197 protein-coding genes, 1 tRNA gene, 1 other RNA gene, 2 pseudogenes and 1 riboswitch (2 of these 202 only partly in view) are annotated in these 229,847 nt (G+C 63.7%); of the genes and pseudogenes, 94 read left to right on the forward strand and 107 right to left on the reverse strand.

Annotated elements, in window-relative coordinates; genetic code table 11:
- Positions 1 to 367 carry the 3' portion of a Rap1a/Tai family immunity protein gene (locus BXE_RS17975; protein WP_011489650.1) on the forward strand. It extends 119 nt beyond the left edge of the window, so 367 of the gene's 486 nt are visible here — the last part of the coding sequence; its start codon lies off the left edge, out of view; its stop codon occupies positions 365 to 367.
- A gap of 96 nt (positions 368 to 463) precedes the next feature.
- Here the strand turns inward: BXE_RS17975 and BXE_RS17980 are convergent, their stop codons facing one another.
- On the reverse strand, positions 464 to 1,309 hold the full coding sequence (locus BXE_RS17980) for an aldo/keto reductase (protein WP_011489651.1): 846 nt from the start codon (positions 1,307 to 1,309) through the stop codon (positions 464 to 466).
- Positions 1,310 to 1,498: 189 nt separating this feature from the next.
- Between BXE_RS17980 and BXE_RS17985 the strand changes: the two genes are divergently transcribed.
- On the forward strand, positions 1,499 to 2,245 hold the full coding sequence (locus tag BXE_RS17985; protein ID WP_007180601.1) for a GntR family transcriptional regulator: 747 nt from the start codon (positions 1,499 to 1,501) through the stop codon (positions 2,243 to 2,245).
- A gap of 7 nt (positions 2,246 to 2,252) precedes the next feature.
- Here the strand turns inward: BXE_RS17985 and BXE_RS17990 are convergent, their stop codons facing one another.
- Entirely contained in the window at positions 2,253 to 3,644 is a 1,392-nt protein-coding gene (locus tag BXE_RS17990; RefSeq protein ID WP_011489652.1) for a CoA transferase, read from the reverse strand.
- A 116-nt stretch (positions 3,645 to 3,760) separates the two neighbouring features.
- On the opposite strand from BXE_RS17990, the pseudogene BXE_RS17995 reads away from it, so the two are divergent.
- A pseudogene (locus BXE_RS17995) lies at positions 3,761 to 4,996 on the forward strand (citrate/2-methylcitrate synthase); the annotation flags it as partial.
- 42 nt (positions 4,997 to 5,038) lie between these two features.
- On the opposite strand, the gene BXE_RS44395 reads toward BXE_RS17995, so the two are convergent.
- The gene (locus BXE_RS44395; RefSeq protein ID WP_081435561.1) at positions 5,039 to 5,344 is read right to left on the reverse strand and encodes a DUF2917 domain-containing protein; all 306 of its coding nucleotides are present in this window, start codon (positions 5,342 to 5,344) and stop codon (positions 5,039 to 5,041) included.
- A 195-nt stretch (positions 5,345 to 5,539) separates the two neighbouring features.
- Here BXE_RS44395 and BXE_RS18000 point away from each other — a divergent pair, with 195 nt between their 5' ends.
- The 3 genes from BXE_RS18000 to BXE_RS18010 all read left to right on the forward strand — a co-directional run bounded on the left by BXE_RS18000 (position 5,540) and on the right by BXE_RS18010 (position 10,066).
- A complete protein-coding gene (locus BXE_RS18000) occupies positions 5,540 to 6,958 on the forward strand; it encodes a PLP-dependent aminotransferase family protein (protein WP_038457392.1) in 1,419 nt (472 codons plus the stop codon).
- 197 nt (positions 6,959 to 7,155) lie between these two features.
- The gene (gene mdtD / locus BXE_RS18005) at positions 7,156 to 8,541 is read left to right on the forward strand and encodes a multidrug transporter subunit MdtD (RefSeq protein ID WP_233518856.1); all 1,386 of its coding nucleotides are present in this window, start codon (positions 7,156 to 7,158) and stop codon (positions 8,539 to 8,541) included.
- A 250-nt stretch (positions 8,542 to 8,791) separates the two neighbouring features.
- A complete protein-coding gene (locus BXE_RS18010; RefSeq protein ID WP_038458541.1) occupies positions 8,792 to 10,066 on the forward strand; it encodes an EAL domain-containing protein in 1,275 nt (424 codons plus the stop codon).
- On the opposite strand, the gene BXE_RS18015 is transcribed toward BXE_RS18010, so the two are convergent.
- Positions 10,022 to 11,032 (reverse strand): sigma-70 family RNA polymerase sigma factor, encoded by a 1,011-nt coding sequence (locus BXE_RS18015; RefSeq protein ID WP_011489657.1) that lies wholly within the window; start codon positions 11,030 to 11,032, stop codon positions 10,022 to 10,024. The genes BXE_RS18010 and BXE_RS18015 overlap by 45 nt on opposite strands.
- Positions 11,033 to 11,282: 250 nt before the next feature.
- Between BXE_RS18015 and clpP the strand changes: the two genes are divergently transcribed.
- Together clpP and BXE_RS18025 are read left to right on the forward strand one after the other, a co-directional pair.
- Positions 11,283 to 11,930, forward strand: coding sequence for an ATP-dependent Clp endopeptidase proteolytic subunit ClpP (clpP, locus tag BXE_RS18020; RefSeq protein ID WP_011489658.1), 648 nt, complete (start codon positions 11,283 to 11,285; stop codon positions 11,928 to 11,930).
- Between the two features lie 248 nt (positions 11,931 to 12,178).
- Positions 12,179 to 13,621, forward strand: coding sequence for an NYN domain-containing protein (locus tag BXE_RS18025; protein ID WP_011489659.1), 1,443 nt, complete (start codon positions 12,179 to 12,181; stop codon positions 13,619 to 13,621).
- Between the two features lie 329 nt (positions 13,622 to 13,950).
- Here BXE_RS18025 and BXE_RS18030 read toward each other — a convergent pair whose 3' ends face one another.
- From BXE_RS18030 to xseA, 7 genes are all read right to left on the reverse strand, one after another.
- Positions 13,951 to 15,711 carry a hypothetical protein gene (locus BXE_RS18030; protein WP_011489660.1) on the reverse strand — a complete coding sequence of 587 codons (1,761 nt, stop codon included), beginning with the start codon at positions 15,709 to 15,711 and terminating at the stop codon, positions 13,951 to 13,953.
- 260 nt (positions 15,712 to 15,971) lie between these two features.
- A complete protein-coding gene (locus BXE_RS18035) occupies positions 15,972 to 16,529 on the reverse strand; it encodes a glycine zipper family protein (protein WP_011489661.1) in 558 nt (185 codons plus the stop codon).
- Positions 16,530 to 16,786: 257 nt separating this feature from the next.
- Complete coding sequence (gene katG / locus BXE_RS18040) at positions 16,787 to 19,048, reverse strand: catalase/peroxidase HPI (RefSeq protein ID WP_011489662.1); 2,262 nt, start codon at positions 19,046 to 19,048, stop codon at positions 16,787 to 16,789.
- Positions 19,049 to 19,532: 484 nt separating this feature from the next.
- Positions 19,533 to 19,916, reverse strand: a complete 384-nt coding sequence (locus BXE_RS18045) for a DUF190 domain-containing protein (RefSeq protein WP_011489663.1) — start codon at positions 19,914 to 19,916, stop codon at positions 19,533 to 19,535.
- A gap of 113 nt (positions 19,917 to 20,029) precedes the next feature.
- Complete coding sequence (locus BXE_RS18050; RefSeq protein WP_011489664.1) at positions 20,030 to 20,368, reverse strand: DUF190 domain-containing protein; 339 nt, start codon at positions 20,366 to 20,368, stop codon at positions 20,030 to 20,032.
- Positions 20,369 to 20,592: 224 nt separating this feature from the next.
- Positions 20,593 to 21,171 carry a superoxide dismutase [Fe] gene (gene sodB, locus BXE_RS18055; RefSeq protein WP_011489665.1) on the reverse strand — a complete coding sequence of 193 codons (579 nt, stop codon included), beginning with the start codon at positions 21,169 to 21,171 and terminating at the stop codon, positions 20,593 to 20,595.
- Positions 21,172 to 21,389: 218 nt separating this feature from the next.
- Complete coding sequence (gene xseA, locus BXE_RS18060) at positions 21,390 to 22,769, reverse strand: exodeoxyribonuclease VII large subunit (protein WP_011489666.1); 1,380 nt, start codon at positions 22,767 to 22,769, stop codon at positions 21,390 to 21,392.
- Positions 22,770 to 23,336: 567 nt separating this feature from the next.
- On the opposite strand from xseA, the gene lpxK reads away from it, so the two are divergent.
- The 5 genes from lpxK (at position 23,337) to BXE_RS18085 (ending at position 27,400) form a co-directional block, all read left to right on the forward strand.
- Positions 23,337 to 24,353: a tetraacyldisaccharide 4'-kinase gene (lpxK, locus tag BXE_RS18065; protein WP_011489668.1), complete on the forward strand. Its 1,017-nt coding sequence runs from the start codon at positions 23,337 to 23,339 to the stop codon at positions 24,351 to 24,353.
- Complete coding sequence (locus tag BXE_RS18070; protein WP_007180583.1) at positions 24,334 to 24,537, forward strand: Trm112 family protein; 204 nt, start codon at positions 24,334 to 24,336, stop codon at positions 24,535 to 24,537. The genes lpxK and BXE_RS18070 overlap by 20 nt, the downstream gene beginning before the upstream one ends.
- Positions 24,538 to 24,704: 167 nt before the next feature.
- Positions 24,705 to 25,505 carry a 3-deoxy-manno-octulosonate cytidylyltransferase gene (gene kdsB / locus BXE_RS18075; RefSeq protein ID WP_011489669.1) on the forward strand — a complete coding sequence of 267 codons (801 nt, stop codon included), beginning with the start codon at positions 24,705 to 24,707 and terminating at the stop codon, positions 25,503 to 25,505.
- Between the two features lie 212 nt (positions 25,506 to 25,717).
- On the forward strand, positions 25,718 to 26,383 hold the full coding sequence (gene adk / locus BXE_RS18080; protein ID WP_011489670.1) for an adenylate kinase: 666 nt from the start codon (positions 25,718 to 25,720) through the stop codon (positions 26,381 to 26,383).
- Between the two features lie 258 nt (positions 26,384 to 26,641).
- Positions 26,642 to 27,400 carry a 3-hydroxyacyl-CoA dehydrogenase gene (locus tag BXE_RS18085; RefSeq protein WP_011489671.1) on the forward strand — a complete coding sequence of 253 codons (759 nt, stop codon included), beginning with the start codon at positions 26,642 to 26,644 and terminating at the stop codon, positions 27,398 to 27,400.
- A 116-nt stretch (positions 27,401 to 27,516) separates the two neighbouring features.
- Here the strand turns inward: BXE_RS18085 and BXE_RS18090 are convergent, their stop codons facing one another.
- A complete protein-coding gene (locus BXE_RS18090; protein WP_011489672.1) occupies positions 27,517 to 28,359 on the reverse strand; it encodes a SirB1 family protein in 843 nt (280 codons plus the stop codon).
- Positions 28,360 to 28,364: 5 nt separating this feature from the next.
- Positions 28,365 to 29,915, reverse strand: a complete 1,551-nt coding sequence (gene murJ / locus BXE_RS18095) for a murein biosynthesis integral membrane protein MurJ (protein ID WP_011489673.1) — start codon at positions 29,913 to 29,915, stop codon at positions 28,365 to 28,367.
- 524 nt (positions 29,916 to 30,439) lie between these two features.
- On the opposite strand from murJ, the gene rpsT reads away from it, so the two are divergent.
- On the forward strand, positions 30,440 to 30,718 hold the full coding sequence (gene rpsT, locus BXE_RS18100) for a 30S ribosomal protein S20 (RefSeq protein WP_007180577.1): 279 nt from the start codon (positions 30,440 to 30,442) through the stop codon (positions 30,716 to 30,718).
- Between the two features lie 189 nt (positions 30,719 to 30,907).
- On the opposite strand, the gene BXE_RS18105 is transcribed toward rpsT, so the two are convergent.
- Positions 30,908 to 31,249 (reverse strand): DUF3579 domain-containing protein, encoded by a 342-nt coding sequence (locus tag BXE_RS18105; protein WP_011489674.1) that lies wholly within the window; start codon positions 31,247 to 31,249, stop codon positions 30,908 to 30,910.
- 438 nt (positions 31,250 to 31,687) lie between these two features.
- Here BXE_RS18105 and argF point away from each other — a divergent pair, with 438 nt between their 5' ends.
- Both argF and BXE_RS18115 read left to right on the forward strand, forming a co-directional pair.
- Entirely contained in the window at positions 31,688 to 32,617 is a 930-nt protein-coding gene (gene argF / locus BXE_RS18110; protein ID WP_011489675.1) for an ornithine carbamoyltransferase, read from the forward strand.
- Between the two features lie 250 nt (positions 32,618 to 32,867).
- On the forward strand, positions 32,868 to 34,094 hold the full coding sequence (locus BXE_RS18115; RefSeq protein ID WP_011489676.1) for an argininosuccinate synthase: 1,227 nt from the start codon (positions 32,868 to 32,870) through the stop codon (positions 34,092 to 34,094).
- 128 nt (positions 34,095 to 34,222) lie between these two features.
- On the opposite strand, the gene murB is transcribed toward BXE_RS18115, so the two are convergent.
- On the reverse strand, positions 34,223 to 35,263 hold the full coding sequence (gene murB / locus BXE_RS18120; RefSeq protein ID WP_011489677.1) for a UDP-N-acetylmuramate dehydrogenase: 1,041 nt from the start codon (positions 35,261 to 35,263) through the stop codon (positions 34,223 to 34,225).
- A 210-nt stretch (positions 35,264 to 35,473) separates the two neighbouring features.
- Here murB and BXE_RS18125 point away from each other — a divergent pair, with 210 nt between their 5' ends.
- Positions 35,474 to 35,959 carry a YajQ family cyclic di-GMP-binding protein gene (locus BXE_RS18125; RefSeq protein ID WP_007180572.1) on the forward strand — a complete coding sequence of 162 codons (486 nt, stop codon included), beginning with the start codon at positions 35,474 to 35,476 and terminating at the stop codon, positions 35,957 to 35,959.
- A 41-nt stretch (positions 35,960 to 36,000) separates the two neighbouring features.
- Here the strand turns inward: BXE_RS18125 and plsY are convergent, their stop codons facing one another.
- A complete protein-coding gene (gene plsY / locus BXE_RS18130; RefSeq protein ID WP_011489678.1) occupies positions 36,001 to 36,645 on the reverse strand; it encodes a glycerol-3-phosphate 1-O-acyltransferase PlsY in 645 nt (214 codons plus the stop codon).
- 125 nt (positions 36,646 to 36,770) lie between these two features.
- Positions 36,771 to 37,262: a Cys-tRNA(Pro) deacylase gene (gene ybaK / locus BXE_RS18135; RefSeq protein WP_011489679.1), complete on the reverse strand. Its 492-nt coding sequence runs from the start codon at positions 37,260 to 37,262 to the stop codon at positions 36,771 to 36,773.
- Positions 37,263 to 37,402: 140 nt separating this feature from the next.
- Between ybaK and BXE_RS18140 the strand changes: the two genes are divergently transcribed.
- Positions 37,403 to 38,965: a class I adenylate-forming enzyme family protein gene (locus tag BXE_RS18140; RefSeq protein ID WP_011489680.1), complete on the forward strand. Its 1,563-nt coding sequence runs from the start codon at positions 37,403 to 37,405 to the stop codon at positions 38,963 to 38,965.
- 42 nt (positions 38,966 to 39,007) lie between these two features.
- Here the strand turns inward: BXE_RS18140 and xerD are convergent, their stop codons facing one another.
- The 3 genes from xerD to queG all read right to left on the reverse strand — a co-directional run bounded on the left by xerD (position 39,008) and on the right by queG (position 41,772).
- On the reverse strand, positions 39,008 to 39,943 hold the full coding sequence (xerD, locus tag BXE_RS18145; RefSeq protein ID WP_011489681.1) for a site-specific tyrosine recombinase XerD: 936 nt from the start codon (positions 39,941 to 39,943) through the stop codon (positions 39,008 to 39,010).
- Positions 39,940 to 40,410 carry a methylated-DNA--[protein]-cysteine S-methyltransferase gene (locus tag BXE_RS18150; protein WP_011489682.1) on the reverse strand — a complete coding sequence of 157 codons (471 nt, stop codon included), beginning with the start codon at positions 40,408 to 40,410 and terminating at the stop codon, positions 39,940 to 39,942. Before BXE_RS18150 ends, xerD begins: the two co-directional genes overlap by 4 nt.
- Positions 40,411 to 40,515: 105 nt before the next feature.
- Positions 40,516 to 41,772 carry a tRNA epoxyqueuosine(34) reductase QueG gene (gene queG, locus BXE_RS18155; protein ID WP_011489683.1) on the reverse strand — a complete coding sequence of 419 codons (1,257 nt, stop codon included), beginning with the start codon at positions 41,770 to 41,772 and terminating at the stop codon, positions 40,516 to 40,518.
- 17 nt (positions 41,773 to 41,789) lie between these two features.
- On the opposite strand from queG, the gene tsaE reads away from it, so the two are divergent.
- Complete coding sequence (gene tsaE / locus BXE_RS18160; protein ID WP_011489684.1) at positions 41,790 to 42,368, forward strand: tRNA (adenosine(37)-N6)-threonylcarbamoyltransferase complex ATPase subunit type 1 TsaE; 579 nt, start codon at positions 41,790 to 41,792, stop codon at positions 42,366 to 42,368.
- A complete protein-coding gene (locus tag BXE_RS18165; RefSeq protein WP_038457389.1) occupies positions 42,350 to 43,930 on the forward strand; it encodes an N-acetylmuramoyl-L-alanine amidase in 1,581 nt (526 codons plus the stop codon). The genes tsaE and BXE_RS18165 overlap by 19 nt, the downstream gene beginning before the upstream one ends.
- Positions 43,931 to 44,024: 94 nt before the next feature.
- Here the strand turns inward: BXE_RS18165 and BXE_RS18170 are convergent, their stop codons facing one another.
- A complete protein-coding gene (locus BXE_RS18170; protein WP_011489686.1) occupies positions 44,025 to 44,927 on the reverse strand; it encodes an O-acetylserine/cysteine exporter in 903 nt (300 codons plus the stop codon).
- Between the two features lie 189 nt (positions 44,928 to 45,116).
- On the opposite strand from BXE_RS18170, the gene BXE_RS18175 reads away from it, so the two are divergent.
- Together BXE_RS18175 and trxA are read left to right on the forward strand one after the other, a co-directional pair.
- On the forward strand, positions 45,117 to 45,992 hold the full coding sequence (locus BXE_RS18175; protein ID WP_011489687.1) for a pirin family protein: 876 nt from the start codon (positions 45,117 to 45,119) through the stop codon (positions 45,990 to 45,992).
- 81 nt (positions 45,993 to 46,073) lie between these two features.
- Positions 46,074 to 46,922, forward strand: a complete 849-nt coding sequence (gene trxA, locus BXE_RS18180) for a thioredoxin (RefSeq protein WP_011489688.1) — start codon at positions 46,074 to 46,076, stop codon at positions 46,920 to 46,922.
- 101 nt (positions 46,923 to 47,023) lie between these two features.
- Here the strand turns inward: trxA and tcdA are convergent, their stop codons facing one another.
- Positions 47,024 to 47,881 carry a tRNA cyclic N6-threonylcarbamoyladenosine(37) synthase TcdA gene (gene tcdA, locus BXE_RS18185; protein WP_011489689.1) on the reverse strand — a complete coding sequence of 286 codons (858 nt, stop codon included), beginning with the start codon at positions 47,879 to 47,881 and terminating at the stop codon, positions 47,024 to 47,026.
- 227 nt (positions 47,882 to 48,108) lie between these two features.
- Between tcdA and pdxH the strand changes: the two genes are divergently transcribed.
- The 3 genes from pdxH to BXE_RS18200 all read left to right on the forward strand — a co-directional run bounded on the left by pdxH (position 48,109) and on the right by BXE_RS18200 (position 51,447).
- Entirely contained in the window at positions 48,109 to 48,750 is a 642-nt protein-coding gene (gene pdxH, locus BXE_RS18190; protein WP_011489690.1) for a pyridoxamine 5'-phosphate oxidase, read from the forward strand.
- A 141-nt stretch (positions 48,751 to 48,891) separates the two neighbouring features.
- Positions 48,892 to 50,106 (forward strand): SAM-dependent methyltransferase, encoded by a 1,215-nt coding sequence (locus tag BXE_RS18195; RefSeq protein ID WP_011489691.1) that lies wholly within the window; start codon positions 48,892 to 48,894, stop codon positions 50,104 to 50,106.
- A 72-nt stretch (positions 50,107 to 50,178) separates the two neighbouring features.
- Positions 50,179 to 51,447 carry a DUF72 domain-containing protein gene (locus tag BXE_RS18200; RefSeq protein ID WP_011489692.1) on the forward strand — a complete coding sequence of 423 codons (1,269 nt, stop codon included), beginning with the start codon at positions 50,179 to 50,181 and terminating at the stop codon, positions 51,445 to 51,447.
- Between the two features lie 29 nt (positions 51,448 to 51,476).
- On the opposite strand, the gene msrA is transcribed toward BXE_RS18200, so the two are convergent.
- Entirely contained in the window at positions 51,477 to 52,025 is a 549-nt protein-coding gene (gene msrA / locus BXE_RS18205; protein ID WP_011489693.1) for a peptide-methionine (S)-S-oxide reductase MsrA, read from the reverse strand.
- A gap of 256 nt (positions 52,026 to 52,281) precedes the next feature.
- Here msrA and BXE_RS18210 point away from each other — a divergent pair, with 256 nt between their 5' ends.
- Complete coding sequence (locus BXE_RS18210) at positions 52,282 to 52,791, forward strand: flavin reductase family protein (RefSeq protein WP_011489694.1); 510 nt, start codon at positions 52,282 to 52,284, stop codon at positions 52,789 to 52,791.
- Between the two features lie 20 nt (positions 52,792 to 52,811).
- On the opposite strand, the gene BXE_RS18215 is transcribed toward BXE_RS18210, so the two are convergent.
- The gene (locus tag BXE_RS18215) at positions 52,812 to 53,327 is read right to left on the reverse strand and encodes an Lrp/AsnC family transcriptional regulator (RefSeq protein WP_011489695.1); all 516 of its coding nucleotides are present in this window, start codon (positions 53,325 to 53,327) and stop codon (positions 52,812 to 52,814) included.
- Between the two features lie 130 nt (positions 53,328 to 53,457).
- On the opposite strand from BXE_RS18215, the gene kynB reads away from it, so the two are divergent.
- From kynB to kynA, 3 genes are read left to right on the forward strand one after another with little or no spacing between them, the layout of a single operon-like run.
- Positions 53,458 to 54,096 carry an arylformamidase gene (kynB, locus tag BXE_RS18220; RefSeq protein ID WP_011489696.1) on the forward strand — a complete coding sequence of 213 codons (639 nt, stop codon included), beginning with the start codon at positions 53,458 to 53,460 and terminating at the stop codon, positions 54,094 to 54,096.
- A 29-nt stretch (positions 54,097 to 54,125) separates the two neighbouring features.
- A complete protein-coding gene (gene kynU, locus BXE_RS18225; RefSeq protein ID WP_011489697.1) occupies positions 54,126 to 55,376 on the forward strand; it encodes a kynureninase in 1,251 nt (416 codons plus the stop codon).
- Between the two features lie 13 nt (positions 55,377 to 55,389).
- Positions 55,390 to 56,322, forward strand: coding sequence for a tryptophan 2,3-dioxygenase (gene kynA, locus BXE_RS18230; RefSeq protein ID WP_011489698.1), 933 nt, complete (start codon positions 55,390 to 55,392; stop codon positions 56,320 to 56,322).
- A gap of 169 nt (positions 56,323 to 56,491) precedes the next feature.
- Here kynA and BXE_RS47260 read toward each other — a convergent pair whose 3' ends face one another.
- Together BXE_RS47260 and BXE_RS18240 are read right to left on the reverse strand one after the other, a co-directional pair.
- Positions 56,492 to 58,222 (reverse strand): enterotoxin A family protein, encoded by a 1,731-nt coding sequence (locus tag BXE_RS47260; protein WP_233518764.1) that lies wholly within the window; start codon positions 58,220 to 58,222, stop codon positions 56,492 to 56,494.
- 1,397 nt (positions 58,223 to 59,619) lie between these two features.
- Positions 59,620 to 60,593 (reverse strand): annotated as a pseudogene (locus BXE_RS18240) (AraC family transcriptional regulator).
- A gap of 459 nt (positions 60,594 to 61,052) precedes the next feature.
- On the opposite strand from BXE_RS18240, the gene dalD reads away from it, so the two are divergent.
- The 3 genes from dalD (at position 61,053) to BXE_RS18255 (ending at position 65,131) form a co-directional block, all read left to right on the forward strand.
- On the forward strand, positions 61,053 to 62,465 hold the full coding sequence (dalD, locus tag BXE_RS18245) for a D-arabinitol 4-dehydrogenase (protein WP_011489701.1): 1,413 nt from the start codon (positions 61,053 to 61,055) through the stop codon (positions 62,463 to 62,465).
- A 146-nt stretch (positions 62,466 to 62,611) separates the two neighbouring features.
- Positions 62,612 to 64,093, forward strand: coding sequence for a xylulokinase (gene xylB / locus BXE_RS18250; RefSeq protein WP_011489702.1), 1,482 nt, complete (start codon positions 62,612 to 62,614; stop codon positions 64,091 to 64,093).
- A 90-nt stretch (positions 64,094 to 64,183) separates the two neighbouring features.
- Positions 64,184 to 65,131, forward strand: a complete 948-nt coding sequence (locus BXE_RS18255; protein WP_011489703.1) for a sugar-binding transcriptional regulator — start codon at positions 64,184 to 64,186, stop codon at positions 65,129 to 65,131.
- 52 nt (positions 65,132 to 65,183) lie between these two features.
- On the opposite strand, the gene BXE_RS18260 is transcribed toward BXE_RS18255, so the two are convergent.
- Together BXE_RS18260 and BXE_RS47265 are read right to left on the reverse strand one after the other, a co-directional pair.
- Positions 65,184 to 65,480: a DUF1330 domain-containing protein gene (locus tag BXE_RS18260; RefSeq protein WP_011489704.1), complete on the reverse strand. Its 297-nt coding sequence runs from the start codon at positions 65,478 to 65,480 to the stop codon at positions 65,184 to 65,186.
- Between the two features lie 224 nt (positions 65,481 to 65,704).
- Positions 65,705 to 65,968, reverse strand: a complete 264-nt coding sequence (locus tag BXE_RS47265) for a hypothetical protein (RefSeq protein ID WP_233518763.1) — start codon at positions 65,966 to 65,968, stop codon at positions 65,705 to 65,707.
- Between BXE_RS47265 and BXE_RS47270 the strand changes: the two genes are divergently transcribed.
- On the forward strand, positions 65,943 to 66,320 hold the full coding sequence (locus BXE_RS47270) for a hypothetical protein (RefSeq protein ID WP_233518762.1): 378 nt from the start codon (positions 65,943 to 65,945) through the stop codon (positions 66,318 to 66,320). The two genes, BXE_RS47265 and BXE_RS47270, sit on opposite strands and share 26 nt — an antisense overlap.
- Before the next feature lie 108 nt (positions 66,321 to 66,428).
- On the opposite strand, the gene BXE_RS18270 is transcribed toward BXE_RS47270, so the two are convergent.
- From BXE_RS18270 to BXE_RS18300, 7 genes are all read right to left on the reverse strand, one after another.
- Positions 66,429 to 68,183: a cholesterol oxidase substrate-binding domain-containing protein gene (locus BXE_RS18270; protein ID WP_011489706.1), complete on the reverse strand. Its 1,755-nt coding sequence runs from the start codon at positions 68,181 to 68,183 to the stop codon at positions 66,429 to 66,431.
- 269 nt (positions 68,184 to 68,452) lie between these two features.
- Complete coding sequence (locus BXE_RS18275) at positions 68,453 to 69,562, reverse strand: ABC transporter ATP-binding protein (RefSeq protein WP_011489707.1); 1,110 nt, start codon at positions 69,560 to 69,562, stop codon at positions 68,453 to 68,455.
- Positions 69,563 to 69,674: 112 nt separating this feature from the next.
- A complete protein-coding gene (locus tag BXE_RS18280) occupies positions 69,675 to 70,397 on the reverse strand; it encodes an HAD family hydrolase (RefSeq protein ID WP_011489708.1) in 723 nt (240 codons plus the stop codon).
- On the reverse strand, positions 70,394 to 71,227 hold the full coding sequence (locus tag BXE_RS18285; RefSeq protein ID WP_085953628.1) for a carbohydrate ABC transporter permease: 834 nt from the start codon (positions 71,225 to 71,227) through the stop codon (positions 70,394 to 70,396). The genes BXE_RS18280 and BXE_RS18285 overlap by 4 nt, the downstream gene beginning before the upstream one ends.
- Before the next feature lie 38 nt (positions 71,228 to 71,265).
- Positions 71,266 to 72,201 (reverse strand): carbohydrate ABC transporter permease, encoded by a 936-nt coding sequence (locus BXE_RS18290; RefSeq protein WP_011489710.1) that lies wholly within the window; start codon positions 72,199 to 72,201, stop codon positions 71,266 to 71,268.
- Between the two features lie 165 nt (positions 72,202 to 72,366).
- Positions 72,367 to 73,689, reverse strand: coding sequence for an ABC transporter substrate-binding protein (locus tag BXE_RS18295; protein WP_011489711.1), 1,323 nt, complete (start codon positions 73,687 to 73,689; stop codon positions 72,367 to 72,369).
- 70 nt (positions 73,690 to 73,759) lie between these two features.
- Complete coding sequence (locus tag BXE_RS18300) at positions 73,760 to 74,542, reverse strand: L-iditol 2-dehydrogenase (RefSeq protein ID WP_011489712.1); 783 nt, start codon at positions 74,540 to 74,542, stop codon at positions 73,760 to 73,762.
- A 321-nt stretch (positions 74,543 to 74,863) separates the two neighbouring features.
- On the opposite strand from BXE_RS18300, the gene BXE_RS18305 reads away from it, so the two are divergent.
- From BXE_RS18305 to BXE_RS18320, 4 genes are all read left to right on the forward strand, one after another.
- Positions 74,864 to 75,343, forward strand: a complete 480-nt coding sequence (locus BXE_RS18305) for a Fur family transcriptional regulator (RefSeq protein WP_011489713.1) — start codon at positions 74,864 to 74,866, stop codon at positions 75,341 to 75,343.
- Positions 75,344 to 75,431: 88 nt separating this feature from the next.
- Positions 75,432 to 76,424, forward strand: coding sequence for a metal ABC transporter solute-binding protein (locus tag BXE_RS18310; RefSeq protein WP_011489714.1), 993 nt, complete (start codon positions 75,432 to 75,434; stop codon positions 76,422 to 76,424).
- Positions 76,421 to 77,368: an ABC transporter ATP-binding protein gene (locus tag BXE_RS18315; protein WP_011489715.1), complete on the forward strand. Its 948-nt coding sequence runs from the start codon at positions 76,421 to 76,423 to the stop codon at positions 77,366 to 77,368. Before BXE_RS18310 ends, BXE_RS18315 begins: the two co-directional genes overlap by 4 nt.
- Complete coding sequence (locus BXE_RS18320; RefSeq protein WP_007180532.1) at positions 77,361 to 78,143, forward strand: metal ABC transporter permease; 783 nt, start codon at positions 77,361 to 77,363, stop codon at positions 78,141 to 78,143. The genes BXE_RS18315 and BXE_RS18320 overlap by 8 nt, the downstream gene beginning before the upstream one ends.
- Before the next feature lie 66 nt (positions 78,144 to 78,209).
- On the opposite strand, the gene fghA is transcribed toward BXE_RS18320, so the two are convergent.
- The 3 genes from fghA to BXE_RS18335 form a co-directional block, all read right to left on the reverse strand.
- On the reverse strand, positions 78,210 to 79,061 hold the full coding sequence (gene fghA / locus BXE_RS18325) for an S-formylglutathione hydrolase (protein WP_038458535.1): 852 nt from the start codon (positions 79,059 to 79,061) through the stop codon (positions 78,210 to 78,212).
- A gap of 29 nt (positions 79,062 to 79,090) precedes the next feature.
- Positions 79,091 to 80,197, reverse strand: a complete 1,107-nt coding sequence (locus BXE_RS18330; protein WP_011489717.1) for an S-(hydroxymethyl)glutathione dehydrogenase/class III alcohol dehydrogenase — start codon at positions 80,195 to 80,197, stop codon at positions 79,091 to 79,093.
- Between the two features lie 226 nt (positions 80,198 to 80,423).
- Positions 80,424 to 81,869, reverse strand: a complete 1,446-nt coding sequence (locus BXE_RS18335) for a xylulokinase (RefSeq protein ID WP_011489718.1) — start codon at positions 81,867 to 81,869, stop codon at positions 80,424 to 80,426.
- 424 nt (positions 81,870 to 82,293) lie between these two features.
- On the opposite strand from BXE_RS18335, the gene BXE_RS18340 reads away from it, so the two are divergent.
- Positions 82,294 to 83,703: a nucleobase:cation symporter-2 family protein gene (locus BXE_RS18340; RefSeq protein WP_011489719.1), complete on the forward strand. Its 1,410-nt coding sequence runs from the start codon at positions 82,294 to 82,296 to the stop codon at positions 83,701 to 83,703.
- Between the two features lie 153 nt (positions 83,704 to 83,856).
- Here the strand turns inward: BXE_RS18340 and BXE_RS18345 are convergent, their stop codons facing one another.
- Genes BXE_RS18345 through BXE_RS18355 form a run of 3 tightly spaced genes read right to left on the reverse strand, consistent with a single transcriptional unit; the run spans position 83,857 to position 89,866 of the window.
- Entirely contained in the window at positions 83,857 to 85,404 is a 1,548-nt protein-coding gene (locus BXE_RS18345) for an efflux transporter outer membrane subunit (RefSeq protein WP_011489720.1), read from the reverse strand.
- Position 85,405: 1 nt separating this feature from the next.
- Positions 85,406 to 88,615 (reverse strand): efflux RND transporter permease subunit, encoded by a 3,210-nt coding sequence (locus BXE_RS18350; RefSeq protein ID WP_011489721.1) that lies wholly within the window; start codon positions 88,613 to 88,615, stop codon positions 85,406 to 85,408.
- A gap of 18 nt (positions 88,616 to 88,633) precedes the next feature.
- Positions 88,634 to 89,866, reverse strand: coding sequence for an efflux RND transporter periplasmic adaptor subunit (locus BXE_RS18355; protein WP_011489722.1), 1,233 nt, complete (start codon positions 89,864 to 89,866; stop codon positions 88,634 to 88,636).
- A gap of 429 nt (positions 89,867 to 90,295) precedes the next feature.
- Between BXE_RS18355 and BXE_RS18360 the strand changes: the two genes are divergently transcribed.
- Positions 90,296 to 90,955 (forward strand): TetR family transcriptional regulator, encoded by a 660-nt coding sequence (locus tag BXE_RS18360; protein ID WP_011489723.1) that lies wholly within the window; start codon positions 90,296 to 90,298, stop codon positions 90,953 to 90,955.
- Here BXE_RS18360 and BXE_RS18365 read toward each other — a convergent pair whose 3' ends face one another.
- Positions 90,956 to 91,588: a cysteine hydrolase family protein gene (locus BXE_RS18365; RefSeq protein ID WP_011489724.1), complete on the reverse strand. Its 633-nt coding sequence runs from the start codon at positions 91,586 to 91,588 to the stop codon at positions 90,956 to 90,958.
- Between the two features lie 202 nt (positions 91,589 to 91,790).
- Between BXE_RS18365 and BXE_RS18370 the strand changes: the two genes are divergently transcribed.
- A complete protein-coding gene (locus BXE_RS18370; protein ID WP_011489725.1) occupies positions 91,791 to 92,786 on the forward strand; it encodes a helix-turn-helix domain-containing protein in 996 nt (331 codons plus the stop codon).
- A 154-nt stretch (positions 92,787 to 92,940) separates the two neighbouring features.
- On the opposite strand, the gene BXE_RS18375 is transcribed toward BXE_RS18370, so the two are convergent.
- From BXE_RS18375 to BXE_RS18400, 6 genes are all read right to left on the reverse strand, one after another.
- On the reverse strand, positions 92,941 to 93,702 hold the full coding sequence (locus BXE_RS18375; RefSeq protein ID WP_011489726.1) for a CoxG family protein: 762 nt from the start codon (positions 93,700 to 93,702) through the stop codon (positions 92,941 to 92,943).
- Positions 93,703 to 93,734: 32 nt separating this feature from the next.
- The gene (locus tag BXE_RS18380; RefSeq protein ID WP_011489727.1) at positions 93,735 to 94,127 is read right to left on the reverse strand and encodes a DUF427 domain-containing protein; all 393 of its coding nucleotides are present in this window, start codon (positions 94,125 to 94,127) and stop codon (positions 93,735 to 93,737) included.
- A gap of 151 nt (positions 94,128 to 94,278) precedes the next feature.
- The gene (locus BXE_RS18385; protein ID WP_011489728.1) at positions 94,279 to 94,776 is read right to left on the reverse strand and encodes a carboxypeptidase regulatory-like domain-containing protein; all 498 of its coding nucleotides are present in this window, start codon (positions 94,774 to 94,776) and stop codon (positions 94,279 to 94,281) included.
- A 291-nt stretch (positions 94,777 to 95,067) separates the two neighbouring features.
- A complete protein-coding gene (locus tag BXE_RS18390) occupies positions 95,068 to 96,579 on the reverse strand; it encodes a DegQ family serine endoprotease (RefSeq protein WP_011489729.1) in 1,512 nt (503 codons plus the stop codon).
- A gap of 188 nt (positions 96,580 to 96,767) precedes the next feature.
- A complete protein-coding gene (locus BXE_RS18395) occupies positions 96,768 to 98,069 on the reverse strand; it encodes an ATP-binding protein (RefSeq protein ID WP_011489730.1) in 1,302 nt (433 codons plus the stop codon).
- 4 nt (positions 98,070 to 98,073) lie between these two features.
- Positions 98,074 to 98,736, reverse strand: a complete 663-nt coding sequence (locus tag BXE_RS18400; protein WP_011489731.1) for a response regulator — start codon at positions 98,734 to 98,736, stop codon at positions 98,074 to 98,076.
- Between the two features lie 220 nt (positions 98,737 to 98,956).
- Here BXE_RS18400 and dacB point away from each other — a divergent pair, with 220 nt between their 5' ends.
- The 3 genes from dacB (at position 98,957) to BXE_RS18415 (ending at position 103,176) form a co-directional block, all read left to right on the forward strand.
- Positions 98,957 to 100,681, forward strand: coding sequence for a D-alanyl-D-alanine carboxypeptidase/D-alanyl-D-alanine endopeptidase (gene dacB, locus BXE_RS18405; RefSeq protein ID WP_038458532.1), 1,725 nt, complete (start codon positions 98,957 to 98,959; stop codon positions 100,679 to 100,681).
- A 187-nt stretch (positions 100,682 to 100,868) separates the two neighbouring features.
- Positions 100,869 to 101,834: a sterol desaturase family protein gene (locus BXE_RS18410; protein ID WP_011489733.1), complete on the forward strand. Its 966-nt coding sequence runs from the start codon at positions 100,869 to 100,871 to the stop codon at positions 101,832 to 101,834.
- Between the two features lie 94 nt (positions 101,835 to 101,928).
- Positions 101,929 to 103,176, forward strand: a complete 1,248-nt coding sequence (locus tag BXE_RS18415) for an SGNH/GDSL hydrolase family protein (protein ID WP_011489734.1) — start codon at positions 101,929 to 101,931, stop codon at positions 103,174 to 103,176.
- A 501-nt stretch (positions 103,177 to 103,677) separates the two neighbouring features.
- On the opposite strand, the gene BXE_RS18420 is transcribed toward BXE_RS18415, so the two are convergent.
- The 9 genes from BXE_RS18420 to BXE_RS18460 form a co-directional block, all read right to left on the reverse strand.
- Entirely contained in the window at positions 103,678 to 104,718 is a 1,041-nt protein-coding gene (locus BXE_RS18420; protein WP_011489735.1) for an L-threonylcarbamoyladenylate synthase, read from the reverse strand.
- Positions 104,719 to 104,728: 10 nt separating this feature from the next.
- Complete coding sequence (locus tag BXE_RS18425; protein ID WP_011489736.1) at positions 104,729 to 105,925, reverse strand: 5-(carboxyamino)imidazole ribonucleotide synthase; 1,197 nt, start codon at positions 105,923 to 105,925, stop codon at positions 104,729 to 104,731.
- A gap of 98 nt (positions 105,926 to 106,023) precedes the next feature.
- Entirely contained in the window at positions 106,024 to 106,542 is a 519-nt protein-coding gene (gene purE / locus BXE_RS18430) for a 5-(carboxyamino)imidazole ribonucleotide mutase (protein ID WP_007180510.1), read from the reverse strand.
- 152 nt (positions 106,543 to 106,694) lie between these two features.
- Positions 106,695 to 107,585 (reverse strand): phosphoribosylaminoimidazolesuccinocarboxamide synthase, encoded by an 891-nt coding sequence (locus tag BXE_RS18435; RefSeq protein WP_011489737.1) that lies wholly within the window; start codon positions 107,583 to 107,585, stop codon positions 106,695 to 106,697.
- 132 nt (positions 107,586 to 107,717) lie between these two features.
- Positions 107,718 to 108,782, reverse strand: a complete 1,065-nt coding sequence (gene fba / locus BXE_RS18440; RefSeq protein WP_011489738.1) for a class II fructose-bisphosphate aldolase — start codon at positions 108,780 to 108,782, stop codon at positions 107,718 to 107,720.
- 261 nt (positions 108,783 to 109,043) lie between these two features.
- On the reverse strand, positions 109,044 to 110,480 hold the full coding sequence (gene pyk, locus BXE_RS18445; protein WP_011489739.1) for a pyruvate kinase: 1,437 nt from the start codon (positions 110,478 to 110,480) through the stop codon (positions 109,044 to 109,046).
- 457 nt (positions 110,481 to 110,937) lie between these two features.
- A complete protein-coding gene (locus BXE_RS18450) occupies positions 110,938 to 112,131 on the reverse strand; it encodes a phosphoglycerate kinase (protein ID WP_011489740.1) in 1,194 nt (397 codons plus the stop codon).
- 272 nt (positions 112,132 to 112,403) lie between these two features.
- Positions 112,404 to 112,727 (reverse strand): AzlD domain-containing protein, encoded by a 324-nt coding sequence (locus BXE_RS18455; protein WP_011489741.1) that lies wholly within the window; start codon positions 112,725 to 112,727, stop codon positions 112,404 to 112,406.
- Positions 112,724 to 113,470, reverse strand: a complete 747-nt coding sequence (locus BXE_RS18460) for an AzlC family ABC transporter permease (protein ID WP_011489742.1) — start codon at positions 113,468 to 113,470, stop codon at positions 112,724 to 112,726. Before BXE_RS18460 ends, BXE_RS18455 begins: the two co-directional genes overlap by 4 nt.
- A gap of 218 nt (positions 113,471 to 113,688) precedes the next feature.
- Here BXE_RS18460 and BXE_RS18465 point away from each other — a divergent pair, with 218 nt between their 5' ends.
- From BXE_RS18465 to BXE_RS18490, 6 genes are all read left to right on the forward strand, one after another.
- Positions 113,689 to 114,612 carry a branched-chain amino acid transaminase gene (locus BXE_RS18465; RefSeq protein ID WP_011489743.1) on the forward strand — a complete coding sequence of 308 codons (924 nt, stop codon included), beginning with the start codon at positions 113,689 to 113,691 and terminating at the stop codon, positions 114,610 to 114,612.
- A 62-nt stretch (positions 114,613 to 114,674) separates the two neighbouring features.
- Positions 114,675 to 114,869 carry a zinc-finger domain-containing protein gene (locus BXE_RS18470; protein WP_007180502.1) on the forward strand — a complete coding sequence of 65 codons (195 nt, stop codon included), beginning with the start codon at positions 114,675 to 114,677 and terminating at the stop codon, positions 114,867 to 114,869.
- Positions 114,870 to 115,286: 417 nt separating this feature from the next.
- Complete coding sequence (gene waaF, locus BXE_RS18475) at positions 115,287 to 116,312, forward strand: lipopolysaccharide heptosyltransferase II (protein ID WP_011489744.1); 1,026 nt, start codon at positions 115,287 to 115,289, stop codon at positions 116,310 to 116,312.
- 177 nt (positions 116,313 to 116,489) lie between these two features.
- Entirely contained in the window at positions 116,490 to 116,936 is a 447-nt protein-coding gene (locus tag BXE_RS18480; RefSeq protein WP_007180500.1) for a nuclear transport factor 2 family protein, read from the forward strand.
- A 34-nt stretch (positions 116,937 to 116,970) separates the two neighbouring features.
- The gene (locus BXE_RS18485) at positions 116,971 to 118,125 is read left to right on the forward strand and encodes a YheT family hydrolase (RefSeq protein WP_011489745.1); all 1,155 of its coding nucleotides are present in this window, start codon (positions 116,971 to 116,973) and stop codon (positions 118,123 to 118,125) included.
- The gene (locus BXE_RS18490) at positions 118,118 to 118,693 is read left to right on the forward strand and encodes a DUF2946 family protein (RefSeq protein ID WP_011489746.1); all 576 of its coding nucleotides are present in this window, start codon (positions 118,118 to 118,120) and stop codon (positions 118,691 to 118,693) included. Before BXE_RS18485 ends, BXE_RS18490 begins: the two co-directional genes overlap by 8 nt.
- A gap of 76 nt (positions 118,694 to 118,769) precedes the next feature.
- Here the strand turns inward: BXE_RS18490 and BXE_RS18495 are convergent, their stop codons facing one another.
- A complete protein-coding gene (locus BXE_RS18495) occupies positions 118,770 to 120,479 on the reverse strand; it encodes a M48 family metalloprotease (RefSeq protein ID WP_038457380.1) in 1,710 nt (569 codons plus the stop codon).
- A gap of 274 nt (positions 120,480 to 120,753) precedes the next feature.
- Between BXE_RS18495 and moaC the strand changes: the two genes are divergently transcribed.
- Positions 120,754 to 121,230 (forward strand): cyclic pyranopterin monophosphate synthase MoaC, encoded by a 477-nt coding sequence (gene moaC, locus BXE_RS18500; RefSeq protein WP_011489748.1) that lies wholly within the window; start codon positions 120,754 to 120,756, stop codon positions 121,228 to 121,230.
- A 68-nt stretch (positions 121,231 to 121,298) separates the two neighbouring features.
- Here moaC and BXE_RS18505 read toward each other — a convergent pair whose 3' ends face one another.
- The 8 genes from BXE_RS18505 to recA form a co-directional block, all read right to left on the reverse strand.
- Positions 121,299 to 123,083, reverse strand: a complete 1,785-nt coding sequence (locus BXE_RS18505; RefSeq protein WP_011489749.1) for a PglL family O-oligosaccharyltransferase — start codon at positions 123,081 to 123,083, stop codon at positions 121,299 to 121,301.
- Positions 123,084 to 123,274: 191 nt separating this feature from the next.
- Positions 123,275 to 123,898, reverse strand: a complete 624-nt coding sequence (locus BXE_RS18510) for a pilin (protein WP_007180494.1) — start codon at positions 123,896 to 123,898, stop codon at positions 123,275 to 123,277.
- Between the two features lie 170 nt (positions 123,899 to 124,068).
- Positions 124,069 to 124,773 (reverse strand): TerC family protein, encoded by a 705-nt coding sequence (locus BXE_RS18515; RefSeq protein ID WP_011489750.1) that lies wholly within the window; start codon positions 124,771 to 124,773, stop codon positions 124,069 to 124,071.
- A gap of 144 nt (positions 124,774 to 124,917) precedes the next feature.
- Complete coding sequence (sucD, locus tag BXE_RS18520; protein ID WP_011489751.1) at positions 124,918 to 125,799, reverse strand: succinate--CoA ligase subunit alpha; 882 nt, start codon at positions 125,797 to 125,799, stop codon at positions 124,918 to 124,920.
- A gap of 147 nt (positions 125,800 to 125,946) precedes the next feature.
- A complete protein-coding gene (gene sucC, locus BXE_RS18525; RefSeq protein ID WP_011489752.1) occupies positions 125,947 to 127,116 on the reverse strand; it encodes an ADP-forming succinate--CoA ligase subunit beta in 1,170 nt (389 codons plus the stop codon).
- A complete protein-coding gene (locus tag BXE_RS18530) occupies positions 127,113 to 127,853 on the reverse strand; it encodes a DUF2889 domain-containing protein (protein ID WP_011489753.1) in 741 nt (246 codons plus the stop codon). The genes sucC and BXE_RS18530 overlap by 4 nt, the downstream gene beginning before the upstream one ends.
- A 145-nt stretch (positions 127,854 to 127,998) precedes the next feature.
- Positions 127,999 to 128,706, reverse strand: a complete 708-nt coding sequence (gene recX, locus BXE_RS18535; protein ID WP_011489754.1) for a recombination regulator RecX — start codon at positions 128,704 to 128,706, stop codon at positions 127,999 to 128,001.
- Positions 128,707 to 128,713: 7 nt separating this feature from the next.
- Positions 128,714 to 129,790, reverse strand: coding sequence for a recombinase RecA (gene recA / locus BXE_RS18540; protein ID WP_007180488.1), 1,077 nt, complete (start codon positions 129,788 to 129,790; stop codon positions 128,714 to 128,716).
- A gap of 247 nt (positions 129,791 to 130,037) precedes the next feature.
- Between recA and BXE_RS18545 the strand changes: the two genes are divergently transcribed.
- The 4 genes from BXE_RS18545 to BXE_RS18560 all read left to right on the forward strand — a co-directional run bounded on the left by BXE_RS18545 (position 130,038) and on the right by BXE_RS18560 (position 134,416).
- Positions 130,038 to 130,820, forward strand: a complete 783-nt coding sequence (locus BXE_RS18545) for a response regulator transcription factor (protein WP_038457374.1) — start codon at positions 130,038 to 130,040, stop codon at positions 130,818 to 130,820.
- Between the two features lie 9 nt (positions 130,821 to 130,829).
- Positions 130,830 to 132,377 carry a sensor histidine kinase gene (locus tag BXE_RS18550; protein ID WP_011489756.1) on the forward strand — a complete coding sequence of 516 codons (1,548 nt, stop codon included), beginning with the start codon at positions 130,830 to 130,832 and terminating at the stop codon, positions 132,375 to 132,377.
- 217 nt (positions 132,378 to 132,594) lie between these two features.
- The gene (locus tag BXE_RS18555) at positions 132,595 to 134,253 is read left to right on the forward strand and encodes an MFS transporter (protein WP_011489757.1); all 1,659 of its coding nucleotides are present in this window, start codon (positions 132,595 to 132,597) and stop codon (positions 134,251 to 134,253) included.
- A gap of 86 nt (positions 134,254 to 134,339) precedes the next feature.
- Positions 134,340 to 134,416: transfer RNA gene (locus BXE_RS18560), tRNA-Met, on the forward strand.
- A 133-nt stretch (positions 134,417 to 134,549) separates the two neighbouring features.
- Here the strand turns inward: BXE_RS18560 and BXE_RS46600 are convergent.
- Positions 134,550 to 134,756: a hypothetical protein gene (locus BXE_RS46600; protein WP_158340940.1), complete on the reverse strand. Its 207-nt coding sequence runs from the start codon at positions 134,754 to 134,756 to the stop codon at positions 134,550 to 134,552.
- Positions 134,757 to 134,841: 85 nt separating this feature from the next.
- Between BXE_RS46600 and BXE_RS18565 the strand changes: the two genes are divergently transcribed.
- From BXE_RS18565 to BXE_RS18575, 3 genes are all read left to right on the forward strand, one after another.
- Positions 134,842 to 135,273, forward strand: coding sequence for an STM2901 family protein (locus BXE_RS18565; RefSeq protein ID WP_011489758.1), 432 nt, complete (start codon positions 134,842 to 134,844; stop codon positions 135,271 to 135,273).
- Positions 135,273 to 135,647, forward strand: a complete 375-nt coding sequence (locus BXE_RS18570; RefSeq protein WP_011489759.1) for a DUF1493 family protein — start codon at positions 135,273 to 135,275, stop codon at positions 135,645 to 135,647. Before BXE_RS18565 ends, BXE_RS18570 begins: the two co-directional genes overlap by 1 nt.
- An 835-nt stretch (positions 135,648 to 136,482) precedes the next feature.
- Positions 136,483 to 136,833, forward strand: a complete 351-nt coding sequence (locus tag BXE_RS18575) for a hypothetical protein (RefSeq protein WP_011489761.1) — start codon at positions 136,483 to 136,485, stop codon at positions 136,831 to 136,833.
- 101 nt (positions 136,834 to 136,934) lie between these two features.
- On the opposite strand, the gene BXE_RS18580 is transcribed toward BXE_RS18575, so the two are convergent.
- The 5 genes from BXE_RS18580 to BXE_RS18600 all read right to left on the reverse strand — a co-directional run bounded on the left by BXE_RS18580 (position 136,935) and on the right by BXE_RS18600 (position 143,166).
- On the reverse strand, positions 136,935 to 139,076 hold the full coding sequence (locus BXE_RS18580; RefSeq protein ID WP_011489762.1) for a phosphocholine-specific phospholipase C: 2,142 nt from the start codon (positions 139,074 to 139,076) through the stop codon (positions 136,935 to 136,937).
- Between the two features lie 120 nt (positions 139,077 to 139,196).
- Positions 139,197 to 139,505, reverse strand: a complete 309-nt coding sequence (locus tag BXE_RS18585) for a hypothetical protein (protein WP_011489763.1) — start codon at positions 139,503 to 139,505, stop codon at positions 139,197 to 139,199.
- Positions 139,506 to 139,518: 13 nt separating this feature from the next.
- Positions 139,519 to 141,606, reverse strand: coding sequence for a LamG-like jellyroll fold domain-containing protein (locus tag BXE_RS18590; RefSeq protein ID WP_011489764.1), 2,088 nt, complete (start codon positions 141,604 to 141,606; stop codon positions 139,519 to 139,521).
- A gap of 98 nt (positions 141,607 to 141,704) precedes the next feature.
- Positions 141,705 to 142,604 carry a LysR substrate-binding domain-containing protein gene (locus BXE_RS18595; RefSeq protein WP_011489765.1) on the reverse strand — a complete coding sequence of 300 codons (900 nt, stop codon included), beginning with the start codon at positions 142,602 to 142,604 and terminating at the stop codon, positions 141,705 to 141,707.
- Between the two features lie 118 nt (positions 142,605 to 142,722).
- Entirely contained in the window at positions 142,723 to 143,166 is a 444-nt protein-coding gene (locus BXE_RS18600) for a MarR family winged helix-turn-helix transcriptional regulator (RefSeq protein WP_038458529.1), read from the reverse strand.
- 138 nt (positions 143,167 to 143,304) lie between these two features.
- Here BXE_RS18600 and BXE_RS18605 point away from each other — a divergent pair, with 138 nt between their 5' ends.
- Entirely contained in the window at positions 143,305 to 144,843 is a 1,539-nt protein-coding gene (locus BXE_RS18605; protein ID WP_038457373.1) for a DHA2 family efflux MFS transporter permease subunit, read from the forward strand.
- A gap of 34 nt (positions 144,844 to 144,877) precedes the next feature.
- On the opposite strand, the gene BXE_RS18610 is transcribed toward BXE_RS18605, so the two are convergent.
- Entirely contained in the window at positions 144,878 to 145,663 is a 786-nt protein-coding gene (locus BXE_RS18610) for a FadR/GntR family transcriptional regulator (protein WP_011489768.1), read from the reverse strand.
- A 125-nt stretch (positions 145,664 to 145,788) separates the two neighbouring features.
- Between BXE_RS18610 and dgoD the strand changes: the two genes are divergently transcribed.
- From dgoD to BXE_RS18625, 3 genes are all read left to right on the forward strand, one after another.
- Complete coding sequence (dgoD, locus tag BXE_RS18615) at positions 145,789 to 146,937, forward strand: galactonate dehydratase (protein ID WP_011489769.1); 1,149 nt, start codon at positions 145,789 to 145,791, stop codon at positions 146,935 to 146,937.
- 317 nt (positions 146,938 to 147,254) lie between these two features.
- Positions 147,255 to 147,557: a hypothetical protein gene (locus BXE_RS18620; RefSeq protein WP_011489770.1), complete on the forward strand. Its 303-nt coding sequence runs from the start codon at positions 147,255 to 147,257 to the stop codon at positions 147,555 to 147,557.
- A gap of 12 nt (positions 147,558 to 147,569) precedes the next feature.
- A complete protein-coding gene (locus tag BXE_RS18625) occupies positions 147,570 to 147,800 on the forward strand; it encodes a YodC family protein (protein ID WP_011489771.1) in 231 nt (76 codons plus the stop codon).
- A 193-nt stretch (positions 147,801 to 147,993) separates the two neighbouring features.
- On the opposite strand, the gene BXE_RS18630 is transcribed toward BXE_RS18625, so the two are convergent.
- Together BXE_RS18630 and copC are read right to left on the reverse strand one after the other, a co-directional pair.
- Positions 147,994 to 148,923, reverse strand: a complete 930-nt coding sequence (locus BXE_RS18630) for a CopD family protein (protein ID WP_011489772.1) — start codon at positions 148,921 to 148,923, stop codon at positions 147,994 to 147,996.
- Positions 148,920 to 149,297, reverse strand: a complete 378-nt coding sequence (gene copC / locus BXE_RS18635; RefSeq protein ID WP_011489773.1) for a copper homeostasis periplasmic binding protein CopC — start codon at positions 149,295 to 149,297, stop codon at positions 148,920 to 148,922. Before copC ends, BXE_RS18630 begins: the two co-directional genes overlap by 4 nt.
- Positions 149,298 to 149,664: 367 nt before the next feature.
- On the opposite strand from copC, the gene BXE_RS18640 reads away from it, so the two are divergent.
- From BXE_RS18640 to BXE_RS18655, 4 genes are all read left to right on the forward strand, one after another.
- On the forward strand, positions 149,665 to 150,396 hold the full coding sequence (locus tag BXE_RS18640) for a c-type cytochrome (RefSeq protein WP_011489774.1): 732 nt from the start codon (positions 149,665 to 149,667) through the stop codon (positions 150,394 to 150,396).
- A 21-nt stretch (positions 150,397 to 150,417) separates the two neighbouring features.
- Positions 150,418 to 151,716: a c-type cytochrome gene (locus tag BXE_RS18645; protein ID WP_011489775.1), complete on the forward strand. Its 1,299-nt coding sequence runs from the start codon at positions 150,418 to 150,420 to the stop codon at positions 151,714 to 151,716.
- 121 nt (positions 151,717 to 151,837) lie between these two features.
- Entirely contained in the window at positions 151,838 to 152,458 is a 621-nt protein-coding gene (locus BXE_RS18650) for a PAQR family membrane homeostasis protein TrhA (protein WP_007180469.1), read from the forward strand.
- 213 nt (positions 152,459 to 152,671) lie between these two features.
- Positions 152,672 to 154,237 carry a DEAD/DEAH box helicase gene (locus tag BXE_RS18655; protein WP_038457370.1) on the forward strand — a complete coding sequence of 522 codons (1,566 nt, stop codon included), beginning with the start codon at positions 152,672 to 152,674 and terminating at the stop codon, positions 154,235 to 154,237.
- A gap of 113 nt (positions 154,238 to 154,350) precedes the next feature.
- Here the strand turns inward: BXE_RS18655 and BXE_RS18660 are convergent, their stop codons facing one another.
- The 4 genes from BXE_RS18660 to ggt form a co-directional block, all read right to left on the reverse strand.
- Positions 154,351 to 154,875 carry a hypothetical protein gene (locus BXE_RS18660; RefSeq protein WP_038457368.1) on the reverse strand — a complete coding sequence of 175 codons (525 nt, stop codon included), beginning with the start codon at positions 154,873 to 154,875 and terminating at the stop codon, positions 154,351 to 154,353.
- A 139-nt stretch (positions 154,876 to 155,014) separates the two neighbouring features.
- The gene (locus tag BXE_RS18665; protein ID WP_011489778.1) at positions 155,015 to 155,842 is read right to left on the reverse strand and encodes a ferritin-like domain-containing protein; all 828 of its coding nucleotides are present in this window, start codon (positions 155,840 to 155,842) and stop codon (positions 155,015 to 155,017) included.
- 345 nt (positions 155,843 to 156,187) lie between these two features.
- On the reverse strand, positions 156,188 to 157,552 hold the full coding sequence (locus BXE_RS18670; protein ID WP_011489779.1) for an MFS transporter: 1,365 nt from the start codon (positions 157,550 to 157,552) through the stop codon (positions 156,188 to 156,190).
- A 192-nt stretch (positions 157,553 to 157,744) separates the two neighbouring features.
- Entirely contained in the window at positions 157,745 to 159,382 is a 1,638-nt protein-coding gene (ggt, locus tag BXE_RS18675; protein WP_011489780.1) for a gamma-glutamyltransferase, read from the reverse strand.
- Positions 159,383 to 159,725: 343 nt separating this feature from the next.
- Between ggt and BXE_RS18680 the strand changes: the two genes are divergently transcribed.
- The 3 genes from BXE_RS18680 (at position 159,726) to BXE_RS18690 (ending at position 161,851) form a co-directional block, all read left to right on the forward strand.
- Positions 159,726 to 160,505 (forward strand): DeoR/GlpR family DNA-binding transcription regulator, encoded by a 780-nt coding sequence (locus tag BXE_RS18680; RefSeq protein ID WP_011489781.1) that lies wholly within the window; start codon positions 159,726 to 159,728, stop codon positions 160,503 to 160,505.
- 304 nt (positions 160,506 to 160,809) lie between these two features.
- Positions 160,810 to 161,007: a hypothetical protein gene (locus BXE_RS18685; RefSeq protein WP_007180462.1), complete on the forward strand. Its 198-nt coding sequence runs from the start codon at positions 160,810 to 160,812 to the stop codon at positions 161,005 to 161,007.
- A gap of 217 nt (positions 161,008 to 161,224) precedes the next feature.
- Entirely contained in the window at positions 161,225 to 161,851 is a 627-nt protein-coding gene (locus BXE_RS18690) for a TetR/AcrR family transcriptional regulator (RefSeq protein WP_011489782.1), read from the forward strand.
- 70 nt (positions 161,852 to 161,921) lie between these two features.
- On the opposite strand, the gene BXE_RS18695 is transcribed toward BXE_RS18690, so the two are convergent.
- Positions 161,922 to 162,296: a hypothetical protein gene (locus BXE_RS18695; protein WP_011489783.1), complete on the reverse strand. Its 375-nt coding sequence runs from the start codon at positions 162,294 to 162,296 to the stop codon at positions 161,922 to 161,924.
- 199 nt (positions 162,297 to 162,495) lie between these two features.
- Here BXE_RS18695 and glpD point away from each other — a divergent pair, with 199 nt between their 5' ends.
- The 4 genes from glpD (at position 162,496) to BXE_RS18715 (ending at position 167,371) form a co-directional block, all read left to right on the forward strand.
- Positions 162,496 to 164,025, forward strand: coding sequence for a glycerol-3-phosphate dehydrogenase (gene glpD / locus BXE_RS18700; protein WP_011489784.1), 1,530 nt, complete (start codon positions 162,496 to 162,498; stop codon positions 164,023 to 164,025).
- 177 nt (positions 164,026 to 164,202) lie between these two features.
- Positions 164,203 to 165,702: a glycerol kinase GlpK gene (gene glpK / locus BXE_RS18705; protein WP_011489785.1), complete on the forward strand. Its 1,500-nt coding sequence runs from the start codon at positions 164,203 to 164,205 to the stop codon at positions 165,700 to 165,702.
- A gap of 94 nt (positions 165,703 to 165,796) precedes the next feature.
- Positions 165,797 to 166,510 (forward strand): MIP/aquaporin family protein, encoded by a 714-nt coding sequence (locus BXE_RS18710; protein ID WP_011489786.1) that lies wholly within the window; start codon positions 165,797 to 165,799, stop codon positions 166,508 to 166,510.
- Positions 166,511 to 166,684: 174 nt separating this feature from the next.
- Positions 166,685 to 167,371 carry an HAD family hydrolase gene (locus BXE_RS18715; protein WP_038457361.1) on the forward strand — a complete coding sequence of 229 codons (687 nt, stop codon included), beginning with the start codon at positions 166,685 to 166,687 and terminating at the stop codon, positions 167,369 to 167,371.
- A gap of 126 nt (positions 167,372 to 167,497) precedes the next feature.
- Here the strand turns inward: BXE_RS18715 and ribB are convergent, their stop codons facing one another.
- From ribB to BXE_RS18735, 4 genes are all read right to left on the reverse strand, one after another.
- Positions 167,498 to 168,217, reverse strand: coding sequence for a 3,4-dihydroxy-2-butanone-4-phosphate synthase (gene ribB / locus BXE_RS18720; RefSeq protein WP_038457359.1), 720 nt, complete (start codon positions 168,215 to 168,217; stop codon positions 167,498 to 167,500).
- A 147-nt stretch (positions 168,218 to 168,364) separates the two neighbouring features.
- A riboswitch (FMN riboswitch) is annotated at positions 168,365 to 168,643 on the reverse strand.
- Positions 168,644 to 168,759: 116 nt separating this feature from the next.
- Entirely contained in the window at positions 168,760 to 169,449 is a 690-nt protein-coding gene (locus BXE_RS18725; RefSeq protein WP_011489789.1) for a helix-turn-helix domain-containing protein, read from the reverse strand.
- Positions 169,450 to 169,651: 202 nt separating this feature from the next.
- The gene (locus tag BXE_RS18730; RefSeq protein WP_011489790.1) at positions 169,652 to 170,818 is read right to left on the reverse strand and encodes an MFS transporter; all 1,167 of its coding nucleotides are present in this window, start codon (positions 170,816 to 170,818) and stop codon (positions 169,652 to 169,654) included.
- A gap of 16 nt (positions 170,819 to 170,834) precedes the next feature.
- Positions 170,835 to 171,233, reverse strand: a complete 399-nt coding sequence (locus BXE_RS18735) for a VOC family protein (protein WP_011489791.1) — start codon at positions 171,231 to 171,233, stop codon at positions 170,835 to 170,837.
- Positions 171,234 to 171,344: 111 nt separating this feature from the next.
- On the opposite strand from BXE_RS18735, the gene BXE_RS18740 reads away from it, so the two are divergent.
- From BXE_RS18740 to lnt, 7 genes are all read left to right on the forward strand, one after another.
- Positions 171,345 to 172,328: a LysR family transcriptional regulator gene (locus BXE_RS18740; protein WP_011489792.1), complete on the forward strand. Its 984-nt coding sequence runs from the start codon at positions 171,345 to 171,347 to the stop codon at positions 172,326 to 172,328.
- Positions 172,329 to 172,469: 141 nt separating this feature from the next.
- Positions 172,470 to 173,843: a tRNA (N6-isopentenyl adenosine(37)-C2)-methylthiotransferase MiaB gene (miaB, locus tag BXE_RS18745; RefSeq protein ID WP_011489793.1), complete on the forward strand. Its 1,374-nt coding sequence runs from the start codon at positions 172,470 to 172,472 to the stop codon at positions 173,841 to 173,843.
- Between the two features lie 84 nt (positions 173,844 to 173,927).
- Positions 173,928 to 175,007, forward strand: coding sequence for a PhoH family protein (locus tag BXE_RS18750; protein WP_011489794.1), 1,080 nt, complete (start codon positions 173,928 to 173,930; stop codon positions 175,005 to 175,007).
- 66 nt (positions 175,008 to 175,073) lie between these two features.
- Positions 175,074 to 175,535 (forward strand): rRNA maturation RNase YbeY, encoded by a 462-nt coding sequence (gene ybeY / locus BXE_RS18755; RefSeq protein WP_011489795.1) that lies wholly within the window; start codon positions 175,074 to 175,076, stop codon positions 175,533 to 175,535.
- A gap of 49 nt (positions 175,536 to 175,584) precedes the next feature.
- Entirely contained in the window at positions 175,585 to 176,298 is a 714-nt protein-coding gene (locus BXE_RS18760) for a gamma-glutamylcyclotransferase (RefSeq protein ID WP_011489796.1), read from the forward strand.
- A gap of 202 nt (positions 176,299 to 176,500) precedes the next feature.
- Positions 176,501 to 177,394: an HlyC/CorC family transporter gene (locus BXE_RS18765; RefSeq protein ID WP_007180446.1), complete on the forward strand. Its 894-nt coding sequence runs from the start codon at positions 176,501 to 176,503 to the stop codon at positions 177,392 to 177,394.
- Positions 177,395 to 177,498: 104 nt separating this feature from the next.
- Entirely contained in the window at positions 177,499 to 179,202 is a 1,704-nt protein-coding gene (lnt, locus tag BXE_RS18770) for an apolipoprotein N-acyltransferase (protein ID WP_011489798.1), read from the forward strand.
- A gap of 9 nt (positions 179,203 to 179,211) precedes the next feature.
- Here the strand turns inward: lnt and BXE_RS18775 are convergent, their stop codons facing one another.
- Entirely contained in the window at positions 179,212 to 179,826 is a 615-nt protein-coding gene (locus tag BXE_RS18775; RefSeq protein WP_193352951.1) for a glutathione S-transferase C-terminal domain-containing protein, read from the reverse strand.
- Between the two features lie 203 nt (positions 179,827 to 180,029).
- Here BXE_RS18775 and BXE_RS18780 point away from each other — a divergent pair, with 203 nt between their 5' ends.
- The 5 genes from BXE_RS18780 to purH all read left to right on the forward strand — a co-directional run bounded on the left by BXE_RS18780 (position 180,030) and on the right by purH (position 186,017).
- Positions 180,030 to 181,436: an aminopeptidase P N-terminal domain-containing protein gene (locus tag BXE_RS18780; protein WP_011489800.1), complete on the forward strand. Its 1,407-nt coding sequence runs from the start codon at positions 180,030 to 180,032 to the stop codon at positions 181,434 to 181,436.
- Between the two features lie 60 nt (positions 181,437 to 181,496).
- The gene (locus BXE_RS18785) at positions 181,497 to 182,876 is read left to right on the forward strand and encodes a UbiH/UbiF/VisC/COQ6 family ubiquinone biosynthesis hydroxylase (protein WP_011489801.1); all 1,380 of its coding nucleotides are present in this window, start codon (positions 181,497 to 181,499) and stop codon (positions 182,874 to 182,876) included.
- 239 nt (positions 182,877 to 183,115) lie between these two features.
- Positions 183,116 to 184,174, forward strand: coding sequence for a tRNA dihydrouridine synthase DusB (gene dusB, locus BXE_RS18790; protein WP_011489802.1), 1,059 nt, complete (start codon positions 183,116 to 183,118; stop codon positions 184,172 to 184,174).
- Positions 184,171 to 184,404 (forward strand): Fis family transcriptional regulator, encoded by a 234-nt coding sequence (locus BXE_RS18795; RefSeq protein ID WP_007180440.1) that lies wholly within the window; start codon positions 184,171 to 184,173, stop codon positions 184,402 to 184,404. The genes dusB and BXE_RS18795 overlap by 4 nt, the downstream gene beginning before the upstream one ends.
- 47 nt (positions 184,405 to 184,451) lie before the next feature.
- A complete protein-coding gene (gene purH / locus BXE_RS18800; RefSeq protein WP_011489803.1) occupies positions 184,452 to 186,017 on the forward strand; it encodes a bifunctional phosphoribosylaminoimidazolecarboxamide formyltransferase/IMP cyclohydrolase in 1,566 nt (521 codons plus the stop codon).
- Between the two features lie 250 nt (positions 186,018 to 186,267).
- Here the strand turns inward: purH and BXE_RS18805 are convergent, their stop codons facing one another.
- Positions 186,268 to 186,507, reverse strand: a complete 240-nt coding sequence (locus tag BXE_RS18805) for a hypothetical protein (RefSeq protein WP_011489804.1) — start codon at positions 186,505 to 186,507, stop codon at positions 186,268 to 186,270.
- A 140-nt stretch (positions 186,508 to 186,647) separates the two neighbouring features.
- Between BXE_RS18805 and ruvC the strand changes: the two genes are divergently transcribed.
- From ruvC to BXE_RS18825, 4 genes are all read left to right on the forward strand, one after another.
- Positions 186,648 to 187,190: a crossover junction endodeoxyribonuclease RuvC gene (gene ruvC, locus BXE_RS18810; RefSeq protein WP_007180437.1), complete on the forward strand. Its 543-nt coding sequence runs from the start codon at positions 186,648 to 186,650 to the stop codon at positions 187,188 to 187,190.
- A gap of 110 nt (positions 187,191 to 187,300) precedes the next feature.
- Positions 187,301 to 187,882, forward strand: coding sequence for a Holliday junction branch migration protein RuvA (gene ruvA / locus BXE_RS18815; protein WP_007180436.1), 582 nt, complete (start codon positions 187,301 to 187,303; stop codon positions 187,880 to 187,882).
- Positions 187,883 to 188,001: 119 nt separating this feature from the next.
- Positions 188,002 to 189,069: a Holliday junction branch migration DNA helicase RuvB gene (gene ruvB, locus BXE_RS18820; RefSeq protein ID WP_007180435.1), complete on the forward strand. Its 1,068-nt coding sequence runs from the start codon at positions 188,002 to 188,004 to the stop codon at positions 189,067 to 189,069.
- Positions 189,070 to 189,112: 43 nt separating this feature from the next.
- Positions 189,113 to 190,054 (forward strand): oxygenase MpaB family protein, encoded by a 942-nt coding sequence (locus BXE_RS18825; protein ID WP_011489805.1) that lies wholly within the window; start codon positions 189,113 to 189,115, stop codon positions 190,052 to 190,054.
- A gap of 229 nt (positions 190,055 to 190,283) precedes the next feature.
- Here the strand turns inward: BXE_RS18825 and BXE_RS18830 are convergent, their stop codons facing one another.
- The 3 genes from BXE_RS18830 to tyrS form a co-directional block, all read right to left on the reverse strand.
- The gene (locus BXE_RS18830; protein ID WP_011489806.1) at positions 190,284 to 190,955 is read right to left on the reverse strand and encodes a histidine phosphatase family protein; all 672 of its coding nucleotides are present in this window, start codon (positions 190,953 to 190,955) and stop codon (positions 190,284 to 190,286) included.
- A gap of 109 nt (positions 190,956 to 191,064) precedes the next feature.
- Complete coding sequence (gene dtd / locus BXE_RS18835) at positions 191,065 to 191,523, reverse strand: D-aminoacyl-tRNA deacylase (protein ID WP_011489807.1); 459 nt, start codon at positions 191,521 to 191,523, stop codon at positions 191,065 to 191,067.
- A 31-nt stretch (positions 191,524 to 191,554) separates the two neighbouring features.
- On the reverse strand, positions 191,555 to 192,805 hold the full coding sequence (tyrS, locus tag BXE_RS18840; protein ID WP_011489808.1) for a tyrosine--tRNA ligase: 1,251 nt from the start codon (positions 192,803 to 192,805) through the stop codon (positions 191,555 to 191,557).
- A gap of 206 nt (positions 192,806 to 193,011) precedes the next feature.
- Between tyrS and BXE_RS18845 the strand changes: the two genes are divergently transcribed.
- Positions 193,012 to 194,142, forward strand: a complete 1,131-nt coding sequence (locus tag BXE_RS18845; protein ID WP_011489809.1) for an anhydro-N-acetylmuramic acid kinase — start codon at positions 193,012 to 193,014, stop codon at positions 194,140 to 194,142.
- 87 nt (positions 194,143 to 194,229) lie between these two features.
- Here the strand turns inward: BXE_RS18845 and erpA are convergent, their stop codons facing one another.
- The 3 genes from erpA to rplM form a co-directional block, all read right to left on the reverse strand.
- Positions 194,230 to 194,595, reverse strand: a complete 366-nt coding sequence (gene erpA / locus BXE_RS18850) for an iron-sulfur cluster insertion protein ErpA (RefSeq protein ID WP_007180424.1) — start codon at positions 194,593 to 194,595, stop codon at positions 194,230 to 194,232.
- 279 nt (positions 194,596 to 194,874) lie between these two features.
- The gene (gene rpsI, locus BXE_RS18855; RefSeq protein WP_011489810.1) at positions 194,875 to 195,267 is read right to left on the reverse strand and encodes a 30S ribosomal protein S9; all 393 of its coding nucleotides are present in this window, start codon (positions 195,265 to 195,267) and stop codon (positions 194,875 to 194,877) included.
- Positions 195,268 to 195,278: 11 nt separating this feature from the next.
- The gene (gene rplM, locus BXE_RS18860) at positions 195,279 to 195,707 is read right to left on the reverse strand and encodes a 50S ribosomal protein L13 (RefSeq protein WP_007180422.1); all 429 of its coding nucleotides are present in this window, start codon (positions 195,705 to 195,707) and stop codon (positions 195,279 to 195,281) included.
- A gap of 648 nt (positions 195,708 to 196,355) precedes the next feature.
- On the opposite strand from rplM, the gene BXE_RS18865 reads away from it, so the two are divergent.
- Positions 196,356 to 196,778 (forward strand): OsmC family protein, encoded by a 423-nt coding sequence (locus tag BXE_RS18865; RefSeq protein WP_011489812.1) that lies wholly within the window; start codon positions 196,356 to 196,358, stop codon positions 196,776 to 196,778.
- Between the two features lie 106 nt (positions 196,779 to 196,884).
- Here BXE_RS18865 and rnpB read toward each other — a convergent pair.
- The 3 genes from rnpB to pyrC all read right to left on the reverse strand — a co-directional run bounded on the left by rnpB (position 196,885) and on the right by pyrC (position 199,296).
- Positions 196,885 to 197,298: RNase P RNA component class A (gene rnpB / locus BXE_RS43420), an RNA gene on the reverse strand.
- 96 nt (positions 197,299 to 197,394) lie between these two features.
- A complete protein-coding gene (locus BXE_RS18870; RefSeq protein ID WP_011489813.1) occupies positions 197,395 to 198,222 on the reverse strand; it encodes a DUF3025 domain-containing protein in 828 nt (275 codons plus the stop codon).
- Positions 198,223 to 198,234: 12 nt separating this feature from the next.
- Positions 198,235 to 199,296, reverse strand: a complete 1,062-nt coding sequence (pyrC, locus tag BXE_RS18875) for a dihydroorotase (RefSeq protein WP_011489814.1) — start codon at positions 199,294 to 199,296, stop codon at positions 198,235 to 198,237.
- A gap of 167 nt (positions 199,297 to 199,463) precedes the next feature.
- On the opposite strand from pyrC, the gene BXE_RS18880 reads away from it, so the two are divergent.
- Positions 199,464 to 200,399 (forward strand): class II glutamine amidotransferase, encoded by a 936-nt coding sequence (locus tag BXE_RS18880; RefSeq protein ID WP_011489815.1) that lies wholly within the window; start codon positions 199,464 to 199,466, stop codon positions 200,397 to 200,399.
- A gap of 138 nt (positions 200,400 to 200,537) precedes the next feature.
- Here the strand turns inward: BXE_RS18880 and BXE_RS18885 are convergent, their stop codons facing one another.
- From BXE_RS18885 to BXE_RS18910, 6 genes are all read right to left on the reverse strand, one after another.
- Positions 200,538 to 201,263, reverse strand: a complete 726-nt coding sequence (locus BXE_RS18885; RefSeq protein ID WP_007180417.1) for an amino acid ABC transporter ATP-binding protein — start codon at positions 201,261 to 201,263, stop codon at positions 200,538 to 200,540.
- A complete protein-coding gene (gene gltK / locus BXE_RS18890) occupies positions 201,260 to 201,937 on the reverse strand; it encodes a glutamate/aspartate ABC transporter permease GltK (protein WP_011489816.1) in 678 nt (225 codons plus the stop codon). The genes BXE_RS18885 and gltK overlap by 4 nt, the downstream gene beginning before the upstream one ends.
- The gene (locus BXE_RS18895; RefSeq protein WP_011489817.1) at positions 201,937 to 202,677 is read right to left on the reverse strand and encodes an amino acid ABC transporter permease; all 741 of its coding nucleotides are present in this window, start codon (positions 202,675 to 202,677) and stop codon (positions 201,937 to 201,939) included. The genes gltK and BXE_RS18895 overlap by 1 nt, the downstream gene beginning before the upstream one ends.
- 82 nt (positions 202,678 to 202,759) lie before the next feature.
- On the reverse strand, positions 202,760 to 203,653 hold the full coding sequence (locus BXE_RS18900; protein ID WP_011489818.1) for a glutamate/aspartate ABC transporter substrate-binding protein: 894 nt from the start codon (positions 203,651 to 203,653) through the stop codon (positions 202,760 to 202,762).
- A gap of 264 nt (positions 203,654 to 203,917) precedes the next feature.
- On the reverse strand, positions 203,918 to 205,240 hold the full coding sequence (locus BXE_RS18905; protein ID WP_011489819.1) for a Glu/Leu/Phe/Val family dehydrogenase: 1,323 nt from the start codon (positions 205,238 to 205,240) through the stop codon (positions 203,918 to 203,920).
- A gap of 136 nt (positions 205,241 to 205,376) precedes the next feature.
- The gene (locus BXE_RS18910) at positions 205,377 to 206,333 is read right to left on the reverse strand and encodes a LysR family transcriptional regulator (protein WP_011489820.1); all 957 of its coding nucleotides are present in this window, start codon (positions 206,331 to 206,333) and stop codon (positions 205,377 to 205,379) included.
- Between the two features lie 299 nt (positions 206,334 to 206,632).
- On the opposite strand from BXE_RS18910, the gene BXE_RS18915 reads away from it, so the two are divergent.
- Together BXE_RS18915 and purB are read left to right on the forward strand one after the other, a co-directional pair.
- The gene (locus tag BXE_RS18915) at positions 206,633 to 207,385 is read left to right on the forward strand and encodes a glycosyltransferase family 2 protein (protein ID WP_011489821.1); all 753 of its coding nucleotides are present in this window, start codon (positions 206,633 to 206,635) and stop codon (positions 207,383 to 207,385) included.
- 117 nt (positions 207,386 to 207,502) lie between these two features.
- Positions 207,503 to 208,891, forward strand: a complete 1,389-nt coding sequence (gene purB / locus BXE_RS18920) for an adenylosuccinate lyase (RefSeq protein ID WP_011489822.1) — start codon at positions 207,503 to 207,505, stop codon at positions 208,889 to 208,891.
- Between the two features lie 115 nt (positions 208,892 to 209,006).
- Here the strand turns inward: purB and BXE_RS18925 are convergent, their stop codons facing one another.
- The 4 genes from BXE_RS18925 to edd form a co-directional block, all read right to left on the reverse strand.
- Entirely contained in the window at positions 209,007 to 209,504 is a 498-nt protein-coding gene (locus BXE_RS18925) for a gluconokinase (protein WP_011489823.1), read from the reverse strand.
- A gap of 10 nt (positions 209,505 to 209,514) precedes the next feature.
- Entirely contained in the window at positions 209,515 to 210,912 is a 1,398-nt protein-coding gene (locus BXE_RS18930) for a GntP family permease (protein WP_011489824.1), read from the reverse strand.
- A 254-nt stretch (positions 210,913 to 211,166) separates the two neighbouring features.
- Positions 211,167 to 211,808: a bifunctional 4-hydroxy-2-oxoglutarate aldolase/2-dehydro-3-deoxy-phosphogluconate aldolase gene (eda, locus tag BXE_RS18935; RefSeq protein ID WP_007180407.1), complete on the reverse strand. Its 642-nt coding sequence runs from the start codon at positions 211,806 to 211,808 to the stop codon at positions 211,167 to 211,169.
- Between the two features lie 25 nt (positions 211,809 to 211,833).
- On the reverse strand, positions 211,834 to 213,738 hold the full coding sequence (gene edd / locus BXE_RS18940; protein WP_011489825.1) for a phosphogluconate dehydratase: 1,905 nt from the start codon (positions 213,736 to 213,738) through the stop codon (positions 211,834 to 211,836).
- A 290-nt stretch (positions 213,739 to 214,028) separates the two neighbouring features.
- Between edd and BXE_RS18945 the strand changes: the two genes are divergently transcribed.
- Complete coding sequence (locus tag BXE_RS18945; RefSeq protein WP_038457350.1) at positions 214,029 to 214,874, forward strand: MurR/RpiR family transcriptional regulator; 846 nt, start codon at positions 214,029 to 214,031, stop codon at positions 214,872 to 214,874.
- A gap of 69 nt (positions 214,875 to 214,943) precedes the next feature.
- On the opposite strand, the gene BXE_RS18950 is transcribed toward BXE_RS18945, so the two are convergent.
- Together BXE_RS18950 and BXE_RS18955 are read right to left on the reverse strand one after the other, a co-directional pair.
- Complete coding sequence (locus tag BXE_RS18950) at positions 214,944 to 215,699, reverse strand: OmpA family protein (protein WP_038457348.1); 756 nt, start codon at positions 215,697 to 215,699, stop codon at positions 214,944 to 214,946.
- 125 nt (positions 215,700 to 215,824) lie between these two features.
- Positions 215,825 to 229,847, reverse strand: partial view of an ESPR-type extended signal peptide-containing protein gene (locus BXE_RS18955; RefSeq protein ID WP_011489828.1) — the 3' portion only. The gene runs 158 nt beyond the window's last position; 14,023 of the gene's 14,181 nt are visible here — the last part of the coding sequence; its start codon lies beyond the right edge, outside the window; its stop codon occupies positions 215,825 to 215,827.

Consider the following 229,847-nt stretch of genomic DNA (forward strand, 5'->3'; position numbering starts at 1 on the left):
ACCCGCACAGCCGCTGTCGCCCACGCTCTCGCAAGCCGCACCGCCGGTCGATCCCACCTTCTCCGCCTATTCGCTCGCGCAGACCTGCAAGCAGAAAAACGATAACGTCGCCCAAGGGCAATGTGTCGGCGCGATTCGCGGCATCATCCACGGCTATCAGTACGGCGTGCTGTTCCTCGGTCAGCGCACGGCCCTGCCGGCCAATGAAACGCAGCGCGTGTCGCTGTGTCTGCGCAATACGCAGGTGTCGTCGATCGTCGACGAATTCGTCGCGGACGCCGCCCAGGTCAACGAAGATTCGCTCAGGCACACCCCCGCGGAAGTCGCGGTGCTGGGTTCCGTGCACATGCACCACAGTTGCAATTGATCAGGCGCCCGCCGCGGCCATTGCGCGTGCGACGCCATCGATAAGCCGCCGCCCGCGGCGAACCGTCCGTCGCGCGGCAAACGGGCGCCGCCGCGCTTACAGCATTTCGAGCGGACGCTTGCTGCGCGGCGGTTTGAAATACGCGTCGATGGCAGCCAGTTCATCCGCGCCGAGTTGCAGTTGCGCCGCGCGATGGTTGTCGCGCACATGCTCGGCGCGCCCCGCCTTCGGAATCGCGAACACGCCGGGCGCGAGCAGCACCCATGCGAGCGCCACCTGGAACACCGAGACGCCGCGCGCGTCGGCGATATTGTCGAGCGGCGAGCGTTTCGGCAAGCGTGCGTGATCGACCGGGCTGTACGCCATAGCCGGCATCTTGCGCGCGGCGAGCCACGGCAGCAGTTCGAATTCCGGCCCGCGGCGCGCCACGTTGTAGAGAATCTGATTGGTTGCGCACGCATCGCCGCCCGGCGTGGCGACGAGTTCTTCCATGTCCGCGGTGTCGAAGTTGCTGACGCCCCAGTGGCGAATCTTGCCCGCCCGCCGTAACGCCTCGAAGCCCTCGACCGTTTCCGCGAGCGGCACCGAGCCGCGCCAGTGCAGCAGATACAGATCGAGCTGATCCGTCTTCAGACGCTTGAGGCTCTGCTCGCAGGCCGCGATCACGCCGCGCCGGCTGGCGTTATGCGGATACACCTTGCTGACCAGAAACACCTTGTCGCGCAACCCGGCCAGCGCAACGCCCAGCAGAGATTCGGTCGCGCCGTCGCCATACATTTCCGCCGTGTCGATCAACGTCATGCCGAGTTCGATGCCGCAACGCAGCGCGTCGATCTCAGCGGCACGCCGCGCCGGCACCTCACCCATCTCCCAGGTGCCCTGTCCCAGTTTCGGAATGCGTTCGCCGTCGGGCAGGCTCACGCTTGCGATGTCGCTCGTCATGCTGACTCCTCGAAGTGGCTCAATGGTCGGCAATGCCTCAGCGCAGGCGAATGCGCGGCGTATGCCACGAAAACATAGCGACGAGTTTAGCGGTTCAACGGACATTCGACCGGCCACCAGGCAAAAGCCCGCTATAACACCGCGCGCCGATGTCATAGAATTGCCGCTTGCCCTTCTTGCGTGAGTTCCATGACCTCTGCCTCGGAAGACCGCTGGCGCGATCTGCGCCCGGACCCGGAAAACGACACGCCGCTCTACCTGCAACTTGCCCGCAAGCTCGGGGCCGCGATCCACGAAAACCGCTGGAACGCGGGTGAGGCGCTGCCTTCGGAACGCGTGCTCTCAGAGGCGCTGGGCGTATCGCGAATCACTTCACGCAAGGCCATTGCCTTGCTGGTCGAGCAGGGATTGATCCGGCGCACTCAGGGCGCGGGCAGTTTCATCACGCCGCGCTACGAAGATCCGCTGTCGCGTTTGTCGAGCTTTAGCGAAATGCTGCGGCGGCGGGGTTTTACGCCGAGTTCGAAGTGGCTGTCGCGCGAAATCCTGCCGGCAAACCGCGACGAGGTGATTCAGCTCGGCTTGTCGCCGGCCGCGGCGGTCACGCGCTTGCGGCGCTTGCGACTGGCCGACGGCATCGTGATGGCGGTCGAGAATTCCACCTTCCCCGCTGCGGTGATTCCCGATCCGCAAGCTATTGGCGATTCGCTGTACACGTACCTGGAGAATCGCGGACTGACCATTGTCCGCGCGCTCCAGCACTTTCGCGCGGTGAACGCGAGCGAGGAAATCGCGCAGCAGATGAGCATCGCCCCGAACGAGGCGCTGCTGTTGATTACGCGCGTGGGCTACACCGCCGATCAGCGGGCGATCGAGTTGACCGACACGTACTGCCGCAACGATTACTACGACTTCGTGGCGGAATTGAGGAAGTAAGGGCACCTCACTCCCACCTGGCCTCGTGCGCGCCCACGCGGCTTGGCGGCAGCGCGAAAAACGCAGGCGTCTCGTCCAGCACCTCGGCCGGTTGCACTCCCAGCACGCGGCCAAACTCCGACTCCACGCTCGCGAGGCAATCGCGCACATCATCGAGCGCGACCTCGGGCGCTTTCCAGCCCTCGGGAATCTGCCCGAACGACTGCAGCCACCGGCCCGTTTGCGCGAGCGAAACGCGCACATGCCAGCTTCCGCCTTCGGTTGCCCGCCGTGCCAGCGCGGCCATCGCACCGAAGGCCGCCAGATACCCGGTCGCATGATCCAGCGCCTGACACGGCAGATGCTTCGGCTCGTTCCACCCCGCCGCCTGGCGTTCGGTAAACGCGATTCCGCTTGCCGACTGCACCAGACTGTCGAAACCGCGCCGCTGAGCCCAAGGTCCCTCGTGCCCATAGGCCGACACCGAAACGTAGACGATCCCCGGCCGCATACGCGCCAGCTCCTCGGGACCGAAACCGCGCGCGGCCAATGCTCCCGGGCGATATGCCTGCAGAAATACATCGGCGGCGCCGGCAAGGCCGCGCAGAACCTCGCGCCCCTGCGCTTCGCGCAGATCGACGAGCGCCGAGCGCTTGCCGCGACCGTTGTCGATCACCAGCGGCGCAATGTTCGGCAGATGCGGCCCGTTGATCATCAGCACCTGCGCGCCATGCTGCGCGAGCGCACGGCCGGCGACGGGCCCGGCGATGATGCGCGACAGATCCAGCACGCGCACACCCGCCAGCGGCCGGTCCGCGCCACGCTGACCGGGCGATTCCGTGGGCGCGTCGCCGATGCGCTCGATCTCGAAGAGCGGCAAGCCCGCAATCGCTTTGGCCTGATCGAGCGCGGCCCACTCATCCGGCGTGCGAATCAACGCCGCGCACAGGCCCGCGTCGGCGAGCGTCTGGTCGAGCGTCGCGCCGTCCCAGCCGCGAATCGCGGCGGCCACCGCATCCCGACCGTTCGCGCAGCCAAGTACGTTCAATACGCCCTGCAGATGATGCGGGAAGTTCGTGTGCAGTTGAATCCAGCGGCCGTCGCGCGTCTCGTAGAAGCCCATCACCGGATCGCGCAACGCGGGCGGCGGGCCGTCGTTGATACGCAAATAGCGTTCGCTGCGAAACGACGCCAGCGCTCGCCGCATCGCCACCGTCACGTGTTGCCTGCGACCTGTGCGCAGACGGTGGTATTCGGCGGCCGCGAGTCCGGTCGCGGCGATGCTTGCCGAAGCGAGGGTGCCCACCCGGTAGACGGACGGCAAACCGGGATCCGCGCCCGTGAGCGTGACAGACCTCAGCGCGCTCGGGTCGCACCCGGCAAGCGTCCAGATATGTTTGAGAGCGAGTTCAGGCGTCATGGCGTTCCATAACAGAGCAGGAGGAAGTGCACCGAGTCTAGAAGTCCGCCACGCCGCAATCAATCTTGATTATGATAATCAACATATATTGATTTCTTCGGTTTCCGCGCTTTTCCATGTCGACCTCGAATTCCCTGACCGCGGCCGAAGCCGCCGCCGCACTCGGCATCAGCCTGCCTACGCTCTACGCCTATGTGAGCCGCGGCATGCTCAGCTCGTCGCCGGATGCGCAAGGCAAGCACCGTCTCTACGACGCCGGCGAAGTGCGCCGTCTCGCGCGCCGCAAGGAAGACGGCAAACGCGCCGGCAAGGTCGCGCAGAAGGTGCTCGACTGGGGCGTGCCGGTGCTCGAATCGTCGATCACGCTGGTCGCCGAGGGCCGGCTGCTGTATCGCGGGCACGACGCAATGGACCTGGCGCAAAGCGCCTCGCTCGAGGAGATTGCCGCGTTGCTGTGGGAATGCAGCGCGAGGCGGATCGCCGATGCGCCGGCCGTGCCGTTCGCCACCGCTCAGTGGGCCGCGTGGCTCAAGCTGTGGAGCGACAGCACGCCGCTCGATCGCGCGCTGGTGCTGTTGCCGGCCGCGGCGGCGCAAATGCCGCGGGTGTGGGCGCTCGGCCGTGACGCGCAACTCGATACGGCCTGCGCCGTCATGCGCCTGCTGGCCGCCGCGATGATCTCGGCGGCGCCGTCGAACGAGCCGCTGCATCGGCAGCTGGCCTCAACGTGGCGTGTGCGGAACCGGCAGCAGGCTAACGTACTGCGCGCGGCGCTGGTGGCCTGCGCGGATCATGAGTTGAATGCGTCGACCTTCACCGTGCGCTGTATCACCTCGACGGGGGCGCACCTGTTCGGCGCCGTGGCCGGCGGTCTCGCCGCATTGTCGGGCCCGCGTCACGGCGGCGAAACGGTGCGCGTCGGCGCGCTGCTCGAAGAAGCGTCGCGTGCGCCCGATCTCGACCGTTATCTGGCGAACCGCCTCGCGCGCCACGAACATGGCGCGCATGGGCCGATTCTGTCGGGCTTCGGTCATCCGCTTTATCAGGAGGGCGACCCTCGTGCGCGGCTGCTGTTAGGCATGCTCGCCGACTGCGCGCCCGCGCGTTCGCCGCTGGCCGAAGTGCTGGGATTGGCGCGCGCGGTCCGCGATACGACCGGCGCGGAGCCGACCGTGGATTTCGCGCTCGCCGCCATCGAGCGGGTGCTGGCGCTGCCGGCCGGCGCCGCGTTCACGCTGTTCGCGGTGGGCCGGACAGTCGGCTGGATCGCCCACGCGATGGAACAGACGCGCGACGGCCGCTTGATCCGGCCGCGGGCGCGCTACATCGGGGAATACGAGGCTACCGGGCGCGCTTGGGGCACAGCACAGACTCGACACAGATTCGGCGAACGGTCAGGCCACACCCAGCCAGCGCGGCAACCAGCTCAGCGCCGGCACGCGCGGCGCCGGCTTCGTGGCGCAACGCAAGGAGCCGCTAGCCAGCGCAAAACGCGCCCCGGCCTGTCCCGCACTGATCCACGCCACCGCGCGGCGCGGCAGTTCGATCGACTCGCCGGCAGCGAGCCAGTGATCCTCGCTGTCGCCTTCGATCGTCAGCCAGATTTCGCCCGAGATCACCTTGAAGATGGACGGACGCGCGACACGCCAGGCCGCCGTGGGCTCGCCATGTTCCAGTTCGAAAATCCGCACTTCACGCATCGCCTTTCTCCTTCAAAGAACTTTTCTGTTGTACCGATTATTGACGTGCGATGATCGGATACCCATGCACAGTTCCGAACACTTTAGTCGGAACTGTTCAGTCGAAAAACCGGACAGTTGGCGCGAAACATGTGCCGTTCACGGGCGGAAAGCCGTGAGCACCCGCCGCGCCGTCCGGTGAAGGAAAAGATCCGCATGAAACTCGAAATCCAGCTCGATCGGGATAACGGCGTACCGCTGACCGAGCAGATCGTCGCGGGCGTCACGACGTGGATCCGCTCGCGTACCGCGCACCCGGGCTCGAAGCTGCCGTCGATCCGCCAGTTCGCCACCGACTACGGCGTGAGCCGCTTTCCAGTGATCGAGGCTTACGACAGGCTGGTGTCGCTCGGCTATATCGACTCGCGCCACGGTTCCGGCTTCTACGTCTCCGACCGGCAGCCGGCGGGCACGCATTGCCAGGGCACTTCAGACCCGCGCCGCGCCGAAGGCGAATCGGACCACCTGTTGCAGCAGTTCAACCACCCCGGCGAAACGCTCAAGCTGGGCAGCGGCTTTATCCCCGAAGCGTGGCGCGACATGGACAGCATCGCGCAGGCGATTCGCCACGTGTCGCGCACCGACCCGGCGAGCATGGTCGACTACGCCACCCCGCTCGGCAACCTGACTTTGCGCGAGCACCTGCAAAGCCGCATCGGCCAGTTGGGGATACAGGCGGATGCGTCGCAGATCCTGATCACGAACGGCGCAAGCCAGGCATTCGATCTGCTGATGCGCTACATGCTCAAGGCAGGTGACACGATCTTTGTCGAAGACCCCGGCTACTACAACCTTTACGGGCTGCTGAAGCTGCACGGCGTGAAACTGATCGGCATTCCGCGCACGCGTCACGGTCCCGATCTGGATGTGATGCAGGAGCAGTTGAAGTCGCACCGGCCCAAGCTGTTGTTCATCAACACCGTGTTCCACAATCCGACCGGCACCACGGTGGCGCCGCCGGTGGCCTTCCGGCTGTTGCAACTGGCGCGCGAGCACGGCTTCTCGATCATCGAGGACGATATCTACGCCGACTTTCAGACCGACCTCACCGACCGCCTCGCCACGCTCGATCAACTCGAACACGTGATCTACGTGGGCGGCCTCTCGAAGACGCTGTCTTCCTCGCTGCGGATCGGCTGTGTGGTGGCGAGCCACGCGGTCATCAAGGATCTGGTCGACATCAAGATGCTGACGAGCATCGGCGGCTCGCGGTTCGCCGAAGCAGTGGCCGTGTCGATGCTGGAGCGCGGCGCGTATCGCAAGTATCTGGAGCGCCTGCGGCGGCGTATGCGCGACGCGCTCGGCTCGACGATCCAGACACTCGAGGACGCCGGCTGGGACATCTTCGACAAACCCGTGGGCGGGAAATTCGTGTGGGCCCGCGTGCCGCACGTGGCCAATGCCGAGCGGCTGGTGGAGTGCGGCGCGCCGCTCGGCGTGACCGTCGTGCCGGGCAATTACTTCCGGCCGAATATGGAAGTCAGTCCGTGGACCAGGATTCACATTGCCTTCGGCAACGACCCGCGCGCGCAGGCGTTCTTTCGTGCGGCGGCGGCGTTGCCGGCTTCGCGATGAAGCACTAGGGTGAGGCGCCGAGCCCGGCAATCACCACGCTCGCGGCCCGACCCAAACTCCACACTCTGTGCGCGGGGTGGCGCTTTTCCCTAGAATAGCGAGTCCCACCCCGTCCTGCGCGCCCAGCCGCCCCCATGTCCACGCCGACTTCGTCCGCTCCCACGCCCAGTACTCCTTCCGCCCGCTCGCTCACGGTAATGCTGTGGGTCGTCGCTACCGGCTTCTTCATGCAGACGCTCGACTCGACCATCGTCAACACCGCGCTCCCCGCGATGGCGACGAGCCTCGGCGAATTGCCGCTGCGCATGCAATCGGTGGTGATCGCCTATTCGCTGACGATGGCCGTGATGATCCCGGTATCCGGCTGGCTCGCCGACAAGCTCGGCACACGCCGCGTGTTCTTCAGCGCGATCCTGGTGTTCGCAGTCGCCTCGTTGCTGTGCGCGAACGCGCACACCCTGAATCAGCTCGTGGCTTTCCGCATCATGCAAGGCGTGGGCGGCGCGATGCTGTTGCCGGTTGGACGGCTCGCGGTACTGCGCACCTTTCCGGCAGAACGCTATTTGCCGGCGCTCTCGTTCGTGGCGATCCCCGGTCTGATCGGACCGCTGATCGGCCCCACGCTCGGCGGCTGGCTCGTGAAGATCGCCTCGTGGCACTGGATCTTTCTGATCAACGTGCCGGTGGGCATAGTCGGGTGCATTGCCACGTTCATCTTCATGCCGGATAGCCGCAACGAGCACGTCGGCAAGTTCGATATGAAAGGCTACCTGCTGCTGATCCTGGGCATGGTGGCAATTTCGTTCGCACTCGACGGCCGCACCGAATTCGGCATTCAGCACGCCACGGTGCTGGTGCTGCTGATCCTGAGCCTTGCCTGCTTTGTTGCCTACGGCTTGCACGCCGTGCGCGAGCCCTCGCCGATTTTCTCGCTAGACCTCTTCAAGATCCACACCTTCAGCGTGGGCCTGCTCGGCAATCTGTTCGCACGGATCGGCAGTGGCGCAATGCCTTATCTGATTCCTCTGCTATTGCAGGTGAGTCTCGGCTATAGCGCCTTCGAAGCCGGCCTGATGATGCTGCCGGTGGCGGCCGCGGGCATGGCGTCCAAACGTCTCGTGACGACGCTGATCATCAAGTACAGCTACCGGCGCGTGCTGATCATCAACACGGTGCTGGTCGGCCTGACGATGGCAAGCTTCGCGCTCACCGCCGCGAATCAGCCGCTGTGGCTGCGGCTCGTGCAACTGGCACTTTTCGGCGGCGCCAACTCGATTCAGTTCACGGCAATGAACACGTTGACACTCAAGGACCTGGGCACCGGTGGAGCGAGCAGCGGCAACAGCCTGTTTTCGCTGGTCCAGATGCTGTCGATGAGTCTCGGCGTGACGGTAGCCGGCGCCCTGCTCGCCACCTTCACCGGCCTGCTGCCGCGTGTGACGGCCGCCAATTCGCTGCCCGCATTTCACGCGACTTTCCTGTGTGTCGGCATCATTACGGCAGGCTCTTCGTGGATCTTTGCGCAACTGTCGCCGGACATCCGCACACCCGCGAAAAAGACCGATCCCTCCGAACGCACCTGATGTTCGCCGGCCCGCAGCCGACCCGCAACGGGGCGCGGGCCGCACCAGCGAAGTGCGAATGGTCGCGCTCGCGCCCGCGCTGGCGCACAATCGTCTTATCTGAGTGTGATCTGACTGTGACAGCCGGGCGTGCGTGCGGTGTTTCCACACGTGCATAGTTCTTGCTCGGCTATCCTGTAAACTCACATTTTGCGCATGCGGACTCGTGTCGAGCATGCAGGCGCGCCGCCACCTCCACACGACTGACATGATGAGCATGATCGAACTCGATCCTCCCGGCTTCCAGCCGCCGCGCCCAATGGCCGGCGACGAGGGCTCCCGGCGCACCGTTCTGTACGGCGGCTACACTGTTTTCAGCGTGTTCCAGCCGGTTTTCTCCGTGTCGCACCGGCGCGCGATTGGTTATCACGCTTCGCTGCGCGCCCGCGACGAACACGGCTTGCAGGTGCCCTCGCACGAAGTTTTCACGCAAGCCGCGCGGCGCGGCGACCTGCTCGAACTCGGGCGGCTCGCTGAATCGCTGCATCTGGGCAACTTCAACGCGTTCGACAGCCACGACGAATGGCTCTTCCTCAGCCTGCACCCGGCCGCGCTGATGGACACCAGCTACGGCGACGCGCTGCTGGCCGGCCTCAAGGCGCTCGGCCTGCCTCCGCAGCGCGTGGTGCTGGAAGTTTCCGAACAGGCAGGCGGCGAAACTACGCGCTTCGCCGAAATCATCGATGCGCTGCGCAAATCCGGCTTCCTGATCGCGCTCGACGGCTTTGGCGCGAAGCATTCGAACATTGACCGCGTGTGGAATCTGCGGCCGGACATCGTCACGCTCGACCGCTGCATTCTCGCGCAAGCCAGCGAACACTCGCATATTGAACGCGTGCTGCCCGGCCTCGTCTCGCTGCTGCACGAATCCGGCCAACTGGTGCTGATGGGCGGCCTGACCACCGAACGCGACGCGCTGATCGCCCTCGAATGCAACGTGGACTTCGTGCAAGGCGCGTTTTTCGCGGGCCCGAGCGTCGAACCGGTCAAGCCGCAAGCGGCAGCCGGTTTGATGGACTCGCTCTCCGCAGCGCTACGTGAGCGGGTCGCCGCGCGTGAGCGTGCACAGTCTGCACGGCTCGCGCCGTACGTCACCGCGCTCGAGACGGCAGCCGCGCAACTGGTGGCCGGCGAGTCGGTCGCGCAAGCCACCGCGTCGCTCCTCACGCTCGGCGAAACGGCACGCTGCTTCGTGCTGGACGGTTCGGGCCGGCAGATCGGCGACAACGTACTGCCGCCGGGGCGCGCCTCGCAACGCGCCAAGCGTTTCCGCCCGCTGCTGCATTCGGAAGGCGCGAGTTGGGAGCGCCGGCCGTACTTTATCCAGGCGATGCGCGTGCCCGGCCAGGTGCACCTCACCCCGCCCTACCTGTCGATCAACGAAGCGCACCTGTGCGTGACCGCCTCGATCGCCGCGCACACGCCGACGGGCACACAGGTGCTATGCGTGGACATCAACTGGGAAGTCGCGGCCCACCGGAATTGATGTCACGGCACTCTGCTGGATCCGCGCAAGCAGTTGCCTGACTGCGGCGCGGCCCAGCATGCGGTTGGTGGCCCGCAAGCGCGCCGAACTGGTCACCACGCGCATGGCGACGATCTTTGCGGAGCCATCCGCGAAGCTGTTCGTGGATATGTCGAGGACGCCGATTACCTCGCCCTCGAAGAGCAAGGCGACACACAACGTGCCCGCGACCGATACCGTCTCGGCGTTGCTGGCATGCTCGACCAGCGACGTTACGGTATCCATCCACCCGGCCATTGCCGGTTCCGGCGTGCTCACCGGCGTGCTCACCGGCGTGCTCACCGGCGTGCACAAAGGCGCGTCGCTGACGACTTCCGGCGCGTCACTGAAGAGCCGCAGCAAGCCGGCTCGATCCTGCGCCTCCAGCGCCGTGCGCAACCGTTCCACGATCCGCGCATGCGCGGCCGGGTCGGGCCGCTCTACCGGCGCGCCCGCCCGTTGCAGACGCGCTTTGGCCCGATGGACGATCTGCCGGCAGGCGGCCGGCGTGCGCTCGAGAATCGCCGCGACCTCGGCGTAATCACAGTCGAAGGCTTCGTGCAGCACGAATGCCGCCCGTTCGTCGGGTTTCAGCCGCTCGAGCAGCAGCATCACGCCGTAGGACATCTCCGCCGCGCGCAAGGCCAGTTCCTCAGCCGATGGCGCGACCTCGTCGAGCCACGGTTCCGGCAACCAGCCGGTGGCTTGCGATGCGCGTTCGCGCTGCACGTGACGCAGCCGGTCGATCGCCGCGCGCGTGGTGATCGTAGTAAGCCAGGCGGCCGGTGTCTGCACCTCCTGCGTGTCCGCGAGGTGCCATTTCAGGCCGACGTCCTGCACCACGTCTTCTGCTTCGGCGCGGCTGCCGAGCATCCGGTACGCCAGCGCGAGCAGGCGGGCGCGCACTGCCTCGAAGCTGGATGCCTTCTCGATTGCCTGTTCCGTCATAAGTAGACCTCCAGATCGTGCTTGGTGAAAAGTGCGCGGCGCCTTGCCTGCGATCCTGTCCGGGCGCGCGCCGACAACGTCATTCCTTTCGACTTGACGGCTGGGCAGCGAACGATGTGACAGCATCACGCAAAAATATTCCTGTCACGTCGTGCTGTGCCGCGCCGTCATAAGGGTAACAACCGGCGCATTGAATGCGCGGGTGCTCCGCACAACCCACCGTCACCCAGGCGGCATACGCGAGGTCAACATGCATAGCAGCTACCCAACCATCACCGGCCTTGGCCTCGTGCCCACCGTGATCGAACAGTCGGGTCGCGGCGAGCGCGCCTATGACATCTATTCGCGTCTGCTGCGCGAGCGCATCGTGTTTCTCGTTGGGCCCGTGAACGAGCAGTCGGCCAGCGTGATTGTCGCGCAGTTGCTGTTTCTGGAATCCGAGAATCCCGACAAGGATATTTCTTTTTACATCAATTCGCCGGGCGGTTCCGTATACGACGGTCTCGCGATCTACGACACCATGCAGTTCATCAAACCGGAGGTCTCCACGTTGTGTACCGGCTTTGCCGCCAGCATGGGCACCTTCCTGCTGACCGCCGGCCAGCGCGGCAAGCGGTATGCGCTGCCGAACGCGCGCATCATGATTCACCAGCCGTCGGGCGGCAGCCAGGGCACGGCGGCAGACGTCGAGATCCAGGCGAAGGAAGTGCTCTATCTGCGAGAGCGCCTGAATGCCATGATGGCCGAGCGCACCGGCCGCAGCATCGAGGAAATTGCCCGCGACACCGACCGCGACAACTTTATGTCGGCACATGCGGCCAAAACGTATGGTCTCGTCGACGAGGTGCTGGAAACGCGCGCAGCGTTAGGTGCGTCGCCGCATCTCCACGACAGGTAGCGCGGTGACACCTGGCCGATCCATCGCGCACCGCTGGGCTAGCGTGTCGAATTGTTTCGTCGCAACGCACGTCACGGCGTGAACCGCCTTGAAAACCCGTGAAAAACATCGCAAAGAGCCCGAGTCATTTCGGGTTCAGCCCGCCCGCATTGGCGCGCGTGCTGAACACAAAAACTGATCACCTCCGCTGGAATCGCTATCATGGTCGCGATTCGTCGCATTTGACGATCGCTTCAATGGAGATATACATGGCGTCATCCAACGAAACCGTCAGCATGGCGCTGTTCTGCGATTTCGAAAACGTCGCGCTCGGCGTGCGCGACGCGAAATACGACAAGTTCGATATCAAGCTGGTGCTCGAACGGCTGCTGCTCAAGGGCAGCATTGTCGTGAAGAAAGCGTACTGCGACTGGGACCGCTACAAGAGTTTCAAAGGCGCGATGCACGAAGCCAATTTCGAATTGATCGAAATTCCGCACGTGCGCCAGTCGGGCAAGAATTCCGCCGACATCCGGCTCGTGGTCGACGCGCTCGACCTTTGCTACACGAAATCGCACGTCAATACGTTCGTCATCATCAGCGGCGACTCTGACTTTTCGCCGCTGGTGTCGAAGCTGCGCGAGAACGCCAAGCAGGTGATCGGCGTCGGCGTGCAGCAATCCACGTCGGATCTGCTGGTCGCGAATTGCGACGAATTCTTCTTTTACGATGACCTCGTGCGGGAAAGTCAGCGCACGGTTGCCAAACGCGAGTCGTCGCGTCCGCCCCAGGCCGCCCAACCGGCGGCCAAACGCGCACCCGACGAAGAGAAGACCCGCAACAGGGAAGACCTCGAAAAACGCCGCACCAAGGCCGTCGAGATCGCGGTGCAAACGTTCGACGCGCTTGCGTCGGAACGCGGCGACAGCGGCAAGATCTGGGCGTCGGTACTGAAGAACGCGATCAAGCGCCGCAAACCGGATTTCAACGAGACGTACTATGGTTTTCGCGCGTTCGGCAATCTGCTGGAAGAGGCCCATGCCCGCGGACTGCTCGAATTCGGCCGCGACGAGAAGTCCGGCGCATATGTCTATCGGAGTTCGGCTGCGAATGCGGCTGGCGAGAACGCGAGCGAGGCCGCTGAGGCTGCCGAGTCGGCGGAACAGTTGTATGAGGCGCAGGTCGCCGAAACGGTGAGCGCCGAGTCGGGCGGCAAGCACGAGTCGCGCCGCCGAGGGCGAGGCAATCGCAAGGCAGGCCGCGGCCAGCAGGAAACCGTTCACGAAGAACGTCATGCCGCCGAGCACGGTGGCAGCGCTCAGGCCCAAACGGATAACCTGCACGCGCAAACGCCGAGAAACAGCGAGTTCATTTTTGAACTGCCGCAAGCGCCGGCGGCGTCGCCGGAAACTCTGACGGCTGAAGGGTCAGGCGGCGTTGACAGCGAAGCCAACGAACCGCATACGGGCAGCAAACAACCCGCGCGCCGTAAAGAACGAGAACGCGCACCTCGCAAGACGGCTGCGAAAAAAGCAAAGAAAGCCGAGCCGCGAAGCATCGACGATATTCCGGAGATCGCGGCGCCTGCTGAAACAGCAGCCCCTTCTGCCACAGCGGAAGAAGCGTCCGCGCCGGCAGAAAAGGCCGCACGCAAAGCTGCGCCGCGCAGTCGTCGTCCGCGCAAGACGGCTGCGACGAGCGACATGCAGTAAGCGTCGCACGTCGGTGCGGCGCCCGGCGTCGTCTGCCTGGCGGCGCTGGCCCAGCATCGCGGCCCGGCGTTTAATGTGCGCCCGGCGGCAAAAGAAAGGGCCCGCTCCCACCGAGCGGTACGCTTCCCGCACTGAGCAATGCGCTACGACGTGCGTGAACCCAGCGTGAAACAGAAAGCCCCTGTGTCCGGAAAACCGGCACTGGGGCTTCTTATCACACGCGATCTGAACCATCGCAAGCTAACCACTAACACTACGTCCCGCCGCCTACACGAACACGCTCGGCAACAACCGCATCCCGCCAAACGCAATACAAAAACCTCTTCCACTCACAACAGCCCGAACACCGCCACACCATTGGTAGCGCCGACATACACCTTGCCGCGCGCGATCATCGGCGTGATGAATTTATTGCCCGCGCCCCATTGATCGCGCGTGCCGGCCTGGTTGCTGTTGTACAACTCAACCGCGAGATTGCCTGCGTTGTACGCGTGCAAAGCGCCGGTCGTACCGTTTTCCGCCGCCCAGACAATGCCGTTGCTCGCGCCGTTCGCCGACACGGCCGGCGTCGCACCTGGATAAGCGAAGGTGGTCGGGCTCCTCGACGCAGCGGTGGTCGCGAGCAATGCCCCCGAAACCGGCAACGCCTTCAGGTTGTCGTTCAGGCCGCCGTAGTAAACCACGCCGTTGTAGTAAGCCGGCGATCCCCAGATGCCGCCCGCCAGCGTGCCGATCAACTCCTGCCAGATGTTGTTGGCGGTCGGGCTGAATTTGCCCATCGAATCACGATCGACGACATAGATATGGTTGTCCTTGCCGGCCGCCACCGCGAGATGCTTGACGACGCCGCTTGCGGTTGTCTGGTCCGGCAGCACCATCGCGCCTCCCGAGCCGAAATCGTTGTCCGTGCCCGCTTCCTCGACGACGTTGGACATCGCGAAGTAATCGGTGACCTGCAGGTTGCCCACGGAGAGCTTCATCATCGAGTTGCCGAAGTCGCCGTCGACAGGAAAGCCCTGTGCATTCAGCGTGGTGCCGAACGTGCCGTTGCCGTCCACCACGTAGAGCGAGGTGCCGTCCGACGCCATGCCCGAACCGGCCATCCAGATCGAGCCCTGACTGCCGTTCGGCGTGATGTTGAGCACGCTGGTCTGTTTCAGCGTGTCGGCGCTATAGGCCATCAGCCAGCCCGTGTACGCGCCCGACATGCAGTGCGCGGTCCAGCCCATGTAGATGTTGCCGCCAACCAGCGTGAGCGCCGCGCGCTCCGTATGCAGCGAAGGGTTGAAGGTAATCACACCGTTCACGCTGCCCGCGCCGTTGCCCGCGTACGTTGCCGCAATTTCCGTGGGACCGCCCAGTACTTCGGCGCCGGTCGTGAGATCGAGCGCATGCAGCCGGTGATGGTAGCCGCCACTCCCGTCTTTCGTCATGGCCACGGCATACAGCACGCCGTTCGCGCCGCGATTGCGGTCGATCACCGGCGTCGACGTAATGCCGATCTCCGGGGTGATGTCCTGGCAACCGTGGTCGTCGCTGGGCGTTTCACCGCTGCCGATCAGCGAGACCTTCCACAATTGCGCGAACGACGTCGCGTCGTAAGCGTAGACGCTATCGTGTTCGGTCACCACGTACACCACGTCGTGCGGCGTACCGCCGATCGGCAGACTGGTGACGAAAAGCGGCTCGCCGTCGACCTTGCCGTCCGCGGCAAGAAACGCGACTTTGCCGAAGCGGGTCGAATTGACGTTGGCCGGCGTGAGGGTGGTCTCGGCGAGCATCTGACCGGTGCGGCCGATATCGTTGTGATGCATGAGGACGTCGGTGGCGTAGGCGGTACCCGCTGTCCCGGTCGATCCCGTGCCGGCGCTGCCCATTCCCGAACCGGTTCCGGCGCCACTGCCCGTGCCTGAACCCGAGCCGCCCGCGGTGCCGCTCCCGCCTGCCGCTCCTGACGCCGCGGCGGGCGCACCACCACCGCCGCCGCACGACACGAAACAGGAGGCGACGGCGATCAATACCGCCACCATACCCCGGCGGGACCATACACCCAGCCCGGACGTCTCAACGCCAGCTTGCGAGATTCGCATTTTCGCCTCGTCTTATGAGCGATGCGACGGTCAACTCCGCACAACGAACGGTGCGCGTCGTGAATCACGTCGCGTGCCGCAAGAGAGGAGTTCGCCATGTGCGTCTTCCGATCGCTGGATGCGCTGGTCGCCCTTACGGATGATTAACCGTACGCTGTTTGCAAAGGCGTTTGCCGCCATCGTTTCGCCTCCCCCCGCCATACCGGGCAATACATGAGGGCGACGCGGCCTTGCTTCAGCGGGCGCTCGATCGAACTCGGTCAGTAGTACGGATAAGGGGCATAGATTACCGGCGGCGGCCCGTAGTAACGGGGCGGCGGCGCAACATATACCGGCTGCGGCGCATACACCGGCATCTGCGGCTGCGAGATCGTATTGCCCTTCGACGTCATGCATTGCGCGTACGCCGCGTCGTATCGCGCCTGCATGCTGTTGGCCGAATACTGCGCGCCGTTTGCGCCGGCCGCGCCGCCGAGCAGCAAGCCGCTGCCCGCGCCAATTGCCGCACCCGCGCCGGCGTTGCCCGCCGCCGCGCCGATGAGCGCACCGACAGCTGCACCACCCAGCGTGCCGACGGCAGCGCTATTGACGCTGTTCGTAGTCGAACTCTGCGCGGCGCCGGCCGCGTCCGACGAACGGTAAGCGTAGTCGCGGCACGAGTAGTCGTCCTGCTGGAACTGATTAAGCGGCTCGCCGCTGCGCGGCAGCGCGACAATGGAAGGACCGCTCGGCGGCACGACCGCACAGCCGCCAAGGAGCGCCAGTGCGACCGCGCCTGCAGGCAGCGCGACGCGTATCGATTTGAGACTTGAGATCATGGGGGCGCACGTTTCTTCATGGGAGAAACATACGTTAGGCCAATTTGCGTCCGCCTTGTTTACGAGACAGTTACCGTATTTTTTCTTATATATCCAGACCCGCCGCCCACAGGCGGAAAGCGCGTTGTGAACCTGCAGGCGGTTACTAACTGTGACAAAGATTCGTCGGTGACAAAGGGCGGATAAGCATTTCGCCCCGCCGGCCGGACTTTATGAGACCCCGCCAGGGTCATGCTCCGACGGGGCTCTCCGACCTGTCACGCAATCTCGAACCGGTCGAGATCCATCACTTTCGCCCAGGCCGCAACGAAGTCGCGGACGAATTTCTCCTGCGCGTCCTCGCTTGCATAGACTTCGCATAAGGCCCTGAGCTGAGCATGCGAACCAAACACCAGGTCGACACGCGTGCCCGTCCATTTCAGTTCGCCGGTCTTGCGATCACGCCCCTCGAACACGTCCCGGGCCGGCGACAGCGGCTTCCATTCCGTGCCCATGTCGAGCAGGTTGCGGAAGAAGTCATTGGACAGCGTCTGCGGCCGGTGCGTGAATACGCCGTGCGAATCCTGCCCTGCGTGAACGTTCAACGCGCGCAAGCCGCCGAGCAGCACTGTCATCTCAGGAGCCGTCAGCGTCAGCAATTGCGCCTTGTCGATCAGCAAGGCCTCCGCCGGAGCGCGATACTTGCCCTTGAGGTAGTTCCGGAAGCCATCGGCAAGCGGTTCGAGCGCCGCGACGGATTGCACGTCGGTCTGCTCCTGCGAGGCATCCATGCGGCCCGGCGAGAACGGCACGCTCACCTGCTGGCCAGCGCTCTTTGCCGCCTGCTCGATAGCGGCGGCGCCACCCAGCACGATCAGGTCGGCCAGCGAAATCTTCTTGCCACCGGACTGCACGCCGTTGAACTCGCTCTGAATGCCTTCGAGAACCTTCAGCACCTTCGCCAGTTGCTCAGGCTGATTGACCGGCCAGTCTTTCTGCGGCGCGAGGCGAATGCGCGCACCGTTGGCGCCGCCGCGCTTGTCCGAGCCGCGGAAAGTGGATGCCGAAGCCCACGCCGTGGACACCAGCTGCGAGACCGACAGCCCCGACGCCAGAATCTTCTGCTTGAGCGAGGCGATGTCCTGCTCGTTCACCAGCGGATGGTCGAGCGCCGGAATCGGGTCCTGCCAGTTCAGTTCTTCGGCGGGGACTTCCGGACCGAGATAGCGGGCGCGCGGCCCCATGTCGCGGTGGGTCAGCTTGAACCAGGCGCGGGCGAAGGCATCGGCGAGCTGGTCCGGGTTCTCCAGAAAACGCCGCGAAATCTTCTCGTAGACGGGATCGAAGCGCAGCGAGAGGTCGGTGGTGAGCATGGTCGGCCGCAGCTTCTTCGAGGGGTCGTGAGCGTGCGGGATCGTTTCGCCGGCGTCCCTGGCGACCCACTGATGCGCGCCGGCAGGACTTTTGGTCAGCTCCCATTCGTACTTGAACAGGTTTTCGAAGAAGCCGTTGCCCCACTTCGTCGGCGTGGTGGTCCAGGTGACTTCCAGACCGCTCGTGATCGTGTCGGCGCCCTTGCCGGTGCCGAAGCTGTTCTTCCAGCCCAGCCCCTGGTTCTCGAGATCGGCCGCCTCGGGTTCAGGGCCGACGTTGTCCGCAGGACCCGCGCCGTGCGTCTTGCCGAAGGTATGGCCACCGGCGATCAGCGCGACGGTCTCTTCGTCGTTCATGGCCATGCGAGCGAAGGTTTCGCGAATGTCGTGCGCCGCGGCGAGCGGGTCCGGATTGCCGTCGGGGCCTTCCGGGTTGACATAGATGAGGCCCATCTGCACGGCGCCCAGCGGATTTTCCAGGTTTCGCCCGCTGTTGTCGCGGCTCACCTCTTCGCCGTGTTTTTCTTCGTCGGCGACGATCACGCCGCCGTCGTCGTTATCGCCGGCCGCGCCCTTGCCGTAACGGACGTCGCCGCCCAGCCAGGTCTTCTCGTTGCCCCAATAGACGTCCAGATCCGGCTCCCATGTGTCCTCGCGACCGCCCGCGAAACCGAAGGTCTTGAAGCCCATCGTCTCGAGCGCGACGTTGCCCGTGAGAATCAGCAGGTCGGCCCAGGAAATCTTCTGGCCGTACTTTTGCTTGATCGGCCAGAGCAGGCGCCGAGCCTTGTCTAGGCTGACGTTGTCCGGCCAGCTGTTGAGCGGCGCGAACCGTTGCTGACCGCGCCCCGCGCCGCCGCGGCCGTCGCCGATGCGATAAGTGCCGGCGCTGTGCCAGGCCATGCGGATGAACAGCGGGCCATAGTGGCCGAAGTCCGCGGGCCACCAGTCTTGTGAGTCGGTCATCAGAGCGGCCAGGTCTTTCTTCACTGCCGCCAGATCGAGGCTCCTGAACGCTTCAGCGTAATTGAAGCCGCCATCCAGCGGGTTGGACTTGCCGGAGTGCTGGCTGAGCAGATCCAGCCGCAACTGCTTCGGCCACCAGTCGCGGTTCGTGGTGCCGCCGCCGGCGGCATGGTTGAACGGGCACTTTGCTTCGCTTGACATGCGATACCTCCTTGGGGAGACGTACACCTGGATGTTCCACTGTGGCGTCAGACTTCCGGACGCGGCGACAATCCGGCGCCGGGGGTCTGCCTGAAAACCTCACGCGCACGCTTTCTGGTGTGCCGCTGTCGATCACCCGATCGCGCATAATCGTGCTGCGACGCGGGATATTCATGGCGGGAATTGGACGAGAATGGCTCACCTTTTCAGACCTGCCGAGATTCGAAATATAGGTGAGAGTTTCTCGCAACAGAAAGCGGTTCTTGCAATGCTATTGATAGGTCGTGACTATAACTTGGTCGTTGGAAAACCGCTTGCTCGATGCCAGGAAAGCACCGTTGTGAGCGAGGCGAAGAGTGGGTAAAGTTCGGCAATCACGTACGCCCTTCGCGAGAGATTGCAGATAGCCAGCTGCATGGATTTAAGCAAGGGAATTGGCTCAGGCAATTCGCTTAGGTATCCGATGGTTTTTCGACGCGCACGCTCATGCAAAGCCCTCGTCGCCAGTCGACCGGCCGAACAGCGAGAAATGCTTCGATGGTTTATGCGGTACGTCTTCACCGATGACACCGAACTCGACTGGAAAACGCATGTAGAAAACGTGCACGTTTTCGGCGCGCACCAGATCGAGAAGCTGCTCCGCCTCCGTTTCCGTCACGGCAAGAATGATCTGCACCGGCTGATCGTCGAGTTTGAGCATGCGGGCCGCGTGACGCGCACCAGCGTGGCCGACGCCTTCCGCGCAATTGATCACGGTCGCGCCGCTGATCCCGAGCCGGCGGACTTCATGCAGCAGCCATTCGCACACGGTTTGATGGCCGTGCTTCCTGTTCTGCTCTGTATAGAACGTCAGTTGATAGCCGTTCATCGTATATCTCCGCCGCCCGACGCCGGGCCGCACCCCATCGCCTGATTCATTCTAGCCCATGCCCCGCGGGAAAGACGGCCGCGCGTAGCATCCTGACACCGGCGCAGCCCACGCTACTCGCCGCCCTCTTCCGCGCCTGCGCCAAGCACTTCGTATTCGACAGGACAGCGCGTATAGAAGAGCTTAACGCCGCCGTGCCGGAGCGTATCGAGCAGCGCGTCGATGCGTTCATCTTCCGCCGCCACCGTGACGACGACGGGCTGGTCGACCAGTTCAAAAAAACGCGCCGCGTGGTACTTGCCATGCGCATCGATGCTTTCGCTTACCTCGATCACCGTGGCGCCCTCGATGCCGGCTTCCTTCGTCTTCTCCAGAATCCATTCGACGACGGTCATGTGACTCTTGCGGTGACTCTGATTGGCTGCAAACAACGTCAATTGACTGCCTTTCATGAGGAACTCCGATTGGTCCATGAAGAATGCGGGAGGCGTCTGCACGCAGCGCGCCGGGCCTGCCAGGCAGACACATACTACCCCCCTGGCAAAACGCTCGCCCGACTGTTGCACGATGCGAAAGGCGGGCACAAAAAAGCCCTCGCGCGGAGGGCTTTCATACAGGCTACGGCTTGCAAAAGTTTATTGCGGGAGACCGCGTTCGCCTTTGCGCAACCGCAAACTCACGCGAAATTCTTCGACGCGAATTCCCAGTTGACGATGTTCCAGTACGCTTCGACGAACTTCGGACGCGCATTGCGGTAATCGATGTAGTAAGCGTGTTCCCAGACGTCGATGGTCAGCAGCGCTTTCGCGTCGGTGGTCAGCGGCGTGGCGGCGTTGCTCGTCGACACGAGGTCGAGCGAACCGTCGGGCTTCTTCACCAGCCATGCCCAACCCGAGCCGAACGTGCCGACTGCGGTCTTGGCGAATTCTTCCTTGAACTTGTCGAACGAACCCCACCTGGCGTTGATCGCGTCGGCGAGCGCGCCGCTCGGAGCACCACCACCTTGCGGCGACAGGCTGTTCCAGAAGAACGTGTGATTCCACACTTGAGCCGCGTTGTTGAATACGCCGCCCGATGCCTTCTTGACGATTTCCTCGAGCGACAGATTCTCGAACTCCGTGCCCTTGATCAGATTGTTCAGGTTGGTCACATAGGTCTGGTGATGCTTGCCGTAGTGAAACTCGAGCGTCTCTTCCGACATGTGCGGAACGAGTGCGTTTTTCGCGAACGGCAGCGGTGGGAGCGTATGTTCCATGGTGCTTTCCTTCTCAGTATCTGTTGTGGGGGGAGTCTGCGGATAACGCTATAGAGCACTCGATTGTAGGCGACTTGGAATAACCCCGCAAACCAACGGACTTTATGTCCGGCATTGGCGAACAGGCTGCGCGCATAGCGTAATTAATGCATTCGCACACCGTGTGCCAAGGCGCTGCAAACGTCAAAAGTACTGGCGCCCACGCCGTCGGCGAAGTGTCAGAATCCGTCGGTCAGACGCGGCTGCACATCCGCGAGCGCGATGTCCGCGGCACCTTCCGCGAGATGCACCGTGAGGCGCCGCCCCGGCTTCAACGACGACGGTGCACGCACCGCGCGCCCGCTCTGCGCATCGAGCACCGCCGCATAGCCACGCTCCAGCGTGCGCTGCGGGCTCAGCACTTCGAGACGCGCGGCAAGCGTGTCGATGCGCGCGGTCTGACGTTCATGCTGCCGTAACAAAGCCGTGTCCAGACGCCCTGCGAGATTGCCGAGCTTCGCCCGGTGCCCGGCGAGATCAGGGCGCCAGCGTTGCCAGCGCATCTGTAGCAGCGAAAACCGCGCTCTTGCATCACGCACCGGGCGCGTGCCCCCCGACGCGAGCCGCACACTCAGTTGCTGCAAATGAGTGCGTTGCCGCGCGAGACGCTCGGCTGGCGACACCAGCCTGCGCGCGAGCCAGTCGAGTTGCTGCGCACGCCGCTCCATCATGCGGCCGAAACCGCGTGCGAGTGTCGCGTGGCGGTGGTCGAGCTCGCGCAACAGCAGCACGCGCTGCGGACTCACCAGTTCGGCCGCGCCGGTCGGCGTCGGCGCGCGCACGTCGGCGGCAAAATCGGCGATCGTGAAATCGGTTTCGTGACCCACGCCGCTCACCACCGGAATGGCGCTTTCCGCAATCGCGCGCGCCAGCACTTCTTCGTTGAACGCCCACAGGTCTTCGATCGAGCCGCCGCCGCGGCAGACGATCAGCACGTCGACTTCGCGCCTTGCGTTGGCGGCATCGACCATCGCGGCGAGCTTCCCGCTCACGCCCGCGCCCTGCACCGGCGCCGGATAGACGATCACCGGAATGTGCGGCGCGCGGCGCGACAGCGTGGTCAGGACATCGCGCAATGCCGCGGCCTGCAACGACGTCACAATGCCGATCGCTCGCGGATGCGACGGCAGCGGCCGTTTTCGTTCGGCGGCAAAGAGACCCTCGGCTTCGAGCTGCGCTTTCAGCCGCAGGAACGCTTCATAGAGACGCCCCTGACCGGTGCGCCGCACCGCTTCCACATTCAGTTGCAGCTCGCCACGCGGCTCGTACATCGTCACCAGTGCGCGCACTTCAATGCGATCGCCTTCGCGCGGCGTGAATTCGGCGTATTGCGCCCGCCCGCGGAACATCACGCAGCGCATCTGCGCCTGCGCGTCCTTGATCGAGAAATACCAGTGGCCGCTCGCGGCGCGCGTGAAGTTCGATACTTCGCCGGCAACCCAGACGAGCGGAAACGAGCGTTCGAGCATCGTGCCGATTGCGCGATTGAGCGCCGAAACGGGAACGACGACTTCGCCGCCGGGCGCGGCCGACGAGAAAAATGGGCTTTCGGGATTCATGCGAGGAATATGTGTGGCTGGCCGGACAGACGATAGACCGAGCGGCCATTGGCGTCCAGCACGACGCGCGAATTGTTAAAAGTGTCCACATGGCGGGGCCAGCCGGACGAAACCCGCCAGATGGCCCGCGCGGCCGCATGAATCCGAAGCATGTCTTTGATTTATATGGAGTTTATATCTCACTAAAGAGAATGATTGCCGATACCGGGCGCGCGGACCGGCCTTCTCCGCCCGTCCGATGGCAGGTTCTCCACAAAGTTATCCACAGGCCGTGGGCAACGCCGCTAGTGCCGTTCCGGCGCGCGACACGCGGTTCGCGACTTGCCGGGCGGGACGCACGCGCGCTAGAGTGGCGGGCTCGACGGCATGCCGGATGGTGCGTAGCGCCTGGCATCGCGGCACCTGCGCACGCGCGCCCGGTGCGGCACCTGTTTCATCTTTCGCCTCATTTTCGACAGTCCGGAGAACCGCGTTGATGCTTGCCCCGCGTATTGCGCCTAGCGCCTTCATGCCGCCGTCCCGGCGCTTTCCGGCGGGCGGCGCGCCGCTTGCCCGAGCAATCTGCCCATGAGCGAAATCAGCAACCGTCTCGAAGCGCGCCTTGCGCGAGAATGGCAACAGCGCGGCCCGCTTGCATGGGCGCTGACACCGTTCGCGTGCGTGTTCGGCGCGATCGCCGCCGCGCGGCGCGCCGCCTTTTCGTTCGGCTGGTTGAAGTCGGTGCGCGTCGGCGTGCCGGTGGTGGTGGTCGGCAATGTGACCGTCGGCGGCACGGGCAAAACGCCGACCGTGATCGCGCTGGTCGAAGCGTTACGTGTCGCGGGCTTCAATCCCGGCGTGGTGTCGCGCGGCTACGGCGCGCGCGTGACGACGCCGACGCAGATCACGCCCGCGTCGGCGGCGAGTGTGGGCGGCGACGAGCCGCTGCTGATCTCACGACGCACCGGCGCGCCGGTCTGGGTCTGCCCGGATCGCGTGGCCGCCGCGCAGGCGCTGTGCGCCGCGCATCGCGAGGTCGACGTGATCGTCAGCGACGACGGCTTGCAGCACTACCGGCTCCAGCGCGACGTCGAACTGGTCGTGTTCGATCACCGGCTCGGCGGCAACGGTTTTCTGCTGCCCGCCGGACCGCTGCGCGAGCCGCTGTCGCGCCGCCGCGACGCCACGCTCATCAACGATCCTTACGCGCGCACGCTGCCCGCGTGGCCGAACACCTTCGCGCTGCAACTCGCGCCCGGCGACGCGTGGCATCTGGACAATCCCGCGTTGCGCCGTCCGCTCGCGCAGTTCAGCGGCGATCGCGTGCTGGCCGCTGCCGGCATCGGCGCGCCCGAGCGCTTTTTCGCCACGCTGCGCGCCGCCGGCCTGACGCCGGCCACCCGCGCGCTGCCGGATCATTACGCGTTCGAGCGCAATCCGTTTACCGACGTGGACGCCGACACCATCCTGATAACAGAAAAGGATGCGGTAAAATTAGGGTCCTGGCACGACGCGCGCATCTGGGTAGTCCCGGTTGAAGCCGCGCTCGATCATCGCCTCATTGCATTAGTTGTGGAGAAAGTCCGTGGACGCTCGCCTGCTTGAAATTCTCGTCTGCCCGATCTGCAAGGGCCCGCTCAGCTACGACCGCGCCGCGCAGGAACTGATCTGCAACGCGGACAAGCTTGCCTATCCGATCCGCGACGGCATTCCCGTCATGCTCGTCGACGAGGCGCGGCAAACCGTGGAAGGCACGCCGGTCGATCTGAATCCGGGCTCCGTTGCTTAGGTCCGGCTCGCTCGCACGGGCGGCCGTCCTGCGCGGTGTCCCGCGCGTTGCGATCCGCCCGCGCCGTCTTTCCGGTCCGCCGCTATCACGGCTGTCGTATGCGCGGCCGCCTTCCTCCGGTTTCATCGCCGCCCGCCTTTCCGCCCGTCTTTGCGCCTGTCTTGCCGATGACCCACGCCAACACCACCACTCCCCCGTTCATCGCCGTCGTGCCGGCTCGCCTCGCGTCGACGCGTCTGCCCAACAAGCCGCTCGCCGACATCGGCGGCAAGCCGATGGTGGTGCGGGTCGCCGAACGCGCGCGCGAATCGGGCGCGCAGCAGGTGCTGGTCGCCTCGGACGCGCAAGCGGTACTCGACGCCGCCCGCGCTCACGGCTTCGAAGCCGTGTTGACGCGCGCGGACCATCCGTCCGGCACGGACCGTCTCGCGGAAGTCGCGGCGCAATTCGGCTGGAGCGACGACACGATCGTGGTCAACGTGCAGGGCGACGAGCCGCTGATCGATCCGGCGCTCGTGTGCGGCGTCGCATCGCACCTCGCGGCGAGCGGCGGTTGCGCGATCGCCACCGCCGCCCATCCGATCACCGACCCCGCCGAGATTTTCAATCCGAACGTCGTCAAGGTCGTGCTCGACGCGCGCGGCGTGGCGCTGTACTTCTCGCGCGCGCCGATACCGTGGGCACGCGACGCTTATCAACCGCACTGGCCCAATGTCGCAGCAATGCCCACGCCTCCCGCACCCGCGGTGGTCCATCGGCATATCGGCCTGTACGCGTATCGCGCGCAATTCCTGCGCACTTACCCAAGTCTCGCGATCTCGCCGATCGAACAGGTCGAAGCGCTCGAACAACTGCGCGCAATGTGGCACGGCGAACGGATCGCGGTACTCGTCACCCACGACGTGCCGCTGCCCGGCGTCGACACGCCCGCCGATCTCGCGCGCGTGCAGGCTTTATTCGGGTCTTGAGCGGAAAAACCCGTGGCATAATCGGACGGTTGTGCGCGCCTCCCGAGACAAACGAAAGTCAGGGTTTGCCCCGGTCGCGCCGTTGCGGTCCTGCAGCGCCGTCTGGTGACGTGCAGCGCGAGACTCGTACCGGCAGCCGACGCGGAGCCTTCGACGCATCGTGGGACGGCTGCTGCGCCACCAAAGAATTCACATAGATCTGGAGATATCACATGCGTTTGATTCTTTTGGGTGCGCCCGGCGCAGGTAAGGGCACTCAGGCCACCTTCATCAAGGAAAAGTTCGGCATTCCGCAAATTTCCACCGGTGACATGCTGCGCGCAGCCGTTAAAGCCGGCACGCCGCTCGGCCTTGAAGCCAAGCGCTTCATGGACGCTGGTGAACTGGTCACGGACGAACTGATCATCAATCTGGTGAAAGAACGTCTGCAGCAGCCGGACTGCGCGAACGGCTATCTGTTCGACGGTTTTCCGCGCACCATTCCGCAGGCCGAGGCCATGAAGCAGGCCGGCGTCGCGATCGACTACGTGCTGGAGATCGACGTGCCGTTCGAGGAGATCATCGTGCGGATGAGCGGCCGCCGCTCGCACGCCGCGTCGGGCCGTACGTACCACGTCAAGTTCAATCCGCCGAAGGTTGAAGGCCTGGACGACGTGACCGGAGAACCGCTGATCCAGCGCGACGACGACAAGGAAGAAACAGTCAAGAAGCGTCTGGAAGTGTATGAGGCGCAGACCAAGCCGTTGATCGAGTACTACACCAACTGGGCGAAGAACGGCGATTCGTCGACCCCGTTGAAGGCGCCGCAGTATCGCCGCATTTCGGGCCTCGGCAGCGTCGATGAAATTCGTGAACGCGCGTTTGAGGCGTTGAAGTAAGCTCGCTTCGCCCTGTGTTTGCCTCAGTGAAACCCGCCCTTGCCGGCGGGTTTTTTATTGCATCGCGCCGCGTGGATGCGGCGTGTCTTTTTACCGACTACGCTTTCAATTAGTTAGCCATCCGTATCGATTTACTTTCGCGGCACGTGAATCAGGCGGCCGGCTGTGCCGCTTTCCGCGTTGCAGCATAGTCGTTACAATCGATCATCGAAAAAATATTCGATCCAGACATTAGCGAACCGTAGCAAAGGAGAAGACATGGAGATTCGTGACAATGTATTCCTGATCACCGGCGGTGCATCAGGCCTCGGCGCGGCCACCGCGCGCCTTCTCGTCGAAAACGGCGGCAAGGTGGTGCTCGCCGACCTGAATGTGGACGCCGGCGAAGCGCTCGCGAAAGAACTCGGCGGCGTGTTCGTCAAATGCGACGTCAGCCGCGAAGACGACGCCACTCAGGCCGTCGAAGCCGCCACGAAGCTCGGCACGCTGCGCGGCCTCGTCAATTGCGCGGGCGTTGCGCCCGCCATCAAAACGATCGGCAAGGACGGCCCGCATCCGCTCGACTCGTTCACGCGCACCATTTCGATCAACCTGATCGGCACCTTCAACATGATCCGGCTCGCTGCCGCAGCCATGTCGAAGAACGAGCCGAATGCGAACGGCGAGCGCGGCGTGATCATCAACACGGCGTCCGTGGCGGCGTATGACGGCCAGATCGGCCAGGCGGCTTATGCGGCGTCCAAGAGCGGTGTGGTCGGCATGACGCTGCCCATCGCACGCGACCTGTCGCGCAACGCGATCCGCGTGATGACCATTGCGCCGGGCATTTTCGAAACGCCCATGCTGCTCGGCATGCCCCAGGAAGTGCAGGACGCGCTCGGCGCGATGGTGCCGTTCCCGCCGCGTCTCGGCAAACCGGCGGAGTACGCAATGCTGGCCAAACAGATCTTCGACAACCCCATGCTCAACGGCGAAGTGATCCGTCTGGACGGCGCGATCCGCATGCAGCCGAAGTGACCACCCTGCAGCCTGCCGGGTGATACGGACGCGCCAATAGAAAACGCCTGCACGTGTGCAGGCGTTTTCTGTTTGAGCCGTTCTTTCTGACCTTCCTGACAGGCGTTGCCGGTCGGCTAGTCGCGGTCGTTGTGCTGGGTACGCTGACGCAATTCATGCAGTTGCGACTCCACCACGGTCGCGTCTTCGGCATCCGGCCGGTCGCCGAGATAGCGCTCCAGGTCTTCGAGCGCCGGCCGCAGGTAATCGAGTCGCGCATAAGCGAAGCCGCGATCGCGCACTTCTTCGATACTCTCCGGCAGCAGGATCACGAGACGCTGCTGCACCGCCAGCAGGCGCTGCCAGCGTTCGGTCTGAAGATACGTGGACTTCAGATTGCGCAGCATGCGCGCGATGATCTCGCGGCGCGTGGCCGGCTGCAGCAGCATGCGCAGCGCCCTGCTCACCGATTCCCCCGCCGACGCCACATACGGTTCCAGCATCTCCACCATCTCCGATTCGGACAGCGAGTGTCCGCTGGTCGGATCGAGCATCACGTCGCCGTCGGGCGTTGTCACGCGCAGCAGGAAGTGGCCGGGAAATGACACGCCGCGCACCGGAATACCGATCTGCTCGGCCATCTCCAGATACAGCACCGCCAGCGAAATCGGAATGCCGCGGCGGCGCTTGAGCACCACATTCAGATGACTGTTGTCGGGGTCGTAATAATCGTTCAGATTGCTGGCGAAACCGAGTTCACGGAAGAAGAACCGGTTCAGAATGCCGACCTTCTGCTTGATGTCGGCATCGTCCGGCATGCGCCGCTGCAGGCGCACCACCAACTCGTCGATCTCGGCGAGCGCGCCTTGCAGATCGAGATCGGGGTAAGCGTCCTGCGCGAGCGAGAGCGCCGCCTCGGTCAGCGGAAGACTGTCGTCTTCGGCGACCAGCGTGCTGAAATAGTCGAGAACTCGCGTCATCGTGATCACTTCGCTCGCCTTTTGAAATACGCGTACTTGAAGCCCATCAGCCAAAGCATACCGAAATATAGCGCGGCGAACAGAACGAGGCACGCTGCGAGCAGCACCATGCGATCGACCGGCCGGCTGTGCATGCCGATCCAGTCGAAGCTGATCGCCAGCCAATGCATGGCGCCGGCCAGCACCAGACAGGCGCCGAACAACTGCACGAAGAATCTGAGCCAGCCGCTCGACGGCGTATAGATGCCACGCTTGCGCAGACCGAGAAACAGCAGCAGCGCATTGCCGCAAGCGCCGAGTCCGACGCTCAGCGTCAAACCCGCGTGCGCGAAAATCGGCACGAACACATAATTGCTCAGCTGCGTGAGGATCAGCACGAAGACACCGATCTTCACTGGCGTCTTGATGTCCTGCTTGGCGTAGAAACCCGGCGCAAGGATCTTGATGAGAATCAGACCGATCAGCCCGACGCCGTAAGCCGCCAGCGCGCGGGCGACCATCACCACCGAGTTGCCGTCGAACTTGCCATAGTTGAACAGCGTGGCGGTCAGCGGCTGCGCGAAGAAAAACAGCGCGACAGCGCTCGGCGCGGCGAGCAGGAAGGTGACACGCAGGCCCCAGTCGAGCAGCGACGAATACTCGTGCGGGTCGGCGTCGACGTGCGCCTTGGAGAGGCTCGGCAGCAGGATCGTGCCGAGCGCGACGCCCAGCAGCGCGGTGGGAAACTCCATCAGCCGGTCGGCGTAGTTGATCCAGGACACGGCCCCGGGGCCGATGCGCGACGCGATATTCGTGTTGATGATCAGGCTGATCTGCGCGACCGAGACAGCGAACATCGCGGGCACCATCTTGGACAGCACACGCTTCACGCCGCGATGCGCAAGCGCCTTCACGGGATTCAGGCCGATGCGCGGAATCATGTCGATCTTCTTCAGACCCGGCAGTTGCACCAGGAACTGCAGCACGCCGCCCGCGATCACTGCCCAGGCGAGCGCATAGACCGGCGTTTGCAGGCGTGGCGCAACGAACACCGCGGCGACGATGAACGCGACGTTCAGCAGAACCGGCGCGAACGCGGGCAGCGAGAAGTTCTTGTACGTATTCAGCACGCCCGACGCCAGCGACGTCAGCGAAATGAAAATGATGTACGGGAACATGATGCGCGTCATGGTGACCGCGAGTGCGTACGCATGACCTTCATGCGCGAGACCCGAGGCAACGACGAACACCACGCCCGTGGCGCCTACCACGCCGATCAGCGAGAGGACCGCGAGCGCCCAGGCGAGCACTGTCGACGTGGCGTCGACCAGCGCCTTGGTGGCGTCGTGGCCCTGCTGGTTCTTGAACTCGGCGAGGATCGGCACGAAGGCCTGCGAGAACGCGCCTTCGGCGGAGATGCGGCGCAGCAGGTTCGGAATGCGGAAGGCGACGTAAAACGCGTCAGTGTATTGACTGGCACCGAACGCGCGTGCGATCAGCGTTTCGCGGGCCAGTCCGGTCACGCGCGACAGCAGCGTGAAGCCGCTGACCGTCAGCAGGGCTCGGAATAGATTCATGGGGCGCTTATTATACGGGTGCCGCAAGTGCGGACGACGAGCCGGAACGCGATTCGGACCGATTTGCCGCGCAGACGTTCGATACGACAGGCGCATCGGCGCGTTTTTCCTCGCCTCGCGCGCGGCGCCGTCCCGTTCGACAGGCCGCCGCGGCCGCCCTTCTGCCCGGACTTCGGCGCGACGCCGCGCAATGGCCGCCGGCCGGGCGCCGGACTTTACGCAATGGGGCGACACGGCGTCATAGCGCTTTCCCGTTGCCACGTGCCTGATTTTGTTGCTATAATCGCCGGTTTCGAAGCTCGCTTAACTTTCGGGCCATTTCCGTACGAGGTCGGGGTCGGCGCCACGCCACCTGCGAACACCCTCGAATAGCCCGAAAACACAGGCCTGCCTTTGCGTAGTCCGAGCGATTTTTTCGACACTTTTGCGCTCTTGGGCAATCGCTTCCAAGAGTTCGATCTAAAAGCAGCACCTCACCACTTGAAGGTCAGGTACTGGAAACAGGAACAGGATAAGGAACCGTCATGGCTAACTCCGCACAAGCACGCAAGCGCGCCCGCCAGGCCGCCAAGGCAAACTCGCACAACTCGGCACTGCGCTCGAAGTTCCGCACGGCCATCAAGGCTGTCCGCAAGGCGATCGACGCCGGCGACAAGGCCAAGGCCGCTGAGATCTTCCTGGCATCGTCGAAGACCATCGACATCATCGCCGACAAGAAAATCGTTCACAAGAACAAGGCTGCTCGCCATAAGAGCCGCCTCGCTGCAGCCATCAAGGGTCTGCAAGCGCCCGCAGCGCAGTAATTCCGGTCGGCCCGCTTCGGCGGGCTACCTCCTGTTTCCGCTGCATGGAAAGGCCCGCCTCGGCGGGCTTTTTTGTCTGGAACCGGTGCGACCTAATGGCCCGTCCCACCCGCCGATGCCCGTGCTTCGGCCATGAAAAAACCCGCTGCTGGCGGGTTTTTGTTTTTGCCCATTCAACCGGCCTGCGCTTTAGCGCTTATTCTCGGGCCGCTGCGTGCCGTGCTCCGGCGGCAACTCGCAAGCTTCGGTCACGACGAGGTCGTTGTCTTTCGCGAAGTTGAGGACGAAGTCGAATGCCATTGGTTCGATGTCACGCAAACGCGAATCGAGAATCACGCATTTGAGGTCGCCGAGCATGGTTGGCCGGACATAAAGCGAGTACTGCATGTAGGCGTTCGGCCCCTTCCTTGCACCGGGGCCGAAGCACGCCATGACGCCTGCGAGGCGCTCCGACCAGTCGCTCGGCCGAAACTTTTTTCCCGTCGACGTGATGCCCTGAATGAAATATTCGATTGGAGCTGCTTCGGCCATGTAGGAATACCTGTGTGACTGCCCAGCGGGATGACGGCAAAGCTGACGGCGGAAACGGCTTTGAATTGCCTGGACCCGCCAACCATGCCGCGATGGCGAACCGCACCACCAGAACCGCGAAGGGCTGGCTGAGCCGCCTTTGCGCCTGTCATGACGGCGCACCGCGAGCAGGCTTTTCCGAGCCGCGCGAGCCGTGTCCCGCAAGCGAAATACCGGCCTGCTGGGCTTTGGGATAACCCGCAGATTATAGCGCAGCGGACCTTTTTCCGCAGCGCACACAAGACATGTCTGAGCTATCCATAAGCCTTTCAGACCGCTCGAGCGGCCTTTTGGCCGACTCGTCAAACCGGGCGAAATCCTTTATGCTGCATTGAGTTACCACAAACGACGGCGGCGCCGTCCGGCAATCCTGCCGGGTGAGACCGCCGTATTTGTTTCATGACCGCCAAGAAAATTCGCCACTACCTGCAGTTCAAGGATTTCTCGCTGGAAGACTACGAGTACGTGCTGGAACGCGCGCGCATTCTGAAACGCAAGTTCAAGAACTACGAGACCTACCATCCGCTGCACGATCGCACGCTGGCGATGATCTTCGAAAAAAATTCGACACGCACGCGCCTGTCGTTCGAAGCCGGCATCTTCCAGTTGGGCGGCCACGCCGTTTTCATGAGCACGCGTGACACGCAGCTCGGTCGCGGCGAACCGATCGAAGACGCAGCGCAGGTCATCTCGCGCATGGTCGACATCATCATGATCCGCACGTTCGGGCAGGACATTCTCCAGCGCTTCTCCGAGAATTCGCGCGTGCCGGTGATCAACGGGCTGACCAACGAATATCACCCGTGCCAGGTGCTGGCGGACATCTTCACGTACTTCGAGCATCGCGGCCCGATTCGCGGCAAGACGGTCGCGTGGGTCGGCGACGCCAACAACATGCTGTACACGTGGATCGAAGCCGCGCAGATTCTCGGCTTCAAGCTGCGCCTGTCCACGCCGCCGGGCTACAAGCTCGACCGCGCCGTGGTCGCCGCCGAGAGCGCGCCGTTCTACGAAGAATTCGACGATCCGAACGAGGCCTGCGCCGGCGCCGACCTCGTGACCACCGACGTCTGGACCAGCATGGGCTTCGAAGCCGAAAACGAAGCGCGCAAGAAAGCCTTCGCCGACTGGTGCGTCGACGCCGACATGATGGCGCGCGCCAATCCAGATGCGCTCTTCATGCACTGCCTGCCCGCCCACCGCGGCGAGGAAGTGAGCGCGGAGGTGATCGACGGCCCGCAAAGCGTCGTGTGGGACGAGGCGGAAAATCGTCTGCATGTGCAGAAGGCGTTGATGGAATACCTGCTGCTCGGCAAGCTGAATCATTGAGCGAGCCGCTGCCCAGCATCTGAAGCAGCATCTGCGTGAAGCGCGACGGGGCCTTGAATACGAGGCAAGGCATCCACGTTCAGCGCCACGCATGGGGCCGGCGTCCACTGCGTCAAGCGGACCCGGCTTCGTCACCGCACTGCCCCAAAAACGCGGGCAACCGGCGGTTTAGTGTCAAAATAGTGGTTTTCCGCGCTCCGGGACCGCCGGCGCGCCTTGTTTTCCCGCTTTCTCCAGCTACGAGTTCACCATGAGCGATATCAAGAAAGTCGTGCTCGCCTATTCGGGCGGCCTCGACACCTCCGTCATCCTGAAGTGGTTGCAGGACAATTACGACGCCGAAGTCGTCACGTTCACGGCCGACATCGGCCAGGGCGAAGAGCTGGAACCGGCGCGCAAGAAAGCCCTGCAACTCGGCATCAAGCCGGAAAACATCTTTATCGAAGACCTGCGCGAAGAATTCGTGCGTGACTTCGTGTTCCCGATGTTCCGCGCCAACACGATCTATGAAGGCGAGTACCTGCTGGGCACCTCGATCGCGCGTCCGCTGATCGCCAAGCGTCAGATCGAAATCGCGCGCGCCACCGGCGCACAAGCGGTGTCGCACGGCGCAACCGGCAAGGGCAACGACCAGGTTCGCTTCGAACTCGGTTACTACGCGCTGGAACCGGGCATCAAGGTGATCGCGCCGTGGCGCGAATGGGACCTGCTGTCGCGCGAAAAGCTGCTCGCGTATGCCGAAAAGGCCGGCATTCCAATTGAAATGAAGCACAAGCAAGGCGGCGCGCCGTATTCGATGGACGCGAACCTGCTGCACATTTCGTTCGAAGGCCGTCACCTGGAAGATCCGAAAGCGGAAGCGGAAGCCGACATGTGGCGTTGGACCGTCTCGCCGGAAGAAGCGCCGGACCAGGCTGAATACCTCGACATCGAGTACGAGCACGGCGATCCGGTTGCAATCAACGGCAAGCGTCTGTCGCCTGCGGAAATGCTCACCGAACTGAACCGTCTGGGCGGCAAGCACGGCATCGGCCGTCTCGACCTGGTGGAAAACCGTTATGTCGGCATGAAGTCGCGCGGCTGCTACGAAACGCCGGGCGGCACGATCATGCTGAAGGCGCACCGCGGCATCGAGTCGATCACGCTCGACCGTGAAGTGGCTCACCTGAAAGACGATCTGATGCCCCGCTACGCCGCATTGATTTATAACGGCTACTGGTGGAGCCCGGAGCGCCGCGCGCTTCAGGTGCTGATCGACCATACGCAAGAGAAGGTCAACGGCTGGGTGCGTGTGAAGCTGTACAAGGGCAGCGTGTCGGTTGTCGCGCGCGATTCGAAGGAAACGCTGTTCGACAAGACCATCGCAACGTTCGACGACGACGGCGGCGCCTACAACCAGGCCGACGCCGGCGGCTTCATCAAGCTGAACGCACTGCGTATGCGGATTGCGGAAAACGCGCGTCGTCAGCGTGGCTGATGGCGAGTGTTTCGGTGGACGCTGACTTCGCGTAAGCGAAGTCAGGCGCCGCAAGGCTCGGCCAGAGCCAAAACGCAAAAAGGCGCCGGGAGGAGACTCCCGGCGCCTTTTTTATCGGCAGCCGGTCATCACAAACAAACCGGCTCCGGCTCCAGTTCCACCCCAAACCTCTCACGCACATCGCGCTGAATCGCTTTCGCGAGTGCCAGCACTTCGGCGCCACTCGCGCCGCCGCGGTTCACCAGCACCAGCGCCTGCCGTTCATGCACGGCCGCCGCGCCCATCGCGCGGCCTTTCCAGCCGCATCGGTCAATCAGCCAGCCGGCGGCGAGTTTCACCCGCCCGTCTGCCTGCACGTAGGACACGACGTCCGGTTCCCTGAGCTTCAGCGCCTCGAACTGCGCCGGCCCGATCACCGGATTCTTGAAGAAGCTGCCCGCATTGCCGAGTTCCAGCGGATCGGGCAGTTTGGCGCGCCGCACCGCCACCACCGCATCGAAGATGGCCTGCGCGGTCGGCGGCGTGCCGGCATGGCCGTTCGCGGCCAACTCGCGAGCGAGATCCGCATAGCCGGCGCGCGGCTGCCAGACCTTCGGCAAACGGAACGTCACCGACGTAATCACGAAACGGTCGCGCCCTTCCCGCTTGAAAAAACTGTCGCGATAGCCGAAGCGGCACGCCTGCGCATCCAGCTCGACCACCGCGCCCGTGGTCAACTCCACCGCGCGCAGCGACGCAAAGCGCTCGCACATCTCCAATCCGTACGCGCCGATGTTCTGGATCGGCGCCGCGCCCACCGTGCCCGGGATCAACGCGAGGTTTTCGAGACCCGCCATTCCTTGCGACAAAGTCCAGCCGACAAACTCATGCCACGGCTCGCCGCCCGCTGCTTCGACGTACCATGCATCATTGTCTTCACGCACGACGCGGCGGCCCCGCAGCGCGACCAGCAATACCAGACCGCCAAAGTCGCCGGTCAGGACGACATTGCTGCCGCCGCCCAGCACGAGGCGCGGCAGGCCGGCCGCGCGCGGATCGCGCACCGCGGGCATCAATTGCGCTTCCTGCTCGATGCGGCATGCAAACCGCGCGCGAACATCGAAGCCGAAGGTGTTGTGCGCCTTGAGCGGATAGCCGGCAAGGAACGCGGCGGATTCGGTTTGGGACATCGGAACGAGAACGGTGGAACTCACGAATGAAACAACGAATAAAGCAGCCGATCGAACCGGCTTGCGGCGCCAGCCGGGCGACAATGCGCGGCGGCCTTGGGCAAAAGGGAGTGGCGTCGGTAAAATGACGTCCGGTCCGTGATTATAGCGAGTGCCTCGCGAGCAGCCGGCCGGTTGCGTCGCGCACCGCAGCACTATTGGGAGAAAGCAATGCCATCGTTTGACGTCGTCTGCGAAGCGAACATGATCGAAGTCAAGAACGCGATCGAGCAGTCCAACAAGGAAATTTCAACGCGCTTCGACTTCAAAGGGTCGGACGCGCGCGTCGAACACAAGGAAAACGAAATCACGGCCTACGCGGACGATGATTTCAAACTCGGCCAGGTGAAAGACGTGCTGCTGTCGAAAATGGCCAAGCGCAACGTGGACGTGCGCTTCCTCGACTACGGCAAGATCGAGAAGATCGGCGGCGACAAGGTCAAGCAGGTCATCAAGATCAAGAAGGGCGTGTCGGGCGATCTGTCGAAGAAAATCGTGCGCCTCGTGAAGGACAGCAAGATCAAGGTTCAGGCGAGCATTCAGGGCGACGCGGTGCGCATCACCGGCGGCAAGCGCGACGATCTGCAAAGCGTGATCGCCATGCTGCGCAAGGACGTGACGGACACGCCGCTCGACTTCAACAACTTCCGCGACTGACGCTTCGGCGCGCGAACCCCGCGCGCCAATGCATCAGCCCGTCAGACGTCGCTCCCCGCCGTCGGCTTTGCCGCCGCATCCGCCTTCTTCCTGTCGCCAATCCGGCTTTCCTGCCCGCGCATCAGCTTGGCAATATTGCCGCGATGGCGCCACACCAGCAGCGAGCTCATCACGACAATCGCCAGCGCGATGATATGCGGCCCGAACAGAAAGCCGTCGAAGATCGGCGCGAACACCGCCGCGGCCAACGCCGCCAGCGACGAATAGCGCGTGAAGAATGCCACGATCAGCCAGGTCAGCAAGGTAGCCACGCCGAGGATCGGATTGATCGCAAGCAGCACGCCCGCTGCGGTCGCCACGCCCTTGCCGCCCTTGAAGCGAAAGAAAGCCGGATACAGGTGGCCGAGAAACACGGCAACCGCCGCGATCGCCACCGACGTGTCGTCGAGCCCATAGCGCGCGCCGAAGTGCACGACGAACCACACCGGCAGCCAGCCCTTGAACGCGTCGCCGATCAGCGTGAGAATCGCGGCCTTCTTGCTGCCGCTGCGCAGCACGTTGGTGGCGCCCGGATTGCCCGAGCCGTACGAGCGCGGGTCGTCGAGGCCCATCGCGGCGCTCACGATCACGGCGAACGACACCGAACCGATCAGGTAGGCAACGACAGCAACGATCAGGTTTTGCATCTGGGACTCTTATAAGGATCGGCGGTCTGAAACTCGATACCCCAACCGCAACAGGGCGCGCAACTCGGAACGAAGCGGCGCACATTCTACCGAACCGGCGCGCCCGGAAAACATTCAGGCAAACGTCAATCGACGCTCGCGCACTGAACCGGCTTCGCCGCCAGCAACTGCGTCAACACCTTCGGCTCGATGCTGACCAGAAAACCGCGCCGGCCGCCGTTCAGCCAGATCTGGTCCATTTGGAGAATGCTCGATTCGACGTACACCGGCATCTGCTTTCTCGTGCCGAACGGCGAGGTGCCGCCGATCAGGTAGCCGGAATGCCGGTTCGCCACTTCGGGCTTGCACGGCTCGACGCGCTTCGCGCCGATCTGCCGCGCGAGGTTCTTGGTGCTGACGGTACGGTCGCCGTGCATCAGCACGATCAGCGGCCTGGCGTGCTCGTCTTCCATCACCAGCGTCTTCACCACGTGATGTTCGTCCACGCCGAGCTGGCGGGCCGATTCCCCGGTGCCGCCGTGTTCGACATAATCGTAAGGATGCTCGCCGAAAGTGACGCCGTGGCGGCGCAGAAACTGCGTGGCCGGCGTTTCGGAGACGTGTCTGGATTTGCTCATCGGCGCATTGTAATGGCGACTTTACGCAACGGCTATTTGCCGAATGGTCGATTGTGCGGGCCCGGCGATTATGGCACGATCGTTCGAAAATCCTCCGGCGCACCGCACGCCGGGCACCGACTCGTTTCTGGGAGACAGCGTTGAGCCTCGATTCATCCACCCGTTCCACGATCGACATTCCCGCGCTGCTGGCTGCACTGCCCGCGCGGATCGCCGACATTGCCGCGCTCGCTGCCGCGCGTGATCCACACCATATCGCATTGATCGAGGATGCGCGCCGTCTGAGCAGCGCGCAACTGCTGCAGGCCGTCGACGCCGCCACCGCGCTGCTGCGCGAATGGGGCGTGCGCGGCGGCGATCGCGTGATGATCGTCGCCGAGAACAGCATCGCGCAGATCGTGCTGCTGTTCGCGACCGCGAGGCTCGATGCGTGGGCGCTGGTGTCGAACGCGCGGCTGTCGGCAGCCGAACTCGACTCGATCCGCGCGCATGCGCAACCGCGCGTGGTCGCCTACGCCACGGAAAGCTCGACCGACGCCGAACAGCACGCTCGGCGGCATCGAGCCACCACGGCGCCGGCTATCACGCCGGACATCGGCAACTGGTCGTACGCCGTGGACAGCGCGGCGGTAGCCGAACCTGTCGAAGCCGCCGACCACCGCCAATGCGCCGCGTTGATCTACACCACCGGCACGACCGGCGCACCGAAGGGCGTGATGCTCTCGCATCGCAATCTGCTCTTCATCGCCGCAATGTCGAGCCGCTTGCGCAAAGTCGGCCCGGACGACGTCGTCTACGCCGTGCTGCCGATCTCGCACGTGTACGGCTTCGCGTCGGTGTGTCTGGGCAGCCTGCACGCGGGCGCGACCTTGCGGCTCGTACCGCGCTTCGCACCGGAAGCCGTGCGCCGCGCCCTCGCCGGGGAACGCGTGTCGATCTTCCAGGGCGTGCCGGCCATGCACGCCAAACTGCTCGAGTATCTGAAAACGCACGGGCACCCGTGGTCCGCGCCGCAACTGCGTTTCGCCTATTCAGGCGGCTCGCCGCTCGACGCCGCGTTGAAAGCGCAGGTGGAACGCGTCTACGGTTTGCCGCTGCACAACGGTTACGGCATGACCGAGAGCAGCCCGACCGTGTCGCACACCATGCTCGATGCGCCGCGCAGCGACTGCTCCGTCGGCGAGGTCATTCCGGGTGTCGAAGTGCGTTTCGTCGGACTCGACGGCATCGACGCCGCGAAGGGCGAGATCGGCGAGCTATGGGTGCGCGGTCCGAATGTGATGCTCGGCTACTACCGCAGCCCCGAGCAGACCCGGACGGTCGTGACCGAAGACGGCTGGCTCAAAACCGGCGATCTCGCGCGGCAGGACGCCGACGGCGCATTGCATATCGTCGGGCGCAGCAAGGAGTTGATCATCCGTTCGGGCTTCAATGTGTATCCGGCCGAGGTCGAGCATGTGTTGAACGCGCATCCGCAAGTCGTGCAGTCGGCGGTGGTCGGGCGCGCGGTGGAAGGCAACGAGGAAGTGGTCGCGTTCGTCGAACTGATTGCGGGTGCGACGGTGACGCCCGCCGAGTTGATCGACTGGTGCGGCGAGCGTCTCGCGCCGTACAAGCGGCCGGCCGAAGTCAAAGTGCTTGCCGCGCTGCCGGCCGCATCGACCGGCAAGATTCTCAAGCATCGGCTGCGCGAGTTTCTCTGAGCAAAGGGCAAGCGCAAGGGCAAGCGCCACCGCGAGCGCAAATCAACCCCGCGGATGATGCTGCGCATGCAGCGACTTCAACCGTTCACGGGCCACGTGCGTGTAGATCTGCGTGGTCGAAATATCCGTGTGGCCGAGCAGCAGTTGCACGACACGCAGGTCGGCGCCGTGATTGAGCAGATGCGTGGCGAACGCGTGCCGCAACGTGTGCGGCGACAACGGCGCATTCACACCGGCCGCCGCCGCGTGACGCTTGATGATGTTCCAGAACTGCTGGCGCGTCATACCCTCCGCGCGGCCCGTCACGAACAGCGCGTCTGTCGCGCGCGCGCCGAGCAATGCGGGCCGCGCCTCGCGCAGATAGCGTTCGATCCAGCCGTGCGCCTCTTCGCCGAACGGAATCAGGCGCTCCTTCGAGCCTTTGCCCATGACGCGCACCACGCCCTCGTTCAGGCCCACTTCCACGGTTTTCAGCGTGACGAGTTCGGTCACGCGCAGACCGCTCGCGTACATCAGCTCCAGCATCGTACGGTCGCGCAGACCCAACGGCGTATCGACGTCGGGCGCGCCGAGCAGCGCTTCGACTTGCGCTTCGGTGAGCGTGGACGGAAAACGCGGCGGCTGTTTCGCCGAACGGATGCGCACCGTCGGATCGACCTTCGCGCGATGCTCGCGCACCGCCCAGCCGTAGTAGCGGCGAAACACCGAGAGCCGCCTGTTCGCCGAGGTCGATTTGTCCTTCTGCCGTGCAGCGCTATACGCGTTCAGATCGGCTTCGCTTGCGGTGTCGAGCGAAGCATTGCGGCTCTGCGCGAGCCATTCGCAAAAGAGACGCAGATCGCGGCGGTACGCGTCGAGCGTGTTGCGCGACAGGCCATGTTCGAGCCACAGCGCGTCGCAGAATGCGTCGATCGACGCCGAGCTGGCAACAAAGAGAGGTGACGCGGCGGGCGCGTCGTCGATCAAGGTATCGCTCATGCGTAGGGAATGCCTTCATGCGCCAGCAGCCAGCGCTTCACGTTGCGGAAGAAACCCTCTTCGGCGTGATTCGCAAAACCGCCGATGCCGCTCGAACTCACCACCCGATGGCATGGAATCACAATCGGAAAGTAATTCGCACCGCACGCCTGACCGATCGCGCGCGGCGCGCTGCCGAGTTGCCTTGCCAATTGCCCATAGGTCAGCACGACGCCCGGCGGAATGTCGCTGATGGCCTGCCAGACGCGCTTCTGAAATGCGGTGCCCACCGAGGCAAGCGGCAACTCGAACTTCGCCGAAGCACGCTCGAAATATCGTTCGATCTGCTCGGCCGCCTGCCTCGCCAACGGCGTGCCGGGTGCGACGTTTTGCATGGAATCCGGCAGATAGACGATCTCGCGCACGGCCTCGCCTTCGAGGCGGATGCCAACCTTGCCGAACGGTGCATCGATCACTGCGTTGAACATGATTGCCTGCTCCTCACTGGCGCGACGTTCCGCCTCACAAGCTGGCGCACCTGCATATCGCGCAGATGCGCGGCGCACGCCAGTGCCCCATAGATTGCCGCTACTTTACGCCGCTTCCAACGCCCATTCCACATGCTCGCGCACAACTGCCGAAGCGTCGCCGGCACGCGCTCTGAGCGCCTGCACGATTGCGTCACGCGCCGCTTCGCTCAAACTGTCGGGCGACGCGCGCAGCGCATTGCCCATGCCCACCGCGAGATTGCGCAGCCAGCTCTCGTAGCCGATCCGGCGAATCGCGCTGCCCTGCATGCGCGTCTCGAAGTCGTCCGCGCTCCACGAGAAAAGCTCGACGAGCGACGCGCGATCGAGCCCATGCCGCACGTCGAAATCGGCGACCGGCGCGGCCTGCGCGAACTTGTTCCACGGGCACACGAGCTGACAATCGTCGCAGCCATACACGCGATTGCCGATCAGCGGCCGCATTTCCAGCGGAATGCTGCCCTTCAACTCGATCGTGAGATAGGAGATGCACAGGCGTGCATCGACCTTGTAAGGCGCGACGATCGCACCGGTCGGACACGCGCCGATGCAGCGCGTGCAACTGCCGCAATGCGAGCCCGGCGTTTCGGGCGCGCGCTCGGGCGAGGTTTCGGCATCCGTCGGCAACGGCACGTCGACATAGATTTCACCGAGGAAAAACAGCGACCCGGCGTCGCGCTGCAACAGCAGCGTGTGCTTGCCGCGCCAGCCGATGCCGGCCTTCTGGGCAAGTTCTACCTCCAGCACCGGCGCCGAATCGGTAAATACGCGGTAGCCGAACGCGCCGATCTCCGCCTCGATTTTTTCGGCGAGATGTTGCAGACGGTTACGCATGACCTTGTGATAGTCGCGGCCGCGCGCATAGATCGACACCACCGCTGCGCACGGGTCCGCGAGCCGCGCGTGCTCAACCGCGCGCCAGTCCTGCCTCGCCTGCTTCTCCAGCGCGAGCGGGCCGTCCTGCAAAGCGCTTTCATGCGCCTTTCCACTCATTGTCCCCGCAGGCAGATAAGCGACGCGCGCGGTGATCACACGTCGCGTGCCGGCCACAAGCTCGGCGGGCCGCGCGCGTTTCATGCCGTGTTTCGCCATATAATCCATCTCGCCGTGGCAACCCGCTTCCAGCCAGGCTGCAAGCGGCGCTTCGGCGGCGGAGAGATCGGTGTCGCTAATGCCGATCGCTCCGAAACCCAGTTCACGGCCCCACGTTTTGATGTTCAGCGCGAGCGCGTTCAGCGCCGTTTCATTGAAATGACGCTCGGCACGCGCATCGTCGTCAGACGCAGGCGGGCAGGAAACAGGGGACTCCGGACTTCGGTTCATCACGCCATTTTACGAGAATGCCTGTCAATCCCGATCTCGCGATCCAACCGCCCGCCAACGTCCTGCTCGAACGCACCTTCGCGTTCGCGGACGAAGCCGCCACACTCGCGTTCGGCAAGCGCTTCGCGAAGGCGATCGAAAGCGTGCGTGAGGCTTCGCAACAGGCGCCGGGCGTTCAGGACCACACGGCATTCCACGGGCTGCAAGTGCAACTCGTCGGCGACCTCGGCGCGGGCAAAACCACCCTCGTGCGCGCAACCTTGCGCGGTCTCGGCCACACCGGCCGCGTGCGCAGTCCCACTTACACACTCGTCGAACCTTACGTGCTCGAGCGCCCCGCCGGGGAACTCGCGCTCTATCACTTCGATCTGTACAGATTCACCGATCCGGCCGAATGGGCCGACGCGGGCTTTCGCGAGTACTTCGACAGCGGCGCTGTCTGCCTCGTCGAATGGCCGCAACGCGCGGGGCGCCTCTTGGGCGTGCCGGATCTCGTCTTCTCGCTCGACCTCGATAACGAGAACCAGGGCGATGGCCGTGTGCTCGTCGCACGGGCATACAGCGAACCAGGAAAGGCATGTCTCGAAAGATGTTGATCAAACCGTTCCGCTCGATCGAATCGGCGGCCACCGCAACGCATAACTGGCGGCGCCGGCAGATTCTGCGCGCGGGTGCGTCCACGCTCGTGCTCGGTCTCGTCGCGCCGCGCCTCGCCTGGGCGAGTTCGGTGCTCGGCGTGCGGGTCTGGCCGGCGCGCGACTACACACGCGTGACGATCGAATCCGATCAGCCTCTGCAGAACGCACAGCAGTTGCTGCAGGGACCGGACCGGCTGGTGGTCGACCTGAGCGGCCTCGATCTGGACCAGGCGTTGAAAGACCTCGTGTCGAAGATCACGCCGAACGATCCGCAGATCCAATCGGTGCGCGTCGGGCAATATCAGCCGCATGTGGTGCGCATGGTGTTCGACCTGAAGGGCTCGGTGAAGCCGCAGGTGTTCACGCTGCCGCCGGTCGGCGCGTACAAATACCGGCTGGTGTTCGACCTGTACCCGGCGGTCGCGCCTGACCCGTTGATGGATCTGCTCGCGCAGACGGAACGCAAGCAGCAGACGCTGAACGAAGAGAACAGCGCGCCGCCGCCTGTCACGCTGAGCGGCCCCGGTACTACGCCGCCCACCGCCGACAACAGTGAGGCGTTCTTCGAGCGTTACGCGCAGAACAGCGGCAGCGGGTCCGCGCCGGGCGTGCCGCGTCCGCCCGCGCGCGTCGCGCCGACACCCGTTCCGCCGATTCCCGGCAAGCCCGCCGCGCCGGTGGCGCCACCCACGGCCATCGCACGCAACAAGGGCAACGGCGGCAACGGCGCCAGCACGCTGGGCGCGGACGATGCCGGCAGCGACGACACCTACGCGTTCACCAACCCCAAGTCCGGCAAGAGCAACACGGTGCGTCTGCTGACCGTCGCGATCGACCCCGGTCATGGCGGCGAGGACCCGGGCGCGATCGGCGGCTCGGGCACGTATGAGAAACACGTCGCGCTCGACATCGCGAAGAAGCTGCGCGCGAAGATCGACGCGCAACCCAACATGCGCGCCATGATGACGCGCGACGCCGACTTTTTCGTGCCGCTGAACGTACGTGTGCAGAAGGCGCGGCGCGTCGGCGCGGACCTGTTCGTGTCGATCCATGCCGACGCGTTCACCACGCCCGACGCGAAGGGCTCGTCGGTGTTCGCGCTGTCCGAGCATGGCGCGTCGAGCGCCGCGGCGCGCTGGATGGCGAACAAGGAGAACTCGTCGGATCAGATCGGCGGCATCAACATCAAGTCCGCCGACGCTACCGTGAACCGCGCGCTGTTCGATATGTCGACCACCGCGCAGATTCGCGACTCCATGCGCTACGGCAACTTCGTGCTGAAGGAGATCGGCGGCATCAACAAGCTGCACAAGGGCTCGGTCGAACAGGCGGGGTTCGCGGTGCTGAAGGCGCCGGACATTCCGTCGATCCTCGTGGAGACCGCGTTCATCAGCAACCCGGACGAAGAGCGCCGCCTGAACGACGACGCGTATCGCGAGAAGATGGCCGATGCGATCATGACCGGCATCAAGCGCTATTTCGCGGCAAATCCGCCGCTCGCGAAAAGCCGCATGACGTGATGACTTCGCTTGCAGCAACACAATGAAATACGGCCGCTCGATGCGGCCGTATTTTCGTCGTCGTGGTGCGCGTTTTCGCGCGCGTCTTTCGTGCTCAATCAGACGCGTCAGTTGCCCGACGCGCCGGCGAAAACCGCTGCACCACCCAGCCGCCGAACACGTTCACGGCCAACCCCGCCATCACCAGCAACGCACCGGCGATCTGCGCCGAGGACAGTTGCTCGTCGAGAAACAGCGACGCCGACGCGAGCCCGACAATCGGCACCAGCAGCGAAAACGGCGCGACCTGGCTTGCCGGGTAGCGCGACAGCAGCCGGCTCCACAAGCCGTAGCCGAGCAGCGTGGCAATGAACGCGAGATACACGATCGCGAAGATCGACATCGCGCTGATGCCGGCGAGCGCCGCGGCGATCCGCTGCGGGCCCTCGAACGCGTACGACAGCGCAAAAAACGGCAGCGGCGGAATCAGGCTGCCCCACACCACGAGTCCGACGAGATCGACCTTGCCGACCTTCTTCGTGACGATGTTGCCGAGCGCCCACGAACACGCGGCGCACAGCGTGAGGACGAAACCGGCCAGCGTCATGGCACGCCCCCCTTGCATGCCGATCACGGCAAGCCCGGCCGCCGCGATCGCCAATCCCGCGACATTCGGCAAGCGGAACCGCTCATGCAGGAAGATAGCCGCGAAGATCAGCGTAAAGAACGCCTGCGCCTGCAACACCAGCGACGCGAGTCCGGCCGGCATGCCGACATACATGGCCGAGAACAGAAAAGCGAACTGCCCGAACGAGATCGTCGCGCCGTAGGCGAGCAGCCAGCGCCACGGCAGGTTGGGCCGTTTGATGAAAAACACCGCCGGCACCGCGGCGAGCGTGAAGCGCAGCGCGCCGAGCAGCATCGGCGGCACGCCATGCAGACCCACCTTGATCACGACGAAGTTGATGCCCCATGCCACGACGACGACCAGCGCGAGCAGCAAATCCCTGGGCGACATGCGCTCTCCAATTGATTGTTCGATCCGGCAGTTTAGCGGAGCCGGCAGAAGCGGGCGATGGACCGCCCGATGGACCGCATTACGGATTCCCGGAACGCCGGCATGCCGTCCAGCAATCGTCATGGCTGCCCTCCGCAGTAGAATCGTTCATTGAGCCGATCTCCACTCATCCTTCCAGCCGAGCCCGCCATGTCCTCCTCGATCAAAGCAGTCCTCAAGCCGCATCTGCGCGACGTCGGCAATCTGACCGTGCGGCGCGTGCTGCCGGCCATGCAGGCGCGCCTGATCGGCCCGTTCATCTTCTTCGACCACATGGGCCCGGCCACCCTCGAACCCGGCGTCGGCCTCGACGTGCGGCCGCATCCGCATATCGGCCTCGCCACCGTGACCTATCTGTTCGAAGGGGCGGTCATGCATCGCGACAGCCTCGGCTCGGCGCAGAAAATCGTTCCCGGCGACGTCAACTGGATGACGGCCGGGCGCGGCATCGTCCACTCCGAGCGCACGCCGGACGAAGATCGCGCGAGCGGCCTGACCATGCACGGCATTCAGACCTGGGTCGCGCTGCCGCTCGAAGACGAAGAGATCGAGCCGTCGTTCGCGCATCACGCGGCGTACACGCTACCGGTGGTCGAGCGCAACGGCGTGACGCTGCGGGTGATCGCGGGCACGGCTTTCGGGGCAACCTCGCCGGTCGCGACATTCTCCGGCACGCTGTATGTGGCCGGCGAATTCGCGCCGGGCAGCGCCTTCGCGCTCGAACCTGAACACGAGGAACGCGGCGTCTACCTGGTGGACGGCGATCTGGAAATCGACGGCACGCCGCTCGAAGCCGGTCAGATGGCCGTGCTCGCGCTCGACGAAACGGTCACGCTGGCGAGCACCCACGGCGCGCGCGTGATACTGCTCGGCGGCGAGAAGCTGGACGGCGAGCGCTTTATCGAGTGGAATTTCGTCGCCAGTTCGCGCGAGAAGATCGAAGCCGCGAAGCTCGCATGGACCCATCAGGAAATGGGCAAGGTGCCGGGCGAAACCGAATGGATTCCGCTGCCCCAGCGCAAATGAACACCGGCGGGTTCGGGCAGCATTGAATCCGCGGCGTTCGGCCCCAACTAACCGTCAAACCGTTTTATCGACGAGGACGCAATGGACACCACTCTGGCCACTTTCGAACAGGACGTCATCACGGCGTCGACACTGGCCCCCGTGCTGGTCGATTTCTGGGCGCCCTGGTGCGGCCCGTGCAAGACGCTCGGTCCGATGCTCGAAAAGCTCGAAGCCGAAGCCGCCGGCAAATGGAAGCTGGTGAAGGTCAACGTAGACGAAAATCAGGAACTGGCCGCGCACTTCCAGGTGCGCAGCATTCCGCACGTCATGGCATTCGCCGACGGGCGGCCGGTCGATCAGTTCGTCGGCGTGCTGCCCGAAGGCCAGTTGCGCGAGTTTATCGAGCGGCTCGTGCCGCAAGGCGCGGACGCCGCGCGTCTGGAGGCGCAAGCCGCGCTGGCCGAAGGCCGCCGCGAAGATGCCTACGAGGCGCTGCAAGCGGCCCTCGCCTACGACCCGGGTTTCGACGAAGCGCGCATGGACCGCATTGAAATGCTGCTCGAAGACAACCGTATCGACGAGGCTCGCGGCGAAGTCGATCTGCTGTCGCCGAAAACGACGCAAGGCATCGACGCGCGTTTCAACGCGATCAAGACGCGCCTCGACGCACTGGACGCCGCCGCGGCCTTGCCGCCGACCGATGCGCTGGAAGCGAAGGTCGCCGCCGACCCGGCCGATCTCGAAGCGCGCTTCGATCTCGCCAGTGCGTTCATCGCCCGCCTCAAATATGCGGAAGCGCTCGAGCAACTGCTTGCGATCGTGCAGCGCGACCGCACGTTCCGCGACGATATCGGCCGTAAGACCATGCTGTCGGTGTTCGATCTGGCCGCGCATCAGCCGGAGCTGGTGTCGCAATGGCGGCGCAAGCTGAGCGCCTCGCTGTTCTGATCTGCCCAGTCAGGATTCAGGCTTCAGGCGCGGCCGGTGTGCCGCGCCTGAATACGCGACTTTCCGGATATGCCGCGGCGTTTGCCGCAACCTGACTCACCTCAAGCCGTGGCCTGCTTCGCCAACGCCCGCAGCACATGCGCGGCCGCGGCAAAACCGAAGCTCGCCGTCACGCACACGCTCGACCCAAAGCCCGCACAGTTCAGACCGACCGGTCCCGTGTGACCCGGCGACGTGCTCACGTGCTCGGCTTCCATGTCTATATCGCAGACGGCGGCTTCCGGGTAGATCAGCGGCTCGTCGGAATACACCGCGCTCACCTTGAACTTCGCCTTCGGCCCGCGCGGAAAGCCGTGCTGTTTGCGCAGTTGGCCGCGCACCTTCGACAACAGCGGGTCCTGAATGGTCAGCGCGAGATCGTCGATGCGAATGCGCGTCGGGTCGAGCTGGCCGCCCGCGCCGCCGACCGTGATCAACGGCTGTTTCTTTTCCACACACCATGCGATCAGCGCGGTCTTGGTGCGCACGCTGTCGATCGCATCGACCACGTAATCGAAGCCGCCGCCGAGCGTAGCCTCGAAATTGTCCGGCTCGACGAAGTCTTCGATCAGGCGCACGTCGCAAAACGGATTGATCGCCGCAATGCGCTCCGCCATCGCTTCGACCTTCGGTTTCCCGTAGTTGCCGTCGAGCGCATGGATCTGCCGGTTAGTGTTGCTTTCGGCGACGTTGTCGAGATCGATCAGCGTCAGCGTGCCGAGCGCGCTGCGCGCGAGCGCCTCGGCCACCCACGACCCGACCCCGCCAATGCCGATGACCGCCACGTGCGCGCCTTCGAACGCAGCGAGCGCCGGTGCGCCGTACAAGCGGGCAATGCCGCCGAAGCGCCGCGCGCGGTCGGCGGTTTCACTCCCGTCGAGGCTGGTAGTAAGATCGGATGGCGCGGTGGTGCTGGACATGATGGCAGGGCTCGTTGATCAGGCAAAAATACAGGATGGCAACGCTCACGCGTGCGCAACCCCGTATTCTGCCTGAACGCATCAGCTTGCATCGCCGTGGAAAGTGCAGCACCGTGGGCCGCAGCGCGTCGGCATGCACCAGAGCACGCGCGAAGCCTTGACCTGGCTACGCGCAAAAAATTAGCGCCTTAGCTATACTGGTTGGACTGTAGCGTTCGCATAAGAACATGACCTCACTCGCCGAACTTCGAAAAAACTATTCGCTGGGTTCTCTGGACGTCGGCGATGTCGACCGCAACCCGTTTCGTCAATTCGACACGTGGTTCAAACAGGCGGTAGACGCCCAACTGCCTGAACCGAATACCATGACGCTGGCCACGGTCGACCCGCGCGGCCGACCGTCGGCGCGCATCGTGCTGATCAAGGGCGTCGACGAGCGCGGCTTTGTGTTCTTCACCAATTACGAGAGCCGTAAAGGCCGCGAACTGGCGGCCAATCCCTACGCCAGCCTGCTGTTCTACTGGATAGAACTGGAGCGCCAGGTGCGCGTCGAGGGACGTATCGTCAAGACCAGTGCGGAAGAAAGCGATGGCTATTTCGCGTCGCGCCCGCTCGGTTCACGTATCGGTGCGTGGGCATCCAATCAGAGTCAGGTAATTGAAAGCCGTTCGCAGCTCGAAACACGCGAACGCGAATTCAGCCTGCTATACGGCGATCAACCGCCGCGTCCGCCACACTGGGGTGGCTATCGTTTGGTGCCCGAAGCAATCGAGTTCTGGCAGGGCCGGCCGTCGCGTCTGCACGACCGCCTGCTCTACACCCGATCGGACGAACACAGCGACTGGCAAATCTCCCGCCTGTCGCCTTGAACCGGCATACAACGCCGGCAGTGCGTTGCCAATGCAGCAGCGCGCGCCGGCAGGACGGCATCTCGCGGCATAGGAGTTGCGCCGCATCGGGCTGCAGTCCACACAAGCTTTGCTTTAATTCAACGGACACGGAGAGATCGCATGTTCTGGGAGAAGAAGCTGGCGCAGTGGGTGGAAGATGTAAAAATCAAGGCTAACGTTCCAGCACGCCTCGTGCTGTGGGACGGTCAGCAACATGACTTCGGGCAGTTCGCCGCGCCCCAGGTCACGTTGCATGTCAAGAGCGCCACGGCGCTGCCCTATCTGCTCGAACCGAGCCTCGACAATCTCGGCGAGGCGTACGTGAAGGGCAAGATCGACATCGAGGGCAAGCTGTCGGACATCATCAACGTCGGCTACCAGCTGGCGCGCAACACCGTCACCAGCGCGGGCAAGCTGGCGCGCGTGCGGCGCTACTTCAATCATTCGAAGGCGTCGGACAAGAAGGCGATCCAGTATCACTACGACGTCTCGAACGAGTTCTACAAGCTGTGGCTCGACGAGAACATGGTGTACTCGTGCGCCTACTTCGAGAACGGCGACGAAGATCTCGCCACCGCGCAGATCAAGAAGATCGACCACATCCTCACCAAGATCCAGTTGCAGCCGGGGCAGCGCCTGCTCGATATCGGCTGCGGCTGGGGCGCGCTCGTGCTGCGCGCGGCACAGAAGTTCGGCGCGAAATGTGTGGGCGTGACGCTCTCGCAGAACCAGTTCGACCTCGCCACCGCGCGCGTGAAAGCCGCGGGTCTCGAAGGCCAGATCGAGATCCGTCTGCAGGATTACCGCGACGTCGAGGGGCAATTCGATCGCATCACGAGCGTCGGCATGTTCGAGCACGTGGGCCGCAAGAATCTGCCGGGGTACTTTGGGAAGATTCGCGATCTGCTGGTCGACGACGGCATCGCCATGAATCACGGCATTACGTCGAGCGATTCGGATAGCGGCGAGACGGCGCTGGGCGGCGGCGAATTCATCGACCGTTATGTGTTCCCGGACGGCGAGCTGCCGCATATCGGCCTCGCGCTCGAAGCCATGCAGCGCGGCGGGCTCGAAGCAGTTGACGTCGAAAGCCTGCGCCGTCACTATGCGCACACGCTGGACATCTGGGCGGACAATTTCGAAACGCACGCTGACGAAGCCCGCAAACTGGTCGACGACGAAAAATTCCGTATCTGGCGCGTCTACCTCGCGGGTTGCGCCTACGCGTTCGAAAACGACGACGTCTCCATCTACCAGGTGGTGTGCCGCAAAGCCGGCCGCAGCGCGAAAACCCTGCCATGGTCGCGCCGCTATATGTACGACAAACCGCTGTAATACGGTTGCGCCGCGGCGCCGTGCATGAGCGGGCGACCGCGGCGCAACCTTTGAACAGCAGACCGGACACCGATGGACCAGAGCGGGACAAGCGAAGTTGAACAGCCGGTAGAAGGCGAGTCTGACGCTGCGGGCGAAGCCGTGCAGTTCGATCTGTTCGGCATGCCGGTGCAAACGCCGGCGCCGAAGGGCGAAGGCCGGATCAAGCCGTCAAGTCCGAAGAGCGCTGTAACCCTTTCGCAGCCGGACGACGCCGGCGCCGCGCCTGATGAAGCCGACACCGCGACCGTCCCCGCCGTCGCCAAAAAGCGCCGCGCGCGGGAAATCCTCGCCGCCCCGCCCTCGCCCGAACTGCTCGCACTCGCGGCGCAACTGCCGGCGCAGATCCATCTCGGCACCTCGACGTGGTCGTTTCCAGGTTGGAACGGCATTGTCTACGGCGACGAATACAGCAACAGCAAACTCTCGCGCGAAGGTCTCACGGCCTATGGTGCGCATCCGCTGCTCAAGACCGTCAGCATAGACCGCTCGTTTTATCAGGCGCTCACGGTCACCGAGTATTTGCGCTACGCGCAGCAAGTGCCCGAGCACTTCCGCTTCATCGTCAAAGCGCCGATGACGATCACCGACGCCACCGTGCGCGCCGAACGCGGCGAGCCGGTCTCGATGAACCCGTGCTTTCTGAACGCGCAAATGGCGATCGACGACTTCGTCACGCCTTGCCTCGAAGGCCTCGGCGCCAAGGCCGGTGCACTGGTGTTCCAGATTTCACCGCTGCCGGATCAGATGCTCGCGCAGCCGGCGGCATTCATCGAACGGCTGGGCGAATTTCTCGCGGCCTTGCCGAAGCTGCCCGACGGCACCTGCTACGCGATCGAAATCCGCGATGCGAGCCTGCTCACGCCGCGCTTCATCCGCACGCTCAAAGCGGCGGGCGTGCGCTATTGCGTGGGAATTCACGCCCGCATGCCCGACCCGCTGCGCCAGGCCGCGGCGCTCGCGCTGCTGGACGGCGAACCGGCCGGGCCGCTAATCGTGCGCTGGAGTCTGCACGGCGGCTTCAAATACGAACAGGCGAAGGCGAAGTACGAACCGTTCAACCAGCTGGTCGATCAGGATCCGGCGACCCGCGCCTCACTCGCCGAACTGGCCGCGCGCTACGCGCTGGCCGGCCAGCCGGTGGTGATCGCGATCAACAACAAGGCGGAAGGCTCGGCGCCGCTGAGTTGCGTGGAGCTGGCGCGCGCCATCATCGACGCGTATGCGCGGCTGGTTCATGAGCACGAACATGAGCCCCCGCCGGCCGACGGGGACGGGAGCCCACCTCACTCCGACGCTTGAGAGGGAGCGTCGGCCAGCCGCTCGCCGTGTCAGCTCGCCTTGATCCGGTGAGCAAACTTCTGACGAAACTTCGCCACCTTGGGCGCCACCACGAACGAGCAGTAACCCTGATTCGGATGGTGCGCAAAATAGTTCTGGTGATAATCCTCGGCAGGCCAGTAGTTGTCGTTGAGCGGCAACACCTGGGTGACGATCTGGCCGTCGTAGATCTGCTGTTCGCCAATCTCGCGGATCGCCTGCAGCGCGATCTCCCGCTGCGCGTCGGAATGCGTGAAGATCACCGAGCGGTATTGCGTGCCGACGTCGTTGCCCTGCCGGTTCAACTGCGTCGGATCGTGGATCGCGAAGAAGATGTCGAGAATCTCGCGATAGCTGATCTTCGCCGGATCGAAGTCGACCTTCACGACTTCCGCGTGGCCCGTTTCGCCGTCGCACACGTCTTCATAAGTCGGATGCCGGGCCTCACCACCCGCGTAGCCCGACTCCACCGCGTTCACACCTTCGACGCCCAGATACACCGCTTCAAGGCACCAGAAACAACCGCCGCCGAGAGTGGCGACTTCGCCTGTCTGATTCATGCTGCCCGCTCCTTGAACTCATAATCGGCCGATGCCGGTCCACGCTTCGCCGCAACGCCCGTTCCACCCGCTGATTTTCCAGCTTAGCGGGTTTTTCGCTCACCGGCTCGCGGTCACGGCCAATCCGCCGCGATTGCAGTTAAAATTGGGACAAATCGACGATTTTCACTATGACTTTCGAATCATTTGTTTTCGGCCATGCGTGCGACAGGTTCATCCCGAGCTTCGGCCGGTTTGCGCCAGGGGCTCGCGCCCAATGAAGCGCGCCAGTCCGCCCAACTTCGACCAGAGCGCCTTTAAACAGGCGCTCAGCCAATTCGCCACCGGCGTCACCGTCATTACAACGCGCGCGGCGTCCGGCCAGTTGATCGGCATCACGGCCAGCTCGTTCAATTCGGTTTCGCTCAATCCGCCGCTGGTGTTGTGGAGCCTTGCAACGCGCTCGGCGTCGATGCCTGTGTTCCGCGCGAACAGTCACTACGTGGTCAATGTGCTGGCCGCGTCGCAACTCGATCTGTGCAAGCGCTTTGCGACCGTGAAGGGCGACCGCTTCGAAGGCGTGTCGCATGCGGAAGGCGACACGGGCATGCCGGTGCTAGACGGCGCGCTCGCCTGGTTCGAATGCCATAACCGCAGCCGTTACGAAGAAGGCGACCACGTGATTTTCGTCGGCGAAGTGGAGCGCTGCGGCGTGCACGAAAATGCCGCCGGAGTCTCGCCCCTGGTGTTTCAGAACGGCCAGTTTCACGGACTCAAGCCGCTGTGAACGCGCGGCCTTCGGCGCCGTCAACGATCGTTGTGCGCGGCGCCGTGGCCGCTAGCTTTCTTCACTAACGAAACGGGCACGCCCGAATCTTCCTTGAGTGTCTGCAGCACGATATTCGAACGGATATCCATCACGCCCGGCGCCTTGTAGAGCCGCTGCAGCACGAAATCCGAATAGTGCTTGAGGTTGTGCGCGAGAACGCGCAGCAGATAGTGTGTCTCGCCGGTCACGACGAACGCGCCGACCACTTCCGGCCAGTCGCGCACCGCGTCCGCAAAGCGCTCGTGCCAGTTCTCCTGGTCGTTGCGCATGGACACCTGCACGAACGCTTCCAGCTCGAATCCCAGCACTTCGCGGTTCAGACACGCGCGGTAATGTTCGATGACACCCTGCTCTTCGAGCAGGCGCAGGCGTCGCAGACAGGCTGACGGCGAGAGCGAGATACGCTCCGCGAGGTCGAGATTGCTGATCCGTCCTTCTTGCTGAAGCACCGTCAAGATACGGCAATCGGTGGCGTCGAGCGAGATCGCGTTCATATTCGGTCTCCCTTTCCCATTTATCTCAAATTATGTTCCAAGACACGGCCTGGAAGGAGATTTTTTCGCAATCACATTTCGCGTCAAGCCACCTATCATTCCCGGATAGACACAAACTGCCGATGCGACTATGCGAACACTTTGGGACATCACACCCGCCGTCGATACCGCCACGCCCGTGTGGCCAGGCGACACGCCGGTGGGTATCGAGCGCGTATGGCGCATGGAGGCGGGCTCGCCGGTCAACGTGGCGCGGCTCACGCTGTCGCCGCACACCGGCGCGCACACCGATGCCCCGCTCCACTACGACGCCGAAGGTGCCGCGATCGGCGATGTACCGCTCGATGCCTACCTCGGCCGATGCCGCGTGATTCATTGCATCGGCGCATCGCCTGTTGTGACGCCACAACACTTGACCGGTTCGCTCGATGACCTGCCGCCGCGAGTCTTACTGCGCACTTACAGAAACGCGCCGACCAACGTCTGGGACAGCGCGTTCTGCGCGGTCGCGCCGGACACGATCGACCTGCTGGCGTCGCGCGGTGTGAAACTGATCGGCATCGACACACCGTCGCTCGATCCGCAGGAGTCGAAGACGATGGACGCTCACCACCGCATCCGTGCGCATCGCATGGCGATTCTCGAGGGCATCGTGCTCGACGAGGTCGCCGCCGGCGACTACGAACTGATCGCGCTGCCGCTCAAGCTGACCACACTCGACGCAAGCCCAGTACGCGCGATATTGCGCGCGCTGCCCGAGTCTCACTGAATACCTCTGATCTGACCGACGGAATCACCATGAACCACCGTGACGAAGCACTGGCGCTCGACAGCGCCGACCCGCTGGCGGCGTTGCGCGATCAATTCGCGCTGTCGTCGACGACCATCTATCTCGACGGCAACTCGCTCGGCGTGCCGCCGGCCGCCGCCGCGCAGCGCGCGCAGACCGTAATCGGCGCCGAATGGGGCGAAGGCCTGATTCGCAGCTGGAACACCGCGGGCTGGTTCGCGCTGCCGCGCCGCCTCGGCAACAAGCTCGCGCCGCTGATCGGCGCGGCCGAAGACGAAGTGGTCGTCACCGACACGATTTCGATCAATCTGTTCAAGCTGCTGTCCGCCGCGCTGCGAGTGGCGAATGCGCGCGATCCGAAGCGTCGCGTGATCGTTTCCGAGCGCTCGAATTTCCCGACCGATCTGTACATCGCGCAAGGACTGATCGAGCAGCTCGACCGTGGCTATGAATTGCGTCTGGTCGACGATCCCGCCGAACTGCCTGCCGCGATCGGCGATGACACCGCGATTGCGATGATCACGCACGTGAACTACCGCACCGGCTATATGCACGACATGGCCGCGCTGACCAGACTGATCCACGACAAGGGCGCGCTCGCGCTGTGGGACCTCGCGCATTCGGCGGGCGCGGTGCCGGTCGATCTGAACGGCGTCGGCGCGGACTACGCGGTTGGTTGCACGTACAAGTATCTGAACGGCGGCCCGGGTTCGCCGGCGTTCGTGTGGGTGCCCAGGCGGCATCAGAATGAATTTGCTCAACCGCTGTCCGGCTGGTGGGGTCATCGCGCGCCGTTCAGGATGGACCCGGCGTATCAGCCCGACGACGGCATCGGCCGCTTCTTGTGCGGCACGCAGCCGATGGTGTCGATGTCGCTCGTCGAATGCGGGCTCGACGTGTTTCTGCAAACCGACATGCAGGCAGTTCGCAAGAAGTCGCTGGCGTTGACTGATCTGTTCATCGAACTCGTCGAAGCGCGCTGCAGCAAGTTTCCGCTGAAGCTCGTCACGCCGCGCGAGCATGCGCAGCGCGGTTCGCATGCGAGCTTCGAACACCCGCATGGTTACGAGGTGATGCAGGCGTTGATCGCGCGCGGCGTGATCGGCGATTATCGCGAGCCGCATGTGCTGCGGTTTGGTTTTACGCCGCTGTACACGCGCTTTGTCGATGTATGGGATGCCGTGGAAACCTTGCGCGAGGTACTGACGCAAGAGACCTGGCGGGCGCCTGAATTCGCCGCACGCGGCGCTGTGACCTGAGGAGTACGACGCGATGACCGATCACATGCAAACACCGGGGTTGCCGGAAGAGAAACCGGCGCAGGGATGTCCGTTTGGGCATGGGAGCGTTGCTTCTCATGCGGCCGCCCCGGCCGCTGATTCAGGCGACGGCTGGCATGACGCGCAGCTCGATTTTTCGGAGTCGATGAGTTACGGCGATTATCTGTCGCTCGGGACGGTGCTGGATGCGCAGCATCCGTTGTCGCCGGATCACAACGAGATGCTGTTCATCATCCAGCATCAGACCAGCGAGTTGTGGATGAAGCTCGCGTTGTATGAGTTGCGGGCGGCGTTGCAGGCCGTGGGCCGTGATGAGTTGCCGCCGGCGTTCAAGATGCTCGCGCGCGTGTCGCGGATCATGGAGCAGCTCGTGCAGGCCTGGAGTGTTCTTGCAACGATGACGCCGTCGGAATATACGGCGATGCGGCCTTATCTCGGGAGTTCTTCGGGGTTTCAGTCGTATCAGTATCGGCAGATCGAGTTTTTGCTCGGTAACAAGAATGAGCTGATGCTGAAGCCGCATGCGCATCGGGCTGATGTGTTTGCCGAGGTTAAGGCTTCGCTGGAAGCGCCTTCTTTTTATGACGAGGTGATTCGGTTGCTGGCGCGGCGTGGGTTTGCGATTTCGCCTTCCCGGCTCGAGAGGGATTGGACTCAGCCTACTGTTCATGATGCTTCTGTCGAAGCAGCCTGGCTTGAGGTTTATCGGAATCCTTCGCAATATTGGGAGCTCTATGAGATGGCTGAGGAGCTTGTCGATCTGGAAGATGCTTTTCGGCAGTGGCGGTTCAGGCATGTCACTACGGTTGAGAGGATTATTGGGTTCAAGCAAGGGACTGGGGGAACCAGTGGGGCTCCTTATTTGCGCAAGATGTTAGATGTGGTTCTGTTTCCTGAGCTTTGGCATGTCAGGACGATGCTGTAGGTCCTGTTTTCCTGCGCTGCGCTGGCTGTGCCCCCGGGATGTCGGCCTTTGCTTGAGGTCACAGTGGTCTGCTCGCATTGCACCCGTGCGGAACGTAAGCGATCATCTGAACAACGTGGACGGAGCGCGCAGCGCCGCCAAAGCCCCAGACAGCGCATCGCCGCTCACTTTAAACCGGCTTGTTCCGCTCTTCGAAAGCCACGCGTTTGTTCGTGTAATTCTGCATCTGCACCCACAGCGCGTCGGGTACCCGATAGGTGCGTGGCGGCTCCCCTAACACCCTGGTTTGCGCCACGCCATCCAGGTTGTATAGCTTCAGTTCGCCCGATTCACCTGGCACCACGTAGGAACCGTCCCGGTACAGCAACGCAGCGTTGTGATGCTTCAGCCACGCGTGAATGCGCGGACCGCTTCCCCTCGGCGCTTCGACCAGCCAGTCCTTGAAGCTGGCATAGTCCGGTTCGCTCGGCACCCCGGTCACGAACGATGTCGTGCCGGACGGCAACACCGAGTCCGGATCCTGCTCGAAACGGTATTGTGTTTCCGCACGACCCGCGTCATTGTCCGTGTATGACCTCGGGTCCGCCGCCGGCGTCACCGTCTTGCCGTTGCGGTCCACGATGTCCCACCGGCTCTTCGTTTCCTCGAACGGCCCCGGGTTCCGCGTCGCGGATAGCTGTGCATAGCCGTTCGCGTCATAAGTCACCCTCTGACCGTTTGCGTTGCTGACCAGGTGATGATCCGTGTCGTAGTGAAACGAACCGCTCTTGTCGCCCGTGCTGTTGCCGCGGCTGTCCGCATACAGAAAACCTTCACTATCCGGGCGCATCACGCTTCCCTTGTAAGACGGGTCCGTGAACTCGATACGCCCGTCCGGGGTGATGATCGCGCTGCCGGCGTCCTGGTCCGGCGTCTGCGTGTTGCGCACGCCCACACGGTCGTGCGGGGCGCCAGACGAGCCACCAGGCGCAAGCGGATCATTTACTCCACTGAGCGGCGTCAGCACGCCGAACGCTCCGCCCGCCCAGCCGTCCTTCGCACGAATCGCAACTGGGCCCGCGTAATGCTGCCCATTCGCCAAGGCCTGGATCTTCTCCAGTGCATGCCCGTAAAACTGCGCCTGCGTCAGATCAGGATCCTGCTTCGGCGTGTAAATCGTCTTGCCGTCGCGCAGGCTCGTTGAGCCGATGAACGGCTTGTGCAGCGTGTCGCCCCACGCCGGGTCATCGCCCGCGAAGCCCGCCAGTTGCGGCTGCGCGCCGGCCGTACTGGTCTGGTCATACACGTCCCAACGATAGTCTGGATTGGCTGTGTAGTTGCCCACCTCGCCGTTTTTCATCTGCCACCAGCCGCGCACCTGGTTGTAGTCGATACGGCCCATCGCCGCCACCTCGCCTTGCGCCGGGTTGCGCGCATGCGCACCCAGCGAGCCGCTGACATCCACCATGTTCGGCGAAGGCGCCACGTCGTAGATGTAGCCGTTCTTCGCCGGCATCTTCTGCTGCGCTGTAAACGCGCTCCGGTACGTGCCCAGATAGCCGCCGCCATCGCTGTTGTGCGGATCCCTCGCCACCGCCGAATCGTGCAGGTCCAGATTGACGTTGCGCAGCGGCGTGTCTTCGCCATTGAAACCGCCATGCGCCTTCAACTCCTGCGGACTAACCGCCGACGGACGGTACAGTGCACCCTCACGCGTGTCCGCCGCCGTGTCCGTGCTGCGCTTCTTCAGTTCATCACGCCACGACGGCCCTGGCTGATCCCAGTCCGGTCGCGGCAAGTCCGCTCGCGGTGGCGTCAGCGTCGCGTAGCCGCCCGGCTGCGCAGGCAGAGGAATTCCATAGCTGCCTCCGACAGCACCCAGGTTCAGGTCGCTGAGTCCGTGCTGCCTCACGTGAATCATGGCCTGAGAGTCAAGTCCGAAAAACCTCACGCGACCGGAGCGTGGCGCCGATATATCGAAGTCGGCGGTCAATGCAGCGGATAGCTGGTTGAAGTTGGCGTATCGAAACGCCCCGAAGTTGTTGTCGAAAATCTCATAGTCGTCGCTCCGATAATCGCCAGTGCGGTGAAGTCTTTGAATGCCGAAATAATGGGTGAAAAAGTCGTCATCATATGCGCCCAGCTCTGCCGGCGCACCCATTTCGGTTGTCACTCCAACGAACTGGACTGGTGCGCCATATCTCTCTCCCAGTGGTCTGAAGGGCGTCGAAAAACGGTTTGCCAATTCGGCGATGATTGAACGGGCAGCTTCCCTGGGAGTGTGCTGCCCGTCGTCCCAATTCCGTTCAGGCATCTCGACATGATTGGCGAGAGGCACATGCCCGGCATAGGCATACCTCAACTGCAAATCGGACATTTCCGCTGCAGTGCGTTGGCGCACGTCCTCGCCCTGTTTTCCTTCGAGTCTGGCGACCACCTCAGAGGAGGCCGCCATCAAATCCTGCCCGCTTTGCGCCGCTACAGACTGGATATATTGGGTACTACCGAGACAGCCGGTCCAATCTTCATGACCTCGTCTCGTCTGAAACAGATACTCGTTGTTGTTTTCCACGGATGGCTGATATAACGCGTTGTAGTGGCGCAAGGCGATCGGGAGGCTGGCGAATGGATGGAATGGCTGGGGAAGCGACGTGACTGGCGGCTTCATGACAGCATTGAGTGACGCAATACCTCCCTCTCCACCCGTCGGCGGTGCTTTCGTGGGAGAGCGCCCGGCTCTGCGCCGCAACACCTGAATTTTCAGCATGCCTTCCCGGCTGGTCCTGGCCCTCAGGTCGTAACCCAAAAGCCGGTCCTGCGTCGGCTGCCCGCCCGCGAGTTGGTCAGGCAACGGGTAGCCCGATCCAGACTGCTGCGACGGCGTCGACCTTCCCGTCTGTTGATCGCGAGAATCCAGCTGAGCGCCAGTGCTTAGCACATTGTCCGAATAGGACAAGTACGCGGATGAAGTACCGTTCACGGAAGACGTTGTCATGCTTGCCTCCTGGCAGAGTGGTTAAATCGGTTCGTGTCCTTGTCTTGCCCATGTGGCGAGGGAAGGACACGAAGATTCCAACGTCGTTCTCCGGTATTTTGTAGTACAACTGTATAATCGTTTATTGGGCGGCGAGCACAATGCCCATCTTCTTCGCCGAGGTCGTTCTTCGCCGAGGTCGCCGTGTTAGCAACGAGGCCTGCACAACCAGCATGGCGATGAACGGCAGGCCGAGGACCAGCGTTACCACAGCCGCCGTGCCACGCGCGGCAATTTTTTAACGAAAGAGATGAATCGCTTCGGCTGGAAGCCTGCGCCTCGAACTACGCCGGTGGATAAGCGGCGGCGACACTGCGCGGCAGACCGGGCGTGAGAGCGGGCGCATCGTCGACACCCACACCGCGCGCCGCGGCTTCTTCGGAGGCGTCGCGGCTCGCGTCGTTCTGTTGCTGAAAGCGGCGGAACTTTGAAGGTGCCATACCCTTGACCGCGAGAAACTGCCGGTTGAAATTCGACAGGTTGTTAAAGCCCGCCCTGAAACAGATGTCGGTCACGCTCAACGCTTGGTCGGTGAGCAACTGGCACGCAAGGTTGATTCGCATGCGGTTCACGTATTGCACGAACGGCAGCCCGGCATGGCGGCGGAAATAGCGCGAGAACGCGCTGACGTTCTGTCCCGCGAATTGCGCGAGATCCGACTCGCGCAATTCGTTCGCGAGGTTTTCGCCGATATACGACAGCACGTGATTGATGCGGGTCGACGCGAAACTGGCCGGGTCGGCCTGATAGGCGGGACTCGCCAGAATCTGGCGATCCGCGGCGCCCGTCAGGATTTCCAGCATCGACATGAACAGGCCTAGCCGGCGCAGTCCGCGCGCCGCCAGCAATTCGAGGAACAGCGGCTGGATAACGTCGCTCGTTTGCGCGCCGAACGAGATACCTCGGCGCGAATCGGCAAGCAGCGTCTCGACCTGCCGCCACTCCGGAAAACAGTCGGCGCAGTTCGACACGAACTCCTGCCCGAATTGCAGGACCAGATTACGCTGCGCAATCGTCTCGCCTTCCGGCACGTCGCTCACCCAGTTATGCGGCAGGTTCGGCCCCGTCAACACCAGATTGCCAGGCATGAAGCTGCCGATGTGATCGCCAACGAACATCTTGCCGGTCGTCGCCACGATCAGATGAATTTCGTATTCGGGATGAAAGTGCCAACGCACGGTGCGATACGGATAGCCGTGCGACCACACTTTGAACGATCGTCGCGGCGTACGGCCACGAGTTCGAGATCGGGTTGCACTGTCTGCCTCCATGAAGCGGCCTGCCAAAGGCGCCGCCGGTTTTTGTCTTATATAGCGGAACGTAACCCTCAAACGCCCGCTGCACCACTAAAAATGAAACCGCGGCTCGATACTTTTTTGCATTCGGGTCAGGCCTGGCGCATCGCATGTCAAATTTGATGCAACGCAATACACGCGGTAACGCGCCCCCGTCACGCCCACGCGCTGCGCGCGCCGTCCCGAAAAATCCCGCCGCGCCGCGCTGCGCCACAAAAAAGCCTGCGACCCCGCCTTGACTTTCGTTTCAGCGGGTACGATCATTCGCTCACAAGCAGAGCAAATGCTCCATTTTCAGGAAGACGCCGGGGCCGCCTACGTTTTCCTGCTCCTAAGGGAGCTGACGCGAAGCGCCAGGCCGGACACTCACGAGAAAAACGCACGCTTCGAGTCGTGCGGGCAAAGACATTCAGGAGACGCACATGAACAGCGGGCAAGGCAGCGGCGCGGCCGCACACGTGATCCTGCACATCGGCGCGGGATCGTTTCATCGCGCCCATCAAGCGTGGTATCTGCATCGGTTGAACGAGGCCAAAGTGCCCGGCGAGCCGCACTGGTCGCTGACGGTCGGCAATATCCGCAGCGATATGAATGCGGTGCTCGAAGCACTTGCCGCGCAAAACGGCGTGTACACGCTCGAGACCGTCACGCCCCAAGGTGAGCGCGCATACGAAACGATTCGCTCGATCGAGCGCGTCGTGCCGTGGACCGGGAGCCTCGACGCGCTGATCGAGGCGGGCGCGGATCCGGCCTGCAGGATCATCGCGTTCACCGTGACCGAAGGCGGCTATTACCTCGACGAAGAGGACGAACTCGACACCGCCAACGCCGATCTCGCCGCCGACCTCAACGGCGGCCACACCACCATTTACGGCGCACTCGCCGCGATTCTCGACGCGCGCATGAAGCGCGGCGCGGGCCCGGTCACGCTGCAGACCTGCGACAACCTGCGCAGCAACGGCGAGCGCTTCCATGCGGGCATGAGCGAGTTTCTCGAACGGCGCGGCGCGGACGAACTGGCGCAATGGTTCGACGACAACACTGCCTGCCCGAGCTCGATGGTCGACCGCATCACGCCGCGTCCCACGCCGGATGTGCGTGAGCGCGTCAAGGCCGCCACCGGCGTCGACGACGCCTGCCCGGTGATGGGCGAAGCGTTCATCCAATGGGTGATCGAAGACCGGTTCATCGCGGGCCGCCCGGCCTGGGAAAAGGTCGGCGCGGAACTGGTCGACTCGGTGATGCCGTACGAGGAAGCGAAGATCCGCATTCTCAACGCGCCGCACAGTTGCATCGCGTGGGCGGGGACGCTGATCGGGCTGAACTATATTCACGAAGGCACGCTCGACGCGGACATCCGCAAGTTCGCTTTCGACTACGTCACGGAAGACGTGATTCCATGTCTCACGCCGAGTCCGCTCGATCTCGAACGCTATCGCGACGTGGTGCTCGAACGCTTCAGCAATCCGTATATCCAGGACACGAACCAGCGCGTTGCGGCGGACGGTTTTTCCAAGCTGCCCGGCTTCATTGCGCCGACGCTGGCGGAGTGTTTCGAGCGCGGCGTCACGCCGGCGGCGACGGCGATGCTGCCCGCGCTGTTCTTCCGCTTTCTGGAGCGCTGGAACGCCGGCAAGCTGCCGTACACGTATCAGGATGGCGTGATGGATGAGCGCGTCGCGCGGGGCTTTTTCGCGGCGCCCGATCCATTGAAGGCGTTCGCCGCCGACCGTCTGCTATGGGGCAGCATGGCGCAGACACCGGAACTGGAGTCGGCGCTGGAGGGTGCACTGGCGCGCGTCGATGTCTGGCTGGCCAGACGCGGCGTGGTTTGAGCGCCGGCCTCGCCAGCCTCGCATTCAGGAAGCTCAGGAAGCCCCACGCGGCATCGAAGCGCGCCGGTGCCAGGCTTAATGCGCATGGCACCGCGCGCCATGTGCGGCTAAAGTAGCGCATCTCTAACGACGAAGGTTCCGCGCCCATGTATCTCGGCATCGACCTCGGCACGTCCGAAGTGAAAGTTCTGCTGCTCGCCTCCAACGGACGCGTGATCGGCACCGCAGGCTCGCCGTTTACCGTGTCGCGCCAGCATCAACGCTGGGCCGAGCAGAATCCCGAAGACTGGTGGGCAGGCACGCGCGCAGCGCTCGCCGCCCTGCGCGCCAGATATCCCGACGAGTTCGCGCAGATTCGCGGCATCGGCCTGTCGGGTCAGATGCACGGCGCCGTGCTGCTGGATGCGCAGGACCGCGTGTTGCGTCCCGCGATCCTGTGGAACGACATGCGCAGCGACAAGGAATGCGCTGAATTGACCGAACGCGCGCCGGAGCTGCATAGCGTGGCCGGCAATCTCGCCATGCCCGGTTTCACCGCGCCGAAGCTGCTGTGGGTCGCTCGCCATGAGCCCGACATTTTCGCGCGCACTGCCTGCGTGCTGCTGCCGAAGGATTACCTGCGCCTGCAACTGACCGGCGGCAAAGTGTCCGATCCATCGGACGCGGCCGGCACGCTGTGGCTCGACGTCGCCAAACGCGACTGGTCCGATTCGCTGCTCGCGGCCTGCAACATGTCGCGCGCGCAGATGCCGAGCCTCGCCGAAGGCAGCGAGCCGTCGGGCACGCTACTGCCCGCGGTGGCGCGCGAATTCGGCCTGAGCGACGGCGTGATCGTCGCGGCCGGCGGCGGCGACAACGCCACCAGCGCGATCGGCATCGGCGCGACGCAACCCGGCGACGGTTTCGTTTCGCTCGGCACGTCGGGCGTACTGTGCGTGGTGGGCGACAGCTTCCGGCCGAATCCGGCTTCGGCCGTGCATGCGTTCTGCCACGCGATTCCGGATCGCTGGCATCAGATGAGCGTGGTGCTGTCCGCCGCGAGTTGTCTGCGCTGGGTCTGCAAGCTCACCTCCACCGACGAGCCGACCCTGCTCGCCGAAATCGAGGCGCTCCCGGCTGACGCATTGAACACCGCGCCACTCTTCCTGCCCTATCTGTCCGGCGAACGCACGCCGCACAACGACCCGTATGCGCAAGGCGTGTTCTTCGGCATGAACCACGCAACCGATCGCGCGCTGCTCGGCTACGCAGTGCTCGAAGGCGTCACGCTCGCGCTCACCGACGGCCTCGACGCGCTGCGCGCGGCCGGCACCGAAGCGAAGGCGCTGTCGCTGCTCGGCGGCGGCGCCCGCAGCGACTACTGGGCGCAGTTGCTCGCCGACTCGCTCGATACCGCGACGCGCAAGCACGGCGGCGGCGAAACCGGCGCGGCGCTCGGCGCGGCGCGGCTCGGCTGGCTGGCGGCCGGCGGCGATCCGGCCACGGTGCTGACCAAGCCGCCGATCGAAAAGGAGTTCACGCCGAACCCGCGCCGCCATGCCGAACTGCGCGCGCGGCTCGAAGCGTATCGCGCGCTTTACCGCCATGTGCGGCCGTTGTTCGACCCTGCGCGGAAACCGCTTGCCTGACTGGCAATCCGCAACCGGTTGGCGCGCGAGGCTCAGTCAAAGCGCGCGAACCGGCTGCTATCATCGGCGCACTTCAAGCGAACCGTCACCGTGCCCAAGTCCACAGAAAAATTAGATCTTGCTACCCGCGCCGCGTGGCTCTACTACGTCGCCGGCAATACCCAGAACGAGATCGCCGAAAAGCTCCAGGTGTCGCGCCCGGTCGCGCAGCGGCTGGTCGCCTTCGCGGTGGAAAAGAATCTGATTCGCGTGCGCGTCGATCATCAACTGGCCGATTGCCTCGCGCTCGCCGATCAACTGTCCAAGCGCTACGGCCTGAGCATGTGCGAAGTGGTGCCGGTCGACAGCGACACGCCAGAGGAAGTCGACCGCAAGCTGGCGGTAGCCGGCGCGCAGGTGATGGAGCGCTATCTCGGCGAGGAAAAACCGATGGTGGTCGCGGTGAGCAGCGGCCGCACGCTGAAGGCCGCCGTCGATCAGATCGCGCAGCTGGACCGTCCGCAGCACCGGCTGGTATCGATGGTCGGGGCGATCGCCCAGGACGGCTCCTCGAACCGCTATGACGTCGCGCTGCACATTTCGGAGAAGACGGGCGGCAAGCATTTTCTGCTGCCGGCGCCGCTGCTCGCCGACAGCGAAGCGGAGCGCGCGCAGTGGTGCAATCACCGGCTGTACCGGATCGTCGAGTCGCTGTCGGCGCAGGCCGACGTGGCGTTCGTCGGCATCGGCAATATCGGGCCAAATTGTCCGCTGCACGAAGACGGCTTCATTACGTCGGCGGAAGTGAAGGAATTGATGCAGAACGGCGCGGTGGCCGAAATGCTCGGACTGCCGATCGATTCGGCCGGCGCCCACGTGGAATTGCCGATTGGCCGGCGCGTGACGAGCATCGCGCTGGATTCGCCGCCGCGGCGCCCCACCATCGGTTTCGCCGGCGGCGAGCGCAAGCGCGAGGCGCTGATTGCGGTGCTCAAGGGCGGCTGGCTCTCGGGACTGGTCACCGACGAATCGTGTGCGCGGGCCGCGCTCGAAGCCTGAGCGAAAGGCTTGGGCACCATCCGATGCGGCGCTGAAAGCGGCCCACCGCGGCTTACATGACCGGCAAGCCTTCCGTAATGATGATGCGATAGTCCGCCCCTTGCAGGCGCGTATCGCTGACGGCCTGATACTCCGGGCTGTGATACCAGGCGAGCGCCTCGTCGTAGCTGGTGAATTCGAGGATCAGAATATCTTCGATCGCCGGACCTTCCACCACTTCCCTGCGCCCGTGGCTCGCCAGCATCATCACCGGATGCTGCTCGAAGGTTGCAGGCGCAACCTGTTTATATTCTTCCAGTTTGGCGGGATCGAGCGTTTTCTCGCGCGTAATGACGACATAGGCGGGCATGAGCGTTCCAGAGCGTGATGGAGCGGAAAACTACGAGGAAAGCGGCGCGCCCGCCGCTTTCCCATCGTCACGCGGCGAGCACTTCGACGATCTTACGCTGGAATGCTTTCCCTGCGCTGTCGAACAGATGGCAATGCCCGGACGTCGCGCCGAGTTTTCGCGTCTTGCCGGTTCGCGGCGGAACGGCGCAGTGTCCCCCGTGACCGGCTACGTATGCCGAAAATTCAGGTCTGTTTCGAAGACGATCCGCCGCGCAACCACTCGTGTTCGAAGTGGTAGTCCGGCGAGCCGGTGCCGCCAAGCGCCTTGCCAACGCCGGCGACCATTCTGGAAACCGCGTAACCCCCGAGATCGGGTGCGAGGTGACAGAGTTTCCCGCAAAGGCCGAACTTGTTGAATATCTGACCCACCGACGAAACCAGCGGCGTATTCAGCAGGTCATTGCACTTCGACACGCCGCCAATGATCGCTGAACCAATCGAACTCATCGCATCCTTGGCGCTTGCGTCAGCAGATTTATCGGACTTGCCGCATGCAGGAAAAGATGAAGACGTCGACTTCCCGTTCCGGCCGGTGAGCATCGACATCGAGTTCACGGCTGCCGAGTTGGCTAACCGTTCGCCACGTGCCCCAGCGATTGTGCTGACGCCAGCCGTGCTGCTGAATGTGGCGCTGAACCCCGACGCGTGCCGCTCAAGTCCATGTCCGCCGGAACGGAGTTCGGCGCGCGGCGCTGCCGAGGCGTTCGAATACATGAATCCCGCGCTAGAAAATGCGTCGATTTTTGTCGAAGTCAGTTGTTGCATATTGATTTCCTTCGTCGATTTACATGCCAGATGACCCGTCTGGCCGGGTATTGGTCAGCGGCTCGATGACGAATCGCCGCTCAATGGTGTTGCCTGTCGATGTCCAGTACAACTGACCTCGCGGACAGGCTTGCCGCGCGGGTTAGGGAAGCAGCGTGTCAAGCAAAGCGGAAGAGAAGACGCGATACGGGTCGTAGCGGTTGAGCGTATTGCGCGCCGTGCTCCAGCTACTCCCCGGCGGTTGACCCTCGGAGTGCAGATTGGGAATCGTGGTGCCGATCATCATGCTGTCCTGCCAGGGCTCGGCATTTGTGTAGGCCCAGCCTTTGGACCATTCGGGACGCACAGTCGCATATGAACCAGCGTAGTTCGACATCATCCATTGCTCGATTTCCCGATAAAAACTGTTCGCCAACGGGGTGCCGGGCAACGTCAAAAGGTCGAAGTAGACGGCAATGTTCCACTCGGGATGGTCGGGACGCGGCTTGAGCGCGGCAAGCGACGGCGTAACGGCACCAGGCCCGACATCGGCCGCCTGGTCGAGCCCGGTCACGCGGATTTCGACAGGGCCATTCATCGGAAATTCGCCGCGTTGCCTGTAGACGTCGACCCGGTTCTGGTAGAACTGGACGAACTCATAGATGACGCGTTGCACGTCGGCACGCCGGGCAAGCACCGCGTAGCCGTTTGCGGTCACGCGCAGCGTCGAAGGACGGATGTATTGCAGAACGTTGCGCGACCAGCCCCAGATATCGCTACTGAACGTGACACCCAGCCCCGCGACGACGATCCCCATCTGTAGTTGCCCAAAAAGCGGCGTCAGGTAGCATTCGCCGCCGATCATAATACGTTTGACCAGGTCCGCCAGCGGCTGCGAAATAGAATCCGAAAATGGGTAGTTGTAAGGCTGCTTCACCTCACGCGAGAAGAACGGCCTGCTGGGCTGCACGGACCACACCTTGAGCCACGGGCAACTCGTGAACGGAAACCAGATCGCCTCCATCCGGCCCGAGCGGTCCAGGAACGATTCGATCGTACGCCCCCCTGACTTTGCCGAGGCGAACAGTTCGGATGCCGGAATATCCACATAACTCTGACAGCGCAGCCTCTGGTTGACACCCGCTTCGAGCGTCGCCTCGACGATCAGCGCGCGGCCCAGGTGAACGAGGAACGCCCCGATGTCGGGCTCGGTACGCTTGAAGGTGCGCAGCACATACTGCTGTTTCCGGTCATCGAACACTACCGCCGTAAGCGACAGGATCAAATTGCTCAGCGAACCATAGGTATGCCCCTTCAATGGAGCCTCGCCGGAAGCGGGTATCGCTGTTCCGTGAGCGCCGATCGCAAGAGCGCCGCCTAGCGTGATGTCGCCTGGAGCGGGCGAGGCCGTGACACCCAAACCGGATTGTTCGAGCGTGGCCAGTAGCGCTTCCATCGAAATGCCGGCTTGAGCCGTGACGCGTGCAGGCTGAGATGACTTGTCCACCGATATGGCGTTGAGCGACTTCGTCATGTCGAGCAGGACGACTTGGGAGGCTCCGGTGGTCCGGTCGATCGTCAGCGGCGACCAGTTGTGCATATAGCCGCGAGGCCGGATGCGATAGCCGTTTGCGCGCGCCCAGTTGACGATCGTAACCACGGCGGCGGGCGTATCGGGCGACGCTGTCCAGACATCGGCTACCGCAATTTCACCGCTCCAGTTCTGGAATGCCTGTTTATATAGTGGAATGCCGGCGGGGAAATTTGCCGGAACGCGCGCGGTGTCTTGCGCGCGCGCGGCAATCTGATAGACCGGCGTCCATCCGGTCACGACTCCGGCCACCGAAAGCCGGGCGATATCGGCAATGAATTTGCGACGGGTCGGTGGCTTAAAAGTATCTTGAAGGTCTTTGATCATGTGCGCTCGAGTACCTGTTGCCAGGAAGGGATGTCAGTTCCCATGCTATTTTTTTGAGGCGTACGCGAGGTGATGACTATTCATTAATGGTGAGGCAGAGGGGCTAGGCGGGGCATCAACGCGTGCACATGATTCAACCCATCAGGGTTGGCCGAGCAATGAAGGCACGCGTTCCTGATCGATAAAAAAATGCCGCGCTCGACGGCGCGGCAGGGACTCATTGCATAGCTCGGAGGGAGCGAAGCCGCATGGACGCGGCCCCCGGAAACTCACGCAGCTAGCACTTCGACGATCTTGCGCTGGAATGCTTTGCCTGCGCTGTCGAACAGATGGCAATGCTCGGGCGCGGCGCCGAGTTTCTGCATCTCGCCCTTGGTATGCCGCTCAAGCGGTGGAATCCGCGCGATCAGTCCATCCGGCGCGACGCTCGATTCTGCATACAGATACGCCGAGTCGCCGAGCGATTCGACCGCCATCGTGCGGGCCGAGACGCCGTCGTCGGCCATGCCCACATGCAGATGCTCGGGGCGGATGCCGACCGTCACCTTGTCACCCTGCTTGACCGAGGCCGGCTCCACCGCCACGCGCTGCGTCTCGCCGGTTTCGTAGCGTACCGTGACGCCGTCGTGCGTGACCGACTGCACCACCCCTTCCATGAAGTTCATTTTCGGCGAACCGATGAATCCCGCCACGAAGCGATTGGCCGGCGCGTGATACAGCATGGTCGGGCTGCCGACCTGCTCCAGATTGCCCGCCGACAGCACCACGATCTTGTCCGCCAGCGTCATGGCTTCGACCTGATCGTGCGTCACATAGATCATCGTGGTCTTCAGTTCGTCATGCAGACGCGCGAATTCGAGGCGCATTTTCACGCGCAGCGCGGCGTCGAGATTCGACAGCGGTTCGTCGAACAGGAACACCTTCGGCTTGCGCGTAATCGCGCGGCCGATCGCCACGCGCTGACGCTGGCCGCCGGACAACTGCTTCGGCTTGCGATCGAGCAGATGGTCGATGTGCAGGATCTTCGCCGCATTGCGCACGGCGGCGTCGATTTCCGGCTTTTTGGTGCCGGCGAGTTTCAGGCCGAATGCCATGTTGTCGTATAGCGTCATGTGCGGATAGAGCGCGTACGACTGGAACACCATTGCGATGCCGCGCTTGGCGGGCGGCACGTCGTTCATGCGCGTGCCGTCGATGGTGAGATCGCCGCCGCTGATATCTTCGAGGCCGGCGATCATCCGCATCAGCGTCGATTTACCGCAACCGCTCGGGCCCACGAACACGACGAACTCGCCGTCGGCGATATCGAGGTTGATGTCGCGCATCACTTCGTTGTCGTCGTACGCCTTCCTGATGTTGCGCAGAGTTACGCTTGCCATGATGTGTCTCCGTGTAATGCTATGTGTTGCTTGTCCGTTGCTTCGGTAACCTGAGTTTCCCAGGACACCGCGTTGATCCGATTCTCGATGTCATGCGTACATGTGCCGTGCTTTACGGCGCTGCGGCCGTTGCGGCCGTCGCGCTCAGCGTCCATTGCGCGACCAGTTCCGGCAACTGCTGCATGTCGTCGAACACGTGACGCGCGCCCGCTGCATGCAGCTTGTCGATCTGCGCATCGCTCGCATGGCCGCCGCCGATGAAACCGAGCACCGTCATACCCGCCGCGCTCGCCGCCGTCACGCCCGTGACGCTGTCCTCCACCACGAGGCACCGCGAGGGCGCGAGTCCGAGGCCTCTCGCCGCGGCCAGATAGACATCGGGCGCGGGCTTCGGATTCGGCACCGCGTCTGCGCAGAACAGACGGTCGCCGAAAAACCTCACGAGCCCCGTGCGCGCCAGCACCGATTCCACATACGGGCGGAAGCTGTTGCTCGCGCAACCTTTGGTGAGCGGCACCTGAGCGAGTGCGGCTTCAATCCCTTCGACCATCGGCGCCTGCATCGCAGCGGCTTCAACCGCGCGGCGGATCGCATCGATATCGTCGGGCGTGAGGCTTTTGCCGAGTTGCGCCGCGGTGCCTTGCAGCACTTTCTCGATGCGCAGTCCGAGCAGCGGCAACACCACCGGCTCGACATCCGTGCCGGGCCAGCGCGTTTCGAGTTCACGCACCAGCATGCGCGCCGCCACGGCTTCGCTGTCGATCAGCACACCATCGCAATCGCAGATCAGCGCGAAATTAGCCACTGTCGTGCTTCCACTCGTGCCTGCCGTCATTTGACCGCCCCGAACGTGAGGCCGCGCACCAGTTGCTTCTGCGACAGCCAGCCGACAATCAGGATCGGCGCGACCGCCAGCAGCGAAGCGGCGGACAGCTTGGCCCAGAAGAGGCCCTCAGGACTCGAATAGGAGGCGATGAACACGGTCAGCGGCGCGGCGTTCGAGCTCGACAGGTTGATGCTCCAGAATGCTTCGTTCCACGACAGGATCACGAGCAGCAACGCGGTGGACGCGAGCCCAGGCAGCGACATCGGCATCAGCAGATAGACGATTTCCTGCCACGTCGCCGCGCCGTCGATCCGCCCAGCTTCGAGAATGTCGCGCGGAATTTCGGCGAAGTACGTGAACGACATCCACACCGCAATCGGCAGATTGATGAGCGTATAGACGATCACCAAACCCGACACCGTATCGAGCAGCCCGCTGTTTTTCCACAGCAGATAGATCGGCACCAGCACGCCGACCGACGGCATCATCTTGGTCGAGAGCATCCACAGCAGCACTTTCTGCGTGCGGCGAGTCGGAAAAAACGCCATCGCATACGCGGCCGGCACGGCGAGAAGCAGGCACAGAATCGTCACGCCCGCGGAGATCAGCACCGAATTCCACGCGAACGAAAAGTAATTGCTGCGCGCGAACACCTCGCGAAAGCTGTCGAGCGTCGGGATGAAAAACAGCGACGACGAATACGCCTGCTGTTCCGTCTTGAATGCGGTGATCGTCATCCAGAAGATCGGAAAGAACAGCAGCAACGCAACGAGCCATGCGATCACGCCGGGAATGGCGCGGCGAATCGCGGCGAACGGCGACTTCGCCGGCACGGTCATGGCAGTCGAACTCGACACCGGGTTGGAGGCGACATGGCTCATTTTTCGTACTCCCCTTTCAGGTTCTTCGCGAGCATCCGCACGAGGAAGAACGACACGATATTGGCCAGCACGACAGCGAGAATGCCGCCCGCGGAGGCGAGACCGACGTCGAACTGTTGCAGGCCCAGCGAATAGATCAGGTACGACAGGTTGGTGGTCGCGGTGCCCGGACCGCCGCCCGTGGTCGTATAGATTTCGGCGAAGATCGACAGCAGGAAAATCGTTTCCATCATCACCACTACCGCGATTGCCCGTTTCAGGTGAGGCAGCGTGATGTAGAAAAACATCGAGAACGGACCCGCACCGTCGATGCGCGCTGCTTCCTTCTGCTCCTGATCGAGCGACTGGATCGCTGTGAACAGAATCAGGAAAGCAAATGGCAGCCACTGCCACGCAACGATCATGATCACGGCAAAGAGCGGATATTCAGCGAACCAGTCGATCGGCGTCATGCCCATCGCACGCATGCCCTGCGCGATCAGGCCATACACCGGATGCAGGATCATGTTCTTCCAGATCAACGCGCTCACAGTCGGCATCACGAAGAACGGCGCAATGGCGAGCAGCCGCGCGATACCCTGCCCGTAGAACTTGCGATCGAACAGGATCGCCATCAGCACGCCGCCGACCACCGTGATCAGAAGCACCGAGATGATCAGTTCCAGCGTGTGTCCGATCGAAGGGCCGAACGACGGATCGCTGGCCAGATACTTATAGTTGTCGAAACCCGCGAAGCCCTTGAGGTCCGGGTTCAACAGGTTATAGCGCGAGAACGAAAACCAGATCGTCATCGCGAGCGGAATCGCCATCCACAGCACCAACACCGCGACCGACGGCGAGACTAGCCAGCGGGCGGAATTGGCCTTGCGAGTTTCGCGTTCTTTTTCTGTCTGGGGATGGGCATGCATGAGAGGCAGGCGCAAAGGACGCATGATTGACCACCTGTTCGGTAATGCGCGAGCCGCTGCCTGGAATCGCATGAAACCCGCGACGACACCCTGCGATGTCGCGGCGCATGCGCAGGCGGAGACGGCCCGCTGTGCTGCGTGGGCCGGCTGACGGGCGTCAGCCGGCGCGTGCCACGTAACTCGAGTGGCTTACTTCTGGTAGCCGGCCTGCTTCACCGCACGATCCGCCGTGGCGTTGCCCGCTGCCAGCGCCTGGTCGACCGTCATCTGACCGGCAATCGCACCGGAGATGCTCTGACCGACCACCGTGCCGAACGACTGGAACTCAGGAATCCCGACGAACTGCACACCGGTGTACGGCACCGGCTTGAGCGTCGGATGATCCGGATCTGCCGTTTCGATCGCCTTCAGCACGAAGTCGCCGAACGGCGCGGCTTGCTTGTACTCGGGGCGAGCGTACGTGGATTGACGCGTTCCCGGCGGCACCGAGGCCCAGCCTTCGTCCTTCGCGACCAGTTCAATGTACTGCTTCGACGTGGCCCACGTAATGAACTTCTTCGCCGCGTCGGTCTGCTTCGACGATTTCGGAATCGCCAGCGCCCAGGCCCATAGCCAGTGCGATCCCTTCGGCGTGACCGCGATCGGCGCCGCGGCAAACCCCACCTTGTCGGCGATCTGCGATTGCTGCTTGTTGTAGAGCATGCCGGCCGCGACCGTCGCGTCGATCCACATCGCGCACTTGCCGGACGACATCAGCGTGAGATTCTCGTTGAAGCCGTTCGAGCTCGCTCCCGGAGGGCCGTCTTTCTTCAGCAGGTTGACGTAGAAGGTGATCGCCTTCTTCCATTCCGGCGAGGTGAGCTGCGCGTTCCACTTCTCGTCGAACCAGCGGCCGCCGAAGGTATTCACCACCGTCGTGCCGTAAGCCATGTTCTCGCCCCAGCCCGCCTTGCCGCGCAGGCAGATGCCGTAAATGCCGTTGGCCTTGTCGGTAAGCTTGTCGGCGAATTGCGCGATCTGGTCGTAAGTGGGCTGATCGGGCATCTTCAGACCTTTGGCCGCGAACAGGTCTTTGCGGTAATACGTCATCGAGCTTTCGACGTAGAACGGCAGCGCATACAACTGGCCGCCGCTAGAGAGGCCATCGCGGGCGGTCTTCACGACGTCGTTCAGATCGTAATCGGCGGGCAGATTGGTGAGCGGCGTGAGCCAGCCACGCTTGCCCCATTGCGGCGTTTCGTACGCGCCGATCGTCATCACGTCGAACTGGCCGCTGCCGGTCGTGATGTCGGTGGTGGCGCGCTGACGCAGCACGTTTTCTTCGAGAATCACCCAGTTCAGCTTGATGTCCGGATTCGCCTTTTCGAATTCGGGCGAGAGCTTCTTCAGCTCGATCATGTCCGGATTGTTCAGCGTGGCGATCGTCACCGTGGCCGCCGACGCGTTCAATGCAAAGCATGCGACAGCGCCGGCACTGACCGCCTTTAGCGTGGATTTGAGGGCTGGCTTCATGTTGTCTCCTTTCTCGTACGTTATGTAGTGCAGCGTTTGTTCTACGAAAATGACGATGAACGGCGCGGGTTCAACTCATCCAGTTGCCGCCGTCGACATTCAGGGTTTGCGCAGTGATGTAGTCCGCGTCCGCCGACGCGAGGAACAGGGCGGCGCCGGTCAGATCGTCCGGCACACCCATGCGGCCGAGCGGCACCGCTTCGCCGACCAGGCGTTTCTTCTCGCCGAGCGGACGGTTTTCATAGCGGGCGAAGAGCGCGTCGACTTCGTTCCACATCGGCGTATCGACGACGCCCGGCGCAATGCCGTTCACATTGATCTTGTGCGGCGCGAGCGCCAACGCCGCGGATTGCGTGTAGCTCAGCACGGCGGCCTTGGTCGCGCAGTAGTGTGAGACGAGCGCCTCGCCGCGCCGGCCGGCTTGCGACGACATATTGATGATCTTGCCGCCGCGGCCCTGCTCGACCATCTTCCGCGCGACGGCTTGCATCAGGAAGAACATGCCCTTCACGTTGACCGCGAAGAGGCGGTCGAACACGTCCCAGGATTCGTCGAGGATCGGGCGCATATCGAAGAGCGCCGCGTTGTTGAACAGAATGTCGATCTGGCCGAAACGCTCCAGCGTGCTCGCCACGATGCGTTCGATATCGTCGCGGCGCGTGACGTCGGCGCTCACGGTCAGCACGCGATCGCCGTATGCGGCGCGTAGCGCGTCGCCGAAACTGTCGGCCGGCTTTACGTCGACCAGCACGCATTTCGCGCCTTCATCCAGATATCGTCGAGCCACGGCTTCACCGATTCCGCTTGCCGCACCCGTCAGAATGGCCACCTTGTCTTGCAATCGTGCCGCCACTGCTTGTCTCCGGTTCGTTTCGCTTCTTGAGGCGCGGTGAGCGAACGCTCGTTGCGCGAACAATTGCTCTGTTTGTGATCGAATGATCGGATACGCACCGGGTCATGTCAAGGCGCCCGAGCAGATTTCGATGGTGCAGCGCGGCAGGAGATCCGCAAATTTTTTTGCTGCCTCGAATCGCTAATACAGAAAATCGAAGCGAGCCAATCTGCTTTCCGCGAACCTCGCTGACAAAAAATCGAGATACGTTATATCATTGCGACCTCGCTTCGCTTCGAAGCCTTGCCGCTTGATCGCCTTTCCGTCAGGAGCACCTTGCCGATGGCTACATCGATTGCAGAACGCCATGCCGTGCGGCTCGCGCATGCCGACGCGCACGCCACGTTGCACGGACTCGCGCTGACGCCGCTGCGTCGCCAGGTGTATGCGGCGATCGTCGCCAGCGAGCGGCCGGTCGGCGCTTACGAACTGCTTGACGCGCTCGAGCCGCAGCGCGGCCGCATGCCGCCCACGACCGTCTACCGCGCGCTGGACTTTCTGCTCGCGCATGGCTTCGTCCATCGGATCGAATCGAAGAACGCGTTCGTGGCCTGCTGCGAAGTCGGCGTGCCGCATCGCAGCCAGTTCCTGATGTGCGACCGCTGCGGCGCGACCGTCGAGATTCCCGGCGACGACCTCGCCGAACAGTTGTCGCATAGCGCGCCGGCACACGGCTTCGAAGTGCATCGCCAGGTGGTCGAACTGAGCGGGCTATGCGCGCGGTGTGCGCGCGGCGCGCGCCCCGCCGGTGCTTCGGCATGAAGCGATGCGCCAGACCAGCCGGCATGAAGCCGGCGCGCCCTTCCCAACGTTTGTGATTCTTTCAACTCTCACGCAGCAGGACACAACAATGCAGAAATTCGGCTCGGTATTGAATGGGGCGCACCGTGCGCTGAAGTTGTCGAAGCATGTCGCCGTGAGCGCCGCCGTGCTCGCGTTCGGCCATGCCGCAATGGCCGCGGATGCCAGAATTCCAGTGGTCGCGGCGGAGAATTTTTACGGCGACGTGGTGCAGCAACTAGGCGGCGATCGCGTCGACGTGACGAGCATTCTCAGCAATCCGGATCAGGACCCGCATCTGTTCGAAGCCAGCCCGAAGACGGCGCGTGCGTTGCAGCATGCAAGCCTTGTGGTCTACAACGGCGCCGACTACGATCCGTGGATGGCAAAATTGCTGGCGGCGTCGAAGGGCACGAAGCGCGTCACGATCGTCGCGGCGGACCTCACGGGCAAGAAGAGCGGCGACAATCCGCACCTCTGGTACGACCCGGCGACCATGCCGAAAGTGGCGCGCGCGGTGAGCGAAGCGCTCGTCGCGGCTGACCCGGCGCACAAGTCGGCGTACGATGCGAACCTCGCGAAGTTTCTCGATTCGCTAAAGCCGGTCGACGCCAAGGTCGCCGAGCTGCATGGCCGCTACGCGGGCGTGCCGGTCACGGCAACCGAGCCGGTGTTCGGCTATATGTCCGACGCGGTGGGCCTGACAATGCGTAATCTGCGCTTCCAGCTCGCCACCATGAACGACACCGAAGCCAGCGCGGCCGATATCGCCGCATTCGACGGCGATCTACGCGAGAGGCGCGTACGTGTTCTGATCTATAACAGCCAGGCAACCGAGGCCCTGACCAAACGCATGTTGAAACTCGCGCAGCAATCCAGGGTGCCGACCATGAGCGTCACCGAGACCGAGCCGGCTGGCAAGACCTATCAGACGTGGATGCTGTCGCAGCTCGACGCGCTGGGCAAGGCGCTGGCCGCGGGCGAGGCAAGCGGCACGAGCGGCGCCGGCGGCGCGGGCGGCGCGAATGCGGCGGCGCCAGCCGCGAAAGGAAAAACTCAATGACTCTGACTGGCCGCGGCGCATCTGCGCGCGCCCCCACCACCGCACCCGTGCTCGAACTCGAGCAGGTGACGCTCGAACTCGGCGAGCGCACGATTCTGCGCGATACCGGCTTCGTGGTGAATCAGGGCGAATTCATCGGCGTGCTCGGGCCGAACGGCGCGGGCAAGACGACGCTGATGCGCGCTGTGCTCGGTCTCGTGCCGGCCGCCCACGGCGTGATCCGCGTGCTGGGCCAACCGGTCGAGCGCGGCAATGCGTCGATCGGCTATATGCCGCAAACGCGCAGCGCGCTCGCCGGACGCCGCGTGCGCGGCCGCGATTTCGTCGCGATGGCCGCCGACGGTCATCGCTGGGGCTTGCCGTATGCGGACGCCGCCACCCGCGCCGATGTCGAACGCGTGCTGGATCTGGTGGGCGGGCGCAAGCTGGCTGAGCGGCCGTTGTCCGAGCTGTCGGGCGGCGAGCGCCAACGGCTGCTGCTCGCGCAATGCCTGCTCGGCAACCCGAAACTGCTGTTGCTCGACGAACCGCTGATCAGCCTCGACCCGCATCATCAGAAGAGCGTGGTCGAACTGGTGCGGCGCGTGCAGCGTGAACTCGGCATCGCCGTCCTGTTTTCAGCGCATGAGCTGAATCCGCTGCTGAACTCGATCGATCGCGTGCTGTATCTCGGCAGCGGCGTAGCAGCGCTCGGCACCGTCGACGAAGTGATCACCCGCCCGGTGCTGTCGCGTCTCTACGGTTCGCCGATCGACGTGATGCGCGTGAACGGCCGCATCTTCGTGATGTCCGGCGACGTCGAAGTCGAGAAACACGATCACGAGCACGAACACGACGAAAGCGGCGGCCACAGCCACTCGCACGCTCATCCACAGGCGCATGGCCACTCGCACGGCCACTCACATCAGCACGACTCAAGCGACGGACACACGCACGATGTTTGAATACGATTTCATGGTGAACGCATTCGCGGCGTCGGGGATCGTCGCGGTGCTGGCGGGCGTGGTCGGGTATTTTCTGGTGATGCGCGGACAGACCTTCGCGGGCCACGCGCTCTCGCACGTCGGCTTCACCGGCGCGACCGGCGCGGTGCTGATCGGCATCTCGCCGATCTGGGGGATGATCGGCTTCACGCTCGCGGCAGGCGTCGGCATGGGCGCGCTCGGCGAACGCCTCGCCGGACGCGATGTGGCGATCGGCGTGATTCTCTCGCTGTCGCTCGGCTTCGGCTTGCTGTTTCTGCACTTCTTCACCGCGTACGCAACCCAGGTCACCGCGCTGCTGTTCGGCAACGTGCTCGGCGTGAACGCGTCGACGCTCGTGGTGCTGGCGGCGCTGGGCGTGGTGAGCCTGCTCGCGCTCGCGGCGATCATGCGGCCGCTGCTGTTCGCTTCGTTGCAGCCGGAACTGGCCGAAGCCAAGGGCGTGTCGTTGCGCCTCGTGTCCGTGCTGTTTCTGGCGATTGCGGCGCTGGCCGTGGCGGCGTGTACGCAGATCGTCGGCGTGCTGCTGGTGTTCACGCTGATGGTCGGCCCGGCCGCCGCCGCGCAAAACGTGACGACGCGCCTGTCGGCCGGCCTCGTGCTCGCCGCCGTGTTTGCGCTGCTGCAGGCGTGGCTCGGTCTGACGCTAGCGTTCTACACCGACTGGCCGACGAGCTTCTGGATCACCGTGCTGTCGGCGCTGGTGTACGGCGGGAGTTTGTTGAAACGGCGTTGAAGCAAGACGAAAACGAGGACGAAGGCGGCGGAGCATCCGCACGCCGCCTTCTCCCTGCGAAAGACTTCAGCCGAGCAGCACCTTCGCGTGATGCGCGAGATGATCCTCGATGAACGTGGAGATGAAATAGTAGCCGTGGTCGTACCCCGCGTGCCGGCGCAGCGTCAGCGGCTGACCCGCGGCCTGGCAGGCGGCTTCGAACACGTCCGGATTGAGTTGCTCCGCGAGGAACTGATCCGCGAGGCCCTGATCCACCAGAATCCCCTCCGCAAACTTGCGCGACGCCTGCGCGACCAGCTCGCTCGCGTCGTACTGCTTCCACGCTTCGCGGTCTGCGCCCAGATAACCGCTGAACGCTTTCTCACCCCACGGGCAACGCGTCGGCGCGGCGATCGGCGCGAACGCCGATACCGACCGATAGATCTCCGGATTGCGCAGCGCCAGCATCAACGCGCCGTGACCGCCCATCGAATGCCCGAAGATGCCGAGACGCGCGCCGTCTACCGGCAGATTCGCGAGCACCGTTTCGCGCAGTTCGTCACGCACGTACGAGTACATGCGATAGTGCTGCGCCCACGGCTGCTGCGTGGCGTCGACGTAAAAGCCCGCGCCCACGCCGAAGTCCCACGCCGCGCTTTCACCCGGCACGCCCGCACCGCGCGGACTGGTGTCCGGCGCGATGAGCGCAATGCCGTGCTGCGCCGCGAAGCGCTGCGCGCCGGCTTTGACCGGAAACGTCTCTTCCGTGCACGTGAGACCCGCGAGGTAGAACAGCGCGGGCACGTTCGCATTGGCCTGCAAGGCCTGCGGCGGTAGATAGATGGAGAAGCGCATCGGCAGGCCGATGGTCTGCGAGTCGTGCCGATAGATGCGCTGCTCGCCGCCGTGACAGGCGTGCGACGACAGAAGTTCAAGCATCGCCATGCTCCTCGTTGTGCCGCATTGGATTAGTACAGCACGACCGAGCGGATCGACTCGCCCTTCTTCATCAGATCGAAGCCTTCGTTGATGCGTTCGAGCGGCAGACGGTGCGTGATCAGGTCGTCGATATTGATCTTGCCTTCCATGTACCAGTCGACGATCTTCGGCACGTCCGTGCGTCCGCGCGCGCCGCCGAACGCCGAGCCTTTCCATTCGCGGCCCGTCACCAGCTGGAACGGACGCGTGCTGATCTCCTCGCCCGCCGCCGCCACGCCGATGATGAACGACTGGCCCCAGCCCTTGTGCGTGCACTCCAGCGCCTGACGCATCACCTTGGTGTTGCCGATGCACTCGAACGAATAGTCCGCGCCGCCATCAGTGAGTTGCACGATGTGATCGACCACGTTCTCCACTTCGGTCGGGTTGATGAAGTGCGTCATGCCGAACTTCTTCGCGAGTTCGACGCGGCCCGAATTGATGTCCACACCGATGATCCTGTCCGCGCCGACCATTTTGGCACCCTGGATCACGTTCAGGCCGATGCCGCCGAGACCGAACACCACCACGTTCGCGCCGGCCTCGACCTTGGCCGAATACACGACCGCGCCCACGCCCGTCGTCACACCGCAGCCGATGTAGCAGATCTTGTCGAAGGGCGCGTCTTCACGCACCTTGGCGACCGCGATTTCCGGCACGACGATGTAGTTCGAAAACGTGGACGTGCCCATGTAGTGGAACAAAGGCTTGCCGTCGATCGAGAAACGCGAGGTCGAGTCGGGCATCAGACCCTTGCCCTGCGTCGATCGGATTGCCTGACAGAGATTGGTCTTGCGCGACAGGCAGAACTTGCACTGCCGGCATTCCGGCGTGTAGAGCGGAATGACGTGGTCGCCCTTCTTCAGCGTGCCGACACCCGGCCCGGTGTCGACGATCACGCCCGCGCCTTCGTGGCCGAGAATCGCCGGGAAAATGCCTTCCGGATCCGCGCCGGAGAGCGTGTAGTAATCGGTATGGCAGATGCCCGTGGCCTTCACTTCGATCAGGACTTCACCGGCCCGCGGACCTTCCAGATCGACTTCCTCGATCGTCAACGGGGCGCCGGCTTTCCATGCGATTGCTGCTTTGGTCTTCATCGTGAATGCTCCTGTGAGTCTGTCAATGCAAGGCGCGTTGCGTGCCCGGAACCCCGCGGCGCGCACGTGCTGCGATTCGGTACTGCGGTTGATGCGTGTGCCGCACCAGGGGCAAAGCCTGTTGCCGCCACCCGGCGCAGTGCGCCGAGCTACACGTTAGCGCGCGAAACACGTAATGGTATTGCAAAGTGCGTCACTGCATTGTCTGAACCTGATATGAAAACGCTCACCGCGAATGCGTGCCGTCGAACCATGTTTCGACGCGCCCATAGAGATCGAGAAAGCGCGCGTAGCGTTCGGCGAGCGCCGCATCGCCTCGCGGACCGGCGACACGCGTCGCGCCGGGCGCGAGCGCGGCGAGATCGCGCGCGTGCCAGTGCCCGCTCGCAAGGCCGCCGAGAATGGCCGCGCCGCGCGGCGCGGCGTTCGGACAATCGACCGCGTGCAGTTCGACGTTCAACGCATCGGCGAGCAACTGCCGCCAGTGCGCGTCGATGGAACCGCCGCCCGCCAGCTTCAATGCCGTCACCGTCGCGCCGCTCGCGCGAATCGCGTCGAGGCCGGCGCGCAACGAGAACGCGACGCCTTCGAACGCGGCGCGCATCATCGTGCCGCGCGTGTGATCGAGGGCAAGGCCGAGCCAGCCGCCGCGCGCCATCGGGTTGAGCCAGGGCGTGCGTTCGCCCGTGAGATAAGGCAGAAACGTGAGGCCCGACGCAGCCGTTGTGCTCGCGCCGGCTGCGTCGCCGAACGCGTCACGATACGCATCGGCCCATTCATACGACAGCCAGCCGCGTACCCGTTCGAGCGCAATGCCGACGTTCTGCATTGCCGCCATCCGGTACCAGTGGTCGCTCGCCGCCCGATAGCGATGCAAGCCTCTGGCCGCCGCAGGCGCACACTCGGCCAGTACGACGATTTGTCCGCCGGTGCCGGTGGTCAGCAAGGCGTCGCCGTCGTGCGCGAGTCCGCTGCCGAGTGCGGCGCACGGCGTATCCGCTGCGCCCGTCGCGAGCACGATGCCGGGGCGCAAACCCAGAGCCTGTGCCGCCTTTTCCGATAGCACGCCACCCGCGGCATAAGACGGCGCCAGCGGCGCGAACCACGCGCGCGGAATACCGAGCCGATCGAGTAGCGCCGCGTCCCACATGCCCGCTGGATCGGCGAGCGCGGTGGCGCAGGCATCGGACGGATCGGTCACGACAGCGCCGCCCAGCGCGACGCGCAGCCAGTCTTTCGGTTGCAGCGCCCAACGCGTGCGGCTCGCGGACTGCGGTTCGTGCAACACGATCCAGCGCAGCAGCGGACCGGCCATGCCCGGCGCAACCGGATTCGGCTGCGGCTCGGGCCACGCGTCGAGCAAGGCCAGCGCGCGGGTGTCGGGCCACAGCATGGCGGGCCGCACGGCCTCGCCCGCCTCGTCGATCAGCACGACGCCGTGCATCTGGCCGGAAAAGCCAATGGCCCGCACCTCGCGGCGCAGACCGTCCGGCAGACGTGCGGCGGCTTCGCACAGCGCGCGCCACCACGTTTGCACCGACGTCTCCGCCCAACCCGCATGCGGCGTTTCGATTGCATAAGCGACGCTCGCCACCGCCTGCTCGCGACCGTTTTCGTCGACGATCGCCACTTTGAGAGAGCCGGTGCCCAGGTCGATGCCGAGAAAACTCATGGATGATTGAGCGTGAAATTGGGAATCGAGATGAACACGCGAAAGCGTGCCCGAAAGCTGTATTTTTTCACCGGCGTACTGCTTCGGCAAAGCGCGCAAACGCATGCCGACAATCCCGGATCGCGGGTTAACCCACCCGCGCCGCAAGCCGCATCAAAACAGGACTATGCGGCGAGCGGGATACACCTCATTGATTCTCACACATATCACGCGAAGCCGGGCTTGCGCGACACACGGCCTCGCGTCCCCCCTGCAAGGGGCTGACCGCCAATGAACCCGGTCCGCACATTGATATTGGCTTTCAAAAGGCGCGCACGCATATCGTCACCGGGAATGCCGGAATAGGCTCCAGCGGTCTTGTTGCGCCTTTTCGTCCCCGATACCTTGGAGCCATCCCAAAAACGAGATGGTGGAGACAGACGATATGCAATCGAACGCGGTTCACCCGTGCGACCAGCGACTGCCCGCAGGCCAGTTGCTCACCCTCGGCATTCAGCACGTTCTGGTGATGTACGCCGGCGCGGTCGCCGTCCCGCTGATCATCGGCGCGGCGCTCAAGTTGCCGAAGGACCAGATCGCCTTCCTGATCAGCGCTGACCTGTTTTCCTGCGGCATCGCCACGCTGATCCAGACACTCGGCCTGTGGATCTTCGGCATCCGTCTGCCGGTCATCATGGGCTGCACGTTCGCGGCCGTCGGGCCGATGGTCGCGATCGGCACCAATCCCTCGCTCGGCATTCTCGACATTTTCGGCTCGACGATTGCGGCCGGTGTGGTCGGGATCCTGCTCGCGCCGGCGGTCGGCAAGTTGCTGCGGTTCTTTCCGCCGGTCGTGATCGGCGTGGTGATCTCGGTGATCGGTCTGTCGCTGATGGAAGTCGGCATCAACTGGGCGGCCGGCGGCGTGGGCAATCCCGATTACGGCAATCCGGTCTATCTCGGCCTCTCGCTGATCGTGCTGATGCTGATCCTGCTGATCAACAAGTTCGCCCGGGGCTTCCTCGCCAATATCTCGGTGCTGCTCGGCATTGTCGCGGGCTTCGTGATCGCGCTGGCGCTCGGCCGCGTCAATATGGAAGGCGTGACGCACGCACCGTGGGTCGGCTTCATCATGCCGTTCCACTTCGGCCTGCCGCACTTCGACCCGCTGTCGATCGCGACGATGGTCACCGTGATGTTCGTCACCTTCATCGAATCGACCGGCATGTTTCTCGCGGTCGGCGACATGGTGGACCGCCCGGTCGATCAGAAGACGCTGGTGCGCGGCCTGCGCGTAGACGGCCTGGGCACGCTGATCGGCGGCATCTTCAACTCGTTTCCGCATACCTCGTTCTCGCAGAACGTCGGCCTGATCGGCGTGACCGGCGTGAAGAGCCGCTTTGTCTGCGCGATGGGCGGCGTGATCCTGGTGCTGCTGGGCCTGTTCCCGAAGATGGCGCAGGTGGTCGCGTCGGTGCCGGCCTTCGTGCTCGGCGGCGCGGGCATCGTGATGTTCGGCATGGTTGCGGCGAACGGCATCAAGGTGCTCTCGAAGGTCGACTTCGTGAAGAACCACCACAACCTGTTTATCGTCGCGGTCAGTATCGGCCTGGGTCTCGTGCCGGTGGTGTCGCCGCACTTCTTTTCGAAGCTGCCGCCGGCGCTCTCGCCGCTGCTGCATAGCGGGATTCTGCTGGCTTCCGTGTCGGCGGTCGTGCTGAACCTGATCTTCAACGGCGTGAAGAGCGAGAAGAAGGCACGCTGCGAGATTCGCAGCGCCGGACACGATTTCGACGGACGCGGCGGCAACGAACCACGACGCGACGAGATGCTGCGCGCAGCGGACCTGCACTGAACGGCACGCAATCCGGCGCCGCGCGAGCAATGTCGCGCGAGCGCCGTGCATAAAAAAACGCCACGGCATGCCGTGGCGTTTTTCATGTGACTGGCCCCGCAGAACGGTTTTACTGAAACAGAAACCCGCCTTGCGCGCCTGAAGCTACAGGACTCAACCCGCCGTAGCGGCCGAAGCCGCCACCGGCGCACTCGCCGCACCGTAGTCGACCGGCGCGTCGGCCGGCCGCGGCTGATCGCCGTTGTGCTCGACCCAGCCGCCGCCCAGTGCCTGATACAACGTCACGAGGTTCTGCAGACGTTCCATCCGGGCCGTGACCAGCAACTGCTGCGACGAATACAGATCCGTCTGCGCGGTCAGCACCGACAGATAACTATCGACGCCATTCGTATAGCGCAGATTCGACAGATCCAGCCGGCGTTGTTCCGCAAAAGTATTGCGCTCCAGCGCCTGGATCTGCTGATCGTACGTGCCGCGTGCCGCCAGGGCGTCTGCCACTTCGCGGAAGGCCGTCTGGATCGCCTTTTCATACGTGGCGATCTGGACTTTCTTCTGGATGTTGGCGAGATCGAGGTTGGCAAGATTCTGCCCGCCTTCGAAGATCGGCAGCGTGATCGACGGCGCGAAGCTCCACGCCGCCGAACCCGGCTTGAACAACCCGCCGAGCGACGGGCTCAGCGTACCGAAGCTGCCGGTCAGCGAAACCTTCGGGAAGAACGCGGCCCGCGCCGCGCCGATGTTCGCGTTGGCGGCCAGCAGATTCTCTTCGGCCTCCATGATGTCCGGCCGGCGCGTCAGCAGATCGGACGGCAGACCCGCCGGAATATCCGTGAGCAGATTCTGGTTGTCCAGCGTCATGCCCGGCGGCAGATCGTCCGGCAACGGCTCGCCGAGAAGCAGCACGAGCGCGTTATCCGCCTGAGCCCGCAGCCGCTGCTGCTGCTGCAGGTTGGCCAGGGCCTGCTCGACCACGGTTTGCGACTGGCGCAGATCCAGTTCCGAACCCGTACCGTTGTCGAACTGCAGCTTGGCGATCCGATACGATTCCTGCGAGGTCTTCAACGTGTTCTCGGTGACCTTCAGCAGGTCGTCGAGTTCGAGCACCGTCATGTACTGGTTCGCCACCTGCGAGACCAGCGTGATTTCCGCCGCCTTGCGCGCCTGAGCCGTGGCCAGGTACTGCGCCAACGCCTGATCCTTCAGGCTCTGAATCCGCCCGAAGAAGTCGATTTCCCACGACGCGTTCAGCCCGACCGAGTACGAGTTGGAAATCGTCTGGTCGAAGAACGACAGGTCTTTAGGCGTGCGCTGCTTGGTTTGCGACGCCGAGGCGTCGAGCGTAGGCAGCAGGCCGGCGCGAACGATCCGGAACTGCGCGGCCGAAGCCTGCATGTTCAGCACCGACACGCGCAGATCGCGGTTGTTCTTCAGCGCGATCTCGATCAACCGCTGCATGCGCGGATCGACGAAGAAATCGCGCCAGCCGATATCCGCCGCGGCCTGGCCGCTCGCGGTGCGCGCGGCGCCTGTCGTGCCGGGCTGCTGCTGGCCCGGCTGGGTCGCGCCCGGTTGCGTGTCGTACACGCCGCCGGTCGGGAAGGTCGCCGTGACGGGTGCGGCCGGGCGCTCATATTTCGGCGCCATCGTGCAACCCGCCGCGAACAGCGCGACCGCCACTGCAATCAGAGAGTGTTTTTGCATCTCAGTGTCCGTCCTTGCCCGAGCCTTCATCAGCCGCCCCGCCGCCCTGGCCGTCATGCGGATGGTGCTGGTTATAGTGTGCGAGCGCCTCATCCGGGTCTTCCTTCTCGCCGCCGAACTTCGCACGGATCACGACGAAGAACATCGGGATCATGAAAATCGCGAGGAAGGTCGCCGTCAACATCCCGCCGATCACGCCGGTACCGATCGCGTGCTGGCTGGCCGAGCCCGCGCCGTTACTGATGGCGAGCGGCATCACGCCGAGAATGAACGCGAGCGAGGTCATCAGGATTGGACGCAGCCGCAGACGCGCTGCTTCCAGCGCGGCCTCGACCGGCCCCATGCCTTCACTCTGCTGCAGTTCGCGGGCGAATTCCACGATCAGAATCGCGTTCTTCGCCGACAGGCCCACGGTGGTCAACAGACCCACCTGGAAGAACACGTCGTTCTCGAGCCCGCGCAGCGTGGCGGCCAGCAGTGCGCCGATCACGCCGAGCGGCACCACCATGATCACCGAGAACGGGATCGACCAGCTTTCATACAGTGCCGCGAGACACAGGAACACGACGAGGATCGAGATGCCGTACAGAATCGGCGCCTGCGAACCGGACTGGCGCTCCTGCAGCGACAGGCCCGTCCATTCGTAGCCGACACCCGCCGGCAGCTTCGCCACCAGGGCTTCCATCGCCGTCATGGCCTGACCGGTCGACTTGCCCGGTGCCGCCGCGCCCTGGATTTCCACCGCGGAAATACCGTTGTAGCGTTCCAGCTTCGGCGAACCGTAGGTCCACGTGCCGCTCGCGAACGACGAGAACGGCACCATGTTACCCGCGCCATTACGCACGTACCACGCGTTCAGGTCTTCCGGTTTCATGCGGAACGGCGCGTCGCCCTGCAAATACACCTTCTTGATCCGGCCGTCGGTATCGAGGAAGTTGTTCACGTACTGCGACGCCCACGCGATCGAGAACGTCTGGTCGATCGCGGACAGCGACACGCCGAGCGCCGAAGCCTTCTCGTGGTCGATATCCACCTTGAACTGCGGCGTGTCGTTCAGGCCGTTCGGACGCACCTGAGCCAGCGTCGGATCTTTCGCCGCCATGCCCAGCAACATATTGCGTGCTTCCATCAGCTTTTCGTGACCGACGCCCGCGCGATCCTGCAATTCGAAGTCGAAGCCCGCGGCGGTGCCGAGTTCAGGAATCGACGGCGGATTCACCGGATACACCAGCGCGTTCTTGTAGCTGCCGAAGTGCATGAAGAGACGGCCCACCAGCGCCTGCACCTTCTGGTCCGAGTGCTGACGTTGCGCGTAATCCTTCATGCGCACGAACACGAGACCCGCATTCTGGCCGCGACCGGCAAAGCTGAAGCCGTTCACGGTAAAGGTCGATTCGACGATGCTCTTCTCGGTGTTGAGCAGATAGTCGGACACGTCCTTCAACGCGCGCGCCGTGGTTTCCTGCGTCGAGCCCGACGGCGTTTGCACCAGCACGAACATCGTGCCCTGGTCTTCGTCAGGCAGGAACGACTTGGGCAACTTCACGAACAGCAGGCCGACCGCGAAAATCACTACCATATAGATGATCAGCCAGCGGCCCGAGCGCTTGATCACGTGGTGCACGCCGGAGTGATACTTGTCGCGGCTCTTGTTGAAGGTGCGGTTGAACCAGCCGAAGAAACCGGTGGTTTTTTCCTGATGACCCTTTTCGATCGGCTTGAGGATCGTCGCGCACAATGCCGGCGTCAGAATCAACGCCACCAGCACGGACAGCACCATGGCCGCCACGATCGTCAGCGAGAACTGCCGGTAAATTGCGCCGACCGAACCGCCCGAGAACGCCACCGGCACGAACACCGCCGACAACACGAGCGCCACGCCGACCAGCGCGCCAGTAATCTGATCCATCGCCTTGCGGGTTGCATCACGAGGCGATAAGCCCTCCTCCTGCATCACCCGCTCGACGTTTTCCACCACCACGATCGCATCGTCCACCAGCAAGCCGATCGCCAGCACGAGCCCGAACATGGACAGCGTGTTGATCGAGAAGCCCACCAGCCCCATGATCGCGAACGTGCCCAGCAGCACCACCGGCACGGCGATCGTCGGGATCAGCGTGGCGCGCAGGTTCTGCAGGAACAGGTACATGACCAGGAACACCAGCACGATACCTTCGAGCAGCGTCTTGACCACTTCTTCGATCGACAGGCGCACGAACGGCGTGGTGTCGTACGGGTACTGCACGACCAGACCGTGCGGGAAGTACTTGGACAGTTCGGCGACCTTCGCGCGCACCGCCGTGGCGGTGGCCAGCGCGTTCGCGCCGGTAGCGAGCTGAATACCGAAGCCTGCCGTAGGCTGGCCGTTGTACTTGGTGTCGAAGTTGTAGTTTTCGCCACCCAGCTCGATGCGGCCGACGTCCTTGATACGGACCTGCGAGCCGTCCGGGTTCACCTTCAGCAACACGTTGCCGAACTGTTCAGGCGTGTTCAGCAGCGTGGCTTCCGTGATGGTGGCCTGCAACACCTGGCCCGGCACCGACGGCGTGCCGCCGAGCGAACCGCCCGCGACCTGCACGTTCTGCGCCGTCAACGCCGTTTGCACATCCACCGGCGTGAGGCCGAAGTTGGTGAGCTTGTTCGCGTCCAGCCAGATCCGCATGGCGTACTGCGAGCCGAACAGCGTCACCGTGCCCACGCCGTCGATACGGCTGACCGGATCCTGAATGTTCGACGCGACGTAGTTCGCCAGGTCGTACTTGTTCATGCTGCCGTCTTCGGACACGAACGCCATGACCAGCAGGAAGCTGCTGCTCGACTTCGTGACCTTGGTGCCCAGCTGTTGCACGGCTTGCGGCAGCAGCGGCGTGGCGAGCTGCAGCTTGTTCTGCACCTGCACCTGCGCGATGTCAGGATTGGTGCCGGCCGCGAACGTCAGCGTGATGGTTGCCGTGCCCGAGTCGTCCGACGTGGACGACAGGTACAGCAAGTGGTCGAGACCACTCATCTGCTGCTCGATCACCTGCGTGACGGTGTTTTCCACCGTCTTCGCCGAGGCGCCCGGGTACGTAGCGCTGATCTGCACGGCCGGCGGCGCGATGGTCGGGTATTGCGCGATCGGCAGCGTAAAGACCGACGCGATACCCGCGAGCATCAGAATAATGGCGATCACCCATGCAAAAATCGGGCGATCAATGAAGAACTTTGCCATGAGGCGGGCTCCCTGTTATTACGCGCCCGATGCAGCGGAGGCAGGTTGAGCCATCTGCGCAGCACCGCTGGCGGCCGGCGCGCCCTGAGCGGAGGCGTCGGAAGCGGGTGTGGCGGGAAGTTGCGCGGCAACGGCCTTGACCTGCATGCCGGGTTTCGCCTTGTCGGTGCCCTGCACGATCACGCGGTCGCCCGGATTCAGGCCGCTTTCGACCACCCAGTTCGAACCATACGTGCCGGACGTAACCAGTTGACGCAGTGCGACCTTGTTGTCGTTACCGACGACCAGCGCGGTGGGCTGCCCCTTCTGGTCGTGCGTCACGCCGACTTGCGGCACCACGAGCGCGTTGTCGTTCACGCCTTCGTCGATGCGCGCGCGCACGAACATGCCAGGCAGCAGCACCCGGTCGGCGTTCTTGAAGATCGCGCGCACCGTGACCGAACCGGTGCCCTGGTCGACCGTCACGTCGGTGAACTGCAGCTTGCCCTTTTCCGAATAGGTGCGGCCGTCTTCGAGAATCAGCGACACTCTGGCGGCGTCCGGACCCGTCGTTTTCAGGCGCCCTTCCTGCATGTCGCGGCGCAGCTTCAGGCCGTCGAGGCTCGATTGCGTCAGGTCCACATAGACCGGATCGAGTGTCTGCACGGTGGCCATCAGCGTGGCGGCGCTGGCTTGCACGTAGGCGCCCGGCGTGACCTGCGAGATGCCGACCTGGCCGCTCACCGGCGACACGACGTCGGTGTAGCCCAGATTGATCTGCGCCGTGTCGACCGCCGCCTTGCCCGCTGCGACGTCAGCCGCCGCCTGGCCTTCCGCCGCGACCGCGTTGTCGTAGTCCTGCTTGCTGACCGCGTTGGCGGCAACCAGCACCTTGTAGCGATTGGCCTGCGCCGTGGTGGACACGAGATTGGCCTGCGCCTTCGCCAGCGTCGCCTTGGCGTTGTTCAACGTGGCGATGTACGGCGCCGGATCGATCTTGTACAGACGCTGACCCGCCTTGACCTGGCTGCCTTCCGTGAACTCGCGGCGCAGCACGATGCCGTCGACCCGCGCGCGCACTTGCGCGACGAGGAAGGCACTGGTGCGGCCGGGCAATTCGGTGACGACGGGGACGGCCGTCGGCTGAACTGTGACAACGCCGACTTCGGGCGTTTGGGGCGGCGGCGCAGATTGTTTTGGTCCGCACGCTGCCAGCAATACGGCAGCCGTCGCGGCACTGATTAAGCGGAATGGAACCCGTTCGACGCGCATGGAGCGACCTCTGTCTAAGACTGAGAGAATGAAAAAGTGCGAGCATCCCTACGCCGGGGACAGCAGCGCACGCATGCGTCTCGCGACGCCTGACCGGATGCCCGTGGACGCAAACCGAACCTGCAGGGCATCCTGAACGAAATGCGCCATACCGGGGAAATGCCGCACGGCGCCGCCCATTCCGGCACGGCGCAAAGAGCGTTTTGAAAGGCAACAGTGACGGATATTAACGTTTCGTCACGGCTTGGGCTATCCGATCGTGGGATGCTATTATATATACATTCACGAATGCATGTAAAAGTGCGTTTACATCGCTTGCAGGCGGGGGGCTTGCAAGATCGCTTCACAATTCGCTCAGGCGTAGATGGATTGTCATCGGGCGTACTTAAAAGCGCCTGAGACCCCCACAATCAGGGCAGGCATTCCTACATGGTCCGTAGAACCAAAGAAGAGGCGCTGGAGACGCGCAATAGCATTCTCGACGCGGCCGAGCGCGTTTTCTTCGAGAAGGGCGTTTCGCGCACGTCGCTTGCCGACATCGCGCAGGCCGCCGGCGTCACGCGCGGCGCGATCTACTGGCACTTCGCGCATAAAAGCGACCTGTTCACTGAAATGTTCGACCGCGTGCTGCTGCCGCTGGACGAACTCAAAGCCGCCTCGCAAGACCCCAACGAGCCCGATCCGCTCGGCCGGCTAATGGAAATCTGCACGGTCTGCCTGCGCGACACCGCGAACGATCCACGCCGCCGGCGCGTGTTCGACATCCTGTTTCTGAAATGCGAACTGGTCGAGGAAATGGGCCCGGTGATGGTCCGCTATCAGACCAACATGCGCGAAGGACTCGCGAAAATCGAAGGCGGCCTGCGCAACGCCATCTCCAAAGGGCAAATGCCCGCGGATCTGGACACGAAGCTGGCCGCGGCTATGGTGCACGCGTTTGTCAGCGGTTCGCTGCGCGACATGCTGTTCCTGCCCGACGCCACGGATTTCGGCGCTCACGCCGTGCAGATGGTGGAAGGCATGTTCGACGCGCTGAAGCTGAGCCCGGCGCTGCGCAACGGGCATGCACGGCGAACAGCCGGTGGCTAGTTACGCCGTGGCCCGTCTGGCCCGCGCCTTCTGGTTCGACGCATAGATATTGCCGCGCGCCAGCGGCGTCCCGCCCTGCACCGCCGCGATCCACTCGTCCGTGCTCGCCACCGCCGCGAAGCGCGATTGCAGCACCACGCTGAACACGCGGTGAATCTCCTCGGCGCTGGCGAACCCCGCGCTGTTCTCGTACGGCACCGAGCCGGTCGCGTCGTGCAGAAATTCGACCGCAAGCCCGGAGTGAACCGCGTGGTTGATGGTCGACGCGTCGCAGTTGTGCGTCATGTAGCCGGTGACCGTCAGCGTATCGATCTGGCGCGCGGCGAGCCAGCCGGCCAGATCGGTCCCGGTGAAGGCGCTCGGCAAGGACTTCTCCACGTAATGATCGCGCGCCCGCTCGCTCACCACCGGATGCAGTTCCGCCCCATTGCTGCCGCGCGCGAACAACGGCGAGCCGGCCGGCGCGAAGTTCTGCACGATCACCACCGGCACGCCGGCCGCCCGCGCCGCATCCATCGCACGGGCGATGTTGGCGAGCGAGCTTTGCACGTCCGGGTATTCGATCGGCAGATCGCCGGTCACGTATTCGTTCTGCACATCGATGACGATCAGCGCACGGCGCGGTGTGGTCATGGCAAGACTCCTCGGTAGAGTAAAGGGATGGGGATGGCGGGCGCCGCGCGGGCTGCTGGTCCAGTCCAGTCCAGTCCGGGTCCGGGCTTCGGGCGAGTTGCGGCGATGACGGCATTGTTCTCCCACACCCAATTCCACGACAGCGACCCGAATGACAAGATTCGCTAGAATCGGGCCATCGTCGGATCTCTTGAGGTGACTGATGGCCACGCCCGCTTCTTCCGCCGCGACGCACGGCGAACCGCCCCGTCACGTCGTCGCGGTGGTCGCGTTCGACCGCATCAGTCCGTTCCATCTGTCGGTGCCGTGCGTGGTGTTCGGCGAGGATCGCAGCGGCGGCGGCGTGCCGGACTTCGACTTCCGCGTCTGCGCTGCTGAAACGGGCGCGCTGACCACCACAGCGGGCTTTTCGATCGCCGTCACGCATGGACTCGAAGCGCTGGCCGATGCCGATACGATCATCGTGCCGAGCTGGCGCGACCCGGCCGAAACGCCGCCCGCCGCGCTGCTCGACGCGCTGCGCGCCGCCCATGCGCGCGGCGCGCAACTGGTCGGGCTATGCCTGGGCGCGTTCGTACTGGCGGCCGCCGGCCTTCTCGACGGCCGTCCGGCCTCGACGCATTGGGCATGGGCCGACGACTTCGCGCGCCGTTACCCGCGCGTGCGCCTCGACCCCAACGTGCTCTATGTCGACGACGGCAACGTGCTGACCTCGGCCGGCACCGCCGCCGGCCTCGACTGCTGTCTGCATGTGATGCGCAAGATGTGCGGCGCGCAGGTGGCCAATCACGTGGCGCGCCGGCTGGTGGTGCCGCCGCATCGGCAAGGCGGCCAGGCGCAATTCGTTCAGCAGCCCATGCCGCCGAATGTGCGCGGCGACCGGCTGTCGGGCCTGCTCGACTGGGTGAGCGGCAATCTGGCGTTGCCGCATACGCTCGATACGCTCGCCGGGCGCGCGCTGATGAGCCGCCGCACCTTTACGCGCCGCTTCCGGCTCGCCATCGGCACGACCGTAGGTGCATGGTTGCTGGCACAGCGGCTCGCACGCGCGCAGCAACTGCTGGAAAGCACCGACGAGTCGGTGGAAGCGATCGCGGGAATCGCCGGTTTCGGCTCGGCCGCTTCGCTACGGCAGCATTTCGCGGAGGCGTTCCGCACGTCGCCGTCCGCATGGCGAAGAGAGTTTCGCGGCGTGTAAGTGCACGAGTGGCACGAGTGGCACGAGCGCGCTGCTGGCGGGATCCTCTCCGACGACATTTCGTAGCAAGCCACCGGAATTTCGTAGTCGCGCTGACGCGACAGCAACTGCGCGGCGAGTCCCGCTTGTGCCCGGACGACCGAACCGCAAAAAATCAACGCTCGCTGATCCAGCGCGCGACGTACAACAGCAGCGCCACCAGAAAGATCATCGCCGCCCAGGCCCAGTTCGGGACTGCGTGCGGACTGGGCTCGTGGTGCGAGACCCCGTGCGACACGCCAGGCGAGGTGCCGTGCGACGCGCCCGCCGCACGCCCCGGCAACGCATTGCCGTGATCCGGGCGCACGCGCCGCGCCATGCCGCCGAGCGTGATCGGTCGCAGAAACACGTGCTGGCGGCGTACCGCCGAACCTCGCGCGCGATTCGGACCTTGCCCGTGCTTGGCGCGCACGACCGCGTCAAACTCGGCGAAGAAGTCGTCGGCCAGTTGATGCAGCGCGTTTTCGAGTTGACGCGTAGGCAGTTCGGCGAGCGGGCCGGACGAAGTCGCCCAGATCGTGTAATCGATCCGCGTGCCGCGCGCCTTGTCACCGCCGAGCGCGCTCTCGTCCGCGCGCACGCGCACTTCGATCTGGCCGCGCAAGGCGCCGATCCCTTCGGCGCGGGCTTTGAAATTGATGGTGCGGCGCTGCGCGTCCGCCGGTCCGGAATCCTGCCCGGCCACGTGGGCACGCGCTTCATAACGCGCGCGCAGCGGCCCGAGCGGCACGGTCATGACCAGCTCGTATTCGCCGTGCGCGAGGCGCGTGAACGACTCGCAGTTGTCGAGGCTGGCGCGTAGCAGCGCGAGGTCTTGAAGCGCCTCCCAGACGTCGGACGGCGCAAGCGGAATCCGTAACGCGTCGTTCAGTTCCATGCCAGCCTCCCCGATGAACGCGCGACAGTGGATCAGGACGTCTGATCGATGCGGTCGACGCGCGATGCGTAAAACGCGAGATACCCTTTGATCTGGACCGCCGACTCGAGCGGCGTTTCGTAACTCCACACGGCGTTTTCGATCAGGCCGTCTTCCGTACGCAGATGGAAGTACGACGCGTCGCCTTTGAACGGACAGTGCGACGTGTGCGCCGAACGTTCGAGCCGGGCCATGTTCACATCCGAACGCGGAAAATAGAACACGTCCGGCAAACCGGTTTCCGCCAGGGTCAGCCCCGCCTGCGTGTCGGCCATAGTCACACCACCGTGTATCACGCGCACCCGATGGTTGTTGCCGGTGATCACGATGGTATGCCCGCCCGTGCTCGCGCCGGGGCTTCCGTGAGGTGTCAAGGCATCGCTCATGTCTCGGCTCCGTGATGGGATGCGGTACTGCAAACAGTAAAGCCACGGGGCGTGCCCGTGGCTTCATTATCGGCCAAAGTCCGGCCGATTGCGCGGCGTTCCTGCATGGAGGATGAGGTGCGCCGCTACGTCGTGCAAACCGGCACCGCGCTTATTGCGTGTTCCAGTAGAACGCGGCCTTCGCCGTGCCCTTGGCCGGCACGGTCACCGCTTTGGACTGGTCGCGGTCCTTGTATTGCGCATGCACCGTGTAGCGGCCCGGGCGCAGTTTGACCAGCATGTAAGGTCCGCGGGACGTGGTGCTCAGCACCTCGCCGTTGTGCGCATCGACCACGCGCACATGCACGTCGGCGAGAAAGTCGGAACCGGGGCCGGTAAAGCGCAGCGACAGCGGCCACTGGCTTTGCGCCTGCTGCAGCGCCTTCGATTCGTCGAGACCGACGCCGCCCGACACGAACGAGACATCGCCTTGCTGCTGGATTTGCGGCAGACCGCCACCGTTGGCGTTGCCCGCGCTGGTTTGATCGGCGGTCGTGCCGCCGGTCGTATCGCTCGCCTGCTGCGCATACGCGCCACCCGCCAGACCGAGCGTGAGCGCTGCGCATACCGCAGCGGCTACGATCCTTCGCTGATTGCGTTGGGTTTTCATCGGTTCGCTCCTTGTTAGAACTTATGCCTGCTTATCCGGTCTCCCGCAATGGGCCCGGATCACAGCAGACGCAACGCGCGTGCCAGGCAGTCGGCGCGCCCGTCGGGAAGTCGCTGCGCGCCACGCCGGGTGGCGCACGGCATTCTTTGTCGATAGCTGCTTCCAGATGAAATTGCTGGCCCGCTGGCAGTAAATGCAACGGGCCGGCAACCATTACTTCAATTCGCGGGCGGACCAGCAAGACCGTCGGTCAAACCGCCAATCGGTTCGTCCGGCGCGCACGCCTTCTGCTCAGCCCAGATCGACCGGCACGAAGATCTGCGCGTTGTCGCGCTGGATCAGCAACGCGATGCTGTTGCCGGCACTGGCGATCATCTGCTTCAACTGGTCGACGCTCGAAATGGGCCGGCCGTTGACGGCCAGAATCACGTCGCCCGGCTGGATGCCGGCGCTTTCCGCCGCGCCGCCCGACTGCTGCACCAGCAGACCATGCGACACCGACGCACCGCTCTTCTCTTCCGGCGTCAACGGCCGCACCGCCACGCCGAGCCGGCCTTGCAACTGGGTCGGTTGATCGGCCTTGTCCGAGGCAACCTTCGCATCCGACAACGAACCGATGGTCACCTTCAGGTCCTTGGTGGCCTTGTCGCGCCACACCTGCACGGTTGCCGAGCTGCCCGGCGCCAGACCCGCGACCTGCGACGGCAGATCGGCCGAATCGCCGACCGGTTCGCCGTTCACCGACAGAATCACGTCGCCCGGCTGCAAACCGCCCTTGGCCGCGGGGCCGCCCGGATCGACCGAGCTCACCAGCGCGCCTTGCGGCTTCTGCATGCCGAACGAATCGGCGAGCGTCTGGTTCATGCCCTGCACCGCCACGCCGAGGCGGCCGCGGCTCACGTGGCCGGTCTTGACGATGTCGTCCTTCACCTTGATCGCTTCATTGATCGGGATGGCGAACGAAAGGCCCTGAAAGCCGCCCGTTTGCGAATAGATCATCGAATTGATGCCGATCACTTCGCCTTGCAGATTGAAGAGCGGGCCGCCCGAGTTGCCCGGGTTCACCGGCACGTCGGTCTGAATGAACGGCGTGTAGTTTTCGTTAGGCAGCGAGCGCGACTTGGCGCTGATGATGCCCGAGGTCACCGTGTTGTCGAAACCGTAAGGCGAACCGATCGCGACGACCCACTGGCCGACCTTGCTCTGACGCGGATCGCCGATCTTCACGGTCGGCAGGTTGCTCGCGTCGATCTTCAGCACGGCGACGTCGGACTGCTTGTCGGCGCCCACCACCTTCGCGCGGAATTCGCGCTTGTCGGTCAGCTTCACGGTGACGACGTTGGCGCCGTCCACCACGTGCGCATTGGTCAGGATGTAGCCATCGTTGCTGACGATGAATCCTGAGCCCAGGCTCGCGCTCGGCTGATCGGGCGCATCGCCGCCGTCGCCGCCCTGCATGCCCGGCATGCCGCCGAAGAAGTGCTTGTAGAACTGGTAGAACGGATCGCTGGGATCGATCGGCAACTGGTTGCCGCCGCCGTTGCCGGGATTACCGCGCAGCGCCGTCTGCTTGACGACGTACTTCGCGCTGATGTTGACGACGGCCGGCCCATAGGTTTCGACGAGGCCGGAGAAATCGGGAATGCCGGTTTTGGCGGCGGCTTCGGCGGGCATCATCGCGGCTTGCACCGGGGTAATCACCTGCGGCGTGGGCACGTCGCGATGCCCCGCCACATAGCCGGCGGAAAGCGCTACGGCGACAGCCACTGCAACAGCGCTGCGGGACAAGGTTTTCGCGTTCATCGTGTACTCCTGACTGGGAGAAGAGACTTTGGATGTCTCGAAGAGTACGTCGCATCGCTTAAAAGAGTCTTAAGCAGCGACAGATCGCTTCCGTCCTGTTTTTCAGGGCTGTTTGTGGTTCGTTTGTGGCTCGTTTGTGGCCTGCTCGAGCCCAGTTCAGGTCTCTTTACAATCAGAAAGCTCCGCCCTCAAAAGCGCACGTTGACCTGCAACCCGCCCGCCGGCGATTCGTCGAGCGACACGGCGGCGTGATGCTGCACGGCGATGCGGCGCACGATCGCGAGTCCCAGACCGCTGCCCGTCACGTCGGTACGCGCGCGATTCGCGCCGGCGCCCGCGCGATAGAAACGATCGAATACGCGATCGCGTTCGGCCGGTTCGATCCCCGGCCCGCTGTCGGCGATCCGCACGACCGGGTGCCCTTCTTCCACGCGCAGATTGACATCCACATGGCCGCCGCGCGGCGTGTATTTGGTTGCGTTGTCCACGAGATTGTTGAACATCACGCGCAGCGCGTCGGCGTCGCCGATCACGGTGGCGGACTCCGTCGCCTCGATGCCGAGATCGATGCCGCGATTCTGTGCAAGCGGCGCGTAAGCCGCCACGCACTCCTGAAGCAGCGCGCGCAGATCGATCGCGTCGGTGGCGGCGAGGCCGTCCGGTTCGGAACGCGCGAGCGCCAGCAACTGTTCGGCAAGACGCGTGGCGCGGGTCACGCCCGCCTGCAGATCGGCGAGCGCCTCGCCGCGGCCGGCTTCGTCTTTTGCGCGCGCCACCAGTTGCGCCTGGATCTGCACGGCGGCCAGCGGCGTGCGCAATTCGTGCGCAGCGTCGGCGACGAAGGCTTTCTGGATATCGAGCGCGGTGGCGAGCCGCTCCAGCAGACCATTCAGCGCACGCACGAGCGGTTGCACTTCGAGCGGCAGACGCTGGTCCGGCAATGGATCGAGCGCCTCGGGGCGACGTGCGTCGAGCGCGCTGGTCACGCGCCGCAACGGCCTGAGTCCGCGCCCGACGATCACCCACACCGCGAGCCCCAGCAACGGCAGCAGCACGATCAGCGGCCACAGCGTGCGCAGCGCGACGTTCGCGGCGAGCCGGTTACGCACGGACACCGGCTGCGCCAGTTGCACCACGTTATCGCCGACGATCGCGCCATACACGCGCCACTCGCCGCGATCCGTGTGCTCGGTCGAAAAACCGAGTTCGGCGCGTGGAGCGAGCGGTGCACGCGGACGCGAGTAGTACATCAGCACGCCATCGCGATTCCAGATTTGCAGCACGATGCCTTCGTCGCCGGTATCGCGCGAACCCAGCACCTGGGAAAACGGTTCCGACGGCAGTGCCGCGGCGATCTGCTCCAACTGGTAATCGAAAAGTTCGTTGGCTTCGGCAAGCGCCTGCCGGTAGATCAGCCAACCCGCGATGCCGACGCCGAGCAGCACCAGCGCCAGCAGCCACACCAGCAATTGACGGCGGATCGAACGCATCGGCTCAGGCGTCCTTCGCGATCATGTAGCCGAGACCGCGTACGTTGCGGATCAGATCCGCGCCGAGTTTCTTGCGCAGCGCGTGAATGTAGACCTCGACGGTATTGCTGCCGATCTCTTCGCCCCAGCCGTACATTTTTTCCTCGAGCTGGCTCTTCGAGAGCACGGCGCCGGGACGCGCGAGCAGCGCCTCGAGCAGCGCGAATTCGCGCGCCGACAACGCGACCGGCGCGCCTTCGAGCGTGACCTGATGCGAGGCGGGATCGAGCGTCAGGTTGCCGAGGCGGATGGTCGAATCGCTGCGCCCGGATTGACGGCGGATCAGCGCGCGCATGCGGGCGCCGAGTTCGTCGAGATCGAAAGGTTTGACGAGGTAGTCGTCGGCGCCGGCGTCGAGGCCTTTGACGCGATCCGCCACGGCATCGCGTGCGGTGACGATCAGCACCGGCAACGCGTGGCCGCGCGCGCGCAGCGTGCGCAGCACGTCGAGACCGTCGCGCCTGGGCAGGCCCAGGTCGAGCAGCACGAGATCGTAAGGCTGGCTCGCCGCCGCGCTGAGCGCAGACTCCCCGTCTTCCACCCAGTCGACCGCGAAGCCTTCGCCGCGCAGCGCCTTGCGCACGCCTTCAGCGATCATCCGGTCGTCTTCGACTAGCAAGATGCGCATGGTTATCCGTTCCGAATCGTTCGATGATGCCGCATTCTAGCGCCCGTCCCCGGCATGTGCGGCGCGTGGCGCATTTTCCACCGCAGCCCGGCGGCATGTCTCTACAATGGGCGCTTTGCGTCGCGCGGCCGGCGACTCGTCCGCGCACCGCGCGATGCATTGCCGCAGCCTCGATTACCGCGTGCCCCACGCCCTGACATTTTGCTTTTTTCGCCCGTCCATGACGCACGCTTTTCTGACCTCTCTCGCACGTCGCGTATTCCATGCCGCGCGCCGTCCGGGTTTCCCGTCTGCTTCCGACACGCCCAACGTTTCCACGCCTCGCCTGCCTCACTTGCCTCACTTGCCTCACTTGCCTCACTTGCCGCGCCTGCCTCGCCGGTTCGCGCCGCGCGCGAGCGGCTGGCTGCTCGCCTGCGTCGCGCTGGGCTGCGGCGCATCGCTGCCGCTCGCCGCGCAGGCTCGCGTCAAGGCCACGCATCCGAGCGTCAACGTCACGACGGTCTTGCCGCCGTCGGTGATGGCCGGCTTGCAGCGCGCACACGTGCCGTTGACGTCGATCAGCGTGGTCGTGGAGAAAGTCGGCGACCGCACGCCGATCGTCGCCCTGAACGCCGGCAAGCCGATGATGCCCGCCTCGACCATGAAGCTCGTCACCACGTACTCAGGCCTGTCGATACTCGGCCCCGAGTACCGCTGGCGCACCAGCGCCTATGCGGACGGCACGCTCGACGCCAACGGCGTGCTGCACGGCAATCTCTACATTCAGGGCACGGGAGACCCCAAGCTCGTGCCCGAAGAACTGATCGACCTCGTGCAGAAGATCCACAAGACGGGCATCAACGGCATCGACGGCGCGCTGGTGCTCGACAAGCGCTACTTCGATCCGTCCACACGCGACCTGCCGCCGTTCGACGACGACGCCACCGCGCCGTACAACGTCGGCCCCGATCCGCTGCTCTATGCGTTCAAATCGCTGTCCTTCACGCTGACGCCGTCGCCCGACGGCAGCGTGGCGATCGACGTGCTGCCCGCGCTCGCGCAGCTGCAGATCGACAACCAGATGCACGCTGTCAACGGCCCATGCCGCGGCGACGCGGCCTCCGTGTCGCCCACCGTCACGCCGCAGCCGAACGGCACTGTCGTAGCCTCGTTCGACGGCGACTATTCGGTGCGCTGCGGCCCGCGCACGATCAACGTCGCGGTGCTCGATCATTCGGCGTTTTTCGCGGGCGGTTTTCTCGCGCTGTGGCAGCAGACCGGCGGCACGTTCAGCGGCGCGACGCGCGAAGGCGCCGTACCGGTGGGCGCCAAACTGGTGGCGACACACCAGGGGCCGATGCTGTCCGACATCGTTCGCGACATCAACAAGTTCAGCAACAACACAATGGCGCGCAACCTGTTCCTGACGATCGGCGCCACCGAGGAAAAGGGACCCGCCACGCCTGCCAAATCGGCGCGCGCGATCGAAGCGTTTCTGCGCCGCGACAGCATCAACATGGAATATCTGACGCTCGACAACGGCTCGGGCCTTTCGCGCGACGAGCACATCACCGCGCTCGCGCTCGCCGATCTGCTGCAGCGGGCCAACGCGAGTCCGGTCGCGCAGGTGTTCGTGGAGTCGCTGCCGATCGCGGGGGTCGACGGCACCATGCGCAACCGGCTGACCAACCAGGGCGCGGGCGGCAACGCGCACATCAAGACAGGCACCTTGCGCGACGTGCGGGCAATCGCGGGCTATGTGGCCTCGGCGGACGGCAATAGTTACGTGGTCGTCAGCCTGATCAACGATCCGCATTCAGAAGCCGCACGCGCCGCGCACGATGCGCTGCTCGAATGGGTGTACCAGGGTCCGTCGCAAGGCTTTACCAAAGTCTCCGATCCGGTCGTCGAACCGCGTAGCAGCAAGCCCAGGAAAAACCCGCATCAGCGCGGCGCTCACTGAGTGTTCCTTCTAGCGAAGCCGCGCGCGGCAACGCCCTAAGCGTGTACGCTGTCGGGCAGTGTTTGAGGTGCGCGTAAAACGCTGGACGCGGCGCCGGGACCGCACACCGTCGATGGTCCCGCTCAAACGATAACGACAACACCGTCTGCGCACGGCGCGACGGCCAGGGACCACGGAGGAAGACACGATGCAATTCGATGCCGAATTGCTACTGCTCGGCATGGCGCCAGTCTTTCTCGCATGCATCGGCTGGGAGGCGTGGCACCTGAAGCGCGCCCGCCCGGGCGCGCAACTCTATAGCTGGCGCGACACGCTCTGCAACGCCGCGCTCGCGCTAATGCAGCAAGCCGCCGACAAGCTCGCATGGCTCGCCATCATCCCCGTCTACGCATTCTTCTACGACCACTACCGCGTTTTCACGTGGCAGGCGAGCTGGGTTTCGTTCGTCGTCCTGTTCGTCGCTCAGGATCTGCTCTACTACGTGTTTCACCGTTGCAGCCATCGTGTGCGCTGGCTTTGGGCCGCGCATGTCGTGCACCACTCGTCGGAACGCATGAATTTTTCGACCGCGTTTCGCCAGAGCCTGATGTATCCGGTTGCGGGCATGTGGCTGTTCTGGATTCCGCTTGCCGTGCTCGGCTTTCCGCCGAAGCAGATCGTCGCGATCGTGCTGATCAACCTCGGCTTCCAGTTTTTCGTGCATACGCAGGCCATCGGCAAACTCGGCTGGCTCGAATACGTGTTCAACACGCCGTCGATCCATCGCGTGCATCACGCGCGCAACGACCGCTATATCGACCGCAACTATGCCGGCGTGCTGGTGATCTGGGATCGCCTGTTCGGCAGCTACGTCGAGGAAGACCCGCGCGATGCGCCGGTCTACGGCATCGTCGAGCCGCTTCACACATACAACCCGCTAAAGGCGACGTTTCACGAATGGGTGTCGATGGCCGCCGACTTCGCGAGCGTGTCCGGCTGGCGCAACAAGTTGCGCGCGCTGTTTGCGCCGCCCGCGTGGGCCGCGGATTATCACGCGCGGCGCGGCGCCGGCGCGTTGATGTCGTGCGCGCCGGACACAAGTGAAAATTCAGGCGAAACGATTCGCGTGAAGCAGGACCATACGGCCGCGTTTCGAGCACCGCGCAGGCCGTAGAAGATTCTGTAAGCTGTCGTCACGCCGCTCAAGCGGTGGGCGCTGCCTGCAACACATGGCATAAGGGCCACACATACGAGGAGATGTAGTCAACATGAAACAAACGGCATCGAGGAAACAACATTGGCTGCGCGTGACGCAGATCGCCATCGCCAGCACGGCTTTTGCGTTGCTCGCGGCTTGCGGCGGGGGCAGCGATAACAACAATGCGAGCAGCACGCCTGCCGGCGGCGTCAAATTGCAGGTCGTGTCGTTCGGCGACAGCCTGTCGGATGTCGGCACGTATTCGCCGGTGATTCAGGGGAGCTTCGGCGGCGGCCGCTTCACGACGAACCCGGGCGAAGTGTGGACCCAGAAGGTCGCCGAGTATTACGGCGACACGTTGACACCGGCATACCTCGGCGGCTTCGGCCAGCCGCTGGTCGCGGCGGGTGGCTATGGCTACGCGCAGGGCGGCTCGGACGTCGTCAACGCCCAGGGCCAGGGTTGGGCGCCCAATAACATGGCCGCGACGACCGTGCCGGTGGTGACGCAGGTGGCCAACTATCTGGGCGCGCATACGAGCTTCAACGCGAACCAGCTCGTGCTGATAAACGGCGGCGCGAACGACATCTTCCAGTTCGCGGGGACCACCGCCAATCTGACCGCGCTCGGCACTGCGCTGCAGACGCAGTACCCGCTGCTCGTGCAGGCCGGCAAACTGCCGAACTCGCAGGCAGGTCAGGTCGCGTTCATCGTCGGCTATCTGCAGCAGCTGGCCAATCCGCAGATCGCGCAGGCCGCCACGCAGCTTGCCGCGCAAGTGCAGACCATCGTCAACTCGGGTGCGACTCACGTGGTGGTGTCGACGGTGCCGGACATCGGCAATACGCCGCTCGGCTTGGCGGCCAACGTGAGCACACCTGGCTCGGCTGCCCTGTTGACCGGAATTACCGCGGCGTACAACTATCTGCTGGTTCAGAACATGACAGCGCTTGGCCTGCTGGGCACGGGCAAGGTGATCGTGGCCGATGCGTTTACGTGGCTGGATCAGCAGTTGCCGAACTACCAGGCGCTGGGTTTCACGGTGTCCAACACCGGCACGGCGTGTAACCTGACGTCGATGCAGAACAACGCGACTGCGTACGCCACTGCCAATCCGAGCGCGACGAACGGGCTGACTCCGGCGCAGTATGGCGCCCAGTTCGGTTCGTCGCTATTCTGCTCGCCGCAGACTTATACGGTGGCTGGCGCTGACCAGACGTACATGTTCGCGGATACGGTTCATCCGAGTTCGCACCTGCATGCGTTGTTCGCGCAGTATGTGCAGCAGCAGATTGCGGCGACGGGGTTGGGGAAGTAAATTGAGGATGGCCGCGCTGCGGGGTGGGGTTTGCGGCGTGGCCGTTTCGAGCAGAGAATACCTGTGCGGCACTATCGACTCGACGGGCGCGAAGCCGGCGCCACCGTGGCGTGCAAAACGAATCCCTGGTTGCATACCCGTCCGCGATGCAGGCAGTGCGTAATGGGAACCGATGAGCGCGTTGTCGCGAGAGCACCCCCCGCAGACGGCCTGTTATGAATTGCCCATCGGCGCGCGCAGCGCCGCCGGAGGTATGACAGCCTTGTCACCAGGGCCGAATGTGCGAGAACACAGATTCCAGATGGTCCACTACCGTGACTGTGCGGGAGACCCGCTTAAGAATTAGCGGTGTAAAGCCGCTTTCTTTGCCTACTTTCTTTGCGGCATGCAAAGAAAGTAGGTGCCGCCCCGCACAGGGGCAACGCTAATAAACCAGAAACGATTCAAGAAAAGCCCAAAACAACCAAACAAAACCCGCCGCACAGGCAAAACCCCCACCCATCACCCCTGCGCTTCAAAAGCAGCCGCAGCCCGCCCCAACCGATCATTAACAGCAATCCACTCAATCGTATCCGGCAACTTCTCGATAAGAATTCGCGTGACGTTCGCGCGATCAAGCGCCCTCAACAACCCATACAGTTCACGCGCATAGACATGCGGATCTTCAGGCGCAGCAACGAAATGCACCCCTTCTGCATCGGCCCAATGCCCAGCACGGGAAACCCGCGCCACCAACGCCACGCGTTCGTCCACATGCCGCGCGGCAAGCAAAGTCTCCAGCGCACCAAAAGGCAATAACGCCAAAGGCGTGCTCGGCGCATAGTGCGCCTTCAACGTGCCGGAAGCGCGCGGCGCAGTCGCGTCCGAACCATCGGGCAAGCGCGGCGCCTCGCCGAGCACGTCGGCGATATCCTGCGGCGTGACACGCCCCGGCCTCAACAGCGCCGGAAAGCCGCGCGACAAATCCAGAATGGTCGATTCGATACCCACATCCGAAGCGCCGCCGTCCAGCACATGAATCGTGTCGCCGAACTCGTCCCGCACATGTTGCGCCGTGGTCGGGCTCACATGGCCGAACCGGTTCGCCGACGGCGCCGCCACACCGCCATGTCCGCTGCGCAATGCGCTGAACGCCTCAAGCAAAGCTTGCGCGACAGGATGCGACGGGCAGCGCAGCCCCACCGAATCCTGCCCGCCGCTCACCGCCGCCGGAATGCGGGCGGCGCGCTTCAGGATCAACGTGAGCGGGCCAGGCCAGAACGCGTCGATCAGCCGCTGAGCATCCGCCGGCAAATGCTCGACCCAGTAGTTCGGATCGCCTTGCGGCGCGAGATGCACGATGACGGGATGATTCGCCGGCCGGCCCTTCGCCGCATAAATACGCGCGACCGCGTCAGGATTCTCCGCGTCGCCGCCGAGACCGTACACCGTCTCCGTGGGGAACGCGACCAGCTCTCCCGCGTCCAGCAGCGCCGCCGCGTGTTCGATCTGCGCGGCGCTCACAGGCAATGCGCCTTCGGCGGCTTTCTGTTGATCCGGCATGGCTCTCGTGTCAGCTCGTGATGATGTGCAGAAGCCGTGCGCAATCGCGCGCAGCGGTGCGGGCTTCTTCGAGCGTAGCCGCCGTGAAGTTCACGTGGCCCATCTTGCGGCCGCAACGCGCCTCTTCCTTGCCGTACAGATGCAAACGCGCCGCCGGCATCGCGGCGACCTCCTGCCAGGGCGGCGTGACCGCCGGGCGCTTCGGGCCGTCCGGAAACCACACGTCGCCGAGAATGTTGAGCATCACCGCCGGCGAATGCTGACGTGTATCGCCCAACGGCATGCCGGTCATGGCGCGCACCTGCTGCTCGAACTGGCTGGTCGCGCAGGCGTCGACCGTGTAATGGCCGGAGTTGTGCGGACGCGGCGCCATTTCATTGGCGACCAGCGAGCCGTCTTCAAGAATGAAAAACTCGACGCACAGCACGCCCACGTAACCGAGTTTGTCGGCGATTTGCAGCGCGGCCTGCTGCGCCTGCTGAACGAGCGTCGGGCTCGCGTCCGGCGCCGGGACAATGGTGTGCGACAGCACGCCGTCGCGATGCGTGTTCTGCGCGAGCGGATAGACCACCGAGGCGCCGCTCGCTGCCCGCGCAATCAGCGCGGACACTTCGAACTTCAGCGGCAACCGCTTTTCCAGCACGCACGGCACTCCGGCGAGCGAAGCATGCGCCTCGCGCACTTCCTCGGCGTTGCGCACGCGAATCTGGCCTTTGCCGTCGTAGCCCATGCGGGCGGTCTTGAGAATGCCCGGCAGCACGGCTTCGAGTTTGGCGTCGTCGAGCGCGGCGAGCGCATCCGACGATTCGATCACCACATGCGGCGCGACCGTCACGCCCGATGACGCAATGAAGCGCTTCTCGGCAATGCGGTCCTGCGCCACGGCGACGCAGCGGCCAGCCGGACTCACGAAGGTGGTCCGCGCGAGGAAGTCGAGGCTCGCGGCAGGCACGTTCTCGAACTCCGTGGACACCGCCGCGCACAGCCGCGCGAGCTCGGTGAGCGACGCTTCGTCGTTGTACGCCGCGCGCAGATGCCGATCGGCAACGGCGCCCGCCGGACTGTTTTCGTCGGGATCGAGCACGGCGACGCGATAGCCCATAGCCTGAGCGGCAAAGCAGAACATGCGGCCGAGCTGGCCGCCACCGACCATGCCAAGCCATGCGCCGGGCAGAATCGGTGAAACCGGGTTGTTGTCTGGGTTCATCTTAGTGGTCGGTCGCGGCCGGTGTGCATGCAATGCGATGGCAGGCACCCGGCCGGGGGTCGGACAGGGGGACGTCTTGAAGCAATCAGTCTGTGCGCTTATAGCGCCGGCAACACCATAGCGTGAGCCGCTTCGTTCTGGCGCACGCGGAACGCAGCCAGCTTCTCCGCGTATTCATTGCTCGTGCCGCTCAGCAGCGACACGGCGAACAGTGCCGCGTTCGCCGCGCCGGCTTCGCCAATCGCAAACGTGGCGACCGGCACGCCCTTGGGCATCTGCACGATCGAATGCAGCGAATCGACGCCCTTCAGGTACTTGCTCGCCACCGGCACGCCGAGCACCGGCACCGTGGTCTTGGCCGCCAGCATGCCCGGCAGATGCGCCGCGCCGCCCGCGCCGGCGATGATCGCGCGAATGCCGCGTTCACGCGCGCTTTCAGCATAGGCGAACATTTCGTCGGGCATGCGGTGCGCGGACACGACCTTCGCTTCGTAGGGCACGCCGAATTCCTGCAGAATGGCCACGGCGTTCTTCATGACTTCCCAGTCGGAACTGGAGCCCATCAGCACGCCGACAACCGGCGCGCCATGCGTATGGGCGGTTTGAGCTTCACTCATGTTACGGCTTCCTTGTTTCTCGAGAGCGCCCCGGAACCGGTCGATTCGCGCCAGCCCCCGCGGGGACCAACGGCGAAGCGGAAAACCTGGGGCGGTCTTTGCTGCCTCTTCTGCCCTATCTCAGGCGGCGCGAACCCAACCGGTGCGCGTAATCACGCGAGCTTGTGTCCGGTCAGGCGTTCGAGCGCTTCCTGGTATTTCTCGCCCGTCTTCGCGACCACGTCGTCGGGCAGCTTCGGTGCCGGCGGCTCTTTCTTCCACGGCTGGGTTTCGAGCCAGTCGCGCACGAACTGCTTGTCGAACGACGGCGGATTGGTGCCGACCTGATACTGGTCGGCCGGCCAGAAGCGCGACGAGTCCGCGGTCAGCGCCTCGTCCATCAGGTACAGCTTGCCGTGATTGTCCAGCCCGAACTCGAACTTCGTATCCGCGATGATGATGCCGCGCGTCGCGGCGTAATCAGCGGCTTCCTTGTACAGCTTGATCGAGATGTCGCGGATCGTGGCCGACAGTTCGGTGCCGATGCGGCGCTCCATCTCGTCGTACGTGATGTTTTCGTCGTGGTGGCCCATTTCGGCCTTGGCTGCCGGCGTGAAAATCGGCTCGGGCAGCTTCTGCGCGTTCTGCAGACCCGGCGGCAGTTCGACGCCGCACACCGAACCGGTTGCCTGGTAGTCTTTCCAGCCGCTGCCGGCCAGATAGCCGCGCACCACGGCTTCGACGAGGATCGGCTCGAGGCGCTTCACCACCACCGCGCGGCCCTTGACCTGCTCGACTTCGTCTGCCGCCACCACCGATTCGGGCGCGACGCCCGTGAGGTGGTTCGGCACCACGTGCTTGAGTTTTTCGAACCAGAAGTTCGCCATTTCGTTGAGCACGCGGCCCTTATTCGGAATCGGCTCGCCCATGATGACGTCGAACGCCGACAGACGGTCGGTCGTGACGATCAGCAACTGGTCGTTGCCCACCGCATAGTTGTCGCGGACTTTACCGCGGCCGAGCAGCGGCAGCGAGTGGAGCGTGGATTCGTAGAGGGTAGACATCGTCGTGGTTCGCTAAAAATGGGGCAAAAAGTGTGACCGGAACAAAAGGGAAACGCCGTTCCCCGGATGATGCGGGAACGGCGATCTAACGACAACCTGGCCAAACGGCCAGGCGCAGTGCATGTTGATAGCTTAGCGGACGACTTGCGCGAGCTCGCCCGACTTGTACTTCTCCGCGATTTTATCAAGCGTGACCGGCTTGATCTTGCCCGCCTGGCCTTCGCAACCGAATTGCGTGTAGCGCTCGATACAGATCTTCATCGCCGCTTCGCGCGCCGGCTTCAGGTAATCGCGCGGATCGAACTTGCCCGGGTTGGTCGCCATGTAGCGGCGGATCGCGCCGGTGATCGCCAGACGCAGGTCGGTGTCGATATTGACCTTGCGCACGCCGTTCTTGATGCCTTCCTGGATTTCCTCGACCGGCACGCCGTAGGTTTCCTTCATGTCGCCGCCGAATTCGCGGATTTCAGCGAGCAGTTCCTGCGGCACCGACGACGAACCGTGCATCACCAGGTGCGTGTTCGGAATGCGCTGGTGGATTTCCTTGATACGCTGGATCGACAGAATGTCGCCCGTGGGCTTCTTGCTGAACTTGTACGCGCCGTGCGAGGTGCCGATCGCGATAGCCAGCGCGTCGCACTGGGTCAGCTTGACGAAGTCGGCAGCCTGTTCCGGATCGGTCAACAACTGCTCGCGCGTCATCGTGCCTTCCGCGCCGTGGCCGTCTTCCTTGTCTCCCTTCATGGTTTCCAGCGAACCGAGCACGCCCAGTTCCGCTTCCACCGTGATACCGATCGAATGCGCCGCTTCCACGACCCTGCGCGACACGTCGACGTTGTACTCGTACGAGGCGACCGTCTTGCCGTCGGCTTCGAGCGAACCGTCCATCATCACGCTGGTGAAACCGCTGCGGATCGCCGCCATGCAGACCGCCGGCGACTGGCCGTGGTCCTGGTGCATCACGACCGGAATATGCGGATACGACTCGACCGCGGCTTCGATCAGGTGGCGCAGGAACGCCTCGCCCGCGTACTTACGCGCGCCGGCCGAAGCCTGCATGATGACCGGTGCGTTGACCTTGTCGGCGGCCGCCATGATCGCCTGCACCTGCTCCAGGTTGTTCACGTTGAATGCCGGAAGCCCATAGCCGTTTTCAGCGGCATGGTCCAGCAGTTGACGCATTGATACGAGAGGCATGCTTAACTCCTTAGATTGAAACGAATTCCTGTGCCGTCGGCATCTTTTGGGCGATTTTATCGCGAAGCATGCTGCATACCCGTCACACCTTCCCTGAAGCGCGGAGCGGTCCTGCTCGCTGCAACGCGCGACTGGAGCCTGTGCGCCGCCTCTCGCGGGGCATGGCAGCCTGCTTCGGTCAATCAGCCGGGTACCGATCGAGCCGTGTGCGTGGCAACGGAGGAGGCGCTGAAGGCCTTCCTCCGTTGCCACGCAGCACGATCAATACGGCTCGCCGACCCGTACGATCTTCAGCGTATTCGTGCCGCCGGCCTGCCCCATCGGCTCGCCGACCGTCAGCACCACCATGTCGCCGCGCGACGCGTAGCCCTTGCTCACCACGGTCTCCAACGCCTGCTGCAACGCCGTGTCGCGGTCGGTGTTGGTATCGAGATGCAGCGACGTCACGTTGCGATACAGCGCCATTGCCCGTTCACTGCCGACGCGCGGCGTGAGCGCGAAGATCGGCACGTGAGTCCAGTGACGCGACATCCACAGCGCGGTCGAGCCGGATTCCGTCAACGCCACGATCGCCTTCGCGCCGAGATGGAACGCCGTGAAGAGCGCGCCCATTGCGATCGACTGGTCGATCCGCGTGAACGTGCGGTCGAGGAAATCCTTGTCCAGCTCCGACTGCTCCGACTTCTCCGCCTCGATACAGATCGCCGCCATCGTCTCGATGGTCTGCACCGGATACTTGCCCGCCGCCGATTCCGCCGACAGCATCACCGCGTCCGTGCCGTCCAGCACGGCGTTGGCGACGTCCGACACTTCGGCGCGGGTCGGCACCGGCGCGTGGATCATCGACTCCATCATCTGCGTGGCGGTGATCACGAACTTGTTCGATTCGCGCGCCATACGAATCATGCGCTTTTGCAGCGCCGGAACTGCGGCATTCCCCACTTCCACGGCCAGATCGCCGCGCGCGACCATGATGCCGTCCGACGCGTCGAGAATGCCTTGCAGCGCCGGAATCGCTTCGGCGCGCTCGATCTTGGCGATCATCTTCGGCTTGACGCCGAACGGCGCGCCGGCAATGTTCGCCAGCTGGCGGGCCATTTCCATGTCGGTCGCGTTCTTCGGAAACGATACCGCGACATAATCGACGCCGAGCGACATGGCGGTGCGAATATCTTCCATGTCCTTGGCGGTCAGCGCCGGCGCGGACAGGCCGCCGCCCTGGCGGTTGATGCCCTTGTTGTTCGACAGTTCGCCGCCGATCTTGACGACCGTGTGGATCTCGTTGCCGATCACGCGCGAGACGTTCAGCACGATCAGGCCGTCGTTAAGCAACAGCACGTCGCCCGGTTTCAGGTCGCGCGGCAGGTCTTTGTAGTCGAGGCCGGCGCGTTGCTCGTTGCCGAGTTCGCAGTCGGCGTCGAGCACGAACGGCTCGCCGGCGACCAGCATGATCTTGCCGTTTTCAAATTTGCCGACCCGGATCTTCGGGCCTTGCAGGTCCGCCATGATGGCGACTTCGCGGCCGGCCTGGCGGGCCGCCTCGCGCACGAATCCGGCGCGCTGGCGGTGGTCGTCGGCGGTGCCGTGCGAAAAATTGAGCCGCACCACGTCCAACCCTGCCTGAATCATTTGCAGCAGGATTTCCGGCGTATTGGAAGCCGGTCCGATGGTGGCGACAATCTTGGTGGCGCGATGCATGAGTCTCCTCGTCTGGGTGAGATCGCTGGAAAGAGCGCTGCGAGTCGGATGCGGAGGCTGCGCACCGAAGGATGCTGCCGGGGGCTGCGCGCCGGTTGAAACCAGCGTCGCTTTATAGGGTGAAGCGGTGTTCGAGAGCAGCACGGGAGGTGCCGGTGGGGAGATGAGCGCGATCTCTTCGTCCGGGAGTTCTGCGGGAGAGGGGGCGGTTTGTACAGCGTCTGCGCTGGACGATTTCGCGGCCTTCCCGGCAGTGGTCAACTCCGCGAGCCCGAGAGGCGAGCCGGATTCTTCATGTTGCTGGCTAGCTGGGCCGCTCGCGAACTCGCCTGCGGAGCCGGCCGCCGGAGTGGCGGCGGAGCGCGCCGCGCGCTCCCCTGCCGATGCCGCTGCGCTGTTGCGCGGCTTGCCGCCACGCGCATTCGCAGACTTTGCCGTTGGGGAGCGCGTCGCCACGTTAAGCCCGCGATTCCAGAACTTCGACCGCCGGCAGCTTCTTGCCTTCGAGGAATTCGAGGAAAGCGCCGCCGCCCGTCGAGATATAGCTGACCTTGTCGTGGATGCCGTACTTGGCGATCGCAGCAAGCGTATCGCCGCCGCCGGCAATCGAGAACGCCGACGATTTGGCGATAGCCTCCGCCAGCGTCTTCGTGCCGTTGCCAAACTGGTCGAATTCGAACACGCCGACCGGACCGTTCCACACGATCGTGCCGGCCTTTTCCAGTTGCGCGGCGAGCACTTTGGCCGTTTCCGGCCCGATGTCGAGGATCAGGTCGTCGTCCTGAACGTCGGCGACTGCTTTGACTTCTGCCTTGGCGGTCGGGGAAAACTCTTTCGCCGTGACCACGTCGGTCGGGATCGGCACCGAGGCGCCGCGGGCTTTCGCCGCGTCGATGATGGCTTTGGCTTCGTTCACCAGATCGGCTTCGGCGAGCGACTTGCCGATCTTCAGGCCCGCGGCCAGCATGAACGTGTTGGCAATGCCGCCGCCCACGATCAGTTGATCGACCTTGTCGGCGAGCGACTTCAGAATGGTCAGCTTGGTCGACACCTTCGAGCCGGCGACGATCGCCACCAGCGGACGCTTCGGCGCGCCCAGCGCCTTGCCGAGCGCTTCGAGTTCGGCCGCGAGCAGCGGGCCGGCGCACGCCACCGGCGCGTATCTGGCAATACCGTGCGTGGTGGCTTCGGCGCGGTGCGCGGTGCCGAATGCGTCGTTCACGTAGATGTCGCAGAGCTTCGCCATTTTCTGCGCGAGCTCGTCGGAATCTTTCTTTTCGCCCTTGTTGACGCGGCAGTTTTCCAGCAGCACGACCGAGCCCGGCGCGACGTTCACGCCGTTTTCGACCCAGTTCGCCACCAGCGGCACCTCGCGGCCGAGCAGTTCGGCCAGACGTTTCGCGACCGGCGCAAGCGAGTCTTCAGGCTTGAAATCACCCTCTGTGGGACGGCCCAGGTGCGACGTGACCATCACGGCGGCGCCCGCGTCGAGCGCGGCCTTGATGGCCGGCACGGAAGCGCGGATACGGGTGTCTTCGGTGATGTTGCCTTGATCGTCCTGCGGCACGTTCAGATCGGCGCGGATGAACACGCGTTTGCCGGATAGCTTGCCTTCGGCGATCAGATCGGAGAGACGCAATACCTTGTTCATGGGCGTGTGTGTGCGAGTTGATGAGAAGGCGGTGGCGGACGGCGCGCGGCACTCGGGCGCGGTGAACTCCAGCGCTCAGGCACGGCAGCGGTTCCACTGAATCGGGTGCCGGCGGCAGGGCCGCGGCTTCGCGCGCCTTGCCGCGGCGCGGTTATCCCGGAAACGACCATTTTAACTGATCCACACTGCCTTCTGACCCGCAACGGAGCGAATGTCCCGTATTTGAAGGAGGCGGCGCGCGTGCCGCGGCGCAGCATTTCCTGTCTCATCCGTCACATGAAGAGGCGCAACAGCGTGAACACGACCATTCCGACGACAATCGTGCCGAGCATGGTGCGCCGCCACAAAAACCACCCGAGACCCGACAGCGTGGCGTAGAACTCATGGTTCGACAGCGCGAACGACAGGCCCTCGGGGGTCGCCAGCACGTCCGGCAACACCACGGCGGCGAGCGCCGCGGCCGGCGCATAGCGCAGCATCCGCTGGACCCGCGCCGGCAAAACCGTGCGCTCGCCGCCGATTAGAAACATGGCGCGTGTCAGGGCGGTGACGAAGGTCATGCCGAATATGGCCAGCCAGATCTGCGTGGACGTCATCGGGAACCTCCGGTGCTGTTACGGATGCGGCGCAAGTCGGCGCGCTCGACCATCAGGTCGGCGGCGCTGCCGGCAACGATCGCCGCGATTACCGCGAGCGGCAGCCCGAGCCGGTACGGCAGGTCGAACGCGAGCAGCGACACCACGCCCGCGATTGCAACCGCGACCAGCGTGGAGCGCGTCGCGATCGCCGACACCATGATGGGCAGCAAGGCCAGCGTGCCCGCCAGCGCGAGGCCCCAGTTGTCGGGAATCAGGCTCGCCAGCAGAATCCCGGCGATCGACGACACCTGCCACGACAGCCAGCTGCACAGCGCCATGCCCCAGTAGTACGGCTCCTTGCCCGGCACATAGCCGGTCGGGAAGCTCTTCTTCTGGAACAGCAGGTAGATCACGTCGCCGTTGAAGTAGCCGAGGACGATGCGCCGCCACATCGGCAGATAGGAGAAATGCGGCGCCAGACCGACGCTGAAGATCACGAAACGCGTATTGACCATCGCGGCGGTGAGCAGCACGGTCCAGACCGGCAGCCTGGCGGCGAGCAGCGGCAGCACCGCCAGTTGCGACGAACCGGCGTAGCACAGCAGCGACATGGTGAGCGCCTGCGGCAACGTGAGCACTGACTTGCTCATGGCAATGCCGGTGACGAGGCCCCAGGAGAAGATCGCCATCAGCGTGGGCGAGTAGTCGCGCGCGCCCTCGCGGAAGGCACGGCGATCGGTTTCTGACAGGCGAGCGAGCATGAGGCGAAACGCGGACGCGAGAGGCGTCGCAGCGTAGGGAAGTGGGCGCCAGGTCGTCAAGCACCCGCTGGCGCATCCGGATCTGAATTATGCGTGCGCTGGATTATAGCGTCCGGAATGCGGCCAAATGCTCGTTCCGCGTGCAAAAGACGCTAAAATGCCGGTCTTGGCTATGCCTGTCATAGCTATGCCTAACAACGCACCTGCTGGAGAATCGTATGTCAATGGCCGACCGCGACGGCAAGATCTGGATGGATGGCAAGCTCATCGACTGGCGCGATGCCAAGATTCATGTGCTCACCCACACGCTGCACTACGGCATGGGCGTCTTCGAGGGCGTACGCGCCTACAAGACCGCTGACGGCGGCACCGCGATTTTCCGATTGCAGGAACACACAAAGCGCCTGCTGAACTCGGCCAAGATCTTCCAGATGGACGTGCCGTTCGACCACGAAACGCTCGCCGCCGCGCAATGCGAAGTGGTCCGCGAAAACAAGCTCGAATCCTGCTACCTGCGCCCGATCATCTGGGTCGGTTCGGAAAAGCTCGGCGTGTCGGCCAAGGGCAACACCATCCACGTGGCGATCGCGGCCTGGCCGTGGGGCGCGTACCTTGGTGAAGACGGCATCGCCAAGGGCATCCGCGTGAAGACTTCGTCGTTCACGCGCCATCACGTGAACGTGTCGATGGTCCGCGCCAAGGCGTCGGGCTGGTATGTGAACTCGATCCTCGCCAACCAGGAAGCGATTGCCGACGGTTACGACGAAGCGCTGCTGCTCGACGTGGACGGCTACGTGTCGGAAGGCTCGGGCGAGAACTTCTTCCTCGTGAACAATGGCAAGCTTTACACGCCGGACCTGGCGTCGTGTCTCGACGGCATCACGCGCGACACGGTCATCACGCTGGCGCGCGACGCGGGCATCCAGGTGATCGAAAAGCGCATCACGCGCGACGAGGTCTATACCTGCGACGAAGCGTTCTTCACCGGCACCGCCGCCGAAGTCACGCCGATCCGCGAACTCGACAACCGCACGATCGGCTCCGGCGCACGCGGCCCGATCACGGAGAAGCTGCAATCGGGCTTCTTCGACATCGTGAACGGCAAGAGCGACAAGTACGCGCACTGGCTGACCAGGATTTAACGCGCGCTGCGCCGGCCTGTACCGGCGCAGCGCACGCCCCCTGCATACAACGAGAATCCCTCATGAGCGAAATCAAGGAAATGCCGCTGGTCGAACTGTCGGCAAAAGATCTGCCGGCTTACTGCCCGAACCCGGCCATGCCGCGCTGGAGCGCCCATCCGCGCGTCTTTATCGACGTCACGCACGGCGAAGCCAAGTGCCCGTACTGCAGCACGCGTTACAAGCTGCGCGACGGCGAAGTGGTCAAGGGTCATTGAGCCCGGCGCGCTGAGTACCGGTTGCTTGTGGTGGCGCTTGCCGGAGCGGCTGCGTGCTTCGTCGCGGGTCGCATTTCGGTTTGCGCTGCGGGTTTGCGCGGCAGTTTGCGTTTCGGTTTGCATTTGGGTTTGCGTCGCGGACTTTGCCTCGTGACCTGCCGCGTGTTGCGCGGCCCGGCGCGCTGTTCGACAGGCCGGCCGTGACCGTGCGGCACACGGTGGTCACGCCGGCGCGAAAGCAAAAGCGAACGCGCACCCCCGTCCCACAGCAGCCACGCCACAGCAAGGCCGCCACCGCGGCGCGTCCGGCCACGCCGGAATCGCGTGACGCGGCTCGCGGCTTTCCCCTTTTACCTATCCGAATGCCACGCGCATGGCTCGCGCGAGGTTTCGTTTCGACACCGGACACTCATTCTGATGCGTCGCGCGTTGGTTATCGCACCGAACTGGATCGGTGACGCATTGATGGCGCAGCCGCTGTTTGCGCGCCTCGTGAAATTGCATCCGCGCATCGTGATCGACGCGGTCGCGCCCTCGTGGGTCGCGCCCGTACTTGAACGCATGCCGGAGATCCGCGACGTCTACGCCACGGATCTCGCGCACGGCAAGCTGCAGATGCTGCGCCGCTGGCAGCTGGCGAGCGACCTGCGCGACGTGGGCTACGACGCCGCCTACGTGCTGCCGAATTCGCTCAAGTCGGCGCTGATTCCGTGGATGGCGGGAATCCGGCTGCGCATCGGCTACACCGGCGAAAGCCGCTACGGCCTGTTGAACGTGCGTCACGCGAATCCGCGCAAGGACGAGCGCCCGCCCATGGTCGGCCAGTACGCCGCCCTCGCCTACGCGCCCGGCGCCAAGATGCCCGACGACCTGCCGATGCCGCGCCTCGAAGCCGACCTGAACGAAGCGTCGCGCGTCTCGGCGCGCTTCAATCTGGATACGCGCGTGCCGCTGCTGGTGTTCTGTCCGGGCGCCGAATACGGCCCTGCCAAGCGCTGGCCACCCGAACACTTCGCGGCGCTCGCGCAAATGGTCGGCCAGTCGTTCCCGTACACGCAGATCGTCGCGCTCGGTTCGCCCAAAGATGCGCCGCTCGCGCAGGCTATCGCCGAGAAAGCGCCGAACGTGCGCAACCTGTGCGGCCAGACCGCGCTGGGCGAAGCGTGCGCACTGATCTCGCGCGCCAACGCGGTCGTCACCAACGACTCCGGGCTGATGCACGTGGCCGCCGCGCTGCGCCGGCCGCTGGTGGCCGTGTACGGTTCGACCGATCCGCGCCACACGCCGCCCTTGTCCGAGCTTGCGAAGGTACAATGGCTTCATCTCGAATGCAGCCCCTGTTTTGAGCGCGAGTGTCCGCTCGGTCATCTGAACTGCCTGAAGCAGTTGAGCGCCGAGCAGGTATTCGGCGATTTGCGCGGCATGTTGCTCGCGCAACGCTGAGCCCGCCGGCACCGCTGACACTTGCACGCAACACCGCACGCCCCTGAGCGCGTCGCGTCATGTTCGCGCCTTGCGGCGCGGGCATTCTGGCGCTCGGGTGCGATTGTCCGGTGCTCCGGACTGTCCCGCTGACCGCTGCCCCGCAACCGCGCGCCGCGCACAAGAGACTGACGAGCCATGCCACGTTTTGCCCATATCTTCGAAGCCGCCGCCGATACCCTGAACGCCTATTACCAGGCCGTCGCCGAGGTCAATATCGACAGCTTGATGGGTCTGTGGATCGATGAAGAGTTCGTCAGTTGCATCTGCGCCGACGGTTCCCACCTGCACGGCCTCGAAAGTATTCGCGCCGGCCTGCAGATCCAGCTCGAAGCCGCGCCCGTTTCCATCGAGCCGCTCGACATCCGCGTCTACGACAGCCTCGGCACGGTGGTCTACGCAATTGCCGAAGCACACCGGCCGGCCGATCCGAAGGCCACGCCTGCAATGGTGTTCACCACTTACGTGATGGTCCACGAACGCGGCGAATGGCGCATTGCGCATATTCACGCGAGTCCGATGCCCAATGAAGCCGCCAGCCAGTTCGCCACGAAAATGCGACACGGCCAGGGGTCGCTGCACTAACGCGTTGCACGCGTTTTACTTTTTTGAAGCAGGCATGAGCACGCCCCGCAGGAAGTCCTCCACACTGAAAGAAGTCCCCTTCTTGGGGGAGCGGCAGACGACGCACGACACATCCGCGTCTTCGGGCACGGCACGCGCCGAGGCCGCTGTCGAGGCCGCTGTCGATGCCACCGTCGAGTTGCTCTACCGTGCGCCGCTCTGGCTGCCGAACCGGCATGTGCAAACCATCGTCCCGTCGCTGTTCGCACGCCGCCCCGCGGTTTCGTTCCGGCACGAGCGCTGGGACACGCCCGATGGCGACTTCATCGATCTCGACTGGGTCCAGCATGACGGACAGGCCCAGTCAGCGCTCACGCACGGCGCCGCACCCCGGATTCCCGCCGACACCGCCCCGCTCTTCGTGCTGTTTCACGGCCTGGAAGGCAGTTCGGGCTCGCACTATGCCGCCTCGTTGATGGCAGCCGCGCGCGAGTACGGCTGGCATGGCGTGGTGCCGCACTTTCGCAGTTGCAGCGGGCCAATGAACCGGATGCCGCGCTTCTATCATCTCGCCGACAGCAACGAAGTCGACTGGATCCTGCGGCGTTTGCGCGCCGCGCATCGCGGGCCGGTGGTCGCGGCCGGCGTGTCGCTCGGCGGCAATGTGCTGCTGCGCTGGCTGGGCGAGCGGCGCGAGGACGCGGCGTCGGTGGTCTCGGCCGCCGCGGCGATTTCGACGCCCATCGACGTGCATGCGGGCGGGCGCGCGTTGTCGCAGGGTTTCGGGCTCGTCTATACGCGCAGTTTCCTCAAGACGCTCAAGCAGAAGGCCGAGCAGAAGCTGATCCAGTTTCCCGGCCTGTTCGATCGTGACACGATGCTGGCGAGCCGCACCATGTACGAATTCGACAACGTGGTGACCGCGCCGCTGCACGGCTTTCGCAATACCGACGAATACTGGAGCACGGCGACCACGCGCCCGCTGCTGCCGCACATTCAGGTGCCGACACTGGTGCTGAACGCGCGCAACGACCCGTTTCTGCCGGCTGAGGCCTTGCCGTCTCGGCATGAGGTATCGGCGGCGGTGGAACTCGACCAACCCAGGCACGGCGGCCACGCCGGCTTTATGACCGGGCCGTTTCCGGGCCGCATCGACTGGCTGTCGCGGCGCGTGTTCGGCTATCTGGAGCGGCACGTCGATCATGGATGACATCGTCAGGCAGGCCTTGGCCAAATGGCCGAATGTACCCAGTTGCACGGGGTGGCTGATGCTGGATCGGCGCGGCAACTGGCGCATGCGCGACGAGGCCGCGCAGGCGAGCGGTTCGCCGGGCACGCCGATCCGCCATGAAGCGCTGCTCGGGTTCATCAACCGGAATTACGATGTCGACGAACACGGGCAATGGTTTTTCCAGAACGGCCCGCAGCGCGTGTACGTGGAACTGGGCTATACGCCGTGGGTGGTAAGGTTGTCGGCCAATGCCGGCGGCGCGCTCGCGTTGCAGGATCAGGCCGGCGGCGCTTTCGAACCCGCCGCCGTGTTCGTGGATGAAGAAGGCGGAATACTCTTTGCCGACGGCTCGGCGCAACCGAGAGTCGCGGTCTTGCACGACCACGATCTGGACGTGTTCTCCGAGCACGCAACGCTGACAGACGACGCCATGAGCGGCGAGTTTCGCTGGAACGACCAACTGACGTTGCCGCTGCAGGCCGTACGGCGAGGCGATGTTGCCGGCCGCTTCAGGTTTGTGCCGAGTCCGGCAGCCGCGAGCGCCTAAGTACCGTAGTTGTTTGCGCCGCGCGGCCTGTTTCATCGGGCAAGGTCGGCGAAACGCAGCGAACCATGAGCAGCGGCTAGCTCTTTTCGTCCAGCCGCTCCTCTTTATAGCGGCTCTCCATCTCATGCAGCCTCGCGTCCACGGTCGCGAGATCATAGTAGCCAATCGCCTTCAGATCGCGCGCGTCCTTCAACTGCCGGATCGCCGAAGGCCATGCGCCTTCGAGCGCGAACTTTTCGGCCATCGCCCGATGCTGCGTCAACGCGTCGCCCGTGCCGGCGCTGGCCTGCGCGAGATACAGCCACCAGGCAGGCTGATCGGGCTGGGCACGCGTCTCTTTTTGCGCGAGCGCCTGGGCATCGGCAAAGCGGTGCAGCGTCAGCAAGGTGCGGATATGCATGTCGATGGCGGCGTTCGACTGCGGCCAGCGCTTCTGCGCGAACTCGGCCAGACGCGCGGCCTCGTCGTCGCGGCCGGCGCGCCGCGCGATGTCGGCGGCCAGTACGTCGAGGCTCGGCGAACTCCGCGCGGTTCCGCCCTCGGCCTGCTCGCCCGCCGTGAACGCCGCGCGGCACGAGGCCAACGACGCCACCGCGTCGTCGTAACGTTCGAGCAGCATCTGCCCGTATGCAATGCCATACCAGTTTGCCGCGACGTTGACCGCCGTGCGGTCCTCGATCTCCGAGCGCAGGCGCGAAATCTCATCGCCGTACTCGCTGCGCGACTGGTCCTGCAGCAGCCGCGAGCGGGCGCGCACAAAGCCATACTCGGCCGATTGATGCGGTTGCCGGTAAGGCGCGCGGCGCGCACGGTCCTCCATGTCGGCAATCCGTTCGCCAGTCAGCGGATGGGTACGCGCGTAGGCCGGGATGCCCGTGTCGCTCATCGCGGCGCGATCGAGCCGGCCGAAGAAGGTCGTCATCGCGTACGGATCGTAGCCGGCGCCGGCCAGCAGCAGAAAACCGACGCGGTCCGCCTCGTGCTCGGCGGAACGCGAGAAACGCAACTGGTTGTCGACCGCATACGCCTGGCCGCCGATCGCGATCGCGCTGCCCAGATCGCCGCTGTGTGCGAGCACGCCGGCGAGCACACCGAACAGCATGCCGGCGAGCGCAGCATAGGTGCTGCGCTCGCCCGCCGTGATCATGCGCGAGATGTGCCGCTGCAACACGTGTCCCATTTCGTGACCCAGCACCGACGCCAGTTCGGATTCCGTCTGCGTCGCCACGATGAGGCCGGTGTTCACGCCGATAAAACCGCCCGGCAGCGAGAACGCGTTGATCTGCGGATCGCGCACCGCGAACAGATCGAAGTCCGGACGATACCCGCCGATATAGAGCGCACTCGCCGCCGCGGCAAGTTTCGCGGCGACCGAGTTCAGGTAGTCGCGCACCAGCCAGTCGTCGAGATAGTCAGGATCGCGGCGCAGTTCGCGCATCACGCGCTCGCCGAGTTTGCGTTCGGCCTGCGGCGTGAGCGAGCCCGAACCGCCGTTGCCGAGATCGGGTAATTGCTGCGTGACGATCGGCGCCCGCCAACTGGTGTTCGCGCCTGAATTGCCGGAGAGGCGGCTCTGCGCCCCGCCGTACACGCCGAACACACCTTGCGCGATGTCGGAGGGGATGAGCGGATCGGCGTAGGTATCGGCCGGCCCACTGACCAGCGGTGGTTCCGCGGAGAACGTGCTGGGCGTCGCGCCCGAAACACCCTGCGATTGCGCGAACGCGCCCGGCGCCGTCGCCAGCGCAACAGACAACAACGCAGCAAGGAACCGTTTCGGGCGCATCGCGAGGTCGGTATGACGAAGTCGAAAAGCGAAGCCCGCCGCTCGGACTAAGATAGCGGGCATGAGGCAATTGTAATCAGTCGTCACGCGAATTCGTGTGATTCACGTCATGGCGATTTGGGCGTAGTGGGCGTTTCAGACGATCGCCGCGCCGCAAGCGCCGTGTAATCACCCGCCGACGGAGCCCTTGCGCGACGGCGCGCGCCAATGCACTGCCGCCGCCGTCCGGCTGTGCCGCTGCTATGATAGGCGCCCTCTGAAAAGGAACCCGACCATGCCTGAACTCACTCATTTCGACGCCGCCGGCCAGGCGCATATGGTGGACGTCGGCGGCAAGCAGGAGACCAAACGCATTGCGGTTGCGCGCGGCTCGATTCGCATGCTGCCGGAAACGTTCGCGCTGATCCGCGACGGCAACGCCAAAAAAGGCGATGTGATCGGCATCGCGCGGATTGCCGCGATTCAAGGTTCGAAGCGCACCGCCGATCTGATCCCGCTCTGTCATCCGCTCGCGCTCACGCGCGTCAAGGTGGATTTCGAGCTCGACGAAACGCTGCCTGGCGTGCATTGCACGGTTCAGGTCGAAACGCTTGGGCGAACCGGCGTGGAGATGGAGGCGCTGACCGCCGTGCAGGTCGGGCTGCTGACGGTGTATGACATGTGCAAGGCGGTGGATCGCGGCATGACGATCACCGATGTGAAGGTGCTGGAGAAGCACGGTGGCAAGTCGGGAGATTGGGTGGCGGGTTGACGACCTTCAGAACCGTCGCCCCGCTTCACCTTCACACGCCTTTGAAACGAAGATAGCGAGCGAGCGGCTCAATCCTCGTCGCTGTCGTCGTCTTCATTGATGTCGCCTGGCGGCATACCGTAGCGCTTGACCAGTTCCGCCTTGAAACCGGTCAGCGTTTTCTGCTCGTCGCAGAGTTCGTACAGATAGCTCAGTTGCGACGGCCAGTCCTTCAGTTCCCCGGCGAAAATCTTCAGTCGTTCGACAGTGTCGAACGCCGCCTTCTGGTCGCCGCTCAACGCCTGCAGCACCGCATAGCGGCGCAACACGGTTTCGCCCGGCAGCAGCGCAATCGCCTGTCTGTGCATGGCGAGCTTGTGCTGCAGGTCCATCGGGTTCATCGGCAAAAGCGTCGCCATTCCATACTCGCCCCACGCCTGGAACAGGAACGACGGATCCGCACGATACTGCTCGGCTGGACGCGAGCCGTAGTACAACACCTCGGCGCGCGCGTAATCGCGATACACCGGATACAGCGCCGCCAGCCCGCCGAACACCACCACGGCAAACGCGCCGAACGACACGCGTGCGGGCACGAGGCGCAGCGGCCGCGTTTCCAGCAAGCCGAACACGAACATTGCCGGCAACAGGAAGAACATGTACTGCTGCGGATATTCGACCAGCGCGTGCATGACCAGCACACCGATCAGCGCAATGCCGAACACGCGCGCCGAGCTTTGCGGTGCGCGCACCACCCGCACGAGCCATGTGATCAGGCCGAACAGCACGATCGCGAGGCCGAGCAAGCCAGTCTTCGCGAGCAGGTCGATGAAGATGTCGTGCGAATTGTTGGCGATCTCGACGGCGCCGAGCGACTTCACAAACTCGTACTGGTAGCTCGGAAATTCGCCCCAACCGACACCCAGCAGCGGATGCGTTCTGAACATAGTCCAGCCGTACTTCCACAGCGCGAGACGCGGCGCGATCTGGCCGGCGTCCTTGAAGCGTTCCGCGGCGGACTGTCCGAGCTCCAGGTGGTAGCGAACGTTGGCCCAGCGAATCAGCGCGTTGACCACGAAAAATAGCACGGCCAGCACAATCGGAATGATCCACTCGCGATTGCTGCGGCGTAGCTGCAACTGATTGCGGGTCTGCGCGAATGCCATCCAGAAACCCGCCGCCACGATCACGCCCATTTGCAGCCAGGGCCCGCGCGAGACGGTCAGCGCAAGGCCAACCGCGAAAATCGTCGACACGAGGAACCAGATGCTGACGGCGATCCGCCGCGTCTGCACGAGGAACAGTGCGCCCGCCATCGCAAATGCGATATAGGTAGCGAGATGATTGGCCTGGGCCATATTGCCGAACGGCCGGCGCTCGACGGTCACGTTATAGGCAACGACGAGCGGCGAAACGCGCGTTTCGAGGTGAAACAGCTGAATGATCTGGCAGAACACCGCAAACAGCCCGCCGACGATCAACGCCCCGGCCGCCCAGCGCAACGCGGTCTCGTTGAGCCTGGCCCGCGTGAAACCATAACCAGCATGCGTCGCCATGAAGGCCGCCAGCAGATAGCCGCCGCCGAGCCAGTTCATCGACGGCTGCGAAACCGGCAACACCACCGATTGCGCCACCAGCAGCAGCCCGAACAGCAACGGCACCAGCGCGACCGTCGGCGACGCGAACGTCACGCGCGGCCTCGCGCTCGCCACCAGCAGCACGACGCCCGCGCCGGTCAGCAGATACAGCGCGAGTGCCGTGAATTCAGCGTAAAACGTCGGAATCGGATAAGTATGGTTGACAACTGCGTAAGGCAGCACCAACGCGAGAGCCAGCAGAATGAAGGACAGGTAGCGCGCGAAAGGGGTGGGCATCGAGTAACCGGTGGGCGTCAGCAACCGGCGCACTATACAAAAAAATTCTCCTGCTGTGCGCCGGCCGGGCTGAAATATCCCGGAAATCAGCCTTTTACGTGCGGAAGACGTGCGGAAGGTGCGGACGACCACGGACTGATCGGCGCCCACGGTCATCGCGCGCTTAGGTGCCCCTTCATCTCTTCATGACCTCACGAGCGGCACTCCGGCGGGGCAAGATTCGACGCCAGGCTGGGTGCATCGGCAGGTGCCGGCCCGGCGCCCGGCGCCGGCAGCGAGGACGCCGTTTTGCCGCCCGCGAAGCATTCCCACGTGAGCGCGCCCGCCTGCACCGCACCCTTGCTCAACGCAACACGCGCAGTCGGCGCATCCACATTGTCAGGAACCGACGGCACGAGCGTGAGCGTGTTCGAACCCGCGGGCGCGACGCGCGTCGTGAAAGCGACGGTGATCTGGCCGGTGTCGTCGTCGACCCGGATGGACTCGACGTTGCGGGTAGCGGGTGGCGATGCATAACCGCCGCTGAATGCATTGCCGCTGGCGGCGTTTTCAGACACGGCGAGGCGCGCGGAAGCCGCCAGCGACAGCCCTTCGCCGACGCGGCTGCGAGCCAGATAGTCCTGATACGCGGGAATCGCATAAGCGGCGATCACACCGACGATCGCCAGCACGATCATCAGTTCGATCAGCGTGAAACCGACGCCGAGGCGCCGGCAGGCACGGGCGAACCGCGCGGACCAGGCGGCACGGCCCAATCTCGAACGCGTGGCCAGCGAGGACTGGGAGTAAGGGGAATACGGCAAGGTAACGATCATCGGCAGGCTCCTGAAACGAAAAACGCCTGCTCCACGGATCGGGAACAGGCGTTTCAATCGTAGCCAGCGGCGCTCGTGTCGGACAGTCAGCCGAATGGCTAACGTTGCAGCATGGGTCGGCTCAGGTTCACACCAGCTGAAATTCAATCGTGTCGGCACCAACCGCAGTCTCAAGCCGCCGCGCGACTGGCATTGCGGCGCTTGAGCAGATACCCGAGTATCACGACGAACAGCGCGCCCGCGATGCTCATGCCATATTCGGCCAACGGCGTATCGAGGATCGGCCAACGGTCGCCGGCCGGGTCGTTGATGATCAGCCCGCCCGCGATCCAGCCCAGCAATGCGGCGCCGAGCGTGATCACGATCGGGAAGCGGTCGAGCAGCTTGAGAACCAGCTGGCTGCCCCACACGATCAACGGAATGCTCACCAGCAGGCCGAAAATCACCAGCGCGAGACGGTGTTCGGGATCGGCGGCCTCGGCCGCGCCCGCAATCGCGATCACGTTGTCGAGGCTCATCACCGCGTCCGCGACGATGATGGTCTTGATTGCCGACACCAGCTTGTCGGCCGGCTTCACGTTCTCGTGCGCGTCGTGCGCGGGCGCCATCAGGCGCACGCCGATCCACAGCAGCAGCAAGCCACCCGCGAACTTCAGCAACGGCACGTCGAGCAGCACGACCGCGAACGCGATCAACGCCACGCGCAGCACAATTGCGCCGGCCGTACCCCACAGCACACCCTTCGTGCGCTGCGACGGCGGCAAATTGCGGCAGGCCAGCGCGATCACGACGGCGTTATCGCCACCCAGCAGAATGTCGATGACGATAATCTGAATGACGGCGCCCCAATGGAGCGTGGCGAAGAACTCGAGCATGATGGAAAGAATAAGAAGAAGTCCGGCGCGCGGCCAATAAAAAAGCGGAGGAGTCTGCACTCCCCCGCTTTTTGAACCGCACGCTCACGAAAGGGTCTCGTAAGCGTATCAAAAAAAACGCCGTGACTGCGCGTGAATTTCGATTTACAGCATCGCCTTCAGAAGACGCGCCATTTCCGACGGGTTCTTCGTGACCGTGATACCGCAGGCGTCCATGATTTCCAGCTTCGCTTCGGCCGTATCCGCACCGCCCGAGATCAGCGCGCCGGCGTGGCCCATGCGCTTGCCCGGAGGCGCCGTGACACCGGCGATGAAGCCAACCACCGGCTTCTTCATGTTGTCCTTGATCCAGTACGCGGCATTCGCTTCGTCCGGACCGCCGATCTCGCCGATCATGATGACGGCGTCCGTTTCCGGATCATCGTTGAACATCTTCATCACGTCGATGTGCTTCAGACCGTTGATCGGGTCGCCGCCGATACCGACCGCCGACGACTGGCCGAGGCCGATCGCCGTCAATTGGCCGACTGCTTCGTACGTCAGCGTGCCCGAACGCGACACGACGCCGATGCGGCCCTTGCGGTGGATATGACCCGGCATGATGCCGATCTTCAGCTCGTCCGGCGTGATCGTGCCCGGGCAGTTCGGGCCGAGCAGCAGCGTTTTGCGGTTTTCGGCGCGCATACGAGCCTTCAGCTCGATCATGTCACGGACAGGAATGCCTTCCGTGATACAGATCGCCAGATCCAGATCGGCTTCGACCGCTTCCCAGATCGCAGCAGCAGCGCCTGCCGGCGGCACGTAGATCACCGACACGGTCGCGCCCGTTTCAGCCTTGGCTTCAGCGACGCTGGCGTAGATGGGAATGCCTTCGAAGTCTTCGCCGGCACGCTTCGGGTTCACACCCGCAACGTACGCTTCGCGGCCGTTTGCATATTCACGGCAAGCACGCGTGTGGAACTGACCGGTCTTGCCGGTGATGCCCTGCGTGATGACCTTGGTGTCTTTATTAATCAGAATCGACATGTATTGACCTCTGTTCGTTTGGCGTCGCGCTATTGCGCCGCGCGGCGGGATGTTCTTCGCCCGCGCCGCTCATGCGCCATTCCCGCGCCGCCATTCGTAATCCTGGTTACCTGGAAAAAGCGTCTCGCAAAAACTTGCGGACCAGGCTCAAGCCTTGCCCGAAGCGGCCGCGACCACCTTCTGAGCCGCTTCTTCCATGCTGTCCGCCGCAATGATCGGCAGGCCGGATTCAGCGAGCATCTTCTTGCCGAGGTCTTCGTTCGTGCCCTTCATGCGGACCACGAGCGGCACCTTCAGCGAGACGGCCTTCGACGCCGCGATCACGCCTTCCGCGATCACGTCGCAGCGCATGATGCCGCCGAAAATGTTGACCAGAATCGCCGTCAGGTTCGGGTTCTTCAGCATGATCTTGAACGCTTCCGTGACCTTCTCGGTCGTGGCGCCACCGCCCACGTCCAGGAAGTTCGCCGGTTCGCCGCCGAACAGCTTGATGGTGTCCATCGTTGCCATTGCGAGGCCGGCGCCGTTCACGAGGCAGCCGATGTTGCCGTCGAGCGAGATGTACGCGAGGTCGAACTTCGACGCTTCGACTTCAGCCGGATCTTCCTCGTCCAGATCGCGATACGCGACGATTTCCGGGTGACGGAACAGTGCGTTCGAATCGAAGTTGAACTTGGCGTCCAGCGCGATGACCTTGCCGTCGCCGGTCAGGATCAGCGGGTTGATTTCGGCGAGCGATGCGTCCGTTTCCCAGAATGCCTTGTACAGGCCTTGCAGGATCGCGCGAGCTTGCGGCAGCGAAGCGGCGGGCACGCCGATCTTCGTTGCGAGCTCGTCGGCTTCGGCGTCTTTCAGACCGGTTGCCGGGTCGACGGCGATCTTGTGGATCAGCTCAGGCGTCTTTTCCGCGACTTCTTCGACGTCCATGCCGCCTTCGCTCGATGCCATCACGACGATCTTCTGCGACACGCGATCGATCACGAGGCCGACATACAGTTCCTTCTTGATGTCAGCGCCTTCTTCGATCAGCAGACGATTCACCTTCTGGCCTTCCGGGCCGGTCTGGTGCGTGACGAGCTGCATGCCGAGGATCTGGTTCGCGTATTCGCGAACCTGTTCCAGCGACTTGGCGACCTTCACGCCGCCGCCCTTGCCACGGCCACCCGCGTGGATCTGAGCCTTCACGACCCATACCGGGCCGCCGAGCTCTTCCGCGGCCTTGACCGCATCATCCACCGAGAAGACCGGCTTGCCGCGCGGTACCGCGACGCCGAATTTCCGCAGGATTTCCTTACCCTGGTACTCGTGAATCTTCATGCGTGATTCCCTTCAGTCTGAGAGTTGGATTGAACTTCGTTTCCGCTGCCGTCGTTCATGCCGGACGTGTCGCCGCCTTCGGCTGCCTGGCGGACTGTCCCGTCGCCTGACGATGCCACGCGTTCCGTTGAACGCGGCGCATGGCCATACCAGCGCGGATAAAACTGCTGCACCGCCTCGCCGTCGAAACGCAGCGCGTGGCAGCGTCCCAGCTGGAATGGCGGTTTATCGTTGGAATGCTCGCCTGTGCCGTTAGACGATCCGTCTCCTGAACCTGCGTTCGCGCCCGGCGTGCTGTCACCGGTACTCCACACTGCGCCGGCAAATGCCTGGATCGCGGCGGTCGGCAGGACGGCGCACAGCTCGGTGAGATGCGTGCAACCCACCGTGCCGCCCAGCAAACGGGCAGCTTCACGACGGAAGTTTTGGCGGAGATTGAGCCCGATGAGGGCACGATAGGCGGGATTGCTGACCTGGCACAAACCAGGATAGGGCATCCAGTCGGACGACGCCTCGGCGTCGACGACATTGAGCTTGCGATCGATGGTGATGCGAAGCCAGAGTTCATGGATCGGCTGACCATTGGGCCGGACGCCCGACGCAAGCACCACGTCGCGCGGTTTTTCGTCGGTCAAGCACGCTTCCACATCCCACAGGCCATCGGCTCGCTCATAGGCTTCCGCTCTGATTGCGCGACGATGGCGCAATTGACGGGACACGGGCGGGGAGAGCGGCATGCGGGAAGGAAAGGCCAGATTGGAAAACCCACGAATTTTAGCATACTGAATATTTGAGACAGATTGGAATGCGCTCGGCCGCGCTACAGGCGGCTGAGCGCGCAAGACACTGTCCCAACGGGTATGCGAACAAAAAACGACGCGGCTACTCGCCGGCCCACTCCTCGTCGATCCCTTTGAGGACTTTGCCGATCGTGGCGCCCGAAAATCCCCGCGAGGCCAGAAAGCGCGCCTGCTTCGCCCGCTCGGCCGGCGTTTCGGGAAGCCGGCCGAATTTTCTCTGCCAGACGGCTTGGGCACGGGCGAGCTCGGTTTCGCGCAATTGCGCGCTCGCTTCTTCGACGAGCGTCCGGTCGACCGCGTGCTGCTTCAATTCGCCGACAATCCGGCTCGCGCCCAGCCGCGACGAACGGCGATGAATCAGGCTCTCCGCGAAACGTGAATCGGATAGCCAGTTTTCGGCTTCGAGCGAATCGAGCAAGGTGTCGAGCGAATCGGTTTCCTCGACGAACGGCTTCAGCTTGCGCGCGAGTTCGGTGCGGCTGTATTCACGGCGGGATAAATAGCCGAGCGCGCGGCCTTTTAGCGATCGTGCCGGACGTTGGGATTTTTTGGCTTCGTCCTGCTCGGGTTTCGCTTCGCCAGGAACGCGACGCGAGCGGGTGTAGGTGGTTTCCGAAGGATCGGAACCGGAGGACGGAGAGGTTTCAAACCGATCGCGCTGCGGATTGCGGCCCGCAGCGCGATCGTGTGCGTCGAACGATTCGAATGGATCGAACGACTCGTCGTCTTCATCACGCGGGGCCGCCGTATGGCGTCCGGTATCGGACAACGGCCGGCCCTTGCGTATCACGTGATGGTTACTCTTCTTCGTCCGCGACTTCAGCGCTTGCGACGGTCGCGGCTTCAGCCATAGCATTCACGCCCAGCGATTCGCGGATACGGTTTTCGATCTCGCGAGCGATATCCGGATTTTCACGCAGGAATTCACGCGCGTTGTCCTTGCCCTGACCGATCCGTTCGCCGCTGTAGCTGTACCACGCGCCGGCCTTGTCGACGATCTTGGCCTGTACGCCCAAGTCGATGATTTCGCCCTGACGCGAGATGCCTTCGCCGTACAGAATGTCGAAAATCGCTTCCCGGAACGGTGGCGATACCTTGTTCTTGACAACCTTCACGCGCGTTTCGTTGCCGATCACTTCGTCGTTCTTCTTGATCGAACCGATGCGGCGAATGTCCAGACGCACCGATGCGTAGAACTTCAGCGCGTTACCGCCCGTGGTGGTTTCCGGATTGCCGAACATCACACCGATCTTCATGCGGATCTGGTTGATGAAGATCACGAGACAGTTCGTGCGCTTGATCGTGCCGGTGAGCTTGCGCAGCGCCTGCGACATGAGACGCGCTTGCAGACCCGGCAGCGAGTCGCCCATTTCGCCTTCGATTTCAGCCTTCGGCACGAGTGCCGCGACCGAGTCGATCACGATCATGTCGATCGAGCCCGAACGCACCAGTGCGTCAGCAATTTCGAGCGCCTGCTCGCCTGTGTCGGGCTGCGAAACCAGCAGGTCGTTCACGTTCACGCCGAGCTTGCTCGCGTACTGGATATCCAGCGCGTGTTCCGCGTCGATAAACGCCGCCGTGCCGCCGATCTTCTGCATTTCGGCAATGACTTGCAGCGTCAGCGTGGTTTTACCGGATGATTCCGGGCCATAGATTTCGACCACACGGCCACGCGGCAAACCGCCGACGCCCAGCGCGATGTCGAGACCGAGCGATCCGGTTGAGACCACCTGGATGTCTTCGATTACCTCACCTGCGCCGAGCCGCATGACCGACCCTTTGCCGAACTGCTTTTCGATCTGCGCGAGTGCGGCAGCGAGTGCCTTGCTCTTTTCAGCAGTCAGTCCAGCCGAGCCTTTCTTGCTTTCTTCCATGAATCGTCCTTTGCTATGATGAACGGCGTCTGAGGCGGATGTGCGACCCCGAGTTTCAACCTACTCGCAAAGGACAGCACAGGAAACCCAGACACTGTATAAAAAAACAGTAGTTTTAGCAAGCGCGATTCTCATGCGAACACGCATTTTTACCGTCGCGCTGCCCAAACCACCCACAATAATTTTCGGAGACCGCTGTGCGCCGGGGGAACACCCCACGGTGCCGGCAATGCCAGGCTGGCGCACCATGCGAATTCTGATTGCCGAAGACGACAGCATACTCGCGGACGGTCTGGTTCGATCACTCCGCCAATCGGCCTATGCTGTCGACCACGTAAAGACCGGCGTCGAAGCCGACACCGCGCTGTCGATGCAGACTTTCGACCTGCTGATTCTCGATCTGGGCCTGCCGCGCATGTCGGGGCTCGAGGTGCTGCGCCGCCTGCGCGCGCGCAATTCCAACCTGCCGGTGCTGATCCTGACCGCCGCGGACAGCGTCGACGAGCGCGTGAAGGGTCTCGACCTCGGCGCCGACGATTACATGGCCAAGCCCTTCGCGCTGAACGAACTCGAAGCACGCGTGCGCGCCCTGACCCGGCGCGGCGCGGGCGGCGGCCCGACGGTCGTACGGCACGGCTCGCTGTCGTTCGACCAGGTCGGCCGGATCGCCTATGTCAACGAACAGGTGATCGATCTGTCCGCGCGCGAATTGGGCTTGCTCGAAGTGCTGCTGCAACGGATCGGCCGGCTGGTCTCGAAAGAACAGCTCGTCGATCACTTGTGCGAATGGGGCGAGGAAGTCAGCAACAACGCGATCGAGGTCTACGTGCACCGCCTGCGCAAGAAAATCGAGCCGAGCGGCGTGCGCATCATCACCGTGCGCGGGCTCGGCTACTGCCTGGAGAAAGCGGCGGCGCCGGCTAGCGCGAACCCCGGCGCCAACGCCCCGACCACGCCCTCGCCCGCCGAGCCCGAGCCGCCGCCATCGCCGCCATCCGGCGCGATGCCGGCGAGCCACCACTACAAATAGAGGACGCCCATGTCCGCACGCGCAGACCGCGCTACGGCGCACGCGGCGGACCTCGACGAGGCGCGTGACGAGCGTTACGCCAACCCGTTCGCGCCGCCCGACGAAACCGAAGCCGCCGCCGAGGCGCGCCCGCGTTCGCTGTTCGGCGAGATTCTCGACTGGATGCTGGCGCCGCTGCTGCTGCTTTGGCCGATGAGCCTCGCCGTCACGTATCTGGTCGCCAAGTCGATCGCGAACGGCCCGTTCGACCGCGCGCTGGAAACCGACGCTTACGTGCTCGCCCGGCAGATCCATCCGGTCAACGGCGTGGCGGAGCTGTCGCTGCCCGACTCCACCCGCGATTTTCTACGCACCGACAACGTGGACAGCGTGTTCTACCAGGTGCTCGGCACGCGCGGCGAACTGGTGGGCGGCGAGCGCGACATGCCGCTGCCGCACGAGGAAGACCGGCCGCAGCCGGGTCTCGTCGAATTTCGTGACGACGTGCTGCGCGGCAACGATATCCGCGTCGCCTACACGACCGTCGAGTTTCCGCAGACGCCCGGCGCGCAACCCGTGCTGGTGCAGGTGGCAGAAACGCTCGACAAGCGCAGCCAGCTTGCCAACGACATCATCAAAGGCGTGATCCTGCCGCAGTTCGTGATTCTGCCGCTCGCGATCCTGCTGGTGTGGTTCGGCCTCTCGCGCGGCCTCGCGCCGCTGCACGCGCTGCAGGCGCATATCCGCGCGCGCCGCCCGGATGATCTTTCGCCACTGGAAGCGCGCCGCGCGCCGCCCGAAATCGAGCCGCTCGTGACCTCGTTCAACGATCTGCTGACGCGCCTCGCACAGAACATGGAACTGCAAAAGCGCTTTATCGCCGACGCCGCGCATCAGATGAAAACGCCGCTCGCCGGCCTGCGCACCCAAGCGGAACTGGCGTTGCGCCAGGACGCTTCCGCCGAAGTGCATCGCTCGCTCGAACAGATCGCGACCAGTTCCGAGCACGCCGCGCGACTCGTCACGCAGTTGCTGGCGCTGGCGCGCGCGGAGAACCGCATGTCGGGGCAGATTTTCACGCCGGTCGAGGTGACGGAGGTCGCTCGCAGCGCCGTGCGCGACTGGGTTCAGGCCGCGCTCGCCAAGCAGATGGATCTGGGCTATGAAGCGCCCGACGAACCCGTCGAAGTCGACGGCAATCCGGTCATGTTGCGCGAAATGCTGTCGAATCTGATCGACAACGCGATCCGCTATACGCCGCCGGGCGGACGCATCACGGTCAGGGTGAGGCATGACGCGCCGGAGCGGCTCGTGCATCTGGAGGTCGAGGACACCGGGCTCGGCATCCCGGTCGCCGAGCGTTCGCGGGTGATCGAGCGCTTCTACCGGATTCTCGGGCGCGAGGGCGACGGCAGCGGCCTGGGGCTGGCGATCGTCCGCGAGATCGCGACCATGCACGGCGGTGAGCTGACGATCGACGACAACGTCTATCAAACCTCGCCGCGGCTGGCCGGCACGCTCGTACGCGTCAGTTTGCACGTGCACGAGCGGGGCGGGACTTACCCTAACGCGCCCTGAGCGCGCAAATGTGCCATCTCAATATTGAGATAATTAGGCGGAGTGTTAGACGATTTTATTGGCATGTTGGCGAATTTTCGAGAAAATCGGCTGGTACGCGTCAAGCCGCAATTTCACCTCGCCACGTCAGTACACCGTAAGTTTCCACTCCAATAATCGGTTTCACGGGAACGCCGTCACTGGCAGACCGCGTGTATATCAATATTGGAGATGACATATGGCTACCGTTGGCGGGCAAATCTCGCACGTGCCGATGACGAACGAAGAGAAGCGGGTGATCTTCGCATCGTCGCTGGGTACGGTTTTCGAGTGGTACGACTTCTATCTGGCCGGCTCGCTCGCGGCCTTCATCAGCAAGAGCTTCTTCTCCGGCGTCAATCCGACCGCCGGCTTCATCTTCACGCTGCTCAGCTTCGCCGCCGGCTTCGCGGTCCGGCCGTTCGGCGCGATCGTGTTCGGGCGGCTCGGCGATCTGGTCGGACGCAAGTACACGTTCCTCGTGACGATCGTGATCATGGGTCTGTCGACGTTCCTCGTCGGCTTTCTGCCGGGCTACGCGGCGATCGGTATTGCTTCGCCGGTGATCTTCATCGCCATGCGGATGCTGCAGGGCCTCGCGCTCGGCGGCGAGTACGGCGGCGCGGCCACCTACGTGGCCGAACATGCGCCGGCGGGACGCCGCGGCTTCTATACGGCGTGGATCCAGACGACCGCCACGCTCGGCCTGTTCCTGTCGTTGCTGGTGATTCTCGGCGTGCGCACGGTAATGGGGGAAGACGCGTTCGGTGCCTGGGGCTGGCGCATTCCGTTTGTCGCGTCGATCATCCTGCTGGGCGTGTCGGTGTGGATTCGTCTGCAACTGCATGAATCGCCGGTGTTCGAGCGCATCAAGGCCGAAGGCAAGACCTCCAAGGCGCCGCTGTCCGAAGCGTTCGGCCAGTGGAAAAACCTGAAAGTCGTGATTCTCGCGCTGATCGGCCTGACCGCCGGCCAGGCTGTGGTCTGGTACACGGGTCAGTTCTACACGCTGTTCTTCCTGACGCAGACGCTGAAGGTGGACGGCAGCAGCGCCAACATCATGATCGCGATCGCGCTCCTGATCGGCACGCCGTTCTTCCTGTTCTTCGGCTCGCTGTCGGACCGTATCGGCCGCAAGCCGATCATCATGGCCGGCCTGCTGATCGCCGCATGCACGTACTTCCCGCTGTTCAAGGCGCTGGCGCACTACACCAACCCGGCGCTGGAAGCCGCAACGGCGAAGGCGCCGATCGTCGTGATCGCGAATCCGGACGAGTGCTCGTTCCAGTTCAACCCGGTCGGCACCTCGAAGTTCACGAGTTCCTGCGACATCGCCAAGAGCGCACTCTCGAAGGCCGGCCTGAACTACGAGAACGTTGCGGCGCCGGCGGGCACGCTGGCCGAGATCAAGGTTGGCGATACGGTGGTCAACACGTATGACGGCAAGGCCGCCGACGCCAAGGATCGGGGCAAGACGTTCGACTCCACCCTCGCGACGACGCTGAAGACCGCGGGTTATCCGCCAAAGGCCGATCCTTCGCAGATCAACTGGCCGATGAGCGTGGTGATCCTGACGATCCTCGTGATCTACGTGACGATGGTCTACGGTCCGATCGCGGCCATGCTGGTGGAAATGTTCCCGACGCGCATCCGCTACACCTCGATGTCGCTGCCGTATCACATCGGCAATGGCTGGTTCGGCGGCTTCCTGCCGGCCACCGCGTTCGCGATCGTGGCGGCGAAGGGCAATATCTACTCCGGGCTGTGGTATCCGATCGTGATTGCGCTCATTACCTTCGTGATCGGCATGCTGTTCGTCAAGGAAACCAAGGACTCGGACATCTACGCGAGGGACTGACACGCCTGATGCCCACGGCAACCTGAAAAAGTTGCGCGCCGGGGGTTGACAGCCTCCGGCGCCGTCCGCATAATCTCGCTTCTTTCGGCGAATTAGCTCAGTTGGTTAGAGCGACGGAATCATAATCCGCAGGTCCGGGGTTCGAGTCCCTGATTCGCCACCAGTATCACTCGCAAGGCCCGCTACTCTTAACTGAGAGCGGGCCTTTCGTTTTGCGCCGGTGAGCCAGTTTGTGAGCCATGTCATGCACAAACTCGCGCACGGTTCGAATTGCCGCTCAAGCCGGTTAGGTTACGTCAGGACTTCACCCTCGGCCTTGCGGTATCGATGCGTTCGCCGCCCGGCCACAGCCAGTTGCGCCGCGCGCAAGTCTTGAAACCAGCCAGCGCCGGGCAACTGGCCCGACATTCCGTGCAAGCCAATTTGCCAAACGCGGCCAATTGACTTTCCATTGAATCCAAAGCAAAGCAAATCGCATAATCAAGCAATTGCTGGCCGTTCAATTTATTGCACCCTGGCGCTTTGGGTTTTGTCGCGCGCCCTCCTCTGGTATTCTGCGAAATCCCAAAGTAACGTCCAATTCTGAAAATGAGCGATAACAGATATTCTTATTTTCAATATAGGAACATTTCGGCAGGCGAGTTGTTTTTCTTCGTCGCTCTCGATGAAACTCAAAAGCAACTCGGATTCGAAGACCTCGCCGCCGCTGCGGCGCTCCTACTCGGGCAAAACGATGTCCCTGTGGCGGGCAAGCTCGGCGGAGCCACAGCCGGAACGTCAGTTGTGTCGATGGCCGCGCGCAAGCTCTTGCCGTGGCAAGTGCGCTATCGCCTGCCCACAATCACGAGCGTCGGCGCGAGAAGGTTGAGAATCGCCTTCGCCCGGAACATCGGGGCCTTCGTTGGCCGCGCGATTCCCGTCGTCGGTGTCGTCGTAATGGGCTATGACGCGTTTTTGATCGCGAGGCACACAGTCAACTCGTACAATCGCCTGGTGAAGCCGGAAGACCGGGTGCTTTGATGAGCGAAACGAAAGACGAGGTGTGGAAAAAGCTGGAAGCGTTTGCGCGCGAAGAACTCGGGAAGCCGATTTTCGGGCAGTTGCGCATTGAGCCCAACAGCAAGCTTGAAGACGAATTGGGTCTGACCGGGACCGACGCTGTGGATTTCATCGACAAATGGGCGGAGCGGTTTGGCGTGGCGGCCGAGGGCTTTCCATACGACCGCTATTTTGGGCCCGAAGGACTCGATTTGATCGGCGCGGTCGCGTCGCTATTCTCAAAACGGGACCGGAAGGCCGCTGCGCAACCGCTGACCCTTGGCATGCTCGCCGACGCGATGCGCGCGGGCCGCTGGGACACCGCGGCGATCGAGGCGACGGCTCGCTCGGATTGAAGCGGGCGTCTTCCACAAGCGCTCGCATTCGTTCCGGCGCTTCACAGGGAAGCCGTCGAATTTAGACCAGCGGCGTTGCTCTCATTGGCTCGATCACATAAAAAACGGGGGGCGTGGAGTTGAGCGGGCCAACCGCAGGCCAAATAAAGCTATCGCCATAAACATGCCTCCTAATTTTTTGCCGGGAGATCAGCATGCAAAAACAAGCAGGAACACGCTTTCCTTCGAAAGATATAACGCCAGTTCAAGGACTAATCTTTGTCGCCTTCCTATATGTGTTGTGTTTACTCGCGTGGTCGCAATACCGAGATTAAAACAATACGGACACCCGCAATCAGTTTGCAAAAATTGCACAACAAACGGCGAAGCCTACCGCCATTGATAGTCCCGCTTGTATTGCGAGCCCTCTTTTCCGTCAAAAATTTGATGAAGAAATTTTGCCAAGGGCCAAACCGCTGAATAATTTTAGTTAGCACCCATGCTCCTGCCATCATCAATGACGCCACGAACCATGCGACGTAATATTGGCAATCAAGCATGCAGAAGGTTTGTGTCGGTCGTCATTTTGATATTTATGAACTGATCTTAATGGAATCCCTTTGGGCCTCCCGGTCCGACTGGAACATCATCAGTCGTGATACTATCAGTGAGCCGTTTTAGTTCGTACGAAATTCTGGCTAGCCATTGCCTAAGCGACTGATCTTGCTGGCAAAATCCCGGGAGTGTTTTACCCTCCGTGATTCGCCACCAGTTGCAAAAAAAAGCCGCTGATCCGCAAGGTTCAGCGGCTTTTTTGTTTTGGCTTTCCAAATCGCAACTTCAAGGAGGTTTCTTGATGACGTTCCGCACCGCCATGCTCGCCGTGGCCACCGCTTCCATCACGTTTCTCGGCGGCACTGCCGCGTCGGCCGTTCAGGCCCAGACACCATCCGGCAGCCAGTGGCGCACGAGCTCGACCACCCTCTCCACGCTGCTGCAGGACGGCTACAAGATCGTCGCAGTCGTGAACGGCGCTCACGGCAACGCCGGCCCGGCCGACACGATCTTCGTCCAGCGCGATCAGAGCGCCTTCAAATGTATCGACCCACAGCAGCCTGACGCGAAAACGAAAACGTCCGCCGCACCACCGGCATGTTTCGAACTGGTGCCGCCGTCCGGAGCGGCCGCAGCCTCCGGAACGAACTAGCCGCATTTATCCAGGCACGAGACAAAAAAAGGGAGTCAGCGCCAGGCTGACTCCCTGTGAAGTGCCACTTCCTGCGCTCCTCGCGCGGTCCTGCTGCTGCCTTAACTCGTCACGCCCATTGCCGGGTCGCTGACGCTATCCTTGCCGGTTTCGATACGGCCGGCAAAACGCCGCGAAAACCCACCGGCCGCGCTCAGCGTGAAGTCGTACCAGCCACCCACGGCGCCGGTCGACCAGTACGGCTCGACCTGCATGCCCGCCGGTACCGCGTACGTCCACGGACCGTCGCCGCGATACGCGTTCGAAGTCACCGTGACGTTGGCGACGGCATTGCCCGTATTCATGATCGTCAGATAGACGGCGTTGTTGACCACGTCGTAGCAAACGCGCACTTCCGGGTTCGGTCCGGTCGCCACCGTCGCGACATTTCCCTGAAACGAACGATGAAATCCGTTCGGTCCGAGCACCCACAGACTGTAGTTGCCCTGATCGTCGGCGAGCGCGCTCCATGAGTCCGACAGTTCCTTGCCGGCTTCGACGGTATAGCGGCGCGGCACGCGGTCGAGATGCAACTGGTCGTACACATGGAAAACCGCGCCCGCCGTGCCTGTGTTGCTGAAGACCAGCCAGATCAGGCCATCCTGCACGTCGGCGTTGGCGCTCACGTGCAGCAGATACGGGAGCGCGCGCGACGGCCGCGACATCAGCACCTGCTGCGGCATCTGCTGACTGGCCGCCGACGGCACCGGCACCGCGCCGAGCGCGCTCTGCTGCGTGTTCTGTGCGTCCGCCTGAGCTTTGCTCGGGGCCGCCGGCAGCGAAGCCGGCGGCACGTCGTTCGGATTACGGAAGTTGAATGCCGACGTGAGATCGCCGCACACCGCGCGGCGCCACGGGCTGATATTGGTTTCGGTCACACCGAAACGCTGCTCGAGGAAACGCAATACGGAAGTGTGATCGAACACCTGCGAGTTCACCCAACCGCCGGTGCTCCACGGCGATACGACGAACATCGGCACGCGCGGCCCCGGGCCGAAACATTGTCCGTCCGGCACGATCGGCGACGAATCGCCCGGCGGGTTGGTCTTCGTGAAATATTCGTACTGCGTGTCCACGGTCGACTTGCCGGCAAACGTGCCGTCCGCATTTTTGCTCGGCGCGTCGGGCGGCGGCATGTGATCGAAGAAGCAGTCGTTCTCGTCGTAATTGACGAACAGCACCGTCTTGCTCCACACGTCGGGGTTCGCGGTCAACGTGTCGAGCAGCAGTTGCAGATAGTAAGCGCCCTGCCCCGGCGTCGAGGCGCCGGGGTGTTCGCAGTACGCCTGCGGCGACACGATCCAGCTCACTTGCGGCATCTGCCCCGCGGCGATGTCGTCTTTCAACGCCTGCAGGAAGCCGCCATCGGGCATCGTGTTACCGATGCCCTTGTACAGCGGCGCCACCGCTTCGAGCGACTGCGTGTACGGCAGCAGCGGCGAGCCGGGCAGCGTCTCGTTGACCTTGCGATAGGTCGCGAAGCCGGCGAGCGAATTGTCCGTGTAGTTGTCCGGCATGTTCTGGTAGACCTTCCAGCTCACGCCCGCGGCCTGCAGGCGCTCGGGATAAGTCGTCCACGTCAGGCCCGTGGCGGAAGCGCCGAGGCCATCCCAGCCGTCGTTGTTGACCACCGGATTGGCGCCCGCGCTCGCGCCGTTGGTGCCGGTCCACAGGAAAATGCGGTTGGAGTTGGTGCCGCCATGCAGCGAGCAGTGATAGGCGTCGCAGATCGTGAACGCATTCGCCAACGCGACATGGAACGGCACGTCGGCCTGATTGAGATAACCCATCGACACGTCGCCCTTGGCCTTCGGCCATTGCGTCATGCGTCCGCTGTCCCACGCCTGATGCGCGTCGCTCCACGAATGCGGGCCGCCGGCGAGCAGCGCGTTGCCTTGCGTGCTGTCGAGATGGAACGGCAGCACGGTACGCGTCCCGTCGTTCTGCTGAAACACGGTCGTGCCGCCGGGCTGGGGAATCGTGAAGCGGTCGCTAAAGCCGCGCACGCCTGGCAGCGTGCCGAAATAATGGTCGAACGATCGATTCTCCTGCATGAAGATGACGACGTGCTGCACGTCGTTGATGGTGCCGGTCGTGTTGTTCGCGGGAATCGCCAGCGCGCGGCGAATCGCGGGTGGGAACAGGCCGAGCGCGGCAGCGCCCGCGGCGCTGCGCAGGAAGGTACGGCGGTCCAGTGAGGTCATGTTTGGTGTGTTGGAATCGTCAGAATCTGTGCGCCCGGAGTGACCCCCTGCATGGCCGCCGTATTGGACGGCCAGAGGGTGGGAAGGTCGACGTGACAGGCGCACGCGGCAGTGGCTGCGTCAGGGCGCGCAGACGAGTTGCGTGTTCTGCAACGGTTGCGCGGCACTCGCCCCCGACGCGGCACACGCGCCTGAAGCGGGTGCCGCGACGATCGCCACCGCCGCGCTCGCGCCGCCCGCGCCGCTGCTGCCGTTGCCTGAGCCGCTTGAGCCGCTTGAGCCGCCATCGCAGCCGGCCAGCGTGACGCACACCACACACAAGGCCGCCGCTGCAAGCAGCCCGCGTTTCGCCGCCTCGCCGCAGCGCGCGAGAGCCTCGCCTATCTCATGCGCCTCGCGCACCTTCGAACAGGAAGTGGTCGGGTTCATTGCGGAACTCCGTTTAATGGATCAGGGTGGAGAGCGGTTGCCCGGAACCGTAGACCGACTGCAACTCGGCTTCAGTGACGATACGGGTCCAGAGCGCGAGATCGCTGAATGCCTGCACATCCGGCGGCGTGGCCGCGCACTCGCCAACGGTGTACGGCGGGCTGTCGTTACAGGCGTTCATGTAGTAGCGGCCCGTGCCGTCCTCATTGAGCCCGAACACGCCGAGACCTGGCAGCCTGGCGATGTTCACGCTCAACGTCTGGCCCAGCACCTTCTGCTCGCCCAGCACCGGGTCGAAGATGTACGCGTTGATCTTCTTCGCCGAGGTGTCGATGCTCAGCGCGAGATACGTCCATTTGTTCGCACTGACGTTCAGGCTGTTGATGTCGTTGCGCGTGCTGCCATCGCCGACATTGAAGCGGATGTTGCAGCTCGTGCCCGAACCGGGGAACAGACCGATCGCGATGCCGGCATTGCCGCCCGAGTAGTAGTTCTTGTTCGAGAACACAGGCGTGCCATTACCCGTGAGATTCGCGCACGACGTGTAGAACCAGAAGCCGATCGTGAACTGCGCATGTGTCGTCACGTCGTCGGTCTGCGCGAGCTTGTAGCCGTCGAAACCATTGCTGTCGACCGTATGCGTGTCGATCTGCAATCCCTTGCCGCCGAACGGGTCGGCGACCAGCGTGCCGGCGTCGGCGTCCGCGGCCCACGGACCCATCGTGCTGGCGCTCAGACGGTCCACCGGCGGCAGTGCGCCGAACGGGTAGTAGCTGCTCAACCCCGTGGTCAGCGTGGTGGCGAGCGGCGGCGGCGGGGGCGGCGGAGGCGGAGGTTGCACGTACACGACCTGGGTGATCGTCGAGAGCGGCGCGCCGCCGGCTGCCACCGTGTAGTTGAACGGATACACGCCGGTGGTCGTCAGACCGAGCTGGCTGTCGGTGTAGGTCGCCGTGCCGGCCGGCAGGCTCGCGATCACGCTGCCGTTGCGCAGCACGCTGATCGCGCCGCTGGCCGGCGCCGCCCACTTCAGCACGAGGCTGGCGTTGTCGCTGCCGGTCGTGCCGAGCAGTTGCGAGACCGGCGTGGCGCCGAGCAGTTGCCCGCCGTCGAGCGCATAGGACGCGGCGTCCGGCAGTGCGCCCTGATAGGCGAGCAGCGTCGGCGTGACGTCCGCGATGCTGGCGCGCGTGTAGAGCGCGGCCATCGTCGCCGGCGCGGCGGTGTTGCCGAGGCGCGCGTTCGGCGTCTGGTTCAGCGCGATAAAGCTGGTCGACTCAGCCCGAAGCGGCAATCCGTCGGTGCCGCCGGCCGCGTTCAGCCCGTGACCGGCGGTCACCATGACGAGCCAGCTCTCGTTGCTGCGTTTGGCGGTCTCGCCGATCAACGTGCCGACCGCCGCATCCAGTTGCACCAGCGTGTTCGCGTAGTTCGTCGATGCGAGGCCGGCGTTGAGCGCCGCGTCCTGCGCCGAATGGTATTGCGCGACCACGAACGAATAGCCGTTGCCGATCATGCCGGCGCCGGTCTGCGTCACACAGGTATCGACCGATGCGCAGTTCACCAGCGTGTTCAGATAGCCGGCATTCTGATCCGGGTTCAACAGGGTCGCGAGGCTTCCCGAATCGACGACCGCACCCGTCGAACCGGCGCCCGCGCTCCTGAGCATCTGGAACACGGTGCTGCTGTGCAGAGCCTGATTGGGTGCGTCGGAATTGATCTGGTGGCGGTCCGCCCACGTGCCGGTGAGCACCGAAGCCCAGCCGGGCGTGTCGAGGTTCGGCTGCTGCGACAGCGTGCCGTTGACGCCGCCGCTATAGGCGGGCGCCACAGTCAGTTTGGCGAGATTCGGCAGCTTGCCGCCGGCGATGCCGGCACTCAGCGCGCTATACGTCACGCCGTCGAGTTCGATCAGCAGCATTTTTCTGGCGGGCGGCGCCGTGACTGCCGGTGTGCTGGCGGGGGTGCCGCCCGCACCGTTGTTGACGTTCCCGCTGTCCGACTGCGAAACGCCGCCGCAGCCGCTCAGCGCCGCCGTCGCGCCGAGAGCGCCGAGCAGCGCCAGGCCGCATGCGAATTGCGCCACGGTGTGCCGTGTCATGTTGGTCCTCTCTTCGATGCCGATGTGCGCCGGACCATCCGGCGAGTCGATGCAACGATAGGGACCGTGGACGACGAGGGTATGTCGTTCTGCGCAAGCTAGCCGATAACGGCATCAGCTTTTTTTGTGGGCTGCCGGGTGCAACCGTCGACGTCGGCCATGAACGAGGTGATCAGACGCGAACCGGCTCGCGCCTGCAGGTAATACAGGTACTCCTGCAGGATCGGTGCATCGGTTTCGAGAGGAACCTGCCGCAGATCGGGATGCGCCGGCGCTTCGCCGAGCGGCATCAGCGTACAGCCCATGTTGTGGCGGATCGCTTCGTAGATTGCTTCACGGCTGCCGATCTCGATCAGCACGGCCGGCTGCACGCCGATCCGCTTGAGCGCCATCTCGGTCGCCTCGCGGGTGCGCGAACCGGCTTCGCGCAACAGCAGCGTATGCGCGGCGACATCGGCGAGCCTGACCGTTTTCTGCGCGGCGAGCGGATGCCTGCAATGCGCGACGACGACAAGCGGGTCGTCGGCAATCGTGCGGCGTGCGAAACGCGGGTCGTCAACGCGCTGCGACGACACGGCCAGATCGACGCGGAAGTCGAGCAGCGCATCGAGAATCTGCTGCGAGTTACCGATTTCGACGCAAATCTTCACGGCGGGATAGTGGCGATGAAACGCCGCGATGGCCGGCAGAATGTAGTAAGGCCCGGTCGCGCCGACCCGCAGATTGCCGGCTGCCAGCTCACGCTCGTTGCGCAGCGTGAAGTCGATGTCGCTCTCGATCTGCTGCATCCGGTCGATCAGCGGCATCAACGCGGCGCCCGCGTCGGTCAGATCGAAGCGGCTGCCGCGCCGGTGGAACAGCTCGACGCCATACTGCTTTTCGAGTTGCTGGATACGCGCCGTGATGGTCGGCTGACTGACTTCGAGACGCTTCGCGGCGGCGGTCACACTGCCCTGCCGGACAGTTTCGTAAAAGGCGACCAGAAGCGGAGCGAGCATGGAAGGGTCGAAGGAAAACTTTCAATTTATTACCGCGACAAGGCAATTTCGTTACGGGCGATTTTATTTCCGTAAGCCGGGCCGCCGGCCGGCTCGCACCTGCCGCAACCGTCCTGCATCACCGATCCACCAGCCGGCTCAGATTGCCTCGCACCCGCTGCAACAGGGCGATCAACTGTTTCGCCTCTTCGCCGGTGAAGCCGTTCAGCGCTTCGAGCGCGACCTCGTCGCCCACCTTGCGTGCCTTGCCGAGCGTGCGCTCGGCCTTCGGCGTCATGTGCACCTGGCGTTCGCGGCGGTCCTGCGGATTGGCGGTCCGCTCGATCCAGCCGCCCTCTTCCATCCGGTCGAGCAGACGGCCCGCCGAAATCGGCGCGACTTCGAGCAGGTCCGCGAGCCGCGCCTGATTGGTGTCGCCGTAATGCGCGAGATAGGCCAGCACGCGGCACTGCGCGCGCGTCAGGTCGACCGAAGACTTCGCGAGATCGTCGAAACGCTTGCCGGTCAGACGGCCGACGTCGGAAATCAGGAAGCCGAAGCGCTCATCGAGTTGGGTTTTCATCCGCGAATTATACGAAAGGCCTTCGTTCTTCAGCATTGAAACAGGCGAAATTCAGGCTCCGCATAATTCCCGATGCCGCGCGCTCGCGCAACCGATATACTAAGCATGCTTATTATATCGACGACCCCCCGCTCATTCATGTCTTCCGACACCCCGGTAGCCACCGCCGCCGCGCCGCTCAACCGGCCGATGATCACCATCTCGATCATGCTGGCAACGTTGATCCAGACGCTCGACAGCACGATCGCCAACGTGGCGCTGCCGCATATGCAGGGCACGCTGTCCGCTTCGCAGGACGAGATCACGTGGGTGCTGACCTCGTACATCGTCGCCGCCGCGATCGCCACGCCGCTCACCGGCTGGCTCTCGGACCGGTTGAGCGTCAAGCGCCTGCTGATCGTCGCGATCGGCGGCTTCACGGTGTCGTCGGCGTTATGCGGGTTGTCGGAGACGCTTACGCAGATCGTCGCGTCGCGTTTGCTGCAAGGCGTTTTCGGCGCGTCGCTGGTGCCGCTGTCGCAGTCCATCCTGCTCGACATCAACCCACGCGAAAAGCAGGGCCAGGCGATGGCGGTGTGGGGCATGGGCGTGATGGTCGGACCGATTCTCGGCCCGACGCTCGGTGGCTGGCTCACTGACAGCTACAACTGGCGCTGGGTGTTTTTCATCAACGTGCCGATCGGCGCGTTCGCGCTGTTCGGCGTGGCGACCTTCCTGCCCTCGCGCGAACCGAAACACGACGTGAAGTTCGACGCGTTCGGCTTCGCCACGCTCGGTCTCGCCATTGGCGCATTGCAGGCCATGCTCGATCGCGGCGAGCAACTCGACTGGTTCGGCTCCAACGAGATCGTCATCGAGGCGCTGCTCGCGGCAATCAGCTTCGCATTCTTTCTCGCGCACACGGCAACAGTCGGCAAGAAGTCGTTCTTCAAATATGAACTGTTGAAGGACCCGAACTTCGCCACCGGCACGTTCTTCATCTTCGTGATCGGCGCGGTGATGTATGCGACGCGCGCGCTGCTGCCGCCCATGCTGCAGAACCTGATGAACTATCCGGTCGCGACTACCGGCCTCGTCACGGCGCCGAGCGGCGCGGGCACGATGGTCGCCATGCTGTTCGCCGGGCGCCTGCTGAAGCGGATCGATGCGCGAATCCTGCTGCTCGCGGGCTTCCTGATCTCGGCGTTCGCGCTATGGCAGATGATGCATTACACGATCGTGCTGTCAGCTTCGGACATTGTCTGGCCTGGGGTGATTCAGGGCTTCGGGCTCGGCCTCGTGTTCGTGCCGCTGAGCGCGCTGACCTTCTCGACGCTCACGCCCGAACTGCGCGCGGACGGCACCGCAACGTACAGCCTGATGCGCAATATCGGCAGCAGTATCGGCATTTCGATCGTGCAAACGCTGATGACGCGCAACACGCAGGTCTCGCACGCGGACCTCGCGGCGAATATCACGGCCTTCAATCCCGCGGTTCAGCCCATGCTCAACACCGGCTCGAACTACGACATGGCCGCGCTGAATGCGTCGATCACCCAGCAGGCGTCGATGATCGCCTATCTGAACGACTTCAAGCTGATGTTCATGGCAACGCTGCTGGTCATTCCGCTGCTTCTGCTGATCCGCCCCGCGCACAAGGCGCCGGACGCGTCGGTGGCGCACGCCGCGATGGATTGAAGCGCGGCGGCGTGGCCAGCCGCGAGGCTGACGCCTAGGCCTCGATGCGGGCGCGTGTCACACCTAGAAGTCCCGCCATCGCCGCGCGCGCCGCGGCGGCGTCGCGATCGCGAATGGCTTCGAATACGGCCGTATGCTCCGCCAGCGACGCATTGAACACGTCCGCGCGTTTCGCGTTCAGGCGCAGTTGCGCTTCGAGCGTCCGCTCGATCAGCGTGCCGAGCGGGATCAGCAATTCATTGCTGCACGCAATCAGCACGCTCAAATGAAACTGCAGATCGGCGCGCACCCATTCGTCGACATTGCGCGCCGCGATCATGGCCGCATGAGCCAAGGCGAGTGCCCGGAAGGTGTCGTCCGTATGCGAGGCCGCTGCCAGACCCGCCGCGTACGGCTCGATCATCTCGCGCATTTCCTGCAGCTTGAGCGCGAACGCCATCGGCTCGGCAACCCGCGAGTACCAGTCGAGCACGTCGACATCGAGCAGATTCCACGCGCGCTTCGGCCGCACCCGCGTGCCCACGCGCGGACGCGATTCGATCAGGCCTTTCGACGTGAGCGTGCGCAACGCTTCGCGCAACACCGTGCGGCTCACGCCGAAGGTTTCCATCAACGCCGCTTCGCGCGGCAGGATCGACTCGGGCGCATAGTCGCCGCGCAGAATCGCGGTTGCCAGCAGATGGGCGACACGCCCATGCAGATCATGCTGAATAGCTTTCTCCCAGCTGCCTTGCGGCGCTATCGATATCGGAACCAGGCCCGGAACGAGCGCGATTATCCGGCATCTCGACCGTGACACCCACCGCTTCGACAACGCCATGTGGAGGAGACGACGTCGCACTATTTGACCAATAGTACTATTGATAGTATTTAAAAGCGCTTTTGTTGTAGCATGTGAATCCTCGAAATATTCGCAGGCGCCCAAGCCGCAAGGAGACGCACACCATGAAAATCACCCGGCTCGAAACCTTCATCGTCCCGCCGCGCTGGTGCTTCCTGAAGATCGAAACCGACGAAGGCATTGTCGGCTGGGGCGAGCCGGTGGTCGAAGGCCGCGCGCATACGGTGGCGGCCGCGGTGGAAGAACTGTCCGACTATCTGATCGGCAAAGATCCGCTTCTGATCGAAGACCACTGGCAGGTGATGTATCGCGCGGGCTTCTATCGCGGCGGTCCGATCACGATGAGCGCGATCGCCGGCGTCGACCAGGCGCTGTGGGACATCAAGGGCAAGCATCATGGCGTGCCGGTTCATGCGCTGCTCGGCGGCCAGGTGCGCGACAGGATCAAGGTGTACTCGTGGATCGGCGGCGACCGTCCGAGCGACGTGGCCAACAACGCGCGCGCCGTGGTCGAACGCGGCTTCAAGGCCGTGAAGATGAACGGCTCCGAAGAACTGCAGATCATCGACACCTTCGACAAGGTGCAAGGCGTCATCAACAACGTGGCGGCGGTGCGCGAGGCGGTCGGACCGAACATCGGCATCGGCGTGGACTTCCACGGCCGCGTGCACAAGCCGATGGCCAAGGTGCTGGCGAAAGAACTCGACCCGTACAAGCTGCTCTTCATCGAAGAACCGGTGCTCTCGGAGAACGCCGAAGCGCTGCGCGACATCGTCAATCAGACCAGCACGCCGATCGCGCTGGGCGAGCGGCTGTATTCGCGCTGGGACTTCAAGCACATTCTGTCGGGCGGCTACGTCGACATCATTCAGCCGGACGCGTCGCACGCGGGCGGCATTACCGAGTGCCGCAAGATCGCGTCGATGGCCGAAGCCTACGACGTCGCGCTCGCGCTGCATTGCCCGCTCGGCCCGATCGCGCTGGCGACCTGTCTGCAGATCGACGCGGTGAGCTACAACGCGTTCATCCAGGAACAGAGCCTCGGCATCCACTACAACCAGGGCAACGACCTGCTCGACTACATCAGGAATCCGGAGGTCTTCAGGTACGAAGACGGCTTCGTGTCGATTCCGCAAGGCCCGGGGCTCGGCATCGAGGTCAACGAGGAGAAAGTGCGGGAGATGGCGAAGATCGGCCACCGCTGGCGCAATCCGGTGTGGCGCCATGAAGACGGCAGCGTCGCCGAATGGTGATCAGGTGAAAGAGCGCCGCCCGTGGGCGGCGTTTTCGATTGGCGCGCACGTTCGTGTCCTGACGTTGGCGTTTTCAAGCGCTGCCGTGACACGCGGCGAGCGCGTTACGGCGACGTGACGCGCCAGGCGTCGCAGTTACGTAACATCCCGGACCGAATGGCCCGAAACAGGCCGTTCCGGGTCTCCCTCCGCCCCGCCAACCTCCCCGTAAAAGCCTTATTCATCAAGGCTCTCGCACCGTTTGTTCGGCATCGGACATACGCATGGCCCACTCCTTGCTCAAATGCGGTCGAACGACACATGCATCGGGGTACATCATGGGCGAATTCCTTCCTGACTATCTGTTGCGCGAACAGGCCGCCGTCGGCGCGCTGGTGGTGTTCGGCGTGCTGCGCATCATCGGCGCGGCGCTGGCGTTCGAGCGCGGCTGGCGCATCTCGGTCGTCGAGAAATGCTTCATTGGCGCCGCGGTGGTCTATTGCCTGCCGCAACTGTTCGATCTGCTGACGCATACATACGGGATGCGCGCCGCCGGCGCCGAACTCGAAGGCAAAGCCGCGGGCTGCGCCATCGCGCTCTTTTGCGCGCCGATCCTCGGACATCGGCTCGGCTTCGAATAAGCGGAGGGCGTCATGCGGCTGCCGAGGCGTCTCACGAGGCGCGCGAAACCCGCGTATCGCTCGGGCGACGTCCTGAAGCTCAAGTCGGGCGGCCGCCCGATGACGGTGACCTGGAGCGGTCCGGTGCTGTTCGCGCCGGGCAACTGGCTGATCTGCCAGTGGTTCAGCGACGCGGGCGAATTGCGGCAGGAGATGTTTCCGGAGGAGACACTGGAGCGGGCGAGCCACATGGCCGCCGCCTGAAGAGCAATAGCGGATTGCCGGCCACCGCCAGGCGACCGTGTGTATTGCGCCGCACGTGTTTGCCGTGCGGCGCTTTTTTGCGGCTTACAGGACGCGGGCGAGTCTTTGCAGACTTGAGCCAATGCGGACGCGCTCGAAGCTCAAATGGCGGCGGACATGCCGCCAGTCCCGCCGGCCATCTCGCGCCACGGTCTCAACCGAGCGCGGCAAACGCCGGCACGCTATGCGACAGCGCGGCCGCCGCGACGAACGCGCCGATCATTGCCAGTGCTTCCAGATACAGCACGTTGACGAACGTATGGGCGTCCATTGTCGAGGCCGTACGGCGCAGGCGCGGCAGCGCCGAAAAACGGTTGAGTCCGCCGAGCACGAGCGCGAGCGCGACAAGCGCGAGCTTGAGCATCAGCACATGGCCCCACGTGCTCAGCTCGATCGCCTCGAACGAGCCGCCCGAACCCCGCACCGCGTTGAAGATGCCGGAGAGCAGCACCAGCGCAACCGCCACCACCGAAACATTCGATACCTGAGTCGCCGTGCGGATCAACATGCCGCGCGCGGTCGAGGTGCCGAGCGCCGGCAGAACTGCAAGCCCCGCCGCCATCGCCAGCCCGCCCCACACACTGGTGACGAGCACGTGCAGCGTTTGCATGGCAATCGCGGCCGAGGCCGGCCCGGCATCGGCCGCATGTCCCAGCGAGGCCTTGCCCGCGGCGACCGCGATCACCGCCAGCCACAGCAGCGCATTGCGCAGCATGCCGGTATGACTGGCCATCGCCGTGCCGAGCAATACCAGCGCGCCAGCAAACGCGAGGCTCCAGCCATAGCCGACATGGGTTTGCGTGAGCACGGTCGGCACCACGCCGATCGCGGCCGGCAATGCGACACCGCCCATCGACGCCGCCTGATACAACAGCCAGCCGAGGTCCGCGAGCACCAGCACGACCGTCGCCGTCAACATCGAGCGTTGCGCGCGCAACCAGGCGGGACGCGCGGGCGAGATCTTCTGCTGGGCGTCCTTCGCGAGCCACGCGCCGAGCAACGCCGAACCGACCGCAAACGCAAACGCGACATTCATGAGCGCGGCCATTGCGACCTGCCCGATCCAGAGTCCGTCGATGCTCATTTGACGATGAACGCAAAGTCGCCTTGGGTCCGGTGGCCATCCGTGGCTACCGCCGTCCAGTGCACCGCATAGCGCCCGGCATTCAGCTGCGGCAGCGGCAGATGCATGACCCTGGCGTCGCCCGGGTCGACCTGCGACGCAGCCGGCGCGGCCGTGTTACCGCTCGCGTCGGCAAGCGCGATCTTGCTGAAAGCCGGTTCGAGCGGTTCGGTGAAATGGATCGTCACTTCGGCAGGCGCGACGACTTCGGCGTTTGCGGCCGGCTGGCTCGACATCAGATGCGCATGGGCGAATGCCGTGGACGTCGCAACTAGCGCCAGGGCGCCGAGCATCGGCGCTCGCAGCGCCGGACGGGAAAATTTGGGTAGCTTCATGTGAGGCCGATAGGGGATGATCAGGAAAACAGTGGGCGTCGGACCCGGGCATTCCCGGCCGGATGGAGGCCGGCGCGCCCGGAAGTGTACGCTTCGATGGCGGGTGCGGGCGTCGGTTCAAACTGGTTTGTGGATAGATCGTCCGGGTTCGACGCTTGCCCCTTGATTGCGCAGGCAAATTCGGATGATCGACAGATAGCCCGACGCAGCGCTGCGCGTCAAACTGTCGCATAGCTGTGACAGCCGGAACCTTCTCTAATGAGGCAAATAGTCACCATCACCCTTCGATGATAGAATGCTGCGTCGCCGCAGCGCCGGCTGCCCTTCACACCGAGCCGCTCGAAGTTCGGTCAGGTCCCCGATTTTGATGGAGTTACGCGTGTCTTCAAGACGCATTTTCCGCCCGTTGCTTGCCCTTCTGCTGATCGGCTCCGCGGGTGTCTATAGCGCTGCGAAAGCGCAGACTCAACCGAAGGCCCCCGACACGATGGAAGCGCGCGTGCAAGGCTGCACGGCCTGCCACGGCACTCACGGCCAAGGTACCGACAACGACTACTTCCCGCGCCTCGCGGGCAAGCCGGCCGACTATCTGTACAACCAGTTGCAGAACTTCCGCGAAGGGCGCCGCAAGTACCCGCCCATGAACTACCTCGTCACGTATCTCTCGGACGACTACCTTCATCAGATCGCCACGTACTTCTCGCAGCAGCGTCCGCCGTATCCGCCGCCGGCCAAACCAACGGTGTCGGCAAGCACGCTCGCGCGCGGCCAGCAGATCGTGCTGAACGGCGACGCCTCGAAGCAGATTCCGGCTTGCGCGGCTTGCCACGGCAAGGGTTTGACCGGCATGGAACCCGCTATCCCGGGTCTGGTCGGTCTGCACTCCGACTACATCAGCGCGCAGCTCGGCGCATGGCGCTCGGGCTCGCGTCACGCCATTGCGCCTGATTGCATGCACACCATCGCCACGCGTCTGACCGACGAAGACGTGAACGCCGTTGCCGCATGGCTTTCCACGCAACAGGCTCCACAAAACCCCGTGCCGGCTCCGGCCCGCTCGATGAAGACTCCGCTTGCCTGCGGCAGCGAACCGCAATAAGGCAACGGGAGAGACACTCAAATGAAACGCAAGTCTTTGTTCGCCCTCTCGGCAGTCGTCGTCGTTGCGGCTGCCGCACTCGTTCCCGTCCTGTGGTCGGGCGGCGACAACCTGCATAACGGCACGGCCGTGGCGGCAACGCCCGCCGACCAGGCCGCGCTGATCAAGAAGGGCGAGTACCTCGCCCGCGCCGGCGACTGTATCGCCTGTCACACGGTGCGCGGCGGCAAGCAGTTCGCCGGCGGCCTGCCTATGGCCACGCCGTTCGGCACCATGTTCACGCCGAACATCACGCCTGACGACCAGTACGGTATCGGCAAGTGGACGCAGGACGACTTCTACCGCGCCATGCACACCGGCCGTTCGAAAGACGGCAGCCTGCTGTATCCGGGCTTCCCGTTCACCAGCTACACGAAGGTCACGCGCGCCGACTCGGACGCGATCTACGCGTATCTGCGTTCGGTCACGCCGGTCAACGTGCCGAGCCGTCCGCACGAACTGAAATTCCCGTTCAACCAGCGCAACATGCTGATCGGCTGGCGCACGCTGTTCTTCCGTGAAGGCGAGTACAAGCCGGATCCGACCAAGTCGGTCGAATGGAACCGTGGCGCTTACCTGATCGAAGGCCTCGGCCACTGCGGCATGTGCCACACGTCGATCAACGCAATGGGCGGCCCGGTCAGCTCGGCGGCATTCGCCGGCGGCCTGATCCCGCTGCAGAACTGGTATGCGCCGTCGCTCACGTCGAACAAGGAAGCCGGCCTCGGTGACTGGGAAACCAAAGACATCGCCGATCTGCTGAAGACCGGTGTGTCGAACCGCGGCGCCGTGTTCGGTCCGATGGCTGAAGTGGTTCACAACAGCCTGCAATACATGTCGGACGAAGACATCAATGCGATGGCCACGTACCTGAAGACGATTCCGCAGAAGAGCGAAGCACCGGAACCGCTGCAGCTCGAAACGTCGGAAAAGTTCGGCGGCGAACTGTTGAAGCAAGGTCAGAAGATCTACGCTGACAACTGCGCGAAGTGCCACGCGGAAAATGGCCTCGGCATGCCGCCGGCCTTCCCGCCGCTCGCGAACAACCAGTCGATCCAGATGCCGTCGGCGGTCAATCCGATCCGTATGGTGCTGAACGGTGGTTACCCGCCGAGCACGGATGCCAACCCGCATCCGTACGGCATGCCGCCGTTCGCGCAAGCGCTGTCGAATCAGGAAGTCGCAGCGGTTGTGACGTACATCCGTATGTCGTGGGGCAACCACGGTACGGCCGTGTCGCCGCAGCAAGTGTCCGATCTGCGTTCGGCGCCGCTCGACTAAGCAGCGTTCGTTGCACCCGGGGCGCGGCCTGCGGAATTCGCGGCCGCGCCCTTCGTTTTTTCAGGACCGGTATCATGCTGAAGATATATGTCCTTATGAAACCGCGCAGGAGGAAAGAGTCGTGCATGTCGGTGAGCGTTTCAACAGCATTACCCACCTCGTCGGCGCCGTGCTGTCGGTGGCGGGTCTTGCAACGCTCGTCACGATGGGCGCACTCGACGGCGACGCGTACAAGGTGGTCAGCTTCAGCGTGTACGGCGCGATGCTGTTCGTGCTGTATGCTATCTCCACGCTTTACCACAGCGTGCGCAGTCCGCGCGTGAAAGCGGTTCTGCAGAAATGCGACCATTCGGCGATCTACCTGCTCATCGCCGGCAGCTACACTCCGTTCACGCTCGTCACATTGCGCGGACCGTGGGGCTGGTCGCTTTTCGGCGTAAGCTGGGGGCTCGCCGCTCTCGGCATCGTGCAGGAATTGACGCTGGGGCGACGCACCCGCAGCGTTTCGATGGTGCTGTATGTGTTGATGGGATGGCTCGCGCTCGTTGCCGTCCGCCCGCTGGTGCAAGCCTTACCGGCAGCGGGTACCGCCTGGCTCGTGGCCGGCGGAGTCATCTACAGCGCCGGCATCTACTTCTTCATCAACGACGAGCGCATCCGGCACGGACATGGTATCTGGCACCTGTTCGTACTGGCGGGCAGTCTGTGTCAATTCGTCAGTGTTGCGCGCTACGTCGCGTGACATCCCACGGCGACGAAATGCAACTAAAGGCCAGTCAACGTGTCTGCATAGCGCGTTGAAGCATTCGGCACGCGTTTCCCGCGTGCCGCCGATTTCTCTGCGACCGGAAGTGGGCTTGGGCCTCGAACACGCCATGCGGGCGTGTTCATGCCGCATTCATGCCTGCCTGGGCCCATTTGTGCCGTTCGCAAAACTGCATTGCAAAGAGCTTTTATGTCTTTTGATTCTCTCGGCTTGTCCGAACCGTTGGTCCGCGCTGTACACGAACTTGGCTACACCACGCCGACTCCGATCCAGACGCAAGCGATTCCCGCTGTGCTCAACGGCGGCGACCTGCTGGCCGGTGCGCAAACCGGCACCGGCAAGACCGCCGGCTTCACGCTGCCGATCCTGCAACGTCTGAACTCCTCGCCCGCCGTTGCGAACGGTTCGGGCAAGCGCGCCGTGCGCGCGCTGATCCTCACGCCCACGCGTGAACTGGCCGCGCAGGTGGAAGAAAGCGTGCGCGCCTACGGCAAGTATCTGAAGCTGAAGTCGACCGTGATGTTCGGCGGCGTCGGCATCAATCCGCAGATCGGCGCGTTGCGCAGCGGCGTGGATATCGTCGTCGCCACGCCGGGCCGTTTGCTCGATCACATGCAGCAGAAAACCATCGACCTGTCGCATCTCGAGATTCTCGTGCTCGACGAGGCCGACCGTATGCTCGACATGGGCTTCATCCACGACATCAAACGCGTGCTCGCCAAGCTGCCGCCGAAGCGGCAGAACCTGCTGTTCTCGGCCACTTTCTCCGACGAGATCAAGACGCTCGCCGACAATCTGCTCGACTCGCCGGCGCTGATCGAAGTCGCACGCCGCAACACGACGGCGGAAACGGTCGCGCAGAAGATTCACCCGGTGGACCGTGACAAGAAGCGCGAGTTGCTCACGCATCTGATCAAACAGCACAACTGGTTCCAGGTGCTGGTGTTCACGCGCACCAAGCACGGCGCCAACCGCCTTGCCGAACAGTTGACCAAAGACGGCATCAGCGCCCTGGCGATTCACGGCAACAAGAGCCAGTCGGCCCGTACCCGCGCGCTCGCCGAGTTCAAGGACGGCACGCTGCAGGTGCTGGTCGCGACCGACATCGCCGCGCGCGGCATCGACATCGATCAACTGCCGCACGTGGTCAACTACGATTTGCCGAACGTGCCGGAAGACTACGTGCACCGCATCGGCCGCACGGGCCGCGCAGGCGCTACCGGCGAAGCGGTCTCGCTGGTGTGCGTCGACGAACTGCAACTGCTGAAGGACATCGAGAAGCTGATCAAGCGTCCGGTGCCGCAGGAAGTGGTTGCCGGTTTCGAACCGGACCCGACCGCGAAGCCGGAGCCGATCCTGCGCCGCGGCCAGGGTGGTGGCGGCGGCGGTGGTGGCCGCTCGCCGCGTCAGGGTCAAGGCGCACCGAAGCGTGACGATGCAAGGCGCGATGGCGCCGGTTCCGCGAAACCGGCGCAACGTTCGGGTCAACGTCCGGCCAACGGTCAACAGCAGCCGAAGCCGCAGGGTGCGAAGCCGGCCGGCAACGGCGGTCAGCCGCGTCGTGACGGCCAGCGCCACGACGACCGGCCGCGCGCCGTCGCGCATGAAGGCAGCGCCGCGCAGCATGCGCCGCGCAAGCCGCAGGCCGCGAAGCCGCAAGGCGGCAATCCGGGTGCGTTGCTGGGTGGCACGAAGCCGCGCAACGACGCGCCGCGCGGTGGCCAGCCCACGCGCAGTGGTCAGCGCGGGCGCTGAGGTTTTGCGCTGAGGTTTTGCGTTGAGCCTTTGCGTTGAGGTTCCGCTTCGAACCTCTGCGCTGAGGTCCCGAGCGGCCTCCTCGCCGGCCGCTGTCCTCACGTGAAGAAAGACTACCGGCCGGCCGCAGCCGCGGCCTGCTTCAGGTGCTCGATCTGCCGTTCCCATCGATCGAGCACCGCCTTTCCCTCCCCGCCCAGTTCGAACGTAATGCCGCTAGTCAGGCGCGCATAACGGACGCTTTGCGCCTCCGCGGTGTCGATCGAACCGTGCAGATAGACGAGCCCGCTGGCGTCGCCGGCAACGCTCGCGAGCGGCGTCATCAGCAGTTGCACCTGATAGAAAGCTTCGTCGCAGACAAAGGTAAGCGCCGCCCGTCCGCTTTGCGCAATGGCGCGCGTCGCCCTCGCTTGCGGCCACAACGCGATGCATAGCGTGCGCGAATCCGGCGCATACAACTCACCGACGCCGAGCAGCGAAGTGCGCACATGGCCATTCGCATCGACGCTCAGCAACGACGCGGTAAAACCCGTCTTGCTCGCAAGCGACGAACCGTCGAACAAAGCACGCACGGCATCGGGCCATTCATCGAACACGTGGTGTTCGAGCGGACGTTCGGGGGCGGGAGTAGCGCTCATCGTCTCGATCTGGTTAGAGGTGGACAAGTCTGGTCACAAGTCCGGGTGAACAAGTCCGCATCACGCATCGGGAAGCAAATGGCCCGCATGAGCGGGCCATTTGCAACGCCGGACATCGGCGCCGGACATCGACCGTGAATCAGCGGAAGAACACGTGCTGCGTAATCTTGGCGAGCGGGTAATGCACGCCCGGCTGGATCCTCGCTGGCAGATCGAGCGGCTTGAGCAGCATCTTCACGCACATGTCGGCCGACAGATTGCGCCGCACCAGCGCATTGATACGTGCCGCGCGTTCGCGGTTATAGGCCGAGTCGTGCACGCGCTCCGGATAACGAACCGCGAAGACGTGCCGCAACGCGATCTCGGAGTCTTCGTTCTTGATCTCCATGACGCGGCGCATCAGCGCGCCCAGCACGGCAAGCCGGCCGTTGCCTTCGATCTTGTTGTACTTCTTGAAATACTTGAAAAAGTGCTTGTAGTGACGGACTTCGTCGGTGCGGATGTTGTCGGTGATCTGCTTGAGCACCGGCTCGTCCGAGCATTCGCCGATAGCGCGATACAGCGTTGCCGTACCGGTTTCCACCACGCAGCGCGCGACCATCTCGAGCGCGCGGGTCTTTTCGAAATCCTCCACTGAACAGGTCAGCGAGTACTCTTCCATGAAATTGCGAAACGCCGTGTCCCAGTCGAACTCGGGCCACACGTAAGCGATATACGTCTTGAGCGCGCGGCCGTGCTGCAGTTCTTCCGGCTCCCACTCCTGGTTGAGCCAGGCCGAGACTTCGGGATCGCCGTTGAAAAACGTGCTCAGGTTGGCGGTGTACAGATCGGAGCCGCTTTCGATAAACGAAGACGCGCACAGCAGCAGCAGCAAGTCTTCGTTCGCGACGGCCTTTTGCCGATCAATGCGGGTGAGGTCGATATCCTCGATCCGCCAGGGCATGACATGGTTCAGCTCAGTGTGCATCGTGTCTTGCTCCGAAAGCTGTATCGACTCGTGGAGCGTGCTCGAAACAGCCCGCTCTCGCCCGAACGGTCTGCCGTGTCAGATACAGCGCCTTGAATTAGAGTTAACCCCTTGTATCTTGCATCTTAGCCGGTGTTTCACAACTCTGCAGATAACCCAGCACAGACCATGCCGGTCCGCCGCAGTTCCAGTTCATCGATAGTCGAAACATTCGGTCGGACAAAATAGCGGCGTCAAGGCACAAAAAAGCCAGCTCGAAGAGCCGGCTCAGGTCTGCGACGATGCCGTGCCGATCATGCCAGGCAGGGCGGCCGGCGCCTCGTTCGGCGCCGGCCGCCTTGCCGGTCAGGCGGGCTGAACGCCCTGCATCAGACGCACGCGGCGCATGCGCCAGGCCACGACGACGAGCGAGAGGCCCGACAGTACCGCGGCAATCAGCACGTAGTAACTTGGCGCAAGTTTGTCGCCGGTCAAATGAATGAACGTTTCGACAATCGTGGGCGCGAAGCCGCCGAAGATCGTCACGCCGATGCTGTAACCGATTGAAAGACCCGTGGAGCGCACCTGGGTCGGAAAGATCTCGGACATCAACGCGGGCATGGGCCCGGAATACGCCGCCTTGAAAATTCCCGCCGTGCCCTGCAACAGCAGCAGCCAGCCAATGGTCGGATGAGCCTGCAGCAGTGCGAACATCGGATAGATCAACCCGCCCATCAGGATCGACGTGGTCAGCATGATGCGAATCCGGCCGATGCGGTCGGACCATGCGCCCATGACAGGCGAAAGCAGGAACTGCAGGCCGCCGTTGAGCACCACCACGCCGAACGATGCCGCCGCCGGCATGTGCAACTGCTTGACCGCATACATGGGCATGTACAGTTGCAGCACATACACACCCACCGTGGATTGCGCGACGATACCGACCGCGAGCAGCAGGTTGACCCACTGGCTGGCGAACGAGGCGTCCTTCTCGCCGCTTGCCGCCGTGCGTGCGCCGCCAGCCTCACGCGCCTCGCGCAGCGCGAGGAATTCCGGTGTCTCGTCGAGATGCGAACGGATGTAGTAGCCCACCGGGCCGACCAGCAAGCCGAACACGAACGGCATGCGCCAGCCCCAGTCATTCAGTTGCGCGGGCGGCAGCCAGGCGGTCAGCAGCGAGCCGAACGCGGCCGCCGTGATCGCGGCGAGACCCTGGCTCGCGAACTGCCAGCTCGCGTAGTAGCCGCGGCGCGACGCGCTGTGTTCGACCATGAAGGCCGTCGCACTGCCGAACTCGCCGCCCACCGCGAAGCCTTGCACGAGCCGCGCGAGCAGAATCAGGATCGGCGCCGCCATGCCGATGGTTGCATATGGCGGCATGACAGCCATCGTGAAGGTGCCGACCATCATCAGCGCGATAGCAAGCGTCAGTGCGGCCTTGCGGCCCTTGCGGTCGCCATAGATGCCCAGTACGACCGCGCCCAGCGGACGCATCAGGAACGAAATGCCGAAGGTGGCGATGGCGAGCAGCGTGGAGAGCCACTCGTCCTGCATCGGGAAAAACTCTTTGGCGATGATGGTCGCGAAGTATCCGTAGACCAGAAAGTCGAACCATTCGAGCGCATTGCCGACCGACGAAGAAAACACGATCCGCCGAACCATCGCTTTGGAAAGCGGCGCAGACGGCGAATGCGCGGAAGTGGTCGCCGACGGCGACGCGGGGGTCTGCATGATATCTCCTGCCTGTCTGATGCCCGATGCCGGGTGTGCCAGAAGCGCCGCTGGCGTCCGGTGTAGCTGATTCGTGCGATGCCTTGCAGCGGCAGTCGATCAATCGCGCCGCGAGCGATGCACGAAGCCTCGCGTGCGTGCACAGCGAAGCGCCGCCTCACCGGGCGGCCGCTTCGCCAATGGATGCCTTTTCTAGAACCCGGCGGCCAGCCCGTCGCGGCGGCTGTCGCTCGCCGCCACATAGCCGCGCTCCGGCTCGTTGCGATCGAGCTTCCAGATGTACTGGCCGGAGCCGAAGTCCATGTACGGATCGTCGACCGATTTGATCGTATGGCCGAGCTTCTGCAAGGCCTCGGCGGTCTTCGGATCGAGTGTCGATTCGATGTCGATCGTGAAGTCGCGATTGACCTTCCAGCGCGGCGCGTCGCACGCGGCCTGCGGCTGCTGACCGTAGTCGAGCATCCGCACGATGGATTGCAGATGACCTTGCGGCTGCATGTCGCCGCCCATCACGCCGAAGCTCATCACCGCTTCCTGCTGCCCATTCACCTGCTGCGTGAGGAACGACGGGATGATCGTGTGGAACGGCCGCTTACCGCCTTCCACCACGTTCGGCGACTTCGGGTCCATCGAGAAGCCGCAGCCACGGTTCTGCATGGCGATGCCGCTATCCGGCACCACGATGCCCGAGCCGAAGCCCATGTAGTTCGACTGGATGAAGCTGACCATCATGCCGCGCTCGTCCGCCACCGACATGTAGATCGTGCCGCCGGCCTTCGGCATGCCGAAGTCGAACTGCGTAGCGCGCTTGTGATCGATCAGTTTCGCGCGCGAGGTGAGGTATGCGTCGTCGAGCATCTGCTCGGGCGTGACGTCCATCGAACGCGGATCCGCCACGTAGCGGTAGACGTCGGCGAACGCCAGCTTCATCGCTTCGATCTGCAGGTGCTGCGACTCGACGTTGTCGACCGCCAGTTCCTTGACATCGAATTTTTCGAGGATGCCCAGCGCGATCAGCGCCGCAATGCCCTGCCCGTTCGGCGGAATCTCGTGCACCGTGTAGCCGCGATAGTCCTTGCCGATCGGCTCGACCCAATCCGCGCGATAGTTGCGCAGATCCTCGGCGGTCAGTGCGCCGCCGCCTTCGCGCGAAAATGCGGCGATCCGTTCGGCGATTTCACCTTCGTAGTACGCGCGCGGGCCTTGCTCGGCGAGCTTGCGCAGCGTCTTCGCATGGCCGGGAAAGCGCACCAGTTCACTCACTTCCGGCGCGCGGCCGCGCGGCATGAAGGTTTGCGCGAAGCCCGGCAGATCCTTCAGTTCCGGCACGGCCGCCGCCCACTTGTAGGCGACGATGCTCGCCACCGCATGACCACGCTCGGCGATCTCGATAGCCGGCTCCATCAGGTCAGCGAACGGCAGCGTGCCGAATTTCTGATGCAGCGCTTCCCAGCCGGCGATCACGCCCGGCACCGTTACCGCGTCCCAGCCGCGCTTGGGCTGCTTCGCGAGACCGTTTTCCTCGCCGTACTTGCGCTTGAAGTAGTCGACATTCCACGCCGCCGGCGACACACCCGAGGCGTTCAGGCCATGCAGCTTCTTGCCGTCCCACACCAGCGCGAAGGCGTCGCTGCCCAGCCCGCACGATACCGGCTCGACCACCGTGATGGCGGCGGCGGCCGCGATCGCCGCATCGACGGCATTGCCGCCTTTCCACAGCATGCGCAGCCCCGCTTGCGCGGCGAGCGGATGCGAAGTCGAAACGATGTTGCGCGCGAACACAGGCAGACGCGGCGTCGGATAAGGGTTTTGCCAGTTGAAGCCAGTCATGTCGAACACTCTAGAAAGCGCGGCCCGGCCTGCGGAACGCGGAACCAATGGAAACGGGGCGAATGGGGTGGACGGAGTGAAGCACAAGTCAACGCGGAATTCCGGATTGCATCGTGATCCGGCCCAAAAAACAAATTCATTTATCAAATGAATAAATGCGTAGAGCGCCTGAATCGGGAGTGTCGCCGTCGTCTTGCATCTTATGCATGTCGCGCGAGTGGGCAGACAAGGCGCGCGATGGTCTTACAATACGCTCACCCCGCTCACGCCTAACCCGTCCACCGCTCGGCCCTGGCGCGCCGGCGGCGGGCAGCGCAGACAACAATCCCACGCACCGAGACACATGACCCGAGACCCCCGCCTGACTCTCAATGCCCGGCAACAGGAACTGCTGGAGTGGGTGCAACGCGACGGCTTCGTGACCGTGGACGACCTCGCCGCCCACTTCGACGTGACGCCGCAGACGATCCGCCGCGACGTCAACTGGCTCGCCGACATGAATCTGCTGCGCCGTTATCACGGCGGCGCCAGTCTTCCGACCAGTTCCGAAAACGTCTCCTACACCGCGCGTCAGCGCATGTTCCACGAAGAAAAGCGGCGCATTGCGGCGCTAGTGGCCACTCACATTCCCGATCAGGCCTCGCTGTTCATCAACCTCGGCACCACCACGGAGGAAGTGGCTCGCGCGCTCAATCGCCACCGCGGGCTGCGCGTGATCACCAACAATCTGAACGTCGCCAGCATGATGAGCGGCTATCCGGATTGCGAGGTGCTGGTGACGGGCGGCATCGTGCGGCCGTGGGACAAAGGGATCGTCGGCGAACTGGCGATCGATTTCATCCGCCAGTTCAAGGTGGACTTTGCGATCATCGGCACGTCGAGCATCGAAACGGACGGCACGCTGCGCGATTTCGACACGCGCGAAGTGCGCGTGGCCGAAGCGATCATCCAGCACGCGCGCACGGTTTTCCTCGCCGCGGACAACTCGAAATTCGGCCGCCCCGCGCTGGTCCGCCAAGGTCATCTCGATCAGATCGACGCTCTGTTCACGGACATGGCGCCGCCCGCCGCGATGACCGAAACGCTCACTGCCGCCAACTGCCAGGTGTATGTCGCCGAATGAGGCCAGGCATTCTCCGCCATGCTGCAACGCACGAAGAACTTCGAGTGAAATCAAGGATCTGACCGCGGCTCCCAACCGCCGCTCAAGCGCCCAATTGTCAAAGGGAAAATTTACTGGGGCCGATTTGGTGTTTAACGTGCGGTTGACTACACTCCAGTTCCCCGGCGTTCGTTGCGCGTTCCGCGCGGCGCCGGTTGCGTGAAACTGTCGTGAGCCGTACCTCCCGCCTGATCCTTTGCGGACTTCACTGGCTTGAGCCAGTCGCCGGCAAGGCCGTCCGCGTTTGCCTGACATGGAGAGAACGATGCTGAGTCCGCATGAATTCGCCACGTTGTTGCTCGTCAAGGACGCTCCCAATCAGGTCGACATGGAGCGAGAAGAACTCGACGCCTTGCTGGAACGCCAGTTGGTGGAATTGGAACGGCTCGCGTCGGGCAACGAACAATGGCGCGTGACTGAAACCGGCGACAGCGCATTGCGGGCCATCAAGCGTCTTTCCTAGTTTTGCGGGTTTCATCGCGTCTCGCCGCTGAACGGGCGTCCATGTCCGCAACGGCGCGAAAGGCGCCGTGCACCGTGCCTTTAATTGCGCGCCTGGGCGGCATCGGGACGGCGCGGATTTTCTTCGCATGAAAAGCAGGGCGCCACCCGGCGTCTGCTTTATTGTGCCCGAATCATTTACGCAGTAAATTGACGCGACGGACTTTCTGCCTTCGCGCATGCCGAAAACGCTCTCTCCCGACGACATTCGCCAATTCCGCGAAGCCATGCGGCGCGTGGCCGAGAATGCGTTCGCCACGCGCGGCGCCGAAGGCGTGACCATGCGCGAGCTGGCAAGAGAACTGGGGTGTAGTGCCATGACGCCCTATCGCTACTTCCGCGACAAGGACGAGATCCTGGCGATGGTCCGCGCCGCCGCGTTCAATCGTTTCGCGGCACGCCTCGAAACGGCGGCGCAGACCGCCACGGAAACGGATCATTCCGTGGTGAGCGAAGCCTACGTCGCTTTCGCATTCGACGAACCGCACGCCTACCGTTTGATGTTCGATCTGACCCAGCGGGACAGCGTCTACCCGGAACTCGCCGCCGCGTCACAGCGTGCATGGCGCATGCTCGGCGCGCATTTCGAGCGGCTCGTCGGCGCCGGCATTCTGGAAGGCGATCCACGGCTGATCGGCTATGCGTATTGGGCCAGTCTGCATGGCTTCACCATGCTGGCGCTGGCCGATCAGTTGCCATTGCCGCAGGCGCAACAACCCGCCGCCCACAATACGCCGACGCGCGAAGCCGTGTTCGCGCAAATTCGCCGCATGCTGTGGCGCGGCGCGCAGCCGCAGCGCGGCTAGCGCCGGCTACGCGCCGCTGCGTTCAGCCAACGGCGGCAAGCGCTCTGCAAGGCAGGCGCGCGCGCCAGGCTCAACCGTTGCGCAAGGTCGGATCCACAGCCGCGCGCCAGCTCAACGCTCTGGCTCGCTGGTCGGTGAAGAACGTCACCCACTGATTACGGATTTGCGGATCGCTGCTCGCGCCCTGGCTCGTGTAACGCTGCGCGATCGACGTCTGGAACGCGCAGAAATCGTCCTTCGACAACTTGCCGTGCCGGTTCGCCACATACGCGTCGAACATGGCCGCGTAGACGCCTTGGGCGTCGTTGCCGTAGTCGACCGTCTGGGCGCTGCACATCTGTTGCAACGACACGAACGACGGTGCGCCCCTCGTTCCGCTCAGGCTCGGCGAGCTGACGCACCCCGCGAGAAGCGCTGCGGCGCCGATCATCAAAAGTCCACGCATGAATTCACCTCGAAATGGCTGCTGCCGAGAGTATCGTCCGTGGCCGCGCGTTGCGCCACTATCCGGACAAAGGTTAGAAGGTCAGCCAGACAATCCGAACTTTACTTTTTCGAATATGTTCATTAAAGTTCGAAAACGAACACTATCAGTTCGATAGTGTTCCAAACGGCTTTCCAGATCAACGTAGGGGACACAGCAGGTGACGCAAGGCTCAAGATACGATTTGCTCGTCGTGGGCGGCGGGATCAACGGCGCCGGCATCGCTCGCGACGCGGCGGGCCGCGGCCTGTCGGTTCTGCTGTGCGAACAGGACGATCTGGCGGCGCATACGTCGTCGGCCAGTACCAAGCTGATTCACGGCGGCCTGCGCTATCTGGAATACCGCGAGTTCGGGCTGGTGCGCAAAGCCCTGCAGGAGCGCGAAACGCTGCTGCGCGCCGCCCCGCACATCATGTGGCCGCTGCGCTTCGTGATGCCGCACATGCCCGACCTGCGCCCGGCCTGGCTGATCCGCGCCGGCCTGTTCCTGTACGACCATCTGGCCAAACGCGAACTGCTGCCCGGCTCGCGCGGCATTGTGATGCGCAACCATCCGGCGGGCGCGCCGCTGGTCGATTCGATCAAGCGCGGCTTTGTGTATTCGGACGGCTGGGTCAACGACGCGCGGCTGGTCGTGCTGAACGCGCTGGATGCCAAAGAGCGCGGCGCGAAAATTCTCACCCGCACGAAACTGCTGAGCGCCGTGCGCGCGGGCGGCGAATGGCGCGCGCAACTCAAGCGCGAGGACGGCACGATTCTGGACGTGCGCGCCGCATCGATTGCGAACGCCGCCGGACCGTGGGTCGGCGAACTGCTGCAAGGCGCGCTCGGCCGCGCGGCGTCGCACAGCGTGCGGCTCGTGAAAGGCAGCCATATCGTTACGCGGCGACTGTTCGAACACGATCACGCATATATCTTCCAGAATCCGGACAAGCGCATCATCTTCGCGATTCCGTACGAACACGATTACACGCTGATCGGCACGACGGATCTCGAATATCGCGGCGACCCGTCGCAAGTGGCGATCAACGCCGAAGAAACGCAATACCTGTGCGATTCGATCAACCGCTATTTCAAGCAGAAGATCTCGCCGGCCGATGTGCGCTGGACCTATTCCGGCGTACGCCCGCTGCTCGAAGAAGAAGGCGCGGACAATCCGTCCGCGGTCACGCGCGATTATTCGCTTGAACTCGACGCGCCCGCCGGTGAAGCGCCGCTGCTGTCCGTGTTCGGCGGCAAGATCACCACCTTCCGCAAACTGGCGGAAGAAGCCGTCGACCAACTCGCGCATGCACTGCATCACGACACATCGTCATGGACAGCCGGTGCGCCATTGCCTGGCGGCGATATTCCCGGCGCCAACTTCGAGCGCTTTCTCAGCGAATTCAGGCAGCAGCATGCATGGCTGCCGGCCGGCCTCGCGCACCGCCTTGCCCGCGCCTACGGCACACGCGTCGAGCATGTGATCGGCAATGCGCGTTCCGTGGCCGAGCTCGGCCGCGCCTTCGCGCCCGGTCTTTACGAAGCGGAACTGACTTATCTGCGCGATACCGAATGGGCGCGCAGCGCGCAAGACGTGTTGTGGCGCCGATCGAAACTCGGCCTGCACGTCGAGCCGGGCACGCTCGATTCGATCACACGCGATATCGACGCATGGTTCGCCCGCGAACCCGCGCGACAGAGCGCATAGTCAGACATCGGCACGCAGCCCGCGCTGCATCTGAACGAAGAACCGGATTGCTTCACCCCTCGGCTGGACCAAGCCGGGACGCATCACCACAAACTGTTGCAGCCCGCTTAAAACAACAAGCCGTTCCCGTCGCCGGTTACCCCGCTGGCGATTCATGAAACGCATGGAGAAGAGACAATGCAGGATCAGTACATTCTCGCGCTTGACCAAGGCACCACCAGCTCGCGCGCGATGCTGTTCGACCGGCTCGGCAATATCGTGTCGACCGCCCAGAAGGAATTCCAGCAAATCTACCCGCGTCCGGGTTGGGTCGAGCACGATCCGCAGGAAATCTGGTCGACCCAGGCCGGCGTCGCCGCCGAGGCCGTGACGCGCGCCGGCATGAACGGCACCTCGATCGCCGCGATCGGCATCACCAATCAGCGCGAAACCACCATCGTATGGGATCGCGAAACCGGCCATCCCATCTATAACGCGATCGTCTGGCAGGACCGCCGCACTGCGGACTTCTGCGACCAGCTCAAGGAGCAGGGGCTCGAAGAAAAAGTCCGCGCGAAAACCGGCCTGCCGATCGATTCGTATTTCTCGGCGACCAAGATCCGCTGGATTCTCGACAACGTCGAAGGTGCGCGCGAAAAAGCCAAACAGGGGCGTCTTGCGTTCGGCACCGTCGATAGCTGGCTGGTGTGGAATTTCACCAAGGGCGGCCTGCATATCACCGACGTCACCAACGCGTCGCGCACGATGCTGTTCAACATCCACTCGCTGAAGTGGGACGACGAACTGCTCGAAGCGCTCGACATTCCGCGCAGCATGCTGCCGGAAGTGCGCGCTTCGTCGGAAACGTATGGGCCGACCAAGACCACCGTGTTCGCTTCGAAGATTCCGCTCGCGGGCATTGCCGGCGATCAGCACGCCGCGCTCTTCGGCCAGATGTGCACGGAGTCGGGCATGGTGAAGAACACCTACGGCACGGGCTGCTTCCTCGTGATGAACACCGGCGACAAGCCGATCGAATCGAAGAACAATCTCGTCACCACGATCGCGTGGCAGATCGGCGACCAGATCAATTACGCGCTGGAAGGCAGCATCTTCATTGGCGGCGCCGTGGTGCAGTGGCTGCGCGACGGCCTCGGGATCATCAGGAACGCCGCTGAAATCGAAACGCTGGCGCGCAGTGTGCCGCATTGCGACGGCGTGTATCTGGTGCCGGCCTTCGCCGGTCTCGGCGCGCCGCACTGGAATGCGCGCGCTCGCGGCACGCTGTTCGGCGTGACGCGTGGCACGTCGTCGGCGCATATCGCACGCGCGGCGCTCGACTCGATCGCTTATCAATCGGTCGACGTACTGAAGGCGATGGAAGCCGACTCCGGCATTCGCATCGGCGAATTGCGGGTGGACGGCGGCGCCTGCGCGAACAATCTGCTGATGCAATTCCAGGCGGACATTCTCGGCGTCGACGCCGTGCGTCCCAAGGTGTCGGAAACGACAGCATTGGGTGCCGCTTATCTGGCCGGTCTCGCGGTGGGTTACTGGAAAGATGTCGACGAGCTGCAAAGCCAGTGGAAACTCGACCGCCGCTTCACGCCTGCCCTGCCGCACGCCGAGGTCAAGGCATGCCTCGACGGCTGGAAGCGCGCGATCCGCGCCGCGAAGGCGTGGGCCGATACACCCTGAGCGCGTTTGTCCAGTCTGCCTCTCTCGACATAAAAACATCAAGAAGCCGCTTATCCCGCGGCTTCCCTGACAATTATACTTCGGATAACCAACGATGCACCCTTACATTGCGGAATTCATCGGCACGGCGCTCGTGGTGCTGCTCGGCGACGGCGCCGTGGCCAACGTGCTGCTTGCGCGCACCAAAGGCAAAGGCGCGGACCTGATCGTGATCGTGATGGGTTGGGCGATGGCCGTGTTCATCGCCGTGTACGTCACCGCGTCTTTCAGCGGCGCTCACCTGAATCCTGTCGTGACCATCAGCCTCGCGCTGGCCGGCAAGTTCGCGTGGACCAAAGTGCCGGGCTATGTGGCGGCGCAAATGCTCGGCGGCATGGCCGGCGCGCTGCTCGTGTGGATCGCTTATCGCCAGCACTTCGCGAAAGAAGGCGACGCCGACGTGAAGCTCGGGGTGTTCTGCACCGCGCCGGCGATTCGCAGCGTGCCGCATAACCTGCTCACCGAAATGATCGCCACCTTCGTGCTGATTCTCGGCGTGCTGTATCTGGCTTCGCCGCAAGTCGGCCTAGGCGCGCTCGACGCGCTGCCGGTCGGTCTGCTGGTGCTCGGCATCGGCATCTCGCTCGGCGGCCCGACCGGCTATGCGATGAGTCCCGCCCGCGACCTGTCGCCGCGTTTGATGCACGCACTGCTGCCGATTCCGGGCAAGCGCGATAGCGACTGGCACTATGCGTGGATTCCGGTTTGCGGTCCGCTGCTGGGCGGCGCGGCGGCAGCGTGTCTGTATCTGTACCTGCACGTGCATTGATCCGGCCGCGCGCTTGAGACCCGCCTCAGGCGCGTGTCAGGAACGCGCCCGAGGCGCGACGGAAAGCGGCGCCGCCGTGCGGGCGGCGCCAAAGCACGTATCATGACGCTTTCACTCTCTGCGCATGAGCTTGCGATTGCCTTGCCCCATGCGCTTCGCTTTCCGTTTTCAGGCATGATCGACCACCTCATCTGTGACTGCGACGGCGTGCTCGTCGACAGCGAAATCATCGCTGACCGCGTAATGCTCGAAACGCTGAGCGCCACGTTCCCCGGCCTCGACTTCGAACCCGTCGTCAAAACGGCCTTTGGCCAGCAAACGTCGCGCTTTCTCGAAAGCATTGAAAAGTCGTTCGATATCACGCTGCCGGCCAATTTTTTCGACACCATCGAACACAACGTCGAGCTCGCGCTCGCGGCTTCGCTCAGCCCGATCAACGGCGTGCGCGATGCCTTGCAACGCGTTACCTTGCCGGCCGCCGTCGTCTCGAACAGCCGCATGACGCGCGTGAATGCGTCGGTGCGGCGCGCGGGTTTGCAGCAGATTTTCGGCGAACGCATTTTCAGCGCGGAACAGGTGGCCCGGCCAAAGCCCTATCCCGACGTATATCTGTTCGCCGCGAAGACGCTGGGCGTGGAGCCGTCACGATGCGTCGTGGTGGAAGACAGCGTGGCGGGTTTGAATGCCGCGCGTGCGGCGGGTATGAAAACGATCGCTTTCGTCGGCGCGAGCCACATTCCCGATGGCTATGCGGAAGCGCTGCGCAAGATGGGCATGACGCGCATCATGCAGCATATGGATGAATTGCCCGCGCTGGTCGAAGCGGGCGTGCGCGGCGAATTCGGTGACGTGCAGTCATAGATAGCCGTTCGCGGCGATAAAAAAGCCGGCAGTTCACGAAGACTGCCGGCTTTTTTGCCTCAAGGCGCGAGACGAGATGCGATGGCGTATGCACACGTCACCTCACGCCCGCACACTCCTCGCGTATCAAGCCTCGTCGGCCACGCATTCGCGCGCCTGCGCGAGCGCCTGACGAAACTCCACCAGCTCGGCAATGGTCAGCATCGGCAGATTGTGTTGCGCGGCGAAGCGCTCCACGTCCGCGCCGCGCGTCATCGTGCCGTCCGGGTTCATCAGTTCGCACAGCACGCCGGCCGGCTTCAGACCCGCGAGAATCGCCAGGTCCACCGTGCCTTCGGTGTGGCCGCGGCGCGCGAGCACGCCGCCAGGTTGCGCACGCAACGGGAACACATGGCCCGGGCGCACGATATCGGCGGGCTTCGCCGTATCGGCGATCGCGGCGCGAATCGTCGTCACGCGATCGAGCGCGGACACGCCGGTGGTGACGCCCTCGCGCGCTTCGATCGAAACCGTGAATGCGGTGCCGTGACGACTTTCGTTGTTGACGGCCATTGGCGGCAGTTCGAGCGCGCGGATCTTCTCGTCGGGCAGGCACAGGCACACAATGCCGCTGCATTCGCGGATCAGCAACGCCATTGTTTCGACGGAAAGACGCTCGGCGGAGACGATCAGATCGGCTTCGTTCTCGCGGTCGTGGTCGTCTTGCAGTACGACGGCGCGGCCCTCGCGCATGGCCTGCAAGGCGGCGGCGATACGCGGCGGAACGGCGTCGGCGTCGAGCAGCGGGAGATCGAGGAATGCGCTATCCGCAATCGTTGACGGAGCAGGAAAAGTAGCAAAAGACATAGTTGAAACGCTCATCGCAAAAGTTGGGCGAAAAACGTTTCAGGGCATTGCAAACAGACAAAGACGCACCGCTGAGCGCCGCGCAACGCGGCGTTCGCGCACCGCCCGGACCTGCAAGCGGCGCCACGGAAACGAACATGACTATCTGCACATCTTCTTCCATCCGGACTCTAACCGTCGGCTCTGGCTTCTCACCAGATCTGCTGACCCCATGTCGACCAGAGTTGGCGCTTTAGCCGTTGGCCGGAGTTCGCGCTTTGGCGCATTACTCCGGTCCCATGCAAAGCACTGACTCGGGTCCCGTGCAACGCAGTTGCACAGGTCCAAACACCTTGACGACGCGGGCGCTCGCGGGCTCACCGGCTCACGCTCTCGCGTTGCCGGCATACCGCCGGTGGGGAATTTCACCCCGCCCTGAAGACGCACTGATTGCCGGATCAACCGGCTGGCAAAGCATACAACAGTCGCGCCGCCCATGCAGCGCAACCCTACTGGTCAGACGGTAATCCCCGATTGCGGGCTCACGTGTCTGCGAACACAGATCAAACCGGTGCGGCCTCTCGGGCCGGCTCGGCGTGCGCGGGCACGTCCCAGCGCGGCGGCGTCTCCGCCTTCAGCGTCACGCGAAACGCGCGCGCTTCCGTGTCGCCGGGATTGCGCAGGCTGTGCGGCTGGTCGGCGTCGAACACGATCGCGTCGCCGGTGGCCAGTAGCTGGCGCTGATCGTGCACGCTGACTTCCAGCGTGCCTTCGCTCACCACCAGATTCACCGTCGTGCCCGGCGCGCGGCGCGTGCCGGCTTCGGTGTGCAACGGCGCGATACGCAACTCGTGAAACTCGGCGGCGGTCGGCTCTCCGTCGGGGTAAAGCGGCCGTGCCGAATAGCGCCCGTTCGAACTGACGACACGCGACGAGCGCTCCGCCGGCAAATGCTCGAAGCCGTTGGTGGCATGACGGCGCAGGAACGCCGCTACCGACACCTTCAACGCGGCGGCCACCTTGCACAGGACCTTGATGGACGGCACGCTGCGCGCCGATTCGATCTGCGCGAGCATGGCGCGAGAGACGCCGGACGCGCGGGCGAGAGCGTCGAGCGACAGTTGCCGTTCGGCGCGCAAACGGGCGAGATTCACGCCGACCAGATGTTCCAGTGCATCGAAGGGTTCTGCGGCACGCGGCGACGCATCGGTGTCAGCCGTGGGATCGCGAACCAGCGCAAGCGGGGAATGCATGATTGCCTCCAGAAGCGCCGCCGGACGGCGGGCAAGCGGTTAGTGGATGCAAGATAGCATTGCGTCCCGCCGCGCCCAACGAAGTTATCTTCACACTGTTATCAGCATTGCGGAGGACGTTTTCCGCAATGCTTGTGCGAATTTTTCATAAGGGCGTCCATACGGCCGCGTCCATACGTTCCATTCTCCGGCCGTCATGCGTTCACGCGCCCTGCGCCACGCTCGCCGCCGGCGCATCCAGGCGCGCCGCGAACCACGTCAACAACAACGCCGCCACGCTGACTGCGGCCGCGACCCACGGCAGGGTATCGAGCGAATGGCCGTGATTGATCACCAGACCGCCGAGCCACGCGCCGCCCGCGTTGCCGACGTTGAACGCACCGATGTTCAACGTCGAAGCCAGATTCGGCGCCGCGGCGGCCTTCTCGACCACGCGCATCTGCAAAGGCGGCACCGTCGCGAAGGCGGCAATGCCCCACACGAAAATGGTGATCGCCGCCGCCACCTGCGAATGGCTGGTGCGCGCGAAGATCGCCATCACCACCGCGAGCGCGACCAGAATGCCCATCAGCGAAGGCATCAGCGCGCGGTCCGCGAGCTTGCCGCCCACCGTGTTGCCGATCGTCAGGCCCACGCCGAACAGCACCAGAATCAGCGTGACGCCGCGCGGCGAGAAGCCGCTCACCTGTTCGAGGATCGGCGCGATATAGGTGAACACGACGAACACGCCGCCGAAGCCCAGCACCGTCATTGCGAGCGCGGTCCACACTTGCGGGTCCTTCAGCACGCGCACTTCATGGCCGAGACCGGCCGGCCCGGCGTCGTGACGATTCGGCAGCAGCGCCGTGATGCCCGCGAGCGACAGCACGCCGAACCCGCTGACAATCCAGAACGCCGCGCGCCAGCCGAACTCCTGTCCGATGAACGTGCCGAACGGCACGCCGAGCACGTTCGCGAGCGTGAGGCCGGTGAACATCAGCGCGATCGCGCTCGCGCGCTTTTCGGCCGGCACGAGCGAAGCCGCCACCACCGCGCCGATGCCGAAGAACGAACCGTGCGCGAACGACGTCACCACCCGCGCGATCATCAGCACGGAATAGCCGGAGGCGATCGCGCACAGCGTATTGCCGACGATGAACACGCCCATGAGCAACTGCAACGCCAGCTTGCGCGGCATCTTGCTGGTCACCACCGCGAGCAGCGGCGCGCCGACTGCGACGCCGAGCGCGTAGCCGCTCACCAGCAGACCCGCCGACGGAATCGACACGGCCAGATCGTGCGCGACTTCGGGCAGCAAGCCCATGATGACGAATTCGGTCGTGCCGATCGCGAATGCGCTAATCGCCAGCGCCAGTAATGGAATGGGCATTTTTCTACTCCTCGTTCTAAGGTTGAGCGTGATGCAGCGCCGTCACGAATTCGACGACGACGCCCGGCGCCAGCGCCACGAACAATTGCGCCTGAGCCTCCTGCGGCCCCATCGGCGGTACGCGCGCGGCCTGGTAGTCGACGCCGTGCGCGTGCAGGCGGCCGAGCAGCGCCTGCCATTCGGCGGCGCTCTCCATCCGCAACGCGATGTGGTCGATACGCGGCGCCGTCCTGCCAGCCGATGCAGGCGCCGTCGCGTCGATCAGGTGAATCAGCGGGCGGCCGTTCGCGTACAGCCAGTAGCCGTCGATCGAGAACGGCGGACGCGCGCCCTCGGTCAGCCCGGCGATATCGACGAAGAAACGTCGGGCGGACTCCAGGTCGGCGGTAACGATCGTTGCGTGATCGAATTGCATGGCGTGGGCGGCATCGGGGATTTCGATGCAGCATTGTCGAGGAGACGAAACGATTTGATAATTGGCGTAGCATTTGAAGCATTTTCAAATTCTGTTTGAAAGAGCCACCCAATGGATAACCTCGGTGACATCCGCCTGTTCGTCGAAGCGGCGCAGCAAGGCAGTCTGTCGGCGGCGGGCCGCAAGATGGGCCTGACGCCGGCCGCCGCCAGCGCGCGCCTCGCCAAACTCGAAGCCGGCCTCAAGGCGCGTCTGTTCGAACGCACCACCCGTCAACTCCGGCTCACCGACGAGGGCCGCCTGTATCTGAATTGCTGCCGCCAGGCGCTGCAATCGCTCGACGACGCCGAAGCCGCGCTGCAAGCCGGTCAGGGCGTGGTGCGCGGCAAGGTGCGGGTGTCGGCCACTTCGGACTTCGGCCGCAATCTGCTGATGCACTGGCTCGACGAATTCAACGCGCTGTATCCGGAAGTCACCTTCGCGCTGACGCTGTCGGACTCGCTGGCGAATCTGGTGCAGGAGGACATCGATCTGGCGATCCGCTTCGGCGTGCCGCAGGACAGCTCGCTGGTCGCCCGCAAGCTGGCGCCGAACCGGCGCGTGCTGTGCGCGTCGCCGGAGTACATCGCGCGCAAGGGCGAGCCCAAAGATCCGCACGATCTGGCGAATTTCGACTGCATCGTGCTGGCCACCGCCACCGGGCTGGCGAACGAGTGGCGCTTCACGCGCGGCGACGAGGTGCAGCACTACACCGTGCCGTTCGAAACCGCCCGCGAAACCAACGACGGCGCCGTCGCCCGCGAATGGGCGCTGCGCGGCTACGGCATCGTGATCAAGTCGATGTGGGACGTGGAAGCGGATCTGCGCGCCGACGGCCTGAAAATCCTGCTGCCGCAATGGCGTTATCCGGACGCGCCGCTGCACGCGCTCTACCATCGCAACCGCTTCATGGCGCCGCGCGTGCGCGTGTTGCTGGATTTCCTGAGCGAGCGTTTCGCGCAGGTGTCGGATGAACTGGAAGGTCTGCTGGGCTTGCCGCCGGAGCGGCCGGGCGGCCAGGCGGGCGCGGAAACCGCGTCGCGCGAAGGGCTATAATAATGAGCTACGCTGCAAACGTGCGCCAGCACTCGCCCGGCAGTGGCCGAAAGCGCCGCCCCGCGGCCCGCCCGCACGTTTCGCCCCTCTTCACCTTTTAAACGACGCCCCCAGGTTAACCACTGCGACCGGCGAAATTAGATGACCAAGAAAGTTTATGTAAAGACCTTTGGCTGCCAGATGAACGAGTACGACTCCGACAAGATGGTCGACGTACTCGGCGCGGCGGAAGGACTCGTCAAGACCGACACGCCGGAAGACGCGGACGTCATTCTGTTCAACACGTGCTCGGTGCGCGAAAAAGCGCAGGAAAAAGTCTTCTCCGACCTCGGCCGTGTACGCGAGCTGAAAGAAGCGAATCCCAATCTGATCATCGGCGTGGGCGGCTGCGTGGCGAGCCAGGAAGGCGCGTCGATCGTTGCGCGCGCACCTTATGTCGATCTGGTGTTCGGTCCGCAAACACTGCACCGTCTGCCGCAAATGATCGACAAGCGCCGCGAGAGCGGCCGCGCGCAAGTGGACATCTCGTTCCCGGAAATCGAAAAGTTCGATCACCTGCCGCCGGCTCGTGTGGACGGACCGAGCGCGTTCGTGTCGATCATGGAAGGCTGCAGCAAGTACTGCAGCTACTGCGTCGTGCCGTACACGCGCGGCGAAGAAGTGTCGCGCCCGCTCGACGACGTGCTGACCGAAATCGCCGGTCTCGCCGACCAGGGCGTGCGTGAAGTCACGCTGCTCGGCCAGAACGTGAACGCTTATCGCGCTGGCCTTACACTGGGTTCGACGGAAATCGCCGACTTCGCCCAATTGATCGAATACGTCGCGGACATTCCGGGCATTGAACGGATTCGCTACACCACGTCGCATCCGAAGGAATTTACGCAGCGCCTGATCGACACCTACGCGAAGGTGCCCAAGCTCGTGAGCCACCTGCATCTGCCGGTGCAGCACGGCTCCGACCGCATCCTGATGGCCATGAAGCGCGGCTACACGGTGCTCGAATACAAATCGGTGATCCGCAAGCTGCGCGCGATCCGCCCCGATCTGTCGCTCTCCACCGACTTGATCGTCGGCTTCCCCGGCGAGACGGAAGAAGATTTCGACAAGATGATGACGCTCGTGCACGAGATGAAGTACGACACCAGCTTCTCGTTCATCTACAGCCCGCGCCCCGGCACGCCGGCCGCGAATCTGCACGACGACACGCCGCGCGAAGTGAAGCTCAGGCGGCTGCAACATTTGCAGGCCACCATCGAGGAAAACGTGCAGCGCATCAGCGATTCGATGGTCGGCAAGATCGAGCGCATTCTGGTGGAACGCCCGGCGCGCAAGGACCCGAACGAACTCGCGGGCCGCACCGAGAACAACCGGGTAGTGAATTTCCCGGCGCCGGTCGCCTCGCACGCGCGGCTGATCGGCCAGATGGTCGACGTGAAAATCGTCAAAGCGTACCCACATTCGCTACGTGGCGAACTCGTGCTGGTGCATGACGAGGCCCCGGCCACGACTCACTAAGCGACGGCAACCCGCGACGGCAACCCGCGACGCCAACCCACGACGCCAACCGCGAACCGAAACCGACAGGATCGACCCACCGCCTTGAAGACCACTCAGCAGCATCTGGAATTCACCGCACCGCGCGACGACAACGCGCGGCTCGCCAACCTTTGCGGCCCGCTCGACGAAAATCTGCGCCAGATCGAGCAGGCGCTCGACGTGACGCTGCAACGCCGTGGCCACCGCATCACGATTCGCGGGCGCGGCGCGAAACTCGCGCTCACCGCGCTCGAGAACTTCTACAACAACGCGCGCGAGCCGCTGTCGGTCGACGACATCCAGCTCGCGCTCGTCGAAGTGCGCCATCCGGCGCGGCATCGCCCGAACGGCAATGGCAATGGTCATGGCGCTGAGGCGATCGACCCGCGTTTCCCGGGCAATCCGGACCATCCGTTCGACCAGCCCGCCGACGTCGCTGAAGACGACCTCGAAGAGCTCGGCCCGAAGCTGTACACCCGGCGCGCGGATCTGCGCGGCCGCACGCCGGCGCAGCGCGAGTATCTGAAACAGATCATCTCGCACGACGTGACCTTCGGCATCGGGCCGGCCGGCACCGGCAAGACCTACCTCGCGGTGGCCTGCGCGGTGGACGCGCTGGAGCGCGATCAGGTCAAACGCATCGTGCTGACGCGTCCGGCGGTCGAAGCGGGCGAGCGTCTCGGCTTCCTGCCGGGCGATCTGGCGCAAAAGGTCGATCCGTACCTGCGTCCTTTGTACGACGCGCTGTACGACCTGCTCGGCTTCGACAAAACCGCCAAGATGTTCGAGCGGCAAATGATCGAAATCGCGCCGCTCGCCTACATGCGCGGCCGCACGCTGAACCACGCGTTCATCATCCTCGACGAGGCGCAGAACACCACGCCCGAACAGATGAAGATGTTCCTCACGCGGATCGGCTTCGGCTCGAAGGCGGTGGTTACCGGCGACACGACCCAGGTCGACTTGCCGCGCGGCCACAAGAGCGGGCTGATCGAAGCGCAGCAGGTACTCGCCGACGTGCGCGGCATCGCGCTCACGCGCTTTACGAGCGCGGACGTGGTGCGGCATCCGCTGGTCGCGCGAATTGTGGAGGCGTACGATGCGCATTCGCAGAAAACCGCCACTCCGGCGGATTCGCGCTAATCACCCGCACGCACGACGAAAGCAACGACCGCACCGCACGCAACGAAAGCACCACCACGAAACCGCATGAGCCGCACCCCGAAACTGACGTTGAATCTGCAATTCCCCGCCGCCAAAGCCTGGCCGGAACACAAGGCGCTGCTGCCGCGCGCCGCCGTGGCCGGCTGGATCAAGGCGGCGCTCTTCGCGGACGGCGAGCTGACCGTGCGTTTCGTCGACGCCGAAGAAGGCCGCACGCTGAACCGCACCTATCGCGGCAAGGATTATTCGACCAATGTGCTGACCTTCGCCTACGCCGAATCGGAAGACGATCCGGTGACAGGCGACCTGATCCTGTGCTGTCCAGTGGTGGAGAAAGAAGCCGCCGAGCAGGGCAAGCCGCTGGTCGCGCACTATGCGCATCTGCTCGTGCACGGCACGCTCCACGCCCAGGGCTACGACCACGAAGTGGAGGAAGAAGCCGAAGAGATGGAAGCGATCGAAACGGAGATCCTCGGCAAGCTCGGGTTTCCCGATCCGTATCAGTAGGCATCGATCGCCGGAACGCCTGCCCACATCCAACCGTTCAAAGCCCATCGTGAATACCTCCGCCCCTGAAGCCGACACCCGACCGCCCTGCCCGGACTATCCCCCGGTGCTCGGCGACTCGCGGCTTCTGACGGACGAAGAATTGCGCGCATCGCTCGAATGCACGATGCGCGACTGGGACCGCCAGAGCGATCTATGGCTGTTCGGCTATGGTTCGCTGATCTGGAATCCCGGCCTGCCCACCGTCGAAGCCACCCGCTCGAAAGTTCACGGCTACCATCGCGGCCTCTATCTCTGGTCGCGCGTGAATCGCGGCACGCCCGAGCAGCCGGGACTCGTGCTCGCGCTCGATCGCGGCGGTTCGTGCACCGGCATTGCGTTCCGGCTCGCGGCCGAAGGCTCGGCGCCGCATCTCGAAGCGCTCTGGCGCCGCGAAATGGCAATGGGCTCGTACCGGCCGGCGTGGCTGCCGTGCGTGCTCGCCGACGGCCGGCGCGTCGACGCGCTGGCGTTCGTGATGCGCCGCGACGTGCCGAGCTACACCGGCAAGCTGCGCGACGAAGTCGTCAAGGCCGTGTTCGGCTGTGCGTGCGGGCGCTATGGCACCACGCTGGATTACGTCAGCCGCACCGTGCATGCGCTGCGTGAAAGCGGCATGCCCGACCGCGCCCTCGAAGCGCTACTCGAACGGTGCCGCGAAGAAAGCCGCGAGGAAAGCCGCGAAACCGGACTAACGGCAGGCCTGAGAGCCGCCCCGAAATAACCGCCACGAGCGGCGCTTTTTTTCTCGAAAACGCTTTTCCGCGCGTAATCAGTTAGGATTGACCCACGCCCGCCCGTCACGGCGAAGCCGCTTCACCCCAGCTTCACTCATCGCCCAGCCCGGCAGGACACGGTCCTGCCATGTGCCTGGTGTATCCTTAATGCTCTGCAACAGCGCGCCCAGTCTTGCCGGGCGCACTACCATGAACGACACGTATCCCAGTCGACGCCATACCGACAAACCGCAGGAAAAACGCTCGCTCCTCGAGCGTCTGACCGACTTCATCTCGCCCGAGCCCGACTCGCGCGCCGAACTTCTGGAAATCTTGCAGGACGCGCATGAGCGCAACCTGATCGACGCCGACTCGCTGTCGATGATCGAAGGCGTATTCCAGGTGTCCGAACTCAGCGCGCGCGACATCATGGTGCCGCGCGCGCAAATGGACGCGATCAACATCGCGGACAATCCCGCCGAATTCATCCCTTACGTGCTGGAAAAAGCGCACTCGCGCTATCCGGTCTACGAGGGCAATCGCGACAACATCATCGGCGTGCTGCTGGCCAAAGACCTGCTGCGCTACTACGCCGAAGAAGAATTCGACGTGCGCGGCATGCTGCGCCCCGCCGTGTTCATCCCCGAATCGAAGCGCCTGAATGTGCTGCTGCACGACTTCCGCGTGAATCGCAATCACCTCGCGGTGGTGGTCGACGAATACGGCGGCGTGGCCGGCCTGATTACGATTGAAGACGTGCTGGAACAGATCGTCGGCGACATCGAGGACGAATACGATTTCGACGAGGAAAGCGGCAACATCATCGCCTCGCCCGACGGACGCTTCCGCGTACGCGCGCTGACCGAAATCGAACAGTTCAACGAGGCCTTCGGCACCCATTACCCGGACGACGAAGTCGATACCATCGGCGGGCTCGTCACGCATCACTTCGGACGGGTGCCGCATCGCGGTGAAAAAGTCCGCCTCGACGATCTGATCTTCGAGATTCTGCGCGGCGACGCCCGCCAGATTCATATGCTGCTGGTGCGCCGCGATCCGCTCGCCGGCCAGCGCGAGCGCGAAGCGCAGCACGTGCAGACCTGATCCGGTCCCGGCCGGTTCGCTCTTCACTTCGTCAACCCGCTTCCAGCCCGCTTCCGACCCACTTCTCAACCCGCTTCTCAACCCTTCACGCCGACCGCGCAACAATGGCCGACCCGATGACTTCCCGCTCGCGCCGCGGCGCGAGCGCCTCTGCCGCCCAGCAAACACGCGGTCGCACGCTGCCCCGCTGGCACTACCTCGTTGCGCTGGCCGCGGGCGCGGCCAATACGCTTTCGTTCGCGCCGACGCCGCACGGCGGCTGGCTCGAACTCGCGATCTTCGCGTTCTTCTTCGCCTGGCTCACGCGCACTACCGGCTGGAAGAGCGCGGCGCTGACGGGCGGCGCGTTCGGCTTCGGCAATTTCGTGACCGGCGTGTGGTGGCTCTACGTCAGCATGCATTTCTATGGCGGCATGGCGGCGCCACTGGCCGGCGCGGCCGTGGTGCTGTTCTCGCTCTATCTGGCGGTTTATCCGGCGCTGGCGGCGGCGGTCTGGTCGTTCTGCGCCGGTCACGCGCGCAACGGCGCGGCCGACGACGACACGCCGTTCTCGCCCACATGGCACGGCGCGCTAGCGTTCGCGAGCGCGTGGGCGATCGGCGAATGGTTGCGCGGCACGGTGTTCACGGGCTTTCCGTGGCTTGCGAGCGGTTACGCCCAGGTGGACGGTCCGTTCGCCGGCTTCGCGCCGGTGGCGGGCGTGTACGGCGTCGGCTGGATGCTGGCGCTGGTGGCCGCGCTGATCGTGCAGGCGCTGCTGCCGCTGCTGCCTTCGCGCCAGCCGGGCGGAAGCGGGGGCGCCGACCGCAAGGGCGGCAAACCGGGCGTGTCGCGCGTCGTGGTGCCGGGCGCGATCGCGCTGGCGCTGATCGCCGCCGGCCTGCTGCTGCCGCTCGTACAATGGACCGTGCCCGCCAATGCGCCGTTGACCGTGCGCCTGCTGCAAGGCAACGTCAAACAGGAAATGAAGTTCGAGGAATCCGGCATGCGCGCCGCGATCGACCAGTATCAGCAGATGATTACGTCGAAGCCGGCCGATCTGATCGTCACCCCGGAAACCGCGATTCCGGTGCTTGCGCAGCAACTGCCCGCGCCCTTTGCCTCGGCGGTGCGCAACTTCTCGGACACGACGGGCAGCGCGATCCTGTTCGGCGCAATCGGCGGCACGATTACGCCGGAAGGCCAGGTGATCGACTATACGAACAGCCTGTTCGGCGTCACACCCGGCACGCGCGACGTGTACCGCTATGACAAGCACCACCTCGTGCCGTTCGGCGAATTCGTGCCGTGGGGATTCCGCTGGTTCGTCAACCTGATGAGCATCCCGCTCGGCGATTTCTACCGTGGCGCGCCGGTGCAGAAACCGTTCATCGTCCACAACCAGCCGGTTGCCGTGGACATCTGCTACGAGGATATTTTCGGCGAAGAGATTGCGCGGACCATTCGCGAAAGTGATACGCCCGCCGGCGTGCTGGTCAATTCGACCAATCTGGCCTGGTTCGGCGACACGATTGCGCTCGACCAGCATCTGCAGATCGCGCGCATGCGTTCGCTGGAAACCGGCCGCCCGATGCTGCGCGCGACCAACACCGGCATGACCGCCGCGATCGATGCCGACGGCAAGGTGCTCGGGCGCCTGACGCCGTACACGGTCGGCTCGCTCGACCTCGCGGTGCAGGGCACTTCCGGCAGCACGCCGTATGTCACGAGCGGCAACAACACCGTGCTGGCGGTTTCATTGCTCCTGCTGGCGTTCGGCTTTGCGTTCGGACCGGGTATCAGGCGGCGCCAGAACGGCAAGCAGTAAGGCGCCGGCTCAGTTGACGGGCACCGTATCGATGAACGACTGGCGCAGCGAGAGCTTCTGGAAGTGCTTGTCCAGATTCGGATGCGGTTCGCGCCAGTTCAATTCCGGCATGCGGAAATCCAGATAGCCCAACGCGCAGCCCACCGCGATGTCGGCGAGCGTGTAGTGATTGCCCGCACACCACGTCTTGCTGCCCAAGCCCTGCGCCATTGCGATCAGAGCTTCGTCGATCTTGCGCTGCTGACGCGCGACCCACGCTTGCACGCGCTGCTCCGGCGTGCGCTGCGTGCCTTCGAGACGGATCAGCACCGCCGCGTCCAGCACGCCGTCGGCGAGCGCTTCCCAGCAGCGCACCTCGACCCGCTCGCGCCCCGACTGGGGAATCAGCTTGCCGACCGGCGACAGCGTATCCACGTATTCGCAGATGACCCGCGAGTCGAACACCGCTTCGCCGTCTTCCATCACGAGGCACGGCACTTTGCCAAGCGGATTGAAAGTGTGAATTCTGGTGTCCGGCGCCCAGACATTCTCGGGCACCAGTTCGTAGTCGATCTTCTTGTCGGCCAGCACGATCCGCGCTTTACGTACGAAGGGGCTGCCGAGCGAACCGATGAGTTTCATCATTACCATCTGCCTTTTCCTGAATCCGGCGAAAGTATAAGTGGTCGGCGGCTTAAGCGAGCGTTCACGCGCGTCATGGCGACGCTTCGCGAGCCGCTTGCAGACTCGCTGTGGACGGATTGCAACAGCGCCGCGCGCGCCTTCGTCTCCACCTGCACCAGTATCCCGCGCAAAATAACTCCGCGCATGGGCGCTACAATCGCACGATGAACCAGCCGACCGAACCCACCATCGCCATCGACGTCTACCGCACGCGCCGTGAGCGCGTACTCGCCGCGCTCCGGGCGGCGGGCGGCGGCGTCGCCATCGTGCCCACCGCGCCGGAAGCGCTGCGCAACCGGGACGCCGATTATCCCTATCGGCACGACAGCTACTTCTACTACCTGACCGGCTTCACCGAACCCGAGGCGTTGCTGGTGCTCGACGCCAGCGCCGCGCCCGGCGAGCCGGCTTCGGTGCTGTTCTGCCGCGAGAAGAATGTCGAGCGCGAAACGTGGGAAGGTTTCCGCTTCGGCCCGGACGGCGCGCGCGCGGCTTTCGGTTTCGACGCGGCTTTCGCCATCGGCGAAATCGATACGCAACTGCCGCGTCTGCTCGCCGACAAGCCGTCGCTGCACTACGCGCTGGGCACTTCGCCGCAGCTGGACGAACGGGTGCGCGGCTGGCTCGACGCAGTACGGGCTCAAGCCCGCGGCGGCGTCGCCGCACCGGCCGCCGCGCACGATCTGATTCCGTTGCTCGACGACATGCGGCTCATCAAGGACGACCACGAACTCGCCATCATGCGCCGGGCCGGGCAGATTTCCGCCGAGGCGCATCGTCGCGCGATGGCCGCGTGCCGTCCCGGCATGCGCGAGTACGAACTCGAAGCCGAGCTGCTCTACACGTTCCGCAAGTTCGGCGCACAGGCGCCGGCTTACACGTCGATCGTCGCGGCGGGCGCAAATGCCTGCGTGCTGCACTACCCGGCGGGCAATGCGATTGCTCGTGACGGCGATCTGATCCTGATCGACGCGGCCTGCGAGCTCGACGGCTACGCGTCCGACATCACCCGCACCTTTCCCGCGAGCGGCCGTTTCACGCCGGCGCAGCGCGAGCTGTACGACATCGTGCTGGCCGCGCAGCAGGCCGCCATCGACGCGACCCGCGCCGGCGCCACCTTCGACGACCCGCACCAGGCCGCCGTGCGTGTGCTGTCGCAGGGCCTGCTCGACACTGGCATCATCGAGCGCGCGAAGTTCGCCTCGGTCGACGACGTAATCGCCGAGCGCGCCTACGTGCCCTTCTATATGCACCGCACCGGCCACTGGCTCGGCATGGACGTGCACGACGTGGGCGACTACCGCGAACGCGGCGCGCCGCGCGACGAAGCGGGCGCGCTGCCGTGGCGCACGCTGCAGGCCTCGATGACGCTGACCATCGAGCCCGGCCTGTATATCCGGCCGACCGAAGGCGTGCCCGAGCGCTACTGGAACATCGGCATCCGCATCGAGGACGACGCGATCGTCACGCCGGACGGCTGTGAGCTGATCACGCGCGGTGTACCCGTCGCCGCCGACGAGATCGAGGCGCTGATGCTGGAAGCCCGCGCAGCCCAGGAAGCCGCGAAGTAACTCGGGGAAGTAACTCAGGGCAATGACCCAGGGAAGTAACTCGCAAGGAAGTAATCCGCAATGAACGACGTTTCCCAGTCGACGGTGATCCTGAAGCCCGCCGCGGCGGCCCACCCGTTCGATTTCGACGTGACGATCGTCGGTGCCGGGCCGGTCGGGCTGGCGCTGGCCGGCTGGCTCGCGCGCCGCAGCGCGACGCGGGCACTGCAGATCGCGCTCATCGACGCGCGCGAGCCGGAAGATTCGATCGCCGATCCGCGCGCCATCGCCGTATCTCACGGCAGCCGGATGATCCTGGAGCCGCTGCGCTGGCCCGCCGACGCCACCGCGATCCGGCGCATCCACGTCTCGCAGCGTGGCCACTTCGGCCGCACGCTGATCGACCACGGCGAACACGGTTTGCCGGCGCTCGGTTACGTGCTGCGGTACGGCTCGATCGTCCACGGTCTCGCCGAGGCGGTGCACGCCACCCCGGTGCACTGGTTCCGCTCCACCTCGGCCGGCGCGCCGACGCAGGAATTCGACGGCGTCACGCTGCCGATCGAAACCGCGGGCGTCACGCGGCAGTTGCGCACGCGCATTCTGGTGAATGCCGAAGGTGGCCTGTTCGGCGACCAGAAGTCGGGGCGAGGCGTGGCCAAAGGCGCCAGCGTGAATGCGGACGAGCAGACCGACCCCCGCGCCAACGCCGAAACTCCCGACAATCGAGCCGCCGGCGTCGAGGTGAAAAGCGTCGATCCGCGAACTGGCCGGGACGGCGCCGCCGCACGACGCACAGGCCGAGCCGCCGCGGAACCCGCCTTGCGCGACTATGGGCAGACAGCGCTGGTCGGCACGGTCACGGTGTCCTCGCCGCAGCCGCATGTCGCGTGGGAGCGCTTCACGTCGCAAGGTCCGATCGCGTTGCTGCCGATGGGCGGCGTGCGCGGCGCCGACTACGCGCTGGTCTGGTGCTGCGCGCCCGAAGAAGCCGCGCGCCGCGCGCAACTCTCCGACGAAGCCTTCCTGCATGAACTCGGCGCCGCGTTCGGCGACCGCATGGGCCGCTTCACGCACATCAAGGGGCGCGCGTCGTTCCCGCTGGGGCTGAACGCCGTGGAGACGCTCGTCAACGGGCATATCGTCGCGATCGGCAATGCGGCGCAAACGCTGCACCCGGTGGCGGGTCAAGGGCTGAATCTCGGTCTGCGCGACGCGCACTCGCTTGCCGACGCCTTGTCGGCGGAAGGTCCGACGCCGCTCGCGCTGGCCACCTTCGCGCAACGCCGCGCACTCGACCGGCGCCTGACGATCGGCGCCACCGACACGCTCGCGCGTCTCTTCACCGTCGACTTCGCACCGCTCGCGATCATGCGCGGCCTCGCCCTCACCGCGCTCGAATTCCTGCCGCCGGTGAAAACCGCGCTGGCACGGCAAATGATGTTCGGACAGCGGCGCTAGGCACGCCGCCCGCTCGCGCCGCGCGGCCTTTTTGCTTCACGCGCAAGGTGCCGCGCGGGCGGCGCCGGTTCTATGAACCGGCGCACTTTCATAGAAGATTTAATGGGTTACGCGCGACACATCGCGGGTGTCGGCTATCTGTTAACGCTAAAATAGCGGTTTTCCCTCGCATTTCGCGAACGCTCCGATTGACAGAAACTGGGCAATCGGTCGCGTGCGCGTTCACCGCGTTTCACGTTATGCCCACTCTCGGCTCCCACAATCTGCGTAATAACCTGTTCGTCGCGCCCATGGCCGGCGTGACCGACCGGCCGTTCCGGCAGCTGTGCAAACGGCTGGGCGCGGGCTACGCGGTGTCGGAAATGGTCGCCTCGAACGCGCAGCTGTGGAAAAGCGAGAAGACCATGCGCCGCGCCAATCACGCGGGCGAGGTCGAACCGATCGCCGTGCAGATCGCCGGCGCCGATCCGGCCATGATGGCCGAAGCGGCCCGCTACAACGTGGCAAACGGCGCGCAGATCATCGACATCAACATGGGCTGCCCGGCCAAGAAGGTGTGCAACGTCGCGGCGGGTTCGGCCCTGTTGCAGAACGAGCCGCTGGTGCAGCGCATCGTCGAGGCGGTGGTCGGCGCGGTGGGCGTCGGGCCCGACGCGGTGCCCGTCACGCTCAAGATCCGCACCGGCTGGAATCGCGAGAACCGGAACGCGCTGAACGTCGCGCGTCTGGCCGAGTCGGCCGGTATTTCGATGCTCACCGTGCATGGCCGCACGCGCGCCGACCTGTATCACGGCGAGGCCGAATACGACACCATCGCCGCGGTGAAAGCAGCCGTGCGCATTCCGGTGGTCGCCAACGGCGACATCACATCGCCGCAAAAAGCGCGCGAGGTGTTGGCCGCCACCGGCGCCGACGCGCTCATGATCGGCCGTGCCGCGCAAGGGCGCCCGTGGCTGTTCCGCGAGATCGGCCATTTCCTGCAAACGGGTGAGTTGCTGCCGCCGCCGCGCATCGACGAAATCCAGCAGGTGATGAACGAGCATCTCGAAGACCACTACGCGTTCTACGGCGAATTTACGGGTGTGCGCACTGCGCGCAAGCACATCGGCTGGTACACTCGCGGCCTTTCTGGCGCCAACGTGTTCCGGCATCGCATGAATACGCTGGACACCACACGCGAACAACTCCTCGCCGTCAACGAGTTCTTCGACGCACAGAAGGCGATCTCCGACCGCCTCGTCTACGTCGACGAAACGCTCGGCACGGACGAGGACCCAACCGACCGACTGGCAGCATGAGCAAGAACAATATCGAACAATCTGTCCGCGACAGCCTGGGCATGTATTTCCAGGATCTCGACGGCTCCAATCCGCACGACGTCTACGACATGGTGATTTCGTGCGTGGAAAAACCTCTGCTCGAAGTGGTGCTCGAGCAGGCCGGCGGCAATCAGTCGCTGGCCGCCGAGTATCTCGGCATCAACCGCAATACGCTGCGCAAGAAGCTGCAACAGCACGGTTTGTTGTAGTTTTTCCGGCGCCCTGCCACGTTTCCCTTCGGCTTTTCGTCTTCATCATGATCAAGCAAGCGCTCATCTCCGTTTCCGACAAGTCCGGCATCGTCGACTTCGCCAAATCGCTGTCGGACCTCGGCGTCAGGATCCTGTCTACCGGCGGCACCGCGAAACTGCTCGCGGACGCGGGCCTCTCCGTCACCGAAGTCGCCGACTACACCGGCTTCCCGGAAATGCTGGACGGGCGCGTGAAAACGCTGCATCCGAAGGTGCACGGCGGCATTCTGGCGCGCCGCGACCTGCCGGAACACATGGCAGCGCTTGAAAAGCACGACATTCCGACCATCGACCTGCTGGTCGTGAATCTGTATCCGTTCGTGCAGACCGTGTCGAAAGAGGAATGCTCGCTGGAAGACGCGATCGAGAACATCGACATTGGCGGCCCGACCATGCTGCGCTCGGCCGCGAAGAACCATCGCGACGTGACGGTGGTGGTCGATCCGGCCGACTACGCGGTCGTGCTCGACGAAATGCGCGCGAACAGCAACGCCGTGTCGTACAAGACGAACTTCCGCCTCGCCACCAAGGTGTTCGCGCATACCGCGCAGTACGACGGCGCGATCACGAACTACCTGACGAGCCTGACCGACGAGCTGCAACATTCGTCGCGCAACGCCTACCCCGCCACGTTCAATCTGGCGTTCAACAAGGCGCAGGACCTGCGCTACGGCGAAAACCCGCATCAGAGCGCGGCGTTCTACCGCGACCTCTCGGTGCCGGCCGGCGCTCTCGCGAACTACAACCAGTTGCAAGGCAAGGAACTGTCGTACAACAACATCGCGGATTCCGACGCAGCGTGGGAATGCGTGAAGACTTTCGACGTGCCGGCGTGCGTGATCGTCAAGCACGCGAACCCCTGCGGCGTGGCAGTCGGCGCGGACGCCAACGAAGCGTACGCGAAGGCGTTCCAGACCGATCCGACCTCCGCGTTCGGCGGCATCATCGCCTTTAACCGCGAAGTGGATGAGGCGGCGGCGCAAGCCGTGGCCAGGCAGTTCGTCGAAGTGCTGATCGCGCCGTCGTTCAGCGCCGCGGCACGCCAGGTGTTCGCGGCGAAGCAGAACGTGCGTCTGCTCGAAATCGCGCTGGGCGACGGGCATAACGCGTTCGATCTGAAGCGCGTGGGCGGCGGCTTGCTGGTGCAGTCGCTCGACTCGAAGAACGTGCAGCCGCGCGAATTGCGCGTGGTCACGAAGCGTCATCCCACGCCGAAGGAAATGGACGATCTGCTGTTTGCATGGCGCGTGGCGAAGTATGTGAAGTCGAACGCTATCGTGTTCTGCGGCAATGGCATGACGCTCGGCGTCGGCGCTGGCCAGATGAGCCGCGTGGACTCGGCGCGCATCGCCAGCATCAAGGCGCAGAACGCCGGTCTGACGCTGGCCGGTTCGGCCGTGGCGTCGGACGCGTTCTTCCCGTTCCGCGACGGCCTCGACGTGGTGGTGGCGGCAGGCGCGACCTGCGTGATCCAACCGGGCGGCTCGATGCGTGACGAAGAAGTGGTCAGCGCGGCGGATGAGCACAATATTGCGATGGTGCTGACGGGCGTGCGTCACTTCCGGCATTGATTCGGATTGGATGGCGGCGCGTGTTTCTTGATGAGACAGCGCTGCTGAGTGAGATCTGAACTTTAGAAAAACGGCCTGGCGGGTTTTCCGCCGGCCGTTTTCTTTGGTGCGGCGCTTGTGCCGTGGTTGTGGCATACCTACGCGGCGCTTGTGCCGCGTCTGTACAGTGCCACTGCCTGCGCCGTGCCTGCTTTTGCCGTGCTCGCGCCACGCTCACGCCACATTTGCGCCGCCCCTTTACACACCGCGCTCAGTCGTCCGGTTCCTTTCTCGCATAACCTCCGCTCACCTCCGCGTGCTGGCTGATATAAGTACTGAGCCCCCGGCCGCGCCGCGCGAGACGCTTGAGCGCGGCAACATGCCATTCGCCGACGCTCGCCTCGGTGTACCAATACACCACGCCATGCCTGAAGCGGACCGCCACAAAGTCGTCGCCGATTTCATAAGCCTCGACGCCCGAATCGCCGCTGAGATTCCGATAGCGCTCCATCTGCGAATACCTCCTTGCGCGCCGCCTTGCACCACACGCAGCAGTTTTTATTCCGCTGACCTCGCCGCGCGCCGTTCGCCGCGGGGCGCGCGTGTTGTAGTATCGCAAGCACCTGGTTTTTACCGCTCCCGCGGCACCTCATGAGAATTCTCGGCATCGACCCCGGCCTGCGCGTGACCGGCTTCGGCGTGATCGACCAAAGCGGCCACACGCTCAGCTATGTCGCGAGCGGCGTCATCAAAACCGCCGACGCCGATCTGCCCTCGCGTCTGGGCACCATCTTCGAAGGCATCTCCACACTGATCCGCCAGCATTCGCCGGATCAGTCGGCGATCGAAAAAGTGTTCGTCAACGTCAACCCTCAGTCCACCTTGCTGCTCGGTCAGGCACGCGGCGCGGCCATCTGCGGACTGGTCGCGGGCGGCGTGCCGGTCGCCGAATACACCGCCCTCCAATTGAAGCAGGCCGTGGTGGGTTACGGCCGCGCCACCAAGGAGCAGATGCAGCAGATGGTCGTGCGCCTGCTCAATCTCTCCGGCGTACCCGGCACCGACGCCGCCGACGCGCTTGGCATGGCGATCTGCCACGCGCACGGCGGCACGACGCTGAGCACGTTGGGCGGCATCGCACCCTCGCTGGCAAAGAAAGGTTTGCGCGTGAGACGCGGACGCCTGGTCGGATAGAAGCTCATGCGGCAACGCATGGATCAACCGCGATTGACGCGCGATTCGCGAGCCACTCGACGCTCACTCGCTGCGCTACACTCGCCCTTTCTCTCGAGATTGAATTCGCCATGATCGGTCGCATTGCCGGCGTTCTGCTGGAAAAAAACCCGCCGCATCTGCTCGTCGACTGCAACGGCGTCGGTTACGAAGTCGATGTGCCGATGAGCACGTTCTACAACCTGCCCTCCACCGGCGAACGCGTGGTGTTGCTCACGCAGATGATCGTGCGCGAAGACGCACACCTGCTCTACGGCTTCGGCACCGCCGAGGAACGCTCGACCTTCCGCGAACTGCTGAAAATCTCCGGCATCGGCGCACGCATGGCGCTGGCGGTGCTGTCGGGCATGAGCGTCCACGAGCTCGCGCAAACCGTCACGATGCAGGACGCGGCGCGTCTGACGCGCGTGCCGGGCATCGGCAAGAAGACGGCGGAGCGGCTGCTCCTCGAACTGAAGGGCAAGATCGGCGCAGACCTGGGCGCAATGGCGGGCGCGGCGTCGGCATCCGACCACGCCTCCGACATTCTGAACGCACTACTCGCATTGGGTTACTCCGAAAAAGAAGCGTTGGCCGCCGTCAAGAACGTGCCGGCCGGCACCGGCGTTTCCGAGGGCATCAAGCTCGCATTGAAGGCGCTGTCCAAGGGCTGACGCTCAACCCTCGTGTCCGGCATGCATGCGATGAGTGAAGCTTCGCACAGGCCGGCGAGCGGCGCACCCTGGCCGTTCGGCCGAGTTTCGCGGCGGGCGGCTCGCGGTACAATGAACGCATGATCGAAACCGACAAACTCGCCGCCGAGCGCATCATCGCGGCCACGCCCGTCTCGCCGAACGAAGAAGCGTTCGAGCGTGCGTTGCGCCCGCGCCAGCTCGAAGAATATGTCGGGCAGGAAAAAGTGCGCGGCCAGCTGGAAATCTTTATCGAGGCCGCCAAACGCCGCTCCGAATCGCTTGACCACGTCTTGCTGTTCGGCCCGCCGGGCCTCGGCAAAACCACGCTCGCGCACATCATCGCGCGGGAAATGGGTGTCAATCTCCGGCAAACGTCCGGGCCGGTGCTGGAACGCGCCGGCGACCTCGCCGCGCTGCTCACCAATCTCGAAGCGAACGACGTGCTGTTCATCGACGAAATCCACCGGCTCTCGCCGGTCGTCGAAGAAATTCTGTACCCGGCGCTGGAGGATTATCAGATCGACATCATGATCGGCGAAGGACCGGCCGCGCGCAGCGTGAAGCTGGACCTGCAGCCGTTCACGCTGGTCGGCGCGACCACGCGCGCGGGCATGCTGACCAACCCGCTGCGCGACCGCTTCGGAATCGTGGCGCGGCTCGAGTTTTATAACGCCGAGCAACTGGCGCGCATCGTCACGCGTTCGGCGTCGCTGCTCCATGCGCAGATCCATCCGGACGGCGCGTTCGAAATCGCCAAACGCGCGCGCGGCACGCCGCGGATCGCGAACCGCCTGCTGCGGCGCGTGCGCGACTTCGCCGAGGTGAAGGCCGACGGCAATATCACCGCGCAAGTGGCCGACGCCGCGCTCAAGATGCTCGACGTGGACGCGGTCGGCTTCGACCTGATGGACCGCAAGCTGCTCGAAGCGATTTTGCACAAGTTCGACGGCGGCCCGGTCGGCGTCGACAACCTGGCGGCGGCTATCGGCGAAGAGCGCGACACGATTGAAGACGTGCTCGAACCGTATCTGATCCAGCAGGGCTTCCTGCAGCGCACGCCGCGCGGCCGCGTCGCCACGCTGCTTACGTACCGGCATTTCGGCCTCGCCGCGCCCGACTCGTCGAGCAGCACGCTGCCCGGCCTGTGGGATTCGGCCGCCACCTGAGCCGATACCTGAGCCGTTACGCGCAGCACGAGACCGAATCAGGATGTCCGACCAAACCAGGCAGCCCAACTCATCCAGCGGTCTTTCGCAGCTTCTTACCGGCAGGCTCCGTTCAAAGCTGGCCGCCGGGGTCACGCATCTGACAAGCGGCAGCGGTCCCACGCTCGACTATTCTTCCCCTCCGGGCGACCCGGGCCTGTTCGGGCCGGACTCGGTGTGCTGGAAAGTCCACGCCGATTTCACGTCGATGATGACAGGCGGCATCAGCGCGCTGCTGCTCCAGGCTTTGCACCCGCTGGCCCTTGCCGGCGTTTGGGACCACTCGGCGTTTCGCACCGACATTCTCGGCCGCCTGCGGCGCACCGCGACCTTCATCGCGGGCACGACGTACGGCAACCGGCACGACGCACTGGCGCTGGTCGAACGTGTGAAGCGCATCCATCTCGGCGTGAGCGGCGTCGCGCCTGACGGCCGGCCGTATCGCGCGAGCGAGCCCGCGCTGCTGACGTGGGTGCATGTCGCCGAAGTGTCGAGTTTCATGACCGCGCACTTGCGCTATGTGAATCCGTTGCTGCCCGTTGCCGCGCAAGATCAGTACTTCGCAGAAACCGCGCGCATTGCCGAGATGCTCGGCGCGTCGGACATTCCGCGCTCGCGAGCCGGGATCGACGCTTACCTGCTGGCCATGCAGCCTGAGCTCGTAGCCAGCGAGCGCACGCGTGAACTGGTGCGGATTCTGATGAACGCGCCGGCCCCGAGTGCATCGATGCGGCCGGCCGGCGTGCTGATGCTCAACGCCGGCGTCGATCTTCTGCCCGATTGGGCGCAAGCGATGCTGGGATTCCAGCGCTACGCGGCGCTTCGCCGTGCGGTCACGAGACCCGGCGTGCGGCTGGTCGCGCCGGTGATCCGCTGGGCGCTGGTGAATGGCGTATCGAAACGTGCACGCCGCCGCGTGGCCGCGGGCGTGCGGGAGCCGGAATAACGCAGCCGGGCGCCGCTCGCACAAGCAACTCACATTAGCTTGAGCGGCCTGGTTGGAATATGCGCGCCAGCCGCCGCGCCGATCGCAAGCTCAGCGAATCGCGACCAACCCGCATGCAAGCTGACTCGCGAACGTTTGGCTGCGCCAATGCGCGGAAGGTTCGCGAACGGTCCAGGTCGGCCGCCGAGCACGAACTCACGCTCACGCCGCCCAACCGGGCACGTGCCGATCAACGGCCCGGCTCTGCCGCCTTCTTGAAACTATCGTCTTCGCTCGGCGCATCGAGATGCGAGACGTCCGCCCACGTCACAATCGTCGCCTTGCCATTATCGAAATCCACCGTGTTCACACTCGTGTTCAGCAGCGGATAGTCACGCGGCGCATCGAGCGGCAAACCGCAGGCGAAGCGCCGCACGCAATCGAGCACGCCGCCATGCGCGACGCAGGCAATCCGCCCGCCGGGATGCGCGGCGACCAGCGGTTCGATCGCGTGCAGCACACGGTGGTAGAGCGCGCGTTGCGACTCACCGTCCGGCGGCGAGAAGCCAGGATCGCGAGTTTGCCAGTGCGCGTATTCGTCGGGGAAGCGCTGGGCGATCTCGTCGTTGTCATGGCCCTGGAAGGCGCCATATGAACGCTCGCGCAGATTTTCGCGCAACTGCAGCGGCAAGCCGAGCGCGTCGGCGACCGGCTGGGCGGTTTGTTGCGCGCGTTGCAGGTCGCTCGAATAGATCGCGTCGAGCCGTGCGCCCTGCTTCGCCTCTTCGGCCATGCGGCGCGCAAGCCGCTGCGCCTGGGCCAGCCCCGTCGTGGCAAGCGGAATGTCGACGTGACCTTGAATGCGCTTGATGCGATTCCAGTCGGTCTCGCCGTGCCGGATGAACAGAATCTGCGTAGTCATGGGATGAAAGTGGGCGCCATCAGCCGGTTATGCCGAGCCGCTATTGTCGCAAAAAGCGGCTGGAGGGTAGATGCGCGCCGCGGCGCGCATGCCGGAACGACCGCCGGGATCAGGCGTGCGTCTGCAGCCAGAACGTGACCGGCCCGTCATTGACGAGCGACACCTGCATATCGGCGCCGAATTCGCCGGTCTCGACGACCGGATGTTTCGCCCGCGCCGCTGCGACAAAATAATCGAAGAGGCGCTTGCCTTCATCGGGCGGCGCGGCTGGCGTAAAGCTCGGACGCAGACCGCTGTTGGTGTCCGCGGCCAGCGTGAACTGCGAAACGAGCAGCAGGCCGCCCGCGCGCCCGGCGCCGTCGAGATTTTGTACGGAGAGATTCATTTTGCCGGCCGCATCGCTGAATACGCGGTAGCCGAGCACTTTGGCGAGCAGCCGGTCGGCCGCCGCCTCCGTATCGCCGCGTTCGGCGCAGACGAGCGCGAGCAGACCCGCCTCGATCGCGCCCGTTACGCGGTCGGCCACGCGCACCTCCGCGCGCCGCACACGTTGAATCAGCGCGATCATCGGTTCGACTCCAGATGCGACGTCGGGCCCATCAGGCCGTCAGCGTGACGCGTGCAAAACGGCGCTTGCCGACCTGCACGACGTACTCGCCGGCTTCGACTTTCAGGCCCTTGTCGGACACGGTTGCGCCGTCGATCTTCACGCCGCCCTGCTCGATGTTGCGCAGCGCTTCGCTGGTCGACGGCGCGAGGTTGGCCTGCTTGAGCAACTGGCCGATCGCGAGCGGTGCGCCCGCGAGCGTCACGGCCGGGATATCGTCCGGCACACCGCCCTTCGCGCGATGGTTGAAGTCTTCGAGCGCGCGTTCGGCGTCGGCTTGCGAGTGGAAGCGCGCGACGATTTCCTGGCCGAGCATCACCTTGAAATCGCGCGGATTGCGGCCTGCTTCGGTTTCCTTTTTGAAGCCCGCGATTTCTTCCATCGGACGGAACGACAGCAGTTCGAAGTAACGCCACATCAGCACGTCGGAAATGCTCATCAGCTTGCCGAACATGTCGGTCGGCTTTTCGCTGATACCGATGTAGTTGTTCTTCGACTTCGACATTTTTTCGACGCCATCCAGCCCTTCGAGCAGCGGCATGGTCAGGATGCACTGCTGTTCCTGGCCGTACTGCTTCTGCAACTCACGGCCCACGAGCAGGTTGAACTTCTGGTCCGTGCCGCCGAGTTCGAGGTCCGCGTTCAGCGCGACCGAGTCGTAGCCTTGCATCAACGGGTACAGGAACTCGTGGATCGAGATCGGCACGCCGCTCTGGAAACGCCTGGTGAAATCTTCGCGTTCGAGAATCCGCGCCACCGTGTAGCGCGACGCGAGCTTGATCATGCCGTCGGCGCCGAGCGGCATCGACCATTCGCTGTTGTAGCGGATTTCGGTCTTGTCGCGGTCGAGCACGAGCGCGGCCTGTTCGAAATACGTCTTGGCGTTCGATTCGATCTGCTCGCGCGTGAGCGGCGGGCGCGTGGCGTTACGGCCCGACGGATCGCCGATCAGCGAGGTGAAATCGCCGATCAGGAAAATCACGGTGTGGCCGAGGTCCTGCAACTGGCGCATCTTGTTCAGCACGACCGTGTGGCCAATATGGATGTCCGGCGCGGTCGGATCGAGCCCGAGCTTGATACGCAGCGGTTTGCCGGTCGCCGCGCTCTTCGCGAGTTTTTGCGCGAATTCGTCTTCGATCAGCAGTTCGTCGACCCCGCGTTTGGTGACGGCGAGCGCGTGACGGACTTCGTCGGTGATCGGGAAGGCGGAAGCGGCGTTGGGCTTGGTGGGCTCGGTGCTCATGCTGGAAACGTGAAGTCGCAAAAAAAGGAGATTGTCCCATAGATGCGCGCCGCCGCGCCCATCGGCGCAGCCGCAGGTGCGCCGCCGACGCGCGATTTCCGCGTCCGGCGCCGTGCCGCCGGCATTGCCGCGCTTTATATTCGTCCGCGCTTCGCCCGATAATCTGCTACAACGGATCGCAACGAACCATCGAGAGGAGCAGTAACGTGGCGCAAGACCCCGCAGACGGCGTCTACTTTGGATTGATGTCCGGCACGAGCATGGACGGCGTGGATGGCGTGGCCGTCAGGTTCGCGCAAGGCAAGCCGTCCGTGGTGCTGGCCGAGGCGTTTGTCGGCTTTGCCGCGGGCCTGCGCGATGCATTGTTCGCGCTCCAGCAACCCGGAGACAACGAGATCGAGCGCGAGGCGCTGGCCGCCAATGCGCTCGCCACGCGTTACGCGGTGTGTTGCCACGACCTGCTGCACAACAGCCGCGTACCCGCCGCGGAGGTGCGTGCGATCGGCGTGCACGGGCAGACGGTGCGGCACCGGCCGGAAAAGGGTTATACGCGGCAGATCAACAACCCGGCGCTGCTCGCGGAAATGATGCACATCGACGTGATCGCCGATTTCCGCAGCCGCGACGTCGCGGCCGGCGGCCAGGGCGCGCCGCTCGTGCCGGCTTTTCACGCCACCGTGTTCGGCGCAAAGAACGAAACGCGGGTGGTCTGCAATCTCGGCGGCATCAGCAATATCACGATCCTGAACGCGACCGGCAGCGTGCGCGGCTTCGACTGCGGGCCGGCCAACGCGCTCCTCGACGAATGGGCGCAGCGCCATCTAGGCAAACCGTTCGACGAGAACGGCCATTTCGCGGCCGGCGGCCAGGTGGATCGCACGCTGCTGAACGCCTTGCTCGACGAGCCGTTTTTCGGCCAGCAGCCGCCGAAAAGCACCGGCCGCGACCTGTTCAATGCTGATTGGCTCGACGCGAAGCTGCCGCCGTTTGCCGCGCTCGACCACGCCGACGTGCAAGCGACACTGGTCGCGCTCACCGCGGTGACGGTCGCACGCGAGATTGAGCGGCATGCCTCGGACGCGAAGGCAGTCTATGTCTGCGGCGGCGGCGCGCGCAATCCGGAGATTCTGAAGGCCTTGCAGCAGGCACTGGAAGACAGCGGTGTCAGCGGCGTGCCCGTCATGACAACCGACGCGCTAGGCGTGCCGCCGAGCCAGGTGGAGCCGCTGGCGTTTGCCTGGCTTGCCATGCGCTGCGTGGCGCGTCTGCCGGGCAATTTGCCGGCGGTGACAGGCGCATCCGCCGAGCGCGTACTCGGGGCAATCTACCCGCGCTGAGCTGAGCGTGGCGCGGATTTCGGCGCAGGCAATAAGAAACGGGGCCGAAGCCCCGTTTGCCACAATCAACTGCTCAACAACCCGTCGTCACACCGAGAACGATGAGCCGCAACCACAGGTGGTCGTAGCATTCGGGTTCTTGATGACGAACTGAGCGCCGTTGATATCGTCCTTGTAGTCGATCTCAGCGCCCACCAAATACTGGTAGCTCATCGAATCGATCAGCAGCTGGACGCCGCTCTTGTTCATGACGGTGTCGTCTTCGTTGACGGCTTCGTCAAACGTAAAACCGTACTGAAAGCCCGAGCAGCCGCCGCCCTGCACGAAAACGCGCAGTTTGAGGTCCGCATTGCCTTCTTCTTCGATCAGTTGCTTGACCTTGTCAGCCGCTGCGTCGGTAAAAACGAAGGGGGCGGGCATCTCGGTCACGGGTGTATCGGTGACTGCGTTCATTCGAACTCTCCAAAAAGCTTCTAACCGCTATTGTAGGGCTGATCTCGATATCGTGCCGAAGCCCACAAAGTCAATGGGTTCTTCCAGAGAATCAATGGATAACGCGTTCTTCCGCCACCAGCCCGGCAGAGCGGGATGTATCGCCGCTCTGCCGACGAGTTCATTGGCGCAATACTAAATCTCAACGAGCCACCAACCCATGAAAAAAAGCCGCCTTCGCGAAAGCGTTGGCGGCTTTTGCAGCGTTCCGGCCCAAAAGCCGGTTCGCACCCGAAGCGATTAACGCTTCGAGAATTGCTTCCTGCGGCGTGCCTTGTGGAAGCCGACCTTCTTACGTTCGACTTCACGAGCGTCACGCGTGACGAAACCAGCTTTCGACAGTTCCGGCTTCAGCGTTGCGTCGTAGTCCATCAGCGCGCGGGTGATGCCGTGGCGAACCGCACCGGCTTGACCCGTTTCACCGCCGCCCGTCACGTTGACCTTGATGTCGAACGTAACGCCGTGGTTCGTGAGTTCCAGCGGCTGACGCACGATCATCAGCGACGTTTCGCGCGAGAAGTAATCGGCGATAGGCTTGCCGTTCACCACGATATCGCCCTTGCCTGCCTTGATGAAGACGCGTGCGACGGCGCTCTTGCGGCGGCCCGTGCCGTAATTCCAGTTACCGATCATGTGGGCTCCCCTTAGATCTCGAGCGCTTTCGGCTGTTGTGCCGAATGCGGATGCGTTGCTTCAGCGTAGACCTTCAGCTTCTTGATCATCGCGTAGCCGAGCGGGCCCTTCGGCAGCATGCCCTTGACCGCTTTCTCGAGCGCACGGCCCGGGAAGCGTTCCTGCATCTTGCCGAACGTCGTTTCATAGATACCGCCCGGGTAGCCCGAGTGACGGTAGTACTTCTTGTCAGTAGCCTTGTTGCCCGTGACGCGCAACTTACCCGCGTTGATAACGATGATGAAATCACCGGTGTCGACGTGCGGAGTGAATTCAGGCTTGTGCTTGCCGCGAAGACGGTGTGCCACTTCGCTGGCGACACGCCCGAGAACCTTATCCGTCGCGTCAATCACGTACCATTCACGCGTAACCTCATGGGCTTTTGCGGAAAACGTCTTCATGATCGATCCAAAAAAATTGCTGCGCCCAATGTGTTTTTTCCTGCTTGTAGTGTGCGCATCGAGGCGCGTGCAGGCTCTCCCTGGTTCTTCCTCCGCGGGCGCGGATGCGGAAAAGCCCTGAATTATAAAGGAATTTGCTACGGCAAGTCAAAACGTACGGGAGTTTGCGCGAGATCTCCGGCGATCCGGCGGCCACGGAGTGCGTTTTAGCACCCTTTCGTGCCCAAACCGCCCGCGCCCGAACAGGATGCGGGCGAAAAAAAACCCGAACGAGCGGTTCGGGTTTAATCCACCAAAGGAGGAGGTGGAGGAGACAGATCGAATTATATGAGTGCACCTTGTGCGACGCAAGAATGTTTGCATTACGAAATGCGATTTCACAATACGGCAATCGCATTTCGCGACTCGAGCACGCGAAAAATTCTTTTGAATCAGATACTAAGGGATACCGGAGCAGCGACGCTCACAGATATCGCCTAGAGTAAAACCCCTAAATTCGTCAGGGCATTCCCGAACTGGCTGACCATGCCGCAGCGCAGCACGCAAGCCGTCATTGCGCATAACTTGTGGCAAATGTCGCCTCGGGCGGACACTCGAACACCGGGCTACAATGCCGTCTCGATAAAGCGAAGCGCGGTGGAGCAGAGCATGGAATGCAAAGTAAGCTGGATGGGGCAAGACGGGATGGCGTTTGCAGCCGAGACGGGCAGCGGCCATCTGGTGGCGATGGACGGCGCGCCTGAAGGCGGCGGCCGCAATCTCGCGCCGCGTCCGATGGAAATGGTTTTGCTCGGCACCGGTGGCTGCACCGCCTACGACGTCGTGATGATCCTGAAGAAAAGCCGTCAGGAAATCGCCGGTTGTTCGGTGACGCTGAAGGCCGAGCGCGCCAGCGAAGATCCGAAAGTGTTCACGAAGATTCACTTCCATTTCACCGTGACGGGCAAGAATCTCAATCCGGCCACGGTGGAACGCGCCATCAACCTGTCGCACGACAAATACTGCTCGGCCTCGATCATGATCGCCAAGACCGCCGAGCTGACGCACTCGTTCGAGATCGTCGCGAGCTGAAAGCGGACTTGGCGGTTGCGGCGCGGGCCGGAACGCTCGCCGCCGGACCGGGCGTACAAAAGAAAATGCCGGCCTCCATATGGAGCCGGCATTTTCTTTTGTCAGGTGGCAAAGCAGGCCGATAAGCCGGATTCTGTGCACGCGCCACGTCCGAAGACGCGGCGCGCGTGGCAGCCATTCCTCTAGGCGCGCCATTGCTGACGCGCTCAAGCTTCCTACCCGCAGACGTGACGGGGGCCCCGCCCTGCATCTCGAAGATGCCAGCCTGCCTACTTGGAATTGCTCCGGGTGGAGGTTACCGTGCCGGTCTGCCTTGCAGCAGCCGCGGTGCGCTCTTACCGCACCGTTTCACCCTTACCTGATCCCGGCTTGCGCCGGGCCATCGGCGGTTTGCTTTCTGTTGCCCTGTTCCGCGTGTTGCCACGGATGGCCGTTAGCCATCACCCTGCCCTGTGGAGTCCGGACTTTCCTCGCCCTCTTTGGTCGAAACCGCGGAGGCCGCGACTGCCTAGCCTGCTTTGCTGGGGCGGATTTTAACACCTGCGGCAGCGGGAAGCCGGAGCAACGGCTGAAATAGCCGGATGACCAGGAAATGCCGCGACGAACCTCACCGCGCTCAGCGCGCGCGCCGCCCCGCGCGAAACACGGACGTGTCGTCGTAAAACACGGACGATTCGTTGTCCGGCCACCAGCCCGGAATGCCCAGCACCGGCAATGGCGCGAACATGCGGCTCGTCAGTGCGTCAGTGCCAAGCAGCGCCGCGGCGACCGACTCGTCCAGAAACGCTTCGCGCTTCATGGCGTCCCATTCAAAGTACCCGGCCGGCACGTCGACGATCCACGCATGCCCCGTGCAGGCCTTGAACGGCGCAACCAGCTTTTCCATCAGCGCGTGGCCGAAGCAGCGCACTTCGCAACCCGCGCCCCAGGCATCGCGTCGGGCGACCAGCAGCGTGTGCCAGTCGAACCCGCGCAATGCCGCGCCCAAAGCGGCATCCGCGCACGCGAACAGCAGTGCGTTCTCGTCGAACAGGGTCAGCATGTCGCGTACGCCGCCGCGGCTCGAACCGACGCCTAACGCGTCGATCGCCGCCGACTGCCGCGCGTTCAGCGCCGCCTTGATGCGCGGAAAGGCAAACCACATCGATGCATTGAAGAAGTCGTGCAGATTGTGGCGTGTCGGCACGCAGCCGGTTGCCGCGATATGCGCCTCGTACGCCGCGCCGGGCGGCAGATCGTCCTGCGCGATGAACGCGAGGCGTTGACCACGGCCTGTGCTCTGCCGCAGCTCCCCGGCATCGGCGTTCATTTCCGCGAGCAACGCCTGGTAGCTCGTCAGCGCAGCCTGCTGCCAGCGCTTGCCGCGTTCGGCGAACGGCGCGAACCACGGCTTCGACCAGTCGATGGCAGCGAAGCCCGGCGGCTCCGCCTCACGCGCCTGCATCGTGCTGATGCCTTAAACCAGGCGCCAGCCGATCGACTCGCCGCCGCGCAGCGGCACGACCGGCGTATCGCCGACCGGCAGTTCGGCCGGCAGCGTCCATTCCTCGCGACGCAACGTGACCTTCTCTTCGTTACGCGGCAGACCATAGAAATCCGCGCCGAAAAAGCTCGCGAAACCTTCGAGCTTGTCCAGCGCGCCGGCCTTGTCGAATGCTTCCGTATAGAGCTCCAAAGCGTGCAGCGCCGTGTAGCAGCCCGCGCAGCCGCACGCATGCTCTTTCAGCCCCTTCGGGTGCGGCGCGCTGTCCGTTCCGAGGAAAAAGCGCGGATTGCCCGACGTCGCCGCCTCGACCAGCGCCACCCGATGCGTCTCCCGCTTCAACACGGGCAAGCAGTAGTAATGCGGGCGAATACCGCCCTGGAAGATCGCGTTGCGGTTGTACAGCAGATGATGCGCGGTGATCGTCGCGCCCAGCACTTCCGGCGCCACGCCGGCTTCGCGGATATAGTCGACCGCGTCTTTCGTGGTGATGTGCTCGAACACCACCTTCAGCGCCGGAAACGCGCGGCGCAGCGGCGTCATGACCCGGTCGATGAACACCTTCTCGCGGTCGAACAGATCGATCGACGCATCCGTCACTTCGCCGTGCACCAGCAGCGGCATGCCCAGTTCCTGCATCACTTCGAGCGTTTTCGCGCACTTCATGATGTCGGTGACGCCCGCGTCCGAATTGGTCGTCGCGCCCGCCGGGTACAGCTTCACACCGTGCACGAAGCCGCTTTCGCGCGCGCGGCGGATTTCGTCGGGCGGCGTGTTGTCGGTCAGGTACAGCGTCATCAGCGGTTCGAACTTCGCGCCTTCGGGAATCGCGGTGACGATCCGCTCGCGATAAGCCTGCGCCATTGCGGTGGTCGTGACCGGCGGCTTCAGGTTCGGCATGATGATCGCGCGGCCGAACTGGCGCGCGGTGTCCGGCAGCACGGCGGCCAGCATCGCGCCGTCGCGGACGTGCAGGTGCCAGTCGTCCGGCCGGGCGAGCGTGATGGAGTCGAGGGAAGCGTTGGAAGCGGTCATGGCGAAAAGGGGGACGAGTTCGGCGACAAAAGCCAATCTATGCGGTCAAACCGCGCCGTTGCGGCATGAACACACGTCAATTTTGCTATTTGGCGTTTCTGGCTCGGTGATATGCTTGGAAAATCATCATTGTAACGGCTCGCCCCGTTCACAGGCTTACCCGCAACATGTGCCAACTTCTCGGAATGAACTGCGCCGCGCCAACGGACGTCACGTTCTCGTTCACCGGCTTTGCGGCGCGCGGCGGCGTCACCGATCACCATGCCGACGGCTGGGGCATCGCCTTCTTCGAAGACAAAGCCTGCCGCCTGTTCATCGACCATCAATCGTCGGCCACCTCGCCGATCGCCGAAATGGTCAAGCGCTACCCGATCAAATCGAAGAACACCATTGCGCATATCCGCAAGGCGACGCAGGGGCACATCCTGCTGGAAAACTGCCACCCGTTCATGCGCGAACTGTGGGGACGCCACTGGATCTTCGCGCACAACGGCGACCTCAAGGATTATTCGCCTGTGCTGTCGGGCGTGTACCAGCCGGTCGGCACGACCGACAGCGAACTGGCTTTCTGCGCGCTGCTCGAAGGTTTGCGTAAGGCCTTTCCGGGCGCGCAGCAGCCGCCGCTCGACGAACTGTTTGCCGCGCTCGAAACGCTCACGCGCGAAATCACGCAGTTCGGCGTGTTCAATTTCCTGATGTCGAACGGCCAGGCGCTGTTCGCGCATTGCTCGACCCATCTGTACTACATCGTGCGCCGCTGGCCGTTTTCCACCGCGCATCTCGTCGACGCGGACGTGTCGATCGATTTCGCCAAATACACCACGCCCGAAGACCGCGTCGCGGTGATCGCCACCAAGCCGCTGACCGACAACGAAGTCTGGACCGCGTTCGAACCGGGCGATCTGATGATGTTCCAGCATGGCGAGGTAATCGGCCGCGTGAACGTGCCGGTGCCGGCTTCGGTGCTCGAAAAGCTGCGCAATCCCGCTTTGGACGCGTCGGCTTCGGCCAGCACGATCGCGGCTTCGGCTGAAGCCATGCCCGAGAGGGACGCCGAAGTGGATCTGGAAGCAGCGGACGACGCCGCCGCATTCGAATCCTGAGCGCTTGAGCAGTTAAGGCCGCCGGCGTTCGCTCAAGCCGAAGCGCCAGAAACAGAAAAGCCGCTTTCGAAGCGGCTTTTCTGTTTCTGTGCTTTGTGGGAGGCCGCACCGCCTGAACGGCGCGGCCCCAAAACCCACTCAGTGCAGGATTTTGGCCAGAAAGTCCTTCGCGCGATCCGACTTCGGATTGGCGAAGAAGTCTTCCTTGCGGTCGTCTTCCACGATCAAGCCCTTGTCCATGAAGATCACGCGATGCGCGACCTTCTTCGCGAAGCCCATTTCGTGCGTGACGCACATCATGGTCATGCCTTCCTGTGCGAGTTCGACCATCACGTCGAGCACTTCGTTGATCATTTCCGGATCGAGCGCCGAAGTCGGCTCGTCGAACAGCATGGCGATCGGGTCCATCGACAACGCGCGCGCAATCGCCACGCGCTGTTGCTGACCGCCCGACAACTGGCCCGGAAACTTGTCCGCATGCGCACGCAGGCCCACGCGATCGAGCAGCTTCAGCCCTTTCGCCGTGGCTTCGTCTTTCGAGCGGCCGAGCACCTTCACCTGTGCGAGCGTGAGGTTCTGCACGATCGACAGATGCGGAAACAGTTCGAAGTGCTGGAACACCATGCCGACCTTGGAGCGCAGCTTCGACAGATTGGTTTTCTTGTCGGTGAGCGACTGACCGTTGATGATGATCTCGCCCTTCTGGAACGGCTCGAGGCCGTTGACGGTTTTGATCAGCGTGGACTTGCCCGAACCCGACGGCCCGCACACCACCACCACTTCACCTTTTTTGACTTCCGTCGTGCAGTCGGTCAGCACCTGAAACTGACCGTACCACTTCGAAACATTCTTGATAGAGATCATCTTGCGACCTTTTTCTGAAGACCTTTGACGAGGCTCGACGCGATCACGCAGACCACGAAATAACACGCGCCCGCGAACAGTACCATCTCGATATTCGTACCGTCACGGTCGCCAATATTCGTAGCGGTGCGGAAGAAGTCGGCGAGGCTGATTACGTAGACGAGCGACGTATCCTGAAACAGCACGATACCCTGCGTGAGCAGCAGCGGCACCATCGCGCGGAATGCCTGCGGCAGCACGATCAGGCGCATGGCCTGCGCGTAGTTCATGCCGAGCGCGAACGCCGCGTTGACCTGTCCGCGCGGCACGGCCTGAATGCCGGCGCGGATGATCTCCGAATAGTACGCGGCCTCGAACAGCGAGAACGCGACCATGGCCGACGCAAGACGAATGTCGATATCCGCCGACAGGCCGAGCACGTTCTGCAGCACTTGCGGCACGATCAGGAAGAACCACAGCAGCACCATCACCAGCGGGATGGAACGGAAGATCGTCACGTAGCCCTTCGCGAACCACTCGAACGGTTTGAACGACGACAGCCGCAACATCGCGAGAACGGTGCCCCAGATAATGCCGAACACGATCGCGATCAGCGTGATCTTGAGAGTGACTACGGCGCCGGTCCACAGCGTAGGCAATGCGCCCGGAATACCGCTCCAGTCGAAATGGTGCATTACTTGCCTCCGATATAGCCGGGCAACCGGGTCTTCGCTTCGACCCAGCGCATGAGTTGCATCACGACCAGATTGATCAGCATGTACGCCACCGTGACCGCGATAAACGACTCATACGTCTGCGACGTGTAGTCGACCAGTTGGCGCGCCTGAGCGGACAGATCGAGCAGGCCGATCGTCGACGCGACCGCCGAGTTCTTGAAAATATTCAGAAACTCGGACGTGAGCGGCGGCACGATGATCCGGTATGCGACCGGCAGCAGCACATAGCGGTACGTCTGCCATTGCGTGAAGCCCATTGCCAGACCCGCGGCGCGCTGGCCGCGCGGCAGTGCGTTGATACCCGAGCGCACCTGCTCGCACACGCGCGCGGCAGTGAAGAGCCCGAGACAGATGATCGACGACGAAAAGAACTGCGCGCCCGGCGGCAGTTGCTTGAACCAGTTGCCCATTGATACGGGCAGCAACTCCGGTATCACCAGATACCAGATGAAGAACTGCACGATCAGCGGAATGTTTCGGAAAATCGCGACATAGAGCGTGCCGATACCCGACGCCCATTTATTCGGCACCGTGCGCAACACGCCGAACAACGACCCGACGATCAGCGCGATCACCCATGCCGACAGCGACACGGTAATCGTCACCCAGAAGCCCGACAGCAGCCAGCCCAGATAGGTGGTCGGCTCGCCGGTGGAGACGGGACTCAGCAGAATGCCCCAGTTCCAGTGATATGACATGACCAAGACTCCAGCAAAAAGAAACGGAAGAAGCGCGTGGCCCCTTCCGTTTCGTTCAGCGTTTCAAAAAAACAGCTAAGGTTTAGTCGATTGCCTTGTCATTCGGGCTCTTGTAGAGCGCCTTGATGTCGTCGCTTTCCGGGAAGTTCAGGTTCAGGCCCTTCGGCGGAATCGGCGTTTCGAACCACTTCTTGTAGATCTGATCGGCTTCGCCCGAGGTTTCGACCTTGGCGATCGCGTCGTCGACCACCTTCTTGAATTCCGGATCGTTCTTGCGAATCATGCAGCCGTACGCTTCATGCGATTGCGGCGCGCCGACGATCACGAAATCGCCCGGGTTGTTCGACTTCGCGCGTTCGCCCGCGAGCAGTGCGTCGTCCATCATGAAGGCAGCGGCGCGGCCCGTGGAGAGCGTCAGGAACGACTCGCCGTGGTCCTTCGCGCTGATGATGTTCATGCCCATGCTCTTGTCCTGGTTCATCTTGCGAAGCAGGCGCTCGGAGGTGGTGCCGGCGGTCGTGACGACCGTCTTGCCCTTCAGGTCGGCCCAGTCCTTGATGCCGGAGTCTTTCTTGGTCATGAGGCGCGTGCCGATCACGAAAATCGTGTTCGAAAAGGCGACCTGCTGCTGACGTTCAGCATTGTTGGTGGTCGAGCCGCATTCCATGTCGACGGTGCCGTTCTGCACCAGCGGAATACGGTTCTGCGACGTGACCGGCGTGAGCTTCACCTTCAGGTTCGGCATGTTCAGCTTCTGTTTCACCGCATCCACCACTTTCAGGGCGAATTCCTGCGAGTAGCCGATAACGTTCTGCTTGTCGTCGTAATACGAAAACGGGATCGACGATTCGCGATGACCCAGCGAAATGACGCCCGTATCCTTGATCTTTTTCAGCGTACCAGCGTCTTGCGCATGCGCGCCAACCGTGAACAGTCCGAGAGTCGCGAGCAGCAGCGCAGCTTTTTTAACCTTCATTTTTGATCTCCTTGGCAAGAACCGGCGCCAGTTTAGCAAAGTAATTATTCTGAAAGTATCGCTATAAACCATGTTGTTGCGTGGCCGCCGCTAAGCGTTTGCGGCGCTGGCGGCCGGCCGGCCAACCTTTCCGGACATGCAAAGGCGGGCGGCATCGATACGATGCCGCCCGCCGGGCCCCGCACGCGGTCTCGTGAGCCGCGTCAAAACAGGGATTGGCGGCGGTTCTGCGAGATGACAGAACCGCCGTTCGAAGCGGAAAAATCAGGGATACAGGCCGCGCAGTTCGCGCGCTTCCAGAATCCGCTTACACGCGACGATAAACGCCGCGGTCCGCACGGACACCTTCTGCTCGCTCGAAACCTGCCACACCGCGGCGAACGCTTCGCGCATCACACGCTCCAGACGCTGGTTGATCTCGTCTTCCGTCCAGAAGAAGCTCGAGAAGTCCTGCACCCATTCGAAGTACGACACGGTCACGCCGCCGGCGTTGGCCACCACGTCCGGAATCACGAGAATGCCGCGATCGTGCAGGATGTCGTCCGCCGCCGTAGTGGTCGGGCCGTTGGCGCCTTCCACGACGATCTTCGTCCTGATCTTCGCCGCGTTCTTTTCGGTGATCTGGTTTTCCAGCGCGGCCGGAATCAGGATGTCCGATTCGACCGTCCAGAATTCTTCATTGCTCACGGCATCCGCTTCCGGGAAGCCGCCCACGCCGCCGTGTTTTGCGACGTGCTCGAGCAATGCAACCGCGTCGATACCCGTGGACTTGTACAGCGAGCCGGTGTGATCCTGCACCGCGACCAGCTTCGAACCCGCTTCCTGGAACAGACGCGCCGCGATCCCGCCCACGTTGCCGAAACCCTGCACCGCGATGCGCGCGCCTTCGATGTCCACGCCGATACGGCGTGCGGCTTCCGACGCCACCACGAACACGCCGCGGCCGGTTGCCTCGCGGCGGCCGAGCGAGCCGCCCAGCGTGATCGGCTTGCCCGTCACGACGCCCGTGGCCGTTTGGCCCTGGTTCATCGAGTAGGTGTCCATCATCCACGCCATGATCTGCTCGTTCGTGTTCACGTCCGGCGCGGGAATGTCGGTATTCGGTCCGATGATGATGCCGATTTCGCTGGTATAGCGGCGCGTCACACGCTCCAACTCACCACGCGACAAGGTGCGCGGATCGACACGGATGCCGCCCTTCGCGCCGCCGTACGGGACGTTCACCGCAGCATTCTTCACCGACATCCACGCCGACAGCGCCATCACTTCCGACAACGTCACGTCCTGGTGATAACGCACACCGCCCTTGCCCGGACCGCGCGATACGTTGTGCTGCACGCGATAGCCTTCGAAGTGAGCGACCGTGCCGTTATCGAGTTCGATAGGCACGTCGACGATCAGAATGCGCTTCGGGCGCTTCAGGGTTTCGAGCCAGCGGGACAGGGAGCCGAGGTACGGCGCGACGCGATCGACCTGACGCAGGTAGTTGCCCCACGGGCCGAGGTCGTCTTTATTCAGGTAGGAAGGAACCGAGTGCAACGTTGCTGCGGATTGTGCGAGTTGTGCTGCCTGTTGCTGGGATGACATGAACGCTCCGGCGTTGATCGAATGACAGCATTGTCGAAAAACGCCGTTTTGAAATCCAATGCCGTTTCCTTATCCGATTATGTTTTTTTTGCATAACCATCGGGAAGCTGCAAATTCGCGTCGTAAGGACGCAGGTTCAGGGCGCGTCCGGCGCCAGTTCCTGCGACACCACGTCCCACAACTGACGCACGAGGATCTGGCGGGCATCGTCGCTCTTCGCCGCGAGCTTGTCGCGATAGAGACGGATCTCCATTGTCAGCGTGAGCTGGCCTTCCGGTGTGCCGCGGGTGGCGCGGTCGAGGCGGATCAGCTTGCCGTCGGCGACCGCGTCTTCCACCGCGCTGTGCGGCAGGAAGGCGATGCCGTGTCCGGCCAGCGCCATCGCCTTGAGTCCTTCGGCCATGTCGGTTTCATAGAGCCGGTCGAGATAGAGACGCTCCGGCGCGTTGGCCAGGATCACTTCGGTCATGCGGCCCAGATAGGCGTTCGGCGTATAGGACAGATACGGCGTGGGCGCCTCGGCGCTGCCCGGCAACGTGTGACGCGGCCGGCCCGCGCGGCCGGGCGCCGAAAACGGACTGATCGGCTCGTTGCCGAGCGTCAGCATGTCGTAGCGGCCCGGATCGAGGGCGACCGGGTGGCTCGGATGGTGATAGCCCATCATCAGATCGCAGCCGCCTTCCACGAGCGACAACGCCGCATCGTGCACGTTCAGCGCGCGCAGCCGCGTATGGATCGGGCCCATCTGCGCTTCGATACGCTGCAGCCAGCGCGGAAAGTAAGTCAAGGACAGCGTATGCGGCACCGCGAACTCGATGGTCGCCTGCGGCGTCGCCGTATGGCCGCGCAGCAACGCCCGCGCCTCGTGGAATTGCGACAGCATGGCGAGCGCCTGCTCGTTGAACACCTGGCCGGCCGCCGTCAGCCGCGTCGGGTAAACCGAACGGTCGATCAGTTCCGTGCCGAGCCATGCTTCCAGCGCCTGGATCCGCCGTGAGAAAGCCGGCTGCGTGACGTGCCGCAACTCCGCCGAACGACTGAAACTACGCGTTTCCGCGAGCGAGACGAAGTCTTCGAGCCATTTCAGTTCCATGCGGGGCCTGCCACCAGCGGAGGGAAGAAGTCAGCATTCTAGATGCTGTCGCGAAGCGGACCACGGCGACGCGGCAAGGTCCGGCCATGTCTGCCCGCGAAATCGGACTATGCCGATAGGCCGGATCGAGGCGACTCTATATCTTGCCTCGGGCAATTCGCGGACCCGCTGTCCAACCCGGCAATCACATTGCCCCGAACGACACCGCGCCCGGCAGGACCAGGCAGCCGCCATTCCGAATCGCACCACGCCGCAGCCACGCAACTCCGGCTATCGACAATCCCTTCCAGCACCCAGCCATGTCCCCACTCGTTTCCATCATCACGCCGACGGCCAATCGCGAAGCTCTGCTGCCGGCCGCCGCGCGCTGCGTTCTTAGCCAGCAAGTCGACTGGGAATGGCTGGTGCTCGACGACAGCGCCGAGCCGAGCGCGTGCATGCGGGCGCTGGCATCGCAGGACGCACGCATCCGCTATTTTCATTCACCCACGCGCATGTCGATCGGCGCAAAGCGCAACTACCTGATCGGCGAGGCGCGCGGACCGGTAATCGCGCATTTCGACGACGACGACCACTACGCGCCGCATTACCTCGCGCACATGATCGGAACGATGCAGGACAACGGCGCGGACCTCATCAAGCTATCGGGCTTTTTCATGTACGCGCCGCACACGCAGTTCTTCGGCTACATGGACCTGAACGCGAAGGTGGGCCTCCACTACGAGCTGAGCGGCCGCTCGGTCAGCCACATTGAATTCCACGAGAAAATGCAGATCGGCGCGGATTTCATCCTGTTCTATGGTTTCTCGTATGTGTACGACAAGGCGCTCGCCGCAGTGTCGGCCTTCGACGACATCGATCTCTATGAAGACGAGCGCTTTATCCGCCGCGTGGTCGACACCGGCCGCAAAGTCATCGCGGTAGACGATCCGCGCGCCAGTTGCCTGCATCTGGTCCATCCCTCTTCGACCTCGCGGTGCTTTTCGCGCTATACGATGCCGTCGTTCATTCTCCCCACGCTGTTTCCGGGCTACGAAGGCCACCGGGGCTAGGCGCCTCGGGCCTGCCACGGGAAATCGGGGCTGTCGGCGTCCGGTGGTAAAATTCGCGCTTCCCGCAGTTTCTTCCACGTTTTCACCCTTGCTCTTTGCCCTCACCCGGCCCCCATCATGTCCGACACCCGCCCCGACACCCTGTTCGCGCTGAACGCGCTCTCCCCGCTCGACGGCCGTTATGCGTCGAAAACCGAAGCCCTGCGCGACTGGCTCTCGGAAGCCGCGTTCATGCGCAATCGCGTGACGGTCGAAATTCATTGGCTGATCGCACTCTCGCATGCCGGTTTCGCCGAAGTGCCGCGTTTCTCCGAAGCCGCCGAACAATTCCTGCTGCAACTGGCGGAGCGCTTCACGGCGCACGACGCCGCGCGCATCAAGGAAATCGAGCGTGTGACGAATCACGACGTGAAAGCGGTCGAGTATTGGCTCAAGGAGTCGGTCAAGGGTCAGGAAGAACTGGAGCGCGCGAGCGAGTTCATCCACTTCGCGTGTACCTCGGAAGACATCAACAACACCTCGCATGGCCTGATGCTCGCGGGCGCCCGTGAACACGTGATTCTGCCGGCGCTGCGCTCGGTGCATCAGCGTCTCGTCGCACTGGCTCACACGCTGGCCGACCAGTCCATGCTGTCGCGCACGCACGGCCAGCCGGCCAGCCCGACCACGCTCGGCAAGGAAATCGCCAACGTGGCCGCGCGTCTGGAACGCGCGATCGACCGCATCGCAAAGGTCGAACTGCTCGGCAAGATGAACGGCGCGGTCGGCAACTTCAACGCGCACCTGTCCGCGTATCCGGAGTTCGACTGGGAAGCGTTCTCGCGCGAAGTGGTCGAGCAGCGCCTGAAACTCACGTTCAATCCGTACACGATCCAGATCGAACCGCACGACTACATGGCCGAACTGTTCGACGCCATGTCGCGCGCCAATACGATCCTGCTGGATCTGGACCGCGACGTGTGGGGCTACATCTCGGTCGGTTACTTCAAGCAACGCACCAAGGCCGGCGAAATCGGTTCGTCCACGATGCCGCACAAGGTCAATCCGATCGACTTCGAAAACTCCGAAGGCAACCTGGGGCTGGCGAACGCCACGCTGCGCCATCTCGCCGACAAGCTGCCGGTGTCGCGCTGGCAGCGCGACCTGACCGACTCGACGGTGCTGCGCAATATCGGCGTCGCGTTCGGCTATTCGCTGCTTGCGTACGACTCGCTGATCCGCGGCCTCGACAAGCTCGAAGTGAATGCGCAGCGCCTGCACGAAGACCTCGACAACTGCTGGGAAGTGCTGGCCGAGCCGGTGCAAACGGTAATGCGCCGTTACGGCATCGAGAATCCGTACGAACAACTGAAGGAACTGACGCGCGGCAAGGGCATCACGCGCGAAGCGCTGCAAACGTTCGTGAGCGGCCTGGCGATTCCGCAGGACGCGAAGGATCGTTTGCTGGCCATGACGCCGGCTTCGTATGTCGGCAAGGCGGCCGAACTGGCCAGGCGGATTGCCTGATCCCAATTGGCCGCATCGGTTGTTGGCCGCCTGTTGCCCGCCTGTTGCACCAGGCATGAAAAAACCGCTCCGAGAAGCGGTTTTTTTACATCTATCTACCTGCAACCAGGCAAACTCACTTACGCGCTTCGACCTGAATCAGCACGCTGTCGACGATCTCTTCCGGCGACAGTTCGATGCTTACCGTGATCGCCTCATCGGCGCCCGGTTCTTCGAGCGTATCGAGCTGGCTTTGCAGCAGCGACGGATCGAAAAAATGGCCGGTGCGCGTGGTCAGGCGCTGCTCCAGCACCTCACGCGAACCCTTGAGGTAGACGAAGCACACGTCCTTGTCGCCGTCGCGCAGAACGTCGCGATACGAGCGCTTCAGCGACGAACACGTGAACACCGCCGTCTCGCCCGCCGTCTGCTTCTCCTCAATCGCCGCGCGGATCGTTTTCAGCCAGGGCCAGCGGTCTTCATCCGTCAGCGGAATGCCGTGGTGCATTTTCTCCTTGTTGGCGGCGCTGTGAAATGCGTCGCCGTCGGTGAACGCGCAGTGCAGGCGCTCCGCCAGCATTTCGCCAATTCTCGTCTTGCCGGCGCCCGACACGCCCATTGCGATCAGAATCATCAAAAACTCCTTACACGACCGTCGCGAGTGCGAAGGTCAAACCCAGACCCATCAGCGAGATGATGGTTTCGAGGAGCGACCATGTCTTGAAGGTCTGCCCCACCGTCATCCCGAAGTATTCCTTGATCAGCCAGAAACCGCCGTCGTTCACGTGCGAAAAGATCAGCGAGCCCGAACCCGTGGCCAGCACCAGCAGTTCCGGCTTCACCTGCACCGCGCCCGCCGCCGCGATCGGCGCGACGATGCCGCAAGCGGTGGTCATCGCGACCGTCGCCGAGCCGGTGGCCAGGCGAATCAGCGCCGCGACCAGCCAGCCGAACAGCAGCGGCGACAGATGCGCCGACGTCGCCGCGTTGACGATCTCCTTCGAAATGCCGCTATCCATCAGCACGCGCCCAAAGCCGCCGCCCGCGCCGACAATCAGCGTAATGCCCGCGATCGGCGCGAGACATTCGCCGCAGAATTTCTGGATCTGCTCGCGATCGAAGCCACGGCTCGCACCAAAGGTCCAGAAACTGACCAGCACCGCGACCAGCAGCGCCACATCCGAATTGCCGACGAAACGCAGCAGATCGTTCGCGAGGGTCTTCGGCGTGAACACGAGGTCGGCCCAACTGCCCACCAGCATCAGGATAACCGGCAACAGGATCGTGAACAGCGTCACGCCGAAGCTCGGCAGTTCGCGCCTGGGCGCGGTCTTTTGCTCGCCGTTGCCGTTGTTCGCCGCACCGGTTTCATCGGCGCCGAGAAATTGCGAGGCGAGCGCGTTGTCTTTCGGCAGCTTGATATAGCGGCTGATCATCAACGCAAACAACGGACCCGCGACGATCGCGGTCGGCACGCCGACAATCAGGCCATAGGCGATGGTCCTGCCGATATCCGCGTGATATGCCTGCACCGCGAGCATCGCGGCCGGGTGCGGCGGAAGCAGCCCGTGCACGACGGACAGACCCGCGACCATTGGCAAGCCGACCAGCAGCAACGACTTGTTGGTGCGCTTCGCGACGTTGAAAGCGATCGGAATCAGCAGCACGAAGCCGACTTCGAAGAACACCGGCAAGCCCACGATGATCGCGACGATCATCATCGCCCAGTGGATGTTCTTCTCGCCGAAGAAGTCGATCAGCGTGGTGGCGATGCGCTCCGCGCCGCCGGATTCGGCCATCATCTTGCCGAGCATCGTGCCGAGGCCGACCACGATCGCGATGTGGCCAAGCGTATTGCCGTTGCCCGTTTCGAACGATTTGACGATGGTGCCGATCGGCATGCCGGATGCGAGACCCAGCAGCAGCGACACGATGATCAGAACGAGGAACGGGTAAACCTTGTAGCGCGTGATCAGCAGGATCAGCAATGCGATGGCGATCGCCGCGAAGACCAGCAGCATGCTGCCGTGGACAGCTTCCATGAAGCTCCTCCTTTTGCGTTATTGATTCTGAGTGCGGAACACGGTCAGCACCTTGTCTCACGGTGACCTGTGCGGCACCCTGAAACCGGGCTCACCGCGCGGACGCCGAATTTTACTGTGTGTCGTCTGCCCACGCGTACCGCTTCCGTGCGCATATCGAAAAGGAGCCTCGCCGCGACAGCCCGAACGGCTGTATCGACGAGGCTCCTTTGCATAGGGCCTTGACAACGGCTTAACGTGCGCGCCGCATCAACTCAGTGAGCGGGCGCGGCCAGTTGGCTCGCGGCGCGCGCGAGACGCGTGACCTCTTCCCAGTTGTGCGAAGCAAGCGCGGCTTTCGGCGTGAGCCACGAACCGCCGACGCACACCACGTTCGGCAACGACAGGAAAGTCGAAGCCGATTCGGCCGTGATACCGCCGGTCGGGCAGAATTTCAGATTCGGGAACGGGCCGTAAAAGGCTTGCAGCATCGGCACGCCGCCGGCCTGCTGGGCCGGAAAAAACTTCACGATCTCGTAGCCGAGTTCGAGCGCCGTGATGATGTCGGTCGGCGTCATCACGCCCGGCAGCAGCGGCAAGCCCGCGTCCTGTGCCGCCTTGTGCATGTCTTTCGTCAAACCCGGCGAGACGCCGAACTGTGCGCCCGCCTTTTTAGCCTGAGCGCAGTGCTCGGGCTTCGTAATCGTGCCGACACCGACCACGATGTCTTCCGCCAGCTGGCTCGCGCGTTCAATCGCTTCCAGGCCGGCCGCCGTGCGCAAGGTGATCTCCAGCACCTTCACGCCACCCGCATGCAGCGCTCGCGACACCTGTTCGCCCTGTTCGACCGAGTCGAACGCGAGCACCGGAATCACCGGGCCGAGGCGCACGATATCGCTTACTGTTTTCGACGTCATAGTCAGACTCCTTGTTCTGCAGCGCTTAGCTGGCTTGAGTGGTGCTTGTATGTTTGCCGGTGTGCGCTTCGGCCGCTTCGCCGTGATGCGCCGAACGCTCGCCCACCATCGCGCCGAATACCGACGCACCCTGCTCCGCCGGCGCCGCCGCCGCGCGGAACACACCGAACAGTTCGCGGCCGAAGCCGACTTCGTTTTCCGCCTGATGCAGCGGCACGGCATTCGGCCGCGCGGCCCATTCCGCCGCGTCGATCTCGATGTCGAGCACACCGGCTTCGGCGTCGATCACCAGCATGTCGCCCGTGCGCACCTTGCCGATCGGGCCTTGCAGCAAGGCTTCCGGCGACAGGTGAATCACCGCGGGCACCTTGCCCGATGCGCCGGACATACGGCCGTCCGTGACCAGCGCAACGTGGAAACCTTGATCCTGCAACACACCGAGCAGCGGCGTCAAACGATGCAACTCGGGCATGCCGTTTGCCCGCGCGCCCTGGAAGCGCACCACGGCGATGAAGTCGCGTTTCAGCTCGCCTTTGTCGAACGCTTCCTGCACGGCTTCCTGCGAATCGAACACGATCGCCGGCGCCTTCACCTTGCGATGCTGCGCCGCCACCGCGGAAATCTTGATCACGCCGCGGCCGAGCTTGCCCTGCATCAGACGCAAACCGCCGTCCGGCTGGAACGGCTCCTTGATGCCGCGCAGCACCGCCGTGTCTTCGCTGGCTTCGGCGCCCGGCACCCATTGCAGCTTGCCGTCGATCAGCTTCGGCTCTTCGGTGTAGTGCTTGAGTCCCTTGCCCGCGACCGTGTTGACGTCTTCGTGCAGCAAGCCGCCTTCCAGCAGGTTGCGTACCAGGAAGGCGACGCCGCCGGCTGCGTGGAAGTGGTTCACGTCGGCCTTGCCGTTCGGATAGATCTTCGCGAGCAGCGGCACGGCTTGCGACAGCGCGTCGAAGTCGTCCCAGTCGATCACGATGCCCGCCGCGCGAGCAATCGCCACCAGGTGCAGCGTGTGGTTGGTCGAGCCGCCTGTCGCCAGCAACGCGACGATGCCGTTGACGATCGCTTTCTCGTCGACCACATGTCCGATCGGCGTGTAGTTGCCGCGCTCGACCGTGAGATCGAGCACGCGGCGCGCGGCCTGCGCGGTCAATGCGTCGCGCAGCGGCGTATGCGGATGCACGAAAGCCGAACTCGGCAGATGCAAACCCATCACTTCCATCAGCATCTGATTGCTGTTGGCCGTACCGTAGAACGTGCAGGTGCCGTGGCTGTGATACGCGGCGGCTTCCGCTTCGAGCAGCGCGTCGCGGCCGCACTGGCCGGTGGCGAAGAGCTGGCGCGTTTTGGCTTTGTCGTCGTTGGACAGGCCGCTGCCCATCGGGCCGGCCGGCACGAAGATGGTCGGCAGATGGCCGAATTGCAGCGCGCCGATCAGCAAGCCCGGCACGATCTTGTCGCAAATACCTAAGCACAGTGCCGCGTCGAACATGTTGTGCGTCAGCGCGACCGCCGTGCTCATTGCGATCACTTCGCGCGAGAACAGCGACAGTTCCATGCCCGCGTTGCCTTGCGTGACGCCGTCGCACATGGCCGGTACGCCGCCCGCGAATTGGGCGACGCCGCCGTTTTCACGCGCGGCCTGCTTGATGATGTCCGGGTAGTTTTTGTACGGCGCGTGGGCCGACAACATTTCGTTGTACGAGGACACGATGCCGATGTTCGGCTCGCGAATCTGCTTGATGACGAGCTTGTCGTTGCCTTCGAGCCCGGCGAAACCGTGGGCCAGATTGGCGCACGAGAGTGCACCGCGCGCCGGGAAGCGGCCTTGCGCCTGCTCGATGCGGGCCAGATACGCCTCGCGCGTAGGCTTGCTGCGCTCGACCACGCGTTGCGTGACCTTCAACAATTGCGAATGCGGGGAAACCATCGGAGCTCCTTCGTCGCTGGCGGCGGGCGTGCGCGCGTGAGGCCAGGCAGGTATAGCGGGGATGTCGGATCAGTCGACGCCGCCATCTTAGTAGAAAAACTACATGATCGCAACGACGAACGCTGCTGCGCTGCGGCATAGAGAAACCGCCCAACATGCCCGACCAGCCTTGCTTTTACGCGTAACAACTGAAACCTGGGGATTACACCTACAGCACGAAATGTAGTTTTTGTACCTCTTCGGCAATCGGATATAGTCCACGCATTCTTCAGCATAGTGCGAGTTTTCCAATGATGCTGTCCCAGGTGGAAGAGATGCGCGACCAGTTGCGGCCGTCCGAACGCAAACTGGCCGACTATGTGATTGAAGCGCCGCGCGAAGTGCTCGATCTGTCCATGACCGAAGTGGCCGCCCGCGCAGGCGTGAGCCAGCCGACCATCGCGCGGTTTTGTCATGCGCTCGGCTTTTCGGGGTTTCGCGAGTTCAAGATCCGGCTTGCGCAAGGGATTGCTTCAGGTGTGCCGACCGTCTATCGGGACGTGCGGCCGGATGAAGGCGCGCCCGGTCTCATCGCGAAGGTGTTCGACCGGACCATCGGCACACTGATCGAAGTGCGCAACAGCCTGTCGCCGGATAGCGTCGAGGCGGCCGTCGAACTGCTCGCGAACGCGGCGCGCATCGAGTTCTATGGAGCGGGCGGCTCGGGCATTGCCGCGCAGGATATCCAGCACAAGTTTTTCCGGCTCGGCATGCCGAGCGTCGCGTACTCGGATCCGCATACCTATTCGATGTCGGCGGCGCTGCTCGGACCCGGCGATGTGGTGGTGGCGGTATCGAATACCGGCCGCACCCGCGACATCATCGAAGCCGCGCGTTCGGCGCTCGCTCGCGGCGCGAAAGTGATCGCGATCACGCATGGCAGCTCACCGCTCGCGCGGGTCGCGTCGATCTGCCTGTTCTCGAATGTGGTGGAGGAAAACGATGTGTTTTCGCCGATGACCTCGCGCATGTCGCATCTGGCGATCGGCGACATTCTGGCGGTCGGCGTCGCGCTCAGGCGTGGACCGGAGTTGGTGGAGCGGGTGGGACAGGCGAAAGGCGTGATCGGACGCTTGAGGGTCGACGGCGAGAGTTGATGCTTTGGAGATGAAAAAGGCCTGCGCGATGGCAGGCCTTAGTGGTCAGGCAACGTGTGCTGCCGCTATCTACTCCGCGAGCACGCGAACGTCGACGCGGCGGTTTTGCATGCGGCCCTCGGCCGTCGCATTCGACGCCACCGGATCGGCGCTGCCCAGTCCGCGCGCGACGAACTGCTCGGCGCGCAGGCCGCCGTCACGCAGGTATTGCACGACGGCGGCGGCACGAGCCTGGGAGAGGTTCAGGTTATGTGCTTCCGAACCCGTTGCGTCCGTATAACCCACCACCATCACGCGATGCAGGTTGACGCCCTGATTCGCGCGCATGAAGTCGTCGAGGTTTTTCTTTGCAATGGGGCTCAGCACCGCGCTATCCGTCGCAAAGTTAGCGTTGCCTTGCAGCAGTAGGCGAACCTGCGGCGCCACCTGTTTTGCTTGCGGCTGCGCAGCCGGCGGTTGCGGAACCGGCTGTTGTGGGGCCGCCTGCGGAGCCTGTTGCGGGACCGGCTGGGCCACAACCGGATTGCCGCACATGAAGGTCAGATTGCGCGCATCCTTCTTCTGCACGCCGTCGCTTACGCGATCGATGGCTTCGAGCCACGTCACCGGCTGATTCTTGCAGGTCTCTCCAGCCACACGCACGCAACTCTTCGAGCTTTCGAAGAGTCCCTCGCAGCTGACCCGATAAATCGGTGCCTGCTGGTTCGGCACGTTCACTGCGTGAAGCGTATAGGTTGGGCCCGACTGCGTAGTGCACGCAGCAAGGAACGTCACACACGCGCCGAGCAGCAGCATGCGCGGCGACTTAAAAAAAGTTGTATTCATTTTCGGGGATTCAGTCGATCGAAGCGGCGCTCCTGCCATGTGTGACATGGACCGGAGCGCGCTTGCAGTTAAGTCAAACCAGACCAGGCTGACGGACGAGGCTCACGCCTCGTCCGTCATGGCGCTTACCACTGGTAGGAAGCACCCAGGCCCACCGTCGTGCCTTGCGAGCTCGTACCCGCGCCGGCCTTCATCTTCAGGTTCTGGGTGATACGTGCCGAGATGCCGAGCGCCACAGCCTGCGAACCCTTATACGAGCCGCCGCCGACACCGACCGCGATCGTCTTGCCCTGATCGACGTCCGGAATCATCGTCAGCGCCGTAGCGGCCGCGATACCTGCATACGCGTTCTTCGCAACCTGGTTCACGCCGTTCTGCACCGCGTTGATCTGCTGGTCGGTGTAGTCCTTCGCCGACATGCCGGCCGGCAGATTGCCGATCGATGCGCCGATCGCCTGGTTCAACTGGCCGACGTTGACGGCGTCGGTGGTGGCCGTACCGGCCGCGACATTGGTGACCTGGCGTTCGTTGCCCGCCGAGCCCACCGACACCGTATTCTCACGGTCCGCCACCGAGTTCGCACCCAGCGCCACCGAATTGGCCGCGCTTGCCTTCGCGTTCGCGCCCATTGCCGTGGCATGCGTGCCGCTGGCGACCGCGGCTTCCGTGTCACGGTTGCCGTCGGCTGTGAACAGCGGATTACCCGCCGAGCCGATGATGTTCGAGACGCTGGAGATCGCCGCGTTCATCTGGCTGACGTTGACCGCGTCGTCGGCAGCCGAGCCTGCCGCCACGTTGTGGATCGTCGTGCCGCCCGCTACACCGTTACCCATCGTGACGCTGTTGTAGTTGGCCGAGCCGTCCGCGTTGTGGTCGTACGTGACGGCGGCGTTGGTCGTGCCATCCGTATTGATCACACCCGACGCCTTCAACTGCGCGACGTTCACCGCATCCGTGTCCGCCGTACCGGCCGCCACGTTGGTGATCTGACGCTCCGCACCAGCCGCGCCCACCGACACCGTGTTGGCACGATCCGCCACCGAGTTCGAACCCAATGCCACCGAGTTCGCCGCCTGCGATTGCGCGTTACCGCCGATCGCCACCGACTCCGCACCCTTCGCCAGCGAGTCGGCCAGGGTCGAGTTCACATGCACGTACTTGACGCCCGCACCCGTGGTGATGCTGTTCAGCGTGTTGTTGATCGTGCTGATGTCGGTGGTGTTCTGCGTCACACGGTTGTCGAGGTTGCTGATCGCGTCGCCCGCATTGTGGACGGTCGTGCCGTCCACAACGTAGGTCGGGGCCGAGATGGAGCCATCCGTGTTCACGGTCGAGCCACCGCCGATCGCATCCGCCACGCTCTGCGACACACCGTAGAGCTGCGAACCGTTCACCGCATCCACGCTCGTCGCGTTCACTGCGCCTGCGGCCACGCCCGTCAATTGACGCGCGCCCCCCGTGCCCGTGAAGTCGACCCGCGTACCGTCGGTGGCCTTCGCGACCGTGATGGTGCGTGTCGTCGCGTCCTGCTGCACCAGACCCACCGAACCGATGTTCATGTTGTTCGTCAGGTTGGTGATGTCCGCGGTGTTTCGCGTCACCTGCTGGTTGGTTGCAAACAGTTCGCTGCCGTTGACCGCGTCCGTGCTCGTCGCGCTCAGGCGGCCAGCCGCCACGTTCGTGATCGTGCGCTCGCTACCCGCCGCACCCACGCTCACCGTGCTCGACGGAGCGACGCCTGCGAACGTGTAGGTGATGCCGCCAATCGTCGTGCCGGAGGTTGCCACCGCGGTCGTTGTCGTCGAACCTGCGCCGAGTGCCACCGCGCCGGCGTTGGTTGCCTTCGCGCCGTTGCCCAGTGCGACTGCGTCAGTGGCGGATGCCACCGCTGCCGGTCCGGCCGCCAGGCTGTTGGTGCCCGTCGCCGACGAATCCGCCAGCGTCGAGTTCGCGTGGAAGTACTTGATGCCGCCGCCACCGTTGGTGATGTTGTTCACCGTGTTGCTGATGTTCGTGACATTGCCCGCGATGTTGCTGACGTTGTTGCTCAGGTTGTTCACGTTGTTGTTGATCGTGTTCACCTTGGCATCTTCCGATTGCAACTGGCTCACGTTCACCGCGTCCGTGGCTGCCGAGCCGGCTGCTACGTTCGTCACGCGGCGCTCCTTGCCTGCTGCACCGACCGACACTTCACCGTTGGCTGCCGAAGCGATGCCAGACAACGTGCCCGTGCCCGGGTTGTAGCCCGCTGCCGACAGGTTCGCTGTCGTCGTCGAGTTCGAACCCAGTGCTACCGAGTTCGCTGCCGTCGCCTGGGCATTGCCGCCGATCGCCACTGCGTCAACGCCCGTTGCCGACGAATCCGCCAGCGTCGAGTTCGCGTGGAAGTACTTGATGCCGCCACCACCGTTGGTGATGTTATTCACCGTGTTGCTGATGTTGGTGACATTGCCCGCGATATTCGTGACGTTGTTGCTCAGGTTACTGACCGTGTTGTCAATGTTCGACACGTTCTGGTTCGTCGCGTACAACTGCGAGCCGTTCACCGCATCCGTGCTCGTTGCGCTCAACTCACCCGCCGTGATGCCCGTCAACGTGCGAGTTGCATTGCCCGTGCCCCGGAAATCCACCGTCGCGCCGCCCGTGTCCTTCGCGACCGTAATCGTGCTCGTCGGCGTAGCCTGCTGCACCAGACCGATCGTGCCGTTGTCGATGGTCGTAGTCAGGTTCGTGATGTCCGTCGAGTTCTGCGTAACACGGCCGTCGATGTTCGTGACTACATCGCCAACATTGTTGAACGTCTTGCCGCCTGCGATGTACGTCGGACTGGTGATCGCACCCGTCGTCGTGTTGTAGGTCGAACCGCCGCCCAGCGCTGCCGCAGTGGCCGCGCCTTCAGCGTTCACCTTCGCGTCTTCCGACTGGAGCTGGCTCACGTTCACCGCATCCGTGGCTGCCGAGCCGGCTGCTACGTTCGTGATGCGGCGTTCCTTGCCTGCTGCACCGACCGACACTTCGCCGTTGGCTGCCGAGGCCGTGCCCGACAGTGCTGCCGAACCCGGGTTGTATCCCGCTGCCGACAGGTTCGCCGTCGTCGTCGAGTTCGAACCCAGCGCCACCGAGTTTGCCGCCGATGCCGATGCATTCCCACCGATCGCCACTGCATCCGTGCCCGTTGCCGACGAATCGGCGAGTGTCGAGTTCGCGTGGAAGTACTTGATGCCGCTGCCACCGTTGGTGATGTTGTTCACCGTATTGCTGATGTTGGTGACGTTGCCCGCGATGTTGCTGACGTTGTTGCTCAGGTTGTTCACGTTGTTGTTGATCGTGTTCACCTTCGCGTCTTCCGACTGGAGCTGGCTGACGTTCACCGCATCCGTGGCTGCCGAGCCGGCTGCTACGTTAGTGATGCGGCGTTCCTTGCCTGCTGCACCCACCGACACTTCACCGTTGGCTGCCGAAGCGATGCCAGACAACGCACCCGTGCCCGGGTTATAACCCGCTGCCGACAGGTTCGCTGTCGTCGTCGAGTTCGAACCCAGTGCTACCGAGTTCGCTGCCGTCGCCTGGGCATTGCCGCCGATCGCCACTGCGTCAACGCCCGTTGCCGACGAATCCGCCAGCGTCGAGTTCGCGTGGAAGTACTTGATGCCGCCACCACCGTTGGTGATGTTATTCACCGTGTTGCTGATGTTGGTGACATTGCCCGCGATATTCGTGACGTTGTTGCTCAGGTTACTGACCGTGTTGTCAATGTTCGACACGTTCTGGTTCGTCGCGTACAACTGCGAGCCGTTCACCGCATCCGTGCTCGTTGCGCTCAACTCACCCGCCGTGATGCCCGTCAACGTGCGAGTTGCATTGCCCGTGCCCCGGAAATCCACCGTCGCGCCGCCCGTGTCCTTCGCGACCGTAATCGTGCTCGTCGGCGTAGCCTGCTGCACCAGACCGATCGTGCCGTTGTCGATGGTCGTAGTCAGGTTCGTGATGTCCGTCGAGTTCTGCGTAACACGGCCGTCGATGTTCGTGACTACATCGCCAACATTGTTGAACGTCTTGCCGCCTGCGATGTACGTCGGACTGGTGATCGCACCCGTCGTCGTGTTGTAGGTCGAACCGCCGCCCAGCGCTGCCGCAGTGGCCGCGCCTTCAGCGTTCACCTTCGCGTCTTCGGACTGGAGCTGGCTCACGTTCACTGCATCCGTCGCTGCCGAGCCGGCTGCTACGTTCGTGATGCGGCGTTCCTTGCCTGCTGCACCGACCGACACTTCGCCGTTGGCTGCCGAGGCCGTGCCCGACAGTGCTGCCGAACCCGGGTTGTATCCCGCTGCCGACAGGTTCGCCGTCGTCGTCGAGTTCGAACCCAGCGCCACCGAGTTTGCCGCCGATGCCGATGCATTCCCACCGATCGCCACTGCATCCGTGCCCGTTGCCGACGAATCGGCGAGTGTCGAGTTCGCGTGGAAGTACTTGATGCCGCTGCCACCGTTGGTGATGTTGTTCACCGTATTGCTGATGTTGGTGACGTTGCCCGCGATGTTGCTGACGTTGTTGCTCAGGTTGTTCACGTTGTTGTTGATCGTGTTCACCTTCGCGTCTTCCGACTGGAGCTGGCTGACGTTCACCGCATCCGTGGCTGCCGAGCCGGCTGCTACGTTAGTGATGCGGCGTTCCTTGCCTGCTGCACCCACCGACACTTCACCGTTGGCTGCCGAAGCGATGCCAGACAACGCACCCGTGCCCGGGTTATAACCCGCTGCCGACAGGTTCGCTGTCGTCGTCGAGTTCGAACCCAGTGCTACCGAGTTCGCTGCCGTCGCCTGGGCATTGCCGCCGATCGCCACTGCGTCAACGCCCGTTGCCGACGAATCCGCCAGCGTCGAGTTCGCGTGGAAGTACTTGATGCCGCTGCCACCGTTGGTGATGTTGTTCACCGTATTGCTGATGTTGGTGACGTTACCCGCGATGTTGCTGACGTTGTTGCTCAGGTTGTTCACGTTGTTGTTGATCGTGTTCACCTTGGCATCTTCGGACATCAACTGGCTGACGTTCACCGCGTCCGTGGCTGCCGAGCCGGCTGCCACGTTGGTGATGCGGCGTTCCTTGCCTGCTGCACCCACCGACACTTCGCCGTTGGCTGCCGAGGCGATGCCCGACAACGCACCCGTGCCCGGGTTGTAACCCGCTGCCGACAGGTTCGCTGTCGTCGTCGAGTTCGAACCCAGTGCCACCGAGTTCGCTGCCGATGCCGATGCGTTGCCGCCGATCGCCACTGCATCCGTGCCCGTCGCCGACGAATCCGCCAGCGTCGAGTTCGCGTGGAAGTACTTGATGCCGCTGCCACCGTTGGTGATGTTGTTCACCGTGTTGCTGATGTTGGTGACGTTACCCGCGATGTTCGTGACGTTGTTGCTCAGGTTACTGACCGTGTTGTCAATGTTCGACACGTTCTGGTTCGTCGCGTACAACTGCGAGCCGTTCACCGCGTCCGTGCTCGTTGCGCTCAGATTGCCCGCCGTCAGGTTGGTGATCTTCGTACCGCTCGCGCCCTTCAGCGTAACCGTGGCCTTCGTGCCGTCGTCATAGGCGACCGCATTCGCAGTGCTGCCGATGATGGCCGACTGCAACTGGCTCACGTTCACCGCATCCGTGGCCGCCGAACCCGCTGCCACGTTCGTCACGCGACGTTCCTTGCCTGCCGAGCCCACCGACACTTCGCCCACCGGGGTCGTACCGGACAGCGTGCCCGTGCCCGGGTTATAGCCCGCTGCCGACAGGTTCGCCGTCGTCGTCGAGTTCGAACCCAGTGCTACCGAGTTCGCTGCCGTCGCCTGGGCATTCCCACCGATCGCCACTGCATCCGTGCCCGTCGCCGACGAATCGGCGAGTGTCGAGTTCGCGTGGAAGTACTTGATGCCGCTGCCACCGTTGGTGATGTTGTTCACCGTGTTGCTGATGTTGGTGACATTGCCCGCGATGTTGCTGACGTTGTTGCTCAGGTTGTTCACGTTGTTGTTGATCGTGTTCACCTTTGCGTCTTCCGACATCAACTGGCTCACGTTCACCGCATCCGTCGCCGCCGAGCCCGCTGCCACGTTGGTAATGCGGCGTTCCTTGCCTGCTGCACCGACCGACACTTCACCGTTGGCTGCCGAAGCGATGCCAGACAACACACCCGTGCCCGGGTTATAGCCCGCTGCCGACAGGTTCGCTGTCGTCGTCGAGTTCGAACCCAGTGCTACCGAGTTCGCTGCCGATGCCGATGCATTCCCGCCGATCGCCACTGCATCCGTGCCCGTCGCCGACGAATCGGCGAGTGTCGAGTTCGCGTGGAAGTACTTGATGCCGCCACCACCGTTGGTGATGTTGTTCACCGTGTTGCTGATGTTGGTGACATTGCCCGCCATGTTGCTGACGTTGTTGCTCAGGTTGTTCACGTTGTTGTTGATCGTGTTCACCTTGGCATCTTCCGACTGCAACTGGCTCACGTTCACCGCGTCCGTGGCTGCCGAACCGGCTGCCACGTTCGTCACGCGACGTTCCTTGCCTGCCGAACCCACCGACACTTCGCCATTGGCCGCCGACGCGATGCCCGACAGTGCTGCCGTACCCGGGTTATAGCCCGCTGCCGACAGGTTCGCCGTCGTCGTCGAGTTCGAACCCAGTGCTACCGAGTTCGCTGCCGTCGCCTGGGCATTCCCACCGATCGCCACTGCATCCGTGCCCGTTGCCGACGAATCGGCGAGTGTCGAGTTCGCGTGGAAGTACTTGATGCCGCTGCCACCGTTGGTGATGTTGTTCACCGTGTTGCTGATGTTGGTGACATTGCCCGCGATGTTGGTGACGTTGTTGCTCAGGTTGTTCACGTTGTTGTTGATCGTGTTCACCTTGGCATCTTCGGACATCAACTGGCTGACGTTCACCGCGTCCGTGGCTGCCGAGCCGGCTGCCACGTTGGTAATGCGGCGTTCCTTGCCTGCTGCACCGACCGACACTTCACCGTTGGCTGCCGAAGCGATGCCAGACAACACACCCGTGCCCGGGTTATAGCCCGCTGCCGACAGGTTCGCCGTCGTCGTCGAGTTCGAACCCAGCGCCACCGAGTTTGCCGCCGATGCCGATGCATTCCCACCGATCGCCACTGCATCCGTGCCCGTTGCCGACGAATCGGCGAGTGTCGAGTTCGCGTGGAAGTACTTGATGCCGCTGCCACCGTTGGTGATGTTGTTCACCGTATTGCTGATGTTGGTGACGTTGCCCGCGATGTTGCTGACGTTGTTGCTCAGGTTGTTCACGTTGTTGTTGATCGTGTTCACCTTCGCGTCTTCCGACTGGAGCTGGCTGACGTTCACCGCATCCGTGGCTGCCGAGCCGGCTGCTACGTTAGTGATGCGGCGTTCCTTGCCTGCTGCACCCACCGACACTTCACCGTTGGCTGCCGAAGCGATGCCAGACAACGCACCCGTGCCCGGGTTATAACCCGCTGCCGACAGGTTCGCTGTCGTCGTCGAGTTCGAACCCAGTGCTACCGAGTTCGCTGCCGTCGCCTGGGCATTGCCGCCGATCGCCACTGCGTCAACGCCCGTTGCCGACGAATCCGCCAGCGTCGAGTTCGCGTGGAAGTACTTGATGCCGCTGCCACCGTTGGTGATGTTGTTCACCGTATTGCTGATGTTGGTGACGTTACCCGCGATGTTGCTGACGTTGTTGCTCAGGTTGTTCACGTTGTTGTTGATCGTGTTCACCTTGGCATCTTCGGACATCAACTGGCTGACGTTCACTGCATCCGTCGCTGCCGAGCCGGCTGCCACGTTCGTCACGCGACGTTCCTTGCCTGCCGAGCCCACCGACACTTCGCCCACCGGGGTCGTAGCGGACAACGCACCCGTGCCAGGGTTATAGCCCGCTGCCGACAGGTTCGCCGTCGTCGTCGAGTTTGAACCCAGCGCCACCGAGTTCGCTGCCGTCGCCTGGGCATTGCCACCGATCGCCACTGCATCCGTGCCCGTCGCCGACGAATCGGCGAGCGTCGAGTTCGCGTGGAAATACTTGATGCCACCACCATTGGTGATGTTGTTCACCGTGTTGCTGATGTTGGTGACGTTACCCGCGATGTTCGTGACGTTGTTGCTCAGGTTACTGACCGTGTTACCGACATTCGACACGTTCTGGTTCGTCGCATACAACTGCGAGCCGTTCACCGCGTCCGTGCTCGTTGCGCTCAGATTACCTGCCGTCAGGTTGGTGATCTTCGTACCGCTCGCGCCCTTCAGCGTAACCGTGGCCTTCGTGCCGTCGTCATAGGCGACCGCATTCGCGGTGCTGCCGATGATGGCCGACTGCAACTGGCTCACGTTCACCGCATCCGTGGCCGCCGAGCCGGCCGCCACGTTTGTCACGCGACGTTCCTTGCCTGCCGAGCCCACCGACACTTCGCCCACCGGGGTCGTACCGGACAGCGTACCCGTGCCCGGGTTGTAGCCCGCTGCCGACAGGTTTGCCGTCGTCGTCGAGTTTGAACCCAGTGCTACCGAGTTCGCCGCCGTCGCCTGGGCATTCCCGCCGATCGCCACTGCATCCGTGCCCGTTGCCGACGAATCGGCGAGTGTCGAGTTCGCGTGGAAGTACTTGATGCCGCCGCCACCGTTGGTGATGTTGTTCACCGTGTTGCTGATGTTGGTGACGTTGCCCGCGATGTTGCTGACGTTGTTGCTCAGGTTGTTCACGTTATTGTTGATCGTGTTCACCTTGGCGTCTTCCGACTGGAGCTGGCTGACGTTCACCGCATCCGTCGCTGCCGAACCGGCTGCCACGTTGGTCACGCGACGTTCCTTGCCTGCCGAGCCCACCGACACTTCGCCATTGGCTACCGAAGCGATGCCCGACAGCGTACCCGTACCCGGGTTATAACCCGCTGCCGACAGGTTGGCCGTCGTCGTCGAGTTCGAACCCAGCGCCACGGAATTCACAGCCGATGCATTGGCGCCTGCCCCACTTGCAATCGCATAGTCCGCGCTTGCCTGTGCCGCCGAGCCAAAGGCCATGCTGCCGCTCCCGCTCGTCGTCGCCGAGATCCCGAGCGCTACCGAGTTGACGCCATTGATTACGGTGTTGGCACCGATCGCCGTATTGTGTCCCCAGGCGTTCGTGCCTGCTGTGGCATTAGCGTTTTCACCGAGTGCGACGTTATAGCCGCCGTCGTACGTGCCACCTGTAGCCTGCGCACCGCCGCCGATGGCGATGTTCTTGCCGTAGCTTGCGGTGGCGTTGGTGCCGATCGCCATGTTGTCACTCAGGCCGGCACTGCTACTGGTCGCCGCCCCGCCACCGATAGCAATGCTATTGGCCCCCCCAGCCGACGAATCCGCCAACGTCGAGTTCGTGTGGAAGTACTTGATGCCGCTACCGTTGGTGATGTTGTTCACCGTGCTGCTGATGTTGGTGACACTGCCGCTCAGGTTGTTCACGTTGTTGTTGATCGTGTTCACCTTCGCATCTTCCGACTGCAACTGGCTCACGTTCACCGCATCCGTGGCTGCCGAGCCGGCTGCCACGTTCGTCACGCGACGTTCCTTGCCTGCTGCACCGACCGACACTTCGCCATTGGCCGCCGACGCGATGCCCGACAACGTACCCGTACCCGGGTTATAACCCGCAGCCGACAGGTTCGCCGTCGTCGTCGAATTCGAACCCAGCGCCACCGAGTTGGTCGCAGAGGCCACCGCGTTCGCGCCGATGGCCGTCGAATTCGCGCCGCTCACGTTGGCCCCGGCACCAATTGCCGTGCCCAGTGCAGCAGAAACGTTCGCGTTGGTACCGACTGCAACGCCCCAGCTCGACAGCGAGGTATCTGCACCGTTGCCCAGTGAAACGGACCTGTCGCCCGCCTTCGAATCACCTCCAATGGCAACTGAATTGTTCGACCCGGTCACGTTCTGCGCATTGTTACCAATCGCAATACTCGCCGCGCCCACTGCTGTCGCGCCGTCACCCATCGCGACCGACGAACCGCCAAGCGACGACGCCCTGTCGCCCACCGCGACCGAGTTCGACCCCGTGGCCGACGAATCCGCCTGCGTCGAGTTCGCGTGGAAATACTTGATGCCACCACCGTTGGTGATGTTGTTCACCGTGTTACCGATGTTCGACACGTTCTGGTTCGTCGCGTACAACTGCGAGCCGTTCACCGCGTCCGTGCTCGTTGCGCTCAGATTGCCCGCCGTCAGGTTGGTGATCTTCGTGCCGCTCGCGCCCTTCAGCGTAACCGTGGCCTTCGTGCCGTCGTCATAGGCGACCGCGTTCGCGGTGCTGCCGATGATGGCCGACTGCAACTGGCTCACGTTCACCGCATCCGTCGCCGCCGAGCCGGCTGCCACGTTCGTCACGCGACGTTCCTTGCCTGCCGAGCCCACCGACACTTCGCCCGTCGGGGTAGTACCGGACAGCGTACCCGTGCCCGGGTTGTAGCCCGCTGCCGACAGGTTCGCTGTCGTCGTCGAGTTCGAACCCAGTGCTACCGAGTTCGCCGCCGTCGCCTGGGCATTGCCGCCGATCGCCACTGCATCCGTGCCCGTCGCCGACGAATCGGCCAGCGTCGATTTCGTGTGGAAATACTTGATGCCACCACCATTGGTGATGTTGTTCACCGTGTTGCTGATGTTGGTGACGTTACCCGCGATGTTTGTGACGTTGTTGCTCAGGTTGTTCACGTTGTTGTTGATCGTGTTCACCTTCGCATCTTCCGACTGCAACTGGCTCACGTTCACCGCGTCCGTGGCTGCCGAGCCCGCCGCAACGTTAGTGATACGACGCTCTGCACCTGCATTGCCCACCGACACTTCGCCATTCGTAGCCTGTGACGTACCGGCAAGCGTGCCGCTGCCCGGGTTGTATCCTGCTGCTGTCAAATTCGCCGTCGTCGTCGAACCTGAGCCTAGCGCGACCGAATTAGCCGTCGTCGCACTCGCACCGGAGCCGAGCGCCAACATCTTGCCGCCGGTTGCAAAGGCGTTCTCGCCGAGCGCAATCGCACCGCCAATGCCACCCGTCGCACTGTTTGTGCCGATAGCGATACTATTCGCGCCGTATACATTGATGCTCGCATTCTGACCAATTGCGATAGCCCCTGTATTGCTTGAGGCTTGCGTCAGTCCCGTACCGATCGAAATCGAATTGTTCGCGTCCGTTCTGGTCGCGCCACCGATAGCAATAGAATTCACGCCGTTCGCGGTCGAATCCGCCAGCGTCGAGTTCGTGTGGAAGTACTTGATGCCACCACCATTGGTGATGTTGTTCACCGTGCTGCTGATGTTGGTGACGCTGCCGCTCAGGTTGTTCACGTTGTTGCTGATCGTGTTCACCTTTGCGTCTTCCGACTGGAGCTGGCTGACGTTCACCGCATCCGTGGCTGCCGAGCCGGCTGCTACGTTAGTGATGCGGCGTTCCTTGCCTGCTGCACCCACCGACACTTCACCGTTGGCTGCCGAAGCGATGCCAGACAACGCACCCGTGCCCGGGTTATAACCCGCTGCCGACAGGTTCGCTGTCGTCGTCGAGTTCGAACCCAGTGCTACCGAGTTCGCCGCCGTCGCCTGGGCATTGCCGCCGATCGCCACTGCATCCGTACCCGTCGCCGACGAATCGGCCAGCGTCGATTTCGTGTGGAAATACTTGATGCCACCACCGTTGGTGATGTTGTTCACCGTGTTGCTGATGTTGGTGACACTGCCGCTCAGGTTGTTCACGTTGTTGTTGATCGTGTTCACCTTTGCATCTTCCGATTGCAACTGGCTCACGTTCACTGCATCCGTGGCTGCCGAGCCGGCTGCCACGTTGGTGATGCGACGTTCCTTGCCTGCTGCACCCACCGACACTTCGCCATTGGCTACCGAAGCGATGCCCGACAATGTACCCGTACCCGGGTTATAACCCGCTGCCGACAGGTTCGCCGTCGTCGTCGAACCCGAACCCAGTGCCACCGAGTTCGCTGCCGACGCCACTGCCCCCTGACCCAGCGCGATAGCACTCCCAGCGGTCGCGCTGGCAGACATACCCAAAGCAGTAGCATTAGCCACATTTGCGATCGCGCCTGAACCGACCGCCGTGGTGTTGTCATGCAATGCCTGCGAACCACCGCCAATGGCCGTGGTCTGCCCCCACCCCCCTCCGCCGAAGCCACCTGCTCCATCTCCCTTTGCAATCGCGTTCTCACCAATCGCAGTGTTGTAGCCACCGTCGTATGCGCCTCCCAAGGCCTGCGCATTGCCGCCGATGGCAATATTTTTGCCATAGTTGGTTGTGGCGTTGGTGCCGATGGATATATTGTCTGAAGTTCCTGCAGTAACATTCCCCGTAGTAGCCCCGCCGCCGATAGCTATAGAATTTGTTCCCCCCGCGGAAGAATCCGCCAGCGTCGAGTTCACGTGGAAGTACTTGATGCCACCACCATTGGTGATGTTGTTCACCGTGTTGCTGATGTTGGTGACATTGCCCGCGATGTTCGTGACGTTGTTGCTCAGGTTGTTCACGTTGTTGTTGATCGTGTTCACCTTTGCGTCTTCCGACATCAACTGGCTCACGTTCACCGCATCCGTCGCTGCCGAGCCGGCTGCCACGTTCGTCACGCGTCGTTCCTTGCCTGCCGAGCCCACCGACACTTCGCCCGTCGGGGTAGTACCGGACAACGTCCCCGTACCCGGGTTATAGCCCGCTGTCGACAGGTTCGCTGTCGTTTTGGATCTCGCGCCCAACGCTACCGAGGATGCTGCTGTTGCCGAGGCACCTTCGCCAATGGCAGTTGCATCGGTTGCGTTTGCCAACGCGTTGGTACCCAGCGCAGTTGCGTAAGCATTGCTGTTAGCGCTGCTAGCCGTCGCCGATGAACCCAGCGCAATGTCACCAGTAGTTGCAGCCAATGCCAGGCTGCCTGCCGCGAAAGCGTAGCTCCCCCCAGCCACGGCCCCGCCCAGTGCAATCGCGTTCGTTCCCTTACTCGTCGAGTTCAAACCCAGCGCCACCGAGTTCGCCGCCGTCGCCTGGGCATTGCCACCGATCGCCACTGCATCCGTGCCCGTGGCCGACGAATCCGCCTGCGTCGAGTTCGCGTGGAAATACTTGATGCCACCACCGTTGGTGATGTTGTTCACCGTGCTGCTGATGTTGGTGACACTGCCGCTCAGGTTGTTCACGTTGTTGTTGATCGTGTTCACCTTTGCATCTTCCGATTGCAACTGGCTCACGTTCACCGCATCCGTGGCTGCCGAACCGGCCGCAACGTTAGTGATACGACGCTCTGCACCTGCATTGCCCACCGACACTTCGCCATTCGTAGCCTGTGACGTACCGGCAAGCGTGCCGCTGCCAGGGTTATATCCTGCTGCTGTCAAATTCGCCGTCGTCGTCGAACCTGAGCCTAGCGCGACCGAATTAGCCGTCGTCGCACTCGCACCGGAGCCGAGCGCCAACATCTTGCCGCCGGTTGCAAAGGCGTTCTCGCCGAGCGCAATCGCACCGCCAATGCCACCCGTCGCACTGTTTGTGCCGATAGCGATACTATTCGCGCCGTATACATTGATGCTCGCATTCTGACCAATTGCGATAGCCCCTGTATTGCTTGAGGCTTGCGTCAGTCCCGTACCGATCGAAATCGAATTGTTCGCGTCCGTTCTGGTCGCGCCACCGATAGCAATAGAATTCACGCCGTTCGCGGTCGAATCCGCCAGCGTCGAGTTCACGTGGAAGTACATGATGCCGGCACCGGTGGTGATGTTGTTCACCGTGTTTCCGATGTTCGACACGTTCTGGTTCGTCGCATACAACTGCGAGCCGTTTACCGCGTCTGCGCTGGTAGAGCTCACTGTCCCAGGGGCAAGATTGATGATCTTGTTGCTGGACATGCTGACCAGGTTCTTCATCACAATGTTGTTGGGACCGTACAACAGCAATGAGCCGTCATTCATTCCCTCAATCGCGGCACCAATCGGCTGGCCGCTTTTACTGCCGTCGGCATTGGTGTTGCTGAACAAACCCCATTGATAGTCGGACCCGCAGTAAGCCCCGTTTGCGCTAGAAGCGCTACCGGCAGTGTACCCGGCGGATCCTTCGGTGGTCGGACAAAGGGTTAGCCCTCCACCCAGCGCAAACGCGTCG

This window comes from Paraburkholderia xenovorans LB400, from assembly GCF_000013645.1.
GTDB lineage: Bacteria > Pseudomonadota > Gammaproteobacteria > Burkholderiales > Burkholderiaceae > Paraburkholderia > Paraburkholderia xenovorans.

Excerpts from the sequence above, each read along its gene's own strand:
- BXE_RS18375 (WP_011489726.1), bottom strand. The coding sequence starts at position 93,702 with ATGGAACTGAACGACGCGTTACGGATTCCGCTTGCGCCGTCCGACGTC.
- BXE_RS18420 (WP_011489735.1), bottom strand. The coding sequence starts at position 104,718 with ATGCCGGATCAACAGAAAGCCGCCGAAGGCGCATTGCCTGTGAGCGCC.
- BXE_RS18030 (WP_011489660.1), bottom strand. The coding sequence starts at position 15,711 with ATGCGAATCTCGCAAGCTGGCGTTGAGACGTCCGGGCTGGGTGTATGG.
- BXE_RS18470 (WP_007180502.1), top strand. The coding sequence starts at position 114,675 with ATGAGCGAAATCAAGGAAATGCCGCTGGTCGAACTGTCGGCAAAAGAT.
- BXE_RS18600 (WP_038458529.1), bottom strand. The coding sequence starts at position 143,166 with ATGAAAACCCAACTCGATGAGCGCTTCGGCTTCCTGATTTCCGACGTC.
- moaC (WP_011489748.1), top strand. The coding sequence starts at position 120,754 with ATGCCTGAACTCACTCATTTCGACGCCGCCGGCCAGGCGCATATGGTG.
- pdxH (WP_011489690.1), top strand. The coding sequence starts at position 48,109 with ATGACCTCACTCGCCGAACTTCGAAAAAACTATTCGCTGGGTTCTCTG.
- sucD (WP_011489751.1), bottom strand. The coding sequence starts at position 125,799 with ATGTCGATTCTGATTAATAAAGACACCAAGGTCATCACGCAGGGCATC.
- argF (WP_011489675.1), top strand. The coding sequence starts at position 31,688 with ATGACCGCCAAGAAAATTCGCCACTACCTGCAGTTCAAGGATTTCTCG.
- kynA (WP_011489698.1), top strand. The coding sequence starts at position 55,390 with ATGACCGATCACATGCAAACACCGGGGTTGCCGGAAGAGAAACCGGCG.
- fba (WP_011489738.1), bottom strand. The coding sequence starts at position 108,782 with ATGCCTCTCGTATCAATGCGTCAACTGCTGGACCATGCCGCTGAAAAC.
- waaF (WP_011489744.1), top strand. The coding sequence starts at position 115,287 with ATGCGTCGCGCGTTGGTTATCGCACCGAACTGGATCGGTGACGCATTG.
- BXE_RS18215 (WP_011489695.1), bottom strand. The coding sequence starts at position 53,327 with ATGAACGCGATCTCGCTCGACGCCACCGATTGCCGTATCTTGACGGTG.
- BXE_RS18590 (WP_011489764.1), bottom strand. The coding sequence starts at position 141,606 with ATGACACGGCACACCGTGGCGCAATTCGCATGCGGCCTGGCGCTGCTC.
- BXE_RS18485 (WP_011489745.1), top strand. The coding sequence starts at position 116,971 with ATGAGCACGCCCCGCAGGAAGTCCTCCACACTGAAAGAAGTCCCCTTC.
- BXE_RS18765 (WP_007180446.1), top strand. The coding sequence starts at position 176,501 with ATGAACGACACGTATCCCAGTCGACGCCATACCGACAAACCGCAGGAA.
- pyk (WP_011489739.1), bottom strand. The coding sequence starts at position 110,480 with ATGCATCGCGCCACCAAGATTGTCGCCACCATCGGACCGGCTTCCAAT.
- gltK (WP_011489816.1), bottom strand. The coding sequence starts at position 201,937 with ATGCACCATTTCGACTGGAGCGGTATTCCGGGCGCATTGCCTACGCTG.
- BXE_RS18555 (WP_011489757.1), top strand. The coding sequence starts at position 132,595 with ATGGCTACCGTTGGCGGGCAAATCTCGCACGTGCCGATGACGAACGAA.
- tsaE (WP_011489684.1), top strand. The coding sequence starts at position 41,790 with ATGCCTGTCAATCCCGATCTCGCGATCCAACCGCCCGCCAACGTCCTG.
- rpsT (WP_007180577.1), top strand. The coding sequence starts at position 30,440 with ATGGCTAACTCCGCACAAGCACGCAAGCGCGCCCGCCAGGCCGCCAAG.
- fghA (WP_038458535.1), bottom strand. The coding sequence starts at position 79,061 with ATGCTTGAACTTCTGTCGTCGCACGCCTGTCACGGCGGCGAGCAGCGC.
- BXE_RS18895 (WP_011489817.1), bottom strand. The coding sequence starts at position 202,677 with ATGTCATATCACTGGAACTGGGGCATTCTGCTGAGTCCCGTCTCCACC.
- BXE_RS18780 (WP_011489800.1), top strand. The coding sequence starts at position 180,030 with ATGAACCAGCCGACCGAACCCACCATCGCCATCGACGTCTACCGCACG.
- BXE_RS18530 (WP_011489753.1), bottom strand. The coding sequence starts at position 127,853 with ATGCCGCTCTCCCCGCCCGTGTCCCGTCAATTGCGCCATCGTCGCGCA.
- tyrS (WP_011489808.1), bottom strand. The coding sequence starts at position 192,805 with ATGAGCACCGAGCCCACCAAGCCCAACGCCGCTTCCGCCTTCCCGATC.
- BXE_RS18645 (WP_011489775.1), top strand. The coding sequence starts at position 150,418 with ATGAAACGCAAGTCTTTGTTCGCCCTCTCGGCAGTCGTCGTCGTTGCG.
- BXE_RS17980 (WP_011489651.1), bottom strand. The coding sequence starts at position 1,309 with ATGACGAGCGACATCGCAAGCGTGAGCCTGCCCGACGGCGAACGCATT.
- katG (WP_011489662.1), bottom strand. The coding sequence starts at position 19,048 with ATGTCAAGCGAAGCAAAGTGCCCGTTCAACCATGCCGCCGGCGGCGGC.
- sodB (WP_011489665.1), bottom strand. The coding sequence starts at position 21,171 with ATGGAACATACGCTCCCACCGCTGCCGTTCGCGAAAAACGCACTCGTT.
- BXE_RS18885 (WP_007180417.1), bottom strand. The coding sequence starts at position 201,263 with ATGATCTCTATCAAGAATGTTTCGAAGTGGTACGGTCAGTTTCAGGTG.
- ruvB (WP_007180435.1), top strand. The coding sequence starts at position 188,002 with ATGATCGAAACCGACAAACTCGCCGCCGAGCGCATCATCGCGGCCACG.
- BXE_RS18685 (WP_007180462.1), top strand. The coding sequence starts at position 160,810 with ATGCTGAGTCCGCATGAATTCGCCACGTTGTTGCTCGTCAAGGACGCT.
- BXE_RS18290 (WP_011489710.1), bottom strand. The coding sequence starts at position 72,201 with ATGCGTCCTTTGCGCCTGCCTCTCATGCATGCCCATCCCCAGACAGAA.
- BXE_RS18260 (WP_011489704.1), bottom strand. The coding sequence starts at position 65,480 with ATGCCCGCCTATGTCGTCATTACGCGCGAGAAAACGCTCGATCCCGCC.
- BXE_RS18400 (WP_011489731.1), bottom strand. The coding sequence starts at position 98,736 with ATGCGCATCTTGCTAGTCGAAGACGACCGGATGATCGCTGAAGGCGTG.
- BXE_RS18740 (WP_011489792.1), top strand. The coding sequence starts at position 171,345 with ATGGATAACCTCGGTGACATCCGCCTGTTCGTCGAAGCGGCGCAGCAA.
- BXE_RS18330 (WP_011489717.1), bottom strand. The coding sequence starts at position 80,197 with ATGAAGACCAAAGCAGCAATCGCATGGAAAGCCGGCGCCCCGTTGACG.
- miaB (WP_011489793.1), top strand. The coding sequence starts at position 172,470 with ATGACCAAGAAAGTTTATGTAAAGACCTTTGGCTGCCAGATGAACGAG.
- BXE_RS18950 (WP_038457348.1), bottom strand. The coding sequence starts at position 215,699 with ATGAATACAACTTTTTTTAAGTCGCCGCGCATGCTGCTGCTCGGCGCG.
- BXE_RS18285 (WP_085953628.1), bottom strand. The coding sequence starts at position 71,227 with ATGACCGTGCCGGCGAAGTCGCCGTTCGCCGCGATTCGCCGCGCCATT.
- BXE_RS18195 (WP_011489691.1), top strand. The coding sequence starts at position 48,892 with ATGTTCTGGGAGAAGAAGCTGGCGCAGTGGGTGGAAGATGTAAAAATC.
- BXE_RS18505 (WP_011489749.1), bottom strand. The coding sequence starts at position 123,083 with ATGCCCACCCCTTTCGCGCGCTACCTGTCCTTCATTCTGCTGGCTCTC.
- ggt (WP_011489780.1), bottom strand. The coding sequence starts at position 159,382 with ATGACTGGCTTCAACTGGCAAAACCCTTATCCGACGCCGCGTCTGCCT.
- sucC (WP_011489752.1), bottom strand. The coding sequence starts at position 127,116 with ATGAAGATTCACGAGTACCAGGGTAAGGAAATCCTGCGGAAATTCGGC.
- BXE_RS18680 (WP_011489781.1), top strand. The coding sequence starts at position 159,726 with ATGACCCGAGACCCCCGCCTGACTCTCAATGCCCGGCAACAGGAACTG.
- lpxK (WP_011489668.1), top strand. The coding sequence starts at position 23,337 with ATGAGCGAAATCAGCAACCGTCTCGAAGCGCGCCTTGCGCGAGAATGG.
- BXE_RS18280 (WP_011489708.1), bottom strand. The coding sequence starts at position 70,397 with ATGACGGCAGGCACGAGTGGAAGCACGACAGTGGCTAATTTCGCGCTG.
- BXE_RS18000 (WP_038457392.1), top strand. The coding sequence starts at position 5,540 with ATGAAACTCGAAATCCAGCTCGATCGGGATAACGGCGTACCGCTGACC.
- glpK (WP_011489785.1), top strand. The coding sequence starts at position 164,203 with ATGCAGGATCAGTACATTCTCGCGCTTGACCAAGGCACCACCAGCTCG.
- dtd (WP_011489807.1), bottom strand. The coding sequence starts at position 191,523 with ATGATCGCGCTGATTCAACGTGTGCGGCGCGCGGAGGTGCGCGTGGCC.
- BXE_RS18670 (WP_011489779.1), bottom strand. The coding sequence starts at position 157,552 with ATGCAGACCCCCGCGTCGCCGTCGGCGACCACTTCCGCGCATTCGCCG.
- BXE_RS18570 (WP_011489759.1), top strand. The coding sequence starts at position 135,273 with ATGAGCGAAACGAAAGACGAGGTGTGGAAAAAGCTGGAAGCGTTTGCG.
- lnt (WP_011489798.1), top strand. The coding sequence starts at position 177,499 with ATGGCCGACCCGATGACTTCCCGCTCGCGCCGCGGCGCGAGCGCCTCT.
- BXE_RS18460 (WP_011489742.1), bottom strand. The coding sequence starts at position 113,470 with ATGCTCGCTCGCCTGTCAGAAACCGATCGCCGTGCCTTCCGCGAGGGC.
- BXE_RS18270 (WP_011489706.1), bottom strand. The coding sequence starts at position 68,183 with ATGATCAAAGACCTTCAAGATACTTTTAAGCCACCGACCCGTCGCAAA.
- BXE_RS18585 (WP_011489763.1), bottom strand. The coding sequence starts at position 139,505 with ATGAACCCGACCACTTCCTGTTCGAAGGTGCGCGAGGCGCATGAGATA.
- BXE_RS18090 (WP_011489672.1), bottom strand. The coding sequence starts at position 28,359 with ATGACGCGAGTTCTCGACTATTTCAGCACGCTGGTCGCCGAAGACGAC.
- dgoD (WP_011489769.1), top strand. The coding sequence starts at position 145,789 with ATGAAAATCACCCGGCTCGAAACCTTCATCGTCCCGCCGCGCTGGTGC.
- BXE_RS18610 (WP_011489768.1), bottom strand. The coding sequence starts at position 145,663 with ATGGCGTTGTCGAAGCGGTGGGTGTCACGGTCGAGATGCCGGATAATC.
- BXE_RS18365 (WP_011489724.1), bottom strand. The coding sequence starts at position 91,588 with ATGACCACACCGCGCCGTGCGCTGATCGTCATCGATGTGCAGAACGAA.
- BXE_RS18295 (WP_011489711.1), bottom strand. The coding sequence starts at position 73,689 with ATGAAGCCAGCCCTCAAATCCACGCTAAAGGCGGTCAGTGCCGGCGCT.
- BXE_RS18170 (WP_011489686.1), bottom strand. The coding sequence starts at position 44,927 with ATGTCGCCCAGGGATTTGCTGCTCGCGCTGGTCGTCGTCGTGGCATGG.
- BXE_RS18390 (WP_011489729.1), bottom strand. The coding sequence starts at position 96,579 with ATGAACGCGAAAACCTTGTCCCGCAGCGCTGTTGCAGTGGCTGTCGCC.
- BXE_RS18725 (WP_011489789.1), bottom strand. The coding sequence starts at position 169,449 with ATGCATTCCCCGCTTGCGCTGGTTCGCGATCCCACGGCTGACACCGAT.
- BXE_RS18310 (WP_011489714.1), top strand. The coding sequence starts at position 75,432 with ATGCAGAAATTCGGCTCGGTATTGAATGGGGCGCACCGTGCGCTGAAG.
- BXE_RS18045 (WP_011489663.1), bottom strand. The coding sequence starts at position 19,916 with ATGAACGGCTATCAACTGACGTTCTATACAGAGCAGAACAGGAAGCAC.
- BXE_RS18480 (WP_007180500.1), top strand. The coding sequence starts at position 116,490 with ATGCCACGTTTTGCCCATATCTTCGAAGCCGCCGCCGATACCCTGAAC.
- murJ (WP_011489673.1), bottom strand. The coding sequence starts at position 29,915 with ATGAATCTATTCCGAGCCCTGCTGACGGTCAGCGGCTTCACGCTGCTG.
- pyrC (WP_011489814.1), bottom strand. The coding sequence starts at position 199,296 with ATGACCGCTTCCAACGCTTCCCTCGACTCCATCACGCTCGCCCGGCCG.
- BXE_RS18900 (WP_011489818.1), bottom strand. The coding sequence starts at position 203,653 with ATGAAGGTTAAAAAAGCTGCGCTGCTGCTCGCGACTCTCGGACTGTTC.
- BXE_RS18865 (WP_011489812.1), top strand. The coding sequence starts at position 196,356 with ATGGAATGCAAAGTAAGCTGGATGGGGCAAGACGGGATGGCGTTTGCA.
- BXE_RS18925 (WP_011489823.1), bottom strand. The coding sequence starts at position 209,504 with ATGATTCTGATCGCAATGGGCGTGTCGGGCGCCGGCAAGACGAGAATT.
- BXE_RS18915 (WP_011489821.1), top strand. The coding sequence starts at position 206,633 with ATGTCCCCACTCGTTTCCATCATCACGCCGACGGCCAATCGCGAAGCT.
- ribB (WP_038457359.1), bottom strand. The coding sequence starts at position 168,217 with ATGTCTTTTGCTACTTTTCCTGCTCCGTCAACGATTGCGGATAGCGCA.
- BXE_RS18655 (WP_038457370.1), top strand. The coding sequence starts at position 152,672 with ATGTCTTTTGATTCTCTCGGCTTGTCCGAACCGTTGGTCCGCGCTGTA.
- BXE_RS18200 (WP_011489692.1), top strand. The coding sequence starts at position 50,179 with ATGGACCAGAGCGGGACAAGCGAAGTTGAACAGCCGGTAGAAGGCGAG.
- BXE_RS18395 (WP_011489730.1), bottom strand. The coding sequence starts at position 98,069 with ATGCGTTCGATCCGCCGTCAATTGCTGGTGTGGCTGCTGGCGCTGGTG.
- BXE_RS18580 (WP_011489762.1), bottom strand. The coding sequence starts at position 139,076 with ATGACCTCACTGGACCGCCGTACCTTCCTGCGCAGCGCCGCGGGCGCT.
- BXE_RS18370 (WP_011489725.1), top strand. The coding sequence starts at position 91,791 with ATGGCCACGCCCGCTTCTTCCGCCGCGACGCACGGCGAACCGCCCCGT.
- BXE_RS18050 (WP_011489664.1), bottom strand. The coding sequence starts at position 20,368 with ATGAAAGGCAGTCAATTGACGTTGTTTGCAGCCAATCAGAGTCACCGC.
- BXE_RS18550 (WP_011489756.1), top strand. The coding sequence starts at position 130,830 with ATGTCCGCACGCGCAGACCGCGCTACGGCGCACGCGGCGGACCTCGAC.
- erpA (WP_007180424.1), bottom strand. The coding sequence starts at position 194,595 with ATGAACGCAGTCACCGATACACCCGTGACCGAGATGCCCGCCCCCTTC.
- copC (WP_011489773.1), bottom strand. The coding sequence starts at position 149,297 with ATGAAGCTACCCAAATTTTCCCGTCCGGCGCTGCGAGCGCCGATGCTC.
- BXE_RS18775 (WP_193352951.1), bottom strand. The coding sequence starts at position 179,826 with ATGATGAAACTCATCGGTTCGCTCGGCAGCCCCTTCGTACGTAAAGCG.
- BXE_RS18735 (WP_011489791.1), bottom strand. The coding sequence starts at position 171,233 with ATGCAATTCGATCACGCAACGATCGTTACCGCCGACCTGGAGTCCGCC.
- BXE_RS18905 (WP_011489819.1), bottom strand. The coding sequence starts at position 205,240 with ATGTCATCCCAGCAACAGGCAGCACAACTCGCACAATCCGCAGCAACG.
- BXE_RS18010 (WP_038458541.1), top strand. The coding sequence starts at position 8,792 with ATGAGCATGATCGAACTCGATCCTCCCGGCTTCCAGCCGCCGCGCCCA.
- BXE_RS18945 (WP_038457350.1), top strand. The coding sequence starts at position 214,029 with ATGATGCTGTCCCAGGTGGAAGAGATGCGCGACCAGTTGCGGCCGTCC.
- plsY (WP_011489678.1), bottom strand. The coding sequence starts at position 36,645 with ATGCAAAACCTGATCGTTGCTGTCGTTGCCTACCTGATCGGTTCGGTG.
- BXE_RS18785 (WP_011489801.1), top strand. The coding sequence starts at position 181,497 with ATGAACGACGTTTCCCAGTCGACGGTGATCCTGAAGCCCGCCGCGGCG.
- queG (WP_011489683.1), bottom strand. The coding sequence starts at position 41,772 with ATGAACCGAAGTCCGGAGTCCCCTGTTTCCTGCCCGCCTGCGTCTGAC.
- BXE_RS18805 (WP_011489804.1), bottom strand. The coding sequence starts at position 186,507 with ATGGAGCGCTATCGGAATCTCAGCGGCGATTCGGGCGTCGAGGCTTAT.
- BXE_RS18575 (WP_011489761.1), top strand. The coding sequence starts at position 136,483 with ATGACGTTCCGCACCGCCATGCTCGCCGTGGCCACCGCTTCCATCACG.
- BXE_RS18715 (WP_038457361.1), top strand. The coding sequence starts at position 166,685 with ATGATCGACCACCTCATCTGTGACTGCGACGGCGTGCTCGTCGACAGC.
- kynU (WP_011489697.1), top strand. The coding sequence starts at position 54,126 with ATGAACCACCGTGACGAAGCACTGGCGCTCGACAGCGCCGACCCGCTG.
- ruvA (WP_007180436.1), top strand. The coding sequence starts at position 187,301 with ATGATCGGTCGCATTGCCGGCGTTCTGCTGGAAAAAAACCCGCCGCAT.
- murB (WP_011489677.1), bottom strand. The coding sequence starts at position 35,263 with ATGTCCCAAACCGAATCCGCCGCGTTCCTTGCCGGCTATCCGCTCAAG.
- BXE_RS18880 (WP_011489815.1), top strand. The coding sequence starts at position 199,464 with ATGTGCCAACTTCTCGGAATGAACTGCGCCGCGCCAACGGACGTCACG.
- BXE_RS18625 (WP_011489771.1), top strand. The coding sequence starts at position 147,570 with ATGCGGCTGCCGAGGCGTCTCACGAGGCGCGCGAAACCCGCGTATCGC.
- BXE_RS18015 (WP_011489657.1), bottom strand. The coding sequence starts at position 11,032 with ATGACGGAACAGGCAATCGAGAAGGCATCCAGCTTCGAGGCAGTGCGC.
- BXE_RS18035 (WP_011489661.1), bottom strand. The coding sequence starts at position 16,529 with ATGATCTCAAGTCTCAAATCGATACGCGTCGCGCTGCCTGCAGGCGCG.
- BXE_RS18305 (WP_011489713.1), top strand. The coding sequence starts at position 74,864 with ATGGCTACATCGATTGCAGAACGCCATGCCGTGCGGCTCGCGCATGCC.
- BXE_RS18660 (WP_038457368.1), bottom strand. The coding sequence starts at position 154,875 with ATGAGCGCTACTCCCGCCCCCGAACGTCCGCTCGAACACCACGTGTTC.
- edd (WP_011489825.1), bottom strand. The coding sequence starts at position 213,738 with ATGGTTTCCCCGCATTCGCAATTGTTGAAGGTCACGCAACGCGTGGTC.
- BXE_RS18350 (WP_011489721.1), bottom strand. The coding sequence starts at position 88,615 with ATGGCAAAGTTCTTCATTGATCGCCCGATTTTTGCATGGGTGATCGCC.
- BXE_RS18385 (WP_011489728.1), bottom strand. The coding sequence starts at position 94,776 with ATGAAAACCCAACGCAATCAGCGAAGGATCGTAGCCGCTGCGGTATGC.
- adk (WP_011489670.1), top strand. The coding sequence starts at position 25,718 with ATGCGTTTGATTCTTTTGGGTGCGCCCGGCGCAGGTAAGGGCACTCAG.
- BXE_RS18825 (WP_011489805.1), top strand. The coding sequence starts at position 189,113 with ATGTCCGACCAAACCAGGCAGCCCAACTCATCCAGCGGTCTTTCGCAG.
- BXE_RS18495 (WP_038457380.1), bottom strand. The coding sequence starts at position 120,479 with ATGCGCCCGAAACGGTTCCTTGCTGCGTTGTTGTCTGTTGCGCTGGCG.
- dacB (WP_038458532.1), top strand. The coding sequence starts at position 98,957 with ATGACGCACGCTTTTCTGACCTCTCTCGCACGTCGCGTATTCCATGCC.
- BXE_RS18910 (WP_011489820.1), bottom strand. The coding sequence starts at position 206,333 with ATGGAACTGAAATGGCTCGAAGACTTCGTCTCGCTCGCGGAAACGCGT.
- BXE_RS18510 (WP_007180494.1), bottom strand. The coding sequence starts at position 123,898 with ATGATCGTTACCTTGCCGTATTCCCCTTACTCCCAGTCCTCGCTGGCC.
- xerD (WP_011489681.1), bottom strand. The coding sequence starts at position 39,943 with ATGAGCGATACCTTGATCGACGACGCGCCCGCCGCGTCACCTCTCTTT.
- BXE_RS18640 (WP_011489774.1), top strand. The coding sequence starts at position 149,665 with ATGGAGTTACGCGTGTCTTCAAGACGCATTTTCCGCCCGTTGCTTGCC.
- rplM (WP_007180422.1), bottom strand. The coding sequence starts at position 195,707 with ATGAAGACGTTTTCCGCAAAAGCCCATGAGGTTACGCGTGAATGGTAC.
- ruvC (WP_007180437.1), top strand. The coding sequence starts at position 186,648 with ATGAGAATTCTCGGCATCGACCCCGGCCTGCGCGTGACCGGCTTCGGC.
- recA (WP_007180488.1), bottom strand. The coding sequence starts at position 129,790 with ATGGAAGAAAGCAAGAAAGGCTCGGCTGGACTGACTGCTGAAAAGAGC.
- ybaK (WP_011489679.1), bottom strand. The coding sequence starts at position 37,262 with ATGAGCAAATCCAGACACGTCTCCGAAACGCCGGCCACGCAGTTTCTG.
- BXE_RS18275 (WP_011489707.1), bottom strand. The coding sequence starts at position 69,562 with ATGGCAAGCGTAACTCTGCGCAACATCAGGAAGGCGTACGACGACAAC.
- BXE_RS18085 (WP_011489671.1), top strand. The coding sequence starts at position 26,642 with ATGGAGATTCGTGACAATGTATTCCTGATCACCGGCGGTGCATCAGGC.
- BXE_RS18175 (WP_011489687.1), top strand. The coding sequence starts at position 45,117 with ATGTCCTCCTCGATCAAAGCAGTCCTCAAGCCGCATCTGCGCGACGTC.
- BXE_RS18165 (WP_038457389.1), top strand. The coding sequence starts at position 42,350 with ATGTCTCGAAAGATGTTGATCAAACCGTTCCGCTCGATCGAATCGGCG.
- BXE_RS18320 (WP_007180532.1), top strand. The coding sequence starts at position 77,361 with ATGTTTGAATACGATTTCATGGTGAACGCATTCGCGGCGTCGGGGATC.
- purH (WP_011489803.1), top strand. The coding sequence starts at position 184,452 with ATGATCAAGCAAGCGCTCATCTCCGTTTCCGACAAGTCCGGCATCGTC.
- BXE_RS18150 (WP_011489682.1), bottom strand. The coding sequence starts at position 40,410 with ATGTTCAACGCAGTGATCGATGCACCGTTCGGCAAGGTTGGCATCCGC.
- BXE_RS18315 (WP_011489715.1), top strand. The coding sequence starts at position 76,421 with ATGACTCTGACTGGCCGCGGCGCATCTGCGCGCGCCCCCACCACCGCA.
- rpsI (WP_011489810.1), bottom strand. The coding sequence starts at position 195,267 with ATGATCGGTAACTGGAATTACGGCACGGGCCGCCGCAAGAGCGCCGTC.
- BXE_RS18415 (WP_011489734.1), top strand. The coding sequence starts at position 101,929 with ATGAAACAAACGGCATCGAGGAAACAACATTGGCTGCGCGTGACGCAG.
- BXE_RS18425 (WP_011489736.1), bottom strand. The coding sequence starts at position 105,925 with ATGAACCCAGACAACAACCCGGTTTCACCGATTCTGCCCGGCGCATGG.
- BXE_RS18565 (WP_011489758.1), top strand. The coding sequence starts at position 134,842 with ATGAGCGATAACAGATATTCTTATTTTCAATATAGGAACATTTCGGCA.
- purE (WP_007180510.1), bottom strand. The coding sequence starts at position 106,542 with ATGAGTGAAGCTCAAACCGCCCATACGCATGGCGCGCCGGTTGTCGGC.
- BXE_RS18435 (WP_011489737.1), bottom strand. The coding sequence starts at position 107,585 with ATGTCTACCCTCTACGAATCCACGCTCCACTCGCTGCCGCTGCTCGGC.
- BXE_RS18360 (WP_011489723.1), top strand. The coding sequence starts at position 90,296 with ATGGTCCGTAGAACCAAAGAAGAGGCGCTGGAGACGCGCAATAGCATT.
- BXE_RS18465 (WP_011489743.1), top strand. The coding sequence starts at position 113,689 with ATGTCAATGGCCGACCGCGACGGCAAGATCTGGATGGATGGCAAGCTC.
- BXE_RS18595 (WP_011489765.1), bottom strand. The coding sequence starts at position 142,604 with ATGCTCGCTCCGCTTCTGGTCGCCTTTTACGAAACTGTCCGGCAGGGC.
- dusB (WP_011489802.1), top strand. The coding sequence starts at position 183,116 with ATGCCCACTCTCGGCTCCCACAATCTGCGTAATAACCTGTTCGTCGCG.
- BXE_RS18455 (WP_011489741.1), bottom strand. The coding sequence starts at position 112,727 with ATGACGTCCACGCAGATCTGGCTGGCCATATTCGGCATGACCTTCGTC.
- xseA (WP_011489666.1), bottom strand. The coding sequence starts at position 22,769 with ATGAATCCCGAAAGCCCATTTTTCTCGTCGGCCGCGCCCGGCGGCGAA.
- xylB (WP_011489702.1), top strand. The coding sequence starts at position 62,612 with ATGTATCTCGGCATCGACCTCGGCACGTCCGAAGTGAAAGTTCTGCTG.
- BXE_RS18380 (WP_011489727.1), bottom strand. The coding sequence starts at position 94,127 with ATGAGCGATGCCTTGACACCTCACGGAAGCCCCGGCGCGAGCACGGGC.
- mdtD (WP_233518856.1), top strand. The coding sequence starts at position 7,156 with ATGCTGTGGGTCGTCGCTACCGGCTTCTTCATGCAGACGCTCGACTCG.
- BXE_RS18025 (WP_011489659.1), top strand. The coding sequence starts at position 12,179 with ATGGCGTCATCCAACGAAACCGTCAGCATGGCGCTGTTCTGCGATTTC.
- BXE_RS18345 (WP_011489720.1), bottom strand. The coding sequence starts at position 85,404 with ATGCAAAAACACTCTCTGATTGCAGTGGCGGTCGCGCTGTTCGCGGCG.
- BXE_RS18515 (WP_011489750.1), bottom strand. The coding sequence starts at position 124,773 with ATGCTCGAGTTCTTCGCCACGCTCCATTGGGGCGCCGTCATTCAGATT.
- BXE_RS17990 (WP_011489652.1), bottom strand. The coding sequence starts at position 3,644 with ATGACGCCTGAACTCGCTCTCAAACATATCTGGACGCTTGCCGGGTGC.
- BXE_RS47260 (WP_233518764.1), bottom strand. The coding sequence starts at position 58,222 with ATGATTCACGTGAGGCAGCACGGACTCAGCGACCTGAACCTGGGTGCT.
- BXE_RS18340 (WP_011489719.1), top strand. The coding sequence starts at position 82,294 with ATGCAATCGAACGCGGTTCACCCGTGCGACCAGCGACTGCCCGCAGGC.
- BXE_RS18695 (WP_011489783.1), bottom strand. The coding sequence starts at position 162,296 with ATGCGTGGACTTTTGATGATCGGCGCCGCAGCGCTTCTCGCGGGGTGC.
- BXE_RS18105 (WP_011489674.1), bottom strand. The coding sequence starts at position 31,249 with ATGGCCGAAGCAGCTCCAATCGAATATTTCATTCAGGGCATCACGTCG.
- kdsB (WP_011489669.1), top strand. The coding sequence starts at position 24,705 with ATGACCCACGCCAACACCACCACTCCCCCGTTCATCGCCGTCGTGCCG.
- BXE_RS18620 (WP_011489770.1), top strand. The coding sequence starts at position 147,255 with ATGGGCGAATTCCTTCCTGACTATCTGTTGCGCGAACAGGCCGCCGTC.
- BXE_RS18830 (WP_011489806.1), bottom strand. The coding sequence starts at position 190,955 with ATGACTACGCAGATTCTGTTCATCCGGCACGGCGAGACCGACTGGAAT.
- ybeY (WP_011489795.1), top strand. The coding sequence starts at position 175,074 with ATGAGCCGCACCCCGAAACTGACGTTGAATCTGCAATTCCCCGCCGCC.
- BXE_RS17985 (WP_007180601.1), top strand. The coding sequence starts at position 1,499 with ATGACCTCTGCCTCGGAAGACCGCTGGCGCGATCTGCGCCCGGACCCG.
- BXE_RS18795 (WP_007180440.1), top strand. The coding sequence starts at position 184,171 with ATGAGCAAGAACAATATCGAACAATCTGTCCGCGACAGCCTGGGCATG.
- BXE_RS18690 (WP_011489782.1), top strand. The coding sequence starts at position 161,225 with ATGCCGAAAACGCTCTCTCCCGACGACATTCGCCAATTCCGCGAAGCC.
- BXE_RS18410 (WP_011489733.1), top strand. The coding sequence starts at position 100,869 with ATGCAATTCGATGCCGAATTGCTACTGCTCGGCATGGCGCCAGTCTTT.
- trxA (WP_011489688.1), top strand. The coding sequence starts at position 46,074 with ATGGACACCACTCTGGCCACTTTCGAACAGGACGTCATCACGGCGTCG.
- purB (WP_011489822.1), top strand. The coding sequence starts at position 207,503 with ATGTCCGACACCCGCCCCGACACCCTGTTCGCGCTGAACGCGCTCTCC.
- clpP (WP_011489658.1), top strand. The coding sequence starts at position 11,283 with ATGCATAGCAGCTACCCAACCATCACCGGCCTTGGCCTCGTGCCCACC.
- BXE_RS18665 (WP_011489778.1), bottom strand. The coding sequence starts at position 155,842 with ATGCACACTGAGCTGAACCATGTCATGCCCTGGCGGATCGAGGATATC.
- BXE_RS18490 (WP_011489746.1), top strand. The coding sequence starts at position 118,118 with ATGGATGACATCGTCAGGCAGGCCTTGGCCAAATGGCCGAATGTACCC.
- tcdA (WP_011489689.1), bottom strand. The coding sequence starts at position 47,881 with ATGTCCAGCACCACCGCGCCATCCGATCTTACTACCAGCCTCGACGGG.
- BXE_RS44395 (WP_081435561.1), bottom strand. The coding sequence starts at position 5,344 with ATGCGTGAAGTGCGGATTTTCGAACTGGAACATGGCGAGCCCACGGCG.
- BXE_RS18450 (WP_011489740.1), bottom strand. The coding sequence starts at position 112,131 with ATGAACAAGGTATTGCGTCTCTCCGATCTGATCGCCGAAGGCAAGCTA.
- BXE_RS18870 (WP_011489813.1), bottom strand. The coding sequence starts at position 198,222 with ATGCAGGCGCGTGAGGCGGAGCCGCCGGGCTTCGCTGCCATCGACTGG.
- BXE_RS18730 (WP_011489790.1), bottom strand. The coding sequence starts at position 170,818 with ATGCCCATTCCATTACTGGCGCTGGCGATTAGCGCATTCGCGATCGGC.
- BXE_RS18545 (WP_038457374.1), top strand. The coding sequence starts at position 130,038 with ATGCGAATTCTGATTGCCGAAGACGACAGCATACTCGCGGACGGTCTG.
- BXE_RS18125 (WP_007180572.1), top strand. The coding sequence starts at position 35,474 with ATGCCATCGTTTGACGTCGTCTGCGAAGCGAACATGATCGAAGTCAAG.
- BXE_RS18355 (WP_011489722.1), bottom strand. The coding sequence starts at position 89,866 with ATGCGCGTCGAACGGGTTCCATTCCGCTTAATCAGTGCCGCGACGGCT.
- eda (WP_007180407.1), bottom strand. The coding sequence starts at position 211,808 with ATGACGTCGAAAACAGTAAGCGATATCGTGCGCCTCGGCCCGGTGATT.
- BXE_RS18630 (WP_011489772.1), bottom strand. The coding sequence starts at position 148,923 with ATGAGCATCGACGGACTCTGGATCGGGCAGGTCGCAATGGCCGCGCTC.
- msrA (WP_011489693.1), bottom strand. The coding sequence starts at position 52,025 with ATGAATCAGACAGGCGAAGTCGCCACTCTCGGCGGCGGTTGTTTCTGG.
- dalD (WP_011489701.1), top strand. The coding sequence starts at position 61,053 with ATGAACAGCGGGCAAGGCAGCGGCGCGGCCGCACACGTGATCCTGCAC.
- BXE_RS18210 (WP_011489694.1), top strand. The coding sequence starts at position 52,282 with ATGAAGCGCGCCAGTCCGCCCAACTTCGACCAGAGCGCCTTTAAACAG.
- BXE_RS47270 (WP_233518762.1), top strand. The coding sequence starts at position 65,943 with ATGATCGCTGAACCAATCGAACTCATCGCATCCTTGGCGCTTGCGTCA.
- BXE_RS18930 (WP_011489824.1), bottom strand. The coding sequence starts at position 210,912 with ATGGAAGCTGTCCACGGCAGCATGCTGCTGGTCTTCGCGGCGATCGCC.
- BXE_RS18115 (WP_011489676.1), top strand. The coding sequence starts at position 32,868 with ATGAGCGATATCAAGAAAGTCGTGCTCGCCTATTCGGGCGGCCTCGAC.
- BXE_RS18335 (WP_011489718.1), bottom strand. The coding sequence starts at position 81,869 with ATGAGTTTTCTCGGCATCGACCTGGGCACCGGCTCTCTCAAAGTGGCG.
- kynB (WP_011489696.1), top strand. The coding sequence starts at position 53,458 with ATGCGAACACTTTGGGACATCACACCCGCCGTCGATACCGCCACGCCC.
- BXE_RS47265 (WP_233518763.1), bottom strand. The coding sequence starts at position 65,968 with ATGAGTTCGATTGGTTCAGCGATCATTGGCGGCGTGTCGAAGTGCAAT.
- BXE_RS18710 (WP_011489786.1), top strand. The coding sequence starts at position 165,797 with ATGCACCCTTACATTGCGGAATTCATCGGCACGGCGCTCGTGGTGCTG.
- BXE_RS18605 (WP_038457373.1), top strand. The coding sequence starts at position 143,305 with ATGTCTTCCGACACCCCGGTAGCCACCGCCGCCGCGCCGCTCAACCGG.